Raw genomic sequence first — 193,100 nt, forward strand, 5'->3', positions numbered from 1 at the left:
GGTTGGTGGCCGTGCTGGGTACCCAGGCTGTTGCGGTGGCACGCCGGGCGACACCGCAGCAGACAGTCGGGAAGGTCGTCGAGGCCGTGGTGGCGACGGGCACGGCGCCCGTTGTCATCGATGCCGCCGGCGGGGCCGACGGAGCGGCGCAACTCGCAACGCTGCTCGCCGAGGCGGTGCCCGGCGGCGAGCGGACGGTCCTGGTGATCGACGATGCGCGGCTCGCCAGACTCGCCCGGGCCGCTGCGTCCGTGCCGGCGGAGCCGCCTCCGGCGGCGGTGGTGGCCCGGCGGGGGTCGTCGGCGACTCGGCTCGCGGCGGCGGCGGTCGCTGTGACCGGGCTGGCCGTCCCGGCGCTGGCCGTTCCGAGGCCGGGCGGGGTACCCCTGGCGCGGCCGGCGCCGACGACGGTGCTGCTCGAAGGCCGGGTCGCGCTGACGGTGCCCGCCGACTGGGCTACGCAGCGGGTGGTCTCCGGTCCCGGATCGGCGCGGGTACAGATCACCTCGCCGACGGATCCGGAGGTGGCGTTGCACGTCACCCAGTCACCGACGCCCGGCGAGACACTCAGCGGTGCCGCCGAGACACTGCGCCGCGCGATCGACGCCGAACCGGCCGGCGTGTTCGTCGACTTCAACCCGGCCGGTAGCACCGCCGGTCGCCCGGCGGTGACCTACCGCGAGGTGCGGGCCGCTCATGACGTGCGGTGGACGGTGCTGCTCGACGGATCGGTCCGCATCAGCGTCGGGTGTCAGAGCCGGGCGCGGGACCCCGACGCGGTGCGCGATGCGTGCGAGCAGGCCGTGCGGTCGGCGCACGCGGTCGAATAAATACCGGGAACCGAAAGGGCTCGGCCGCAGTCGAACTAGATAGCGAAAGGAGAGAGACGATGAGCACACCGACGGGTGCCGACACCCTGCACACCGATTTCGACCTGATGCACTCGGTCGCCGCCACCACGGACGCGCGCAACGAAGAGATCCGGTCGATGCTGCACGCCTTCATCGGCCGGGTGAGCAGCGTGCCACCGACGCTGTGGGGCGGGCTCGCCGCCGCGCGGTTCAAAGACGTCGTGGACCGCTGGAACGCCGAGTCGATGCGGCTGTATCACGTGTTGCACGAGATCGCCGAGACCATCCGGAACAGCGAAGCTACCCTGCGCGAAGCCGGCCTCGACCATGCCCGCCATATCGGCGCGGCCGGCGGAGATCTGTGATCGGGGGAGGCAGGCCATGGACTCGGTGCTGTCGTACAATTTCGCCGCCATCGAACATTCGGTCCGGCAGGAGATCCACACCACCTCGGTGCGGCTCAATGCCGCACTCGACGAGTTGAGGTCGCAGATCGCGCCCCTGCAACAGTTGTGGACGCGGGAGGCGGCCGCCGCCTACCAGGCCGAGCAACTCCGGTGGCACCAAGCGGTCACCGCGTTGAACCAGATACTGGTCGAGTTGGGAAATGCGGTCCGGGCGGGGGCCGACGACGTGGCCCACGCGGACCGTCGGGCAGCCGGCCGCTGGGGCCGCTTTTGACCTGCGGGGATGCGCATCGGTAAGCTGCACCGTTGGCGTGCGGGTGCCTCCGGGTACTGGGCTTCCAGGGATTTCTCGGGTCTACGTCGGTCGCCGAGACCATATCCCCGCACACGCCGGACCGGCCCCCGGTCACACCGGGATCCAACCCGAGCTCAGGCTCGCAGAGAAAACAGGAGTAAGCGCTGTGCCTACCTATGCGCCCAAGGCAGGTGACACCACCAGGTCGTGGTACGTCATCGACGCCACGGACGTAGTGCTTGGCCGCCTTGCTGTCGCAGCAGCCAATCTGCTGCGTGGCAAGCACAAGCCGACGTTCGCGCCCAACGTCGATGGTGGTGACTTCGTCATCGTCATAAACGCCGACAAGGTCGCCATCAGTGGCGACAAACTGCAGAGCAAGATGGCCTACAGCCACTCGGGTTACCCCGGTGGTCTGCGCAAGCGCAGCATCGGCGAGCTGTTGCAGAAGCACCCCGACCGCGTGGTGGAGAAAGCGATCGTCGGCATGCTGCCGAAGAACAAGCTCAGTCGCCAGGTGCAGAAGAAGCTGCGCGTCTACGCGGGCCCGGAGCACCCGCACACCGCTCAGCAGCCCGTTCCGTACGAGATCAAGCAGGTGGCGCAGTGACCGAAACCAGTTTCGAGACCACCGAGGTGGTCGACGCCGCGGTCGAGGGTTCGGCCACCGGCGAATCGTTCGTGTTCGAACGCCCGATCCAGACCGTCGGCCGCCGCAAGGAGGCTGTGGTGCGGGTGCGCCTGGTCCCTGGCACCGGCAAGTTCGACCTCAACGGCCGCAGCTTGGAGGACTATTTCCCCAACAAGGTGCACCAGCAGCTGATCAAGGCCCCGCTGGTGACCGTGGACCGGGTGGACAACTACGACATCTACGCACTGCTGCACGGCGGCGGCCCGTCGGGTCAGGCCGGCGCGCTGCGGTTGGGCATTGCCCGCGCGTTGATCATCGCCACGCCGGAGGATCGTCCGTCCCTGAAGAAGGCCGGCTTCCTCACCCGTGACCCCCGTGCCACCGAACGCAAGAAGTACGGACTGAAGAAGGCCCGCAAGGCGCCTCAGTACAGCAAGCGCTGATCGACGATCACTTTTTGGGCTGCGAGCGGGTGTCGCTCGGCGTGTCGCCGACATACGACACCCGTTCGCAGCCAACAGTGATTGAGTGCATGCTCACCACTGGTGAGCCAACTGTGAGAGGTTTGACCGCATGGGTCGATTATTCGGCACTGACGGCGTCCGCGGAGTCGCGAATCGCGAGTTGACCGCCGAACTGGCACTGGCGCTGGGCGCCGCCGCCGCGCGGCATCTGGCGAGCGCATCGGGCCCCGGCAGGCGGGTAGCCGTGATCGGGCGCGACCCGAGGGCCAGTGGTGAAATGCTGGAAGCCGCTGTCATCGCCGGCCTGACCAGCGAGGGCGTCGACGCGTTGCGCGTCGGCGTGCTTCCCACCCCCGCGGTGGCCTATCTGACCGGCGCCTACGACGCCGACTTCGGGGTGATGATCTCGGCGTCGCACAACCCGATGCCCGACAACGGCATCAAGATCTTCGGCCCAGGCGGCCACAAGCTCGACGACGAGACCGAAGACCGGATCGAGAACCTGGTCGCCGCGGGACCCGGGCTGCGACCCGTCGGTGCGGGGATCGGGCGCGTCGTCGACGCCCAGGATGCCGTGGACCGCTACCTCCGCCACGTCGGGAAGGCCAGCACCAGCCGGCTCGACGGGCTGACCGTCGTGGTCGACTGTGCGCACGGCGCGGCCTCCGCCGCGGCGCCCAGCGCCTACCGTGCGGCCGGTGCCCGCGTCATCGCGATCAATGCCGACCCCAACGGACTGAACATCAACGACGGCTGCGGGTCCACCCACCTGGAATCGCTGCGCGCCGCTGTCACCGCACACCGCGCCGACCTCGGCCTGGCCCACGATGGTGACGCCGACCGCTGCCTGGCCGTGGACGCCAACGGTGATCTCGTCGACGGTGACACCATCATGGTGGTGCTGGCACTGGCCATGAAAGAAGCCGGTGAGCTGGTCTCCGACACCTTGGTGGCCACGGTGATGAGCAACCTCGGGCTGCACCTGGCGATGCGCGCGGCCGGGGTGACGGTACGCACCACCGGCGTCGGTGACCGCTACGTCCTGGAAGAGTTGCGGGCCGGCGATTACAGCTTGGGCGGCGAGCAGTCCGGCCACATCGTGATGCCGGCACTGGGCTCCACCGGCGACGGTATCGTCACCGGGCTGCGATTGATGACGCGCATGGTGCAGACCGGCTCGTCGCTGGCCGCCCTGGCGTCGGCAATGCAGACGTTGCCGCAGGTGCTGATCAACGTCGAGGTCGCCGATAAGGCCACCGCCGCGGCTGCACCGACGGTACAGACAGCGGTCCGGCAGGCCGAGGCCGAACTCGGCGACACCGGGCGAATCCTGTTGCGTCCGTCGGGAACCGAGCCGCTGATCCGGGTGATGGTGGAGGCGGCCGATGAGGAGATCGCTCAGCGGTTGGCCGCGACGGTGGCCGACGCGGTCAGCGCTGCCCGCTGAAACTTTGCTGGAACCGCGCCGCTCGCCGCGGCGTCGAAGTAAGTATGAGACTCGATAGCGCTGAGGTGCGCCAGATCGCCGAGCGGATCACTGCCGCGGCTGAACTGATCGATAATGCGGCGGCAAATCATCTGTCCCGGTTGACATTCGGAGGTGCGTGCGCCGGCAGAGCCCACACGGCCCGCGGCGAGGCGTTGCGCGCTGCGCTGGACCGTCTGGTCGTGGAGCTTGCGCAGTGGTCGCGGGCAACGACGGAGATAGCCGTCGCGCTGCGCTCGGGTGCTGAGCGCTACCTCGACGCCGATCGGTACGCCGCGGCCCGGATCGCCTGACTGTGGCCGATCGGCTCGATGTCGCCGGGCGCCTTGCCGAAGGACGGTCGGCCGTCGAACACACCCAGACCTATGTGCGCGCCAGCCAGGTTGTCGGCTACCGGCATCCGGAGCTGACCGCCCACCCCACTCAGATCCACGACTGGTACGACAGCGAAGACGGACTCGACCTGCACGCGCTGGATGCCGACTGCGCGCGGCTGCGGGCGGCGGACGCGATGCTCACCGAGGCCCTGCGCGAGCAGCGCGCCCAAGTGACCGCCCTGGCGACAGCGTGGACGGGGCCGGGAGCCGACGCGGCGGTCGCGTTCATGCAGCGTCATTGCGACACCGCCGGCGCGCTGATAACCGAGATCCGAGCAGCGGCCCAGCGTTGTGAGTCGTTGCGCGACAACCTCTGGCAACTGGTCGATGCGAAGGTCGCCACCGCCGTCGCGATCGACGACCGCACACTGGCGCAGCGGCGCGCCTGGCTGGCGGCGGCCGCTGCGGTCACGGGCGGTGAGTCGGCCGCACAGCAGGTGATCACCCAACAGGTCGTGCCGTACGTGGACACCGTGATCGGCAAGGACTGGGTCGCGGCGATGCGGTCGACGCGGGCGGCGGTAACGGCATGCTTCGATCTGGTCACCGACCGGTTGGCCACCGCGATGCCGGCACATTTCGAGGTTCCGGGCGATTTCGGGCCGTCGTCGAGTCCGCCGTCGCGGCCGCAGCGGCCGGTCGCCCACAGCGCGCAGCCGGCAACCGTCCTGACGGCGCCCGCGAGTGTCGAGCCGGCCCGGGGGCCTGGGTACGCGGCACCGGCAAGCGCGCCAACGCAGTCGGCATCACCGCCGAATCCTATTCCAGCACAACCAGATTCGATCCCGCCGCTGGGCGTGGGCGGTGCGGGTCTGGGAAGCGGCGGCGGACTCGGCGGGGATGCCGGCCTGGGCAGACTCGGCGGGCTCGCCAGCCGGATCATTCAGGAGATGGGCGGCCTGCTGGGGGGTGAGCCGCCAGATCCAGAGCACAGGTTCGACGACGAGGAGGACCATTCCGGCAGCGACGCCGACCACAAGCACACCAAGGACAAGACCGACGCCCCAGAGGCGCCGGAACCCGGCAAGCAGACCCTCGGGGAGGCGACGGCCAACCCGCCGGTCGGCGAACCTGCCCCGATGGCACAACCCAGCCAGCCGCTACCAACAGCCGAACCCGCCCCGGCATATTCACCCCCCAACGCTCCACCGCCGAAGGCGCCGACGTCCGGATCCACGCCCTGCGAGATCGCCGCCAACGAACTGCCGCAGGCCGGGCAGTAGCGAGTCAGGAGGGACGCAGTTGTAGCAGCTCTTCGACATAGCGCAGCGCTTCACCGGGATCCGCGGTCACCGGTCGGACCAGCAGCGTGGTCGCGCCGGCGGCAGCGAAGGCGGCCAACCGCTCGGCGATGAATCCCCGCGGGCCGATCAGCGAGATCCCGCGGACCAACTCGTCGGGCACCGCGTCGATCGCCGCACGCTTGCGGCCGGCCAGGTACAACTCCTGGATGCGGTCGGCGACCTCGCCGAACCCGTACCGGGTGGCCAGGTTGTGGTAGAAGTTGCGGCCCCTGGCACCCATGCCGCCGATGTACAGAGCCAGCTGCGGTTTGGTCCACGCCAGCCGGTCGTCGACGTCGTCGCCGATCGCCAGCGACGTGCTGACCATGACATCCAGCGGGCCCAACGCCGGATCGCGTTTGGCGTTGCCGGCCGCCAGCGAAGCGCCCCACACTTCGGCGGCCCGTTCCGGATAGAAGAATACCGGCTGCCAGCCGTCGGCGATCTCCGCGGTGAGCTCCACGTTCTTCGGTCCCAGAGCCGCAATGGATATCGGAATACGTTCCCGCACTGGATGATTGATCAAGTGCAGGGCTTTTCCCAGCCCCGTTCCGCGATCTGCCGGCAGCGGGATCTGGTAGTGCCTGCCGGCGTGCTGCACCCGCTCCCGGCGCCACACCTGCCGGCAGATCTCAACTACCTCGCGGGTGCGGCCCAGCGGGGAGTCGAACTCGACGCCGTGGAATCCCTCGATCACCTGCGGACCGGAGGTGCCGATGCCGAGGTGGAATCGGCCGTCGGACACATAGTCCAGTCCGGCGGCGGTCATCGCCAACAGGGTGGGCGTGCGGATGAAGATGGGAAGCACGCCCGAGGCGAGTTCGACGGTTTCGGTTTTGGCCGCCAGATATCCCAGCTGACTGATCGCGTCGAACGCGTACGCTTCGGCCACCATCGCGATGTCGATGCCGGCCTTCTCCAGGGCGACCACCCGGTCCACGCCGTCGCGGAAACCGCCGCTGTAGTCCAGGGCGACGCCGATCCGCATCAGCCCGACGTACCCGTCCAGTACTCTTCGAACCGTTGCCCGTCGGGTGCGAGTCTGAGGATGTCGTTGCCGGTGAACGTGACGGGACCGTCGGGCCCGCTGCCCCTGCCTACCCAACGGCCGGCCACGAAATCCCCGTCGCGCAGCGGACCCAATTCGATGGTGAAGGCCAAGTCGGCCAACATGTTTCGGGTCTCGCCGACGATCGCTTCGAGCTCCGCCGGTCCGTGGATCTCCCGGTCCGGCCAGTGGCCCACGAGGTCGTCGGAGACGATGTCGGCAGCTACCGGTTGGCCGGCCCACAACTCGCCGATCCACCGCTGGTAAAGGTCATGTGGAGTTGGCATAGTGCTCATTTCAATAGTGCGGCGATCTTGTCCTCGGACGTGACGTCCAGCGATTCGGGGTCCAATTCCTGAGTCTTGGGCAGCTGCACCTCGGGGTCGGCGAAGTCGCGATAGGTCTTGTCGCCGGTCAGCGTGTGCAACAGGTAGCCGGTCAGCAGCGCCCGCACTGTGCGCTGGGTCTTGCGATCCGAGCCGGGCAGTCCGACGGCCTTTGCCAGCCGCCGACCCTCGACCACGCCGCCGGGGTCGGACTTGCTGACGATGCGTAGCGTGGCAGCGTCCCACACCTGGGACAACGCCAGAGCGTTGGAATTCAGAGTTGTGGGGTCGTCCGGGGCGGCCAGGATCAGACCCGGCACGTCCAGACCGGCCGCCGGCTGCTCGGCGGCAGGCGCGGTCACCGTGGGGAACAGCGCCGCCACCGCGGCGGGTTTGGTGGGCAGGCCGGCCGCGGCGAACACCGCGGCCGATGCCCCGAGACCGTGCCCCACCAGACCGAGCTTGGTCGGGTGGACACTGATCTTGCCCGGCCCCAACCGCACCCCGGAGATGATGTCGAGCGCGACACCGAGGTCGAACGCCAAGTTCATCACCGACGGCACCAGGCCGCGCTGGGTGTCCGGCGCGCCGCACACGATGCCCCACGACGCCAGATGTTCCAGCAGACCCGAATAGTTGGCGCTGCCGGTGAGCCAGTCGTGGCCGAAGGCGATGCCGGCCAGGTTCAACCCGGTCTCCGGGGTGTAGACCACCCCGGGCAGCCCGGCAAAAGCCAGGTCACCGCGCAATACGCGGTGCGGACCACGGCGGCTGAGAGCGGCGAATAGCTTGCGGGTGCGGGCCACCCGTCGACGTTAGCCGTGCGTCGGCGGATTGGTCCACTGGGCTGGGCGGGGAAGTCCGGGCGTTAATTCTGCGGTGAGATCGGCGCAGGTCAGGTCCGCGCCGACGGCCCGGTGGGCGGGTCTGCACTACCCTGTTCAGAATGTGCGGAATCGTCGGTTACGTCGGGCAGGGTCCTGCCTGCGACGTCGTGATGAATGCACTGCGCCGGATGGAGTACCGCGGATACGACTCCTCGGGCATCGCGCTGGTGGACGGCAAGGGCCAGCTCACCGTTCGCCGGCGTGCCGGTCAGCTGGCCAATCTGGAAGCCGCCATCGCCGGGATGGCACCGGACGAGCTGGGCGGCACCGCCGGCCTGGGCCACACCCGGTGGGCCACCCACGGCCGCCCCACCGACCGCAACGCGCACCCGCACCGGGACGCCGCCGGCCGCATCGCCGTCGTGCATAACGGCATCATCGAGAACTTCGCCTCACTGCGCCAGGAACTGGAAACCGCCGGGGTCGAATTCGCCAGCGACACCGACAGCGAGGTCGCGGTGCACCTGGTGGCTCGCGCCTTTCACCACGGCGAGACCGCCGGCGATTTCGTCGCGTCGGTGCTGTCGGTGCTGCGCCGGCTCGAAGGCCACTTCACCCTGGTGTTCGCCAACGCCGACGACCCCGGAACCATCGTGGCGGCCCGCCGCTCCACCCCACTGGTGGTCGGGATCGGCGACGGCGAGATGTTCGTGGGATCGGATGTGGCGGCATTCATCGAACACACCCGCCAGGCCGTCGAGCTGGGTCAGGACCAGGCCGTGGTGATCACCACGAACGGCTACCAGATCCTCGACTTCTACGGTCACGACGACACCGCGAACGCCCGCGAGTTTCACATCGACTGGGACCTGGCCGCCGCCGAAAAGGGTGGCTACGAGTACTTCATGCTCAAGGAGATCGCCGAGCAGCCCACCGCGGTAGCCGACACCCTGCTCGGGCATTTCGTGGACAACCGGATCGTGCTGGACGAGCAGCGCCTGTCCGACCAGGAGCTGCGCGAGGTCGACAAGGTGTTCGTGGTCGCCTGCGGCACCGCCTATCACTCCGGTCTGCTCGCGAAATATGCGATCGAGCACTGGACCAGGTTGCCGGTGGAGGTGGAACTGGCCAGCGAGTTCCGGTACCGGGACCCGGTGCTGGACCGCAGCACGCTGGTGGTGGCGATCTCGCAGTCCGGTGAGACCGCCGACACGCTGGAAGCCGTCCGCCACGCCAAGGAGCAGAAGGCCAAGGTGCTGGCGGTCTGCAACACCAACGGCTCGCAGATCCCGCGGGAATGCGACGCGGTGCTCTACACCCGCGCCGGCCCGGAGATCGGCGTCGCCTCCACCAAGACCTTCCTAGCGCAGGTCACCGCCAACTACCTGGTCGGCCTGGCGCTGGCGCAGGCCCGGGGCACCAAATACCCGGACGAGGTCGAGCGCGAGTACCACGAACTCGAGGCGATGCCGAATCTGGTGGCCCGGGTGATCGCGGCCACCGCGCCGGTCTCCGCGCTGGCCCACCGGTTCGCGCAATCGTCGACGGTGTTGTTCCTCGGCCGGCACGTCGGCTACCCGGTGGCGCTGGAAGGCGCACTCAAGCTCAAGGAACTGGCCTACATGCACGCCGAGGGCTTCGCGGCCGGCGAGCTCAAGCACGGCCCGATCGCGTTGATCGAGGACGACCTACCGGTCATCGTGGTGATGCCGTCACCGAAAGGGTCGGCCACGCTGCACGCCAAGCTGCTGTCCAACATCCGCGAGATCCAGGCCCGCGGAGCGGTGACCATCGTGATCGCCGAGGAAGGTGACGAGACGGTACGGCCCTACGCCGACCACCTGATCGAAATCCCCGCGGTGTCTACGCTTTTGCAACCACTGTTGTCGACGATCCCGCTGCAGGTGTTCGCGGCGTCGGTGGCCCAGGCGCGGGGCTACGACGTGGACAAGCCACGCAATCTCGCGAAATCTGTCACCGTCGAATAACCGGGCCGGCTGCTGATGAGATGGGGCATCGCCGGTGTGGCGGTCTTCGTCGCCGCATACCTCGGCCTGGTGACGTTGTATGCCGTCACCGGCATGGGGCCGCCGCATCCCGTCACCAGCGCAGCGCCGGCCGGCGACGGGACAACGGTGACGATGGATGTCGAAGGCATCGCGCCCTACCGCAACGTGTTGACCGCCAACCTGACCGTTGCGCCCGGAGCCGCGCTGCTGGACCGCGCCGGCAACCTGAAGGAGGATCTCAGCGTCGCGGTCACGTCGGCGGCCACACCCACCACGCGGTCCTGGCCCAAAGGCACGCAACCCGGCGTCGTTCCGGTGTCGCTGAACATCAACGGCGACGTGTCGGACTGGCCTTTCGACAGCTACCACTCGGGTCCGATCTCGGTCGACCTGTTCCGCGGCACCGAGCAGATTCCGGAACGGGTGTCGGTGAGCTTCGTCGATCGTCTACCCGGCTGGCAGGTGCAGGCCCCGGGCGGCAGGACCGGCGATCTGTTCGCGCCGTACCGGGTGCAGGTGCAGCGCTCACCGAGCACCGTGGCACTGGCCGTGGCCCTGCTGGGGGTGCTGGTCGCGCTGGCCGGCATCGCGCTGTTCGTGTCGGTCGCCACCGCGCGTGACCGACGAAAATTCCAACCCCCGATGACGACCTGGTTCGCCGCAATGCTTTTCGCGGTGATACCACTGCGCAACGCGCTGCCCGACTCGCCCCCCTTCGGCGCCTGGGTCGACGTCACCGTGGTGCTCTGGGTGATCGTGATCCTGGTGTTCTCGATGACGCTGTACGTGTCGTGCTGGTGGCGACACACCGCGCCGGACTTCGATCAGTAACTAAGGTTGGGGCATGGCATCAAAGTCGGCCTCGGTGCGGCTGCGCGCACTGGTTCGCGTGGTGTGGCACTACGTGATCAGCGCGCCGCTGACCTACGGCTGGCTGATGGCGCTGTCGGTCACCACGATCGTGCAACACCTGCTGACCGGCCACCAACTGCACTCCATACTCCTGCACCGCTACACCAACCTCCACGCCCTGGCCACCGATCCGCTGGGCGTGCTGTTCTCCAGTCTGTTCTGGATCGACGGCAGGAGCTTGGAACCGTACCTGCTGTTGTTCACCCTGTTCCTGGCACCGGCCGAGCGTTGGCTAGGTCAATTACGTTGGCTCACAGTGGGATTGACCGCGCACATCGTGGCCACGTACATCAGCGAAGGTCTGCTCTATCTGGCGATCCAGCTGAACGAGGCCTCGCAGCGGTCGGTGCGTGCGCACGATATCGGCGTCAGTTACTTCCTGGTCGGTGTGATGGGTGTGCTGACCTACCGGATCGCGCGGCCCTGGCGCTGGGGTTATCTAAGCGTGCTGCTGCTCATCTTCGGGTTCCCGGTGCTGCTGATGGACCGCATCGAGCTCAGTTTCACCGCCATCGGCCACTTCGCGGCGCTGCTGGTCGGACTGGCGTTCTACGCGATGGCCCGCGAACGCAAACGCGCCCCGTGGGATCCGGCCCAGGTCAGGGAATTCTTCCGGCGACGCCAGGCGGCGAATGAGGGCGCACAAGAGGTGCCGGCATCCCCGGATCGCCCGCGAACGTAACCTTGGTGCGTGCGGCACTACTATTCGGCTGACGCGATCCGCGCGGCCGAAGCGCCCTTGCTGGCCAGCCTGCCTGACGGTGCTCTGATGAAGCGCGCCGCGTATGGGCTGGCCACCGAAATCAGCCGGGAACTGACGGCCCGCACCGGCGGGGTGGCCGGTCGCCGCGTCTGCGCGATCGTCGGCTCCGGCGACAACGGGGGCGACGCGCTGTGGGCGGCGACCTTCCTGCGGCGACGCGGCGCAGCCGCCGAAGCGGTGCTGCTCAAGCCCGAACGTACCCACCGCAATGGGCTGGCGGCGTTCCGCAAAGCCGGTGGCAGAATAGTCGAAAATATCTCTGCTGCAACCGATCTCGTCATCGACGGGGTGGTGGGCATCTCCGGTTCGGGCGCGTTGCGGCCGGATGCGGCGCGAGTATTCGCCGAGGCCGCACAGATCCCGGTCGTCGCCGTCGACATTCCCAGCGGCATCGACGGGGCCACCGGGGCGATCACCGGACCCGCCGTGCACGCCGCGCTCACGGTGACCTTCGGCGGGCTCAAACCGGTGCACGCGCTGGCCGACTGCGGCCGCGTCGCCCTGATCGACATCGGACTCGACCTGCCCGACACCGACGTGCGGGGTTTCGAGGCGACCGACGTGCTTGCGCGCTGGCCCATTCCCGGTGCCCGCGACGACAAGTACAGCCAAGGCGTCACCGGCATCATGGCCGGGTCCGCCACCTATCCGGGTGCCGCCGTGCTCTGCACAGGTGCGGCCGTCGCCGCCACCTCGGGCATGGTCCGTTACGCCGGCAGCGCCAATCACGAGGTGCTCGCGCACTGGCCGGAGGTGATCGCCACCTCCACCCCCGCCGCCGCCGGACGGGTGCAGGCGTGGGTGGTCGGGCCGGGTCTGGGCACCTCCGAACCGGAGGCGGCCGGGGCGTTGTGGTTCGCACTCGATACCGACCTGCCGGTGCTGGTGGACGCCGACGGGCTGACCATGCTGGCCGCCCACCCCGACCTGGTGGCCAACCGCACAGCCCCGACGGTGCTGACCCCACACGCCGGCGAGTTCGCCCGGTTGGCCGGGGCGCCCCCGGGCGAGGACCGGGTGGGTGCGGTGCGCAAACTCGCCGACGCGTTCGGCGCCACCGTGCTGCTCAAAGGCAACGTCACCGTCATCGCGGACCCCGGCGGTCAGGTTTACCTGAACCCGGCCGGGGAGTCCTGGGCGGCCACCGCCGGATCCGGTGACGTGCTGTCCGGGATCATCGGGGCGCTGCTGGCGTCGGGATTGGCACCGGCCGAGGCAGCCGCGGCCGGGGCTTTCGTGCACACCCGGGCGGCGGCGCTGTCGGCCGGCGACCCGGGACCGGGTGACGCACCCACGTCGGCGTCGCGAATTCTGCATCACATCCGGGCCGCGCTGGCCTCCCTGTAGTACCCGACGAAAGGTCCCGCCGTGCCCCATCCGCCCGTGCCTGCCCATTCGATCGCTCCGGCCTACACCGGCCGGCTGTTCACCGCGCCGGTGCCGGCGCTGCGGTTGCCCGAGGAGTCGATGGACCCCGAGGCCGCCTACCGCTTCATCCACGACGAGCTGATGCTCGACGGCAGCTCGCGGCTGAACCTGGCCACCTTCGTCACCACCTGGATGGATCCCGAGGCCGGCAAGCTGATGGCCGAGACCTTCGACAAGAACATGATCGACAAGGACGAATATCCGGCGACGGCAGCCATCGAGCAGCGTTGCGTGTGCATGGTCGCCGACCTGTTCCACGCCGACAACCTGCGCGATGACGACCCCAACAGCGCGGTCGGGGTGTCCACCATCGGGTCCAGCGAGGCGGTGATGCTGGGTGGGCTGGCCTTGAAATGGCGGTGGCGGGCCAAGGTCGGCAAGGACTGGCGCAAGCGCACCCCGAACCTGGTGATGGGTTCCAACGTGCAGGTGGTGTGGGAGAAGTTCTGTCGCTACTTCGACGTCGAGCCGCGTTATCTGCCGATGGAGGAGGGGCGCTACGTCATCACCCCGGAGCAGGTGATCGACGCCGTCGACGAGGACACCATCGGGGTGGTCGCGATCCTGGGCACCACCTACACCGGGGAGTTGGAGCCGGTCGCGGAGATCTGTGCGGCGCTGGACAAGCTGGCCGCCGGTGGTGGTGTGGACGTGCCGGTGCACGTGGACGCCGCCAGTGGCGGCTTCGTGGTGCCCTTCCTGCATCCCGAGCTGAAGTGGGATTTCCGGCTGCCCAGAGTGGTCTCGATCAATGTCAGCGGCCACAAATACGGCCTGACCTATCCCGGCATCGGGTTCGTGGTGTGGCGCAGCGCCGAGCACCTGCCGGAGGACCTGGTGTTCCGGGTGAATTATCTCGGCGGCGACATGCCGACGTTCACGCTGAACTTCTCCCGGCCGGGCAATCAGGTGGTCGGCCAGTACTACAACTTCCTGCGGCTGGGTCGCGACGGATACACCAAAGTCATGCAGTCGTTGTCGGCGACGGCCCGCTGGCTGGGTGAGCAGCTGCGGGTCGGGGAACACGCCGAGCTGATCTCCGACGGCACGGCGATCCCGGTCGTTGCGTTCCGGCTGGCCAAGGACCGCGGCTACACCGAGTTCGACGTCTCGCACGAGCTGCGCACGTTCGGCTGGCAGGTGCCGGCCTACACGATGCCGGACAACGCCACCAACGTGTCCGTGCTGCGCATCGTGGTACGGGAGGGGCTGTCCGCCGACCTGGCACGCTCCCTGCACGACGACGCCGTCACCGCGCTGGGCAATCTGGACAAGCTCAAGCCGGGCGGGCACTACGAGGCCGAGCACTTCGCGCACTAGGGATCGCACGTTTGGGACAATGGCGCCCGTGGCCGCATCTCCGACCTCCCTGACGCCGGGTCTCCTCGCCGAGGCCGTCGTCGACCTGGGTGCCATCCAGCACAACGTGGCAGTGTTACGCGAGCATGCGGGTAACGCGCAGGTCATGGCGGTCGTCAAAGCCGACGGTTATGGCCATGGCGCCACCCGGGTCGCGTATGCCGCGCAGGCTGCCGGAGCCACCGAACTCGGCGTCGCCACCGTCGACGAGGCGCTGGCGCTGCGCGCCGACGGCGTCGCCGGACCGATTCTGGCGTGGCTGCATCCGCCCGGCCTCGATTTCGGGCCGGCGCTGGCCGCTGACGTGGAGATCGCGGTGTCCTCGGCGGCCCAATTCGCGAGACTGCTCGACGCGGTGCGCCGCACCGGTACGCCGGCCACCGTCACCGTCAAGGTGGACACCGGACTGAACCGCAACGGCGTGGCCCCGGCCGAATATCCGGCGCTGCTGACCGCGTTGCGCCAGGCCGTGGCCGACGAGCAGATCCGGGCGCGGGGGCTGATGTCGCACCTGGTGTACGCCGACGCCCCCGATGAGGCGATCAACGACGTGCAGGCGCAGCGGTTCCGCGACATGCTGGCCTACGCCCGCGAGCAACGGGTGCACTTCGAGGTGGCGCACCTGTCGAACTCGTCGGCAACGATGGTCCGACCCGACCTGGCGTTCGACCTGGTGCGACCGGGTATCGCGGTGTACGGCCTGAGCCCGGTGCCGGCGCTGGGCGACCTGGGCCTGGTCCCGGCGATGACAGTGAAATGCCCGGTGGCGCTGGTGAAGTCGGTCAAGGCGGGGGAGGGCGTGTCCTACGGGCACACCTGGATAGCGCCGCGTGACACCAACCTCGCGCTGCTGCCGATCGGCTACGCCGACGGGGTGATCCGGTCGCTGGGCAATCGCCTGGAGGTGTCGATCAACGGGCGTCGTCGACCCGGGGTCGGACGGATCTGCATGGACCAGTTCGTCGTCGACCTCGGCCCGGGCCGGCCCGATGTCACCGAAGGCGACGAGGCGATCGTCTTCGGACCCGGCGCCGACGGCGAGCCCACCGCGCAGGACTGGGCCGACCTGGTCGGCACCATCCATTACGAGGTGGTCACCGGCATCCGGGGACGCATCATCCGCAGCTACCGCGAGGCGGCAGCTTGACTTCTTCCGGCACCGCCACCTTGGAGCGGCCCGAAGACACCATGGCGCTGGGGTCCCGGCTCGGTGCAGCGCTGCGGGCCGGTGACGTGGTGGTGCTCTCCGGGCCGTTGGGTGCTGGAAAAACGGTGCTGGCCAAGGGAATTGCCGAGGTGCTGGACGTCGACGGTCCGGTGACCTCGCCGACCTTCGTGCTGGCGCGGGTACACCCGGCGCGGACGGCGGGCAAGCCGGCGATGATCCACGTGGACGTCTACCGGCTGCTGGACACCCCGGGTGCCGACCTGCTCGCGGAGCTCGATTCACTGGACCTCGACACCGATCTCGAGGATGCCGTCGTGGTGGTGGAGTGGGGTGAGGGGCTGGTGGAACGGCTGGCCGAGCGTCACCTCGACATCCGGCTGGAGCGCATCACCCATTCCGACGTGCGGATCGCGACCTGGGAGTGGGTCCGCACATGATCGTCCTGACTCTGGACACCTCCACCCCCGCGGTCACCGCCGGAGTGGTCCGCGTGGACGGCCTCGTCACGCTGGCCGAGCGGGTCACCGTCGACCCCCGCGCGCACGCCGAACGCCTGACACCCAATGTCGTTGCAGCACTTAATGATACGGGCCTGACCATGGGGGACCTGGCTGCGGTGGTGGTGGGCTGCGGGCCCGGGCCGTTCACCGGGTTGCGGGCCGGGATGGCCACCGCCGCCGCCTACGGCCACGCGCTGGACATCCCGGTGCACGGGGTGTGCAGTCTGGACGCGATCGGCACGTTGACGACGGGCGAGACGCTGGTGGTCACCGATGCCCGCCGGCGCGAGGTCTACTGGGCGCGGTACCGCGACGGGGTGCGTACCGACGGACCGGACGTCGCCGCGCCCGCTGACGTGGCGCCCGGCCCGGCGCGTGCGGTTGCCGGCTCACCGGAGCACGCGGCGCTGTTCGGGTTACCGGTGATCGAGCCCGTCTACCCGTCGCCGGCCGGGCTGGCGCGCGCCGTCGACGACTGGTCCGCCGAACCTGCGCCGCTGGTGGCCCTGTACCTGCGCCGCCCCGACGCCAAGCCGTTGGCGGCCCGCGGATGATCGCCGACATCGTGCTGGGACCGTTGGTCCGCGCCGACGCCCGCCGCTGTGCCGAACTGGAGGCGCTGCTGTTCGACGGCGACGACCCATGGCCGGCCGTCGCGTTCGAGCGGGAACTGGCCAGCAAGACCAACCACTATGTCGCCGCGCGCAGCGGCGACACGCTGGTCGGCTATGCCGGGATCACCCGGCTGGGCCGGGTGCGCCCGTTCGAGTACGAAGTGCACACCATCGGCGTGGACCCGGCTTATCAGGGGCGCGGGATCGGGCGCAGGTTGCTCGACGACCTGCTGGACTACGCCGACGGCGGGGTGGTCTATCTGGAGGTCCGCACCGACAACGAGGCGGCGCTCGAGTTGTATCGCAGCGCGGGATTCCACCAGATCGGCGTGCGCAAGCGCTACTACCGGGTCAGCGGTGCCGATGCCTACACGATGCGGAGAGACGCCCGGTGACAGTCATTCTGGCCATCGAAACCTCCTGCGACGAAACGGGTGTGGGGATCGCCCGACTGCACCCCGACGGCACGGTGGACCTGCTGGCCGACGAGGTCGCCTCCAGCGTCGACGAGCACGTGCGGTTCGGCGGGGTGGTTCCCGAGATCGCATCCCGCGCGCATCTGGAAGCTCTCGGGCCGGCGATGCGCCGCGCACTGGCCACCGCGGGGGTGCGCAAACCCGACATCGTCGCGGCCACCATCGGTCCCGGGCTGGCGGGTGCGCTGCTGGTGGGAGTTGCTGCGGCCAAAGCGTATTCGGCCGCGTGGGGGGTGCCTTTCTACGCCGTCAACCACCTGGGCGGGCACCTGGCCGCTGATGTCTACGAGCACGGTCCGCTGCCCGAGTCAGTGGCCCTGCTGGTGTCCGGGGGGCACACCCACCTGCTGCACGTGCGTTCGCTCGGCGAACCCATCGTCGAGTTGGGCAGCACCGTCGACGACGCCGCGGGTGAGGCCTACGACAAAGTGGCGCGGCTGCTGGGGCTGGGTTATCCGGGCGGCCGGGCGCTCGACGAGCTGGCCCGCGCCGGGGACCCGGCCGCGGTGGTGTTTCCGCGCGGCATGACCGGCCCGCGTGACGATCCCTATGCGTTCAGCTTCTCTGGTCTCAAGACGGCCGTCGCCCGCTACGTGGAGAGCACTCCCGACTTCGTCGCCGCGGATGTGGCCGCGGGATTTCAGGAAGCGGTGGCCGACGTGTTGACCCTTAAGGCGGTGCGGGCGGCCGGCGAGCTGGGCGTGTCGACGCTGCTGATCGCCGGGGGCGTGGCGGCCAACTCGCGGCTGCGCGAGCTGGCCACCCGGCGTTGCGCGGCCGCTGGTCTGACGCTGCGGATCCCGCGCCCACGGTTGTGTACCGACAACGGGGCGATGATCGCCTCCTTCGCCGCGCATCTGGTGGCCGCGGGTGCGTTACCTTCGCCGCTGGACGCAGCCAGTGACCCGGGGTTGCCGGTGGTCCAGGGTCAGGTCGGCTGATGTTCGCTCAGCGCGGACACGCCGATCGGCAAGAAGCACCGGGGTGCCCTTGAGTGCTAGCACTCTCGCGTATAGAGTGCTAGGCGGCAGTCGGACAGCCCTTGTGTCGGCACCCGCGACGACGGCGCATGGACAACGGACGAAGGCCGTTTCACCTGGTAATTCGGACGGTTCGGGCACCCCCCGGACCGACCGCCAACTCTGGCCGGGGCGACGAGTCCCGGACCCGATTCGAATAGTGGAGGCTCCAATCGTGGCGAAGGTCAACATCAAGCCACTCGAGGACAAGATTCTCGTACAGGCCAACGAGGCCGAGACCACGACCGCGTCCGGTCTGGTCATTCCTGACACCGCCAAGGAGAAGCCCCAAGAGGGCACCGTCGTCGCAGTCGGCCCCGGCCGGTGGGACGAGGACGGCGAAAAGCGGATCCCGCTCGACGTCTCCGAGGGTGACACCGTGATTTACAGCAAGTACGGCGGCACCGAGATCAAGTACGGCGGCGAGGAGTACCTCATCCTGTCGGCACGCGACGTGCTGGCTGTCGTTTCCAAGTAAGACACCGTGTCCCGCCCCGGCGATCGCTGTGCTGTTTCGCACGGGCGATTTCCGGGGCGGCACGCGTTACGCAGTTTGACTTGCCCGGCTCCCTCAGCAGGCCTCGCGGCCCGCATCGTCGCCGGGCGGAAGGAGCCTGATGAGCAAGATCATTGAGTACGACGCGACCGCGCGTCGCGCCATGGAGGCGGGCGTGAACAAGCTCGCCGACGCGGTCAAGGTCACGTTGGGCCCCGGCGGCCGCCACGTGGTGCTGGCCAAAGCCTTCGGCGGGCCGCAGGTGACCAACGACGGCGTCACCGTCGCCCGCGAGATTGACCTGGAAGACCCGTTCGAAAACCTGGGCGCCCAGTTGGTGAAGTCGGTGGCCACCAAGACCAACGACGTCGCCGGCGACGGCACCACCACCGCGACCGTGCTGGCTCAGGCGCTGGTCAAAGGCGGCCTGCGCCTGGTTGCCGCCGGTGCCAACCCGATAGCGCTGGGGTCGGGCATCTCCAAGGCCGCCGACGCGGTCTCCGAGGCGTTGCTGGCCGCGGCCACCCCGGTGTCCGGCAAGGACGCCATCGCTCAGGTGGCGACCGTCTCGTCGCGCGACGAGCAGCTCGGCGAGTTGGTCGGCGAGGCGATGACCAAGGTCGGCGCCGACGGCGTCGTCAGCGTCGAGGAATCCTCCACGCTGAACACCGAGCTGGAGTTCACCGAGGGCGTGGGCTTCGACAAGGGTTTCCTGTCGGCCTACTTCGTCACCGACTTCGACTCCCAGGAAGCCGTGCTGGACGACCCGCTGATCCTGTTGCACCAGGACAAGATCAGCTCGCTGCCCGACCTGCTGCCGGTGCTGGAGAAGGTCGCCGAAGCGGGCAAGCCGCTGGTGATCATCGCCGAGGACGTCGAGGGTGAGGCGCTGGCCACACTGGTGGTCAACTCCATCCGCAAGACGCTCAAGGCGGTCGCGGTCAAGGCGCCGTACTTCGGCGACCGTCGCAAGGCCTTCCTGCAGGACCTGGCGATCGTGACCGGCGGCGAGGTGGTCAACCCCGACACCGGTCTGCTGCTGCGCGAGGTCGGCCTCGACGTGCTGGGCACCGCGCGGCGCGTGGTGGTCAACAAAGACGACACCGTCATCGTCGACGGCGGCGGAACCAAGGACGCGGTCGCCAACCGCATCAAGCACCTGCGGGCCGAGATCGAGGCCAGCGACTCCGATTGGGACCGGGAGAAGCTGCAGGAGCGGCTGGCCAAGCTGGCCGGCGGCGTGGCGGTGATCAAGGTCGGTGCAGCCACCGAGACGGCTCTGAAGGAGCGCAAGGAAAGCGTCGAGGACGCGGTGGCCGCGGCCAAGGCCGCTGTCGAAGAAGGCATCGTCGCCGGCGGTGGCTCGGCGCTGATCCAGGCCCGCCACGTGCTCTCCTCGCTGCGCGACGAGCTCAGCGATGACGAGAAACTGGGTGTCGACGTGTTCTCCCAGGCGCTGGCCGCCCCGCTGTTCTGGATCGCCACCAATGCCGGGCTCGATGGCGCGGTCGCGGTCAACAAGGTCAGCGAGCTGCCCAACGGGCAGGGCCTGAACGCCGCGAGCCGCACCTACGGCGATCTCGCGGCCGACGGCATCGTCGACCCGGTCAAGGTGACCCGCTCGGCGGTACTCAACGCGTCCTCGGTGGCCCGGATGGTGCTGTCCACCGAGACCGCGGTCGTCGAGAAGCCGGCCGAGGCCGCCGACGACGGCCACGGCCACGGCCACGGACACCACCACTAGCGCGAACAGACGCAAAAGCTCCCGACACGCTGAGCGTGCGGGAGCCTTTGCGTCTTCTCGTGCGCGCCGGGCCGTCTAGTCTCGCGCAATGGACCGCATCCTGCAGGCGGCGTGGGACCGTCACGGCGCACGGTACTCATGGGTGCTGGCCGGATTGGTTGTGGCGCTGGCTCTCCCGATCTACCTGCTGCTGGCCTTTGTCATCGTGGCCTTCGAGAAGTCCACCCGGTACCTGGAAGCGGCCGGACTCACCGTGATCGCCGTGCTCATCCTGGTCTGCCTGCTGGGTCCACCCGGCCGGGGCATCTGGCGGGATGTCGAGCGCCAAGCCGCCGGATCCGAAATCGATCGCGCTGCAACGTTGCAGGCCACCTACGACTGGGGCCGCAAAGCGCCACTGCGGTGGGTGATCGTCAATGCGATTCTGGCCGCAGCGATGTCGGCGACGGTGGGAACCGTCGCCGGAGCCAGTCCGTCCAGACTGGTTCAGTATGCGATCGTGGGCGCCACCATTCAGGGTCCGTGCCAGTTGATCGGCGTGCACAGTCTGGTAGTGGCGGTGATGCGACCGGTACGTGTCGCCCTGATCGGTGGCACCGGCATCGGCGACTCGCTGCCGCGTTCCCGGCCGACCTTCGCCACCTGGTCGCAGATATCCATGCTCGGCGTGGCACTGGCGTTCGCGATCGAAAGCGCAATGCTGACAGCGATATTCGACGGAGCGCACCAACCGCCGCTGCTGTGGGTCGGGGTCGGTTGCGCGTTGATGCTCGGCATCGGAGTGCCGTTGACGGTGGGCGCCGCTTTCGCTCCGTCACTGCGGCCCATCGGAGAACTCGCCGACGGCACCAAACGTGTTGCAGCCGGCGACTTCAGCCGGCGGTTGCCAGTGGTGCAGGACGACGACCTTGGCACGCTGGCAGCGTCGTTCAATCACATGCAAGCGGGATTGGCTGAGCGTCAACGACTTCAGGGTGCGTTCGGCACCTACGTAGACCCCACACTTGCGGCGCGACTGCTCGAGCAGGGCGACGATGTCTTCTCCGGTGAGCGCCGCGAAGTGACGGTGATGTTCATCGACATCCGCGAATTCACCTCGTTCGCCGACGCGAATACCGCCGAGGACACCGTCATTCGACTCAATGCACTGTTCGAACTGGTCGTACCCGCCGTGGTCGACGCCGGCGGGCACGTCAACAAGTTCCTCGGCGACGGTGCGTTGGCAGTCTTCAACGCCCCCAACGATCTTGCCGATCATGCAGATGCGGCGGTTTCCGCCGCGGTGCTGATCCAGGATCTCGTCGGCGACCGGTTCGGCGCCGAGCTACGGATCGGCATCGGGATCAACACCGGCGAGGTCATCGCCGGCACCATCGGAGGTGGCGGAAAACTTGAATTCACCCTGATCGGTGACACCGTCAATGTCGCAGCTCGCGTTGAACAACTCACTAAAATCACCGGCGACGCAATCCTTCTCACCGGTCAGACCGCCGAGGCCCTGACTTCGCGACCGCCCGAACTGACCGACCGCGGATCGCACGCGGTGAAGGGAAAATCAACCACTATCAAGATTTTCGGGCTCTACCGCGGCGTCGGCTGAATGAACAACAGGTGGAACGCGCCGGGCTGGGCGTCATCCGGGGCGAACCGGACCATCAAGGTGTTCGGCGGAAACTGACCGGCCAGATCGTTCAGGGTTCTGGGCAGGAACGCCTTGGCCTTGGCGTTGGCATACCAGTTGGGGTCGGAGGGGTCGACGCTGAGGTTCGCCACCCTGTCGATCGCATCGTCCCACTGCTGCACGGCGGCCGGTCGCGCACCTCCGAAGCCCGCCGACTTGTGGTAGGCATCCGCCTGTCCTGCAAGGGTAATCACCGCTCCGCCCCCGACCGGTGTTCCGGTGATGGTTCCGTTGCCGGCATCGGCCGTGACCGACACGAGTCGGGCGGTGCACACGTTGTCGACGACGCTGGGCGGCACGCAGAATTCCGGCAGCGGGGCAGCGTGTGCACGGGCGACGTCAAGCCCGCCCGGCAGCAGGACGGTCGCGGCGGCGGAGATCGCGGCCAGCATTCGGACGTGGACGTTCGGCATTGAAGGGTCCTTTCTTGACGGGCTCAGGTGCTCATCGTCTTATCCCGCCCGCCGACCAGCAATCCGGTGGAGGCGAACTTCAATCCGGCCCGCAATTCCTCCAATCGGATCGGGTCGTCGGACTCGATGTAGCGCAGCGTGGTCGCAACCGCCATGTTGAAGAAAAGCCAGGCCAACGCACTCGGACTCAACTCGTCCCGGTATTGGCTGCGGTAATGATTCATGTGCAGCGTGGACATCGCGAGCAGCGTGGCGTTGAGCCCGGAAACGTTGTCGAAGGTGCGGACGTGATCGGGACGTTCGGCGAGGTAGCGGATCAACCGGCGGTTGGCGATGGTGAAGTCGATCAGGATGTCGATCGAGGACTCCATTGCCGATTCCGGCTGATCGAGCGTGATCGCCCGGAGCATGGCCTCGATCGCGGGTGACTGCTCGCCAACCAGCTGTTCGATCGCCGCGTTGATTATCTGTTCTTTGTTCTCGAAGTACTGATAGATCGATCCCTTGCTGACCCCGGCCTGGTCGGCGATCAGATTGGTGGTGATCTGTTCGGGTGCGTGGACGCGCAGCAGCGACGCCGTGGCCGACACTATTTTTGCGACCATCTCGCGGGAGCGCAGCTGTTGTGGCGCCTTGCGACGCGCTGAACTCGGCTTTGTAGCGCTCACGAGCAGTCCTTACGCGACTTGAATGCGACCTGACGGTCATATTAGCGTTGTTGTGGGACTTGACAAGGGGGAACTTATGACTGCCGTGACGGAACAGGTCGTCCAACAGCATGCCGGAGATTCAGGGGAAATCGAGCTCGTCCCGCCGGACTCGCTGACTGCCGAGCACACCGGGCGGTGGACGTTCCTCATTCTCGAGGGCGCCGCGTTCATGATGCAGGCCATGCATCCGGTGATCGCCGAAATCACCGGCCGATACTCGGCTGCGTTCCACGGTGACCCGGGCGGACGCGCGATTCGCTCCGTCGACTCGGTGCTGCGCTGGACCTACGGCGGCACCGAGGCCAGGGCCGAGGGTGACCGGGTGCGCGCCATGCACCAGCCGATCACGATGAAGAGCGCGACAACCGGTAAGCAGATCAGCGCGCTGAACCCCGAGGCCTACCAGTGGGTGATTGCCACGGGTTACATCGTCAATGCTCAGGCCGGCCGGCTGCTGATCGGCCGGGAATTCACTGACGCGGAGAAGCAGGAATTGCTGCGCGACAACCGCCGGCTGGCCCGCCTGCTGCACGTGCCGATGCGGGGTTATCCCGAGACGCAACAGGAGATGACCGACTATTTCGAGGCGATGATCGACACGCTGCAGGGCACGCCGCAGGCGCTGCAGTTGATGCACGATCTGCAGGCCGGCAAGGTCGACCTGCCGCCGGCCTTCCCGAAAGCGTTGGCTCCCTTGGCAAGAGCGTCGGTGCTGCCTGCGATCCGGCTCAACTACCTCTCGATCGTGGGGTTGCTGGATCCTCGGCTGCGCGAGAAGCTCGGCGTCACCTGGAGTGCGAAGGAGGAGCGCCAGCTCTCGCGGCGTTACACCGCGATCCGCACCGCCTACCGTGTGCTGCCCGACCGGCTCACCTATTTCCCGCTGGCGTATCACGCCCGCAAGCACCACCAGTGCCTGGAGAAGATGAAGCAACGTCAGCAGAAGTCGTTCGCGTACCAGCTCCCCGACGCCACCGGATAGCCCCGACCGGTCCCGATAGGCTGCCGGCGTGAAGCGAGTCGCAGCGCTTGCCGCGGCGGGGATTGCCGCACTGGCGGCATTCGCGCGAAAGTCTGCCGCGCTCAAGGACTTTGACGCGGGCGCCCGCGAGCCCCTGCGGTAGCGGCCGCAGGCCGGCCGCGAGCAAAACGCAGGCCCGGAGGCGTAATGCACCCCGGGCCTGCGTCGTCTTGCTGCGAATAGGCCGCGATCAGGCCGTGCGGCGGATCCCGCGTCCCCGTCCGATCGAACCCTTGAGCAGCATGTCGCGCTCAGACTCCGAGAGGCCACCCCACACGCCGTAGGGCTCGCCGACGTCCAGGGCGTGGGTGCGGCACTCGTCAATCACCGGGCAACGCCGGCACATCTCCTTGGCGCGCTGCTCACGCTGCATGCGTGCGCGACCCCGCTCGCCGTCCGGGTGGAAGAACATCGACGAGTCGACCCCGCGGCACAATCCCTGCAGTTGCCAGTTCCAGATGTCGGCGTTGGGCCCGGGTAGCTGTTCCGGCTGTGGCATTGCTGATTCCCTCCTGCACGGCCCATGTCTCAGCGGGGCCAGACCCGTGGATAGCGCGAGTTGTGCAACTGAATTGGCAGTGGCGTCACCGATGACTACACCGAACAGGGTAGACGCTAGGTGGGCTATCGAATTTCCGTCAATAGGCGCGGGATGTGGCGAAAAACGCCTCTTTAGAAGCAGATTTAACTCCGCGTTCATCTGTCTACCTATTGACGACGGCTAGATGTGCTAACCGGGTCGGGTCGGTATCGTATTTTCCCAGCTCAGCGTGCCGTCGTGGCCGACCCGTAATTGGCAGAGAACCGGGTTTGAGTAATATTCCGGTAACCCGCAGAGCACAAACTTTTTACCCACGCGGCGCAACTATCACGGTGATTGAAACTCGTTGCAGTTCGGCGGCGCTGCGCCGGTGCCATCGCCCCCCGTCGGGGGTCGTCGTCGGGCACTGGTGACAATTGCGCCATGGAAACAGCCGGGACTGCGGGCAGTGCCACAGGCGGGACCTCTGCCGCGACCGACGTTGCCGCGACGCTGGCCGATGCGGCGTTCGGCAACCGGCCCGGCACCTGGCCGTTGCCGGCGGCGACGAACTCCCACGAGTTGTGGCTGCGTGCCGTTGCCGCCGGCGGCCAGGGCCGGTACGGCAGCGCCTACGCCGACCTGGCGCTACTGCGCCGCCGGGTAACACGCGGACCGCTGGCCTCGCTGGCGCACAGCACCCAGGGGTCGTTCCTGCGGCAATTGGGTTGGCACACGCTGGCGCGCGGCTGGGACGGTCGCGCCGTCGCCCTGGCCGGTGACGACCCCGAGGCGCGCGCCGACGCTTTGATCGGGCTGGCAGCCGACGCATTGGGGGTCGGCCGCTTCGGTGTGGCGGCGACGTTGCTATCCCGTGCGGACGCCGCGCTGCGGGGAGCCGAGATGGCGGCCCACACGTCCGACCGGCTCGCGGTGCGCCGCGGCTGGGTGGGTGCAGAGCTTGCCATGGCCTCCGGCGACGGCAAGACGGCGGTGGCTCGCGCCGAGAGCGCCGTCGTCAAAGCCGGGCAGATGACGGGCGCCTCGGCACGTCACCGCATCAAGAGCGACGTGGTCCTGGCGGCTGCGCTGTGCAGCGCCGGCGACGTCGAGGCGGCCCGCGCCGTCGCCGAGGCCGCGCTGCGGGCCAGCGAACCCCTCGGCCTGGTACCGCTGCGCTGGGCGCTGGCTTGCTTGCTGATCGATACCGGAAGCGTCACGGTTGAAGAACAGGGGCTGTCTGAACTCGTCGAAATCCGGGATATTTGCGCAGGTGAGGTACAACGCGCCGGGGGGGCCTGGCGTCACGCCTGACATTCCTGCCCGCCCGTGATTGTCGATCAGCGAGTTAGCCCGGGATGTAGCCCGTCCGTGACTTTGGAGAAACCACCGTCGATGACAATGCAAGGGGAACGTCTCGACGCCGTGGTCGTAGAGGCCGCAGCCGGGGACCGGAATGCGCTTCGGGAGGTGCTGGAGACCATCCGTCCAATCGTCGTCCGATACTGCCGCGCGCGGGTCGGCACCGTCGAGCGGAGCGGGTTGTCCGCGGACGACGTGGCTCAGGAGGTGTGCTTGGCCACCATAACGGCGCTACCGCGCTACCGAGACCGAGGCCGCCCATTCCTGGCCTTCCTGTACGGCATCGCGGCCCACAAGGTCGCCGACGCCCATCGCGCAGCGGGCCGCGATCTGGCCTATCCGGCCGAAGAGGTACCCGAACGCCGTTCCCATGACGCCGGTCCCGAACAACGGGCCATCGAAGCCGATTCGGTCACCCGGATGAACGAACTGCTGGAAATTCTTCCGGCCAAACAACGCGAAATCCTGATTCTGCGCGTTGTGGTCGGGCTGAGCGCCGAAGAGACGGCCGCTGCTGTCGGCAGCACCACCGGAGCGGTCCGGGTGGCTCAGCACCGCGCCCTTCAACGGTTGAAGGACGAAATCGTCGCGGCAGGTGATTATGCGTAACTACAGATCCGACTTCAGCCGAGGTGACCGGCCCGCCCTGGACGCGGTGGCACAGACCGACCTGCTGCTGGACGCCTTGGCCGCCCGCACCGAGGCGGGAGTCGAGGACTTCGAATGCCTCGAAGACGAGGCCTTGGTCGAATTGCTGGGCGAGTGGCGCGATGACCTGCGGTGGCCGCCGGCCAGCGCGCTGGTCTCCCAGGACGAAGCCGAAGCGGCGCTGCGGCACGGAATCCTGGAGCGCCGCGGGGGCCGGCGCGGACTGGCCGCGGTCGGTTCGGTGGCCGCAACGCTATTGGCGCTCAGCGGGTTCGGGGCGGTAATCGCCGACGCCAAACCCGGCGACCTGCTGTACGGGCTGCACGCCATGATGTTCAACGAGCCCAGGGTCAGCGATGACCAGATCGCGCTGTCCGCCAAGGCTGATCTGGCCAAGGCCGAACAGATGATCGCCGAGGGCCAGTGGGACCAGGCGCAGACCCAGCTGGCCGAAGTCAGCAGCACATTGCGCGGCGTCAACGACGGCAGCCGCAGGCAGGGATTGTTGGCCGAGCTGGACCAGCTCAACACCAAGGTCGAACAACGTGCCCCGAAGGCCTCCCGGCCCGCGTCGCCGCCGGCCAACTCGCCGACGCCGATCCCGACTACGACGCCACAGCCGACCACGACCGCGCCGGTGCCGTCGTCCACACCGACCGCGACCGTGCCGGCGACAACCGCGCCGACGACGACCGTGCCGACGACGACTGTGCCGACAACGACTGTGCCGGCTCCGGTGACCAGCACGCCACCGTCACCGACCGACAACCCGACGCCGTCGTCGAAAACGCGGCATCGGCATCGGCACTCGACGACACCAAGTGAAATTCCGGACCCGCCGACGACACCCTAGAGGTGGCGGCGGAAACCGTCGGCGTCTGACGTCGCCTCGTTGAGCGAGGCATCGGCATAACCGCGGCAGTAATCCCACGTGACGTAGGCGTCCGGTTCGGGGTCGTACGCCGGCTCGTGCGGGCGGACGGTGCCGTCGATGAGCAGTTGCAGCAGGTTGGCACGCAGCATGTCCCAGTCGTGGTAGTGATCCTGCTGACATTCGTCGCAGCACACCACGAGTCCGCGAATCCCCTTGTGCGCCAGCAGTGCTTCATACACCGCCAGGTCGGCCAGGTCCGCCTCGACGGCCATCCGCTCTTGTTGATCGAGAGGTTGACCGGGCTCTACGGCCTCCAGCGCCGCCGACGGGTCCAATGGGTCGTCGGCAAAGGGATCGGGCGGCAAACCCGGCGGAAGGTGGTCGCGCACTCCCACAGCCTACGCAGCAGGGCAGGGATTACGCCAGAAATTGCCGAGGCGTGCCGCGCGGCCACCAGCTGGTGGTGCGCCACGCAGATGCCGTGAGCCGGGCGGGGTCCAAGAGCCGATAGGATGAGCCTTTCCACCCAAGCATGCATTTGGAGGGCCTTGCCGATGTCCCGTGGCATGTCCGGCCTCGAAGACAGTTCCGACCTGGTCGGAAGCCCCTACGTGCGGGTTGGCGGTCTGGCCGGGGACTCGGTGCCGACCGGTGGTGACGACCCGCACAAGATCGCGATGCTCGGGCTGACCTTCGACGACGTCCTGCTGCTGCCGGCGGCCTCCGACGTGGTGCCCGGCACCGCCGACACCGCCAGCCAGCTCACCAAGAAGATCCGGCTCAAGGTGCCGCTGGTCAGTTCCGCGATGGACACCGTCACCGAGTCGCGTATGGCCATTGCGATGGCCCGCGCCGGTGGCATGGGCGTGCTGCACCGCAACCTGCCGGTCGCTGAACAGGCCGGTCAGGTCGAGATGGTCAAGCGGTCCGAGGCCGGCATGGTCACCGACCCCGTCACGTGCCGGCCCGACAACACGTTGGCCCAGGTCGACGCGCTGTGTGCCCGGTTCCGGATATCCGGCCTGCCCGTCGTCAACGACGACGGCGCCCTGGTCGGGATCATCACCAACCGGGACATGCGGTTCGAGGTGGATCAGAACAAACAGGTCGCTGAAGTGATGACCAAGTCCCCGCTGATCACCGCCCAGGAGGGCGTCAGCGCGTCCGCGGCGCTTGGCCTGTTGCGCCGCAACAAGATCGAGAAGCTGCCCATCGTCGACGGCCACGGCCGGCTGACCGGGCTGATCACCGTCAAGGACTTCGTCAAGACCGAACAACACCCGTTGGCCACCAAGGACAGCGACGGCCGACTGCTGGTGGGCGCGGCGGTGGGCGTCGGCGGGGACGCCTGGGTGCGGGCGATGATGCTGGTGGACGCCGGGGTCGACGTGCTGGTGGTCGACACCGCGCACGCGCACAACCGGCTGGTGCTGGACATGGTCAACAAGCTCAAGCTCGAGGTGGGCGACCGGGTGGAAGTGGTAGGCGGCAACGTCGCCACCCGATCGGCGGCCGCAGCGCTGGTCGATGCCGGTGCCGACGCGGTGAAGGTGGGCGTGGGGCCGGGCTCGATCTGCACCACCCGGGTGGTGGCCGGCGTCGGCGCGCCACAAATCACGGCGATTCTGGAGGCGGTCGCGGTGTGCTCACCCGCCGGCGTCCCGGTGATCGCCGACGGCGGGCTGCAGTACTCCGGCGATATCGCCAAGGCGCTGGCCGCCGGCGCGTCGACGGCGATGCTGGGCTCGCTGCTGGCCGGAACCGCCGAGGCTCCCGGTGACCTGATTTTCGTCAACGGCAAGCAGTACAAGAGTTACCGGGGCATGGGGTCGCTGGGCGCCATGCAGGGACGCGGGGGCGGCAAGTCCTACTCCAAGGACCGCTATTTCGCCGACGACGCACTGTCCGAGGACAAGTTGGTACCCGAAGGCATCGAGGGCCGGGTGCCGTTCCGCGGCCCGCTTGGCTCGGTCATCCATCAGCTCACCGGTGGCCTGCGGGCGGCGATGGGCTACACCGGCTCGCCCAGCATCGAGGTGCTGCAGCAGGCGCAGTTCGTCCGGATCACGCCGGCGGGACTGAAGGAAAGCCATCCGCACGACGTCGCCATGACGGTCGAAGCCCCCAACTACTACGCGCGGTGAGCAGCGAACAGGCCATGGTCGAGATCGGCATGGGCCGCAACGCCCGTCGTACCTATGAACTCAGTGAGATCAACATCGTGCCGTCGCGGCGCACGCGTTCGTCGCAGGACGTGTCCACGGCGTGGCAGCTGGACGCGTACCGGTTCGAGATCCCGGTCCTGGCGCACCCGACCGACGCGCTGGTGTCCCCGGAGTTCGCCATCGAGCTGGGCCGGCTCGGCGGTCTGGGAGTGCTCAACGGGGAAGGGCTGATCGGGCGGCACGCCGACGTGCCGGCCAAGATCGCGCAGCTGGTGGAGGCTGCCAGCAAGGAGCCCGAACCGGCCGCGGCGATCCGGCTGCTGCAGGAACTGCACGCCGCGCCGCTGGATCCGGACCTGCTCGGCGCGGCGGTGGCCCGCATCCGCGAAGCCGGAGTGACGACGGCGGTACGGGTCAGCCCGCAGAACGCCCAGGCGCTGACTCCGGTGCTGGTGCAGGCCGGCATCGACCTGCTGGTCATCCAGGGCACCATCGTCTCGGCCGAGCGCGTGGCCCGCGACGGCGAACCGTTGAACCTCAAGAGCTTCATCTCCGAACTCGACATCCCGGTGGTCGCCGGGGGCGTGCAGGACCACCGCACCGCATTGCACCTGATGCGTACCGGTGCGGCCGGCGTGATCGTCGGCTACGGCGCGACCAGGGGAGTGACCACCACCGATGAGGTGCTGGGCATCAGCGTGTCGATGGCAACCGCGATCGCCGATGCGGCTGCCGCGCGGCGCGAATATCTCGACGAGACCGGCGGGCGCTACGTGCACGTGCTGGCCGACGGCGACATCCACAACTCCGGTGAGCTGGCCAAGGCGATCGCGTGCGGCGCTGACGCCGTGGTGCTGGGCACTCCGCTGTCCGAGGCCGCCGAGGCGCTGGGTGAGGGCTGGTTCTGGCCGTCGGCCGCCGCGCATCCGTCGCTGCCGCGTGGGGCGTTGCTGCAGATCGCCCTGGGCGAACGCCCGCCGCTGGAACGGGTCCTCAACGGACCGTCGGACGACCCGTTCGGCACCCTGAATCTGGTTGGTGGGTTGCGCCGCGCGATGGCCAAAGCCGGCTACTGCGACCTCAAGGAGTTCCAGAAGGTCGGTCTGACGGTGGCCGGCTGACCGCCCCCACTTAGGGGTGGCTTACTGGCTACGTCTGTGTAAAGCCGGTCATACTGCAGCAATGAAGCCGGATTACGACGTCCTCATCATCGGTTCGGGTTTCGGCGGCAGCGTCAGCGCGTTACGCCTCACCGAGAAGGGGTACCGGGTGGGCGTGCTGGAGGCCGGCCGCCGCTACGAAGACGACCAGTTCGCCAAAACCTCCTGGGACCTGCGCAAGTTCCTGTGGGCGCCCCGGTTGGGGTGCTACGGCATTCAGCGCATCCACCCTCTGAAAAACGTGCTGATCCTGGCCGGCGCCGGGGTGGGCGGGGGTTCGCTGAACTACGCCAACACCCTGTACATCCCGCCGGACCCGTTCTTCAACGACCAGCAGTGGAAACACATCACCGACTGGCGCGACGAACTGATGCCGCACTACCAGCAGGCCCAACGGATGCTGGGCGTGGTCTACAACCCGACCTTCACCGACGCCGACCGGATCGTCAAAGAAGTCGCCGACGAGATGGGGTGCGGCGACACCTGGGTGCCCACCCCGGTCGGGGTGTTCTTCGGTCCGGACGGGGAGAAGGCGCCGGGCGTGACGGTGCCCGACCCGTTCTTCGGGGGTGCCGGGCCGGCCCGCACCGGATGCCTGGAGTGCGGATGCTGCATGACCGGTTGCCGGCACGGGGCCAAGAACACGTTGCTGAAGAACTATCTCGCGTTGGCCGAATCGGCTGGCACCGAAGTGATTCCGATGACGACGGTGAAAGGTTTCGAGCAACGCCCCGACGGGTTGTGGGAAGTCAAGACCGTCCGCACCGGCAGCTGGCTGCGCCGGGACCGCCGCACCTACACCGCGGAGCACCTGATCTTGGCGGCCGGCACCTGGGGCACCCAGCATCTGCTGTTCAACATGCGCGACAAGGGCAAACTGCCCAAGCTGTCCGACCGGCTGGGGGTGCTCACCCGGACCAACTCCGAGTCGATCGTCGGCGCGGCGACCTTGACGGTGAACCCGGACCTGGATCTGACGCACGGCGTGGCGATCACGTCGTCGATCCACCCGACGGCGGACACCCACGTCGAGCCGGTCCGCTACGGCAAGGGCTCCAACGCGATGGGGTTGCTGCAGACGTTGATGACCGACGGCAGCGGACCCGAGGGCACCGATGTACCGCGCTGGCGCCAGCTGCTGGACCAGGCCCGCGAGGATCCGCGCAGGATGTTGCGGCTGCTCTATCCCAAGGAGTGGAGTGAGCGCACCATGATCGCCTTGGTGATGCAGCACTTGGACAACTCGATCACCACGTTCACCAAGCGCGGCAAGCTCGGTATTCGCTGGTTCTCCAGCAAGCAGGGCCACGGCGAGCCGAACCCCAGCTGGATTCCGGTGGGCAACGAGGTGACCCGGCGCATCGCCGAGAAGATCGACGGGGTGGCGGGCGGTACCTGGGGCGAGTTGTTCAACATCCCGCTCACCGCCCACTTCCTGGGCGGTGCGGCGATCGGCGACAGCCCCGCCAACGGTGTCATCGACCCCTATCACCGCGTCTACGGTTACCCGACGATGTACGTCGTCGACGGGGCGGCGATCTCGGCGAACCTGGGCGTCAACCCGTCGTTGTCGATCACCGCACAGGCTGAGCGGGCGGCGTCGCTGTGGCCGAACAAGGGCCAGCAGGACCTGCGGCCACTGCAGGGCGACGACTACCGGCGCTTGGACCCGATCGAGCCGGAGCACCCGGTGGTGCCCGCCGATGCGCCCGGCGCGCTGCGCTGGTTGCCGATCGAGCCGGTCGGCAAGACGGGCTGACTAACCAGCCAAAGCCAACGGTGCACCGTTGAGCACCCGACTGCGTTGCCCGTGCACGTCGACGGGCACGTCGCCCATCAGGGTGACCCGGTGCATCAGCCGGTACTGGTCGTCGTAGTCGTCGACGGCTCGGTGCTGGGTGGCCCGGTTGTCCCAGATGGCTACGTCGCCGGGGGCCCAGTTCCACCGAATGGTGTTCTCGGGCATGGTGATTCGCCGCTGCAGCAGCTCGAACAGCGCGCTCGACTCCTGGCTGTCCAGGTCGACGAAGCGGCGCACGAAGTCGCCCGCGACCAGGGTGCGTTCACCGGTCTCGGGATGTACCCGCACCACCGGGTGCTCGGTCTGGAAATCGGGTGCTTCGAACACCTGCCGGAACGCTCGTTGGGCGTCGCTCAGTGCAGTCTGCACGTAGTCGTAGCGGTTGGTGTGCAGCGCCCACAGGTTGTCGACCAGACACTTCAGCGGTTGCGGCAACTCGGAGTACGCGGTGGCGGTATTGGCCCACAGTGTCGACCCGCCGTAGTCGGGCAGCGTGACCGCGCGCAGGATCGAGGCCGCCGGGTAGTTGGCCGCGAAGGTGACGTCGGTGTGCCAGCGGTTGGCCTTGCCGAACTCGGAGTTGATCGGCGTGATCACCGGCGCGTCGGCTGCGAAGGCGGCGGCCGCAGGGTGGCCGATCGGGGTGCCCAGCAGTGCCGCGAACTCCAGCTGCCCCTGATCTTCGAGGTGGTGCTGGTCGCGGAAGAAGATCACTTTGTGGGTGAGCAGCGCGGCGCGGATCTGTGCCACGGCGCCGGGGGTGAGGTCGCCGTCGAGGCGCACGTCGCTGATCTCGGCGCCGATGCGGCTGCCCAGCTTCTGCACGGTCATTTGGTTCGTCATGGTCGTCCTTTGGTGGAAATGTTGTAGTCAACTGACTACGTAATGCTGAGTGTAGTCAAGTGACTACGGCCCTGCAAGGTTTAATGTAGACGGGTGACTACGCGGGCGGCCGGGCCGGAGCGCGGCGGCATTCCCACGGGCCGGGAAGAGGTCGCGGCGGCGGTGCTGCAAGCGGCGGCCGATCTGTTCGCCGAGCGCGGTCCGGCCGCGACCTCGATCCGTGACATCGCTGCCCGGTCAAAGGTCAACCACGGGTTGGTTTTTCGCCACTTCGGGGCCAAAGACCAATTGGTCAGTGCCGTGCTGGACTACCTGGGCGCAGACCTGACCAGGCTGCTGCAGGCTCAGGCGCCCCCGGCGGACATCGAACGCGCTCTCGACCGTCAGACCCGGGTGTGGGCGCGCACCCTGCTCGACGGGTATCAGGCCGAGCAGTTGCAGATGCGATTTCCCAACGTCGCACCACTGCTCGACCACGCGCTGAGTCGGCACGACGAGGAATCGGACGCACGGTTGGGTGTCGCCAATGCCCTTGCCCTGCAATTAGGTTGGCGGCTTTTCGAACCGATGCTGCGCTCGGCCACCGGACTCGAGGACCTCCCCGACGCCGATCTGCGGCAATCGGTGACCGCCGAGTCCGCGCGGTTGATCGAACCGCACTGACGTAGGGTAGGCGGGTGGCGATGGCTTCGGGGGGTGCCAGGCTGAGCGGCGACGTCCGGACGCTGATTCTGACCGACAACGTCCACGCCCACGCGGTGGCGGTGGAATTACAACGACGCCACCCCGGTATCGACGTGTACCAGTCGCAGCATGGCCGGTTGCCCGGCGTTGAGCGACTGAATGTGGTGGACCAGGCCAACGACGTCGTCGACCGGTACGACCTGTTGCTTTCCCTGCACTGCAAACAGAAGTTCCCTGCCGACCTGATCGAGCGGATCAGGTGTGTGAACGTGCACCCGGGTCTCAATCCCTACAACCGCGGTTGGTACCCGCAGGTGTTCTCGCTGATCAATGGGTTGCCAGTCGGCGTCACCATGCACGAGATCGACGAGGAATTGGACCACGGCCCGATCATTGCCCAACAGGAATGCAAGATCGAACCGTGGGATACCTCGGGCACGGTCTACGCCCGACTGATGGACATCGAGCGAGAGTTGGTGCTCGAGCACTTCGGCGCTGTCCGCGACGGTAGCTACCAGACCACGCCGCCGCCGGTCGAAGGCAACCTCAATTACAAGAAGGACTTCGAAAGACTCCGGCAGTTGGACCTGGCCGAGGAGGGCACCTTCGGCGATCTTCTGAACCGCCTGCGTGCGTTGACCCACGATGAGTTCCGCAATGCGTGGTTTCTCGACGGGTCGGGTCGCAAGGTGTACGTTCGCGTCGTTCTCGAACCCGAGCATCTCTGACGCAGCGCTGCAGACCCGGCCGGCGCGGCAGCATTATGTTAGCCTTACCTAATTTGCCGTGGCCGGTCGCTGTCAGGGATAGGGGTGGATTGCATGCCGCACACCGTCGACATGGTGTTCGTCGGCAGTGGGATCGCCTGCTCCATGACCCTGCTGGAAATGGCACAGGGCCTGCTGGACGGTCCGCCACCCCCCGCCAGGCTGCGCATAGCAGTGATCGAACGTGACCAACAGCTGTGGTGCGGAATCCCGTACGGGCGGCGCACCAGCGTTCGCTCGCTCGCCATCCAGCAGCTGGATGAGTTCATCGCCGAGCCGGAGCGTTCGGCGTACATCGCGTGGCTGCAATCCAACAAGTCGCGCTGGCTGAGCGCGTTTTGCGCCGACGGAGGCGATGCGGCGAAACGCTGGTTGCGCGACAACGGCGAAGCTGTGGAAGCCAACCGATGGGGCGAGCTCTATCTGCCCCGGCATGTCTTCGGCGTGTTCATCGCCGAGCAGGTCGAACGTGCCATCGCCGCGCTGGATGAGCGCGGACTGGCCGTGGTGGAAACCGTCCGCGCCGAAGCGGTCGGTATCCGGTCGGTGGACGGCCGCTACCGGGTCGAGCTGAACCCCCTCGGGCACGGTCCGGCCCGGCTCGAGGCCGACCGAGTGGTGTTAGCGACCGGCAGCCCGTTGACCAGGACGATCGTTGGTTGCGACGCCAACCAGCCGTTCACTTACATCAACGACCTCTACCTTCCCGATGAGGACGCCACGCTGCTGCGGGTGCGAGAAGCTCTCGATGGCGTCGAAGTGCCCGCGCAGCGCAACGTGTTGATCGTGGGGTCGAATGCCACGTCGCTCGAGGCCCTCTACCTGATGCGCCACGATGCGTCCATCCGCGAACGGGTCAGCTCCATCACCGTGATCTCCCGCTCCGGCGTGCTGCCCTACCAAATCTGCGATGGGTCAACAGACTTCGACTTTGCGCAACTGAACGCACTGTTGTCGGAACAAGTCGTTACCGCGGCGGAGCTGATGGGTGCGATCAGCGCGGATCTGGCGACGGCGGCGGCAAGGTCAATGAACCTGGCCGATCTCTACCACGGCGTGGACGCCTTGCTGGTGCAGGCTTTGACGAAGATGGACGCGATGCAGCAGGAAGAATTCTTCTGTGTGCACGGGATGAACTACACCAAGCTGGTGCGACGGGCGGGGCGCGATTGTCGAATGGCCGCAACGGAATTGGCCGCTGCCGGACAGCTGGCCATGCTCGCCGGGGAAGTGTTGCGGGTCGATGCGCGCGCCGCCGGCCGGGCCGTCGTGCGTTATCGGGACGCCGACGGCGAGCACACCCACCCTGTGGAGTTCGCCGTGGTGGTCAATTGCGGTGGCTTCGAGGAACTCGACAGCTGTTCCTCACCCTTGCTTGTCAGTGCGATGCAGAACGGGATCTGCCGGCCCAACCGCACCAACCGCGGCGTGCTCGTCAACGACGATTTCGAGGCCGCACAGAACTTCTACGTCATCGGCCCGTTGATCGGCGGCAACTTCAACCCCAGGCTCCGCTTCTGGCATGTGGAAAGTGCACCCCGGATCCGTTCGTTGGCGAAATCGTTGGCCGCTGTGCTGCTCGCGTCGCTGCGCGCGGCTGCCGATCTGGCGGACTCACTGGTGTGAGCAGAGCACACGACGTTGGACGGGTCATCCGCGGACTGCTGTACCGGGGACCCGGCGAATGCAACCTGTGTGGGGCGCGGGTCCGGTTCACGAGCATCAGCCGCCAACTCGGCCGAACGCTGGCCGAATACGAATTCAGTTATGCCTTAGACGATTTCGAGACCCTTAATCACCGCGACTACCTCTGCCCGCTGTGTGGTGCGTCTGATCGCGACCGGCTCTACAAACTGTACGTCGACCGCTTCCTGCAGCCTGATGGACTGAGGCGGATCGTCGACTTCGCCCCTGCGCCTTCGTTGTCGGCCTACTTGCGCGGTCGCTCCGACCTGCAGTATCGCACCGCAGACCTGATGATGTCGGACGTGGATGATGTCGTTGACATCATGGACATGACGGCCTATGTGGAGGGCGAATTCGATTTTTTCATCTGTTCGCATGTCCTCGAACATGTTCCGGACGATGGCCGCGCCCTGGCTGAGCTCTACCGGATCCTTGCGCCCGGTGGCCGGGGCATCGTGATGACCCCGGTGCTGCCCGACGGCAGCTTTGACGAGGATCCCACGGTAAGCGACGAACGGGAGCGATGGCGCCGCTTCGCCCAGGGCGACCACCTGCGTCTCTACGACCGATCAACGCTGTGCGCCCGAATTCGCCGCTGCGGCTTCGAGCTATCGGAGCTCGACCGCAACACCTTCGGCGATGAGACCTTCGCTCGACACGGTTTGGCGCTCAGCTCCGTGCTCTACGTGGTGCGGAAGCCGGCGATCGCCACCCGCTGACGGCGGTGCGGGTCAGCGAACAGTACGTCGCCGCGGGTTGATGCGGGCAGAGTAAGTGCGCGCATTCTTCTGCAACAGGGCCAAATTGTTCTGCAGTCTGTGCTCGATTCGCCTCAACGGCGTGTGATTCCAACGGTGTTGAAAAGACAGCATGGCTAACCGCGGGTGGTTGGCGATGGATTCCAGGAGAACGGCGCGCCCCGCGTCGCCCGGCACTCTTGCCATTTCGGCAAAAATGATGTCGGCGACTCGGCCAATGATCTGTTCGTACTCGCGGTTGTCGGGAAACAGATCGAGCATTGCCTCCACCGTCGCCGCCATGCCCCGGCCACGCGTCTCCCAGAATTTCTGACGGTTGCGGTCGGCGTCGTACCAAATACCTTGGGAATGGCGCCGATACACCGCCATAGTCTCGGGCAGCATCGCGATCTCGCCGTCGAGCGCGTGCAGTACGTGCAGATACCAGTCGATCGGCATGATGTCACGCGGCAGGTGGTAGTCATCTCGGCGGCGGTACATCACCGAGTTGGTCTGGATGAAATTTCCCGCCAGCAGCGCGCCCATGCTCAGGTTGCGACGTCGAAGCAGTGGCGGAAAGACTGAATCCGGCGTTTCGTCGTCGTGGATGACCAGCACCGGATGGAAGCAGACAGATACTTCTGGATGCAGGTCGAGGAAGGAGGCCTGTTTGGTGACTTTCTGCGGGTCAGTCCAGAAGTCGTCACCCTCGCACAGTGCGAGGTATTCACCCCGCGCGGCTGACAGAGTTTGCGCGAAGTTCGCGTGGATCCCGATGTTCTCCGGTCGAAGGATCGGCCGAATAAGGTCAGGGTAGCGGTCGGCGTATTCCTGAATGATTGCCGGAGTCGCGTCCGTAGAGGCGTCGTCGGCAACAATGACTTCGATGGGGAAATCGGCCTTTTGAGCGACGAAGCCGTCGAGCGCCTCGCGAATGTACGCTTCGTGATTGTAGGTGACCGACACCACGCTGACTTTGGGGATCACCTCAGCCACCGTGCGTCAGCCCTTCCTGGGCGGCTGCGATCACCCGCGCAACATCGTTGTCGGCCATGTAGTCGTGGACCGGCAACGACACGATTCGCGAACAGACGTCCGCGGTGACCGGTAGCTCTGTCGACGCGACCAGTTCGGCGTTCTGCACGAAATACGGATGCAGGTGTTGCGGCGGGTTGTAGTAGTCGCGCGCCCGAATCGCATACCTGCGCATGCTCGCCATGACGGCATGTTTCTGATCGGCGGACTCGCAGCAGGCGCTGGCGAAACAAAGGGCGGACGCCTCGGCGTTCTGCTGGAACTGCATGCCGAGGTGATCGAGTTCGGAGCGATAACTCCGCAGGACCTCGCGCCGACTCTGCAGCCGGTGGTCGAGCCCGACGAGTTGGCGCAATCCGATCGCAGCGCTGATCTCCTGCAGCTTGGCGTTGATCCCGAGCTGGCCGGACTTTCGCGCCTTGCCGAAACCGAAGTTCTGAAAGTTGTACGCCTGCTCGACGATTCGCGGGTCGCGGGATACCAGTGCCCCGCCTTCACCGACCGCGAACGGTTTGGTGGCGTGCAGCGAAAAGATTTCGCAGGAGCCGCGTCCGCCGACAGAGGTGCCGTCCGGGTAGGCGGATCCGAGTCCGGCGGCCGAGTCGATGACCATCGGGAGGTCCCACTCCCCGGCGAGCGCTTCCCACGCGCCGACGTGTGGGTTTCCGACGCCGAACACGTTGGCCAGCACGATTCCCGCGATTTTGTCGCGGTGGCGTTCGAGCACCGCGTGTGCCGAGCGCGTGCACGGTTGCCAGGTCTGGGGGTCGATGTCGATGAACCAGGGACGGTAGCCGGTCCACAGTGCGGACTGGGCCACCCCCACAAAAGTGAATGACGGCATCAGCACATAACGCTCTTGGGTGCCCGGCCCGAAAGTCAGGTGCATGGCGGCGATCAGTGCCATGGTGCCGTTCGCCAGCGTTGCGACGTGCAGGTCGGGGCCGAGGTAGTCGCCCAGGGCGCGGGCAAACTGCTGCTCCTTGGGGCCGAAATTGGTGTACCAGTTGGCGTGGGCGATCTGTTCGAAATCCTCGGCAAGTTCGGCCGGTCCCGGAAAGCTGGGACGGATGAAGGGGATTTCGGGTAACCCGGAGTCCGCCCGCGGAGTCGATCCGGAGCGGGGGCCCGCGGCGCGGGCTGCAGACAACCGGGTCAGCACCAAGCCGTGAAACGTGCGTATTCGTGAGTATGCAGATGTCAAGTCGTCTACCAGACAGGTTCGGGTCAGGCGCAAGAAATCGGTCGATTTGAGGCTAGCCTAACCTATTGCTGGCTGTCACATCGCAGTATCAAACAGAGGCCAAACGCATACGTTTGGAATGGAATATGGCTGGTTGAGACTACCGGCATGAGGTTACGTCGTTGCGGTCCTGGTCAGCGACCGCCGGTGCAGCGGCTCCCGGCCCGGCGGCTGCGGCGGCGGGGGCAGCAGCGCTTCACGCTCGCGCACCGGGAAGGTTTTGGTCTCTTCGGTACTCAGGGTGACGTCCTCGCCGGCGTGTTGGATCTTCAGCTCGGAGTGCGGCCCGTCGCGCAACGTGTAGGTGACATTCTCGTGGTCGGCATCCACGGTCACCCGAAAACCTTTCCAGCGCAACCGGAATCGCAGTCGGGAGATGCCGTCGGGTAGCTGGGGGTCCAGCGACATCACGCCCTCGTCGTCGCGCAACCCGCCGAAACCGATGACCAGCGCCATCCACGCGCCGGCCAACGACGCCATGTGCAGGCCGTCACGGGTGTTCTGGTGCAGGTCGCGCAGGTCGATCAGAGCGGCCTCGTAGGCATAGTCGTGCGCCAGTTCCAGGTGCCCGACCTCTGCGCACATCACCGCCTGCGTGCAGGCCGACAACGACGAATCGCGCACGGTGCGGCGCTCGTAGTAGTCGACGTTGCGGGCTTTCTGCTCTGCGGTGAAAGCGTGGCTCTGCCACTGCATGGCCAGCACCAGGTCGGCCTGTTTGATCACCTGAGCGGGGTAGATCTTGACGTAGGCCTCGTGCAGCAGCAACGGGTAGGTGGCGTTTTCCTCGAAGTCCCATTCGGCGAAAGTGGTGAAACCTTCGCACTGCTGGTGCACGCCCAGTTCCTCGTCGTACGGGATGTGCACGGAATCTGCGGCATCGCGCCAGGTCGCCATTTCTTCGGTGGTGACCCCCATTCCGGCCGACTTGTCCGGGTGGCGCTTGGCGGCGTCGGCGGCGATGCGCAGGTTGTTGGCCGCCATCAGGTTGGTGAACACGTTGTCGCGCACAATCGCGGTGTACTCATCGGGACCCGTGACCCCGTCCAGGTGCCAGACGCCGTTGCGATCGTGGTGTCCCAACGACATCCACAGCCGGGCGGTCTCGATCAGCACCGCCAGCCCGCATTCCTCTTCGAGCGCGTCATCGCCGGTGACCACGCGGTAGCGCTCGAACGCCATCGCGATGTCGGCGTTGATGTGCCAGGCGGCCGTGCCGGCCGGCCAATACGCCGAACACTCCTGACCGCGGATGGTCCGCCACGGGAAGGCGGCGCCGTTCAGGCCGAGTTCGGCCGCGCGCTCCTTGGCCAGGTCCAATGTGGAGGCCCGCCACCGCAGTGCGTCGGCGACGGCGTGCGGGACGGTATAGGTGAGCACCGGCAACACGAAAGCCTCTGTGTCCCAGAAGGCGTGGCCGTCGTAACCCGTGCCGGTGAGCCCCTTGCTGGGGATGGCGCGTCGCTCGGCGCGAGCAGCGGACTGCAGGATGTGGAACATCCCGAACCGCACCGCCTGCTGACTTTCCGGGTCGCCCTCGACCTCCACGTCGGCGGCGTCCCAGAACAGGTCCAGGTAGGCGCGCTGGCCGTCGGCCAGGCCCTCCCAGCCGCTGTAGCGGGCGCTGGTCAGCGCCGCGGCGGCCTGATCGCGCAGCGCCGGCCGGGAGCGCAGGCTGGACCAGCCGTAGGCGAGGTACTTGATGATGCGCAGCTTCTGCCCGGGCCGCAGACCGCAGATGATGGTGACCCGGGCCAGGTCGGCGCGGGCGTCGGTGGTGATCTCGTACCGTCCCTCGACCTCGACTTCGTGGTCCATCGCCGCGGCCATCATCAGCGCGCTGCTGCGCGTCCGGTGCATGAGAATTGCTCTGCAGTCTTTACTTTCGTGATCGACCGCCTCCAACGGGTTTTCCAGGATGGCCGCCACCCGCGGGTCGTCGGAAGTCTGCGGCTGGTCCTCGTTGGTGACCAGTTCGGACTGCACCGTCACCCGGGAGAAGTCGTCGATCGCCTCGACCACGTATTCGATGGCGGCGACGCTGCGGTGCACCAGCGACACCAGCCGGGTGGAGGTCACCTTGACCTGTTTCCCGGTGGGGGAGCGCCAGTGCGCGTAGCGGACCATCGTGCCGGCGCGTAGGTCGAGAACCCTTTCGTGGTCCAGTAATTCGCCGTAGCGAACGTCGAAGGGCTCGTCGTCGACCATCAGCCGGATGATCTTGCCGTTGGTGACGTCGACGACGGTCTGGCCGCCCTCGGGGTATCCGTATCCCGCCTCGGCGTAGGGCAGCGGACGGATTTCGTAGAACGAGTTCAGGTACGTGCCCGGCAAACCGTAGGGCTCGCCTTCGTCGAGGTTGCCGCGTAATCCGATGTGCCCGTTGGACAATGCGAACACCGACTCCGACTGGGCAAGCAGGTTCAGATTGAGCTGGGTCTCGCGAATCTGCCACGGCTCGACGGGAAATGCTTCCTCGGAGATCATGACTGCGCCCCCTCGTCGTCGAGAAGTTCCGCGAGATCGGACACCACCACGTCCGCGCCGTTCTGGCGCAACTCCTCGGCCTGGCCCACTCGGTCCACGCCCACCACGATGCCGAAGTTACCGGCCCGGCCGGCCTGTACCCCGGAGATCGCATCCTCGAACACCGCCGCAGCCTCCGGCTCGACGTCGAGCAACTCGGCTCCGCGCAGATAGGGATCCGGGGCCGGCTTGCCGGTGATGTTCTCCTCACGCAGGGTCACGCCGTCCACCCGTTGCTGCACGAACTGATCCAGCCCGGTGATCTCCAGCACGTCGCGGGTGTTGGCGCTCGATGACACCACCGCGATGGCCAGCCCCGCCTCGGAGACAGCCTCCAGATAACGACGCGAGCCCTCGAACACCTTCACCCCGTCGTCGTGCAGCACCTTCTGGAACATGTCGTTCTTTCTGGTGCCCAGGCCGTACACCGTGTCGGCCTCGCCGGAATCGTCGGGATCACCGTCGGGCAGTTCGATGTCGCGACTCTCGAGAAATGACCGCACTCCGTCTTCGCGCTTCTTGCCGTCCACGTACTCGCGGTAATCGGACTCCGGATCGAACGGCACGAACTCGCCTCCGTCGCGTTCGGCCCGTTCGGACAGGAAAGCGTCGAACATTTCCTTCCAGGCCTTGGTGTGCACGCCGGCGGTGTCGGTGAGCACCCCGTCGAGGTCGAACAGACACGCGCGCACCTTATCGGGCAGACCCAGCACGGGGGATCCTCACTTTCGCAGGAGTTCGGCGCTACCAGTTCACAGGTTGTCGCGCAATTCCGGTAGGTCTTTGCCGTTTTCGTTGCCTTTCGGTGCCTACCCAAGCGCCACCGAATTCATGCCTGCGGGTGCCGGCTATGGGCAGACACTAAACTCGGTGCCCGTGGAATCAGCCTCGCCGCGGCCCGTACTGGTAGTCGACTTCGGCGCACAATATGCCCAGTTGATCGCGCGCCGGATCCGGGAAGCGCGGGTGTTCTCCGAGGTGGTTCCGCACACCGCCGCGATCGAGGAGATCCGGGCGCGCGATCCGCTGGCGCTGGTGCTCTCCGGCGGGCCGTCCAGTGTCTACGTCGAGGGGGCTCCGCAACTGGATCCCGCGCTGTTCGACCTGGGCCTGCCGGTGTTCGGAATCTGTTACGGGTTCCAGGCGATGGCGGCCGCCCTGGGTGGCACGGTCGCTCAGACCGGCACCAGCGAGTTCGGCCGCACCGAGTTGAAAGTTCTTGGCGGCCAGCTACATTCGGATCTTCCTTCGGTACAGCCGGTCTGGATGAGCCATGGTGACGCGGTGACGGAGGCGCCGGCCGGATTCGACGTGGTGGCCAGCAGCGCGGGAGCGGCGGTGGCCGCGTTCGAGTCACCCGAACGGCGCCTGGCCGGGGTGCAGTACCACCCGGAAGTGATGCACACCCCGCACGGACAACAGGTGCTCAACCGGTTCCTGCACGAATTCGCCGGGATCGGCTCGGAGTGGACCCCGGCCAACATCGCCAACGCGTTGGTCGAACAGGTGCAAGCGCAGATCGGCGACGGCCATGCGATCTGCGGGTTGTCCGGCGGAGTGGATTCCGCGGTGGCCGCCGCACTGGTGCAACGCGCCATCGGCGACCGACTGACATGTGTGTTCGTCGACCACGGATTGCTGCGGTCCGGTGAGCGCGCGCAGGTGGAACGCGATTTCGTCGCCGCCACCGGGGCCAATCTGGTCACCGTCGACGCGGCGCAGACCTTCCTGGAGGCGTTATCGGGCGTGCACAACCCCGAAGGCAAACGCAAGATCATCGGTCGCCAGTTCATCCGGGCCTTCGAAGGCGCGGTACTCGACGTCGTCAAGGAAGAGGACGCCGAGGTCGAGTTCCTGGTGCAGGGGACGCTGTATCCCGACGTGGTGGAATCCGGCGGCGGCAGCGGCACCGCGAACATCAAGAGTCACCACAACGTCGGTGGGCTGCCCGACGATCTGAAGTTCACGCTCGTCGAACCGTTGCGACTGCTGTTCAAGGACGAAGTGCGCGCGGTCGGGCGGGAATTGGGGCTGCCGGAGGAAATCGTTGCACGCCAACCCTTTCCGGGTCCGGGGCTGGGGATCCGGATCGTCGGGGAGGTCACCGCCGGGCGATTGGAGACGCTGCGGCGGGCCGACCTCATCGTGCGCGAGGAGCTGACCGCGGCGGGCCTGGACAACCAGATCTGGCAGTGCCCGGTGGTGTTGCTGGCCGACGTCCGGTCGGTGGGCGTGCAGGGCGACGGACGCACCTATGGTCACCCGATCGTGCTGCGGCCGGTGTCCAGCGAGGACGCCATGACCGCCGACTGGACCCGGGTGCCCTACGAGGTGCTCGAGCGTATCTCGACCCGGATCACCAACGAGGTCCGCGAGGTCAATCGGGTGGTGCTGGACGTCACCAGCAAGCCGCCGGGCACCATCGAGTGGGAATAGTCAGCCTCATAACGCGCCAGCAGCCACACCAGCAACGCGCGCATAAAGCAGCCTCTTGCGTTGCTTGACGCTTGTCGGAGGGCCGGTGTTTACTCAGCATCATCGAACATATTTTCGAATGATCGAGTGTCTGGAGGCTGGTCATGTCCGCGGCTTTGGCCTCTGCCCATCCTCCGGAAAACCGGGCTGAACAGCTACAACAGCTGCGTCAGAAGATAGCCGCGCTGTCCGGTAAGCACACCGCCGCGGCGGACGAAGTGGTGCCCACCGGGCCGGCGCTGGTACCGCGGGGAACGGTGGCGGTGTTGTCCGGAGCGCGATCGTTGTTGCTGCGCATGGTGGCCGCGGTGACGGCGGACGGGGGCAACGCGGTGATCGTCGGCCAGCCCGATATCGGGTTGCTGGCCGCGGTGGAGATGGGGGCGGACCTGAGCCGGCTGGCGGTGATACCGGATCCCGGCAGCGATCCGGTGGAGGTGGCCGCGGTGCTGATCGACGGCATGGATCTGGTGGTGCTGGGGCTGGGCGGGCGCCGGGTGACCCGGACCCGGGCCCGGGCGGTGGTGGCCCGCGCCCGGCACAAAGGATGCACGGTGCTGGTCACCGATGGCGACTGGGAAGGCGCGTCGACGCGGCTGGAGGCCCGGGTCTGCGGGTACGACATCACTACGCCTTCCGGGACGGGCAAGCCCACCCCCGGCTTCGGGCGCATCAGCGGTGTGCGGCTGCAGGTGTGCACCGGGGGGCGCACGATCGGCCGATCGCGAACCGGGTGAGTTCGTGGTTGCCTCTCGGGTGTTGGCGATCTGGTGCATGGACTGGCCCGCCGTCGCAGCGGCGGCCGCCGCGGGTCAGCCGGTGACGGCTCCGGTCGCGGTCACCTTGGCCAACCGGGTGATCGCCTGTTCGGCGACGGCCCGGGCCGTTGGTGTGCGGCGCGGGCTGCGGCGCCGGGAAGCGGCGGCCAGGTGTCCACAACTCCACCTCGCGGCCGCCGACGCCGATCGCGACGCCCGGTTCTTCGAAGGAGTGATCGCCGCGGTGGACGATCTGGTGCCGCGGGCCGAGGTGCTGCGGCCCGGGCTCCTGGTGTTGCCGGTGCGCGGGGCGGCCAGGTTCTTCGGGTCCGAGCAGCTGGCGGCCGAGAAGTTGGTCGACGCGGTGGCCGCGGCCGGGGCGGAGTGTCAGGTCGGGATCGCCGACGGGTTGTCCACCGCGGTCTTCGCCGCGCGGGCGGGCCGGGTGGTGCCACCGGGAGACGATGCACGGTTCTTGTCGGTGTTGTCGATCCGCCAGCTGGCCACTGAGCCCAGCTTGTCCGGTCCGGGCCGGGACGAACTCGCGGATCTGTTATGGCGGATGGGAATTCGCACCATCGGTCAGTTCGCCGCGCTGTCCCGCACCGACGTGGCGTCCCGGTTCGGAGCCGACGCGGTGAGCGCGCACCGGTTCGCCCGTGGTGAACCGGAACGCGGCCCTTCCGGTCGCGAGCCGGCGGCAGAACTCGACGCCGAGCTGGACTGCGACCCGCCGATCGACCGCGTCGACGCCGCGGCCTTCGCCGGACGCTCGCTGGCCGCCACCCTGCATCAGGCACTGCTGGCCGCCGGAGTGGGGTGCACCCGGCTGGCCATTCACGCCGTCACCGCCTCCGGTGAGGAACTGACCCGGGTGTGGCGGTGCGCCGAGCCGTTGACCGAGGAGGCCACCGCCGACCGGGTGCGCTGGCAACTGGACGGGTGGTTGAGCCATCGGCGCGGTCGGCCGTTGGACGCGCCGGTGACAATGCTCCGACTGCAGGCGGTCGAGGTGGTCTCGGCCGAGGCGCTGCAACTGCCGCTGTGGGGTGGCCTGGGGGAGGAAGACCGGCTGCGGGCCCGCCGGGCGCTGGTGCGGGTTCAGGGTCTGCTCGGCCCGGAAGCGGTGCAGGTGCCGGTGTTGTCCGGTGGGCGGGGGCCGGCCGAACGGGTCACGCTGACCCCCTTGGGTGACGAGCCGGTGCCGCAGGCGGACCCCGACCGGCCCTGGCCCGGTCAACTGCCTGATCCGGCCCCGGCGGTACTGCTCGACGACCCGGTGGAACTACTCGACGAACACGGCACTCCGATCCGGGTGACCAGCCGGGGAATGTTCTCCGCCGATCCTTCGCAACTGAGCATCAAAGGCCGCGAGGACCGGCTGCGCTGGTGGGCCGGCCCCTGGTCGGTTGACGAGCGGTGGTGGGACGACCGGCCCGGGCAGGGGGGAGGCCGCATCGCACGCGCCCAGGTGCTGTTGGAGAGCGAACGTGCGCTGTTGCTGTGCTATCGGCAGCGCAAGTGGTACCTGGAGGGAATCTACGAGTGAACAATTTGACGGCGGTCCAATGAGAATCGGTTATCAACCCGGTAGACCAGCGGAAATACCCTCGCTGTAACAAAAAAGTAATGATGGACCCGCGGAGCGTGAGCCCGGGTGCTCAGCCGACCGAGCGCGTCCTGCGCTTGTTCAGGAAAGCCGACCACGACACCACGTCGGGGTTCTCCTTGAGCAGTGCCCGCCGCTGGCGCTCGGTCATGCCACCCCACACGCCGAACTCGACTTTGTTGTCCAGCGCGTCCGCCCCGCACTGCTGCAGCACCGGGCAGTGCCGGCAGATAGCCGCGGCCTGGCGTTGCGCCGCACCGGTCACGAAGAGTTCGTCCGGATCCTTTGTCCTGCACAGACCCTTCGATACCCAGGCCCGGTCCCCGGCGTCCTCGGCACTGCTCACCGCGACAAGGTTCAGCCGCCGAGCGGCCGGACGTGTTCCTGACACGAATGGTCCCCTTAAACTCCCGGCCGCGATTCGCGACCGCCTCCCTTGGGTGCAGATCGGCACTGTGACCTGTGCGTCGATGCAAAATCCTGTCACGCGTGATCTGAATCTCACCGTGCTTATAAGGTAAGGGGCGCGTACCAATTGCGCAACAATTCAACAAGACTTTTTGGGACGCAGGTACCATACTGTTAGTATGAAACGTCCGCTGCCACTTGAACTATTGGTCTGTTTGAGCCGGAAGCTGCGTGAGCTCACGGACACCAGGGCGGGATCGGACAGAAGTTCAGGCCCGGCGGCCACGGCGGCGGCGCCGGCGGGTTCTCGCCGTCCCAAATGTTCTGCGCCACGTTCCCCTGACCGGAGTAGACGTAGTAGTAGGTGTGGCAGATGCTCTCGTCCCATATCACCGGGTTCACCCGGCGATTGCCGGTCTGGACCGGGGGGTCACCGGGGCACCAGCGGCACGGACCCTCAGGATGGTCTTCCGGACAACCCGGCCAGGAATTCAGTGGCACCGGGACGGCGGGGGTGGCCCCGGCGCTGACGGGGTCTGCCACTGCCGAGACGTTGCCGGCCAGCAGCACTGTGGTGGCCAGTCCCACGATCAGTTTCTTCATGGTGCATCGCCGCCCTCTCGGTACGTCCCCGTGGCCGCGACGTTACGGAGCCGTCCTTGGAACATTCTTGGGACGGACCCGCCGCCTCAGGTCCCGGGCCGAAACGGTGCCACCCGCGCGATGAGCCGCTCGAAGAACACCGCCGGATTGACCCGAATGCCGATCCGCGCGTTGGGTTTACGAGCGCCGGTCCAGTCTGCGGTGGGCACGTCCGCGAAGTCCACCGTGGCGGTCCGGGTTTCGATCAATGCCGGGTCCAGCGCCACCGCCGCAGCCAGCGGATCATGCATGTAGGCCAGGTAGCCCACCCCGCGGTCGCGGTGGACCTCGAAGTAGAACCGCATCGCATCCTGGAGGAAGCGATGGACCGCAGCAGGTCCCGATAAAGCGGCCAGGAGCTGCGGGGTCATTGCGACCTGGCGGGTCACGTTCAGGCCGCACACGATGGGCAGCCGCTGGTGGGCCCCGAAGGCCGCGAACACCTCGGCCGCCGCCGTCGGGTCCACCCGGGAGTTCCATTCCGGCTCCGGTTCCCGGCTGTCCGGCGGGTACGAGCCGCCCATGATCACCAGGCGCCGCAGCAGAGTCGGCAGCTCCGGTTCGGCGCGCAGCGCCAGCGCCAGGTTGGTCAACGGTGCGGTGGCCAGGCCGATCAGCTCCCCGCGGTGGGCGCGGGCAGCGCGCACCCACGCGGTGGCCGCGTCGTAATCGGTGACCCGGCCACCGGCGGGCGGCAGCTCGGCATGCCCTAAACCCTTGGGCCCGTGGCCCTCCCGGCGAACAGGCAACGGACCGCTCAGTGGCTGATCGGCACCCCGCGACACCGGTACCTCGGCGGCGCCGCACATTTCGAGCAGGCCGAGGTTGTTCGCGCACACCTGGTCCACCGCGACATTGCCTGCCGTCGAGGCGATGCCGACCAGCGTGGCGTCCGGACTGGCCAACAGATAGATCAGTGCGAGGGCGTCGTCGATACCGGTGTCCACGTCGGCGAACACGGTGTGCACCGGCGTCACGATACGCTGACCTGATGCCTGACGAATTAGCGCCGCACTTCGACGATGTGCAGGCCCACTACGACCTGTCCGACGACTTCTTCCGGTTGTTTTTAGACCCCACCCAGACCTACAGCTGCGCGTACTTCGAGCGCGCGGACATGACGCTGGAAGAGGCGCAGCTGGCCAAGATCGACCTCGCGTTGGGCAAACTGGGGTTGCAGCCCGGCATGACACTGCTCGACGTCGGCTGCGGGTGGGGAGCCACCATGATGCGTGCGGTGCAGCAGTACGACGTCAATGTCGTCGGCCTCACTCTGAGCAGGAACCAGGCCAATCACGTCGAGAACCTGTTCGCGGCATCGGACAGCCCGCGTTCCAAACGTGTTCTGTTGCAAGGCTGGGAGCAGTTCGACGAACCCGTCGACCGCATCGTCAGCATCGGTGCGTTCGAGCACTTCGGCCACGAACGCTACGACGCGTTCTTCACCCTGGCGCACCGCATCCTGCCCGACGACGGAATCATGTTGCTGCACACCATCACCGGGCTGCACCCGTTGGAGATGAAGGAACGCGGCATGCCGTTGACCTTCGAATTCGCCCGCTTCGTCAAATTCATCGTCACCGAGATCTTTCCGGGTGGGCGGCTGCCGTCGATACCGATGGTGCAGGAGCGGGCCACCGCCAACGGCTTCACCGTGACCCGCGTGCAATCGCTGCAACCGCACTACGCGAAAACTCTCGACATCTGGTCGGCCGCACTCGAAGCCCACAAGGATGAAGCCATCGCGCTGCAGTCCGAGGAAGTCTACGAGCGTTACATCAAATATCTGACCGGGTGTGCGGAGATGTTCCGCATCGGCTACATCGACGTCAATCAGTTCACGTGTCAGAAGTGACTACCAGTGCACTCCCGGCACTAGTCGCACCGCCCGCCTGACCGGCTTGGGCACGCCCACGGTCTTGAGGGCCCGCACCGGGCGAGTCGGCCGCCGGCGGGTCGAAGACCGTTGCGGCACCGGCTTTTCCGGAGGGTCGATGCCGCGGGCCGCGGCGGAATCCGGGTAGCCCAGGTACAGCTGGTGCAGGATGCGCCGTGCGGTGCGCGGGGCGAAGTAGTTGCCGGCTTCGGCCAGGGTGCCAATCGGGGTGTCGATCCGGCTCGGCTTCTCGACGAGACCGCGAACCACCATCGCCGCCGCGCGCTCGGGGCTGATCGCGCGCGTCGGGTTCAGCCGCTGCGACGGCGCGATCATCGGGGTCCTGACCAGCGGCATGTGGATGTTGGTGAACGTGATGTGGTCCGAGAGTGTCTCCGTCGCAACGACTTCGGAGAACGCGTCGAGCGCGGCCTTGCTGGGCAGGTAGGAGCTGTACTTGGGGCTGCGGGCCTGCACTCCGGCGCTGGACACGTTGACCACGTGACCGAATCGGCGTTCGCGCCAGTGCGGGAGCAGCGCCAGCACCATCCGGACCGCGCCGAAGTAGTTGACCGCCATCACCCGTTCGTAGTCGTGCAGCCGGTCGGTGGAATTGACCACCGAACGCCGGATCGACCGGCCGGCATTGTTGACCAGGTAGTCGACGTGGTCGAAGCGGCCCAGGATGTCCTTGACAGTGGCGTCGACCGATGCCGAATCGGTGACGTCGCAGGCGAAGGCGTACGCCTGGCCACCCTGGGCGCGGATTTCGGCGATCAGTTCATCGAGGGCTTCGCCGTTGCGGGCCAAGGCGAACACGGTCGCGCCCCGCTCGGCGACGGCGATGGCCGAGGCCCGGCCGATGCCGCTGGACGCTCCGGTGATGATGACGTGCCGGCCGAACAGCGGCGCGTGCGGATCGGTGCGACGCGCCCGGTCCGGATCGAGATTCGCTGCCCAGTACCGCCACAGGGCGGGGGCGTAGGCGGAAAACTCGGGCACTTGAATTCCGCTGCCCTGCAACGCCTTCTGGGTTTCGTCGCTGACGAAGGTGGGGGCCAGGTCGACCACGTCGAGGACTTCGCCGGGAATCCCCAGCTGGGTGGCGGCCATGTTGCGTAGCACCCTGGCACGCCCGGTCGCCCGGAGTACCGAGGTGCCCACCGAGCGGGGCAGTGATCCACGCAGCGGTGGCAGCCCGGCCGCGCGTGCGATCCCGCGATAGATGCCCCGCAGACCGATGGTGGTGGGTGCGGTCAGGTGGAAGGTCTGCTGATCCCGGCCGTCGGCGTGCAGGAGCGCGACGAGTGCGTCGACCACGTAATCGACGGGCACGATGTTGGTGCGGCCGGTGTCGGGCAGCATCAGCGGAGTGAACGACGGCAGCACGGCCAGCTTCGCCAGGACGCCGAAAAAGTAGTACGGCCCGTCGACCTTGTCCATCTCGCCGGTGCGGGAATCGCCGACCACCACCGCCGGTCGGTAGATCCGGTACCGCAGCCCGGGGGTCGCCCGTACCAGCGCCTCAGCCTCGAACTTGGTCTGGTGATATGGGGTCGGCAGCTGCTGGCCGACGTCGAAGTCGTCCTCGGTGTACTCGCCGCGGAAATCACCGGCCACCGCGATCGACGACACGTGGTGCAGGGTGGCGTCGAGTCGCTGAGCCAGCGCGATCACGGCGCGGGTGCCCTCGACGTTGGCGGCGCGCTGCTCGGCCTCGCCCGCGGTGATGTCGTAGACGGCCGCGCAGTGCACCAAGTGCTCGACCCGGCCCAGTTCGGCGACGACCTGATCGGCGAGATTCAGTTCAGGCAGCTCGCCCACCAGCGGTTTCACCCGTTCACCCCACTCCTGGGTGAGCCGCTCGAAGCGGCCGAGCGACTGACGCCGCACCAATACCCACACTTGCGCATCGGGGTGCTGGTCCAACAATCGGGAAACGACGCGGCGCCCGATAAACCCGGTACCGCCGGTAACGACATACCGCATGCAGCCCATCGTGGCGGCACCGGCCGCCCGCGTCAACCGTGCGGGTCAGGTGAAACTGCGCACACCGTCCCAGTCCACCAGCTTCCAGCCGGTGACCGGGTTACCGGTGATGACGACCCGCCCGAGGTTGGGCAGCGGATGGTTGTTGAACAACGTGGTCTTGGGGTTCTTGACGTTCATCAACGTCCAGGCCATGATCGCGGTCCCCTGCGAGAACACGACGGGCTTGCTGTGACCGCTGTCGTAGATCTTGCGCACCGCGCCGGTGAACTCCGAATTGAACTTGGTGCCGCTGATCGAGCCGGGGATGCTGTTCTCCGCGTCGCCTTCGACCCAGCGCACCGGCGCCAAAAGGTAGGTGGACGCGGCCATCGACTCGGGCTTGCCGTTGAACCAACCGGCGCTGATGGACTGCAGGCCGCGCAGGATCTCGGCCTGCTTGTTCAGCTCACTGGCCAGCGGCGCCGCGGTCTGCTGGTCCGCGGCCATCGGGGAGGTGTAGATCCAGTCGAAGTCGGTGCGCCCGACCTGATGGGCGAGCTGCTGGGCCTGCGCCTTGCCCTCGGCGGTGAGACTGGGACCGGGCTCTGTGGTGTCGATGATCCCGTCGGCGTTGGCCTGCGACTGGGCGTTGCGAATGAAAGTCACGGTGATGTTGCGGGCCTGCGGGCCGCCGCCACCGCATGCTCCGAGGAGTACCGCCGCCACGAGCACGGCTACGACTTTGGGGGCCTGCCCGATCAGGGTGCGCTTCGCCATGGCGATAGCCTGCCCTGCCGACACCGTCGGTGGGAAGGGTTTGCAAGGCTTAGGTCACAGAAATGACGTGATTTAGTGATTTCGGGATGGACAGGAGTCTGCATGGCGATCGACCCCAGCGCGGTCGGAGCGACGACCGAGCCCCAATTGTTCGAGTGGACCGACCGGGACACGCTGCTCTACGCACTCGGTGTCGGCGCCGGAATCGACGAACTGCCCTTCACGACCGAGAACAGCCACGACATTCCGCAGCAGGTGCTGCCGACCTATGCGGTGATCTGCTGCCCGGCCTTCGGGGCGGCCGGCAAAGTCGGCAGCTTCAACTGGGCGATGTTGCTGCACGGTTCCCAGTCGGTGCGGTTGCATGCGCCGCTGCCGCCGGCCGGGAAGCTGTCGGTGACCAGCGAGGTCGTCGACATTCAGGACAAAGGTGAAGGCAAGAACGCTGTTCTGATGTTGCGCGGCGTGGGCAAGGATCCCGACAGCGGGACGCTGGTCGCCGAGACGCTGACCAACCTGGTCATCCGCGGCGAAGGCGGCTTCGGCGGCGAGAAAGGGGAACGACCGGCCGCCCCGCAGTTCCCCGACCGCGAGCCCGACGCTCGGGTCGACCTGCCCACCCGCGAGGACCAGGCGCTGATCTACCGGCTCTCCGGGGACCGTAACCCGCTGCACAGCGACCCGTGGTTCGCCACCAACCTGGCCGGCTTCCCCCGGCCGATCCTGCACGGGCTGTGCACCTACGGAGTGTCGGGCCGCGCGCTGGTCGCCGAACTGGGCGGCGGCGTCGCCGCCAACATCACCTCGATCGCCGCGCGGTTCACCAAGCCGGTGTTTCCCGGCGAGACGCTGTCCACCCTGATCTGGAAGACCGAACCGGGCAAGGCGTTGTTCCGCACCGAGGCTCTCGGGGCGGATTGGACCGATGGACCCGCCGCTCGGCTGGTGCTCGATGACGGTGAGGTCGAATACGCGTCTAACGCCTGACGCCGCGGTAGTAGTGGACATAGGCGGCGGCCGGCACCACCACGAACGTGAGCACGATCAACGCGATCGAGAAATAGTTGGCGCCGCCCTGCGCGGTGAGGAACAGGGTGCGGTAGTCGAAGGACACCGCCAACGCGACCGAGATCACCACCGCCGCCACCGGTAACACCCTGTCGGTGAACCGGTTTCGTTTCACCTTCGAGTGTCGTACGGTGTCTCGCGCCAGCGCGATCAGCGCGATCGGAACGACGATGAACTGGACGAAGCGGGCGATCACCGCCAGGCCGGTCAGGTTCTCGATGTCAAAGCGCAGCGCGAGGGGAAACGCCAGCGCCAGGGCCGCGGTGATCCCGAACGCAAGCATCGGGACGCCGAAGCGGTTCTTTCTCGACAGGCGCGCCGGCAGCGTCCGGGTGGCCGACAGCGCGGTCCACAGCCGCGGCGCGCCGAACGAGGCGGCGACATTGATGCCGAACATCGACACCAGGGCGCCGAGGGTGACCACCGTCCGGAAGGCGTCGTTGCCGATGGCCGCGGCCAGTTTCACCGTGTCGGTGGAATGCACGACCCGGTCCGATCCCAACAGCATCGCCACCGTCACCGCCAGCACATAGACGGTGCCGACCGTGAGGATCGAAATCGGGATGGCGCGGGGGAGGTTGCGGTCCGGTTCGTGCATCTCCTCGGCGGCGTTGGCGATCGATTCGAAACCGGTGAATGCATACAGGGCGGCCATCACCGCCAGGATCAATCCTGACACCGTGCTCTGGCCGATCTCGATGAACCCGAACAATGCGTAGGGTGCTGGCGCGAAGACCTCCGGCTGGCCCGCGGTGGCGTAGTTGTTGACGCCACCCGCGACGACGATCCAGAGCCCGCCGAGGATGAAGATCGTCAGCGCAAACACCTTGCCGACCGTGGAGATCCCGTTGGCCCATTCGATGGCCCGGTTGCCGAACAGGTTGATGAGCAGCAACACCAGCATGAAAATGAGGAACGTCAACGTCTTGACGCTGAACAGTTGACTGTCGTTAGCCCAATTTTCATGGGGGAAAACCACTTTCAGCAGTGTCGCGACGAACAACGACGCCAGGACGCCCCAGGCTATGGATGCCACCACGGCATGGGTGACGCCGACGTAGATGCCGATCCGCTGCCCGAAGGCGGCTGTGGTGTAGGCGTAGGACGCGCCGTTGGTTTTGACGTAACGGGCAGCCGTGGCGAAGACGACCGCCATTACCCCGACGAACAGACCGGCCAGCAGGTAGGCCAGCGGCGCCAACGGTCCCGCGAGCCGGATCACCGCGCCCGGAGTCAGGAAGATGCCGGCTCCGATGATCGCGTTGATCCCGAGCATGACAATGCTCCAGAAGCCGAGCTTGCTGATGCCCACCCTCCCTGTTCCTACGACACTGACCCGTCAACAGCCGAGTCGGCGAGCCAGTTCGTCGGTGAACTCGGCAACCTGTGCGGGACTGTCCAGGGCATACCGGGCGGCGGTGGCGCGATCCCCGTCGTCGTTGTGCCGCACCACAATCGGGATGCCGTCATCGCGCACCGCGTCGAAGGCGTCCTCGTCGGTGATGTCGTCGCCGAGGTAGATCGGCACCAACGGTCCGGATCCTGCCTCGTGCAGATGATCGATCACCCACCGCAATGTCCGGCCCTTGTCCCAGTCCAGGTCCGGGCGCAACTCGATGACTTCACGTCCCGTTGTCACGCGCAGCGCGTCGCGTTGACCGGCGGTGCGGACCGCGGCCGCCACGTCGCCGATCCGGTCGCGCGCGGCGTTGCGGTAGTGCACGGCGACCCCGAAGCGCTTGTGCTCCACCGTGACTCCGGGGATGTCGCCGAGTTTGTCCCGCAGCTGGGCGGCGGCTTGCTCGAGCACCGGGATGGCCGCTGCCGCTTCCTCGTTCTGGTGGTGGGTGCCGTCGGGCGCCGTCAGTTCGAATCCGTGGCTGCCCGCGTACCAGATGCCGGGCAGGCCCACGCGCCGGGCGACATCGGCGAGGTCGCGGCCGCTGAGCACCGCGACCGGACAACGGGCGGCCAGATGTTGCAGTGCTTCGGATGCACCGGGGGCCGGCTCGGCCGTATCCGGGTCGTTCACGATCTCTGACAGCGTGCCGTCGAAGTCGAAGAACACCGCGGGTCGGCTGACGGTGATCTCGCCGATGGCCCGCAGTGCGTCCGCCAACTCGGACATGCGCCGGTCCCCCTTGCGCACGGCTATCTCGGCGAGGTCGGCGACAACGGCGTCGGCTCCGGGTATCGCGTCGCGGCCAAATCCGATCACGAGCGCGAACCCCGCGTCCCGCGCGACATTGACCCGGGAGGCGTCGGATGCGACAACAGCACATCTACCCCGCGGCACGGCCAGTCGCTCGGCCGACTCGATCACGGGGTTCGGCGTGTAGGTAGCGGTGCGAACGCCCGCCTCACGCATGTCGTTCAGTACCGATTCAGCGAGCGGCAGGTCCGTGTCGAAGAGGACCGCGTCGATGCGTCGCGGGTCGATGGTGACCGGCATGTACCCACCCTCTCACGAGGGGGTTGCCGGTCGGGTCAGTGGCGGCGCACTCGCGCCGGTGGCGCGGACGGCCGCCACCGGACCGCGGCGCTGGGAACCGAAGGCCTTTTGCGTGGGCGTTCGAACGGCAGCACCGAGCTCCGGCCGAGCGCCAGCAGACGCGTCGTACCCTGTTCGATGCCGGCGGCAAGCTGCTCCAGCTGGGCGGCCGCCTGGTATTCGGCGGTGACACCGAAGATCAGATCGTCGGCGTAGCTCAGCACTGCGACCCCGGTGCTGAGTTGCGGCCCGGTCGGTGGGACCGGCAGCAGGCGCTGCAGTGGTTGACCCAGCAACTGCAACCGGTGCCGTGGTCCGGGCGCCCCAGTGCTCAACGTCACCGCATCGTGTTTGCGGAACCGAGACACCGATTGAATGATGTTGGTGTACAGCGCCCGTGGTGAACGTGCTGGGTGGGGTTGGACCTGCTGCCTCGACCCGGCGTGCACCGCCTGCAGCTGCCGGACGGGATCCTCGAGATCGACGGGGAGGTAGGTCAGCGTCGGGCCGACGGCCCGCAGCGAGTCCGCCCGGGGTTGCTCACCGCGGCTCACCAGCACGGTGCGGAAGCTTTCGGTGATCGCGGCGACGGCGACGTCGTTGGTGCTCACCCCGAACTTGCGGGCCAACCTGTCGACGGCGGCGCGGGGGACGCGCACCGTGCGATAGTGCCGCAGTGTGTTCGCCGGTCCGGCCGGCGCGGGCCAGGTGCTCGCGGCGGCGGCGACGTCGGCGGCAACCCGTGCCGCGATCTTGACCGCGCCGAACGGCAACTGCCACCAGGTGTCGCCGTCGGGTGGTGAAACCGGAGGCCGGGCAACGGCATCGGTGAAGGCAACGGGATCGCCGTCGTCGCAGAGCCGGGTGAGCAGATGCGCCGGCGGGAGGTCGCGCGCAAGGCCGTGGTGGATCTTCAGCAGGATTGCCCACTGGTTGCCCTCGAGGCGCTCGATGATCCAGCACTCCCACGGCGGGCGGCCGGGCTCCAGCGGCCGCTCCAGGGCGTGGGCGATGGCCCGGAACAGCTCGGCGTCGTCACCGGGGGGAGGCAGGGCGACCCGCTGCAGGTGCGGGGTGACGTCCGAACCCGGCTGAATGCGTTCGCTCAGCAAATTCTCGATGACGGTGTGATCGGGCTTGGTCCCGCGGATGACGGCCACCGCTCCCGTCGCCAGATCTGTGTGCCGGTCGTGTTCTGGGATCCGCAGCGGTCCCACGTGCACCATTGTCGTCGTCGTCATGCCAAGCCCCCACCGATGTCTGCAACAGTTGTACCAGTATCCGAGGGGGATGTGCACGCCGGTAGGTCAGCCAGGTTAAGAATGCGTTTATCAGATAAAGAGGTATTTAACTGGGGCGATATCACCGTAGCGCGTCATGTTCGCAAATTGTTTCGGCGGCGTTCCAAAGGTGTTCCGGTGCGGGTTTCGAACTGTTGGCGACGACGTGACACTCGAACAGATGTTCGATATACTGGTTCGGTGGGATGGCACAACGGGCCGCCGAGTTGGTCGGAGATGGAGCGGGTTCTCGACGGCAAACCGCGCCATGCGGGCCGGCCGGCCGCGGCTGTGCCGGCTGGTGATGCTCCGTTGTCGCAGAAGCGCGGATCGTATTCAGCAAAATCGGACGGGCGCCGGCGCCGGTCGTCGGTCGCATATGCCGAATTGCATGCGCATTCGGCGTACAGCTTCCTCGACGGGGCCAGCACGCCGGAGGAGTTGGTGGAGGAGGCAGCCCGGCTGGACCTGTGGGCGCTGGCGCTGACCGACCACAACGGCCTGTACGGCGCGGTGCGATTCGCTGAAGCGGCCGTCGAACTCGACATGCGCACGGTGTTCGGCGCGGAATTGTCGCTGAGCTGCCAGGCGCGCACCGAGCAACCGGATCCGCCCGGGCCGCATCTGCTGGTGCTGGCCCGAGGTCCCGAAGGGTACCGGCGGCTGTCGCGGCAACTGGCCACCGCACACCTGGCCGGCGGGGAGAAGGGCAAGCTGCGTTACGACCTCGACGCATTGACCGAAGCCGCCGGCGGCCACTGGCACATTCTCACCGGATGCCGGAAAGGTTCTGTGCGACAAGCACTCTCCGACTCCGGACCCGATGCGGCGCGGCTGGCGTTGGCCGACCTGGTGGATCGGTTCGGGGCACATCGGGTGAGCATCGAACTGACCCATCATGGTCAACCCCTCGACGACGAACGCAATGCGCTGCTGGCCGGGCTGGCGCCGCACTTCGGGGTCGGTGTCGTCGCCACCACCGGAGCGCACTTCGCCGATCCGTCCCGGCGCCGGCTGGCCATGGCGATGGGTGCGATCCGGGCCCGGCAGTCCCTGGACGACGCCGAGGGATGGCTGGCACCACTGGGCGGCTCACACCTGCGCTCCGGTGAGGAAATGGCCCGGCTGTTCGCGCACTTGCCCTTTAGGGGCACTGACGCGGTGACCGCGGCCGCCGAACTCGGCGAGCAGTGCGCGTTCGGGCTGGCATTGATCGCGCCGCAGCTGCCACCCTTCGACGTACCCGAAGGGCACACCGAGGACAGTTGGCTGCGCGCCCTGACCATGGCGGGTGCGGCCGATCGCTACGGACCGGCCGATCGGGCGAAAAGAGCATACGACCAGATCGAGCACGAACTGAAAATCATTGCCCGACTGAGTTTTCCGGGTTACTTCCTGGTGGTGGACGACATCACCCGGTTCTGTCGAGAAAACGACATCCTGTGTCAGGGCAGGGGATCGGCGGCCAATTCCGCGGTCTGTTACGCCCTCGGGGTGACCGCTGTCGACCCGATAGCCAACGATTTGCTGTTCGAGCGCTTCCTCTCGCCCGCCCGCGACGGCCCGCCCGACATCGACATCGACATCGAGTCCGACCAGCGCGAAAAAGTCATCCAGTACGTCTACGACAAGTACGGCCGGGATTATGCCGCCCAGGTAGCCAACGTCATCACCTACCGGCCGCGCAGTGCGGTGCGCGACATGGCGCGCGCGCTGGGTTTCTCGCAGGGACAGCAGGACGCGTGGAGCAAGCAGATCAGTCACTGGTCGGGGCAGCCCGCCGATATCGAGGGCATTCCCGAGCAGGTGGTGGACCTGGCCAACCAGATCCGGAACCTGCCGCGGCACATGGGTATCCATTCCGGCGGCATGGTGATCTGCGACCGCCCGATCGCCGACGTGTGCCCGGTGGAATGGGCGCGCATGGCGAACCGCAGTGTGTTGCAGTGGGACAAAGACGACTGTGCGGCAATCGGTTTGGTGAAATTCGATCTGCTGGGTCTGGGCATGCTCTCGGCGCTGCACTACGCGCGGGATCTGGTGGCCGAGCACAAAGGCATCAATGTGGACTTCGCCCGGCTCGATCTCTCCGAACCGGCGGTGTACGAGATGCTGTCGCGGGCCGATTCGGTGGGCGTGTTCCAGGTGGAGTCGCGCGCGCAGATGGCTACGCTGCCGCGGCTGCGGCCGCGGGTCTTCTACGACCTGGTGGTAGAAGTCGCGCTGATCCGGCCCGGGCCCATCCAGGGCGGGTCGGTGCATCCCTACATCAAACGTCGCAACGGTGTCGACCCGGTCGTCTACGATCACCCGTCGATGGAACCGGCATTGCGTAAAACGTTGGGAGTACCGCTTTTCCAGGAACAGCTGATGCAGCTGGCGGTCGACTGCGCCGGCTTCTCGGCCGCCGAAGCCGACCAGTTGCGGCGCGCCATGGGCTCCAAGCGCTCCACCGAACGCATGCGACGGCTGCGCGACCGGTTTTACGACGGCATGCGCACCTTGCACGGGGCGCCGGACGAGGTGATCGAGCGGACCTACGAAAAGCTGGAGGCGTTCGCCAACTTCGGTTTCCCGGAAAGTCACGCGCTGTCCTTCGCGTCGCTGGTGTTCTACTCGTCGTGGTTCAAGCTGCACCACCCGGCGGCGTTCTGTGCGGCGTTGCTGCGCGCCCAGCCGATGGGTTTCTATTCGTCGCAGTCGCTGGTGGCTGACGCGCGCCGGCACGGCGTGCTGGTGCACGGTCCAGACGTGAATGCCAGCCTGGCTTTCGCGACGCTGGAGAACGCCGGGCTGGAGGTCCGGTTGGGGCTGGGGGCGGTCCGCCACATCGGCGAAGACCTGGCTGAGAAACTGGTCGACGAGCGAAAAACCAACGGCCCGTTCATCTCCCTGCTGGACCTGACCACTCGACTGCAATTGAGCGTCCCGCAGACCGAAGCGCTGGCGACGGCCGGCGCGCTGGGCTGTTTCGGGATGTCCCGGCGTGAAGGGTTGTGGGCGGCCGGGGCCGCGGCCACCCAACGGCCGGACCGGTTGCCCGGCGTCGGCTCGTCCTCACACATCCCCGCGCTGCCCGGAATGAGCGAACTGGAGCTGGCGGCTGCCGACGTGTGGGCCACCGGCGTCTCCCCGGACAGCTATCCGACGCAGTTCCTGCGGGCCGACCTCGACGCACTGGGGGTGGTGCCCGCCGCCGCATTGGGGGAGGTGCCCGACGGGGACCGGGTGCTGGTCGCCGGCGCGGTGACCCATCGGCAGCGGCCCGGCACCGCCCGGGGGGTGACGTTCGTCAACCTCGAGGACGAGACGGGCATGATCAACGTGCTGTGCACACCGGGGGTGTGGGAACGCCACCGCAAGCTGGCCCACACCGCGCCGGCGCTGCTGATCCGCGGTCAGGTCCAAAACGCCAGCGGCGCAATCACTGTCGTGGCCGATCGGATCGGCCGCATCACTTTGGCGGTGGGCTCGAAGTCCCGGGATTTCCGGTGAGTTTGTGCTGGTGCGCGAGCACCACCGCGTGGATACGGTCGCGCACACCGAGTTTGGCCAGGATGCGCGACACATGCGTCTTGACCGTCTCCTCGCTGACCACCAACTCCGCGGCGATCTCGGCGTTGCTGTGGGCCTCGGCGACCAGCAACAGCACCTCGTACTCCCGGGCGGTGAGGGAGGCCACTGCGGCGGGAGTGGGCACCGGTGCCAGCGAGTCCGCGACCCGGGCGGCCAGTCGGCGGGTCATCGCGGGATCGATGACGGAGTCGCCGCGCGCCACGATCCGGATGGCGCCCACAAGTTCCTCCGGCGGAAGGGATTTCAGCAGGAAGCCACTGGCCCCGGCCTGCAGTGCCTGCGCCAGCACCGTCTCGCTGTCGTAGGTGGTCAACATCAGCACCCGGGTGTCGCCGGCCGAGACGATCGGGGCGATGGCCGCGATCCCGTCGAGTTTGGGCATCCGCACATCGAGCACGCACACGTCGGGACGAAGTCGCAACGTCTGCTCGATCGCGGTGCGCCCGTCGCCGACATCGGCGACGCACGAGGTGTCGGGATGCGCGTCGATGATGGCGCGTAGTCCGGCACGGAACACCGCATGATCGTCGGCGATCAGCACGCGGATGGTCATGGCGTCGCGATCGGCAGCGACACCATGGCGCGCCATTCGTTCTGGCCACCGCATTCCAGCCTGCCGCCGAACAACTCGGCGCGGCGCCGGATCCCGTCCAGGCCATGATGCAGCGAATCACCGGAATAAGGTTGCACAGCAATGGGATTGGTTTGCACAATCTCGAGCCGTGCACCGGCCCGGCGCACCTCCAGACGGGCGGTGCCATCGCCGTGGCGCAGCGCGTTGGTGAGGAGTTCCTGCACGATCCGATACACCGTCACGTCCAGTGACGGCGGCAAGACCAGCGGGTCGGTGGGCAGCACGAGTTCGACCGTAAGGCCCGCCCTGCCCACCGACTCGACGAGTTCGTCGATACCGCCCAGGCCGGGCTGGCGGTCGCCGGCGTCGTGTCGGCCGTGCAGCAGGTCGAGCTGGCGGCGCAGATCCACCATCGCGGCCCGGCTGGAGGATTCCACCGCCGACAGGGATTCGGTGACCGCGGGCTGGCCGCCCGCCAAGGCGATCCGGGCCGCACCGGCGTGCACGCCGATGGCGCTGACGTGATGGGAGATCACGTCATGCAGGTCGCGCGCGATGGCTTCGCGCTCGTCGGTCAGTGCCCGTTCCAGCGCGAGGCGCTGCTCCTGAGCACGCAACCGGTCGCGCTGTTCGAGTTCGGTGACGTAGATGCCCCCGGTCGCGGTGTACCGGCCCACCAGCCAGGGCACGAACCCGTTGGACCCGGCGATGATCACCAGCAGCCGCCAGTCGTCTCGGCCGGCTGCATTGAGGATCGCCGCCCATCCCACCGCCCCCACCAACAGCGGAACGATCACCAGCGAAACCCGAGTGGACAACCAGGCGCCGGCGCGGAACCCGGCCACCAGGATGCCGATATCGCTGACACCGGTGGCCCGGCCGTGGTGGTAGAGCAACAGGCACGCCAGCAACCTGGTCACGACCTGCGTCACGGCGACCAGGGCCACCGAGGCGGGCGGACCGGCCAGGGCCAGGTCTGCCGCCGCCAGCAGCCCCGCCACTGCCGTCGCGGCAACCGGCGCTTCGCCGTAGATCCCCGAGACCAGAAAATAGGTGACGTCGACCGCGGCGGCGATCACCCCCACCAGCAGCGATTGACGCGTCAACGACCGGCGCACCTGTTCCAGCGGCAGGTCGGCGGTGCGGGCCATGGGAGGCCACACTACCGCTGCGCATCCCCCACGAGAGGGATGCGCAATCGCTCCGGTGCGCGATGTCTGGCCGATCGATTGTTCATAGCGTGGCGGCATGCAAGCCACCACCATGCTGATCCTCGCGACGGTTCCCGCCTTCGTGCTGTTGTCGTTCCTGGAATGGGTCGACGTGCGCCGCGACCCCGCCGAGTCGGCGTTCTCGGCGCGCGACACCGCCGGCAACTGGGCGACCTATCTGCTCAACGCCACCTTCAGAATCCTCGGGCACTACGTGCTGCCGTTCTCCACGATCGTCGCGGCCGGCGCGCTGACCCCGCTGCACCTGTCGCCGCGGCACTGGTGGGTGTGGGTGGCGTGCCTGGTGGTCACCGACTGCTGCTACTACTGGGCCCACCGCGGCGATCACCGCATCCGGCTGCTGTGGGCCGCGCACAGCGTGCATCACTCGAGTACGCATTTCAACATCTCGACCAACCTGCGGCTGCCGTGGTTCCACCCGGTGTCCTACGCCGTGCGCAGCATGGCCTGGCTGCCGGCCGCGCTGCTGGGATTTCCGGCATGGATGATCTTCCTGGTCAACACCGCCGGTTTGGTCTTCCAGATCCCGTGCCACACCGAACGGATCGGAAAGCTCTGGCGGCCATACGAATTCCTGTTCAACACCCCGTCACACCACCGGGTGCACCACGGCTCCAACCCGGCCTACCTCGACAAGAACTACGGCGGTGTGTTCATCATCTGGGACCGGTGCTTCGGTAGCTATGCCGAGGAGGTCGAGCCGGTGCGTTACGGGCTGACGCACCGCATCGACACCGACAATCCGGTGAAATACAACTACCTGGAGACGGTGTCGCTGATGCGCGACGTATCGCACGCCGAGTCGTGGCGGGGCCGGTTCGGCTACATGTTCGGGCCGCCGGGTTGGACCGAATCGCGGGTGCCCGCGCGACTTCTGGAGAATTACGCTCGGAGTCCCGGAACCCGTTGTGGCAGTTCGACGGTCGTGGCCGACGATCAGCGCGGGTAGGGTGCCCCACATGACCCTCGACCTGACCGTGGACGAAGTCCTGCGCACCACCCGCTCGGTCCGTAAGCGCCTCGATTTCGACAAGCCGGTGTCGCGCGACGTGCTGATGGAGTGCCTGGAGCTGGCGCTGCAGGCACCGACCGGTTCCAATTCGCAGGGCTGGCAATGGGTTTTCGTCGAGGACGCGGACAAGAAGAAGGCGATCGGCGACGTCTATCTGGCCAATGCCCGCGGCTACCTCAGCTCGCCGGCCCGCGAATACGCCGAGGGCGACACCCGCGGCGAGCGGATGGGTCGGGTGCGTGAGTCAGCGATGTACCTCGCCGAACACATGCACGAGGCGCCGGTGCTGCTGATCCCGTGCATCGAGGGTCGCGAGAACAAGTCGCCGCTGGGCGGTGTGTCCTTCTGGGCGTCGCTGTTCCCGGCGGTGTGGAGCTTCTGCCTGGCGCTGCGGTCGCGCGGGCTGGGCTCGTGCTGGACCACGCTGCACCTGCTCGGTGACGGCGAGCGCCAGGTCGCCGACGTGGTCGGCATCCCTTACGAGGACTACAGCCAGGGCGGCCTGTTCCCGATCGCCTACACCAAGGGCACCGACTTCCGGCCCGCCAAGCGGCTGCCGGCCGAAAGCTTGACGCACTGGAACAGCTGGTAACCGTCGGGGGACGCGTCTGTCCCCTATTTGGTGGACACCGGATTCGTCTCCCGGTATCTCCCATCGGAGGACACCGCCGGGGACCCGAGTCGGGCAGTCTCAATGACAACGAGTTACACCGAAGTCGGCATCACCGCCGACACCCCTCAAAGCTGTGGCATGTTTCTCTGCCCCCAGAAACATGGCCACTTGGAAGCAGGCCCGTGTTCGCACGGGCCTGCTTCTGCTTGTGGCCGGCAAATTCGAGAGTTACACGGCACCGGAGTAGCCGTGCTGGCGCCACGCCTCGTAGACGGCGACGGCCGCGGCGTTGGACAGGTTCAGGGACCGCCGCCCGGCCAGCATCGGAATCCGCACCTGCTGGGTGATGTGCGGATCGGCCAGGGTTGCCGCGTCCAGCCCGGTGGGTTCGGGCCCGAACATCAGCACATCACCCGGCAGGTAATCGACCGCGGCGAACGGCGTGCCGGCCGCAGCGGTGAAGGCGAACACCCGCGCCGGCGACAACGCCGCCCACGCCGATTCGAGCGATGTGTGCACAGTGACGGACGCCAGGTCGTGATAGTCCAGCCCCGCCCGCCGCAGTTTCGGCTCGGACAGGTCGAAGCCCAGCGGCTCGACCAGATGCAGTTCGCATCCGGTCGCCGCCACCGTCCGAATGGCATTGCCCGTGTTCGGCGCAATCCGGGGAGAAAAGAACAGCAGCCGGAACATGCGTCGATCATGGCAAATTTCGTCGGCTGTCTTTTCGCAGAAGTGGGTAAACAACGCGTTAGCTCGTTGTCAGATCTGCATCGGTATCTAGTCGAAAGGGCGTCAAATGGCTCGTCACGAGGGCGGCAGGTGGGACGTAGGTGTCAAGAAGGGCGACGTTTATGTTGCGCGTATCTCCGAGGACGACGAAGGCCTATTCGAGGATCTGATCTCACCCGACGAAGCGCGGCATTTGATCGATCTGCTGACGAAGTACGCCGACAAGGCCGACGAATACGACCCTGACAAAGACGACGACAAAGACGACGACGACGACGACAAAGACGACGACGACGACAAAGACGACGACGATGACGATGACGACGATGACGATGACGATGACGATGACGATGATGACGACGACGACGATGAAGACGAAGACGATGATGACGACAAGAAATCGAAGAAGAAGAAGTCGGATTAGGGTCAGCTGCTGCGCCGGGTGACACCGGCGCAGCTTCTGCTCACCAAGAACTCTTTTAGAACTCTCCAAGGCCCCTGCAGAAATCTCGGTGTCAAGCAAGCCGACACCGAACCAGGGGGCACCGAGAATGACCGTCGAATCAGTGCAGGTGAACAGCGTCTACCCGCACACCGACAGCCGTTACGAGAACGTAGAGGCCACGGTTACCTTCGCCGTGGACCCCGCCCACCTGGCCAACGCGCGCATCGCCGACCTCGAGCTGGCCGCCCGCGACGCCGACGGCCTGGTCCGCTACGACGCGGACCTGCGCCTGATCCGCCCGGTCGACGGCGGCAACGGCAAGCTGCTGTTCGTCGTCCCCAACCGCGGCGTGCCGACCAACGCCCCCTGGCTCAAGGGCGGCTTCCTGCTCGACCGGGGCTGGACGATCGCCTCGTGCGGCTGGCAGTGGGACGTCCAGCGCGGGCCGGCCACCCTGGGCCTGACCGCGCCGCAAGCCGATGTCGAGCCCGGCTTCCTGCGCCTGGAGTGGCGCTCGGACAGCGTCAAGGACGACCACGTGCTCAGCTTCACCGCGCCCGAGATCGAGTCCATCCCCGGCGCCGACGTGCTGTTCAGGTTCACCGATTACCCGACCGTCGACGTCGACGACCCCCACGCCGTGCTGACCGTGCGCACCGCACCTGACGCCGAGCCGACCGTCATCGACCGGGACACCTGGCGCTTCACCGACGAGACCCATGTCGCGCTGGACGGCGGATTCCAGCCTTTCCGCTGGTACGAGCTGACCTACCGCACCGCGCTGGCCCCGGTCGCCGGCACCGGCCTGCTGGCCATCCGCGACATCGTCAGCCACCTGCGGGCCGACGGCATCGAGCACACCTTCGCCTACGGCGTCTCCCAGGCCGGACGGCTGCTGCGCCAGTTCGTCTCCGACGGTCTGAACGTCGACGAGGCCGGACTGCAGGTCTTCGACGGCGTCTTCAGCGACTTCGCCAGCGCCGCCCGCGGCCAATTCAACCAGCGCTACGCCCAACCCTCCGCCCCGGGCGGCAGCGGTCGCGGCAGCAACGACCCGCTGAGCAACGCCGATCTGCTGGCCGTGCAGCGCGCCCTCGGCGGGGTGCCGAAGACCATCTTCACCAACAGCGCCACCGAGTACTGGCAGGGCGACGGCGCGCTGGTCCACGTCGACCCGCACACCGGCCAGGACCTGCCCGAGGACGCCGACGTGCGCACCTACCTGCTGGCCGGCACCGACCACTTCGGCAGCAGCAAGATCAAGGACGCGCTGCCCGCGGCCAACCCGGTGCACCACCTCGACGTCACCCCGGTCACCCGCGCCCTGCTGATCGCCCTGGAGAACTGGGTCGTCGACGGCGTCGAGCCCCCCGCCAGCGCGGTGCCCCGCACCGCCGACGGCACCGCCGTCGCTCGCAAGGACGTGCTGTCACACTTCGGCTACACCAACACCCCGTCGCCGGCCTGGCTCCCGGCGGCGCGCCGCGGCCAGTCGCACGTGGACCTGGTGTCGGCGGTCGACCAGGACGGCAACGAAGTCGCCGGCATCCGGCTGCCCGCCGTCGCTGCCCCGCTCGCGGTGTACACCGGCTGGAACGCCCGCCAGTACACCCAGGACCTGCCCGACGTGCTCTACGAGCGCATCGGCAGCAAGCTGGCCTTCGCGCCGGGCCGGCCGTCGGTCACCGACCGCTACGCGACCGGCGACGACTACGCTGCGGCGGTCCGTGCCGCCGCCGAAGATCTGGTGGCACAACGGTTCCTGCTGGCCGACGAGGTCGAGTCGGTGATCCGCAAGACCGTCGCGCAGTACCCCGCTTAGCGATGTCCTGCCCAGCCCTGACTTTCAGCCTTCATTCTGATTGGCGGGTGCTGCGACGATGTCGCCGCTACGCTCACTGCTCGTGGCGGAAACGTTGTATGCGCCCTGCGGTGACCTCAGTCTCGCCTATCAGGTGGTCGGCGACGGGCCCGTTGACCTGGTCTGGGCCGGGTCGTTCGCCAGTCACGTCGAGTTGTATTGGACAATGCCCGAATTCGGTTCGCTGATGGAGAAGCTGGGCACGTTCGCTCGAGTCTTGTTGTTTGACAAGGCCGGCGTGGGGTTGTCAGATCCAGTGCCCAAAGTACGTACGCTCGACGAGCGTGCGACCGAGATCCAGGCCGTGATGGACGCCGCCGGATTCGAAACGGCCGCCCTCCTCGGGGTGAGCGAAGGCGGTCCGGCGGCCATCCTCTTTGCCGCAACGCGTCCGGAACGAACCCGGGCGTTGATCCTGACCGGTACGACGTCGTACTCCGTTACAGACGGGTGGGGCGACCTGGACTGTGATCCGGCAGAACTGCGGGCACGTATCTTGAGTGAGTTGGGCGAAAACTACACGCCATCGGTGGCATGGATTGCCCACAGCCAGGAATTCGGCCGCGCCGTCCGATATGCATGGGGGAGCGGGGCGGCACTCAAATGCATCATTTCGTCGGTCCGATCGACACGCCAGCTCGGAATGTTGGAGCGCATGTGCGCCAGCCCGGGGATGGCGCGGGCAACAGCGGAAGCGGGATTCCGGATCGACGTGCGGCCGATCCTGCCGACGATCACGGCACCGACACTCGTTTTCCACGCCCGCGACGATCCCGCGCTGCCCGTGCAATCGGGCAGATACCTAGCCGATCACATTCCCGGCGCACGCATGCTCGAGCTCGATGGAGCAGACCACGCGCCATGGTTCACTGAGCCGGACAGGATCGCGACCGAAATCGAAGAGTTGCTCACCGGCAGCCACGGCCAGACGGCACCGTCACGTCGTGCCCTGCGCACCGTGCTGTTCACCGACATCGTCGCCTCGACCGAACGTGTCGCGGCCACCGGCGACGAACGGTGGCGCGCGGTGCTGCAGCGCTTTGGAGCAGTCACTGCCGAACTCACCAGCCGATTCGCCGGCACAGTTGTCAAGAGCACCGGTGACGGCCACCTCATCACATTCGACGGTCCGACGCAGGCCATCCGCTGCGCGGAGATGTTGCGCCGCGATGCCGAGACGCTGGGAATCGAGGTCCGGATAGGTATTCACACCGGTGAGTGTGAACTGCTGGACCGCGATATCGGGGGGATCGCGGTTCACATCGCTGCACGCATTCTCAGCCAGGCTGGTCCCGGCGAAATCCTTGTCTCGCGCACCGTGCGTGACCTGGTCGTGGGTTCGGGAATTGGCTTTGAAGACCGTGGCAACGTCGAGTTGCGCGGAGTGCCCGGCAGCTGGCAGCTGCTGGAGGTCGCTCGCGGCGGCGCGCGCCCGGGATCGGTCGAGGCGGCACTGGTGTCAACACCCACCCCGGGACCCGGGGCGGCGATGCGCCGCTCGGACCGCGTCGCGGCCCTGATGGCCAAGCGCACGCCATGGATATTGCGTGGGATAGCCCGTTTCGGCGCTACCCGATAGAACGGTTTTTCCTGCTGACCGGCCCGTCGTCGAATCCGCTGCGCCGAACTTTATCTACTCAGTAACAATTATGGAGACCTCAGCTGCGGGCTGTCATACTCGTCGGATCGTCAGGCATTCCATTCGCGGCCAGCTGCCGGCGAATACAGCAGCAGGAAGTTCGATGAGCCTCTCGTTTCACTCGATGCCCCGGGAAAGCGCGCCCACGTGACCATGTTCGCCCGCCCGACCAACCAGGTCGCGGCGGTCCCGCCCGAGTTCGCACCCGCCCCGGCCGCCGCGAACGTGTCGGCCAAACGACCGCGGTCCTGGTCGCTGCGCAACTGGCCGGTGCGCTGGAAGGTCTTCGCGATCGCGGTGGTTCCGCTGGTGCTGGCGACCGTCTTCGGGGCGATGCGGGTCGAGGGCGCGCTGGCCAATTCGAACGGCTTGCGGCTGGCCGCGGCCCGGGCCGAGGTGATACCGGCGATCACCAAGTACATGTCGGCGCTCGACGTGGCGCTGCTGGCCAGCTCCACCGGGCGCGACGTGGAGGGTGCGAAGAAGAACTTCGCCGCCCGCAAGAACGAACTGCAGACCCGGTTGGCGGACACCGACGTCATACCCGATGTCCGGACCGGCGGGGACACCTTGCTCAACGGCGGGCAGGCCCTGCTGGACAAGGCGCTGAGCAACAGCCTCGGTCTGCGCGACCGCATCACCACCTACGCCCCCCTGCTGCTGACCGCCGAGGACGCGATCACCGCTTCGGTGCAGGTGGACAGCGAGCGGATCCGGTCCCAGGTGCAGGGCCTGAGCCGAGCCGTCGGCGCGCGCGGACAGATGACGTTGCAGCAGATTCTGGTCATTCGCGGCGCCGACCTGCCCGAGCCGCAACTGCGCAACTCGATGATCACCCTGGCCGGCACCGAACCGTCCACGCTGTTCGGGATGAGCGAAGTGCTCGGGGCCGGTTCACCGGATGCCAAGAACCTGCAGCAGCAGCTGGTCACCCGGATGTCGATCATGTCCGACCCGGCCAGCGACCTGGTCGAGAACCCCGACCTGCTGCGATCGATACAGACCACCCAGGGAATCGCCGAACAGGTCATCGGCAGCGCCACCGCGGAGGTGACCAGATCGGTGCAGGGGCAGGCCACCGAACGCCGCGACGCAGCCGTCCGCGACGCGGTGCTGATGCTGCTCGCCATCGGGATCGCGCTGCTGATCGTGCTGTTGGTGGCGCGTGCGCTGGTCAAGCCGTTGCGGATGCTGCGCGACGGCGCGTTGAAGGTGGCCCACACCGATCTCGAGGGTGAGATCGAACGGGTCCGCGCCGGCGCCGAACCCGTTCCCGAACCGTTGGCGGTGTACACCACCGAGGAGATCGGGCAGGTCGCCCACGCCGTCGACGAACTGCACACCCAGGCCCTGCTGCTGGCCGGTGACGAGGCGCGACTGCGGCTGCTGGTCAACGACATGTTCGAGACGATGTCGCGGCGCAGCCGTTCCCTGGTGGATCAGCAGCTGGCGCTGATCGACCGACTGGAACGCAACGAGGAGGATCCCGAGCGGCTCGACCACCTCTTCCGGTTGGATCACCTGGCCGCCCGGTTGCGCCGCAACAGCGCCAATCTCTTGGTGCTGGCCGACGCGCAGATCACCCGTGACCAGCGCGATCCGGTGCCCCTGTCGACCGTGATCAACGCCGCGGTCTCCGAGGTTGAGGACTACCGCCGGGTCGAAACCGGCGCGGTGCCCGACTGCACGGTGCTGGGCGCCACCGCCGGCGGAATCATCCATCTGCTCGCCGAGTTGATCGACAACGCGCTGCGCTATTCGCCGCCCACCTCCCCGGTGAAGGTGTCCGTCGTCCGCGGCAGTGAGGGCGGCGTCCTGCTGCGCATTGCAGATTCCGGGCTGGGCATGACCGACTCCGACCGGCGGATGGCGAACATGCGGCTGCAACCCGGCGGCACGCCGGAGCCGACCCCGGAAAACGCCCGGCACATGGGCCTTTTCGTGGTCGGCCGGCTGGCCGCCCGGCATGGGGTCCGGGTGGGGTTGCGGGGACCGGCCGGCAGCGAAGCGGGCGGTGGCACCACCGCCGAGGTGTATCTGCCGGTGACGGTGCTGGTCGGCGCCACACCGCCGGAGCCCGCCCCGCCGCCGCAGCGGCAGTTCTTCAAGGTGACGCCGCCGGCCGAGCAGGGCGCGGCCCCCGTGTCGCCGGCCGCCACCGGGGGGCAGCCGGTCACGGCGTTACCCCGCCGCAGTCCGGGGTCCAGCGGCATCACCTCCGACGCCGTGGCGGGGGCCGAGCAGCCGCCACCCAAGCAGAAGCGTCCGTTGCCGACACCGTGGTGGGAGAAGGGGCCGCAGCAACCGGTGACGCCGGCCCAACCGGCCGCGCCGCAACCCGCCACGGCCGCGTCGGACACCTCGGCGTTCTTCGCCCGGCGCCCGTCCCCGCCGGCCCCGCCTACCCCGAAACCGCCGCCGCCGGACCTCACGCCCTCGGGCCCGGATGACGACGACGTGATCTATCAACGGATGCTCTCGGAGATCATGGGCGACCCGCACGACCTGGTTCAGAGCCCCGACCTGGATTGGCAGACGGTGTGGGACCGCGGCTGGACCGCGGCCGCCGAGGCTGAGGACAAGCCGGTCGAGACCCGCACCGATGCCGGTCTGCCGATGCGCACCCCGGGCGCCCAGCTGGTACCCGGCGCGGCCGAGGCCGACGACCGCGAAGTGTCCAACGGCGGCTTGCACCGCAATCCCGAAGCGGTCCGTGCGTCGATCGGCAGCCACTTCAGCGGCGTGCGTTCCGGCCGGTCGCACACCTCCGGCGCCGAGGGGGGCGAGCAGCAGTGACGGTCCAATCGTCCTACAGTCCGCTGGACTGGCTGGTGTCGAAGTTCGTGCGTGAGGTTCCCGGGGTGGCGCACGCGCTGCTGGTGTCGGTGGACGGGTTGCCGGTCGCGGCCAGCGAGCACCTGCCCCGGGAACGGGCCGACCAGCTGGCCGCGGTGGCATCCGGGCTGGCCAGCCTGGCCACCGGCGCCGCGCAGCTGTTCGAAGGCGGGCAGGTGCTGCAGTCGGTGGTCGAGATGCAGAACGGGTTTCTGCTGTTGATGCGCGTCGGCGACGGGTCGCATCTGGCCACCCTGGCCATGCCGTCGTGCGATATCGGGCAGATCGGCTACGAGATGGCCATCCTCGTCGAACAGGTGGGCAATGTGGTGCAGTCCGCCCGCCGCGCCGAACCCGAGCCGCGATGGACGAACGCGACCCACCGCTAGCGCCGCCCAGCCTGGTCCGCCCTTACACTTTGACGGCCGGGCGCACCGGCACCGACGTCGACCTTCCGCTGGAGGCGCCGGTGCAGACGCTGCCGTCCGGGCACGCCCATGGGTGGCCCGCCGACGACGTGCGCGGCCGGATTGTCGGGCTGTGCGTGAGCAGCCCGTCCGTCGCCGAAGTGTCGGCCCGGCTGGATTTGCCGGTCGGTGTTGCGCGCGTCCTGATCGGGGATCTGGTCACCGACGGTTACCTTCGGGTGCACAGGACCTTGACCGACCGCTCGACCCGCGACGAGCGGCAGGAACTCATAGGGAGGACGTTGCGTGGTCTCAGAGCACTCTGAACACGGAACCGCGTCGACGAAGATCGTCATCGCGGGCGGGTTCGGGGCCGGCAAGACCACCTTCGTCGGCTCGGTCTCGGAGATCATGCCGCTGCGGACCGAGGCGATGGTGACCGACGCCTCGGCCGGCGTGGACATGGTCGAAGCCACCCCCGACAAACGCACCACCACCGTCGCCATGGATTTCGGTCGGCTGACCCTGGCCGAAGATCTGGTGCTCTACCTGTTCGGCACCCCGGGACAGCGGCGGTTCTGGTTCATGTGGGACGACCTGGTGCGCGGCGCGATCGGCGCGATCGTGCTGGTCGACCTGCGACGACTGCAGGACAGCTTCGCCGCCGTCGACTTCTTCGAGCACCGCCGGCTGCCGTTCCTGGTCGCGGTCAACGAGTTCGACGGTGCCCCGCGATATCCCGTCGGGGAGGTGCGCAAAGCGCTGACGCTGGCCGAGCACATTCCGGTGATCAGCGTCGACGCCCGCGACCGCCGGTCGGCCACCGACGCGCTGATCGCGGTGAGCGAGTACGCGCTGGCCCGACTGGCCAGCTGAGCGCGTTGCCTCCGCAGTGGACTGACCGCGAATTCACCGGCGCGGACTTCCGCGACGTTGACGACGGAGACCTCAGCCGGCTGCTCACCGAACGCGTGGTGTTCACCGAATGCGACTTCAGCGGCGTCAACCTGGCCGAGTCGCAGCACCGCGGATCAGCGTTTCGTAACTGCACATTCACGCGAACTACGTTGTGGCACAGTACTTTTGCGCAGTGCAGCATGCTCGGATCGGTGTTCGTGCAGTGCCGGCTGCGGCCGGTGACCTTCGACGAGGTGGACTTCACGCTCGCGGTGCTCGGCGGCAACGACCTGCGCGCCGTCGACCTCAGCGGGTGCCGGCTACGCGAGACCAGCCTGGTGGAAACCGACCTGCGCAAGGCCGTGCTGCGCGGCGCGGACCTGCGCGGTGCGCGGACGGTGGGCACCCGGCTCGACGAGGCCGACCTGCGCGGCGCTGCCGTCGACCTGTCGTTATGGACGACAGCGTCGCTGGCCGGCGCACGGGTCGACGTGCCGCAGGCGATGGCCTTCGCGCTGGCGCATGGGCTGCGGCTGGACGGCTGAGTCAGCGCTTGAGCCGGATCCGCCACCACACGATGCCCGAATAGACCACCGACAGCACGGCCAGCATCGCCATGTCGAACAGCCAGGCATCTTTGGTGTGCGCCCAGTGGCTGTCTTCGGGGCTGAGTGAACCGGGCACCAGCTCGCGCAGGTTCACCGTGGCGGCGGAGGCCGCATAACCCCAGCGCGCCGGGATCGCCCAGGACAGCTGGTCGAGGAAGATCCGGTTCGTCACCGGGATCATCCCGCCGGCCAGCACCAGCTGGAGCATCAGCGACACCACCAGCAGCGGCATGATCTGCTCGTTGGAGCGGGCCACCGACGAGAGCACCAGGCCGAGGATCGCCGAGGCCACGCAGGTCGCGGCGATAGTGGTGAACAGCTCGAAGCTGGGGTTACCCAGCACGAGGGCCTTCTGGGTGGGAGCCCCTTTGCCGACGATCACGATGAGCGTGGCGATGGCCGCCTGCAGCACCGCGAACACGGTGAAGACGGTCAGCTTGGCGCCCAGGTACGCCCAGGTGGACAAGCCGACCGCCTGTTCGCGTTTGAAGATCGCCCGTTCACCGATCAGGTCGCGGATGGTCAGCGCGGTGCCCATGAAGACGGCGGCGATGGAAAGCAACGTCAGGATCTGGGCAGCTTCGTCCGGGGTGTCACTGGTCGGTGCGGCCCGGCCGAACCCGGTGTTGCCCGGCACAGTCAGCGACAACCCGCCCAGGATGAACGGCAGCACCGCAAGGAAGATGAAGTACGCCCGGTCGGCGACCACCAGCCGAACCTGCCGGCGGGTGATCGTGGAGAACTGACGACGCGCGCTGGTGTGCGCCGGGGCACCGAGTTCGGCCGGTGCGGTCGCCTCCGCAGCCGGCAGCGGCTGATTCTGGGCCAGGAAGCGCCGATTGGCTTCGTCCGGGTCGGCGCCCACCTTGGCGAAAATGTGGGCCCAGTTCGTCGTCCCCATCACGTCGCCGATCTGGGCGGGCGGGCCCAGGTACGCCGTTTTGCCGCCCGGGGCCATCAGCAGCACCTGATCGCAGACGTCGAGGTAGGTCAACGAGTGCGTCACCACCAGCACCACCCGACCGGCGTCGGCGAGTTGCCGCAGCATCGTCATCACCTGCAGGTCCAGGGCGGGGTCCAGACCCGAGGTCGGCTCGTCCAGGATCAGCAGCGACGGTCCGGTGAGCAGCTCGAGCGCCACCGAGGCGCGCTTGCGCTGTCCACCGGACAGGTTGTCCACGCGGGTGTCGGCGTGCTTGGTGAGCCCGAGCTCGTCGAGCACCTGCGCCACCACCTGGGCGCGGTCCTCTTTGCTGGTATCGGGCGGCAGGCGCAACTCCGCGGCGTAGCTGAGGGCCTGGTTGACCGTCAGCTGCCGGTGCACCACATCGTCCTGCGGGACCATGCCGATCCTGCTGCGCAACGACGCGTACTGAGTGTGAATGTTGTGACCTTCGAAGGTCACGGTGCCCGAGCTGGGCGTGGTGTAACCGGCGATCAACCGCGACAGGGTGCTCTTGCCGGCCCCCGAGCCGCCGATGATCGCGGTCAGCGTCCCCGGCCGCGCGGTCATCGCGACGTTCTCCAGCAGCCGCTTGCCGTCGATCGCGAACACGATGTCCCGGACTTCCAGACCACCGGTGCGGGTCGCGGCTTCGGTGCGGCGCACCAGGACACCGCCGGTCAGCACCAGGTCGACGTTGCCGATGGTGACGACGTCACCTTCGCTGAGGATCGCCGACCCGATCCTGATTCCGTTGACGAATGTCCCGTTGACGCTGCTGTCGCGGATTTCAGTGCCCAGCGGCGTCTGGGACATGACTGCGTGATAGCGCGATGCCAGCACATCGGCGATGACGATGTCGTTGTCGGCCGCGCGGCCGATCCGGGCGGTTCCGCCGCCGGCTGCGGGGCGGCTGACCGGGGGACCCTGCGACACCGTGAGGGCCTCGGTCGGGTGGGCGGCCGGCGACTGCAGGACGGGTTGAGCCTGCTGGGTGGGTGGCTGCAGGGTGGGCTGGGCTTGTTGGGTGGGAGGCTGGGTGGCCGGCCCGCGCCGTTCGGGGGAGATGAGCGGAATGGCCGAGGTGCGTTGTGCGGCATCCCGCGGCGGCGCCTGACCGCCGGGTTGACGCATCGGCGGGGCTCCCGCGCCCACCGCGGCGGGATTGATCACGGCAAACCGCTCCGTCGGCGGCAGAACGCCGACGTTGCCGTGGTGGTGGCCGACCGCGAAGGTGACGCGGGGTCCATCCGGCCTGCCGAGGTTGAGCGCCTGGCCGTCCTGGATGTCGAGCGTCTGCATCCGGCGGCCGTTAGCGAAGAGCCCGTTCTGGGAGTTGTTGTCGATCGCGATCCAGCGGCCCTGGTCGAAACGCAGCACCAGGTGGGCGCGCGAGACGAGAGGGTGCGCCACCCGCAGATCGGCGCGCAGGTCACTGCCGACGATGACGTCCGATCCGGGCGCGAAGTCCCGGTGTGAACGCTCCGTGCGCACGGTCAGGACCGGTGATGAGGATGGCTGCATCAGCCTAGATTAGGGGTGCAATCCGCGTCAGCGGCGCTTTAGGCGAATTCTCCACCAGATGATGCTGCTGTAGATAATGCACAACACCGCGAGCATGCCCATGTCGAACAGCCACGCGCTGGGCGTGTGGTTCCAGTGCTGGTCCTTGGGGTCGGTCGGACCCGGGGTGAGCCGGTGGGTGTCGATGGTCGACGACGCCGCAGCGTACCCCCACCGCGCCGGGGTGGCCCAGGACAACTGGTCCAGGCCGGTGCGGTTGGTCACCCAGATCATCCCGCCGGAGAACACCAGCTGCGACATGATCGCGGTGACCAGCAGCGGCATGATCTGGTCCTGGGACTTCGCGATCGCCGACAGCGCCATACCGAGAATCGCCGAGGCCACACACGTGGCTGCGACGGTGACGAACAGTTCCAGCCGGACGTCGCCCAGCAACACCGCGTCCGATATCGGCTTCCCCCAGCCGATCACCGCGATCGTGGTGGCTATCGCCGCCTGCATGGTGGCGAAGGCGCAGAACACCACGATCTTGGCGGCCATGTAGGCGCCGGTGGACAGCCCGACGGCCTGTTCGCGTTTGAAGATGGGACGTTCCCCGACCAGGTCGCGGATGGTGAGCGCGGTCCCCATGAACACCGCCCCCACGTTGAGCATCACCAGGATCTGCCCGGGCTGATTCGGTGCGCTGCTGTAGGGGTCGGCCATGTCGAATCCGGTCTTGCCGCGGACCGTCAGGGTCAGCACGCCGATCAGGAACGGCAGCAATGCCAGGAACACGGTGTAACCACGGTCGGAGATGACCAGCCGAACCTGGCGACGCGCGATCGTGGAGAACTGACGGAAGCCGCTGTTATGCACCGGCTCGCCCAGGTCGGCGGCCGGGCTGGCCGGCGCCGGACCCGGTGGCTGTTGTCTGGCCTCCAGGAAACGGCGGTTGGCCTCGTCCGGGTCGGCGCCCACCTTGGTGAAGATGTCGGCCCAGTTGGTGGTGCCCATGGCCGCGCCGATCTGATCGGGCGTGCCCAGGAACGCGGTCTTGCCGCCCGGCGCCAGCAACAGGATCTGGTCGCAGACGTCAAGGTAGGACACCGAGTGGGTGACCACCAGCACCACGCGGCCCGCGTCGGCGAGCTGGCGCAGCATCATCATCACCTGCCGGTCGAGCGCCGGGTCCAGGCCCGAGGTCGGTTCGTCGAGAATCAGCAGGGACGGCCCGGTGAGCAACTCCAACGCCACCGAAGCACGCTTGCGCTGGCCGCCCGAGAGCTTGTCCACCCGGGTGTCGCCGTGCTTGGTCAACTCGAGTTCCTCGAGAACCTGGGCGACCACCTGGGCGCGGTCGGCTTTGCTGGTGTCGGGCGGCAACCGCAGCTCGGCGGCGTAGCCGAGCGCCTGGTTCACCGTCAGCTGGCGGTGCACCACGTCGTCCTGGGGGACCATGCCGACGCGGCTGCGCAGCGAGGCGTATTCGGCGTGGATGTCGTGGCCCTCGAAGGTGACATTGCCGGTGGTCGGGCTGGTGTAGCCGGCGATCAGCCGCGACAGCGTGGACTTGCCGGCACCGGAACCACCGATGATGGCGGTCAGCGTGCCCGGCCGCGCGGTCAGCGAGATGTGGTCGAGCAGCTGCTTGCCACCCTCGACGGTGAACGTGACGGAGTTGACCTCCAGGCCGCCGGTACGCGTGGCCGCGGCGGTGCGGCGCACCAGGGTGCCGCCGGCGAACACCAGGTCGACGTTGCCGATGGTGACCACGTCACCGTCGGTCAGGATGGCCGAACCGACCCGCACGCCGTTGACGAAGGTGCCGTTGACGCTGCTGTTGTCGCGGATCTCCGCGCCCAGCGGCGTCAGGGTCAGGAACGCGTGCTGACGGGAGGCCAGGACGTCCTGGATGACGATGTCGTTGTCGGTGGAACGTCCGATCGTGACGGACCCGGCCGGTTTCTCGTGCGAGCCGGTCCGGGTCATCAGGGCCTGGAACATCTTGGTCGCGATGTTGCCGCCCTCCGGCGGCTTGGCGCCGGCCGACGGGCCCGGGCGCAATGGCGGCCGCGACGGTCCCGGCGGTCCCGGCGGTCCCGGCGGGGCGAAGTTGGGCGACGACGACGGCGGGGCACTCACCGGATAGCCGGGCGGGGCCCACGGCTGGCCGCTGCTGGGGTACATCGGTTGCCCCGGCGGCGGCCCACCCGGATGCGGCCGCAGCGGCGGTGGTCCGCCCCGGCTCGGTTGGCGCCCGCTGGGCGGCGCCGCGGGCGGGGGACCCGGTGGGGGCGCGGCCGGCCACGCCCCGGACGGGCCGGCGACGGCCGGGATACGCATCGATTCGGTCTGCGGGGGACGCCCGGCCGGCCCGTGGTGCCGCCCGACCTCGAAGACCAGCAGCGGTCCGTCCGGGTTGCCGATGTTGACGGCCTGACCGTCGTGGATGTCGACCATCGGCACCCGCCGGCCGTTGGCGTAGGTGCCGTTGAGCGAGTTGTTGTCGATCGCCAGCCAGCGGCCCTGGTCGAAGCGCAGCAACAGGTGCGCGCGCGAGATCAGCGGGTGGGTGATTCGCATGTCGGCGCGCAGATCGCGGCCGACCACCACGTCATGGCCTGCGGCGAACGTACGCTCCGAGCCGTCGTGGCGGACGGTCAGCGCTGGCGGGACGGGCGGAGACATTCAGACAACTTTAGCCGGTAGCCCCTCACTCAACGCCTGTCAGGCGCGCCGGTCACCACGCAGTGCGTCCGGGTGTAGATGGTCGGCATGCACTTGTTGCAGTGCGTGCACGCCGAATGCACCGCGGCGCCGTCAGCCGCGATGCGGTTGATCAGGTCCGGCTCGGCCAACAGCGCGCGTCCCATCGCGACGAAATCGAAACCCTCGGCCATCGCCAGATCCATGGTCTCGCGGTTGGTGATACCGCCCAGCAGGATCAGCGGCAACGTCAACTCGGCGCGGAACAGCTGGGCCTCGCGCAGCAGGTACGCCTCCCGGTACGGATATTCGCGCAGGAACTTCTTGCCCGTCAGCCGCATACCCCAGCGCAGCGGCGGCTTGAAGGCGCCGGCGAATTCCCGCAACGGCGCGTCGCCGCGGAACAGGTACATCGGGTTGACCAGCGAACTGCCGGCGGTGAGTTCGATCGCGTCCAGGCCGCCGTCTTCCTCCAGCCACTTGGCGGTGGTCAGCGCCTCTTCGTTGGAAATGCCGCCGCGCACCCCGTCGGACATGTTCAGCTTCGCGGTGACCGCTATCGGCCGCGGCCCCTGGTCGACGGCGCGACGCACGGCCAGCACCAGGCCGCGGGCCACCTTGGCCCGGTTGGCCAGCGAGCCGCCGAATTCGTCGGTGCGACGGTTGATCAGCGGCGACAGGAACGAACTGGCCAAGTAGTTGTGGCCGAGGTGTATCTCGACGGCGTCGAAGCCGGCTTCCACCGCGAACCGGGCGGCCCTGGCGTGGTCGGCCAGCACGTCGTCGATGTCGTCGGCGCTGGCCTTCTTCGCGAAGCGCATGCCGATCGGGTTGAAGAACCGCACCGGGGCCAGCGCGGGGGCCTTGTTCGAGCGGGCGTTGGCGACCGGGCCGGCGTGGCCGATCTGCGCGCTGACCGCCGCGCCTTCGGCGTGGATCGCGTCGGTGAGCCGCCGGAAGCCGGGCACCGCCTCCGGGCGCAGCCAGATCCCGTTGCCTTCGGTGCGTCCGCCCTGGGAGACCGCGCAGTAGGCGACGGTGGTCATGCCGACACCGCCGGCGGCCGGCAGGCGGTGGTACTCGATCAGGTCGTCGGTCACCAACGCGTCCGGGGTGCGCGCTTCGAAAGTCGCGGACTTGATGATGCGGTTGCGCAATGTGATCGGACCGAGCGTGGCCGGGCTGAGCACGTCTGGGGCAGCAGACGACATGAGAGGGACCATGCCAGACTGTCTGGCGTGGGCGCAATCACGCTGGACGGCAAGGCCACCCGGGACGAGATCTTCGTCGATCTGACCAAACGGGTGGCGGCTTTGAACGCTGCGGACCGCACCCCCGGATTGGGCACCATCCTGGTCGGCGACGACCCCGGCTCCCAGGCCTACGTGCGCGGCAAGCACGCCGACTGCGCCAAGGTGGGCATCACCTCGTTGCGCCGCGACCTGCCCGCCGACATCTCTGCCGAGACGCTCAACGACACCATCGACGAACTCAACGCCAACCCCGAGTGCACCGGCTACATCGTGCAGTTGCCGCTGCCCAAACACCTGAACGAAAACGCCGCACTCCAGCGCGTCGACCCGGACAAGGACGCCGACGGGCTGCACCCGACCAACCTGGGCCGGCTGGTGCTGAACGACCCCGCGCCGCTGCCGTGCACGCCGCGCGGCATCGTGCACCTGCTGCGCCGCTTCGACGTCGAGATCGCCGGCGCACACGTGGTGGTGATCGGCCGCGGCGTGACGGTGGGCCGGCCGCTCGGACTGCTACTCACCCGTCGCTCGGAGAACGCCACAGTAACGTTGTGCCACACCGGAACTCGTGACCTGCCCGCGATCACGCGGCAGGCTGACATCATCGTCGCCGGCGTCGGGGTGTCGCACCTGCTGACCGCCGACATGGTGCGCCCCGGGGCCGCAGTCGTCGACGTGGGCGTCAGCCGGGTGGACGGCAAACTCACCGGTGACGTGCATCCCGACGTGTGGGAGGTGGCCGGTCACGTGTCGCCCAACCCGGGCGGGGTCGGTCCGCTGACCCGCGCCTTCCTGCTGACCAACGTCGTCGAGCTGGCCGAAGGGCTGGCCGGATAACGATGACGATCCGGACCATTCTGGGACGCGCGGTCCGCGCCCAGTGGCCGATTCTGCTCGTCGGACTGATCTTCCTGGTGGCGTTCGTACTGGCCGGGGCGAACTTCTGGCGCCGCGGCGCGTTGCTGATCGGCATCGGTGTCGGGGTGGCCGCGGCGCTGCGGCTGGCCCTGCCCGAGGAGCGGGCCGGCCTGCTGGTGGTGCGCAGCCGGGGGACCGATCTGCTGACCACGGCGTCGGTGGCTGCCGCGATGGTCTACGTCGCGTGGACCATCGACCCGCTGGGCACCGGCTAGCTACATCCCGGGCAGGCCCGCGGGCAGCCCCGGGATGCCCGCCATGCCCGGGATCTGCTGCAGTGCGCCCGGCATCCGGCCGCTGGCGATGTCGGCCATCGCCGAGGGGCAGTACATCTGGATCGCGATCGTGGTGAACATGCTGGCCATCTCGGGCGACATACCGTTGCTGCCCCGGACCCGCGTCGCGGCCGCGGCGAAGTTCCCGCCCGGCTGGGCCAGCATCGGGCAGACGGACTGCCCCAGCGCTTCGGTGTCCATCGGATCGCCGATGTTGACGCCGGCGTTGGACAGGGCGGAGATGAACGCGTCGTCGACGGGACTCGCCTCGGCGGGGGCGGCGAATGCCGCGGCCGCGGTGAGCAGCCCGGCGGTTCCGGCCAGTAGCCGGACGGTCAGTGGTTGGTGGCGCCATGGCATCATGTCGGCTCCCGATAGTTGGAGAGCACCCAGGCGGCACTCAGTGACTCTACGAACCTTCGTCTACGGCGGTCTCATTCAGGACACGAAGGTGTAAAGGTTTGGCCCGCCCGGCGTTTCGGGTGCGCTACGACACGATCGCGTCACGCTGTGCCGCGACACGTTGGCAGGCAATGGGTTTGGCCGGGTCGGCGATCGACAATGCGACTCATGATCTCGCGGCAGGCCTTTCTACGCGGCGCAGTCGGAGCATTGGCCAGCTCGGCGTTGTTCCCGGCGGTGCGGGCCTGGGCTGAGCCGACCGGTGCGTGGAGCAGCCTGGCGTCCGCCATCAGCGGCAAAGTGTTGCTGCCCTCCGACGCCGGTTTCGCCGGTGGCAAGCAAATATTCAACTCGCTGTACAACGGTTCCAGTCCGGCGGCGGTGGTGCTGGTCACCTCGCCGGCGGACGTCCAGAAAGCGGTCGCGTTCGCGGCGGCCAACAGACTCAAGATCGCTCCCCGCGGCGGTGGCCATTCCTATACCGGCGCATCCAGCGCGACCGGGGCCATGGTCCTCGACCTGCGCGGCCTGACCGGCGGGGTCAACGTCGACAACGGTGCTGGCACCGTGACCGTGCCGGCCGCAACCCAGCTCTACGCGATCAACCAGGCCCTGGCCGGTGGTGGCCGTGCGATACCGACCGGCAGTTGCCCCACCGTCGGGGTGGCTGGTCTGACGCTCGGCGGCGGCATGGGGGCGGACTCCCGGCATGCGGGCCTGGCCTGCGATGCCTTGCGGTCGGCGACGGTGGTGTTGCCCAGCGGTCAAACGGTCACCGCGTCCGAGCAGGAGAACCCGGAGCTGTTCTGGGCGCTGCGCGGCGGTGGCGGCGGCAACTTCGGGGTGACCACCTCGCTGACCTTCACCACATTCCCCACCGCCGACTCCGACGTGGTGCGGGTCGATTTCGCGCCGTCGGCCGGCGCGCAGGTGCTCACCGGATGGCAGACCTGGCTCGGGTCGGCGGACCGGAACACCTGGGGTCTGGTCGACCTCTCGGTCAACGGCACCCAGGGCGCCTGCCACGTGCTGGCCACCTGCCCGGCCGGTACCGGACCGGCAGTGGCCGAGGCGATCAAAGCCGCGGTCGGAGTGGCGCCCACCGCCACCGAACACAAGACGCTCGGGCGCATGGAACTGGTGACCTACCTGGCCGGTGGCAGCGCGACGAGTTCGCCACGCGGATTCGTGGCCGGCTCCGACGTGATCGGCACCCTCGATTCGGCGGCGGCGCAGGCGATTGTGGGTGCACTCGGGAAGTGGCCGCCCGAGGGTGGCCGGGCCTCGGTGATCGTCGACACGCTGTCTGGCGCGGTCGGTGACGTGGACACGGCGGCAACGGCGTTCCCGTGGCGACGCGCCGCTGCCGTCGCGCAGTGGTATGTCGAAACCGGCAGTGGGTCGACGTCGACAGCCAGTACCTGGGTGGCGACCGCGCATCAGACGGTGAAGCAGTATTCGGTCGGCGGCTACGTCAACTATCTGGAAGCCAACACCCAGGCGGCGCGATATTTCGGCTCAAACCTGGCGCGGCTGAGTGCCGTTCGGCAACAGTACGACCCCGGCCAGCTGATGTACTCCGGGCTCAGCTTCTGAATTCGCCTGCTACGCTTCTGAACTCACCAGCTGCCGAGTGTGCCGTCTGCGACGCGACACGCCGCGGGTGAGTCGTGGAATGCACAGTCGACGGGGGCGGGGCTAGGGCGGTCAGCCCAGCGTCGCCCGTACGCAGACGGTGACGTAGGGCAGCGCTAAGCCCGCCGACCCGGCCAGTGCCGGGTGGGTGGCCAGCAGCTGGCGGACCCGGTCCAGCGTCTTGGACCGCACCTCGGTCGGCGAGGTGATGCAGTAGGTGCGGGATGCCACCAGATCGATAAGTGCCTGGGGCGTAAGGTAACTGGTCCACTCCACCTGGTGACGTTGCACGTCGGTGAACGGCTCGGGCAGGGTCACCAGGTCGTTCACCGGGTCGGCGTCGCGCCCGATGATATCGCCCAGTTCACGCACCCAGCCCATCCGGTCGTCGCGGGTGTTCCACACCAAGCCCAGCCGGCCGCCCGGCTTCAACACCCGCGCCACCTCCGGGACGGCCCGGGCCGGGTCGACCCAGTGCCACGCCTGCGCTACCAGCACGGCGTCAACGCTGTTGTCCTCCAACGGGATCTCTTCGGCGGTACCCAACAGCGCCACCGTCTCCGGCAGCGATGCGGTGAGCACTTCCAGCATCTCGGGAACCGGGTCGACCGCCACCACATCCAAGCCGCGTTCGACCAGCCGGGTGGTCAGCTTCCCCGTCCCCGCTCCGAGGTCGAGAACCTTGCGTGCCCCGGCCGGCAGCAGCCAGTCGATCGCCTCCGGCGGATAGGTGGGGCGGCCCCGCTCGTAGGCGGCCGCTGCTGAGCCGAACGACAGGGAGCGGTTGCGTCTGGATCGGGTCACCGCGAACACGCGCCTTGCGCCAAAGCCAATGTCTCCCGGATCAATTCGCCGACAGCTTCGGTCTCGACCAGGAACCCGTCGTGTCCGCAGACGGAGCTGACCACCCGGACGTCGGTGCAACCCGGCAACAGCTCGGCGAGCTCGTCCTGTAACCGCAACGGGTAGAGCCGGTCGGTGGTGATGCCGCCCACCACCACCGGGACCGGGCAACTGGTCAACGCCGCATGCACCCCGCCGCGACCGCGTCCGACGTCGTGGCTGTTCAGCGACTCGGTCAGGATCACATAGCTGCCGGCGTCGAACCGGGCCAGCAGCTTTTCGCCCTGGTACTCCAGGTAACTCTGGACGGCGAACCGGCCGCCGGCCGCCGGATCCTCCCCGGGCTGGGGGTCGTTGCGGAACCTGGTGTCGAGTTCGATCTCGCCCCGGTAGGTCAGGTGGGCGATCCGGCGCGCGATGTTCAGACCGTCCTCGGGTGCGCGCCCGGTCTCGTAGTAGTCGCCACCCTGCCAGTTGGGGTCGGCCTTGATGGCTGCGATCTGGGTGGACTGGGTGCCGATCTGGTCGCCCGTCGCCCGGGCCCCCACCGCGAGCAGCAGTCCCGCCCGCACCCGGTCGGGGTGGCCGACGATCCATTCCAGCGCACGGGCACCGCCCATGGACCCGCCAACGACGGCGGCCACCTGAGTTATTCCCAGCGCGGCCAGCGCGGCGATGTCTGCTTCCACCTGGTCGCGCACCGTGATGAGCGGAAACCTGGAGCCGTAGGGCTTGCCGTCGCGGGCCAGCGAACTCGGGCCGGTCGAGCCCCGGCAGCCGCCCAGCACGTTGGTCGAGACCGCGCACCAGCGATCGGTGTCGATCGGTGCACCCGGCCCGGCGACGCCGTCCCACCAGCCGGGGGTCGGGTGGCCGGGGCCGGCGGGGCCGGTGATGTGCGAATCGCCGGTGAGCGCGTGCAGCACCATCACCACGTTGTCCCGCTCCGGCGACAGCTCGCCCCAGCGCTGTATCGCGATGTGCACGTCGTCCAGCACGCCGCCACGTTCCAGCGGCAGCGAACCGATGCCGACGACGCCGATTTCACCTTCGGTGGGCAGCGTCTGGGTGGGCACGTCGGAGATCGTCATGTACAAGTCCCTCAGAATGCCGCCACGGTCTGCGGGTCGCTACCGTTGGCCGCGGGTACCCCGGCCGCCGCGAAACCAAGCTCCAGATCGGCCAGGATGTCGTCGATGCCCTCGATGCCGACAGCCAGTCGCACCAGGCCCGGGGTGACGCCGGTGGCCAGCTGCTCGGTGGGACTGAGCTGGGCGTGCGTGGTGGAGGCGGGATGGATCACCAGCGAGCGCACGTCGCCGATATTGGCGACGTGGCTGTGCAGCTGCAGCGCATCGACGAACGCCTTGCCGGCCGCCACGCCGCCGGCCAGCTCGAAGGCCAGTACCGCCCCGGTTCCTCTGGGCGCCAACTTCTTTCCCAGCTCGAACCACGGCGAACTGGGCAGCCCCGCGTAGTTGACCGAGATCACGTCGTCGCGGGCTTCGAGGAACTCCGCGACCCGCTGGGCGTTGGCGACGTGTCGCTCCATCCGCAGGCTCAGCGTCTCGATGCCCTGCGCCACCAGGAACGCGTTGAACGGCGACGCCGCCGAGCCGAGGTCGCGCAGCAGTTGCACGCGGGCCTTGAGCGCGTAGGCCGGCGGACCCAGTTCGGCGAACACCACACCGTGGTAGCTGGGGTCCGGGGTGGTGAAGCCGGGGAAGCGGCCCTGCGTCCAGTCGAAGGTGCCGCCGTCCACAATCACCCCGGCGATCGCGGAGCCGTGGCCACCCAGGTACTTGGTGGCCGAATGCAGCACGATGTCGGCGCCGTGGGCGAGCGGCTGAACCAGATACGGCGTGGCCACGGTGTTGTCCACGATCAGCGGCACCCCGTTGCGGTGCGCCACCTCGGCGACCCCGGGGATGTTCAGCACGTCGATCTGTGGGTTGGAGATGGTCTCGCCGAAGAACGCCTTGGTGTTGTCCCGGACGGCGGCCTGCCAGGAGTCCAGGTCGTCGGGATCCTGGACAAAACTGACCTCGATGCCCAGCTTGGCCAGCGAGTAGTGGAAAAGGTTGTAGGTTCCGCCGTACAGCCTGGGGCTGGAAACGATGTGGTCGCCGGCGCCGGCCAGGTTCAGGATCGCGAACGTTTCGGCGGCCTGCCCGGAGGACAGGAACAGCGCGGCCACCCCGCCCTCGAGTGCGGCGATGCGCTGCTCGACGACGTCGGTGGTGGGGTTGCCGATGCGGGTGTAGATGTTGCCGGGCTCGGCCAGGCCGAACAAGGCGGCCGCATGCGCGACGTTGTTGAAGGTGTACGAGGTGGTCTGGTAAATCGGCAGCGCCCGGGCGTTGGTGGCGGGATCGGGGTGCTGGCCGGCGTGCACCTGTTTGGTTTCGAACGACCAGTGCGCGGTCGGGTCTGCGGTGCTGTCGGTGGTCACGAGAATGCTTCCCCTGTCTGGCTCAGGGGCCCGTTCGTGGCGGACCCGCGCTTGCCGGATAGCCAGTTGTGGCTACTCAACCTGGTCATCACCCGGGGCACCCCACCGCGGTTGGAGGGTTGCCGGCCAGCAAGCCGGGGCTTGACGCTGGCGCTCATGACCGACTCGCAGCTTAACGCATGGCGGCGATGCGCTGCCAATTCCGCAGCACGGCGGGGCGGGACCGGCTAGCTGGCCGGCGGCTCGGCGACGCGGGAGGACTGCACGCACTCGTCGAGGAAGTCCAGGATGACCTCGGTGACCCGACCGGGCGCCTCGAACATGGGCACGTGACCGACGCCTTCCAGCTTGGTGAAGCGGTGGTCGTCGGGCAGGTTGTTGCGGAAATGCCGGCTGAACCGGGGCGACGGGACGATCCGGTCCTTCGTGCAGATCACCAGGTGCGCCGGCACGGCGTTCTCAGCGAGTTCCTGCAGGCCGGGCATCAGGAGCGCCTTCACCAGCAGCTGGAAGTAGGCCGGGCAGTGCGCGACGTCGTCGATGACGACGCTCAACTCGCGCTCGCTGACGCCGTCCGGGGACGCGCTGAGCGCGTACGTGGACAGGTGGCGGCTGAACGGGATGTGCAAGGCCTTCGGCCCGAGCAGCCACGCGACCACCAACAGCGGGATGCCGAGGATGAATTTGCCGATCACCTCGAACTTGGCCGGACTCCACCGCGTCCAGCCCCCGGCCGGTGCGATGCCCATGACGCTGCGCGCCCGCCCGCGGCGTTCCAGCTCGAAGGCCACCCAGCCGCCCAGCGAATTGCCGACGATGTGGGCGGTGTCCCAGCCGAGTTCGTCCATCTGCTTCTCGACGTGATCGGCCAGGACCTCAGAGGACAAGAAGTAGGTGCCGGCCCGCGGGCCGCCGTTGTGGCCGGCCATGGTCGGCGCGAACACCTCGTAGCGGCCGGTCTCGGCGATCTGCTGCGCGACGACCTCCCACACCGTCTGGGACATCAAAAACGGGTGCAACAGCAGCACCGGCTCGCCCGAACCCAGGTGGATCGGGTCGCGGGTGGCATCCGCCTCGGACGCGCCTTTGAGGAAGCGTGGCATGAATCCGACAGTAAATGCGATACCGCTGGTATCGCAAGCGGATCCGGTCGGCTCGAGGTTCACCGGGGGTGGTGTCGTCGCCGGTGGTGACTGACGCCGCTCAGACTGCGCAATGTCCGTGAAAAGATCGAAGGCATCATGAGCACCCCCAGCGGATCCCGCCGCATTTTCTCCGGCGTCCAGCCCACGTCCGACTCGCTGCACCTCGGCAACGCACTGGGCGCGGTCGCCCAGTGGGTCGGTCTGCAGGACGACCACGACGCGTTCTTCTGCGTGGTGGACCTGCACGCCATCACCATCCCGCAGGACCCCGCGGCCTTGCGGCGCCGCACCCTGATCACCGCCGCGCAGTATCTGGCGCTGGGCATCGACCCCCAACGCGCCACCATCTTCGTGCAGAGTCACGTCCCCGCACACAGCCAATTGGCGTGGGTGCTGGGCTGCTTCACCGGCTTCGGCCAGGCCTCACGGATGACCCAGTTCAAGGACAAGTCGACCAAGCAGGGCGCCGAGTCCACCACCGTCGGCCTGTTCACCTACCCGGTGCTGCAGGCCGCCGACGTGCTGGCCTACGACACCGATCTGGTGCCCGTCGGGGAGGACCAGCGCCAGCACCTGGAACTCGCCCGCGATATCGCGCAGCGGTTCAACAGCCGCTTCCCGGACACCTTCGTGGTTCCCGACGTCTTCGTCCCCAAAATCACCGCCAAGATCTACGACCTGCAAGACCCCACCTCCAAGATGAGCAAGTCGGCGTCCACCGATGCCGGCCTGATCAGCCTGCTCGACGACCCGGGCAGATCCGCCAAGAAGATTCGTTCCGCGGTGACCGACAGCGAGCGGGAAATCCGCTACGACCCGGTAACCAAACCGGGGGTGTCGAACCTGCTCAGCATCCAATCGGCAGTCACCGGACGCGGTATCGAGGCGCTCGTCGAGGGATACGCCGGCCGCGGGTACGGCGACCTGAAGAAGGACACCGCCGAAGCCGTCGTCGAATACGTCCGTCCGATCAAGGCGCGGGTCGAGGAACTGACCGCCGATCTCGCCGAGTTGGAAGCGACGCTGGCGACCGGTGCGCAGCGCGCCAACGAAGTCGCCAGCAAAACCGTGCAGCGGGTCTACGATCGGTTAGGTTTCCTACCGCTAAAGGAATAGGTAGTCGATGGACGAGCAGCCTGAGCCAGGATTTCTGGATCGGCTGCGGGCCAGGCTGCCCTGGCTGCCCCACATGATCAAGGCGTACCAGCGCTTCGCCAAGCAGAAGGGCACCTTCTTCGCCGCGGGCCTCACCTACTACACGATCTTTGCGCTATTCCCGCTGTTGATGGTCGCTTTCGCGGTGGCCGGCTATACGTTGAAGCGCCAGCCGCAGCTGCTGAACAGCCTGGACGACAAGATCAGGCAGGCAGTGTCGGGGGAACTGGGACAGCAGATGGTCGAACTGATGAACTCGGCCATCGACGCGCGCGCATCGGTCGGAGTGATCGGGTTGCTGACCGCGCTGTGGGCGGGTCTGGGCTGGATGTGGCACCTGCGGGAAGCGTTGAGCGAGATGTGGGAGCAGCAGGTCGATCCGGACGGTTTTGTGCGCACCAAACTCTCGGATCTGCTCGCGATGCTGGGCACCTTCCTGGTGCTCACGGTCACCGTGGCGCTGAGCGCGCTGGGCCAGACGGGACCGATGAACGCGGTGCTCAAATGGCTTCACATCCCGGACTTTTCGATCTTCGACGAGATCTTCCGCGGCGTCTCGCTGTTGGTGGCGTTGCTGGTGTCGTGGCTGCTGTTCACCTGGATGATCGCCCGGCTGCCGCGGTTGCCGGGCAGCTTCGTCACCTCGATGCGGGCCGGGTTGATGGCTGCCGTCGGATTCGAACTGTTCAAGCAACTCGGATCGATCTACCTGCAGACCGTGGTGCGCAGCCCGGCCGGGGCGACGTTCGGGCCGGTACTGGGACTGATGGTGTTCGCGTTCGTCACCTGGTCGTTGCTGTTGTTCGCCACCGCCTGGGCCGCGACCGCCTCCGACGACGAGCGCGAAACACATGTGGATCCGCCCGCGCCCGCGATCATCCGGCCGCGGATACAGGTTGAAGAAGGTCTGAGCGCGCGCCAGACGCTGGCCGCACTGGGAGCGGGAGCCATTGGGGCACTGACCTTTTCGCGGCTGTTCCGCCGACGTCGCTAGCCGACCAGCTTGAGTCCGACGATGCAGGCGACGACGCCGGCAATCAGGCCCAACTTGATCAGCGAGGCGGACTCGTCACCGCTGAGCATCGCGTACCCCACGGTGAGCACCGCACCGATGCCGACCCAAACGGCGTAGCTGGTGCCGGTGGGCAGGCTGCGCATGGCAACGGCCAGCCCGGTCATCGAGAACAGCAGGGCCGCAGCGAAAATAAGCGACGGACCCAGGCGGGTGAATCCCTCAGACTTGTTCAACGCGGTCGCCCACACCGCTTCGAGCACTCCCGACACCACCAAGACGAGCCAAGCCATCGCGCACCTCCGCAGCGCCGTCTTTGCTGGCCGGGTACGGTGCCCCTCGTCCGGATGATTGACCTGTTCGATGTTAGCAAACGGGGGCGGGGCGCTGCCGCCATACGCCGGCAAGCATGATCCCGGTGACTTGCGAATCATGATCCAGCACAACAAGATCAGCGTTGAGTTGCGGCCGGATCGACCCCACCTGACTCAGTCCCAGGGCCCGGGCCGGGGTCGTCGAGGTGGTGTGCACCGCGGCGGCCAGCCCTGAGGTGGTTGCCACCGCCCGGAAGAGCCGGTCCATGGTGGCGGTACTGCCGGCGATGGTGGCGGTGCCGCGCACCCGCGCCACTCCGGCGGCGACCACGACCGGCACCGATCCCAGCGCGAACTCGCCGTCAGCGCAGCCGGCCGCGGCTGTCGCATCGGTCACCAGAGCCACCCGGTTGGCGCCCGCGGCTGCGATCACCGCCGCCACCAGATCGGGATGCACGTGCACGCCGTCGGCGATCAGCTCCACCGTCACCCGGGGATCCTGCAGCAACGCCAGGACGGGTCCGGGATCTCGGTGACCCAGCGGTGGCATCGCGTTGAACAGGTGGGTGCCCACGGTGGCACCGAGCCCGATTGCCCGTCGGGTCTGCTCGTAGCTGGCATCCGTATGGCCAACGGCAACAACGATATTAGCGTCGAGGAAGCGCCGGATCGCGGCGTCGCCGCCCGGGAGTTCGGGGGCCAGCGTGACCATTCGGATGGTGCCGTCGGCGGCCTCGAGCACGGCGTCGACCTCGGCGGGATCTGGCGGGCGGATCTGGGTGGGGTCATGCGCGCCGCACCGCGCCACGCTCAGCCACGGCCCCTCCAGATGGATACCGGCGATGGCGCCCGAGCGCGTCAGCCCGGCCAGGGTGCGGACCGACGTCAGCAGCTCCGCGGGTGCGGCGGTGACCAGACTGGCCAGCGTGGTCGTGGTGCCGTGGCTGCGGTGAAAATCCACCGCCGCGCTGTCGGCCGCGGTGAACGCGGCGCCGCCACCGCCGTGCACATGCATGTCGATAAAACCCGGCACCACAACCGAATCCGGCAGGTCGATGTCGGCAGCCGCCGGCGGTGTACCGGTCCCGCACGCCGCGATGCGCGCTCCGCCGATCTGCACCCAACCGGGCCGGCACACTCCTTCGTCGGCGACCACGGTCCCGGCGCTGATCAGTGTCACGGCCAGTCCTCAGCCGGCCAGCGACCACCGTTCTCCCAGAAGTACCGGATCTCCTCGAGATCACGGCCTTTGGTTTCCGGTGCGTATCGGTGCACGACGACCAGAGCGAGCACCGCGAAGGTACCGAACGTCGCGAAAACCGTTGCGCCGCCGAGCAGATTCAGCATCGTCAGGAAGAAGGCGGCGATCAGGGCGTTGGCCATCAGGTTGGCGGTCAGCATCACGCTCGACCCCATCGACCGCAGCGGCGCCGGAAAGCTCTCGCCGGCGAATACCCAGACCAGCGAACCGAATCCGAAGTTGAACCCGACGGTGAACAACAGCACCCCGCCGAAACCGAGCAGCAGCGCAAGACTGTTCTCGTGGCCGATGTCCTTGGGATAGAACGCGACCAGCACCGTGTCGGCGACGATCATCAGCGCGATGCCGGACAGCAGGATCGGCCGCCGGCCCACCCGGTCGACGAGGGCGAGCGATACGCACACCGCTGCCAGCGCTGCGACCTGCACCATCGCCGGCAGCGCCAGCTTGCCGAAATTGCCCTGAAAGCCCATGTCTTCGAACAACTTCGGGCTGTAATAGACGATCGCGTTGATGCCGGTGATCTGTACCAGGAAGCCGAGGGCGACCACGAACAGGGTGGCCCGCAGGTACGGTCGCCGCAGCATCTCGCCGATGGTGCCGCGCCCGGCCTGCACGGCTGTTTCGATCTCGGTCAACTCCGTCTCGACGGTCTCGGCGGGCTCGATGCGCAGCAACGCGCGGCGCGCCTCGTCGGCGCGGCCCTGCAGCAGGTACCACCGCGCGGTGTCGGGCATCCGCAGCAGTAACGGCAGCAGCAGCACGGCGGGCACGCTGGCCAGGCCCAGCATCCAGCGCCACGCCTGGGTGCCGGCCAGCAGGTAGCCGGTCAGGTAACCGAGGATGATGCCGCTGAGCGTGGCGAATTGGTAGGCGGTCAGCAGCCGTCCGCGCACTTCGGCCGGCGCCGACTCGGCCACGTAGACCGGCACCACCACCACCGACACCCCGATGGTGACCCCCAGCAGGAACCGCGCCACCAGCAACGTCGGCAGCGACACCGCCGCCGCACCCAGCAGTGCGAACGCCGCGTACCCGATCAGGATCGCCACCATGGACTTCTGGCGGCCGATCCGGTCGGCCAGCACGCCGCCACCCAGGGCCCCGGCGATCTGGCCGATCACGACCATGGTCGTCACCAGTCCCTGTTGCGGGATGGTGAGGCCGAACTCGTCGGGCAGGAACAGCAACGCGCCCGCGATGCTGGACAGGTCGTAGCCGTAGATCACCCCGACGCTGGCGGCGGTCAGGCCGACCAGCAATCCCCGCCGTCGAGCGCTCAGACCTTTACCTTTGCTCGCAGGATCTTGATCACTTCGGCGGGGTTCTCGGGGGTGATGCAGGCGCGAACCCAGCGGCCCGTTCGCAGCATCAACACGGTGGACTTGCGGCCCCGGTGGATGTCGAGGGGAAACCAGTAACGGGGGTCGACGGTGCCCCAGATGCGCCCCTTGCTCGACGCCCAGCCCATCTTCTTGGACTTGATGCTGGTGATGTCGGCGTACTCGATCCGCTTGTCATTGGCGAACGGGAAGTAGTAGCGGCGGACGGTGATCCCGTCCTCGTCCAGCGCGAGGCCGGAGTCCTCGTAGAGGGCGGTCATTGCGGTGAGTCTAGTGCTGCGTTCGGCGGTTCATCGAGCGCGCGACCAGGATCAATCCGAACACGACGACGGCACCGATCACCGCCACCCCGACCCGGATCGGCAAAGCGTCGGCGGGGGACATCAGGCCGGCGGCCTGGGTGTTGTCCGGGGCCCGGCTGGCGGGGTTGTTGTTCGGGGTCGCCAGCGACGGGTCGGGTTCCACCAGCGAACCCACCTGCGTGCCCTGCGCGGTGCTGAAGCCGTAGTCCAGCAGGTGGGCGGCCTGCTCCCACGGCGCAATGGGCTGCCGGGTGCCGTGCAGCAGGATCGCCATCAGCCGTCGGCCGTTGTGGTTGGCCGCGCCGACGAAGGTCTGGCCGGCGTCGTCGGTGTAGCCGGTCTTGCCGCCCATCGCGCCGGGGTAGTGGTAGAGCAGTTGATTGTCGTTTTCCAGCTCGTAGCCGGGGTGGTCGCCGTGTCCAGGGAAGTTGAAGGTCCGGGTGGCGACGATGTCGGCGAAGATCGGGTTGCGGTAGGCGTACCGGTAGAACAGGCCGATGTCGTAGGCCGAGGTGCTCATGCCCGGGCCGTCCAGTCCGGACGGGGTGGCGACGCGGGTGTCGTGACCGCCCAGCTTCGCCGCCAGCACATTGAGCTTGTCGAGGGCGGCCTGCATGCCGCCGAGTTGCATGGCCAGCGCGTGCGCGGCGTCGTTACCCGAATGCATCAACAGCCCGTGCAGCAGTTGGTTGATGGTGTAGGTGCCGCCGGCGTCGACGCCTACCTTGGTGCCCTCAGCGGCCGCGTCGTCGTCGGTGCCGGGGACGGCCTTGTTCTGGTTGAACGCGTTGATGGACGCCATCGCGACCAGCACCTTGATGATGCTGGCCGGGCGGTGTCGCCCATGCGGATCCCGGGCGGCGATCACCGCACCGCTGTCGATGTCGGCGACCAGCCAGGCCTCGGCGGAAATGTCGCCGGGTACCGGCGGGGTGTCGGGGGCCGCGACGATGCCGCAGCCGGCCAGCGCGTTGCCGCCGATGGGAGTGGGGGGCAGCGACAGCGGCAGCGGCGGGTCACCGGCGCGCGGCACCTCGGAGGAGTCGACCGCGGGTGGGGTGTTGATCTTGTACGGGCAGGTAGCCGCGCCCGGGTTCACCTCGGCGCTGGGTTCGGCCTGCGCGACCGGCAACGCCAGCGCGCCTGAGGCCGCGAAAAGCGCTGCGGCCAGACACGACGCTGCACGTACAGAGGTCCGGTAGAAGGGCATCGGTGAGCAGACTAAGTGATCGGCAGCGGGAAGGCAGGTTGCCGCGCTGTGACGGCTGGGGCGGAAGTTATCAGGCGGGCTGTTGAGGGCGCGGTTGCTGCCGGTAGTCGTCGCGCTGGTGGGAGTTTGGGTGTCGAGTGCCACTCCTGCGTGACGCTCGGCGGGGTGGGGAGCTGCGCGGCGGGGTGGGGAGCTGCGCGGCGGGGTGGGAGCTGCGCGGCGGGGTGGGGAGCTGCTCGGCGGGGTGGGGTGGTCTTGGGCGCGGGGAGGAGAGCCGCTCGGCGAGGGCGAGGGAGTCGAGGAGCGAGCACGTTTGACACTGTCGAAAATCTATATGACACTGTCATTACCATGACCTTGCTCACCTTGCCCGAATTCGCCGCCGCGGCCGCCGCGGCCGTGCAGGCCTCCGGCGCTGTGCCGGAGAACCGGCAGGCCAAGGCGGTTCCGGCGCAGCGGATGGTGCGCTACTACACCGCCCGGGGTCTGCTACCGCGCCCCGGCAACCGGGGCCGCGCCCTGACCTACGGCCGGACCCACCTGATTCGCCTGGTGGCCATCAAGCGGCTGCAGGGCCAGGGCCTGTCGCTGGACGAGATCGCCGCCCGACTGGAGACCATGCCGGCCGCGGACGTGGAGGCCCTGGCCGCGATACCACCCGCCGCGATACCGGCCGGTCTCGGCGACCCCGAGCCCACCCCGGAACCCGCCCGGGCGGCCGGGCCGTTCTGGCGGACCGTGCCTGAGCCGGTGGCCGATGCACCGGCCGTCACCAGGCTGCAGGCCGTCCGCCTGTCCGACACTGTCACCTTGCTGGTCGACGGCCCGGTGCCCCCACTCGATGCGCTGCGCCGCGCCGCGGCGCCGTTGCTGGATCTGCTCGCCACCCCAGGAAAGGACTCTCAATGAGTGCTCAGTTGTTGCCCCTGCTGCCCGTCCAGCCCGCCCGGCCGGCCGAGACCGGGCGGCCGACCTGCGGTCAATTGAGCGCCGCGGACGGACGAGTCCTGCCGCTGAAGGCGATCAGCGTGAACACCGCCATCGTGGGCATGACCGCGACGTCGACCGTGCGGCAGCGGTTCGTCAACGCCGGCGACACCACCATCGAGGCGACCTATGTGTTCCCGCTGCCGGCCCGCGCGGGCGTGACGGACTTCGCCGCCGACCTCGCCGGGCGGCGGGTGATCGGGGTGCTCAAGGAGCGGGGTGCGGCGCGGGTCGACTACGAGCAGGCCCTGGCTGCGGGGCAGCGTGCCGCGATCGTCGAGGAGGACCGCTCCGACGTGTTCTCGGTGCGGGTCGGCAATATCGGGCCCGGCGAGGAAGCGGCCATCGAGATGCGGCTGACCGGCCCGCTGTCGTTCGAGGACGGCGAGGCCACCTTCCGCTTCCCCCTGGTGGTCACGCCGCGATACACCAAAGGCGACGCGCTCCCCGGCGATCAGACCGGCCCGGGGGAGGCCGCCGACACCGACCTGGTTCCCGACGCGTCCCGGGTCACCCCGCCCCGCCTGCTCGACTCCGACGAGCGCCCGGAGCTGAAGATCTCGCTGAGCGTGGACGGTGCCGGGCTGGCGGTGTCCGATCTGCGGTGCAGCCTGCCGATGGCACGCGGCGACGACGGGCGGTGGCGCGTCGAAGCGGGTGCGCGCGCCGACCGCGACTTCGTGCTGCGGTTCCGGGTCGACCGCAGCGAGCTGTCGTCGTCGGCGCTGCTGGTGCCCGATCCGGCGGGCGACGAAGGCACCTGGTCGGTGACACTCGTGCCTCCTGTTGAGACATCCAGTGCGCCAAGGGATGTGGTGGTGTTGCTGGACCGCTCGGGCTCGATGCACGGCTGGAAGATGATCGCCGCCCGCCGCGCCGCGGGCCGGATCGTGGACATGCTCGACGCCGGAGACCGGTTCTGTGTGCTGGCGTTCGACGACCGGATCGACGCTCCTCCGCAGCTGCCGGGCGACCTGGTCGAAGCCGACGACCGCAACCGGTTCGCCGCGGCGTCGTGGCTGGGTTCGCTGGACAGCGGCGGCGGGACGGTGATGGACGAACCGCTGGTCAAAGCGGCCGACATGCTGGCCGCGTCCGGCGCGGGCCGGCAGGCCAGCGTCGTACTCGTCACCGACGGCCAGATCAGCGGCGAAGATCACCTGTTGCGCCGGTTGGCACCGGCGGTGGGGGAGACGCGTATCTACTGCGTGGGCATCGACCGCGCCGTCAACGCCGGCTTCCTGGACCGGTTGGCAAAGTTGGGCAACGGACGATCGGAGTTGGTCGAATCCGAGGAACGCCTCGACGAAGCGATGGCCCGATTGGCCCGCACCATCGGCCGCCCCGCGCTGACCGGGCTGCGGGTGAGCGCCGCGGGCGTGCAGCTCCTCGACGGGACGGTCACGCCCGGTCGTGCTCCCGACGCGTTCGCCGGGGTGCCCTGCGTGATCTCCGGGCGGTACCGGGGTCTGACCGAGGCCGAGTTCCGGGTGGACGCCGACGGCTTCACGACCGCCCTGCCCGGCCGTGTCGCGCCGGAAGCTGTTGCAGTACAGACGATTTGGGCACGTTCGTTGGTACGTGACCTGGAGGACGAGTACGCCGCATACCGCGCTGACGACGACCTGGCCGCGCAAATCGTCGCGCATTCCATCCGGTTCGGGGTGCTGTCGCGGTTCACCGCCTTCGTGGCGATCGACCCCCAGCAGACCGATGCCGGGCCGCTGACCGAGGTGATCCAGCCCGTCGAGGAGCCCTCGGGGTGGGCGACGAACGTCGGGTTCGCCCCGGTCGCTCGCGTCTATGCCGGCGTGCCAGCGGGTGCCCCGATGCCCGTGCTGGCCGCCGCGCCGATGGCTGCTCCCGCACCGAAACGCCGCGCACCGCGGCGGTCGCTGGACAACTTGCTCAAACAGGTGGAGAAGGGCACCCAGGTTCGGCGTTCGGGACTCGAGGCGGTGCTGGCCGAACTCGAGCAGCACCGCGACGCCACGACGGAACCCGACCTGCGCGCGGCGCTGGTGCAGTTGTGCAATGCCCTGGCGCGCTTTCTGAAGAGCCGGAAACAAGCGCAGTCGGGGGAGGTGGTGGTGGCACTGGAGGCGGTCAAACGGCTGCTCGGCGACACAGACCGCGGGCGGCGCCGCACCATGCGCAGATTCTGGGAATGAACCGCGCCGGCTACAGCTGAGTGGCCGCCAGGTCCACGTACGCGAGGGCGGGGAAGCTGATCGTGCCCATCCATAGCCGCCCGGCCGCTTCGACCAGACCGGTCACGCTGCCGAAGTCGGGATGTGTGGTGCGCAGACCGGCGACGGCCGCACCGCTGTCCGGGTCGAACGCGACCGCCCAGATTTCCGGTTTGATTCGTGGTTGGAACCGCTCGGGCAGGCGCCACAACACTTTGCGGATGATCGGCGCGCGCGGGAACAACCGTTCCAGCGCGGGGTTGGCCTCGGTGACCAGCGCCGCCCAGATGCGGCCGTCGGCACCGGTGGACAGGTTGTCGGGCATCCCGGGCAGGTGCTCGGCCAGCGGCGTCACCGATCCGGCCTGCGGACCGGTCAACCAGTATTTGGACAGCCGGCGGGCCTGGGTCTCGGCGAACACCAACGCGGTGCCGTCGGCCGTCGGCGTCACCCCGTTGGCGAAGAACAGTCCGTCGAGCAGCGTGGTGACGGTGCCGTCCGGGTCGAGCCGCAACAGCCCGCCGGTACCCCGTGCCTCCACGATCGGGGCGGTGTAGTCATCGAAATGGTAGTCGCTCGTCGATTCGGTGAAATAGATTGTGCCGTCGGATGTCTCGGTGACATTCGAGCAGAACTTGAACCGTCTGCCACCCACCGAATCGACGATCACGTCCAGCGTGCCGCCGGATGGGTCCAGAGCCAGCAATCCGTGATGGCTGTCGCAGACCAAAATTCGGCCATCGTGCGCGACGTGCATACCGAGCGGCCTTCCCTCGGTGTCGGCGACGACGTCGGGGCGGCCCTCGGATAGCCGCACAATGCGCCCGTCCTCCAGCCCCGTCCACAATCGGCCGGCGGCGTCGACGACGACATCTTCGGGTCCGTTGCCGGGCAGGGGGACCACCGTGACACTCGGTGCCGGCATGGCCGGTAACGGGTCGATCGGCGGTGGTTGCCACCGGACCGGGTGAATGCGTGCCTTTGCCACGGCTAGAACCGTTCCGAGATCGGAGTCAGCACGCTGCGCAGGATCGTTTCGATCGCGTCGAACTCGGCCGGGCCGCTGATCAGCGCCGGGGCCAGCTGGATCACGGCGTCGCCGCGTTCATCGGTGCGGCAGTACAGTCCCGCTTCGAACAGCGCCGACCCGACCTCGGCCAGCAGCTTGGCGCGCTCCTCGTTGCTGAACCGCTGTTTCGTCGCCTGGTCCCGGACCAGTTCGATGCCGAAGAAGAAGCCCTCGCCGCGGACATCGCCGACGATGGGCAGGTCGTAGAGCTTCTCCAGGGTCGCCCGCAGTGCGGGGGACTGCTGCTTGACGTGGTCGGTGAGACCCTCGCGCTCGAAGATCTCCAGATTCGCCAGCCCGACGGCCGCGGAAACCGGGTGACCGCCGAATGTGTAGCCGTGCCGGAACGTCGTCTTGCCGTCATTGAACGGCTCGAAAACGCGGTCACTGGCGATGGTCGCACCCAGCGGCGAGTAGCCCGACGTCATGCCTTTGGCGCAGGTGATCATGTCCGGTACGTAGCCGAAGTCATCGCAGGCGAAGATCGACCCGATCCGCCCGAACGCGCAGATCACCTCGTCGGAGACCAACAGCACGTCGTATTCGTCGCAGATCTCGCGGACCCGCTCGAAGTAGCCGGGCGGCGGCGGGTACGAACCGCCGGCGTTCTGCACCGGTTCCAGGAAGACCGCCGCGACGGTGTCGGGCCCCTCGAATTCGATGGCCTCGGCGATCCGGTCCGCAGCCCACCGGCCGAAGGCCTTGATGTCGGTGTCCAACGGTTCGGGCGCGCGATAGAAGTTGGTGTTCGGCACCCGGAACCCGCCCGGCGCCAACGGCTCGAAGGCTTCCTTGTACTTCGGCAGGCCGGTGATCGCCAGCGCGCCCTGGGTGGTGCCGTGGTAGGCGATGGCCCGCGAAATCACCTTGTACTTATTGGGTTTACCGGTCAGCTTGAAGTACTGCTTGGCCATCTTCCACGCGGTCTCGACCGCTTCGGTGCCACCGTTGGTGAAGAACACCCGGTTCAAGTCGCCCGGCGCGTAGTGGGCCAGGCGTTCGGACAGTTCGATCGCCGGCGGGGTGGTGTTGCCCCACAGCGGGAAGAACGCCAGCTGCTCGGCCTGCCGGGCCGCGGCCTCGGCGAGTTCGGTGCGGCCGTAGCCGACCTGCACCACGAACAGACCCGACAGCGCGTCGAGGTAGCTCTTGCCGCGGTCGTCGTAGATGGTGACGCCGTCACCGCGGGTGATGACGGGCGGCGTTATGCCATTGCCGTGCTGGGCGAAGTGCAGCCAAAGATTTCTGGACATCGTGTTCGCGAGCCTAGCGGTCCGGGGGAATACTGCACTGAGAGTGGGCAAGCGCAGGACCGGGGGCGATCCGATGAACGATCACACACGCCGCTATCGGCGGCTGCTCGGTCCGGGCGGCATGGGCCGGGTGTGGCGTGCCTTCGGCACCGCCACCGAGCGCGCCGTCGCGGTCACGATGCTGGCCGGGCACATGTCCGACGGCGAGAGCTCTCTCCACCGGATACGTCGTCAGCGACGCCACCGCAGCGGCTCATGACATCCACCCAGGTCGACGAATTCGAATCGCTACGGCCCCACCTGATGTCGGTGGCCTACCGGTTGACCGGCACCGTTGCCGACGCCGAGGACATCGTTCAGGAAGCCTGGCTGCGGTGGCACACCCAGGACAGCGTGATTGGGGACCTGCGGGCCTGGTTGACGACGGTGGTGAGCCGGCTGGGGCTGGACAAGTTGCGCTCGGCCTCGCACCGGCGCGAAACCTATACGGGCAACTGGCTGCCCGAGCCGGTGGTCACCGGTTTCGACCCGGCAGATCCGCTGTCGGCGGTGGTCTCGGCCGAGGATGCCCGCTTCGCCGCGATGGTGGTGCTGGAAAAGCTCAACCCCGATCAGCGAGTGGCCTTCGTGCTGCACGACGGTTTCGCGGTGCCGTTCGCCGATGTGGCCGACGTGCTGGGCACCACCGAAGCCGCGGCCCGCCAACTGGCGTCGCGGGCCCGCAGAGCGGTCGCGGCCGCGCCGCCGCCGAAGCCGGATCCCGGGCACGCCGAGGTGGTCGGCAAGCTGATGGCGGCGATGGCGGCCGGCGATCTGGAGGCCGTGGTCGCGCTGCTGCACCCCGACGTCACCTTCACCGGCGACTCGAATGGCAAGGCGCCCACCGCAGTTCAGATCATCCGGGGTGCGGACAAGGTGGTCCGGTTCATGCTCGGGCTGGCCGGCCGGTACGGTGACGCGTTCTACACCGCCAATCACCTGGCTCTGGTCAACGGCGAATTAGGTTCGTACACAACGGGTTTCCCTGCTGCTGAGGGACGCCGCGAGATGGCGCCGCGGATCACCGCGATGACGGTGCGCGACGGCAAGGTGGTCGCCCTGTGGGACATCGCCAACCCCGACAAGTTCACCGGATCCCCGTTGCGCCGGTGATGACTAAAGGACGATCCCGGTGGCCGGGCCGAGGATGATCTGCTGGCCGCCGGGCGCCACGTAGGGGCCGGTGGGCCCGTAGATGCCGTACTCTGCGGGATCGGTGCTCGGGCCGAAACCGTTGTAGATGTCGTTGATCCAGCCGCCGGCCAGGGTGTGGACCGCCGCGGTCGCACCGGGTGGGGAGAACCCGGTGAGCAGTTGGGCGGCGAAGTCGACCAGCGGGTTGCCGCCCAGCATGGAGTCGACGTGTGAGCCGCCGACGATCTCGACGCCGCTGAACTGCCCCGGATACAGGCTCACCAGGGTATCGGTGGTGGCGCCGTAGGCATTCCACGGCTGCGGCGGCGCAACCACCGCATACAGCGGAATGCCGGCGGTCTGCAACGTGGTCGCCGCGTCGGCGAACGCCGCGTTGTTACTCGCGACGCCGTCGAACATCACCACGCCCTGCAGGTTGTTGGTGCCGCTGCCGAGGGCCGAGAGGTAGTTGCTGGCCGCCATGGTGGCCAGGCCACCGCCGGCGGAGTGTCCGGTGAGGATGAACTGCTGCGGCAGCGTGCCCAGGTAACCGGCCTGGTGCGCGGCGGTGTTCAGCGCCGGCTGGCCGCCCAGGAACAGCGAGCCCACCCCCTGCTGCATCTGCGGGCTGTTCAGGTACACACCCAGGGGCAGTGGGATCGACGGGATGGTGGGTGTGACCACGACGCTGTTGGTCTGCTGTGCGAGGTTCATGGCCAACGGCTGGTAGAACCAGCCGATCGCGGCGAAACCGTGCTGCAGGTAGACGGTGCCGGTGGGGGTCACCGCGCCGCTCGCCTGGGTCGGGAAGTACCAGAACGCCGGCGCCGGGTAGTTGAACTGGGGAACCGTGAGCCCCAGGAAGGAACTCGGGCCGACCGGGATCTGCAGGAACGAGAACCCGATCCTGACCCCGCTCACCCCGTTGGTCCCGGAAACGGCGACCGTGGCGGGGAAGTTCAGCACCCCGCCCAGGCCGACCGCGTTGGTTCCCCAGTTGAGCAACGCGCCCAGCGTCGCGGTGTTCACGCCGATGCTGGCGCCGAACAACGGGCGCCCGATCAGCAACTCGATGGGTGCGAAGAACCCGGCCTGCTGCAGCGCGGCCAGCAGCGGCAACACATTGGCGGCCTCGGCGGCAGCGTAGGCGGCCGACGCTTCGCTCAACGCCCGTGCGAATTGCGTCTGCCACAGGGTGGTCTGGGCGCTGAGCACCTGGAACTCCTGGGCGTGGCTGCCGAAGAGACTCGCGATGGCCGCTGACACCTCGTCACCGGCCGCCGCGAGCACGTCCGTCGTCAATGGCGCCGCGGCAGCGGCTGCCTCCCGGAGGGCGTTTCCGATCCCGGTCAGCTCACCGGCAGCTGCGGCCAGCGCCTCCGGCGCTGCGATCAACGACATTGTCGAATCGTAGGCAGGTCAGGCCCGATTCGACCGAATTTCCGCCGAGTCGGCCCACGGCACCCGGCAGGAGTCCCCCGAACTGAAACCCTGCTCGGTGATGCCCAGCGCCGAGTACATCCGGGCGCGCATGTTCTCGATGCCGATCTGGTAGGTCAGCTCGATCACGCCGGCGTCGCCGAAGCGGGCCCGCAGATCCTCGACCTGCTCGTCGGTCACCGCATGCGGGTCGGTGGTCATCGCGTCGGCGTAGGCGATGGCCGCGCGTTCGTCGTCGCTGAAGGCCGGCGAGGTGGCGTAACGGTCGATGTCTTTGAGCCGCTCGATGTCCAGGCCGTCCAGCCGCTGCAGCATCGACCCGAAGTCGACGCACCACGAGCAGCCGACGGTGCGGGCGGTCCAGAAGACCGCCAGTTCGCGCACGCTGGCCGGCAGCGTCCGCGACGCGCTCTGCAGCAGGGTCTCGTGCACGGCATTGGCGACCAGCAGGCGCGGATGGTGCGCGGCGACCGTGAACGGCTCGGGAACCTCGCCGAACCGCCGTTTGGCGACCCGGTACATGGCGCGGACGAGCAGGCCGGCGCGCTTGGGGGGCAGGGGCTGGATGCGGGTTTTCTGTGTCATACCGATCAGACGAGGCAGGTCGGAAGGATGTGACACCTTCGGCGCAAGAAAATTCCAAGGATCCGACAAGAATGCTCCAAGGGCTCCGGCCGAGTCTTGCCCGATGGAACTCACAACCTCGTCGTACTGGGACATCGTCGAAGCGTCCCTGCTGACCGACCTGGAGGAGCTGGCGCACACCGAGGTGCTGGTCGCCGACTCGCGGCTGGACCAGTCGGGCGTGCGTGCCGCCGTGGACGCGGTCTTCGACGCCAACCCCACCCTGGGCGCGGTGTTCGAGCCGAGCATGGAGCGCTGGCTGGCCCGGCCGGGCGGTGGCTGGAGTTGGGCGGTCGAGCCGCCGGGGGTCTTGGTGGACGAGGTGATTGCGCGGCAACGTGCCGGTTACGACAAGCGCACCGGCCGACTGTTCGCGGTGTCGCTGCTGCCCGGTTCGCCGGAGCGGTTGGTGCTCACCGCCAGCAGGCTGTGCGTGGACGAGGCGTTGTGGCAGAGCGTGGTCGATGCGCTGGTGACCGGGTACGTGGGCGCTACCCTCACGCCCGACATCACCTTTCGGGCTAAAAGTCGCGCCGCACGCTCATGGGCGTGGTGGCGGGCAGATCGCCGCCCGCGATCACCGCTCGCGCTAGCGGGGTGAGTGCTTCGAACAAGGCCCGCAGTTCGTCGTCGTCGAGACCGTCGAACACATGCAAAGCCATTGTGTCCGTGACGGTTTCGATCTGATTTCGGAACTGGCGACCGGCCTGGGTCAACGCTCCGTCGGCGTCGATGAGACCGCGGGCGGCGAGGCTGCGCCGGCAGGCGTCCCACTCCTGATCGTCGTAGTGACGAGCGCGCTTCATGTAGTCGGCGGGCACCTGCCCGGCGGCGGTGTGCAGCACGTTGGACTCCCGTCCGGAGATGCCCGCCGCGGCCAGCACCGCCACGTGCCCGTCGCCGCGGTGTTCACGCAGCAGCGTCACCGCATGCCAGAGTGCGGCCACCGGATCGGACGGCACCGGCAGCGCGACGTTGGCCGCGAACAGCGGGCGGGCGTCCACCGGGGCGCGCTGCGCCGCGCGGATCGCCAATTCCGCTGCAGTGCGGACATTTTCGTCGTCGAGAAGGCCCACCCGGTGCAGGGCGGCGACCGTCGACTGCTGACGTGCGCGCAACGCGGCGTCCGGCCCGGCGATATCCCACGCCGCCGGAAGGGCTTTGGCCACCCGCGCAGGCGCGAAGTTGTAGAACACCGCCGTCACGACCTGTGGCGCCACCACACCCAGCGGTGCCGACCGGGCGGCGAAGTACCCCATCCAGAACCCGCGGTAACCGAGGTCGTCCAACCCTGCGCGCACCTCGGGCGCGAAGTACGTCACGGCGTGGATGGGTTCGAAGCGGTCGTAGAACTGTCGGGCCAACTCGGTGGTGCGTTGCATGCTTGCAGCTTCCTTGATGCCGTTAGGCTGCGCTAGTGGCGGATGGGGAGGCCTTCGGGCGGTATCGGCTGCTCGAGGAGCTCCGTTGGGCCGGGGCCGGGACCGTATACCGGGCTCGGGACACCATGATGACGCGCGACGTGGCCCTCAAAGTGCTTCCCGCGGAGTCCGCCGGCGATCCCGAATATCGGGAGCGGTTCCGCTCCGAGGTTTCCATCGCGGCCCAGCTGAACAATCCGAACGTCATCCCGGTCTATGAAGCCGGCGAGATCGACGGTCGCCTCTACCTGGTGATGCCCATCCTGGACGGCATCGATGCGCGCAGTCTGCTGGACCGCGACGGCGCGATGAGCCCGGCACTGGCGGTGCGGGTGATCGAGCAGGCTGCGGTGGCGCTGGAATCCGCGCACCGATCCGGGCTGGTGCACGGTGACGTGAAGCCGTCGAATCTGTTCGTCGTGGGCGGCGAATTCGTGTATCTGATCGACTTCGGGGCCCACGCGGCCGGCGCCGCCGTGGATAGCGGAAGCTGGCCGTATCTGGCCCCGGAGCGACTGCGGTCCCAGACCAGTGCCCCCGGCGCCGCCGGCGACATCTACGCCCTCGCCTGTGTGTTGCACGAATGCCTGACCGGACAGCAGGCCGTGCGCGGCGACAGCTTGGAGGAGATCGCCGCCGCGCATCTGCACGGCGCGCCGCCGAAGCCGTGTGACATCGACCCGTCGATCCCGGTCGGTTTCGATGACGTGGTCGCTCGCGGCATGGCGAAGAACCCCGATGACCGTTACCAGTCCGCACGCGAATTCGCCCGTGCCGCAAGAGCTGCGCTCACGCCTGCCGGGGGTGCGTCGGCGGTCTCGGCCGACCAACGCGAGTTCGGCCGCTATCACCTGCTGCAAGTCCTCGGCGCGGGCGGGATGGGTGCGGTGTACCGGGCTCGCGACACCGAACTGCACCGGGACGTCGCCGTCAAACTGCTGCAGCCGGGTCTGGCCGTCGAGCCGGGCTATGAGGAGCGATTTCGCCGGGAGGCGTACGCCGCCGGCCGGCTGGCCAGTCCGAACATCATCCCGATCTACGAGGCCGGCGAAGTCGACGGCCGGTTGTATCTGGTGATGCCGATCATCAACGGCGTCGACGTGCACACCGTGTTGCAGCGGGACGGGGCCATGGACCCGGACCGGGCGGTGCGGGTGATCGAGCAGGTCGCGGGCGCGTTGGAAGTGGCGCACAAGTCCGGGTTGGTGCACCGCGACGTCAAGCCGTCGAACCTGTTGATGGTCGACGAAGACTTTGTGTACCTGATCGACTTCGGGCTCGTCCACGACTCCTCGGCCGCCCGTCTGACGGTGACCAACATCGCGCCGGGGACCCCGGCCTACATGGCGCCGGAGCGCTTCACCAGCGGGTCGATCACCGACGCCCGGGCCGACGTGTATTCGCTGGCCTGTGTGCTCTACGAGTGTCTGACCGGTCAACTGCCGTTCGCCGGCGACAGTATCGGGCAGCTGGTGGGCGCGCATCTGTCCACCGATCCGCCCCGGCCGAGCAGCTGCAACCCTGCCCTCGCCGGGTTCGACAACGTGATCGCGCGCGGCATGGCCAAGGATCCCGATGCCCGCTACCAGTCGGCCAGCGAGCTCGCTGTCGCCGCCCGCAAAGCCCTCACCGACCCCGGCGAACCAACGCCGGCACCGATCGACGACCCGGTACTGGACGCCACGATGCTGGCGGCACCGCAACCGCGACGCAACCGTCGCCGTGTTGTCGCCGCCGCGGCCGCCCTGCTGGTCGTCGCGTGCGGCGCGGCATTCTTGGTGACCCACAACAGATCTCGTCCCACCCAGTCGGCGGCGCAGACGGTACTGCCGTTCAGTGACCTGGACGGGCCGCTGGGGATCACCGTCGACGCGAAGGGCACCGTCTACGTCACCGACACCGGCCACAACCGCGTCGTGCAGCTGGCGACCGGCTAGACCGAACAGACCGTCGCGCCGTTCTCCGGGTTGGACCACCCCACCGACATCGCGGTCGACAACCAAGGCACCGTCGTGGTGGGCGAGAACCGCCGAGTGCTGCAGCTGACCGCGGGATCGACCGATCAGACCGTCCTGCCGTTCGCCGGCCTGGCCGAACCCAGTGGCGTCGCGATCTCCACCCGCGGCCCAGACCTTGCCGTCTACGTCGTCGACTCCCGGCTCAACAAGGTGCTGACGCTGCGCGGGCCGGCCGTGGACCAGACCGAGTTGCCCTTCACCGGCTTGAACCATCCCTCGGCGGTGGCGCTGGACGGCAACGGGACACTCTTCATCGTCGACCGGAACAACGAGCGGGTGATCAAATTACCCGCCACCGCGACGGTCGCCACCGTGCTGTCCTACGCGGTCGGTCGGCCGGAATACATCGCCGTCGATGCCGATGACGACCTGTACGTCACCGACACCCGCCACAACAGTGTGTTGAAGCTGGTCAAGGCCTCCAACACGATGATCACGCTGCCGTTCCAGGGACTGAGCAATCCGCAGGGCGTCGCAGTCGATGCCGCCGGGAATGTCTACGTCGTCGATTCCGGCAACAACCGGGTGCTGAAACTGCCGCCGAGCTGACTCAGCGCGTGAACATCACGGCGCGTTTGACTTCCTGGATCGCCTTGGTCACCTCGATGCCCCGCGGGCAGCACTCGGTGCAGTTGAACGTGGTGCGACAACGCCACACCCCGTCGACCTCGTTGAGGATGTCCAGGCGTTCGGCGGCCGCCTCGTCGCGACTGTCGAAGATGAACCGGTGCGCGTTGACGATGGCCGCCGGCCCGAAGTAGCTGCCTTCGTTCCAGAACACCGGGCAGCTGGTGGTGCAGCAGGCGCACAGGATGCACTTGGTGGTGTCGTCGTAGCGGGCGCGGTCGGTCGGGCTCTGAATACGTTCGCGCGTAGGGGGATTGCCGCTGGTGATCAGGTACGGCTTGATTGCGCGGTAGGCCTCGAAGAACGGTTCCATGTCGACCACGAGGTCTTTTTCCACCGGCAGCCCGCGGATCGGTTCGACGGTGATGGTGAGTTTCTTGCCGGGCTTCTTGGGCAGCAGATCGCGCATCAGCACCTTGCAGGCCAACCGGTTGACGCCGTTGATCCGCATCGCGTCCGAGCCGCACACCCCGTGCGCGCACGACCTGCGGAACGTCAACGTCCCGTCCAGGTAGCCCTTGATGTACAGCAGCAGGTTCAGCAGCCGGTCGCTGGGCAGACACGGCACCCGGAAGCTCTGCCAGCCACCGGTGGCCGCGAACTTCTCCGGGTCGTCCGGGTTGAACCGGGCGATCTTCAGCGTCACCATCACCGCGCCGTCCGGGACCGGCGGCAGCGGGGGTTCGAGCGTTTGGACCTCTGGCTCGGCAGTCATCAGTACTTCCGCTCCTTCGGCTCATACCGGGTCTGCACCACCGGCTTGAAGTCCAGCCGGATGTCGCTGATCAGGTCGGCACCTTCTTTGTAGGCCATGGTGTGGCGCATGTAGTTGATGTCGTCGCGGTTGGGGTAGTCCTCGCGGGCGTGTCCGCCGCGCGACTCCTTGCGGTTCAGCGCACCCACCACGGTGACCTCGGCGAGCTCCAGCAGAAAGCCGAGCTCGATAGCCTCCAGCAGGTCGCTGTTGAACCGTTTCCCCTTGTCTTGCACGGTGATTCGGGAGTACCGCCCTTTGAGCGCATGGATGTCGGTGAGTGCCTGCTTGAGCGTTTCCTCGGTGCGGAACACCGCGGCGTTGTTGTCCATGGTCTGTTGCAGGGCACCGCGGATGTCGGCGACCCGCTCGTTGCCGTGCTCGGAGAGGATGTCGGCGACCCAGCCCTGCACCATCGCCGCGGGTTCGGGCGGCATGTCGGAGAAGTCATGCCCCCGCGCGTACGCGGCGGCGGCCAGGCCCGCGCGGCGCCCGAAGACGTTGATGTCCAGCAGCGAATTGGTGCCCAGCCGGTTGGCGCCGTGCACCGAGACGCACGCGCACTCGCCGGCCGCGAACAGTCCGGGCACGGTGTTGGTGTTGTCGCGCAGCACCTGGCCGGTGACCGTGGTCGGAATGCCGCCCATCACGTAGTGGCAGGTCGGGTAGACCGGGACCAGTTCGTGCACCGGGTCCACACCCAGGTAGGTGCGGGCGAACTCGGTGATGTCGGGCAGCTTGGCTTCCAGCACCTCCTCGCCGAGGTGACGGACGTCGATGTAGACGTAGTCCTTGTGCGGGCCGGCGCCCCGGCCTTCCAGCACCTCGAGCACCATCGACCGGGCGACGATGTCGCGCGGCGCCAGGTCGACGATGGTCGGGGCGTAGCGCTCCATGAAGCGTTCGCCCTCCCCGTTGAGCAACCGGCCGCCCTCGCCGCGCACCGCCTCGGAGATCAGGATGCCCAGACCGGCCAGGCCGGTCGGATGGAACTGGTGAAATTCCATGTCCTCCAACGGGAGTCCCTTGCGGAACACGATCCCGATGCCGTCCCCGGTCAGCGTGTGCGCATTGGAGGTGGTCTTGTACATCCGGCCGGATCCGCCGGTCGCCAGCACGACCGCCTTGGCGTGGAAGACGTGGATCTCACCGGTGGCCAGTTCGTAGGCCACCACCCCGGTGGCGACCGGCCCGGTGGGGGTCTGGGTGAGCACCAGGTCCAATGCGTAGAACTCGTTGAAGAACTGCACATCGTGCTTGACGCAGTTCTGGTACAGCGTCTGCAGGATCATGTGGCCGGTGCGGTCGGCGGCGTAACAGGCCCGCCGGACCGGGGCCTTGCCGTGGTCGCGGGTGTGCCCACCGAACCGGCGCTGGTCGATGCGGCCCTCCGGGGTGCGGTTGAACGGCATCCCCATCTTCTCCAGGTCCAGCACCGCGTCGATGGCCTCTTTGCACATGATCTCCACGGCGTCCTGGTCGGCGAGGTAGTCGCCGCCCTTGACGGTGTCGAAGGTGTGCCACTCCCAGTTGTCCTCTTCGACGTTGGCCAGCGCGGCGCACATGCCGCCCTGGGCGGCGCCGGTGTGGCTGCGGGTGGGGTAGAGCTTGGTCAGCACTGCGGTGCGGACGCGGGGGCCGGCCTCCACCGCGGCCCGCATCCCGGCTCCGCCCGCCCCGACGATCACCACGTCGTATCGGTGTTGCTGGATCAAGGCGCCCCTCTCAGGAGATGTTCGGGTTGAAGGTCACGATCACGTAGGTGCCCAGCACCAACGTGAACCCCATCGACAGCAGCAGGATGCTGTTCAGCCAGAAGCGGGTGACGTCCTTGCGGGTGTAGTCGTCGATGATGTTGCGCAGACCGTTGCCGCCGTGCAGTTGCGCCAGCCACAACAGGGCCAGATCCCAGAACTGCCAGAACGGCGACGCCCAGCGCTGGGCGACGAAGTTGAAGTCGATGCGGTAAACACCGTCGTCCCACATCAGCATGATGAACAGATGCCCGATCGCCAGGAGCACCAGCGCGATCCCGGAGAACCGCATGAACAGCCAGGCGAATTTCTCGAAGTTGGGGATGCCGGCGCGACGCCGCGGCGAGCGCGGGTTGTCCAGGCTGGCCGGCCGGTCGTAGCTGCGTTGCCGCACCGGGGCGACCTGGCCCGGGCCGAGCTGCAGATCGGGTGTGCTCATCGCAGGTGATCCCAGGCGTGAATGCCGATGACCACCCCGGCCATCACGAACGGCACCAGGAACCCGACGGCGACGATCCACAGCATGGTGCGCTGGTGGCGCGGACCTTCGGCCCAGAAGTCGATCAGGATGATCCGGATCCCGTTGAGCGCGTGGAAGAGCACCGCCGCCACCAGACCGAATTCCATCAGCCCGACGATCGGGGTCTTGTAGGTCGACAAGACCTCGTTGTAGGTCTGCGGGCTCACCCGGAGCACGGCGGCGTCCAGCACGTGCACGAACAGGAAGAAGAAGATCGTGGCGCCGCTGATGCGGTGCAACACCCACGCCCACATGCCGGGGTCGCCCCGGTACAGGGTCCGCGGCGGCCTTCGTTTGCGAGAGGATCCCAGCGGTGCCGGGTCCGCGGTCGTCGTCGTCTGAATCACCCGCCTTCGAAAGAGGCCTGGAAGCGGCCCGGGAAAAGCCTTGCAGAACCGCTACCAAACATAACGCCGCGAGGTGGCCCGTAGTCCCGAACCATCCGATCAGAATCGCATGTTGTTTTCAGGTTAGGGTGGCTTTACCTGAAGGCAGTCATTGGTTGAGCGGGGTTGCGCAGTGCCTGGCATTGATTGGAACATGTTGCGGGACAAAGCAATCGGTGCGGCCGCGCTGGCGTACGCCCCGTACTCGGGGTTCCCGGTGGGGGCGGCGGCGCTGGTGGACGACGGCCGGGTGGTCACCGGTTGCAATGTGGAGAATGTCTCATATGGCCTTGGTCTCTGCGCGGAATGCGGGCTGGTGTGCGCGCTGCACGCCACCGGTGGGGGCCGACTGATCGCGCTGGCCTGCGTCGACGGGCGCGGTGCGCCGCTGATGCCGTGCGGGCGTTGTCGCCAGGTGTTGCTCGAACACGGCGGTCCGCAACTGCTGATCGACCACCCGCGTGGGCCGCGACGCCTGGCGGAGCTGCTCCCGGACGCGTTCGGTCCCGACGATCTGGGTCGGGAATCGTCTTGACAGACTTCGCATTTGACGCACCGACGGTGATCCGCACCAAGCGGGACGGCGGCCGGCTCTCCGGGGCCGCGATCGACTGGGTGATCGACGGCTACACCGGCGGCCGGGTGGCCCCCGAACAGATGTCGGCGTTGTTGATGGCGATCTTCCTGCGCGGCATGGACCGCGGCGAGATCACCGATTGGACGGCGGCGATGCTGGCGTCGGGCCCACGACTGGATTTCACCGAGCTGGGCCGGGTGACTGTGGACAAGCATTCCAGCGGCGGTGTCGGCGACAAGATCACGCTGCCGCTGGTGCCCGTCGTCGTCGCCTGTGGCGGCACGGTGCCGCAGGCGGCCGGACGTGGGTTGGGCCACACCGGCGGCACCCTGGACAAACTGGAATCCATCCCCGGGTTCACCGCGGACCTGTCCGGTCAGCGGGTGCGCGAACAGCTGCGCGACGTCGGCGCCGCCATCTTCGCCGCCGGTGAACTGGCGCCGGCGGATGCCAAGCTGTACGCGCTGCGCGACGTCACCGGGACCGTCGAATCCCTGCCGTTGATCGCCAGTTCGGTGATGAGCAAGAAACTGGCCGAGGGTGCCGGCGCGCTGGTGCTGGACGTCAAGGTCGGTTCCGGGGCTTTCCTGAAGACCGAGGCGGAGTCCCGCGAGCTGGCGCACACCATGGTCGAGCTGGGGCTCGCGCACGGCGTCCCCACCCGCGCGCTGCTCACCGACATGCAGTGCCCACTGGGGCTGACCGTCGGCAACGCGCTGGAGGTGCAGGAGTCGCTGGAGGTGCTGGCCGGTGGCGGGCCGCCCGACGTGGTGGAACTGACCGTGCGGCTGGCCGCCGAGATGCTGGAGCTGGCCGGCCTGGACGGCCGCGATCCAGCACAGACCTTGCGCGACGGGACCGCGATGGACAGCTTCCGTCGGCTGGTCGCCGCGCAGGGCGGAGATTTGGCGAAACCGTTGCCGGTTGGTGGGCATTCGGAAACCGTCGCAGCCACCCGGGGCGGCACAATGGGCGACATTGACGCGATGGCGGTGGGGTTGGCGGCGTGGCGGCTCGGCGCGGGCAGGTCCCGGCCGGGTGCGCAGGTACAGCATGGCGCCGGGATCCGGATCCATCGCCGCCCGGGCGATCCGGTGGCTGCCGGCGAGACGTTGTTCACCCTGCACACCGAGACGCCCGGGCGGCTCGGTCCGGCGCTGGCCGAACTCGACGGCGCCTGGCACGTGGCCGACCACCCGCCCGAGCGCAGGCCATTGATTATCGATCGGATCACACCATGAACCTGGACCTGGAACAGATCCGCACGGCGCCCAAGGCGCTGCTGCACGATCACCTCGACGGCGGGCTGCGGCCGGCCACGGTGCTGGAGATCGCCGCTGAGATCGGCTACGACGGGCTGCCGGTCACCGACGCCGACGCGCTGGCGACGTGGTTTCGCACCCAGTCGCACAGCGGCTCGTTGGAGCGTTATCTGGAACCGTTCTCGCACACCGTGGCGGTGATGCAGACGCCCGACGCGCTGTATCGCGTGGCCCACGAATGCGTGGAAGATCTGGCCGCGGACTCGGTGGTGTACGCCGAGGTCCGGTTCGCCCCCGAGCTGCACATCAACCGCGGCCTGTCCTTCGACCAGGTGGTGGACGCGGTGCTGGAGGGCTTCGCGGCCGGCGAAAAAGCATGTGCCGCAACTGGTCACGGTATCAAGGTGCGCTGCCTGGTGACCGCGATGCGGCACGCCGCCATGTCCCGCGAGATCGCCGAGCTGGCGATCCGGTTCCGGGACAAGGGCGTAGTCGGATTCGACATCGCCGGAGCCGAGGCCGGCCACCCGCCGACCAGGCACCTGGATGCGTTCGAATACATGCGGGATAACAACGCGCGCTTCACAATCCACGCGGGGGAGGCATTCGGCCTGCCGTCCATCCATGAGGCGATCGCGTTCTGCGGCGCCGACCGGCTCGGTCACGGCGTGCGCATCGTCGACGACATCGAAATCGTCGATGGTGCGGTCAGGCTGGGTCGGCTGGCATCACTGTTGCGGGACAAGCGGATTCCGTTCGAGATGTGCCCCAGTTCCAACGTGCAGACCGGTGCGGTCGCCAGCATCGCCGAGCACCCGTTCGACCTGCTGGCCCGCAGCCGTTTCCGGGTGACCGTCAATACCGACAACCGGTTGATGAGCGACACCACGATGAGCGAGGAGATGTTCCGTCTGGTCGAGGCGTTCGGCTACGGCTGGAGCGATCTGCAGCGCTTCACCATCAATGCGATGAAATCCGCCTTCATCCCGTTCGACGAGCGGCTGGCCATCATCGATGACGTGATCAAGCCGCAGTACGCGGTGCTGATCGGCTGAATACGATCAATGGTGTGCAGCTGCCCGAGCGTGTTCGCGTCGACGAGGCGTCGACGTTCACCCTGCCCGACGGACGCAGCTTGGCCTATCTCGAGTACGGCGACACCGCGGGTTATCCCGCGTTCTACTTTCACGGCACCCCGAGTTGCCGGTTGGAGGGCGCCTTTGCCGACGGTGCTGCGCGCCGGCACGGCATCCGGCTGATCGCAGTGGACCGGCCCGGGTTCGGGCAGTCGACCTTGCAGCGTGGGCGCCGGTTCCGGGACTGGCCGGCCGACGTGTGTGCCCTGGCCGACGGGCTCGGACTGGGCGAGTTCGGCGTCGTCGGGCATTCCGGTGCCGGGCCGCACCTGTTCGCGTGCGGGGCGCTGATCCCGCCGGCGCGGCTGAAGTTCGTGGGAGCGCTGGCACCGTGGGGTCCGCTGGTGACACCGCGCATCCGGGCCAGTCTCAGTCGGACCGACGCGCTCTACTTCCGTGCCGCACAACGCGGTATCTGGATCTTCAACGCCGCGTACGTGCCGCTGGGCTGGTGTGCGCAATTCGCGTCGGGCCTGTTCGGCCGGCTGGTGACACTGTCACTGCCCGACATCGACCGGGACCACATGCGCGACGAGCTCTTCCTGCGGCACTTCGGCGCCGTCCAGCGTGAAGCGTTCCGGCAGGGCGGCCGGGGCGCCGCGTACGAGTCGTTTCTGATCTACCGGCCGTGGGGGTTCGAGGTCGGTCAGGTCGCGGTGCCGACGCATATCTGGCAGGGCGACGAGGACTCCTTCATCCCGCGGGCGATCGGCGAATATCTCGAGGACGCGATCCCCGAGGTGGATCTGCACTGGGCCCCCGGCAACGGTCATTTCGCACTCAAATACTGGGACGACATCCTGGCGGCGTGCGTCGCCGGTCTAGATCCCCAGTAGCGACCCCAGGTAGGCGAAGGGCAGATAGATCGCGAGCGCGGCGTAGATCGGGATCAGCATCAGGAACAACACGTAGTAGAGAGCGGCCGCGAGCTGGAAAAACAGCGACGTCACGTCGCCGATGATCGAGGTCACGACGTCGGTCAACGTGGCGGCGGGCAGCGGCTGCAGCGATGCCGCGCTGGCGGACTCGGCGCCCGCGTAGGCGCCGGCTGCCGCCCCGAGCTGCTGCACGAACTTCTCGTGATAGGCGGCAACCTGCCCGGCCACGCTCTGGTAATCCCGGCCGAATTCGGCGAACAGTTGCGCGACGGCGCCGGACACTTCGTCGGCGGCCGAGGGAACAATGCCCTGGGTGGGCGCCGTGGCGGTGAGGTGCGCTGCGCGCAGCGCCGAGTCGATGGCCGCCAGATCGGTCGCAGCCTGCGCGATGAGCTCCGGCGCCGCAACCACCACGTCAGCCATACCGGTCTCGTCCTATTCGCGCCGCAGCCGCGAATCCACGAAGGACTCCAGCTTTTCCCAGCCCCGCACCGCCGCGGCGTACGGTCCGGCGGGTTTGCTCACCGAGTCCGGCTCCAGCACGTAGGCGATCAGCTTGCCCAGCGGCTTGTTCGTCTCCAGCGCTTTGTCGACGGTGCTCTCCTCGGAATAGTCCCCGATGTCGCGCAGCAGCTCGACGGCGAGGTCGAGCTGTTCGCGGTCCACCGCTTCCGGTCCGTCGGTGAAGTCGTCGGCCAGTCCGCTGAGCACGTAGACGTTCTCGTCGGTGATGTCGACTTTCAGCGAGCCGTCGGTGGCGGCGGTCCGGATGTCGTCGTAGGTGCTCAGGTCCGACAGGTCGTGATCGTGCTCGTCGGCGAGGTAGCGCGCCAGCGCCCGCTCGGAGCCGAACACGCTGATCCGGCCGTTGCGGCCCAGGAAGATCGGCCGGTCGTCCAGATAACAGCGCAGGGTATAGAAGGTGCCCGAGCTGGTCATGATCTGGATCGGGTCGATGCCGACCTGCGTCCAGAAGTCGTCGGTGCCACCGAGCACCACGGTGTCGCCTTCGGCGCGGCCTTCTTCTTCTTCGTCGTCGTCGTCTTCTTCGGCTTCGTCTTCGTCTTCGTCTTCGTCGGCCGCAGCCTCGTCGGCCTCGTCTTCCGGCTCGGCGGCCTCGTCGGCGTCCTCCGTGACGGCCGGCTCTTCGTCTTCTTCGATCTCCTCGTCGAGTTCTGCAGCCGCCTTGGCCGAGAGGTCCTCGTCGACCTCGGGGACGGTGGCGATGTCGTCGACGGCCTCGAGCACGTCGTCCCAGCTACGTGCGATCACCTCTGCGATCGTGTTCCACCGCTTCTGACCGGCTTTCCCGGCGAAGTGGTCGATGCCGCCCGAGACCGTGCCCAGCATCGGGTTGCCGTTGAAGAACTTCGAGATCGCCGGCAACTCGCAGACCGACCCGATGGACGAGACGATGGCCAACGCTCCGGCCAGCGCCGTCACCGATTTCTCGGTCGGTTTCTCGGCGACCAGCTCCTCGACCGCCACCAGGTCGAACTGGTTGTCCTCGGCGGGTTCCAGCTTCTGGGCGTGCGCCTCGGTGACGCTCTGCCAGCCCGGGTGGTCGGTCAGGTCGTTGTCGGCGTCGCTGCGCACGAAAGCGACCAGGTCGGCGACGCTCTCGAAAACGTACAGGTCGTCGTCCTTGCCCAGAAACGCTTCCCACTCGTCCCCGGAGTCGCGCCAGCGGGGCGCCCACAGCGTGTAACGGTCCCCCTCGGACAGGCTCAGGCGGATGGGCACGAGGTCAGCAGCCATGCGGCACACAATAGCGACCCGGCCCGACCCGGCTTATCCGCCCCAAATAGTTGCGATGGGTGCGGCGGTGGCCGCCAGGCCCGTTTTGGGCAGCCCGTACATCTCCTCGAGCGTGGCCAGCAGGTTGTAGTGATTGATGGTCTCGTTGTAGCTGCCCGGCTGCACGTGCGCGCCGTAGAACACCGTCGGGATCTGGTTGCGGGGACCGCCGTCGTCCTCGTCCCACGTCACGATCAGCAGGCTGTTGTTGGTCCTGGCCCAGGTGGCGTACGCGGCGAGGTGGGTGTTCAGCCAGGCGTCGCCCTGGGCGATCGACCCGTCGTGCATGTTGTTGTCGTTGTTGGGGATGACGATCGAGAGGGTGGGTAGGTTCGCGTAGCCGCCCGGCTGCGGGAACGCCGAGAACGGCACCGAGACATTGGCCGGCACATTGCTGAAGTTCACCCACGGCACGTGCTTGCGGGCGTACTTGCCCGCGCTGCACACCGGCGAACCGACCGCGGGCAGGTCCTCGGAATAGCCGCCGAAGGTGCGGCCGGAGGCCAGCAACTCCGACGCCAGGTTCGGGGCGGCACCCGCGTTGAGCGGGCAGCTGTCCTTGGTGACGCCGAAGGTGCTGCCCGCGAACAGGGCCAGATAATTGGGTTCGCTGGGGTGGGTCTCGGCGAACGACTGCGCCATCATGGCGCCGCCGGCCGCAAGCGCGTTGAGGAACGGTGCCGCCTTGTTGCCGACGATGTCGGCCTGCGAGCGGTTCTCCTCGATCACCATCACCACGTGCGCATACCTGGGCAGGGTCGCGGCGGCCAGGCTCACCCGCGCCGCGGGCAGCGGCAGCGCGCAGAGCACCGCCATAGCACAGAAAAGGCTGGTCAGATGGCGTCGCACGCCCGGAGTATAGGGCTGGGAATGGCCGGCCGGCCGCACGACGACGCGCGTGTCAGCCGGCCTGCACCCGATCGTTATATAGGGTCGGGCCGATGGACGTGCACGTCATCGATCACCCGCTGGCCGCCGCCCGGCTGACCGTGCTGCGTGATGAGCGAACCGACAATGCCACGTTCCGCGCCGCGTTGCGCGAACTCACGGTGATGCTGGTCTACGAGGCGCTGCGTGAGGCGCCCAGTGTCCCGGTGCCGATCCGCACGCCACTCGCCGAGACGACGGGGTCCAAGCTGGCGCGTCCGCCGCTGCTGGTGCCGGTGCTGCGGGCCGGCCTGGGCATGGTCAACGAGGCACATGCCCTGCTGCCCGAAGCGCACGTCGGGTTCGTCGGTGTGGCCCGCGACGAGCAGACCGCCCAGCCGGTGCCCTACCTGGCGTCGCTGCCCGACGACCTGTCCGGGCTGCCGGTGCTGATCCTGGACCCGATGCTGGCCACCGGCGGCTCGATGGCGCACACCATCGAGCAGCTGCAGGAGCGTGGCGCCACCGACCTCACCGCGCTGTGCGTGGTGGCGGCGCCGGACGGGGTGGTGGCGATGGAAAAGGTGGCGCCGGACGCGCGCCTGTTCACCGCGGCCATCGACGACGGGCTCAACGAGATCGCCTACATCGTGCCCGGACTCGGAGACGCCGGCGATCGTCAGTTCGGTCCGCGCTGAGTCACCAGCGGGCTATCGCAGCCACCAGTTCGTCGCGCACCGAACGCGCGCGGATGCGGGCAGCCTCCAGGTCTGCGCTGGGTGTGCAGCGAATCTCGAGGTAGCACTTGAGTTTCGGCTCGGTACCCGACGGCCGGACCACCACCCGTACGGACGTCTGGTCGGCACCGCCGGTGAAGATCAGCGCGTCGGCGCTGGCGGTTCTGTCGAAGCCGGCCAGCTCGGGCGGCGGTGCCTCGCGCAGCCGACGCAGCAGCGCGGCGGCCTCGTCGGTGTCGGCGACCCGGCGCGGCACCGCGGCGACCTCGTGCACGCCGTGGCGACGGGCCAGGTCGTCGAGCGCGTCGGAGACCGTGCGGCCGCGCAGCGAGGCCACCAGATCGCAGCACAACACCGCGGCGCTGATGCCGTCCTTGTCGCGGACCGCGGCCGGGTCGACGCAGTGCCCGATCGCCTCCTCGTAGGCGTACACCAGGCTGCCCGGCTCATCGGCGTCGGCGCGGGCCAGCCACTTGAACCCGGTCAGGGTCTCGACGTGCCGCGCGCCACGGTGCGCGGCGATCGCGGCCAGCATCCGGGACGACACCACGGTGCTGGCCACCGTGGGAGGGTCGCCGCGGTGCCGGGACAGAATGTAATCGCCCAGCAGCCACCCGGTTTCGTCACCGGAAAGCATCCGCCAGCCACTCGGCCCGGGTATCCCGACAGCGCACCGGTCGGCGTCGGGGTCCAGCGCGATCGCAACGTCGGCGCCGACGTCGGCGGCCAGCGCGAGCAGCGCATCGGTGGCACCCGGCTCCTCCGGGTTGGGAAAGGCGACGGTGGGGAAGTCGGGGTCGGGGTCGAACTGCGCGGCGACGGTGTGCACATCTGCGAAGCCGGCCCGGCGCAGCGTCTCGACGGCCACCGCGCCGCCCACCCCGTGCATCGGCGTCAACGCCACCCGCACCGTGCCGTCGCCGCGCCGCACTGCGGCCGCCCGCCGGATGTAGCGCTCGACCAGATCGGTGTCGGCGGGCGGCACCGGGGTGCGGGCGATCTGGTCGGCCGGGGGAGCGTCGGCCATCGCGGCTTCGATCCGGCGGTCGGCGGGGGAGATGATCTGCACACCGCCGTCGAGGTACACCTTGTAGCCGTTGTCGCCCGCCGGGTTGTGCGAGGCGGTGATCTGCACGCCGGCGACCGCTCCAGTGGCGCGCACCGCGTAGGCGACCACCGGCGTAGGCACCGGAGCGCTGCATAGCAGCACTGAAAAACCCTGAGCGGCAAGCACTTCGGCGGCAGCAGTGGCGAACGTCGCCGAGCCGTGCCGGGCGTCGCGTCCCACGATCACGGTGCCGGGCCGGTCGAGCACCCGGGCCAGCGCCCAGGTCGCGCGCAGCACCACGGCCAGGTTCATCGCGTCGGGGCCGCCGCGCACCGGCCCGCGCAACCCGGCGGTGCCGAACCGCAGCGGTCGGGCGAAGCGCGCGGCCAGCTCGTCGGGATCCAGCGCGGCGAGTTCGGCGGCCGTCTGGGGGTCAGGGTCGTGCGCGATCCAGGTTTCCGGGGTCACGGCACCCGGCGGATCACGTCGGCCAGCAGCGACCCCATCCGGGCGGCGGCCGCGGCGCCGGTGGCCAGCACCTCGGCGTGACTCAACGGCGCACCGGAGATCCCGGCCGCCAGATTCGTCACCAGCGACACGCCCAGCACCTCCGCACCCGCCGCCCGCGCGGCGATCGTCTCGTGCACGGTGGACATCCCGACCAGGTCGGCGCCGAGCACCTGCAGCATCCGGATCTCGGCGGGGGTCTCGTAGTGCGGCCCCGGCAGGGCGGCGTAGACGCCTTGCGTGAGCTGCGGATCGCAGTCGCGGGCCAGCGCCCGCAGCCGCGGCGCGTAGGCGTCGGTGAGGTCGACGAAGTGCGCACCGACCAGGGGTGAGCGCGCGGTCAGATTCAGGTGGTCACTGATCAGCACCGGCTGGCCGACCGCCATGTCGGCCCGCAACCCGCCCGCCGCGTTGGTCAGCACCACGATCCGGGCCCCTGCGGCGCACGCTGCCCGCACCGGGTGCACGACGTGCTGCAGGTCGTGTCCTTCGTAAGGGTGGATGCGGCCGGCCAGCACCAGCACCCGGTGCGCGCCGACCGGCACCGACAGCAACTCACCCGCGTGACCGGCGGCCTGCGGCGGGGCGAAGCCGGGGATCTCGGCCTGGGGCAACACGGCGGTCGGGGCGCCCAGCGCGGTGACCGCCGGTGACCATCCCGACCCCAGCACCACCGCGACGTCGTGCCGGTCGATACCGGTGCGTTCGGCGATGACGCGAGCAGCCTGCGCCGCGATCTCGTCAGGACGGGGCGCCATGCTGGTCACATTGCGCGAGCCTAGCTCGTCGCGCCCCGCACTCCGGAGGTGTGTGATGATCGGCTCTGTGAGATTGCGCGAACCGTCCTGTGTTGTGCTGGCCGCCGTAATTTTCGCTGCCGTCCTCGCGCTGCTGATCGCCCCCCCGCCCCGCGCGATCGCCGACGAGTGCCCCGACGTCGAACTCGTCTTCGCCCGCGGCACCGCTGAACCGCCCGGCCTGGGCCGGGTCGGGGACGCGCTGCTGGCCGCGCTGGGCCCCGCCCTGGGCGGCCGCAGCCTGGGCGTGTACCCGATCAACTACGCGGCCAGCTACAACTTCCTCACCACTGGCGACGCGGCCAACGACGCCCGCGACCACATCGCCTTCATGGCCGAACAGTGCCCCAACACCAAGATCGCGCTCGGCGGCTTCTCCCAGGGTGCGGCCGCGATCTCGATGCTGGCGGGGGTGCCGCCGCTGGGTGAGCGGATCGGCACGTTCGGCTCGGCTGCGCCGCTGGATCCGTTCCTGACCGGGCGCGTCACCGCCGTCGCGGTGTTCGGCAACCCCGGCAACCGGTTCAACACCCCGCTGTCCACCTCCGGCGGGTTCGCGGGCCGGGCGATCGACCTGTGCAGCGAGAACGATCCGGTCTGCGTGGTCGGGGGTCGCGACCGCGAGGCGCATCACGCCTACGAGAACCCGCCCTGGCCGGGCCAGGCCGCGCAGTTCCTTGCCGCACGGGTCTGACCGATGGCATGGGCACCGATGAGATACTGCCGAGATGCCCGTAGCACTGGACCGCGTCGAAGAAGTGGTGCGCCGGCGCGGCGGTGACCTGGTAGCGCTTTCCCACGCCATCCACGCCGAGCCCGAGCTGGCGTTCGCCGAGCACCGCAGCTGTGCCAAGGCCAAAGAGCTGATCGCCCAGCGCGGGTTTCAGATCGGCCCGGTCGCCGGACTGGACACCGCGTTCCGGGCGGAGTTCGGCAGCGGCCCGCTGGTCGTCGGGGTGTGCGCGGAGTACGACGCGCTGCCCGAGATCGGGCACGCCTGCGGACACAACATCATTGCGGCCGCGGGGGTGGGCGCAGCGCTGGCGTTGGCCGACGTCGCCGATGAACTCGGCCTGACGGTGGCCCTGCTGGGCACGCCGGCCGAGGAATCGGGCGGCGGCAAGGCCTTGATGCTGCAAGCCGGGGCGTTCGACGACGTCGCGGTGGCGGTGATGGTGCATCCCGGGCCCACCGACATCGCCGGGGCGCGGTCGCTGGCCCTGTCCGAGGTGACCGTGCACTACCGGGGCAAGGAATCGCACGCCGCGGTCGCCCCGCAGCTGGGGGTCAATGCCGCCGATGCGGTCACCGTCGCGCAGGTCGCGGTCGGCCTGCTGCGCCAGCAGTTGGCGCCCGGACAGCTGTTGCACGGCATCGTCACCGACGGCGGACAGGCCGTGAACGTGATCCCCGGCCGCGCCGCGTTGCAGTACGCGATGCGCGCGATCGACTCCGATTCGCTGCGCGAGCTGGAAGGCCGCGCCTACGCGTGTTTTTCCGCGGGGGCGCTGGCCACGGGCTGTGAATACGAGATCGACGCGGCCGGCCCGGCGTACCTGGAGTTGCAGCCCGACGAGTGGCTGGCCAACGTGTTCCGTGCGGAGATGCGGCGGCTGGGTCGCGAGCCGGTGCCCGCCGCGGTCGAGGTGGGACTGCCGATGGGCAGCACCGACATGGGCAACGTGACGCAGGTGATGCCGGGCATTCATCCGGTGATCGGCGTCGACGCCGGCGGCGCCACCGTGCATCAGCGGGCCTTCGCCGCCGCGGCCGCGGGACCCAGCGCCGACCGGGCCGTCGTGGAGGGCGCGATCATGCTGGCGCGCACGGTGGTCGCGCTCGCATCCGACTCCGGTCAACGCGAGCGGGTGCTGGAGCTGCGGGAACGCCGGGTGGCGTCATGAGTCTGGTCGACAGCGCCGAATCCTGGCTGGCCGCGCACTACGACGACCTGGTGGACTGGCGCCGACACATCCACCGGTACCCCGAGCTGGGCCGACAAGAGTTCGCCACCACGCAGTTCGTCGCCGAGCGGCTGGCCAACGCCGGGCTGAACCCTAAGGTGCTGCCCGGCGGCACCGGCTTGACCTGCGATTTCGGCCCCGAGCACCAACCCAGGATCGCGTTGCGCGCCGATATGGACGCGTTGCCGATGGCCGAGCGGACCGGCGCGCCGTACGCCTCGACCGTCGCCGACGTCGCACATGCCTGCGGTCACGACGCGCACACCGCGATCCTGCTGGGCACCGCGCTGGCGCTGGCGTCGGTGCCTGAGCTGCCGGTGGGGGTGCGGCTGATCTTCCAGGCCGCCGAGGAGCTGATGCCCGGGGGTGCGATCGATGCGATCGCCGCCGGTGCGCTGACCGGGGTGTCGCGGATCTTCGCGCTGCACTGCGATCCCCGGCTCGAGGTGGGCAAGGTCGCAGTGCGGCTGGGGCCGATCACCTCGGCGGCCGACCAGCTCGAGATCACGCTGCATTCGCCCGGCGGGCACACCTCGCGCCCGCACCTGACCGCCGACCTGGTCTACGGGCTCGGCACGGTGATCACCGGCCTGCCGGGTGTGTTGTCGCGCCGCATCGACCCGCGCAACAGCACCGTGCTGGTGTGGGGGGCGGTGAACGCCGGCAACGCGCCCAACGCCATTCCGCAGTCCGGGGTGCTGGCGGGCACGGTGCGCACCGCCAGCCGGCAGACGTGGGTCGATCTCGAAGCGATCATCCGGGACGCCGTCGCGGGCCTGTTGTCGCCGCTGGCCATCGAGCACACGCTGCAGTACCGGCGCGGCGTGCCGCCGGTGGTCAACGAAGACGTCTCGACCCGCATCCTCACCCACGCGATCGAGGCCGTCGGCCCGGACGTGCTGGCCGACACCCGGCAGTCCGGCGGCGGCGAGGACTTTTCCTGGTACCTCGAGGAGATACCCGGGGCGATGGCCCGGTTGGGGGTCTGGTCGGGCGAGGGGCCGCAGCTCGACCTGCACCAGCCCACCTTCGACCTCGACGAGCGCGCCCTGGCCATCGGCGTGCGGGTGATGGCCAACATCATCGAGCAATCCGCTCCCTTCTGAGGTACTTCGGTCTGCTTGTTACTGCCGAGCGGCCCCATATGTGCGCGAAAACGGCTCTGCGACCGGCATTTTGAGGACGCTCGCGCGGTGAATTGTGGGTGCGTTACGTGGTGCCGAAGATGGGCCGCGTGCATGCCGGACTCGGTCAGCTGCTTAACGAACAACAGGGCGTCGTCACCGCGGCCCAGGCCTTGGGCATGGTCAGCCGCCGCAACCTGGAGACCTGCGTCCGGCGCGGCGAGCTGCGCCGGATCTGGCACGGCGTCTACGGCAGCGGCCGCGACACCGCTGCTCTGCGACTGCGCGGGCTCGACCTGTTGGCGGGCACGACGGTCGCCATCTGCCTGCACACGGCCGCGGCCGGTTACGGGTTTGCCACCGAACGCGACACCGACCTGCACGTGCTCAACCCCGACCAGGGCCACCTGCACTCCACGCGGGGTCTCGTGGTGCACCGCCGCGAGGACGCGCCACTGGTATCAGTGCGCGGCCGGCCGACGACGACGCCCGCGTGGACAGCGATCGAGGTGGCGCGCAGCCTGCGCCGGCCGCGTGCGCTGGCTACTCTGGACGCGGCCCTGCGCAGCGGTCGCTGCCGGCCCGACGAGCTGGCCGAAGCCGTCGAGTCGCAGGCCGGGCGTCGCGGCATCTGCACCGCCCGGGCGCTGCTTCCGCTGGCGTCACCGCTGGCCGAGTCGCCGATGGAGAGCGAAGCCCGCCTGGTCATGATCGACGGCGGACTGCCGGAACCGGTGCTGCAGTACAACATCGTCGACCTGACCGGGCGGCTGTGGCGGGTCGACTTCGCCTGGCCGGAATGTCGTGTCGTCGCCGAGTACGACGGCGTGGACTCGCACAGCAGTCCCGAAGCGTTCAGATACGACCGACTCCGGACCGCGGCGCTGCAGGATCTGGGCTTCATGGTCGTGGCGATGGTGGCCCAGGACGTCAGGTGTGAACCCTGGCATCTCGTGCACCGGCTCAGAACGCGACTGGACCGAGGTCGCGCGGCGGGACCGTCACCAGCGGCCTGAAAATGCCGTCACAACGGGCATTTCGCCGCACCTATGAGGACGCTCGGCGCACCAGGGCGCACCAGGGCGCACCAGGGCGCACCGGAAAGCCTCAGGCGCTGGTCCCCGGACCGATGTTGCGGGCCGGGCGGGTCCGCAGATCGTGCACGTAATCGGCTGGGGCGCCGGCCTTTTCGGCTGCATCGGCCATCACACCGAGGTAGCGCGCCGACGGCAGCCCGCCCTCCCAGGCATCCAGCACATAGAGCCACGCCAACACCGGGTCGATGTCGGTGTCGGAGGATTCCCGCTGCACGCGGCAGCGGATCTTCTTGTGCACGCCGAACTCCGAGCCCTCCCACCGGTCCAGGTTCATTTCGTCGGCCGGCGTCATGTCGTAGAGCACCACGAACACCTGCGAGGTGGGCTCCTCGACGACGGTGGCCAGCGCACCCTCCCAGCCGATGTCCTCCCCGCCGAACGTCAGCCGCCAGCCCGGCAACCAGCCGGTTCCGGCCATTGGCGAGTGCGGTGCGCGCTTGAGCATCTGCTCGGGATCCATGTTCGAGCCGTACGCGGCGTAGAGCGGCACGGGGAAAGCTTAGACGCTAGGTTTGGTGGCTGTGACGACGCGCATCGTGATCCTCGGCGGCGGCCCGGCCGGATACGAGGCGGCCCTGGTGGCCGCCAACTCGCGCCCCGATGCCGAAGTCACGGTCGTCGACTCCGAAGGCATCGGCGGCGCGGCCGTCCTCGACGACTGCGTGCCGTCCAAGACCTTCATCGCCTCGACCTGGCTGCGTACCGAGCTGCGCCGGGCGCCGCGACTCGGCTTCGAGATCGACATCGACGACGCCAAGATCGACCTGCCGCAGATCCACGCGCGGGTCAGGAACCTCGCCGTCGAGCAGTCCGAGGACATCGCGGCGCAACTGCGCGATGTGGGCGTGCACCTGGTGGCCGGGCGCGGTGAGCTGATCGACCCGGCCCCCAACCTGGCCCGGCACCGGATCAAAGCTACGGCCGCGGACGGGACCGTCACCGAGCACGACGCCGACGTCGTGCTGATCGCCACCGGCGCCAGCCCGCGTGTCCTGCCGTCGGCGCAGCCGGACGGCGAGCGCATCCTGACCTGGCGGCAGCTCTACGACCTCAAGGAGCTGCCCGAACACCTCGTCGTGGTGGGCTCGGGGGTGACCGGCGCGGAGTTCGTGCACGCCTACACCGAGCTCGGGGTGCCGGTGACGGTGGCGGCCAGCCGCGACCGGGTGCTGCCCTACGAAGACGCCGACGCCGCGGCGGTGCTCGAAGAGTCGTTCGCCGAGCGCGGCGTGAAGTTGTTCAAGAACGCGCGCGCCGAGTCGGTCAAGCGCACCGGCAACGGCGTCCTGGTCACCATGACCGACGGACGCACCGTCGAGGGCAGCCACGCGTTGATGACCATCGGGTCGGTCCCCAACACCAGTGGTCTCGGGCTGGAGCGGGTCGGCATCGAGCTGGGCCCCGGCGACTATCTGAAGGTGGACCGGGTGTCGCGGACGTCGGTGCCGGGCATCTACGCCGCGGGCGACTGCACCGGCCTGCTGTTGCTGGCGTCGGTGGCGGCGATGCAGGGCCGCATCGCGATGTATCACGCGCTGGGCGAAGGTGTCAGCCCGATCCGGCTGCGCACGGTCGCGGCGACGGTGTTCACCCGGCCGGAGATCGCCGCCGTCGGGGTCCCCCAGTCGGCGATCGACGACGGCGAGTTCAGCGCCCGGACCATCATGCTGCCGCTGCACACCAACGCCCGCGCCAAGATGTCGGGGCTGCGGCAGGGCTTCGTCAAGATCTTCTGCCGCAAATCCACCGGCGTGGTGATCGGTGGGGTGGTGGTGGCGCCGATCGCCTCGGAGCTGATCCTGCCGATCGCGGTCGCGGTGCAGAACCGGATCACGGTCAACGAGTTGGCCCAGACCCTGGCCGTCTATCCGTCGCTGTCCGGTTCGATCACCGAGGCCGCCCGGCGGCTGATGGCCCACGACGATCTGGACTGATCGTCGAATTCACAGAGTGAAGACCGACTCGAGGACCGGCAACCCACTAGCCTTGGCTGAGTACCGCTACTGACGAGTAACCGACAGGAGTCTGTGGTCGTGAGCAACCCGATCGAGAGCGAACCCGCCGCGTCGGCCCTGGGCCCCGAACAGCGGGCACTCGCCTGGGAGCGTCTCGGTACCGAGCAATTCGACGTCGTGGTGATCGGCGGCGGGGTGGTGGGCTCGGGCTGCGCCCTGGACGCGGCCACCCGCGGGCTGAAGGTGGCGCTGGTGGAGGCGCGTGACTTCGCCTCGGGCACCTCGAGTCGCTCCTCGAAGATGTTCCACGGCGGCCTGCGCTATCTGGAACAACTCGAGTTCGGCCTGGTGCGCGAGGCGCTGTTCGAACGCGAGCTGTCGCTGACCACGCTGGCGCCGCACCTGGTCAAGCCGCTGCCGTTCCTGTTCCCGCTGACCAAGCGACTGTGGGAACGGCCCTACATGGCTGCGGGCATCTTCCTCTACGACAGTCTGGGCGGCGCGAAATCGGTGCCGGCGCAGAAGCATATGACCCGCGCCGGGGCGTTGCGGCTGAGCCCGGGCCTCAAGCGCAACTCGCTGATCGGCGGCATCCGCTACTACGACACCGTGGTCGACGACGCCCGGCACACCATGATGGTGGCGCGCACCGCGGCGCACTACGGCGCGGTGGTGCGGTCGTCCACCCAGGTGGTGGCGCTGCTGCGGGAGGGCGACCGGGTCACCGGGGTGCGGGTGCGCGACTCCGAGGACGGCGAGATCACCGAGGTCCGCGCGCACGTGGTGATCAACGCGACCGGAGTCTGGACCGACGAGATCCAGGCGTTGTCCAAGCAACGCGGCCGGTTCAAGGTGCGCGCCTCCAAGGGCGTGCACGTGGTGGTGCCGCGGGACCGCATCGTCAGCGACGTCGCGATCATCCTGCGCACCGAGAAGTCGGTGATGTTCGTTATCCCGTGGGGCAGCCACTGGATCATCGGGACCACCGACACCGACTGGAACCTCGATCTGGCCCATCCAGCGGCCACCAAGGCCGACATCGACTACATCCTGGGCACGGTCAACACCGTGCTGGCCACCCCGTTGACGCACGCCGACATCGACGGTGTCTACGCCGGGCTGCGGCCGCTGCTGGCCGGGGAGAGTGAGGAGACCTCCAAGCTGTCCCGGGAGCACGCCGTGGCGGTGCCCGCGGCCGGCCTGGTCGCGATCGCCGGCGGCAAGTACACCACCTACCGGGTGATGGCGGCCGACGCGGTGGATGCCGCCGCCGAGTTCATTCCGGCCCGGGTCGCGCCGACGATCACCCAGAAGGTGCCGTTGATGGGCGCCGACGGCTACTTCGCCCTGATCAACCAGACCCAGAACGTCGGCGCGATGCGTGGCCTGCACCCCTACCGGGTGCGCCACCTGCTGGATCGCTACGGGTCGCTGATCGACGAGGTACTGGCGATGGCGGCCAAAGACCCCAGCTTGCTGGGGCCGATCACCGACGCGCCCGGGTACCTGAAAGTGGAAGCCCTCTACGCCGTCGCGGCTGAGGGGGCGCTGCACCTCGAGGACATCCTGGCGCGCCGGATGCGGATCTCGATCGAGTACTCCCACCGCGGCGTCGACTGCGCGCGCGAGGTGGCCGAGCTGGTGGCGCCGGTGCTGGGCTGGAGTGCGGCCGACGTGGATCGCGAGGTCGACAACTACAAGGCGCGGGTGACCGCCGAGATCCTGTCGCAGGCCCAGCCCGACGACGTGTCCGCCGACGAGTTGCGCGCCAGCGCACCCGAGGCGCGCGCGGAGATCCTCGAACCGGTGCCCCTGAATTGAGGGCCGCCCCGCTGCCGGTTCGCGACGGGCTGGGTCCGGCACGGGTCCGGATGTACGGCGGGCCGGTCCTGGCGGAGTTGACCGCGCGGTTCGGCGCGCCCGCGCGCGCCAAAGTCCTGGCCGGCGAAGTCGTCGACGCCGACGGCACGGTGATCGACGACGCGACCGTGCTGCCCGGCGGCGCGCACGTCTACCTGTACCGCGACCTGCCCGACGAGGTGCCGGTGCCGTTTGACATCCCGGTGCTCTACCGCGACGACAACATCGTCGTCGCCGACAAACCGCACTTCCTGTCGACCATGCCGCGCGGACGCCACGTCGCGCAGACCGCGCTGGTGCGGTTGCGGCGCTCGTTGGACCTACCCGAACTCAGCCCCGCGCACCGGCTGGACCGGCTGACGGCCGGCGTCCTGCTGTTCACCACCCGACGTGAGATCCGGGGCGCCTATCAGACGCTGTTCGCCCGGGGCGAGGTCAGCAAGGTCTATCTGGCCCGAGCGGCGGTCGACCCGGCGGTGACGCTGCCGCAGCTGGTGCGCACCCGCATCGTCAAGTATCGAGGCCAACTGCAGGCAGTCTGCGAACCGGGACCTGCCAACGCCGAGACACTGGTGGAGCTGCTGTCGCCCGACGGTCTCTACCGGCTCACGCCACGCACCGGACGCACCCACCAGTTGCGGGTGCACATGGCGTCGCTGGGGCTGCCGATCTTCGCAGATCCGTTGTACCCCAACGTCATAGCCGTCCCCGACGGCGACTTCACCACGCCGCTGCAGTTGCTGGCGCAGCGCATCGAATTCGACGATCCGGTGACGGGCGCGCACCGGGAGTTCGTCAGTCGCCGAGAGCTCCCGGCAACCCGGCAAGACCGTCCTTGATCCCTGCGCTGACCGGGTCCCCGGAGGCGATGGCCTCGCTCGGCACCACGTCGCACGTGCAACTGAGCTCGGTGAACATGTTGGGCTCGGCCTCATCTTCGGCGCCGACCGCGGTGGCGGTGACCAGGGCGGCGCACAGCGCGGCGACGACGACGGAGAACACTCTGCTGATCAGTTCGACTCCCGGTGAGGCGTATCGCCAGAGTGTATGTGTGCCGAGCCCGCGAATCCGAGACGGACACACAAACTTAATTTGACGCGTGATGCCTGGGGCAGAACGCGGCGATGCTCAAGCCGACGAAGAACCCCGCGTGATAGCCGTCGAGGTTGCTGCTGGTGGACACGTCGTTGGCGACGTCGCTCTTCTGCTTGCCCTGGTCGAGTTCGTTGCACACCTGATGGCCGGCGAGCAGAGCTGCTTGCGACGAGCCGAAATGGATGTCCTTGGACCGCATCGCGTTGAGGAACTGGTCGTCGACAGCGTCGGCGTGCGCGCGTGGGGCGGCTACGCCGGCACAGCTCAGCAGTCCCAGCAGCACGAGAAAGCTCGTACGCAGCCGGCGGATCGCCATCGCTGAACCCCCTCGCCTGTGCTGGTCGCGTCATGTCCTGCTGACATGCTGATCATTGCATGTGAAGTTGGTATGAGCTAACAGCTTAGGTGTCCGGACCGTGTACCCAAACGGAACTGTGGCTGAATTGGCGACCCCGGACCGCCGCAACGATGGCCGATCACATTTCCCTGCTGGATGATCTGTACCGGACCCGATGATCGTTGGGACGCCCACCACCTGCCGTCCGAGGAATCACCGTGAAAATTAGTCGGTTCGGTGCCCTCCTGAGCGCGCCCGCCCTCGCCGCCGCGGCGGTTTCGGCCTGCGGGACGCAGCAGCACCCGAGCCCGGCGTCGAGTGCGACCACGCGGTCGGCGAACGTCGCCTGCGGCGGCGAGCCGACCGTGCGCGCCAGCGGGTCCACCGCGCAGGAAAATGCCATGACCCTGTTCGTCAAGGCGTTCGAACAGGCATGTCCGGGCCAGACGCTGAAGTACACGACCAACGGATCCGGCGGCGGGATCAGCGATTTCCTGGACAACCGGACCGAGTTCGCCGGCTCCGACTCACCGCTGAGCAGGAGCGAGTACGACCGGGCCACGCAGCGCTGCGGGTCACCGGCGTGGAACCTGCCGGTGGTGTTCGGTCCGATCGCGATCGCGTTCAACATCAAGGGCCTGTCGTCGTTGAGTCTCGACGGCCCAACCGCGGCCAGAATCTTCAACGGCGCCATCACCACCTGGAACGATCCGGCGATCGCCGCGCTCAACGCCGGCGTCGCGCTGCCGGCGGCGCCCATCCGGGTGGTGTTCCGCAAGGACGAGTCCGGGACTTCGGACAACTTCCAGCGATACCTCGACACCGCCGCCAACGGCGCCTGGGGCAGGGGCGCCGGAAAACAGTTCAAGGGCGGTGTGGGCGACGGATTCGCCGGAAGCGACGGCGTTGCCGCCGCCGTCGGTGCCACCGAGGGGTCGATCACCTACCTGGAGTGGTCCTTCGCGCAGCGGCAACGGCTCAACACCGCCGGGATCATCACGTCGGCCGGTCCTGAACCGGTATCGATCAGCGGTGACTCGGTAGGCAAGACCATCGCCGGTGCCTGGTTCACCAGGGAGGGCAACGATCTGGCGCTGGACACGATTTCGTTCTACCGGCCGAACCAACCGGGCTCCTACCCGATCGTGCTGGCGACGTACGAGATCGTGTGCTCGAAGTACCCGGATGCCCAAGCGGGCCGCGCGGTCAAGGCATTTCTGCAAGCCACGATCGGTCCTGGTCAGGCCGGGCTGTCGGACAACGGCTACGTTCCCGTGCCGGCCGATTTCGGTTCTCGGTTGGCCGCCGCGGTGAGCGCCATCGCGTGATCGGGGCTTGGCCGACGCGCAATGTTTCGGGGTTCTTCCCGCTGCGGTCGACATAAAGTTTCCAAAAATTCCTTCACTACGTCATATAAAGGTGCTATGGAATACATAGGTCTGCCTCCCGAGGTCATCTCGGCGCTGATCCACGCCGGTCCCGGCGCCGGATCGCTGCTCGAGGCTTCCAGCGCGTGGCAGGCGCTCAGCACCGACCTGGATGAGACGGCCGGCAATTACTCCGCCGTGCTGTCGATGCTGGCCGCGGAATGGCGCGGCACCTCCACCCTGGCGATGATCCAGTCCGTCGCGCCTTATCTCACCTGGCTGCGCACCACTGCAGCGCAGTGTCACCAGCTGGCCGCCTCGGCGCAGGTCGCTGCCGCCGCGTTCGGATCCACTCTCGCCTCGGTGGTCCCTCCCGCAACGGTGGCGGCCAACCGCGCCCAACTCGCGCAACTGCTGGCCACCAACACCTTCGGCCACAATCTCGCGGCCATCGCCGCCACCGAGACCCAGTACGAGCGCATGTGGGTCAACAACGCGACAGCGATGTACAGCTACGAGTCGACCACCGCACAGGCCGCCGTGCGGCAGCTGTTCTCGACGCCGCCGTCCATCGCAGACCCGGGCAGCTCAGCGGCGCAGGCGCAGGCCGTATCGGTGGCGCAGGCGGAGGCCGTACCCGCCGCGGCGGCCGCCGCGACGCTGGTCCTGCCCGCCGATGCGGTCGCGCCGCCGGTGTCTCCGCTGGATGCGCTGCTGCAGGCGGTGGGCGTCACGTTCGACCCCAATCAGGGCTGGTTCGGCCTGACCAACACCTATCTGAACCAGTTCGTCTCGTCCGGGTTCCCGATCAACCTGCTCAGCTACTTTGCGCAGACCACCTCGGCCCAGGCGCTGCAGGGAATCGCTCCGGATGTTTTCTCCGGCCTGTCGGAAGGGGAGACGGCGCTGGGCGGTGCGGAGGCCAGTCTGGCCGAGGCAGTCGGAGCCTTCAGCGCGGCGGGGACCCCGACGGGAGCGATGGGCGTCGCAGTGTCGATGGGCAACCTGTCCGCGCCGCCCGCCGCGACGGGCGTGCTGACCGCCGCCCACCTGCCGGTGCAGCTCGCTTCGGCGGCATCGCCGCTGCCCGCAGGCGACGTCGACGCCGGATTCCCGATGCTGCCGCCGCTGATGGCGCCACCGATTGCCGCGGGCAGCGGCTGGCGTAAACGCAAGGACCAGAAGTACGAAGACCTGGCCATGGGTCTGGAGGTCGAGGGGAAGTTCATTCCACGCTCGCCGTCGGCGGGATGAGTGTTCACCCCGCCGCCGTACCGCTCCACTCGCTGCGATCGGTACTTTTGACTGATGCCTTGGGCGCGATTGCTCTCCCTGGCCGTTCTGCTGGTCTGTCTGGCCGGGTGCAGCGAACGGCAGGTGCAGGCCGCCGGTGCCCGGAATCAGGCCGGGATGCTCCAGTACGGCGGCCTGAACCGGACCTATGTGGTGCATGTGCCGCCCGGGCCGACCGTGGGCCTGGTGCTGAACCTGCACGGTGGCGGCGGCACGGGTGCCGGCCAGCGCGGGCTTACCGACTTCGACTCCGTCGCCGACGCCAACGGCCTGCTGGTCGTCTATCCCGACGGCTACGACAAGAGCTGGGCCGACGGCCGGGGGGCGGCTCCGGCGGACCGCCGCCGGCTCGACGACGTCGGTTTTCTGGTGACGCTGGTGACTAAATTGCGCGATGAATTCAATGTGCCCCCCGGGCACGTCTTCGCGACCGGCATGTCCAACGGCGGGTTCATGTCCAACCGGTTGGCCTGCGACCGCGCCGATGTGTTCGCCGCGATCGCGCCGATTTCGGGCACGTTGGGGGTAGGTGTGGCGTGCAATCCGTCGCGGCCGGTGTCGGTGCTGGAGGCGCACGGCACCAGCGATGCGGTGGTGCCGTACAACGGCGGCGATGTCCGTGGTCGCGGCGGACTGAGCCACGCGATCTCGGCCAACAGCATCGTCGACCGGTGGCGGGTCGTCGACCGCTGCCCGGGCAACCCCACCGTCGAGCAACTGCCCGACGTGGGCGACGGAACTGCCGTGCGCCGGTTCGATTCCCGCAACTGCGCCGACAACACCGAAGTGATCCACTACCAGATCGAGAAGGGTGGCCACACCTGGCCGGGCAGCAAGCAGTACCTGCCCAAGACGGTCATCGGGTCCACCACGCGGGCGTTCGACGGCTCGCAGGTGATCGCCCAGTTCTTCCTGTCCCACGGCCGGGACGGCTAGCGCTAGCGCTGGCAGGACGGGCACCAGTACTGCACCCGATCGGCGCTGCCCGGCGCCGGGTCCTGGGATGCGATGGGCGTGCCGCAGCGCCGGCAACCCTGCCCGGCGCGCCCGTAGACCCACATCAACCGGCCACCCCGGGTGTCGCCGGTGGTGCAGCGGTTCCAGCGAAACCTGTTGGCCCACAACATGTCCCGGGCCCGGGAGACGAGCCGCAGCGGGTCGGCGACAGCGCTGACCGGCGCGGTCGGCAGGTGTCCGCTGACGAAACACAGTTCGTTGGCGAAGACGTTTCCGACCCCGGCCATGACTCGCTGGTCCAGCAGCGCCTCGGCGACGGGACGGTCCGGGTCGGCGGTCAGGTTGGCGGCGGCGCGGTGCGGGTCCCAGTCGTCGCCCAGCAGGTCGGGTCCCAGATGCTCGACGGCAGCCGCATCGGTGGCTCGGTCGAGGATTTCCAGCACCCCCAGGTCGACTCCGACGGCGCGAGTGTCACCGGCTTCCAGGACGATCCGTGCCCGGTAGTCAATGCGCGGCTTCGGCCGGCTGCCGACTCGCCAGCTGCCGTCCATCTTCATGTGTGAGTGGATGCTGGCCCAGCCGACCCGGATGAACAGGTGCTTGCCGCGGCTGAGCACTTCATCCACCACCTGCCCGGTCAGGTCGATGGTGGCGTACCGCGGCACCCGGATATCGCAGCGCGTCAGCGTCTGCCCGGCCAACTGGCGGCGCAGCGCGTCCGCGGTGTGAAAGACCGTGTCCCCTTCAGGCATGGCTCAACGCAGTCGCAGTCCGCGTGGGGTCCGGGCGAATCCGGCTTCCACCAGCGCTGCCAGCACGTCCTGGGGTCCGTCGGGCTGCAGCACCGAGACGCCGTCGACCCGCTCGACCAGGATCGACGACACCCGCCGGCCGGCCACCAGATCGGCGAGCGCGGCGGCCGCCGCGCGCGCGGCCCCGGGGTCCTCGGTGAAGGTCAGCAGGGACCGGCCGCCCCGCTCGAGGAACCAGGCCAGCGCGCCGTCCACCAACACCACCAGTGCGCCGGCCTTGCGGCCGGGCCGTGCCCCGTCAGTACGCGCGGCGGGCCACGGCAGCGCCGCACCGTAGGGGTTGGCCGGGTCGGCGGCGGCCAGCACGACCGCGTGGTATTCGGGCCGTTGCGGATCGACACCGTCGAGGTAACTGCGCAGCCGGTCGACGGTTGAGGCGACCGCGAACTGGGCGCCACCCAGCGATTCGACGAAGTAACCGCGCTGGCAGCGACCGGCATCCTCGAACGCGCGCAACACTTTGTAGAGGGTGGCGAAACCGCCGGGCACGCTTTCGGCGGCCACCCCGCCTTTGGTCAGCACGCCGTGTCGATTCAACAGCAGCTCGGCCTGGAAGTGCGCCCGCAGGGTGGAGTCCGGCTCGGCCACCGGCAGCGCCGACCACCGTCCGGCCACGGAGGGGTCGTTGGGCCGGGTTTGCGCGTGCGCGACGCTGTAGCGGCTCAGCCGCGGCGCGCGTGGGGTGCGGTGCGCCGGAGCCGAGCGTTTGCGGGCACCCGCGCCGCCGCCCAGCAATGCCCGCACCGGCGCGAACGTGTCGCCGGTGACGCGGCCGGCCCAGATCAGTTCCCACAGCGCCGCTTTGAGCGCTGCCTCGGCGTGGCCACCCTGGGCGAGCTGGCGGAAGAAGTACGCGCCGCCACCGGCCAGAGTGTCCAGAATCGCCTGGTGGACGTCGGTGACTTCGATGGCGACCGGGGTGGCCAGCGTCAGGGCCGCGGAGTCCGCGACATGCAGTGCGATCCAGCCGTCGCTGCCCGAGATCGACCCCGCACCCGACCAGGTGACTTCGCCGGTGGCGAGCAGCTCGTCGAGCAGGGCGGGGGAGTAGTCGCGCACCCGGGGCGCCAGGACCAGCGGTTCCAGTGCGGAAGCGGGGATCCGCACCCCGGCGAGCTGATCGACGACGGACGCCAGGCCGTCCAGGCCGGCATGCCCCGACGACCTGTCCCCGACGTGGTGCCAGGCCGGCAGGAATCGACCGTAGGCGGCGGTGCTGACCGGTTCCACCTGCGCGCGCAGCGCTGCCAGCGACCGTCGCCGCAGGATGCGCAGCACGTCGGCATCGCACCACTGTTCGGCGCCGGCGCCCCCGGCGCTCTCGACGAACTCCCCGCGCACCAGCCGGCCGTCACCGGCCAACCGTCCGAGCACGTCGGCGCTGACCCGCAGGCCCAGACCGAACCGGGCGGCGGCCTCGGCGGTGGTGAACGGCGTGCGGGTGCGTGCGTAGCGGCCCAGCAGTTCGCCCAGCGGGTCGGCCACCTCCTCGGTGAAGCTCGCGGGCAGGCCCACCGGAACCGCCGCGCCGACACCGTCGCGCAACCGGCCGATGTCCTCCACGGCCACCCACCAGCTGCGTCCGGCGAACGACACGGTCAACGCGCGCCGGGCGGCGTGCAACCCCTCCAGCCAACCATTGAGGGCGGGGCCGTCGGGGGCCGTCGAGCGGGCGGCGATTTCCGCCGCGGTCAGCGGCCCCAGCAGTCGCAGCAAGTCGGCGACACCTTCGGCGTCGCGGGCGGCCCGGTCTTCCGACAGGTGCTGCAACTGGCGCCCGGTACCGGCGATCACTTCGGGGTCCAGCAGCTCGCGCAGCTCCACCCGGCCGAGCAGCTCAGCCAGCAGCGTGCTGTCCAGCGACAGTGCCGCGGCGCGGCGCTCGGCCAGCGGGACATCGCCCTCGTACATGAACGCGCCGACGTAACCGAACAACAGCGACGCCGCGAACGGCGAGGGTTTGGCGGTCTCCACCTCGATCACCCGCACCCGGCGCTGCGCGATCTGCGCCATCAGCCCGGTGAGGGTGGGGACGTCGTACACGTCCTGCAGGCATTCGCGGATCGTTTCCAACACGATGGGGAAGTCCGGGTATTTGCGTGCTACCTGCAGCAACTGCGCGGCGCGCTGGCGCTGCTGCCACAACGGCGAGCGACGTCCGGGATTGCGGCGGGGCAGCAGCAGGGCGCGGGCCGCCGACTCCCGGAACCGCGAAGCGAACAGGGCGGACTCGCCGACTTCAGCGGTGACGATCGGGTCGATCTCGTCGGGGTCGAACACGAACAGCTCGGCGCCCGGCGGGGCGTCGTCACCGGAGAAACCGGTGTCGGGCAACCGCACCACGATGCCGTCGTCGGAGGCGGTCGGTTTTTCGTCGAGGCCGTAGCGCTCGCGCAGCCGACGCCCCACGGCCAGCGCGAGCGGGCCGTGCACCTGCAACCCGTAGGGCGAATGCAGGATGATCCGCCAGTCGCCCAACTCGTCGCGAAAGCGCTCGATCAGCAGCGTGGTGTCGGTGGGCACCACCCGGGTTGCGGTGCGCTGTTCGTCGAGCAGCCGCCACAGGTTCTCGGCGGCGTAGTCGTCGAAACCCCAGTTCGCGCAACGGTTGCCGAACGCGTCGCGGTCCAGGCTGGCCAACTCGCCGGTCAGCGCGCCCAGCGCGGCCCCGAGTTCGGCGGGCCGGCCCACGTCGTCGCCACGCCAGAACGGCAACCGGGCGGGCTGGCCCGGAGCGGGAACCACCAGCACCCGGTCATGGGTGATCTCGACGATGCGCCAGCTGGTGGCGCCCAGCGAGATGACGTCGCCGGGCCGGGATTCGTAGACCATTTCCTCGTCCAGCTCGCCCACCCGCGACGGTTTCTCGGAATCGGTGGCCAGGTAGACGGTGAACAATCCGCGGTCGGGGATGGCCCCACCGGAGGTGACGGCCAGCCGTTGCGCGCCCGGCCGCCCGGTCAGGGTGCCGCGATCGCGGTCGTAGACCAGCCGCGGTCGCAGCTCGGCGAATTCGGTGGACGGATACTTGCCGGACAGCAGGTCCAGGGTTGCTTCGAACACGCTGCGCGGCAGGGTGGCGAATGGCGCGCTGCGGCGTACGGTGTCGAACCAGCGGTCGGCGTCGATCGGCTCGAGGGCCGCGGCCGCCACCGTGTGCTGGGCCAGGATGTCCAGCGGGTTGGCGGGCACCCGCATGGTCTCGATCTGGCCGGTGAGCATGCGCTGCACGCTGACCGCGCAGCCCAGCAGGTCGGTGCGGTGTTTGGGGAACAACACCCCGCGCGACACCTCGCCCACCTGGTGGCCCGCCCGCCCGATCCGCTGCAGGCCGCTGGCCACCGACGGGGGCGCCTCGACCTGGATCACCAGATCGACTGCGCCCATGTCGATGCCCAGTTCCAGGCTGGAGGTGGCGACCACGGCTTTGAGCCGCCCGCCTTTGAGATCCTCTTCGACCAGGGCGCGCTGCTCCTTGCTGACCGAGCCGTGGTGGGCCCGCGCCAGCAGCGTGGGCGCCCCGAAGGTCTGCCCGCTGGCCATCACGTAGGCCGGTGCGCCGCCGGGCACCGTCGGGTTGCCGTCCGGTGCCACCGCGACACCGGAGCGTTCGGCGTGGATCTCGTTGAGCCGTGCGGTCAAACGCTCGGCCAACCGCCGCGAATTGGCGAACACGATGGTGGAGTTGTGCGACTCGATCAAATCCACCAGCCGCGCCTCGACATCGGGCCAGATGGAGTTGTCGGCCAGATTGGTCATGTCCGGCACCGGCACCTGAACGGAGAGCTCGACGGTCTTGGTCGACGCCGGCGCCACGATGGTGGTCGGGGACCCGCCGGAAAGGAAGCGCGCCACCTCCTCGGGCGGACGCACGGTGGCCGACAACCCGATGCGCTGGGCCGGGCCCCGCTCGGACAGATCGCGCAGCCGTTCCAGCGACAGCGCCAGGTGTGCGCCGCGCTTGGTGGCCGCAATGGCGTGGATTTCGTCGACGATGACCGTCTGCACCCCGGCCAGTGTCTCCCGGGCTGCTGAGGTCAGCATCAGAAACAGTGACTCGGGAGTGGTGATCAGCACATCGGGCGGGTGGGTGATGAGTTGGCGGCGCAGTGCCGGCGGGGTGTCACCGGACCGGACGCCCACGCTGATCTGCGGTGCGGGCAGGCCGCGGACGTGCGCGAGGCGGGTCAGTCCGGCCAGCGGGGTGCGCAGGTTGCGTTCGACGTCGACGGCCAGCGCTTTGAGCGGCGAGACGTACAGCACCCGGGTGCCTGCCGGCCGGTCCGACGAGGCCAGTCTGGCCAGGTTGTCTAACGCCCACAGGAAGGCCGCCAGTGTCTTGCCGGACCCGGTGGGCGCCACCACGAGCGTGTGGTCACCGTCGGCGATGGCATTCCAGGCGGCGTCCTGCGCGTCGGTGGGCGCGGCGAAGGTGCTGGTGAACCAGTCACGCGTGACCGCACTGAACCGGGCCAGCGCCCCAGGTGGATTACTCACCACACCATCGTGCCAACAGGCACCGACAACACCGGTGGAGCCGTGTCAGGCCTGCGGCTTGAAGCGCGCGGTCGACATCGCCTCGGCCAACTCACCCGGGATGTCCGGGACCCGCGCGATCGCCTCGAGCAGCGTATGCGCGCAGGCGTCGGCCAGCCGGTCGGCCTCCAGGGTCATATCCATGATGCGCTGCCGGCAGATCTCGAAGGTGAACGCGAGCCAGCCGTGGATGATCACCCGCAGGTCGCGCTCGACGTCGGGTTCCAGCACCTGTGTGCCCGGCATGCCGCTGACGACCTCGCCGATCCGGGTCATGATGTGTTCCATCTGCCGGTTCTTGGCTTCGTCGTCGATACCCAGCAGAACCGGGTCGGACCGGCCCAGACCGACGTATGCCGCCCAGGCCGCCTCCGGGTTCTGCTCGTGGTAGGCCATGTAGGCCAGCACGCCGGTGCGGATCTCCTCGAACATCGTCATACCGGACGTCGGCTGGATGTTGGTTGCCGAGTAGAGCCGGTCCGCCTCGTCCTTGACGACCGCGGCGAAGAACGCCCGCTTGTCCGGGAAATAGTGGTACATCAGCGCGCGCGAGACACCGGCACGCTCGGCGATCTCGTCGATCCGCACCTCGTCATAGGGCCGCTTACCGAAGACTTCCGCCCCCAGGGCAAGCAGTTCCGCACGTCGATCCTCAGGCGATAACCGCCTCCTGGCTGTCGCCATAAGCAGTGATACTACTCACGGTCGGGGTGGGCTCCGCCATACCGGCGGGATAGCGGACTTGCCCGGGCCCGGTGGTCGGCCGGCGCGGGCGGGCGTTCTAGGTGCTCCAACCGGCCCCGCGACGGGTGTGAGCTGCGCTTCGAACCGGGCGCAGCGGTTTGCTGAGTGGTACCGCGGGGTACTGAACGACAACGGGTTCCAAGTTGGTTCAGCCAGCAGATACGAGGTGCTCCGATGCATACGGCAGACGAGAGGGTGCGTGGTGACCGCATAGGTCACGACGACAGGGAAGTCCACGTTGCCATCAAATTCGCCGTCCTGGCGACGCTGGCCGGCATCGGATTCGTGGTGATGGCCGCGATGTGGGTCAGCACATGCGGCGGGGGCAGCATCGACACGGTGGCGTGTGGTCCACCCGAACGCACCATGCTCGCGCTCGGCGGCCCCCTGATTCTGCTGCTGGCCGGCCTCTGGGCGTTCTTCCGCACCTACCGGGTCTGGCACGAGCAAGGGATCTGGTGGGGCTGGCACGGCGCTGGCTGGTTCCTGCTCACGTTGATGGTGATCACGGTGTCGATGGGAGTTCCGCCGATCGCCGGCCCGGTGCTGGGCCTGTAACGGCAACGCTTTTCCGCGGCGGTAAAGTTCGAGGCCGACGCGGGGGGTGCTGGCCATTGGTAACTCCGGATGTCGTAGTTTTACCCGCGCTGACGACTGGGTATCAGGAGTAGACCATGATGAGCACCGGCACGAGTCCAATAGCGTGTGCGCCGCATCATGCGGGACAGAATCACCAGCGCTACCACCCCCACTCCAACTGGAACCACGATCACCCCGACCTACCCCCCGGCAATCACCGCGATGCTCTGTTGTCAGCGCGCGCAAGTCGTGTCGGAACGGTCTGTCTCGCCGGCAACTGGCGGCGACCATGACCAACCGTCTCGATCCATTGGTCCACGGCGGGTCTCAACCCGGCGCCACAGGCCGTGACCATGCCAGGAGTAGTGTCGGTCGAATATTGCCGGGAGGCCACATGACCGATGCGGATCTACGCGCTGACGGGCGTCAACGCGGTTATCGCGCCGTCGAACTCAAGGTAGCTGCACGGCTGGAAAACTTGGCCATGCTACGCACCCTGGTCGGCACCATCGGCACCTTCGAAGACCTGGATTTCGACGCCGTGGCGGACCTGCGGCTGGCCGTCGACGAGGTGTGCACCCGACTGATCCGTTCGGCAACCCCCGGCGCCTCGCTCACCCTGGTGGTGGATCCGCGAGACGACGAGCTAGTGGTCGAGGCTTCCACGGCCTGCGACACCCACGACGTCGTGTCTCCTGGAAGCTTCAGTTGGCACGTGCTCACCTCGCTGGCCGATGACGTCCAGACGTTCCATGACGGTCGCGAGCCCGATGCCACGGGCAGTGTCTTCGGCATATCGTTGACCGCACGACGGGCGGCCCCCGGTAAGTGACGGCCAGTTGACACAGCAAACTGCCGGCGGTTCAAATTCTCGACCGAATGAATACGCCGATGTCCCGGACATGTTCCGCGAGCTGCGGGTCTTTGCTGCCGGCTCAGCGGAGTTCCAGCGTCACCAGGACAAGATCGTGGAACGCTGCCTGCCGTTGGCGGATCACATCGCGCGGCGCTTCGAGGGTCGCGGCGAACCACGCGACGACCTGATCCAGGTGGCGCGGGTCGGGCTGGTCAACGCGGTCGTCCGGTTCGACGTGGAAACCGGTTCGGACTTCGTCTCCTTCGCGGTGCCGACCATCATGGGTGAGGTCCGGCGGCACTTCCGCGACAACAGTTGGTCGGTCAAAGTGCCGCGCCGGCTCAAGGAACTGCACCTGCGGCTGGGTACCGCCACCGCCGAGTTGTCCCAGCGACTCGGCCGCGCTCCCACCGCCACCGAGCTGGCCGTCGAACTCGGCATGGACCGCGCCGAGGTGGTCGAGGGGCTGGTCGCCGGCAGCTCCTACAACACGTTGTCCATCGACAGCGGTGGCGGCAACGAGGACGACGACGCCCGCGCAATCGCCGACACCCTGGGCGACGTCGACTCCGGTCTGGACCGGATCGAAAATCGCGAGGCGCTGCGCCCGCTGCTGGAGGCGCTGCCGGAACGCGAACGCATGGTGCTCGTGCTGCGGTTCTTCGAGTCGATGACGCAGACCCAGATCGCCGAACGAGTCGGCATCTCGCAGATGCACGTGTCGCGCCTGCTGGCCAAATCGCTGGCCAGGCTGCGCGATCAGCTGGAGTGAACCCGCCTACTTGATTTCGGCGAGCACCGTGCCCTGAGTGATGGCGGCGCCCTGCTCGACCGCCAGGCCGGTGATCACACCGTCCTTGTGCGCGGTGACCGGGTTCTCCATCTTCATCGCCTCCAGGACCACCACGAGATCGCCGGCGGAAACCTCCTGGCCTTCTTCGACGGCGACCTTCACCACGGTCCCCTGCATGGGGGCGGTCACCGCGTCACCGGAGGCCGCAGCGCCGCCGTGGCCGCCGCGCTTGCGTGGCTTGGGCTTGCGGCGCACCACCCCGACCGCGTCGGGAGCGCCGCTGGCCAGCGCCAGATCGCCGGGCAGGGAGACCTCGACGCGACGGCCGTCCACCTCGACGACCACCTTCTGCCGGGGCCGGGTCTCCTCCTCGTCGATGGGCTCACCGCCGGTGAACGGCTCGACGGTGTTCTCCCACTCGGTCTCGATCCAGCGGGTGTGCACCGTAAAGCCGTTCTCGTCGCCGATGAAGGCCGGATCGGACACCACGGCGCGGTGGAACGGGATCACGGTGGCCAGACCTTCGACGTGGAACTCGTCCAACGCGCGCCGCGAGCGGGCCAGCGCCTCGTTGCGGTCGGCGCCGTAGACGATCAGCTTGGCCAGCATCGAGTCGAACTGGCCGCCGATCACCGAACCGGCGTGCACCCCGGAGTCCAGCCGCACCCCGGGCCCGCTGGGGGTGTCATACCGGGTGACCGGGCCCGGCGCGGGCAGGAAGCCGCGCCCGGCATCCTCGCCGTTGATCCGGAATTCGATGGCGTGTCCGCGCGGCGTGGGGTCTTCGGTGATGTCCAGTTTCTCGCCGTTGGCGATCTTGAACTGCTGCAGCACCAGGTCCAGGCCAGCGGTCTCCTCGGTGACCGGATGCTCGACCTGCAGGCGGGTGTTCACCTCCAGGAACGAGATCAGCCCATCCTGGCCGACCAGGTATTCGACGGTTCCGGCGCCGTAGTACTGGGCCTCTTTGCAGATCCGCTTGGCCGACTCGTGGATTTCCTTGCGCTGGGCGTCGGTGAGGAACGGCGCCGGGGCTTCTTCGACCAGTTTCTGGAACCGGCGCTGCAGCGAGCAGTCCCGGGTACCGGCCACGACGACGTTGCCGTGCTGGTCGGCGATCACCTGGGCCTCGACGTGGCGGGGCTTGTCCAGGTAACGCTCCACGAAGCACTCGCCGCGACCGAACGCGGCGACGGCCTCACGGGTAGCGGACTCGAACAACTCGGGTATCTCTTCGAGCGTGCGGGCCACCTTCATGCCGCGGCCGCCGCCGCCGAAAGCGGCCTTGATCGCGATCGGTACGCCGTGCTCCTTGGCGAAGGCCACCACCTCGTCGGCGTCCTTGACCGGGTCGGGGGTGCCGGGCACCAGCGGCGCCTGCGCGCGGGCCGCGATGTGGCGCGCAGTGACCTTGTCGCCGAGGTCGCGGATCGACTGCGGGCTGGGCCCGATCCAGATCAGCCCGGCGTCGATCACCGCTTGGGCGAAGTCGGCATTCTCCGACAGGAAGCCGTAGCCGGGGTGAATGGCGTTGGCGCCGGACTTGGCGGCCGCGTCGAGCAGCTTGCCGAAATCCAGGTACGACTCGGCCGAAGTCTGACCGCCCAGCGCGAACGCCTCGTCGGCCAGAGCGACGTGCGGAGCGTCGGCGTCAGGCTCGGCGTAGACGGCCACGCTGGCCAGGCCGGCGTCCTTGGCCGCCCGGATCACCCGGACTGCGATCTCGCCGCGGTTTGCGACCAGAACCTTGGCGATTCGCGAGCTGGCGTGACTGGGCACTGCGCCTCCTGTTTTAGGCTTGGTCGTCTCTAAGAGAATTTCTTACAAGTCTTGTGCGGGAAGTTTATGCGGCGCGCCGAAGCCGGTGGAAACCGGTCTACCGTCACGCGGATTCGCGCAGCCGGCGCTTGATCCTGGCGAGCATCGCCGACATGCCGCGCAGCCGCAACGGGCTGATCAATTCGCCCAGCCCGAGGTCGGTGTAGAAGTCCTCCGGCACCGCCAGGATGTCGGCGGCGGGCTGTTCGTCGAGTCCGGTCGCCAGGATCGAGGCGAAGCCACGGGTGGTCGGAGCCTCGGCCGGCGCGCTGAAGTGCAATCGCACCCGATCCGGATCGCTGGCGTCGACATGCAGAAACAACGGCGACTGGCACTCGGGCACCGGCTCCATCGCAGACTCGGCCAGGTGCGCCGGAAGCGCCGGGAGTTCATTGGCGAACTCCAACAACAGCTGCAGCTTGTCCTGACCGTGCACGTCGGCGAAGTCGGACACCACCTCCGCCAGGGGCGCAGGCATGCTCATCCGGCGGGCGTCGTTGCCGGAGCCCGCCCAGGCTCGGGACCGCCGACGATCGGCACCCGCACGGTGTTGCCCCACTCGGTCCACGAGCCGTCGTAGTTGCGGACACCCGACTTGCCCAGCAGGTAGGTGAGCACGAACCAGGTGTGGCTGGACCGTTCACCGATGCGGCAATAGACGATGGTCTGGTCGTCCGGGTTCAGGAAACCGTAGAGCTCCTGGAGTTCCTCCGGACTGCGGAAGCGGCCGTTGTCGTCGGCTGCCTTGCCCCACGGAATCGAGCGCGCCGTGGGGATGTGGCCGCCTCGCAACGCCCCCTCCTCCGGGTAGTCGGGCATGTGGGTGCGCTTGCCGGTGTACTCGTCGGGAGAGCGCACGTCAATCAGCGGCTGGCTGCCCAGCGCCGCGAGGACGTCCTCCTTGAAGGCCCGGATGGGTGCGTCGTTGCGTTGCACGACGGGGTAGCCGGTCGAGGTCTTGGTCGGCACGTCCAGGGTGGTGTCGCGGCGTTCGGCGAGCCAGAGGTCGCGGCCGCCGTTGAGCAGGCGGACGTCGGGATGACCGAACAGGGTGAACACCCACAGCGCGTAGGCGGCCCACCAGTTGCTCTTGTCGCCGTAGATCACCACGGTGTCGTCGCGGGCGATGCCTTTGCTGTCCATCAGCGCGGCGAACTGCTCGCCGTCGATGTAGTCCCGGACCCGGGGATCGTTGAGGTCGGTGTGCCAGTCGATCTTGACGGCTCCGGGAATATGCCCGACGTCGTAGAGCAGCACGTCCTCGTCGGATTCGACGATCGCCAGGCCGGGTGCGCCGATGTTGGCCGACAACCAGTCGGCGGTGACAAGCCGTTCGGGATGGGCGTAGCCCGACAGGGTGGGGCTGGGATCTGGGGGAAGTGGCACGTCATCGAGCCTACCCAGTGCCTGGCTACGACGGGTTGGCCGACCACAACGCAGCCACCGACACCCCGCACCGGGTCAGCAGGGTGCGCAGCAGCGGCAGGCTGACCCCGATCACCGTCGACGGGTCGCCGTCGACGCCGTCCACGAACCAGCCGCCGAGTCCGTCCACCGTGAAGGCGCCCGCGACCCGCAGCGGCTCCCCGCTGGCCAGGTACGCCTCCAGATCCGCACTCGTCGGGGTGCCGAAATGCACTGTGGTGACCGATGTTTGGGCCTCGATCTGCATGACGGCATGGTTGCGCAGCCGGACCAGGCAATGCCCGGTGTGCAGGTGCCCGGCACGCCCGGCCATCGACTGCCACTGTCGGCGGGCGTCCTGGACCGACGCGGGCTTGCCACACAGCCGACCGTCGAGGTAGAGCATCGAATCGCAGCCGATCACCACGCAATCCGCGGTCACCTCAGGGTCGGTGAGCCGCGTCGTGACGTGTTCGGCCTTGGCGGTCGCCAAGGCTCGCACCACCTCGTCGGGTGCGGCGGCCGGACCCAGCGCCGCGATCAGCGCGTCCTCGTCGATGCCGGAGACCACCACCAGCGGGTCAACGCCCGCCTGGCGAAGCACCTGCAGCCGGCCGGAGGAGGCCGACCCGAGCACCAGCCGGGTCATCGACGCATGTGCGTCAATTCCTGCAGGGTGATGCGTTGCCAGCTGAAGACGGGGTAGCGCAGCTTGTCCACCGGCAGGCCCCAGCGGGCCGGCTCGGGTTTCGGCGGCGCCGTCTGACCGCCGATGCTGCCCAGCAGGGCGATCAGCGCCGCCAACTCCTGGTCGGTGGGGTGGCCTTTGACGATCCGGATGTGCGGCTCGTGCAGCAGCTGCGGCGCCTCGGGTGCCTCGGTCACGTCGCTCACCTCGCTCACAGGGGGATGTTTCCGTGCTTCTTCGGCGGCAACTGCGCGATCTTGCGCTCCAGCAGCCGCAGCGCCGTGCCGATGTACCCGCGGGTGTACGACGGCGGGATCACCGCGTCGACGTAGCCGCGCTCGGCGGCGATGTACGGGTTCACCAGGGTGTCCTCGTACTCCTGCTGCAACTGCAGCCGCAACGCGTCCACGTCCTCACCGTTCTGGGCCGCTTCCTTCAGCTTCTGCCGGTAGACGAAGCCCACCGCGCCGGAGGCGCCCATCACCGCGATCTGCGCCGTCGGCCACGCCAGGTTGACGTCGCAACCCATGTCCTTGGAGCCCATCACGCAGTACGCGCCGCCGTAGGCCTTCCGGGTGATGACGGTGATCTTGGGTACGGTCGCCTCGCCGTAGGCGTACAGCAGCTTGGCGCCGCGGCGGATGATGCCGTTGTATTCCTGACCGGTGCCGGGCAGGAAGCCGGGAACGTCGACCAGCATCACGATGGGGATGTTGAAGCAATCGCAGGTCCGCACGAAGCGGGCCGCCTTCTCCGAAGCGTTGATGTCCAGGCAGCCGGCGAACTGGGTGGGCTGGTTGGCCACGATCCCGACCGGCCGGCCGTCGATGCGGCCGAACCCGACGATGATGTTCTGCGCGTAACCCGCCTGGACCTCGAGGAACTCGTCGTCGTCGAGGATCCGGACGATCACCTCGTGCATGTCGTAGGGCTGGTTCGGTGAGTCCGGGATCAGGGTGTCCAGCTCGAGGTCCTCGTCGGTGAGGTTGTCCTCGATGGCCCCGACCGGCAGCGGGGCCGGCTCCCGGGGGGCGTCGGTGGCATTGTTGGGCGGCAGGTAGCTCAGCAGGTCGCGGACATAGTCGAAGGCGTCGTGCTCACCGGACGCCACGTAGTGCAGCGTGCCCGATTTCGCCATGTGGGTGTGGGCGCCGCCGAGTTCCTCCATGGTGACGTCCTCGCCGGTGACGGTCTTGATGACGTCGGGCCCGGTGATGAACATCTGGCTGGTCTGGTCGACCATGATCACGAAGTCGGTCAGGGCGGGGGAGTAGACGTGGCCACCGGCCGCGGCGCCCATGATCAGTGAGATCTGCGGGATCACGCCGGACGCCAGGATGTTGTTGCGGAAGATCCGGCTGTACAGACCCAGCGAGACGACGCCTTCCTGGATGCGGGCGCCGGCGCCGTCGTTGATGCCGATCAGCGGCCGGCCCGTTTTGATCGCCAACTCCTGGACCTTGACGATCTTCTCGCCGTAGACCTCGCCGAGGCTGCCGCCGAACACCGTGGCGTCCTGGCTGAAGATGCACACGTCGCGGCCCTCGATGGTGCCGTAGCCGGTGACCACACCGTCGCCGACCGGACGGTTGGCTTCCAGGCCGAAGTTCTTGCTGCGGTGTTTGGCCAGGGCGTCGAGTTCGACGAAGGATTCATCGTCGAGCAGCGCCGTGATGCGTTCGCGCGCAGTGAGTTTGCCCTTGGCGTGCACCTTCTCCACGGCGGTCTCGCCGACCGGGTGCAGCGACTCTTCGCGGCGCTTGTGCAACTCCGCGAGCTTGCCGGCGGTGGTGTGGATGTCGATGACGTGCTCGGCGGCGGGCTCGGCAGTGTGGTCGGCAACGCTTGTCATGGGAGTCGATGCTATCGGCAGACTCAGCCCGCCCGGTGGGAGGCCCTTAATATGCCCTTAAGTAGTCTCCGCTGATGGGCGACCATGCGGCGATCGAGTGGGCAGCCGAGACCGACGTAGTGGTCGCGGGCTCCGGCGGCGGGGGAGTGACCGGCGCGTACACCGCCGCCCGCGAGGGCCTCGACGTGCTGCTGGTCGAGTCCACCGAGCGGTTCGGCGGCACCACCGCCTACTCCGGCGGCGGCGGGGTGTGGTTTCCGTGCAATCCGGTGCTGCAGCGCGCCGGAACGGACGACACCATCGAGGACGCGCTCGCCTACTACCGCGCCGTCGTCGGCGACCGGACCCCGGTCGAGCTGCAGGAGACCTATGTGCGCGGCGGTGCGCCGCTGATCGAGTATCTGGAGCAGGACCCCGCCATCACGTTCGTGCCGCTGCCGTGGCCCGACTACTACGGCAGGGCGCCCAAGGCCCGGTTGGACGGCCAGCGGCACATCGCGGCCAAGCCGCTGAAGGTGGCCGCCGCCCCGGAACTGCGCGACGCCATCCGCGGGCCGCTGGACACCGACCGGCTCGGGGCGGCTACCCCGGCGGACTACTACGTCGGGGGCCGGGCGTTGATCGCGCGGTTCCTGACGGCGATCAAGCAGTACCCGAACGCGTCGCTGCGACGCGACACGGCGCTGGTCGAACTCGTGGTGTCCGACGGTGAGGTGGTGGGGGCCATCGTGGACAGCTGGGGCGAACGCACGGCCATTCGCGCCCGGCGGGGAGTGTTGCTGGCCGCCGGTGGTTTCGAAGGTAACGACGAGCTGCGCCGCCGGTACGGCGTGCCCGGCCACGCCCGGGACACGATGGGCGGGCCCGGCAGCCTCGGGCAGGCGCTGCAGGCCGGCATCGCCGTCGGCGCCGACACCGACCTGCTGGACCAGGCCTGGTGGTCGCCGGGCATGACGCACCCCGACGGCCGTTCGGCGTTCGCGCTGTGGTTCACCGGCGGCATCTTCGTCAACCAGGACGGCAACCGCTTCGTCAACGAGTCCCGGGCCTACGACCGGGCCGGCCGGGAGATCATCGCCCAGTTGCAGGACGGCTCGATGACGCTGCCGTACTGGATGATCTACGACGATCGGGAAGGCGAGGTGCCGCCGGTCAAGGCGGCCAACGTGTCGATCGTCGAGACGCAGAAGTACGTCGCGGCCGGGTTGTGGCACAGCGCCGACACCCTGGCGGAGCTGGCCGCCAAGATCGGGGTGCCACCGGCCGCGCTGGTGGCGACGGTGGCCCGGTTCAACGAATTCGCCGCGGCGGGTGTCGACCAGGACTTCGGACGCGGTGACGAAGCGTTCGACCGCGCCTTCTCCGGCGGGGCCTCGCCCTTGGTGCCGATCGACACGCCGCCGTATCACGCTGCGGCCTTTGGCATCTCGGATCTGGGCACCAAGGGCGGGTTGCGCACCGATGCCGCCGCGCGGGTGCTCGACACGGCGGGCAACCCGATCCCGGGCCTGTACGCCGCCGGCAACACGATGGCCGCGCCGAGCGGCCTGGCCTACCCCGGCGGGGGTAACCCGATCGGGACCAGCATGCTGTTCAGTCACCTCGCGGTGCGGGACATGCTGCAGCGCAGCGGGAGCCTGCGGCGTTGAGCGTGAGCTCTGGGCGGCAATTTCACGTTTTTCCCGCCCAGGCTGCACCCGCGACGCCCACGATTCACACCAGATGGCGCGGTGCGGGACATGCTGCAGCGCGCCCGGAGCGGACCGGCCGCGTCTTAAGCTGAGCCGATGACCGACTCCGATCAGCCGGCCCTCGACGAAGCCGCCTTGCGCGCCGACGTGCTCGGCGACTCCTACTGGCGGCACCTCGACGTCGTCGCCCAGACCGGGTCCACCAACGCCGACCTGCTGGCCCGCGCGTCGTCAGGCACCGACATCGACGGCGCGGTGCTGATCGCCGAGCAGCAGACCTCCGGACGTGGCCGCCACGGCCGGCAATGGTCGGCCGCGCCGCGCGGACAGATCGCGCTGTCGGTGGGAGTGCGGGTGGACGACGTGCCCACCGCCGGGTGGGGTTGGTTGTCGCTGGCCACCGGGCTGGCGGTGGTTGATGCGGTGGCCTCCGTCAGCCCCGTGGAAGCGGGCCTGAAATGGCCGAATGACGTGCTGGCCGGCGGCGGCAAACTGGCCGGCATCCTGGTCGAGGTGACCCAGCCGTTCGCGGTGATCGGCATCGGCGTCAACGTGACCGAGGCGCCCCCGGACGTCGGGGCGACCTCACTGCGGGCTGAGGGCGTCGCGCAGCCCGACCGCGACCTCCTGGTCCGCCGGCTGCTGCGGGACCTCGGGGAGCGCATCGCCGCCTGGCGCGAAGCACGGGGAGCCGACCCCCGGCTGGCCATTGACTACCGGGCCCGCAGTCTCACGCTGGGATCCCGGGTGCGGGCCGAACTCCCCGGTGGCAGCGACGTCGTCGGGATCGCGCGGGATATCGACGACCACGGCCGGTTGATGCTGGAAACCTGGGACAGCAATTCCGGCAAATCGGGTCAGCTGGTCGTGGTGTCGGCCGGCGACGTCATCCATTTGCGCTGACGCAGCGATAGGTTTGTGCCATGGGCTATCCGGACAATGCACTGGCCAAGGGCGAGAAGGTGGTCCTGCACCGCCATCCGCATTGGAAGCGACTGATCCTCCCGGTGCTGGTGCTGATCCTGGTGACCGGCCTGGCCGCGCTGGGGTCCGGCGCCCTGGAGTCGACGCCGTGGCAGCCGCTGACCAAGAAAATCATCTACGGCGTCATCTGGGGCGGCTGGCTGATCATCGTCGGCTGGCTCACGGTGTGGCCGATCCTGACCTGGCTGACCACTCATTTCGTGGTGACCAACCGGCGGGTGATGTACCGGCACGGCGTGCTGACCCGAAGCGGTATCGACATTCCGCTGGCCCGGATCAACAGCGTGGAGTTCCGGGACAGGGTATTCGAGCGGATGTTCCGCACCGGGACGCTGATCATCGAGTCGGCGTCCCAGGACCCGTTGGAGTTCTACAACATTCCGCGGCTACGCGAGGTGCACGCGCTGCTGTATCACGAAGTCTTCGACACCCTGGGGTCCGAGGAATCGCCCAGCTGAGCTGTCCTCGACCGGCGGTTGCGCCACGACTTCAACAACGTGACGTTGCCGTCTTCCAGCTCGTCCTCGAACACTTCGGCGATCCCGCCCGCGGTCAGCGCCGACTCCAGCGCCTTCTCCGGGTCGCGGGCGAACGCGTCCGGGAACACCCAGCGCCGGAAAGCCCAGAACCGGAACGCCATCTGCAGCAGATTGCCGATGATGTACGCCGAGAGAAAGTCGGCGAGGTTCTCCATCGTCAGGGACACGTTCGGCACCCGCAGTTCCAGCACGTAGCTGGAGAACCACAGTGGCGCCATGCTGAGCAACACACCTACGCCGCTGAACGCGAAGAACAGCAGCGCCTCGTGGTGCCGTTCGCGCCCACCGCGGTTACGGAAGCTCCATTCGCGGTTCAAGATGTAGGACGCGATGACCGCTACGATGCCTGCGATCACTTTCGCCGTCACCGGCTTGGACTCGAGGATGGTCAGCTTCAGCGTGTAGAAGATCGCCGAGTCGATGATGAACGTGGTGCCGCCGACAATGGCAAATTTGATCAGCTCATGGTGGCGCATCGCAAAGGGCTGGACCACCCCGGGGAGGCGCGCAATTGTGGCATCGGCGAAGGACACAGCACGCCAGTCTACGGATGATCTCGAAATAGGCGCAAAATGATACATAACAATTTGGCACAACTCCCGGTAAACACGCCGGTCAGGTGCCATGACAACATGATGGCCGTGTCCAGACCCCGCACCCCGCTGGTAGCCATGGTCGGCGGTGGTCAACTTGCCCGGATGACGCACCAGGCCGCCATCGCGCTCGGACAGAGTTTGCGCGTGCTGGCTAATTCGGCGGACGACCCGGCCGCCCAGGTCAGCCCCGACGTGGTGATCGGTTCGCACACCGACCTGGCAGACCTGCGCCGGGTGGCCGCCGGCGCGGCCGCGCTGACGTTCGACCACGAACACGTGCCGAATGAGCTGCTGGAGAAGCTGGTCGCCGAGGGCGTGAACGTGGCGCCACCGCCGCAGGCCCTGATGCACGCCCAGGACAAGCTGGTGATGCGGCGACGGTTGGAGCTGCTGGGCGCGCCGGTGCCGCGGTACATCGGCATCGAGACCGCCGAGGGTCTGGCCGAGCTGGACCGGTTCGCCGCGCGGATCGGAGGTCCGCTGGTGGTGAAGGCGGCCCGCGGCGGTTATGACGGCCGCGGTGTGGCGATGGCGGCTGATCTTGCGCATGCCCGCGAGTTCGCCGCTGAGTACCTGGCCGGCGGGGTGCCGGTGCTGGTCGAGGAGCGGGTGGCGCTGCGCCGGGAACTGTCCGCGCTGGTGGCCCGCTCACCGTTCGGGCAGGGCGCGGCATGGCCGGTGGTGGAGACGGTGCAGCGCGACGGCATCTGCGTCCAGGTGATCGCGCCCGCGCCGGACCTGGCCACCGGCGTGGCGTCCGCCGCCCAGCAGTTGGCGCTGCGGTTGGCCGGGGAACTGGGTGTGGTCGGGGTGCTCGCGGTGGAGCTGTTCGAGACCACCGACGGTTCTCTGGTGGTCAACGAGCTGGCGATGCGGCCGCACAATTCCGGGCACTGGACCATGGACGGCTCCCTGACCAGCCAGTTCGAGCAGCATTTGCGGGCGGTGCTGGACTACCCGCTCGGTGACACCGACGCCGTGGCGCCGGTGACGGTGATGGCCAACGTGCTGGGGGCCGCCCAGACACCGGCCATGTCCATCGATGAGCGTCTGCATCACCTGTTCGCCCGGATGCCGGACGCGCAGGTGCATCTGTACGGCAAGGCCGAGCGCGCCGGCCGCAAGGTCGGGCACATCAACTTCGTCGGCCGGCGCGCGACCGGTCCCGATGGCGTGGCCGGCCTGCGGGAACGCGCCGAGCTGGCAGCACACTGGTTGGCGCACGCGCAGTGGACGGACGGATGGGATGGGCACGCCGATGACTGAGCAACCCCGGGCACCCAGGGTCGGGGTGATCATGGGCAGCGACAGCGACTGGACGGTCATGCAGGAGGCCGCCCAGGCGCTGGCCGAGTTCGACATCCCGCACGAGGTACGGGTGGTCTCGGCGCACCGCACGCCCGCGGTGATGTTCGATTACGCCCGGCAGGCCGCGGACCGCGGCATCGAGGTGATCGTCGCGGGTGCGGGCGGTGCCGCGCATCTGCCGGGCATGGTGGCCGCGGCCACGCCGCTGCCGGTGATCGGCGTCCCGGTGCCGCTGGCTCGGCTGGACGGGCTCGACTCGTTGCTGTCGATCGTGCAGATGCCGGCCGGGGTCCCGGTGGCGACGGTGTCGATCGGCGGCGCGCGTAACGCCGGGTTGTTGGCGGTGCGGATGCTGGGTGCAGCGGACCCGCAGCTGCGGGCGCGGGTGGTGGCGTTTCAGGATCAGCTGGCCGAGACGGTCGCGGCCAAGGATGCGGCGCTGCAGAGTAAAGTTACCGATCAGTAGCAAGAGGTCTTAGGAGGCTGGCGATGGCTGGATGGGCCGGAAATCCGTCGTTCGATCTGTTCCAACTACCCGAGGAGCACCAGGAGCTGCGCGCCGCGATCCGCGCGCTTGCGGAGAAGGAAATCGCTCCGCACGCCGCCGATGTGGACGAGAACTCCCGGTTCCCGCAGGAGGCGCTGGACGCGCTGAACGCCTCGGGCTTCAACGCCGTGCACGTCCCGGAGGAATACGGCGGTCAGGGCGCGGACTCGGTGGCGGCCTGCATCGTCATCGAGGAAGTCGCCCGCGTCGACGCGTCGGCGTCGCTGATCCCGGCGGTCAACAAGCTGGGCACCATGGGCTTGATCCTGCGTGGATCGGACGAGCTGAAGAAGCAGGTCCTGCCGTCCATCGCCGCCGGGGAGGCCATGGCGTCCTACGCGCTGAGCGAACGCGAGGCCGGCTCGGATGCCGCCTCGATGCGGACCCGGGCCAAGGCCGACGGCGACGACTGGATCCTCAACGGCGCCAAAGCGTGGATCACCAACGGCGGCAAGTCATCCTGGTACACCGTGATGGCCGTGACCGACCCGGACAAGGGGGCCAACGGCATCTCGGCGTTCATGGTGCACATCGACGACGAGGGCTTCGTCGTCGGCCCCAAGGAACGCAAGCTGGGCATCAAGGGCTCGCCGACCACCGAGTTGTACTTCGAGAACTGCCGCGTCCCCGGCGACCGGATGATCGGCGACCCGGGTACGGGATTCAAGACCGCGCTGGCCACCTTGGACCACACCCGTCCGACCATCGGCGCCCAGGCCGTGGGCATCGCGCAGGGCGCGCTGGACGCGGCCATCGCCTACACCAAGGACCGCAAGCAGTTCGGTCAGTCGATCAGCAGCTTCCAGGCCGTGCAGTTCATGATCGCCGACATGGCGATGAAGGTGGAGTCCGCGCGGCTGATGGTGTACAGCGCCGCCGCCCGCGCCGAGCGCGGCGAGGGAAATCTGGGTTTCATCTCCGCGGCGTCGAAGTGCCTGGCATCCGACGTGGCGATGGAGGTGACCACCGACGCCGTACAGCTTTTCGGCGGCGCCGGGTACACCGTCGACTTCCCGGTGGAACGGATGATGCGCGACGCCAAAATCACCCAGATCTATGAGGGCACCAACCAGATTCAGCGGGTTGTGATGTCCCGGGCGTTGCTGCGCTGAGCGTTATCCACCGGTGCGCATATAGTTTGTCCGAACTGGGCAGAAAGCCCGTCGCCATTGCATAGGATCCACTGACGATCGAGTCCACGCGATTGAGAAGCCAGTCGTGGTGGACGCGCCAACGTGTAGGCCTGTGTCGGCGCGCCGGCCGGGTGCCGATGCGTCGTACGACGACCACATGACGTGGTGCCACTGTTGCCCTGGGGAGCCGAATTTGGTGAGAAACGTAGGTCCGCGCCCGCCGGGGGCGGGGACTTGACGGTGCCGGGTTCCCTGCCGGGCTCTATGGTGCCGGCGGACAGCTGGCAGGCCCTGTCCCTGCTGCTGGTCGAAGACGACCGGGCCGACGCGGTACTGGTCGAAGAGCTGATCACCGATGCGGTCGCCGACATCGAAGTGGTGTGGGCCCAGTCGATGGCGCACGCCGAACGCGAGTTGGCCGCCGCCCGGCCCGACTGCGTGCTGCTGGATCTGAACCTGCCCGACGCCAACGGGATCGACGCGCTGGACCGCATCCTGCGCAGTGATGCCACCGTCCCGATCGTGGTGCTCACCGGACTGAACGACGAGTACTTCGGCGCCTCCGCGGTCGCCGCCGGCGCCCAGGACTACCTGGTCAAGGGGCGCGTTGAGCCGGAGATGCTGCGACGCGCGCTGCTCTATGCGATCGAGCGCAAACGCGCCGAGCTGATCGCCGCGGACCTGCACGCCAGCGAACTACGGGCGCGGGAGAACGCGCTGCTCGAACGCGGCTTGCTGCCGTCCCCGCTGCTGCTGGAGCGGCCCTGCGTGGAAATCGTGACCCGGTACCGGCCCAGCCGGGAGAACGCGTTGCTCTGCGGCGACTTCTACGACGTGGTCCAGACGCCCGACGGCGTCACCCACGTGCTGATCGGCGACGTCGCCGGGCATGGCCCGGATGAGGCGGCTCTGGGTGCGGCGCTGCGGATCGCTTGGCGCACATTGACTTTCACCGGCATTCACGGTGTGGACCAGATGCGCCAGCTGGAGCGGGTGCTGCACGCCGAGCGCGCCGAGAACGGTGTCTTCGCCACGGTGCTGAGCCTGGCGATACCGCCCGAGCCTGCACCGATCACCGCGGTCCGGGCCGGCCATCCGGGGATGCTGCTGCACGGCCCGGGATCGGTGGAGTGGATCGAGCCGCCCTACGGTCCCGCGCTGGGACTGCACAGCACCGACTGGCCCTTGCACGAATTGACCCTGCCCGCCGGGCACGGCCTGCTGCTGCTGACCGACGGCCTCTTCGAGGGCTATGCGGGGCCGGGCGGGCGGCGACTCGGCGAGGACGGCCTGCTGACGCTGGCGCGAGGACATGCGGGACTGTCGGGCCCGGAGTTCGTCGACGCCCTCATCGACGGTGCGGAAGAACTCGCCCGCAGCATGGGCGGCTTGAGCGACGACATCGCGGTGGTGCGCGTCGAACGGACGACCCGGTGACGGCCTCGTGAGGAACGACGCGCGGGGCACGCTGCCCAAGGCGCAGCTCACCGTCCGGGGCTGGCTGGTGTACGTGCTGGCCACGATGGGCGTGCTGGTGCTGGTGGGTGCCGTGATCGGCAGCTTGCTGCTGGACCGCACCGACGAGGTGTCGCGTTCGCTGCGCGACGACATCCAGCCGTCGCGGGTGGCGGCCGCCCAGTTGCAGTCGGCGTTGCGCGATCAGGAGACGGGCCTGCGGGGCTATCTGATCTCCGCCGATCCGCAGTTCCTCACCCCGTACTACGACGGGATACGCGCCGAACAGGCGGCCTCGCAGGACATTCGGCAGCGCCTGGTGCGACGGCCCGATCTGATCGCCGACCTGGAAGCCGTCGAGACGACCGCGGCCAGGTGGCGTCACGACTACGCGGAGCCACTGATTTCCCGGGTCACTCCGCACGTGGCGGCGGTGGTGCCCAATGCCACGGCGGCCCTGGGCAAGTCCGACTTCGACCACCTGCGCGCTCTCTTCGATGCGCAGAATGCCCATCTGACCGCGGCCCGCGACGGCGGCGCCGCCCGACTCGAGCGCATGAACGACTGGCGGGACCGGGTGCTGGGCGGGATGGTGCTGGTGTTCATCGCCACCGCCGCGTTGTTGGGCCTGCTGGTGCAGCGTGCGGTCACCCGTCCGCTGGCCGCGCTGGCCGCCTCGTGCCGGTCTATCACCGACGGCCATTTCACCGAGACCATCGAGCCGCCGCGTCGGCCCGCCGACATCCGCGGCATGGCCGTCGATGTGGAGAACATGCGGCAGGGAATCGTGCTCGCGTTGGAAGATTCCCAGATCGCCCAGGCCCAGCTGGACGAGCAGGCCAGCGATCTGCGCCGGTCGAACGCCGAACTGGAGCAGTTCGCCTATGTCGCGTCCCACGATCTGCAGGAACCGCTGCGAAAGGTCGCCTCGTTCTGTCAGTTGCTCGAGCGGCGGTATGCGGACAAGCTCGACGCCCGCGGTGTGGAATACATCAACTTCGCTGTGGACGGCGCCAAGCGCATGCAGGTGCTGATCAACGACCTGCTCAGCTTCTCCCGGGTGGGCCGGCTCAACACCAAGTACACCGCCGTCGAGCTCGACACCGCACTTGATTCGGCGGTGGCCAACCTCGCGGTCGCGATCGAGGAATCGCAGGCCGAGATCGTCCGGCTGAACCCGCGTCTGCCCCAGGTGTACGGCGACCCGACGCTGCTGACCATGCTGTGGCAGAACCTGATCGGCAATGCGGTGAAGTTCCGCCGGGAAGACCTCGCGCCCCGGATCGTCATCGACTGCCAACGCGGCACCGGCAACCGGCAGGGTTTCTGGCTGCTCAGCGTCGCCGACAACGGCATCGGTATTCCGCCGGAGTTCGTCGACAAGGTCTTCATCATCTTCCAGCGCCTGCACGGTCGCGACGCCTATGGTGGAACGGGACTCGGGCTCGCGTTATGCAAGAAGATCGTCGAACATCACGGCGGCACCGTGTGGATCGACACCTCGTATACCGAAGGGACACGGTTCGAGTTCACCCTGCCGATCGTCGAGTCCAACGGGGGGGCCGGCGCGGCGGTCCAACAGAGCTTGGTCACTGCAGAAGGAGCACGCGAATGATGATGATGGCACCCGGTCGGGCGATCGACATCCTGCTGGTCGAGGACGACCCGGGAGACGAACTCATCACCCGAGAAGCCTTCGAGCACAACAAGCTCAACAACCGGTTGCATGTGGCGCGCGATGGTGAGGAAGGGCTGAACTACCTCTACAAGCGCGGCGCCTACGAGCACGCGCCGCGGCCCGACCTCATCCTGCTCGACCTGAACCTGCCGAAATACGACGGCCGGCAACTGCTGCAGAAGATCAAGTCCGATCCCGAGCTGTGCCGGATTCCGGTCGTGGTGCTGACCACGTCTTCGGCGGAGGAAGACATCCTGCGCAGCTACAAGCTGCACGCCAACGCCTACGTCACCAAGCCGGTGGACCTCGACCAGTTCATGAACGCGGTCCGGCAGATCGACGAGTTCTTCCTTCAGGTCGTGCGGCTGCCCAACGGCTGAGCCATCGCGTCGGCGGACTCGGCGGCGTGCACGATGCCGTCCCGGTCGATCACGTGCACGTGCACCGTGGCGAAGTCGAAGAAGATGCCGACCACTTGTATCGCGCCCGACTCCAGCGCGGGCACCAGGATCGGGTTCCGGCTCAGCCGGTCCACCTGCATTGCGATGTTCACGATCGCCAGCTGGTCGACGTCGCTGAACCGGAAGCCGTTGGACGTGCTGCTCACCCGGGCCGTGTGATGGTTGCGGTAGGCGTCCAGACTCTCCTGGGCGTACTCCAGCCAGCGGCCGATCGCAGTGCCGGGGTCGACAGACGTGCCGTCCAGCAGCACCTGCATCGCGCGGCACGACGAATGACCGCAGACCACCACCGATGTCACGCCCAGCCGGTTGACCGCGAAGTCCAGCGCGGCGTCCACCGAGCGATCGGCGGGATCGTCGGGCACCAGGTTGCCGACATTGCGGACGATGTAAAGGTCCCCGGGCCGGCTGGCGGTGATGGTGTCCGGCAGAATCCGGGAATCCGCGCAGGTCAGGAACAGGGTGTCCGGGTTGGTCGAATCGGTCAACTCCGAGACGTGGTGGTGCAGGTGCGGCACGCCGCTGCGGTGATATTCCTCGACGCCGTCGAGGATCGACACGTCGGACCGATCTCCGTTGCGGTCCCGGCGTGACGTCCACGGGACTTCCCGCAACGAGCCCGACTTGAAGTGGCGTTTCGGTGGCCTGGTGTGCGCGGTGGACAGGTTCGCCGGTGAGATCTCATTGATTCGGACCCGCCCGCCGGTGGCTTCGTGGCTGGTCTTCCAGTCTGAGATGGCCTCCGAGATGGAATGGTCGATGTAGTCGGCGTTGAGGTTCAGCGTGACGTCAGAACCCTTCGGCAACGTGGACAGCACGCCCGTCAGGCGCGGCATCAGCAGGAAGCTGAGCGTGCCGTCGATGTCGACGCGCCACTCTTTGGTCTCGTCGCCCACCGGGCGGGCTTCGATGGGGGCCCGTACCACGCGCACCAGCAGGAAGCCGATCGCCACGGCCAAGCCGATCGCCACACCCTCGAGCAGGTTGAGGAACACCACGCACACGATGGTGATGCTGTAGATGACGGCGTTCCCGGTGCGCCAGGCCAACTGGACGTGGGCCAGTTTGACCAGCTGCAAACCGATCACGATGAGCAGGCCGGCCAGGGCAGCGGTGGGGATCAGCTTGACCAGGTCGGTGAACAGCGAGGCGAACAGCAACACCCACACGCCGTGCAGGATCGCCGACATCCGGGTCCGGGCACCGGCGGCCACGTTGGCCGAACTGCGCACGATGACGCCGGTGATGGGCAATCCGCCGAGCAGACCGGACAGCATGTTTGCGCTGCCCTGCCCGATCATCTCCCGGTTGAAGTTGGTGCGCGGACCGCTGTGCAGCTTGTCGACCCCGACCGCGCAGAGCAGCGACTCCACGCTGGCGATCAGCGCAATGGTCAGGACGCCGAAGACGATGGTGCTGATCTCGGTGGTCCAGGTCGGCCTGCCCGGTTCCGGAAGCTGGGGCAGGCCGATGGCGTCGAAGAAGCTGCCCTGCAGATTGATGCGCTCCACATCGAGGCCGACCACCCTGGCCAGGATCGTCGCAGCCACGATGGCCACCAGGGCGCCGGGAACCATCCGCACTTTCGGCGGCAGCTTGCCCCACGCCAACAGGATGACGATGACCGTGCCGCCGACGATCACCTCGTGCAGTTCGTGGTGCAGGATCCCGTTGGGGATCGCGATCAGGTTCTGCCACGCCGAGCTGAACGATTTGCCGCCGATCAGCACATGGAACTGCTGCAGCACGATGGTGATGCCGATACCCGCGAGCATGGCGTGCACGACGACGGGAGCGATCGCCAGCGCGGCGCGCGCCATCCGGCTCACGCCGAACAGGATCTGCAGCACACCGGCCGCCAGGGTCATCATGCACAACATCTCGAACCCGAGATGTTCGATCAGCTCGGCGACCACCACGGTCAGGCCCGCAGCCGGGCCGCTGACCTGAACCGAAGAACCACCCAGCGCGCCGGCGACGATACCGCCGACCACCGCGGCGATCAGCCCCGCGGCGAGCGGGGCGCCGGAGGCGATCGCGATTCCCAGCGACAGCGGCAGCGCGACCAGGAACACGACCATGGATGCCGGGAGGTCATGGCGCAAATTAGTCAGGAGGCCGCCGGACTCCGGCGCCGCAGCGGAACCGGTGGTGGTGCTGCTCATAGGACTCCTCAGAACCCGGCCGTCTGGACAGTCAGCGGACCGATGCGACCGCCGCTCGCCGGCGACCTTTCACGACCGGGGTGAACACGGCCTGTCCGTACCGTGTCCACCGGGCGGCGGACCGGCGGGAAACGTCATATCTGCCGGCAGCAAACATGTGAATCCCGCTATGATTTCCGCCGGAGGCGGACGCCCAAATCGTCCCTCGCGGCACGCGGAATCGGTCGGCCGAGCACCGATTCATGGCGTATTCAAAGAAAGACACCGATTGGCGAACCGCGCTTAAGAACCGCCGGTGAGGTACAGCTCGTTGTGTTGACCGACCGCCGGCGGCGGGTCGGTGACCGTGGCGTCGAAGCTGGCGAAGCGCGCCGGGGTGCGGATCACGGTGACCGCGGCCTCGCCGTCGCCGACGACCAGGGCGAGGTCGTTCTCCGCGAACAGCGGGGTGTCCACCACCTGTTTCCAGCTGTAAGCCAGGCAGGCCATCAGGCCGCCCTGCTGCAGCAGCTCGACCCATTCGGCCGCAGTCTTGGTGGCCAGCGCCTGCTCGAGTTCGTCGGTCAGTTCCGGATAGTTGATCGCCCGGGACCGCTGGTCGGCGAACCGCTCGTCGTCGATCAGGTCGGGTCTGCCGATGATCTCGCACAGTTTGGTCCAGTGCTTGGGCACGTAGGCGCTGATCACCAGGTAGCCGTCGGAGGCGCGGAAGGCGTCCGACGGCTGGGTGGCAAAGCCGACGCCCTTACGTTTCTTGACCGGCGCGTCGGATTTCGGGGCCGGCGCCGGCGCGCCGGTCTTGTTCAGGTGAATGGTCAGCTGATTGGCCTGCAGGCCGACCGCGACGTCGTACATCGCGACCTCGACGAGGTCGCCGACGCCGTGCCGTTCCCGATTGAGCAGGGCGGCCAGCACCGCCTGGGCCAGCACGTGACCACTGGCATTGTCGACCAGCTGGAACGGGATGATCTGCGGCTTGCCGCTGGGTGTCGGCATGCCGGTGCTCATGCCCGCTTCGGCGGCGACCATCAGATCGACGCCGGGGCGTGAGCCGTGGGGTCCGTTGCCGCCGTAAGCGCTCAGCCGGGCATAGATCAATGTCGGGTTGCGGGACCGCAGTTCGTCCGGACCGAGGCCGAGCCGTTCCATGACGCCGGGCCGGAACCCTTCCAGCACCACGTCGGCGGTGTCGGCCAGCTGCAGGATCTGCTGCTTGGCCCGGTCGTCGGTGAGGTCGACGGCCACCGACTTCTTGCCGCGGTTGTTGGGCAGGAAGTAGGTCGCCAGTGGGGGCCGGCCGGGCAACACCGAGGTGAGGCGCCGGGACTGTTCGCCGCCAGGCGCCTCGATCTTGATGACTTCGGCGCCCAGGTCGGCCAGCACCTGTCCGGCCAGCGGTCCGGCCACGTTCTGGGTGAAGTCCAGTACCCGGAAGCCGTCCAGAGGTTTGGCGGCGGCGTTGTTCGGCATGGTTAGACAGATTAACGAGGCGCCGACAAGCGGGCGCGCATGGCACGGTCGCAGCCGGCGCACCGCTAGCATCGACGGGATGGAGACTGCGGCCACCTCCCACGTGCACGCGGCGCCTGCGCTGCACGACTCCGAATGGCAGCGCAACGCGCGGTGGGCACACCGGCTGGCCTGGGTCAGCCTCGCGGTGTTGCTGATCGAGGGTGGCATCGGTGTGTGGCAGGGCTTGGCGGTCGGGTCGGTCGCATTGACCGGCTGGGCCCTGGGCGGGGCATCCGAGGGCCTGGCCAGCGCCATGGTGGTGTGGCGGTTCAGCGGTGACCGGGTGCTGTCGGACACCGCCGAACGACGTGCCCAACGCGGTGTCGCGGTGTCTTTCTGGCTGGTGGCTCCGTATGTCGCCGCCGAATCCATCCGTCACCTGTTCGTCGGCGAGCACGCGGAGACGTCGGTGATCGGGATCGGCTTGACCGCACTGGCCCTGATCCTGATGCCGGTGCTCGGCTGGGCGAATCGCCGGCTGGGCACGCGTCTGCGGTCCGGGGCCACCGCGGGAGAGGGCACGCAGAACTATCTGTGCGCGGTGCAGGCCGCCGGGGTGCTGGTCGGGCTGGCCGTCACCGCGGCCTGGCCCGCCGGATGGTGGATCGACCCGGTGATCGGACTGGCCGTCGCTGGGATCGCGGTGTGGCAGGGAGTCCGCGCTTGGCGCGGCGAGGACTGCTGCTGATCCCTCCGGCAGCCGTCGGCTATTGGCCGGGGGAGCCGTCCGTTCCCTGCTGGGGGTTGATTCCGAAGGCTTTGCCGCCCTTGCCGCCGGCGCCGCCCGTGGCGAGGCCGTCGCCGCCGTTGCCTCCGTTGCCGCCGACGGACTTGCTGGTCGACGGGAGGGTGGCAGAAATCGTCGAATCGCCGCCGGTGCCGCCGGCGCCGCCGGTACTGCCGACATCGGTGCCGGCGCCGCCCTGACCGCCCGCCCCGCCGAAGCCGCTGCCCAGACCCGCGTTCTGCGCGCTGCCGCCGGCGCCTCCGTTGCCACCGGCGGCACTGCCGGCGCCACCCTGACCGCCGTTCCCGGCGGTGGCGGAAGCAGTCGAGGTGGTGGAGCCGATCGACGCGAAACCACCGACACCCCCGTCGCCGCCCTTGCTAAACGTGCTGGTCCCGCCGGGTGCGCCGGCAGTGCCTGTCGCCGCACCCAAGCCGTTGTTCTCAGCCGATCCGCCTTCGCCGCCGACACCTCCGGTGCCGCCGGAACTGTTGCCGGCCGCGCCGGCTTTACCGCCGACGGCATTTGCCGTCGAGTTGGGGTTGTCGATCTGCGAATGGCCGCCGGCGCCCCCGGTGCCGCCATTTCCGATGCTGCCTTTGCCACCGGCACCGCCCGCCCCGGCGACGTTGTTGCCCAGTCCGCCGTTCTCCGCCTCGCCGGCGTTACCGCCGTTGCCGCCGGCGAATCCTGAGCCGCCGTTGCCGCCGGAACCGCTGGTTGCGGTCGCGGTGGAGGTCGTGGAGTCGATCATGCCGCCGCCGCCGTCGCCGCCGTCGCCACCTTGTCCGGCAAAGCTGGTCCCACCGGCTGCGCCGTCGGAGCCGGTGACGGTGCCCAGGCCGGAGGTGTAAGCCAGGCCGCCGTCGCCGCCACGGCCGCCATCACCGGTGCCGCCACCGTTGCCGCCCGCGCCGGCTACGCCACCGACGAGATCGGCCGTCGAGTTGGGGTTGTTGACCAGTGAGCTGCCGGCGGTGCCACCGTCACCGCCGTCGCCGGTGGCGCCCTGACCGCCGCTGCCACCGCCACCGGCGAAGTTGGCGCCGAGACCTTCGTTTTCAGCGTTGCCGCCCCGGCCGCCGTTGCCGCCGGAGGCGCCGTTGGTGCCGTCGCCACCCGTGCCGCCGGTGGCGGTCGCCGTCGAGTTCGCGTTGGCGATCAGTCCGGTGCCGCCGTCACCACCATCGCCTCCGCCGTCGCCACCGCGGCCCCCGTTGCCGCCGGTCGCGTTGCCGGTGCCGTGGGCCGTGGCCAATCCGCCGTCGCCGCCGCTGCCGCCACGGACGGTGCCGGCGCCGCCGTCGCCGCCGCGACCGGCGGTGGCATTCGCGGTGCCGGCACCGACTGCGTCGCCACCCTTGCCGCCGTCGCCGCCGTGGACGCCGTCGCCGCCGTTGCCACCCGTCCCGCCGATGCCGGCGTCACCCGCGCTCCCGCCTGTCCCACCGCTCCCGGCGCTGCCGCCCTGACCAGCGGTGCCGCCGTTGCCGCCGTTGCCACCGGTACCGGCCGCCAGGTGACCGCCCCGGCCACCCAACCCGCCGTCGCCGCCGCGGCCGCCGTCGCCGTTGGTGCCGCCGAACAATCCTGGCGCATTGCCTCCGGCTCCACCGGACGCCCCGGTGCCGCCGCGTCCGCCCAGGCCGCCGTCCGTCCCGGCCCCGCCGGTGCCGCCGGTTCCACCGATCCCGCCGGCTCCGCCGTCGCCCCACAACAGGCCGCCGTTCCCGCCTGCCCCGCCGACGCCGCCGATCCCGCCGGGCCCGCCGAACTTGGTGGTGCCACTGGCCCCCGGCACACCTTGGCCGCCGGCGCCGCCGGCACCGCCGCGGCCGAACAATCCGGCATCGCCACCACGGCCGCCGGCCTGCCCCACTCCGCCGGACCCGCCGTTGCCGCCGTTGCCCCACAACAGGCCGCCGGCGCCGCCGTTGGCGCCGGTGCCGGCCGCACCGTTGGTGCCGTCGCCGATGAGCGGGCGGCCCAGGAGCAGGTTGGTCGGGGCGTTGATCGCCGCCAGCACTGCCTCTTCAAAGCTCTGCACCGACGCGACATTGGCCGCCTCGGCCCAGCCGTAGGCGCCCCCGGCCCCGGACAGGGCGCGTACGAACTGTTCGTGCAACGCCGCCGCCTCCGCTTGCATCGCCTGGTATTGGCGGCCGTGGGCGGAAAACAACGCGGCGATGGTCGCGGAGATCTCATCCGCGGCAGCGGCCGTCATCGCCGTCGTGGCGCCCGCGGCAGCCTGGCTGGCGCCGCTCACCGCCGAGCCCACTCCCGACGCCTGCGCGGCCGCAGCGGCAATTGCATCGGGCACTACGGACACATAGGACATGGTCTTCTCCTCGCCGCCAGATGGCTTACGGCCAGTTGGGCTGCCACCGGTGAGCGCATCGTATCGGTCACCCACCGCACGTTGGCCGATTTTGGCCAATTGGGTGGACCAAATTTCGTTGTCCGATGAAAGATATTGCCGCACACCAATATTGGCGATCTATGTGCGGCTCAGTCCAGTCGGTAGCGGATCAGTCGCGAGCTGTTGGCCACCACCGCGACCGACGACGCGTTGTGCAGGATCGCGGCCAGCACCGGTGACAGCGCGCCGCCCGCCCCGATCAGCAGCCCGGCGGCATTGACGGCGATCGACATGCCGTAGTTCTGTTGGATGACGTCCACCGCACGGGCGCCCAGGTCCCGCACGTCCAGCAGTCGGTGCAGGTTGTCGTTGGCCAGCGCCACATCAGCGGTCTCCACCGCGACGTCGGTGCCGGCCAGTCCCATCGCGATGCCGATGTCGGCGGCAGCCAGGGCGGGGGCGTCGTTGATGCCGTCGCCGACCATGCCGACCACGTATCCTTCGCCCTGTAGTTGCCGCACGGTCTCGAGCTTGTCCTCAGGCATCACCTCGGCGCGCCACTCGTCGATATTCAATTCGGCGGCCACCACCGCGGCGATGTCCGGGTGGTCTCCGGTCAGCATCACGATCCGGCGAATGCCGTTGGCTCGCAAGAGCTTCAGCACGTCGGCGGCCTCGGGTCGCACTTCGTCGCGCAGGCTGATCAGGCCCACCAGTTTGCCGTCCACCGCGAGCAGCAGCGGGGTCTCCGCCTCGGCGCGCAGCTTGTCGACCCACTCCTGTGCCTTCTTGGACACCCGGACGTGCTCGGCGCGCAGCAGTCCCGGACTGCCGAGCAACAGGGTGCGCCCGTCGGCCCAGGTCCGCATGCCCAGCCCCACCAGCACCTCGCACTCCTCGTGCGGCGGAATGCTGATGTGGCGTTCCTCGGTGGAGCGGATCACCGCCTCGGCCAGCGGGTGCCGTGAGTGGATCTCCGAGCTGGCGGCGTAGGCCAGCACCTGCTCGGGTTCCCAATCCTTGTGCAGCGAAACGATATTGGTCACCACCGGACGTCCGACGGTCAGCGTGCCGGTCTTGTCGAAGACGATCGCGTCGACCCGGCCGGCCTGCTCGAGATGCGAACCGCCCTTGATCAGGATGCCGCGCCGCGCGCCGTTGCCGATGGCCGCGCTGATGGATGTCGGGGTGGACAGCCCCACCGCGCACGGGCAGGCGATCAGCAGCATCGTCATGGCGCGCCGCACGTCGCCGGTGACCAGCAGGGTCAAGGCGGAGACGACGAACGACGTGGGCACGAAACGGCGGGAGAAATTCTCCCCGACCGTTTGGATCGGGGCGCGGTCGTGCTGCGCCTCTTCGACCCGGGTGATGATGCGGCCGATGGTGGTCTGGTTGCCGACGGCCTGCGCGCGCACCACCAGCCGGCCGCGCACCACCACCGACCCGGCGTGCACATGTGCTCCGGCTGTGATCGAGACCGGCAGGTTCTCCCCGGTGATCGCGGACTGGTTGACCACGGCCTCGCCGGCCACCACCTCGCCGTCGACCGGGATCGCGACGTGGTCGTGGACCACTACCTCGTCGCCGATCTGGACGGTGTCGATGGCGACCTGCACCTCGGTGCCGTCGGGCAGCCGCAACCAGGCGGTGTCCTGGTTGCCGCGCAACAACTCCGAGATGGCGCGCCGGGTTCGGCGCAACGTCAGGTCCTGCAGATATTCGCCGATGTTGAGTAGCCACAACACCGTCAGCGCCACCACATTCTCGCGCAGCACCAAGCTGGCCACGGTGGCCGCACTGACCAGCGCATCGGTGCCGAGCCGGCCCGAGCCCACCGAGCGCAGCGCGCCGCGCAGGAACGGGTAACCGGTGAAGATGGTGACGCCGGTGGCGACCACTCGCCCGCTCGGGCTGAGCAATGGGGGGCGGGTGAACACATAGCGGCGTATCCCGAGCAGTGCCAGCGCGGCGCCGCCGATGACCATGCGCAGCACGTCGGTGTTGCGGATCTCCGACGAGTGCGGGGCCCGAGCCGCAATCAGTTCCGCCGCAGTGCTTTTGGCGCCCGCTACGGCGTCGAGCACCGCGGCGCGGTCACAGCGGCTGGGGGAGTACCAGACGACGACCGACCCGGTCCGTGGGTAGGCGTGCACCACCCGCACGCCGTCGCACCCGGCGACGGCGTCCTCCACGGCGACGGCGCGCCGGGCATCGGAGCGAACCCAGTCGACCTTGATTCGCATCCGACCGGCGGCGTCGGAAACGACTTCCGGCGTCATGTGCTGGTCAGTGATCGTGGTCGTGGACTTCGCCGACGGCCGGGGTGGGTGCCTCTTCGCCGATGCGTTCGCGCGCTTCGGCCATCACATCGGCGATCTTGAGGCGGGCCGATTCGGCGGCTACTTCTGCCTTGCGGGTGCCGCGCAGACCCAGTTCGGCGCTCTTCACCGCGGTCTCGTGCAGGGGTGCTTTCCTGGCGGCTTTCTTGAGCACTTCGTAGGCGGTCACCCCGGCAAGCCCGGTGATCACCGTCGAAGCCGCCTTGGCCAAAAGCACCTGCACCGCCATCATCCGCACCTTTCTACAGGGTTTTCCCGACGCTAACATCCAAATATTGCGATATCAACATGAATCGTCGTGCCGGCGCTCGTCTAATTCGGTTCAGGCTGCGGCAAAATATGCGCGGCCTATGTATATGCCGCATCGCGGGGCGCGATGTGCGGCGGCCGAAGTACCCTGGCTTGTCCACTGATTCCGTCCTCGGGTCCCTGCGCCACGAGCGGTGCGATGAGTTCAACCCGGACACGGTGCTTCGAGGAGCAACGAGTCATGAATTTCGGGAGCTACCCGCCAGAGGTCAACTCGGCCCTCATGTTTGCCGGTGCTGGGTCGGGACCGTTCCTGGCCGCGGCCGAGGCGTGGGGTGCGCTCGGCACGGGACTGAATTCGGCGGCGAGTTCGCTCCAGGCCGTGGTGTCGGCGTTGACCGCTGGTCCCTGGTTGGGGCCGTCGTCGGCGTCGATGAGCGCAGCGGCGGCGTCATATGCGGCGTGGTTGCGAGCCACCGCTGCACAGGCCGAAGAAACCTCCGCCCGGGCCAAGGTCGCCGTCGCTGCCTACCAAACCGCGTTCTCGGCGACGGTTCCGCCGCCGATCGTGGCGGCCAACCGCAGTCAGTTGTCGACCCTGGTCGCGACCAATGTGTTCGGCATGAACACCCAGGCGATTGCGGCCACCGAAGCCGAGTACGGGGAGATGTGGGCCCAGGACGCGGCGGCGATGTACAGCTACGCAGCCTCCTCGGCCGCAGCGACCGAGCTGACGCCGTTCGAACCACCCCCGCAGATCACTGACCCGGACGGCGTGGCCAACCAGGCTGCAGCCGGACGGGCCGCGACGGAGAGCGCCGTCCAGCGAGCCTTTGCCGCGGTGCCTAGCGCGCTGCAGAGCGCGGCGACCCCGGCGGCGGCCGCGGAGGACCCATTGCTCCTGCTCGCCGTGCTGGGCGATCTGTCCACCATCACCTTCGGCCTGTCAGCGGCCATCGCCACCCTTGGGCTCGGCGTGCCTGCCAGTGTGCTCGGGGTGGTCAACCTTCCGGTCGCCATCTACAGCACCATGGTGGGTCTGCACAGCGACGAGATCCTCAGCGGCTGGGATGGCGTTATGCCCTTTCCGAGCACGGAGCCGGCGCCGGTGGAGCCGTTTCCGGCGCCGCTGCTCAACTTGCCGGCGGGCACGGTACCGCCGCCGAAGTTGTCGGCCGGTCTGGGTGAGGCCAACACGGTCGGGGCGTTGTCCGTGCCGCCGACGTGGACCGTCGCCACCCCTTCGGTGCGCCCGGTCGCGTACACGCTGCCGGCGCTGGCTGGATCCGCAGCGGAAGTCGCCGCCGTACCGGTGGCGGGAGCCGGCTCGGCCGGCACGCTCGGTCAGCTGGCACTGGCGGGCATGGCCGGACGAGCCATGGCCGGAACCGTGGGCGCCGGACGGCGCGTCGGCAAGGATGCCGGGAAGGCGGTGGGGGCCGCTCGCGCCAGAACTGCTGGGACCCCCGGCGACAACGCGGCACCCGGCGAAACCGGTGAGCCGACCAACGACAAGCCCCGGGCTGTGGTCACCGGAGTCGCGGCCGAGCTACGTGAATTCACCAAGCTGCGCGACGAGGGGATTTTGACCGACGAGGAATACACCGAGCAGAAGAACCGCTTGCTGGGTCGCTGAGGCCCCGGTAGGGCGACTGCATCAGTCATCGAGAACGAACGAGACGAGGTATGCGCTGCAGTGGATTTCGGCATCTATCCGCCGGAGATCAACTCCGGTCGGATGTATACCGGTCCAGGACCGGGGCCGATGCTGGCCGCTGTGCAGGCTTGGGCCAGCCTGGCGGACGAGCTGCACAGGGCGGTCAACGGATATCAGTCGGAGGTGTCGGAGCTCACCGCAGGGACTTGGACGGGTCCGTCGTCCGCGGCGATGAGCGCAGCGGCCGCGTCATATGTGGAATGGCTCCGCGCTACCGCCGCCCAAGCCGAGCAAACCGCCGCCCAGGCCCGGGTGGCGGCCGCCGCTTACGAGGCCGCGTTCGCGTCGACGGTGCCGCCTGCGGAGGTCGCCGCCAACCGCAGCCTGCTGGCAGCGCTGGTGGCGACGAATTTCCTGGGACAGAACACTCCGGCGATCGCGGCAACCGAGGCGCTGTACGCCGAGATGTGGGCGCAGGACAGCCTGGCAATGTACAACTATGCAGCTTCGTCGGCAGCCGCAACGGTGCTGACACCGTTCACCCCACCGCACCAGAACACCGATCCGGGCGGGACGGCCGGCCAAGCCGCCGCGATCCGTTCGGTTGTGCCGCAAGCGTTGTCCGCAATGGCGGTCCCGGCCCAGTTCGAACAGTTCGAACTCCTGGTCGGCCTGGTCGGACTCTTTCTCGTTGCGCCAACCGAAATAGTGGCCCTTTTCGGGGTCTTACCGGCAGACGTGATCGGCAACTTCGGGGATTTTCCGCTGGCCGGGTTCACCGCTGCCTCGGGAGTCGATGACGACGAGACATTCAGCGCCTGGGACGGGGTGGAGCCGTGGCCCGGTACCGGACCGGCACCCGTGGAGCCGTTTGTGGCGCCGCTGGCGAAGCCGCCCGCGGGCGGGCTGCCAGTGCCGACGATGTCTGCGGCGGTGGCCCGCGCGAACGTGATCGGGGGCTTGACGGTGCCGCCGAGTTGGACCCGGACCGTCGCAGCCGAAATACGCCCGACCGCACTGACCACTCCGTTGGCTGGTGCGAACACGGCAGCGGCGGCAGAACTCGGCGCAGCGAACTCGGTCAATCAGATGGGAGCTGGCGTCATGGCCGCGCAGGCGATGGCCGGCCCGCCGGCCGGCGCGGACGGCCCGAAGAATGGCACGCCGGCGCGGCCCGCCGGCCCCCCCGAGCAAGCACCCACCGAGGATGTCGAGGTAGTGCCCGCTCCGCGGACCGTGATGACCGGCGTGGCTGCCGCGATCCGCGAGATCGCCGTACTGCGCGCCGCCGGACTGCTGAGCGAACAGGAATACACCGAGCAGAAGAAGAGCCTGCTGGAGATCTCGTTCGGCCAGTAGCTCAGCTGGCGGATGCCGGCCCGACTGATCACGCCGGTCCAGATCTGGAGGACGCGGGTTCCCAGGCCAGCTCCAGGCGACGCCGGTACCCAGTACGACCAGGACGGCGCCTACGGCGTCCCCGGCGCACCCGGGGAACCCGGCGGCGTGCCGGCGCCGCCGCCACCCCCGGGCCCACCGTGGGCCACTCCGAAGATCGAGCTGGCGTTGCCGCCCTTGCCGCCGTTGCCGCCCGGGCTGCCCGGCTGCGTCGCAGCACCGCCGGTGCCCCCGGTACCGCCGTCAGCGATCCCGGCAGCCTTGCTGATCGCCTCACCGCCGACGCCACCGGTCCCACCGCCGGCACCACCATTGCCGCCCGTGCCGCCGACGCCACCGGTGAGGTGGTTCGAGCCTTCGCTGTAGGCGATCCCGCCCGTGCCGCCGATACCACCGGTGCCGCTGAGGCTGGAGCCACCCACTCCGCCGGTGCCGCCGACCGCGTCTACCGACGAAGTGGGGTCGTAGATCATCACCTGGCCGCCGGTGCCTCCCTTTCCGCCGTTGCCGGTGGTGGCGTTGCCGCCCGCCCCGCCAGTGCCTGGGTCGACACTGCCGGTGCCGAACGAGTGCGTCCAACCGCCCTCGCCGCCCGCGCCGCCGGTGGTTCCTGCGCCGCCCGCGCCGCCGTCCCCGCCGACTGCCGTCGCCGTTCCGCCGACCAACTGCACTGCGCCGCTGCCACCATTACCGCCGGTGCCGCCGGTTCCCGTACCGGCGTCGCCACCCTGCCCGCCGGTGCCGCCGATCGCGTTCGCGGTGCCGTTGGTGATGGCCACGCCCGCGTTGCCGCCGGCGCCACCGTCGGCGCCACCGGAGCCGCCGGCGCCGCCGTCCCCGCCGTAGGCGTTGCCGGTCCCGCGGGTTGCGCCGTACGCGCCTTCCCCACCGCTGCCGCCGGTGCCCGTTTCGCTGGTGCCGCCGTCCCCGCCGCTGCCGCCGAACGCCTCGGCGTCGGCTGTCGCGCTGTCGCTGCTAGCAGTGGCACCGTCCCCGCCGGCGCCACCGGTCCCGGAGGTGGCGGTGCCGCCCGCACCGCCACTGCCGGCCCAGACGCTGCCCTTTCCTTCATGGGTGGCCACCCCGCCGGCTCCGCCGGCACCACCTGAGACACCGGCACCGCCCGTGCCGCCGTCGCCACCGACGGCAGCCCCTGCTGAATCGACCTTGGCGTAGTACACGTCACCACCGATGCCGCCCTTGCCACCGGTGCCGCCGGAGGCATTACCGCCGGCGCCGCCGCGGCCGGCGAGCGCGTCGCCCGTCCCTTGGCCGACCACACCGCCACCCCTGCCGCCTTCCCCGCCGGCGACGGCGCCGCTGCCGCCGTCCCCGCCGGTTCCGCCGATACCGTCGCCGGCTCCGTACTGGAATACGACGTTGACCGAGCCGCCCTTGCCGCCGGCGGCTGCCTCGCTGCTGCCACCCGCGCCGCCGTTGCCGCTGCTGGCGTTGGCGGTGCCGGTGGGGTTGTAGCTTTGGGCCCCGCCGCCGTCACCGCCGTCGCCACCGTTGCCGCTGGAGCCGGCGCCCCCGGCGCCACCGTCGCCGCCTGCGGTGAATCCGATGCCTTCGCTGTAGGCATCGCCGCCACGGCCGCCGGTGCCGCCGGTGGTGCCCGCACCGCCGGCGCCGCCCTGACCACCGGTGTGGGGGCCGGCAACGGAGGAGAAGCTGGAGGCGTCGCCGCCGAGGCCGCCGTTGCCGCCGGGCCCGGTGCTACCGCCGTCTGCGCCCGCTCCGCCGGCACCACCGAACGCCGAGCCGGCGCCTTCACTGCTCGCGTTGCCCCCGGCCCCGCCGTGGCCGCCGCCGGCCGCACCGCTGCCTCCGGTGGCGCCCGCGCCTCCGGTGGCGCTGCCCGGCGCAGATGTCGCCGCCTGACCGCCGTCCCCGCCGGTCCCGCCGCGACCGGTGATGCTGTCGCCGCCGAGGCCGCCCATTCCGCCAACGGTGTTGTGGGTGGATCCACTGTTTTCGATAATCGCCATGCCCCCGGTTCCACCGGTGCCGCCGTCACCGGTGGTGCCGTCACCCCCGGCACCGCCGGTGCCTGCCGAGACCTGCCCGATGCCCGCGGTGTAGGCCGAACCGCCGTGCCCGCCGTCGCCACCGGTAACACCATTGCCGCCCACACCGCCGGTGACACCGGTGGCGGTTGCCATCGACCCCTCCAGGAAGATCACCGCGTGGCCACCATCGCCGCCTCGGCCGCCGGTGGTGGCGCCGTCGCCGCCGGCTCCCGCTGCGCCGCCGGTGGCCGATCCGGTGCCGTGGTTGTACGCGATGCCGCCGGCCCCGCCGCCGCCGCCGGTCGCGGTGTCGCTGCTACCGCCGGCGCCGCCGGCGCCGCCGACGGCATTGCCGGTGCCATAGCTGTACGCGTCCCCGCCGTAGCCGCCATAGCCGCCGATCCCGGTAGCCCCCGCCACGCCCTGGCCGCCGGTGGCCGTCCCGGCGCCGTAGACGTAGGCCTTGCCACCGATTCCGGCCGCGCCGATCCCTGCGGGACCCATTCCGCTGGTTCCACTGATTCCTCCGGTCGCGTCGGCAGTGCCGTAGCCGGTGGCGGTCCCTCCGAAGCCGCCGTCGCCGCCCACCTCGGTGCCTTCGCCGCCTGCACCGCCGGCACCGCCGACGGCGTGGCCGGTGTGCGTGGTCGACTCACCACCGGTGCCACCGGTGCCGCCGAAAACGCCGGTGCCGCCGGTGCCACCCTGCCCGCCGACACCGGAGCTGCCTGCCGTGCCGCCGGTGCCGCCGCTCCCGGCGGCACCCCCCTGGCCCGCGATGCCGCCGGTCCCGCCCATGCCACCTTTTTCGATGAGGTTGGTTCCGCCCTGGCCGCCTTTACCGCCGGTACCGCCCCGGCCGCCGTCGCCGTTGGTGCCGCCGTTGCCGGCGCCGCCGGTGCCGCCCTGGCCACCCTTTCCGCCGTCGGTGCCGACCAGGCCGGGGGACATGGCCGAATCGCCCTGCATGCCTGCGCCGCCCTCACCGCCCGCACCGCCTTCGCCGCCCGTGCCCGCCGCACCGGACGCGGCGCCGGCGTAGCCCGCCCCACCGATGCCGGCCGCCCCGCCGGTGCCTCCGTTGCCGCCGGTGCCCGCGCCCGAGCCGGTGTCGACCGCCCCGGTGCCGCCGGTCCCGCCGGCGCCGCCGGTGCCGCCGGTCCCGCCCGCGCCGCCGACGCCGTGCGCGCCTGCCGTCCCGCCGAACAGCGCCCTGGACTGTCCGCCGGCCCCACCTGCGCCGCCGGTGCCGCCGAAGCCGCCCTGTCCACCGTCGCTACCGGTTTCGCCGACACCGCCGCTGGCGGCGGTGCCGGTCGCACCGGCCAGGCCCGCGCCGCCGGCACCACCGGTCCCGCCAACGCCACCAGCCCCGCCCGCCCCACCGTTGCCCCACAGGATGCCGCCATTGCCGCCGGCCCCGCCGGCCGCGCCGGCGCCACCGGTGCCGCCGATCACCCCGCTCGGCCCGGTCGCGCCGTTGGCCCCGATGCCGCCGGCCCCGCCGGCACCGCCGTGACCGAACAACCCGGCGTCGCCGCCGCGCCCACCGGCCATCCCGGCCGCCCCCGAACCGCCGTTACCGCCGTTACCCCATAACAGCCCGCCGGCCCCGCCGTTGGCACCGGTCCCGGCAGCGCCGTCGGCACCGTTGCCGATCAGCGGGCGGCCCAGCAACGCATTGGTAGGCGCGTTGATGACACCCAGCACGGCTTCTTCGAGACTCTGCAACGGTGCTGCGCTGGCCGCCTCGGCCAGGGCATAGGCCGAACCCGCCCCGAGCAACGTCTTGACGAACTGCGCGTGCGATGCGGCCGCCTGAGTGTGCAGCGCCTGGTACTGCTGGCCGTGGGTGGAAAACAGGGCGGCGATCGCCGCCGAGACCTCGTCCCCGGCGGCGACTGCCACCGCGGTCGTGGCGCCTGCCGCCGCGTGGCTGGCAGTCTGCACCGCCGATCCCACCCCGGACACCTCGCGGGCGGCGACGGCCATGATCTCGGGCACGGCGAACACATACGACATTCGTGGACTCCTTCGACGCGCGGCAACGGGAGACGGCTGGCACGTCGACTCCCGACCGGTCAGTCGCCATCGATCCAGCCGCATCGTATAGCTGGGCCATCGATAATTTGCTGTTTTCGCGCATTCGCAGTTGCGTTTCAATTCGGCACATAGGAGTCTCAAATGATCTTCGAACAATTCAAGTGATAGATGCATTTCTCGCAGGCCAGCGCGGCCCTCAGCGTGCGCAGTCTCGTCGGCCTGGGTGAATTCGTTGTGCCGCATCGTTTGCCGACCCGGCGGCAGCGCCGGGCCGTGCCGACAGGTGGTGACCGGTGCTCTATACGACTCGTGGCGAACGAATATTGCCGACCGGGCGGTTTGGTTGAATCGGGGCACGCGGAAAAGACTTCGAGCAATTTGCTGAATAGTATTCCACTACCTGGCTGTCACATTCACCGACACCGGCCGTCGGCGCCGAACGACGTGGTGGGCGCCCCCGACGCGGCGCCCGACGGCCGTCCCTGCGAATTGACGAGTCAGTTAATTCGATTTTGCCGTCCGAAAGCTCTCGTCATTTGTCCAGCACCCGGGTGACCTTCTCCGTTTCGACCCGACGCGGCAACGCGCCTGGGTCGGGGTTGGCCACCTGGACCAGCGACCCGCCCACCGACAGCACCGTCAGCAATCGGTCCACCAGGTGCTCGGGCCGGTCCCAGGCCAAGCTGGACAACACCCGATCCTCGCCGGTCAGACTCTGCAACGCCGCGGATTGTGCACAGGCGGCCAGCACCTGGGCCGCAGACTGACCGGCCAGCGCCGGGCCGGGGGTGCGCGCGGGGACGACCTGATCGCCATGCACCCGCACCGCCGTGGCGTAGTCGGTGACGCCGATCGGCAGATCAGGCACCGGCTTGCCGAAGGGATCCAACGACAGCACGGCGACCTCGCCACCATTGGCCGCGTCGTCGGCCTCGTCGAGCCGGTCGATCGTGCACAGCGCGACCTCGGCCGGTCCGTCCCGCACCGCTTCGGCGCCGATCCACCACACCCCGAACAGCACCGCCGCCGTCTGCCAGTGCGCCGGCAGCAGAACGGCGACCCGACTGCCCGGCCCGGCGCCCAGTTCGTCGCGCAACAGATTGGCCGTCTTGGCCGCCCAGTTGGCCAGCGTCACCGCGGACAGCTCGATCCGCTCGCCGGTGGCGTCGTCGTAGTAGGTGATGCGCGGGCCGACCGGGTCGGCGCGCAGCATCGGGTCCAGGATCGCTGCGGACAGCGTGGTCAGGGCAGACACGGCACGGTCAGTTTATGCACTCGGGGTTCTCGGAGCCCGCGGTCAAGATCGGTGACGGCGCCGGGACCGTGCCACCCGTGCTGTTGCCGGCCGCCGCACTCGAGACCCGCGCGGACGTCGCTGTCCCACCGTCGAGTCCGGATCCCGGGCCGGTGTAGTCGTTGGCCAGCACCACCCGCACCGATCCGGCCGGTATCGAGGTGTCGGCGACGACGGGCAGCCCGCCCAACAGTTTGGCGACCTCCTGGGCGCCCAGGTCGTCGGTCTTGGCGACCCGCACCTGACTGCCCTTGACGTGGCCACCCTCGTTGTTGCCCACCGAGCCGGCGGTAAAGCCCTTGGCGCTCAACGCATCCGACACCGCCGACGCGAGGCCGTTGATGTCGGTGTCGTTGACCACATTGGCGGTGGTCTTGGCCGGCGTGTAGGCCAGTTCCTCGGTTTTGCCCTGATCCTGTTCGTGCAGCAGGCCGCCGACCCACTCCTGAACCTGGTGGGCGTCCACCCGCACCACGCTCTGCATGCCGTCGTCGCTCCAGCCGGCACCGTCGAGCACCGGGATGGTCGCGAACGCCACGTTGCCACCGGCCAGCTGCTGCAGCTGCCGCACGAAATCCATGATGTCCCAACCGGAGGACAACACCACCGAGCGCTGCACGGCCTGCTCGAGTCGTCGCAGGGTGGCGGGACTGGACAGCGTCTTCCCGGAGATCACCCGGTGGGCCAGCGAGGCCATCACCGCCTGCTGGCGCACCACCCGGTCCAGGTCGCCGCGCGGCAGTTCGTGACGCTGGCGCACGAAGCTCAGCGCCTGGGGGCCGTTCAGCTTCTGCCGGCCGGCGGGGAAGTCGGCGCCGGAAAGAGGTTCGTAGACAGCGTCTTTGAGGCACACCTCGACGCCGCCGAGCGCATCGGCGATCAGGGAGAAGCCCAGCAGTCCGATTTCGGCGTAGTGGTCGACGGTGACGCCGGTCAGGTCGGCCACCGTCTTGATCAGCGCTTCGCGGCCCGCCTCGGTGCCGACCGCGGCGGCCTCGCCGGCCGAGGCGCCGGCTTTGACCAGGCTGACGCGCTTGGTCTCGCGGGTCTGTCCGTACACGCCGTTGATCTTGGTCTTGCCCAGGTTGGGGGCCTGGACGTAGGAGTCGCGGGGGATCGATATCGCGGTGGCCGACTTCCCGTTGTCGGGGATGCGGATCAGGATGATGGTGTCGGTGTTGGTGGCTTCCTCGTCGCCGGCGCGCAGCGATGCCAGCTCCTCAGCGGAGAGCGGGTTGCCGTGCGCGTCGGTGCGGCTGTCCAGGCCCACCAGCAGGATGTCGATCGCGCCGTCGTCGGCTCCGTGGCCCAGCGAGGGTGCCGACATGTGGAAGATGCCGTCCTCGAACGACTTCACGTTGCTCCAGGCGACGCCGGTACCGAGTACGACCAGGACGGCCATTGCCGTGCAAACCACACGCATCACACGAGTCACACTCTGCTCAAACACCACTGTAGGTTACTTGCGCAACACCGGCTTTCCGGGTAGCCAGGCTCGGCGTGCCAGACTCAAGACATGTCAGCCAGGCTCGTGATCACCGGTGCGGGCGGTCAGCTCGGCAGCCTGATACGCGCACAGGCCACCCGCGCCGGGCGGAACGTGCTGGCCAGGACGTCATCGGAATGGGACATCACCGACCCCGCCGCGGCCGCGGTGATCGAGCCCGACGACGTGGTGATCAACTGCGCCGCCTACACCGACGTCGACGGCGCCGAAACCGACCAGGCCGGCGCGTACGCCGTCAACGCCGCCGGTCCCGAGCATCTGGCGCGTGCCTGTGCGCGCACCGGTGCCCGACTGATCCATATCTCGACCGATTACGTGTTCGACGGCGCGCAGTCGCGGCCCTACGAGCCGGGCGACCCGACCGCGCCCCAAGGTGTTTACGCGGCCAGCAAGCTCGCCGGGGAACAGGCGGTGCACGCCGCGCTGCCGGACGCCGTCGTGGTGCGCACCGCCTGGGTCTACACCGCTGGGGTGCACCGCAACGACTTTGTCGCGGTCATGCAGCGGCTGGCCGCCGGAGACGGACCGGTCAAGGTGGTCGACGACCAGACCGGATCACCGACCTACGCCGCCGATCTGGCTGCCGCGCTGCTGGAGTTGGCCGACAGTGACGTTCGTGGGTGCCTACTGCACGCCGCCAACGAGGGTGTGGTCTCCCGATACGAGCAGGCCCGGGCGGTGTTCGAGGAAAGCGGCGCCGACCCGCAGCGGGTCAATCCGTGCGGCACCGACGAGTTTCCGCGGCCCGCCACGCGCCCGTCGTATTCGGCGCTGTCCAATCGGGCCTGGGTGGCGGCGGGCCTGGCCCCGCTGCGTCCGTGGCGCAGTGCGCTGGTCGCGGCGTTGACCGCGGCGACCGATCGACCGTTACCCTCAACGCGTGACTGACGTTCTGCCGGTCGTTGCGGTGACCTATTCGCCGGGCCCGCACCTGGAGCGGTTCCTGGCGTCGTTGTCGCTGGCCACCGAACGTCCGGTCAGCGTGCTGCTGGCCGACAACGGCTCCACCGACGGAACACCGCAGGCCGCCGTCCTGCGCTATCCCAATGTGCGGTTGCTGCCCACCGGGTCCAACCTCGGCTACGGGACGGCAGTCAACCGCACCGTCGCCAAGCTCGACCAGCGCGACGAAAACTGGATGGACGACTGGGTGATCGTGGCCAACCCGGACGTGCAGTGGGGCCCGGGCAGCATCGACGCGCTGCTGAACGCCGCTGCCCGGTGGCCGCGGGCGGGTGCGCTGGGCCCGCTGATCCGGGACCCCGACGGGTCGGTGTACCCGTCCGCGCGTCACCTGCCCAGCCTGGTCCGCGGCGGCATGCACGCGGTGCTCGGCCCGGTCTACCCGCGCAACCGGTGGACCCGTGCGTACCGGCAGGAACACCTGGAGCCCAGCGAACGCCCGGTGGGCTGGCTGTCGGGGTCGTGCCTGCTGGTGCGGCGCGCGGCGTTCGACCAGATCGGTGGTTTCGACGAGCGCTACTTCATGTATATGGAGGACGTCGACCTCGGCGACCGGCTCGGCAGAGCCGGCTGGCAGTCCGTGTACGTCCCCACCGCTGAGGTGCTGCACCACAAAGGCCACTCCACCGGCCGGGACCCGGCCAGCCACCTGGCTGCGCATCACCGCAGTACCTATATCTTCTTGGCGGACCGGCACTCCGGATGGTGGCGCGCCCCGCTGCGCTGGACGCTGCGCGGTTCGCTGGCGGTGCGTTCGCGCCTGATGGTGCGCAGCGCGCTGCGCCGGTCGCGCAGATCGTTGCAGCGGGAACTGGCAGAAGGGCGGCACTGAGTTGGCAACCCACCACGTCGATGCGGTGGTCCTGGTCGGCGGCAAAGGCACGCGACTGCGGCCCCTGACGCTGTCCGCGCCCAAACCGATGCTGCCGACGGCCGGGCTGCCATTTCTCACCCATCTGTTGTCGCGGATCGCCGCCGCCGGCATCGAGCACGTGGTGCTGGGCACGTCGTACCGGGCCGAGGTGTTCGAGGCCGAGTTCGGCGACGGATCCAAGCTCGGCCTGCAGATCGAGTACGTGACCGAGGAGAACGCGCTGGGCACCGGCGGCGGCATCGCGAATGTCGCCCCCAAGCTCCGCCACGACACCGTCATGGTGTTCAACGGCGACGTGCTCTCCGGCGCCGATCTGGGCCAGTTGCTCGAGTTTCATCGCGGGCATCAGGCCGACGTGACGCTGCACCTGGTCCGGGTCGGTGATCCGCGCGCGTTCGGTTGCGTCCCCACCGACGACACGGACCGGGTCGTCGCCTTTCTGGAGAAGACACAGGACCCGCCGACCGACCAGATCAACGCCGGCTGTTACGTGTTCGGCCGCGACATCATCGACCGCATTCCGCGCGGGCGCGAGGTGTCGGTGGAACGCGAGGTATTTCCGTCGCTGCTGTCGGCGGACGACGTCAAGGTGTGCGGCTACGTCGACGCCACCTACTGGCGCGACATGGGCACCCCGGAGGACTTCGTGCGCGGCTCGGCCGATCTGGTGCGCGGCATCGCGCCGTCGCCGGCCCTGCACGGGCAGCGCGGCGAGTCGTTGGTGCACGACGGCGCGGCGGTGGCGCCGGGCGCGCTGCTGATCGGCGGCACCGTCGTGGGCCGGGGCGCCGAGATCGGCGCGGGGGTGCGGCTGGACGGCGCGGTGATCTTCGACGGGGTCAAGGTCGAGGCGGGCAGTGTGATCGAGCGCTCGATCATCGGGTTCGGTGCCCGCATCGGGCCGCGGGCGCTGATCCGCGACGGCGTGATCGGCGACGGCTGCGACATCGGTGCGCGCTGCGAACTGCTGCGCGGGGCGCGGGTGTGGCCAGGGGTCTCGATTCCCGACGGTGGGATCCGCTACTCGTCGGACGTCTGAGCTTCCTCCGGGCGGCGGGCCCGATCCACCAGGTACGCCAACGCGTGATCGGTGCCTTCGGGCAGCGCGTCCGCCGGCCACCAGCGCAGGTCGTCGGACTCGTCGCTGATGGCGATCCGGGCACCGCTCGGCGCACGCGCCACGAACTGCAGGTCCAGATGCCGGGTCGGCTTGCCCAGCGAGCAGGTCAGCGCGTGGACGTGCACGGCAACGAGTTCCGGGTCCAGCGCCAGGTCGGGGATGCCGGACTCCTCGACGGCCTCGCGCAGCGCGGCGGCCTGGATGTCGGCATCGACATCCTGCTCGCAGTGTCCGCCGAGTTGCACCCAGCGGCGCAGCCGGGGATGCAGGGTGAGCAGCACCCGCTCGCCGCTGTCGTCGAGCACCAGGGTCGAGGCGGTGATGTGCCCGGGCTCGCACTCCCGCAGGCACGCGTCCGGGCGGGCCAGCACGAACCCGAGCACGGCCTGGCGCAGCGCGTCCTGGGCGGGTTCGGGCGCCTGCCACCCGGCGAGCAGGTCGATCACCGAATCCCGCAAGCTCATCGGTGGATCAACAGATCCGCGACCGGCGCCGGCTCGCGCGGTTCGATCGCCTCGGCGGGGTAGCCGATTGCGATGGCCCCCAGCGGCTCCCAATCACGGTGCAGGCCAAGCTCTTCGCACACCAGGTCGGCGGCGAAGATCGTCGACCCGATCCAGCAGCTGCCCAGGCCGCGGACCGCCAGCGCAACCAGCAGACCCTGGACGGCGGCGCCGACGGCGACGGTGAACATGGTGTGCTCGGCCTCGGTGCGGGCGGCGTCCGGGTAGCTGTGCGCGCCGTCGGGCACCAGAAAGGGTATGACGACTTCGGGCGCGTCATAGAGAATCTGGCCGCGCGAGACGCGGCGCTCCACCGCATCGGCGGGCTTGCCGTCACCGCTCAGATCGGTCCGCCACTTGTCTTTCATCCGGTCCAGCAGCCGATTTCGGGTGGCCTGGGTCTGCAGCCACACGAACCGCACCGGCCGGGTGTGGTGCGGCGCCGGGGCGGTCAGCGCCTCGGCGACCGCGGCTTCGACCAGCTCCGCCGGCACCGGTTCGCTGCTGAACTGCCGCACCGAGCGGCGCATCAGCTGGGCCTGGCGGTGACCCAGGTCGAGGGCCTCGGCGGTGCCGAGCCAGAACAGGTCTTCGGTGCCTGCGCGCACCAGGTGCCGCGCGGTCGTGCCGTTGTCGGCGGGTTCGAGCCCCCGGATCACCGCCACCGGCATCGCGGTCAGCTTGCCCTTCACCAGGTCGGCTGCCGCCGCGATCTCGTCGGCGACGGCGATCTCGGTGACCACCAGATCATTGCCGTGCTGATCGACGGCGCCCGAATAGTTGTGCAGCACAGCTATTCCCGCACTTCCCACCGCAGCGTCGATCTGGCCGTTACGCCAGGCCCGGCCCATGGTGTCGGTGATCACAACGGCGACGGTGACCCCGAGCAGTTCACCCAGCCGCGCCCGCAGCGCGGCGGCACTGCCGTCCGGGTCCACCGGCAGCAGCGCCAATTCCGATGTCCCGACGTTGGATCCGTCCACCCCGGCCGCGGCCTGGATCAGGCCCAGCCGGTTCTCGGTGATCAGGGTGCGTCCCTTGCGGGCCAGCACCCGGACCGCCTCGCCGTCAATCAGCTTACGGCGCAGGGTATCTCGCTGCTCAGGATCCGGGGGAGCCGGCACCAGGCGGCCTTCACATTTGGACACCACCTTGCTGGTGACCACCACCACGTCACCGTCGCGCAGCCATGGCATGGCGGCGGCCAGCGCGGCGCCCAGGTCGTCACCGGGACGGAACTCGGGAAGCCCGGGAGCGGGCAGGATCTCGATCCTCCCGGCGGTGCCGTGTTCGCCCGTCGGCGGCAGCGTGGGCTGCCCGGTCATACTGTCACGCCAGCCAGTTCCAGCCCGGCGCGCACCATCTCAGCCGTGGTCGCCGGGTCGCTCATCAGAAGCGGGATGGATCGCACCGCCACAGCGTCGATTTCGGCGCGATCACCCTCGTGGATCAGCCAGCAGTCCAGTATCCCGGTGGTGCCGCGCGCACCGTAATGCCGCCCGACGGCCTCAGCGGTGGAGTCCACGCCGATCACCGATAGACAGGCATCGGCCATGCCGCGCAACGGTTTTCCACCGATGATCGGTGAGTACCCGACCACCGGGGCGGTCGCGGTGCGCAGGGCGGCGCGGATGCCGGGTACCGCCAGGATGGCCCCGACGCTCACCACCGGATTGGACGGTGCCAGCATGATTACGTCGGCTTCGGCGATGGCCGCCACCGCTTCTGTTGTGGCGCTAGCCTTTTCGGCTCCGACGAAGGCGAAACTGTGGGTGGGGACTTGGGCGCGGTAGCGAACCCACCACTCCTGGAAGTGGATCGCTTTGCGCGAACCGTCGGACGGATCGGTGATCACCACATGCGTTTCACAGCGGTCGTCGCTGGCCGGCAGCAACCGCGCGCCCGGCTGCCAACGATCGCACAGTGCGGCGGTGATCTGCGACAGCGGGTAACCGGCGTTGAGCATCTGAGTTCGAATCAGGTGGGTGGCCAGATCGCGATCGCCGAGCCCGAACCAATCGGGTTGCACCCCGTAGCGCGCCAGTTCCTCTTTGGCATGCCAGGTTTCGTCCCGATGGCCCCAGCCGCGCTCCGGGTCCACCCCGCCGCCCAGGGTGTACATGCAGGTGTCCAAGTCCGGGCAGATGCGTACGCCGTGGATCCACGCGTCGTCGCCGATGTTGACGACGGCGGTCAGTTCATGACCGGTTTGGTCCGACCGAGCAAACTGTCCCAGGCCGAGGAAGTGTTGTGCGCCGAGCAGGAAGCGGGCGCCGCCGACGCCGCCGACCAACACGGTGACCTTCACACCGCAGGACAGTACCCGTCGCGCGCGGACGGGTTGTTATCGGTAACCACTGTGGCACAAGGGACTTGTGATAATACTGTGTTCGACACGCCCGAGTGCCGAAACAACAGAAACGCCGAAATTCGGTTACGAGATGGTATGGAAATGCGCCGAAGTGCTTGACCAGGGTCACCGGCACGTGTCTAATCACATCAGTGTCATTTCCCGGTTGGCCGGCCGGTTCCGGTGTCGCAGACCGAGATTCGATCACTTGTTCGAATTGGGTATCTGTACATCAGAACAGTGGTAAACCATTCACTCTCTATCAGTGAGGAGGCGGAGTCATGTCCTATGAATACCTTCGGGGCGTAATGGGGGGCACACCGCACACCACGTCCGGCTCGGTCGTGACGTCTCTGCCGACACCGAAAGCACCCGTCCGTCCTCATCTCAGCGTGGTTCCGGATGCGCCCGCCGCATTCGAGCCCGAGCCACTGCCGGAAGTCCCCGCCGACCAATGGCAGGACAAAGCGCTGTGCGCCCAGACCGACCCCGAGGCCTTCTTCCCGGAGAAGGGTGGCTCCACCCGCGAGGCGAAGAAGATCTGCCTGGGGTGCGAGGTCCGTCATGAGTGCCTCGACTACGCGCTGGCCCACGACGAGCGGTTCGGCATCTGGGGTGGACTGTCCGAGCGCGAACGTCGCCGCCTCAAGCGCGGCGTCATCTAGTCCGCCGCACAAAGTTCAGTCGTCGATCGTCGGGTCGATGACCGACGGCTCCACGTCCAGGTAGATCGCCACCTGGGCCACCAGGATCTCGTGCAGCAGGTCACCGAGTTCGACGGTGTCTTTCGCCCGTCGCTCAATCGGCTTGCGGAACAATACAATTCGCGCCCGCGTCGCGTTGCCGCGCACGTCGACCCCGGCGGGTATCAGACGGGCCAGGGCGATCGGTCCGTCCGCGATCACCTCAGGTGGCCACTGCACGCTGTCGGGATCCTTGGCCGCGATGCGGGGGATCTCGTCGACGGCGACGTCGAGTTCGGCTACCCGCTCACCGACCCGTCGCTCAATGGGTTCGTAGGCCTCCAGCACCGCCATGTCGAACCGCTCGGCGCGGCTGCGCCAGCCCGGCACGGTGGGCGGCAGCAACGGGCCGCGCAGATCGCGGCCCCTGCGCCGGGATCGGTGCCCGAACGTCCCGGCCCACCTGCCCGCAGGCCGACCGCTGCGGCCGGAGCCGCGGGAATCGCTCACGCGCCGATGGTAACGGTTGTACATCGTGGCTAGAACCGATGCGCGTGTCCGGCGCTTGAGCGGCGTTTGCGCACGATAGCCTTTCGCTCGTGAACGTACCCCGTCGCTGCTGCCGGCCCGGGTGTCCGCACTATGCAGTGGCAACGCTGACGTTCGTTTACTCGGACTCCACGGCGGTGGTCGGACCACTCGCTACCGCGCGGGAACCCCACTCCTGGGATCTGTGTGTCGGTCATGCCGGCCGCATCACCGCCCCGCGTGGCTGGGAGCTGGTGCGCCACGCCGGACCGCTCAACGCCGAGCCGACCAATCCCGACGAGGACGACCTGGTGGCGCTGGCCGATGCGGTGCGCGAGGGCGGGGTGCGTGCGAGTGCGGTCGTGAACGGCTTCACCGCGCGGGTCGACGGATACGACGGGTACGACGACATCCCACGCGCCGCTGGGGTAGGGGATCCGGTGCATTCGGCGGGAGCTCACGCCACCGGTGTGCTGGCGCCACCCGAACATCGGTCCGGACGCCGGCGCGGACACCTGCGGGTCCTGCCCGATCCTGCCGACTGAGCGCGCCGAACCGTCGATCGCCAACCGGACCGTTCCGGTCCGCAGTGTCGGCGGGCCGATAGGCTGACGGCGAAGAGTTCACGTCGTCAGGAGCACCCCACATGTCTTGGCCCGCCGCGGCTGTCCACCGTGTGATCAAGGCCTACGACGTCCGTGGGCTGGTCGGTGCGGAAATCAGCGAGCCCTTCGTCGCCGACGTCGGTGCCGCCTTCGCCCGGTTGATGCGCAGCGAGGGCGCCGGCCGGGTGGTGATCGGTCACGACATGCGCGACAGCTCCCCGTCGCTGGCGGCGGCGTTCGCCGACGGCGTCACCGGTCAGGGCCTGGACGTGGTGCGCATCGGTCTGGCCTCCACCGATCAGTTGTACTTCGGCTCGGGTCTGCTGGACTGCCCCGGTGCCATGTTCACCGCCAGCCACAACCCGGCGGCCTACAACGGCATCAAGCTGTGCCGCGCGGGTGCCAAACCGGTCGGTAAGGACACCGGTCTGACCGTCATCAGCGAGGACCTGATCGCCGGCGCGGCGGCCGGCTACGACGGCCCGGCCGGATCGGTGACCGACCAGGATGTGCTGGCCGACTACGGCGTGTTCCTGCGCTCGTTGGTGAACACCGCCGACCTGCGCCCGCTGCGGGTGGCCGTGGACGCCGGCAACGGCATGGCCGGCCATACCGCCCCGGCGGTGCTCGGTGCCATCGACTCGATCACGTTGTTGCCCTTGTACTTTGAGCTCGACGGCACCTTCCCCAACCACGAGGCCAACCCGCTGGACCCGGCGAACCTGGTGGACCTGCAGCACTTCGTGCGCGAAACCAACGCCGACATCGGCCTGGCGTTCGACGGCGACGCCGACCGTTGCTTCGTGGTCGACGAGCGTGGCCGGCCGGTCTCGCCCTCGACGGTCACCAGCCTGGTCGCCGCGCGCGAGCTGACCCGCGAGATCGGCGCCACCGTCATCCACAACGTGATCACCTCGCGCGCGGTGCCCGAGCTGGTGGCCGAGCGCGGCGGCACGCCGCTGCGCTCGCGCGTCGGGCACTCCTACATCAAGGCGCTGATGGCCGAGACCGGCGCGATCTTCGGTGGGGAACACTCGGCGCACTACTACTTCCGGGACTTCTGGGGCGCCGACTCCGGAATGCTGGCCGCGTTGTACGTGCTCGCGGCGCTCGGTGAGCAGCAGGACCGGCCGCTTTCCGAGCTGACCGCCGACTACCAGCGCTACGAGTCCTCCGGCGAGATCAACTTCACCGTCGCCGACGCGGCGGCGTGCGTGGATGCCGTGTTGAAGGCGTTCGGTGGCCGGATCCACTCCATCGACCACCTGGACGGGGTGACCGCGGACCTGGGCGACGGCCGCTGGTTCAACTTGCGCAGCTCCAACACCGAGCCGCTCTTGCGGCTCAATGTCGAGGGGCGCAGCATCGAGGATGTGGACGCGGTGGTCGCACAGATCAGCGAGCAAATCGCGGCCCGGGCCGACCCACCCCAGGCGGGACCGTGAGCACCGTCGGAGCTGTCGATCTCGAGGACGCCGAGGGTCTGCTGGCCGCCGACCGGGACGGCCTGCTGCGGGCGGCGTCGATGGCCGGCGCCCAGGTGCGCACCGTGGCTGCCGCGCTGGAGGAGGGCGAGCTCGAGTCCCTCGGCGGCAACGACCGGCCGCGCAGCGTGATCTGGGTGGCCGGGCGCGGCCCCGCGGAAACGGCCGGGGCTCTGCTGATCTCGACGCTGGCCACCGACGCTGCGGCGCCGATCGTGCTGGCCACCGAGGCTCCGTCCTGGATCGGTCCGCTGGATGTGCTGGTGGTGGCCGGCGACGATCCCGGGGACCCCGTGCTGGTCGGCGCGGCCGCCACCGGGGTGCGCCGCGGAGCGCGGGTGGTGGTGGCGGCGCCGTTCGAAGGTCCGCTGCGTGACTCCACCGCGGGCCGGGTCGCGGTGCTGGCGCCCCGGTTGTGGGCGCCCGACGAATTCGGGCTGTGCCGGTATCTGGCGGTCGGTCTGGCGGTGCTGCAGACCGTGGACTCCCGGCTGCCTCTTGATCTGGGGGCGCTGGCCGACGAACTGGACGCCGAGGTGCTGCGCAACAGTGCCGCACGCGAGTTGTTCACCAATCCGGCCAAGATGCTGGCGGCGCGGCTGACCGGGTGCCAGGTGGCGCTGGCCGGGGACAGCGCCGCAACGCTGACGCTGGCCCGGCACGGCAGTTCGATGGTGCTGCGCAATGCGCAGCAGGCGGTCGCAGCCACCGGCCTGGCGGACGCGGTGGCTGCGCTGCGCGGTGGGCCCGGCGGCCACCCCGCGACGGAACACGACCTGTTCCACGACGAGCAGATCGACGGGCCGCTGCCCCAGCGGTTGCGGGTGCTGGCGCTGACGCTGGCCGCTGAGCGCACGGTGGTCGCCGCCCGGGTGGCCGGGCTGGACGACGTCTACCTGATCGGTGCCCAGGACGTGCCGGAAGCGCCGGCGCCCACCGCTGCTCAGCGCGTCGAGCAGCAACTGGCGGTGCTGGCCGTTCGGCTCGAGATGGCGGCGGTTTACCTGCGATTGGCACGGGGATAGATACAGGGTGGAACTGCTACGCGGAGCCATGCGCACCTACGCCTGGGGGTCGCGCACCGCACTCGCCGAATTTACCGGGCGGCCGGTGCCGGCCGCCCATCCCGAGGCCGAACTCTGGTTCGGCGCTCACCCGGGCGACCCGGCCTTTCTGCACACGCCGCACGGCGAGACCTCGTTGTTGACGGCACTGAGCGCCGACCCCGAGGGCCAGCTGGGCGCGGCGTCGCGGGCACGGTTCGGCGACGTGCTCCCGTTTCTGGTCAAAGTGCTGGCCGCCGACGAGCCGCTGTCGCTACAGGCCCATCCCAGTACCGCGCAGGCGGTCGAGGGGTATCGGCGCGAGGAGCGGCTCGGCATTCCGGTGAATTCGCCGGTGCGCAACTACCGCGACATCAGTCACAAACCCGAACTGCTGGTGGCGTTGCAGCCGTTCGAGGCGCTGGCCGGGTTCCGGCAAGTGGCCCGCACCAGCGACCTGCTGCGGGCGCTGGCCGTCTCCGACCTGGACCCGTTCATCGACCTGCTCGGCGAGGGGTCCGACGACGAATCCGATGCAGCCGGCCTGCGGGCGTTGTTCACCACCTGGATCACCGCCCCCCAGCCCGACCTCGACGTGCTGGTGCCCGCCGTACTCGACGGGGCCATCCAGTATCTGAGCTGCGGGGCCACCGAGTTCGCCGGCGAAGCGCGCACGGTGCTGGAACTGGGGGAGCGCTATCCCGGTGACGCCGGCGTGCTGGCGGCGTTGCTGCTCAACCGCATCAGCCTGGCCCCCGGCGAGGCGATCTTCGTGCCCGCCGGCAACCTGCACACCTATCTGCGCGGATTCGCGCTGGAGGTGATGGCCAACTCCGACAACGTGTTACGCGGCGGCCTGACCCCCAAGCACGTCGATGTGGCGGAACTGCTGCGGGTGCTGGATTTCACCCCGTCCGCCGAGTCGCAACTGCGTCCGCCGATCCGCCGCGACGGCCTGGCCCTGGTGTACGAGACCCCGGCCGACGAGTTCGCGGTCGCGCTGCTCGTCCTCGACGGTGAGCAGCTGGGCCACGAGGTCGACGCGCCGTCCCGCCATGACGGACCGCAGATCCTGTTGTGCGCCGAGGGGGAGCTGACGGTGCACGGCAAGACCGGGTCGCTGACGCTGGAGCGCGGGGCGGCGGCCTGGGTGGGCGCCGACGACGGTCCGATCCGGCTGTGCGCGCGCCAGCCGGCCAAGGTGTTCCGGGCTACGGTCGGCTTGTAACCGCCCGCCGGGCCAACCGGCGCTCGCGTTTCTCGCCTACCCACAAGCGCATGTTGTGCGCGATGGTGCGGCCCAGGATGGACGGTGTCGGCACCATATACAAGCTGTCGAGCAGCGAGAAGCGGCGCAGAAACCATTCGCCGAGCACGGGATTGGTCTCGGCGGCGCCCAGGAACTGATCGAACAGCCCGCCCGCCGCGCGGTACCAGCGCGGTTCCGGGTCGGCGACGGCGTGGTGAAAAGTCACGTCGCCGATCGCGTTCATCATCCACACCGGGAAGGTGGTTTTGGCGGTCAGCCGACTCAGCTCGGTGGCCAGGTCCACGTCGGGGGTCTGCAGGGCTTGGCGCAGATTGCGGGCCTGCAACGAGGTCATGGTCATGCCCTGGCCGAAGGTGGGGTTGAAGCTGGCCACCGCGTCGCCGAACGGGATGATTCCGCCCGGGAAGCGCTCCACCTTGTGGTAGCGGCGCCAGCGGCTCACCGGGAAGGCGTGATAGGAGGGGTCGCCGACGGGTTCGGACTGCGCCAGCGCGGCGTTGAAATGGTCCGGCAGCATTTCTTTGGCCAGGCCCAGCATGTCCGGGAAGGTCCGCGGCGGTTTGGTGTGGCCCACCCCGAACGTCGTCAGCACCCAGGTGCGGTCCTCGTAATACAGCATCCCCAGCCCGAGCGGCTGGTCGTGGGAGGCCCCGGCGACCACCACCTTTTCCTGGATCAACCCCTCAGGCATCCGGAACCGGTGGGTCGCGTAGTTGATGCCGATGTCCACCGTCGTCTCCGGTGCGCGCTGGTAACCCCACTGCGTCAGCCAGACCGGCAGCCGGGTGCCGCGCCCGGCAGCATCCACCACCAGGTCGGCCGGCACGAACTCGGGATCCTGACCCGGGGTTTCGGGGTCCAGCAGCACGCCGGTCACCCGCTGTGTGGCAGGTTCGAATCGCGGTTCGGCGACGGGACGCTGCACGATCTCGACGTTGGCCAGCTCGAGCACCCGGCGTCGGAGCTGCCATTCCAGGTGCGGGCGGCTCGGCACGTAGGCGGTGAACTCGTCGCGCAGCGTGTGCCCGGTGCCCAGGACGTGTCCGGCCGCCCCCAGGTGGATACAGTCGGGCCGGTTCTCCAGCATCGGCACGCCCGCGGCGACCATGTCGTTGAGCAGGCCCGGAAACAGGCTCTCGAACTCGTTGGCCCCGCGGGCCATCAGCATGTGCAGGTGCCGGTCCTGCGGGACGGCGGCCCGGCTGGCCGGCTCGCCGGGCAGCTCGTCCCGCTCGAACACCGTCACCTGCGTATAGAAGTCCGACAGCACCTTCGCCGCGGACAATCCGGCGATGCTGGCACCGATGACTATTGCGTGATTCTTGTTCTCCGCGCTCCCCACCATCTGGGCAGAGTACCCAGTACTGTCCGGTCCATAAGTGATTGAAGGGGCGTGCTCGGATGGCAGATCGCTGGCGCAGGAAAACGGTCGAGCAGTCGATCGCCGACACCGACGAGCCGAGCACCCGGCTGCGTAAGGACCTCACCTGGTGGGATCTCGTCGTCTTCGGTGTCTCGGTGGTGATCGGGGCCGGCATCTTCACCGTCACCGCGTCGACCACCGGTGACATCACCGGCCCCGCCATCTGGATCTCGTTTCTGATCGCGGCGGGTACCTGTGCCCTGGCGGCGCTGTGCTATGCCGAATTCGCCTCCACGCTGCCGGTGGCCGGCAGCGCCTACACCTTCTCCTACGCCACCTTCGGCGAGGTGCTGGCCTGGGTGATCGGCTGGAATCTGGTGCTGGAACTGGCCATCGGCGCGGCGGTGGTGGCCAAGGGGTGGTCGAGCTACCTGGGCACGGTCTTCGGGTTCGCCGGCGCGGTCCAGCACTTTGCGTGGTTCACCTTCGACTGGGGCGCGCTGCTGATCGTCACGCTGGTGGCGGTCCTGCTGGCGCTGGGCACCAAGTTGTCGTCCCGTTTCTCCGCCGTGGTGACCACCATCAAGGTGGCGGTGGTGCTCCTGGTGGTCGTCGTCGGGGCGTTCTACATCAAGGGCGCCAACTACCGGCCGTTCGTGCCCGAACCCGAGGTCCAACACGGCGGCAACGGACTGGACCAGTCGGTGCTGTCGCTGATCACCGGGGCGGGCGGCAGCCACTACGGCTGGTATGGCGTGCTGGCGGGTGCTTCGATCGTGTTCTTCGCGTTCGTCGGCTTCGACATCGTCGCCACCATGGCCGAGGAGACCAAAGACCCGCAGCGCAACGTGCCGCGCGGCATTCTGGCGTCGCTGGGCATCGTCACCGTCCTCTACGTAGCGGTCTCGGTGGTGTTGTCCGGGATGATCTCCTACACCCAGCTCAAGACCGTCGATCACCACTCGGCCAATCTGGCCACGGCGTTCCAGGCCAACGGCGTGCACTGGGCCAGCGGCATCATTTCGGTCGGTGCGCTGGCCGGCCTGACCACGGTGGTGATGGTGCTGATGCTGGGTCAGTGCCGGGTGCTGTTCGCGATGGCCCGCGACGGTCTGTTGCCGCGCGGACTGGCCAAGACCAGCGCCCGGGGCACCCCGGTCCGCATCACCGTGCTGGTGGCGGTCGTGATCGCGGCCACGGCTGCGGTGTTTCCGATCGACAAGCTCGAGGAGATGGTCAACGTCGGCACGCTGTTCGCGTTCGTGCTGGTCTCGGCCGGTGTCATCGTCCTGCGCCGCTCCCGCCCGGACCTGCAGCGCGGGTTCAAGGCGCCGTGGGTGCCGTTGCTGCCGATCGCCTCGGTGTGCGCGTGTCTGTGGCTGATGCTCAACCTCACCGCCCTGACCTGGGTGCGCTTCGGGGTGTGGCTGGTGATCGGGGTGGTCATCTACGTCGGATACGGACGGCGGCATTCGCTGCAGCGGGGTCGTGCGGCGCAGGTGGAGGTCAGCACGCCGTAGACAAATGGGATGTCTTTGAGCATTTGATTTACAATCATGGCCTCTTTGTCTAGACAAGAGACGCAAACTGCCGTAATGTCCAATCTCATCGTGGTGTGACACACAAGGAGGTTTGGCATATGACCACCCAGATCGACGCCCAGGCGACGGGAGCTCCGGCAACGGAGTGGCGCGACAAGAAGCGCTACCTGTGGCTGATGGGACTCATCCCCCCGACGGCGCTGTTCGTGATGCTGCCGATCAGCTGGGGGCTCAACCGGCTGGACTGGCACTTCGCGGCGCAGGTGCCGCTGTGGATTGGCCCGATCCTGCTCTACATCCTGCTGCCGCTGCTGGACCTGCGGTTCGGCCCCGACGGCCAGAACCCGCCCGACGAGGTGATGGAGCGGTTGGAGAACGACAAGTACTACCGGTACTGCACCTACATCTACATCCCGTTCCAGTACCTGAGCGTGGTGCTGGGCGCCTACCTGTTCACCGCGTCGAACCTGCACTGGCTCGGCTTCGAAGGCGGCCTGGGCTGGTTCGGCAAGATCGGCGTGGCGCTGTCGGTGGGTGTCCTCGGCGGCGTCGGGATCAACACCGCCCACGAAATGGGCCACAAGAAGGACTCCCTGGAGCGCTGGCTGTCCAAGATCACCCTGGCCCAGACCTGGTACGGCCACTTCTACATCGAGCACAACCGCGGGCACCACGTGCGGGTCTCCACTCCGGAGGACCCGGCGTCATCCCGCTTCGGCGAGACGTTCTGGGAGTTTCTGCCGCGCAGCGTCATCGGCAGCGCCCGCTCCTCGGTGCACCTCGAAGCGCAGCGGATTCGCCGGCTCGGCAAGAGCCCGTGGGACCCCCGCACCTACCTGTCCAACGACGTCCTGAACGCCTGGGCCATGTCGGTGCTGCTGTGGGGCGTGCTGATCGCGGTCTTCGGGGTGAGCCTGATCCCGTTCATGATCATCCAGGCGGTGTTCGGCTTCGGCCTGCTCGAAGCCGTCAACTACCTCGAGCACTACGGGCTGCTGCGGGAGAAGAAGGAGAACGGCCGCTACGAGCGGTGCGCCCCGGTGCACAGCTGGAACTCCGACCACATCGTCACCAACCTGTTCCTCTACCACCTGCAGCGGCACAGCGACCACCACGCCAACCCGACCCGGCGCTACCAGACGCTGCGCAGCATGGCCGGCTCGCCCAACCTGCCCAGCGGGTACGCCTCGATGATCACGCTGACCTACTTCCCGCCGCTGTGGCGCAAGGTGATGGACCACCGGGTGCTCGAGCACTACGACGGCGACATCACCAAGGTCAACCTGCACCCGCGGCTGCGGGCGAAGCTGCTGGCCAGGTACGGGGCCGCCCACGAGGTGGCCG

173 protein-coding genes, 4 pseudogenes and 2 riboswitches (1 of these 179 only partly in view) are annotated in these 193,100 nt (G+C 68.5%); of the genes and pseudogenes, 101 read left to right on the forward strand and 76 right to left on the reverse strand.

Going from position 1 to position 193,100, the window contains the following annotated elements; translation table 11 throughout:
- The 8 genes from AC5Y6Y_RS06565 to AC5Y6Y_RS06600 all read left to right on the forward strand — a co-directional run.
- Window positions 1–830 carry the 3' portion of a type VII secretion-associated protein gene (locus AC5Y6Y_RS06565; protein WP_473139789.1) on the forward strand. It extends 370 nt beyond the left edge of the window, so the window shows 830 of its 1,200 coding nt (coding positions 371–1,200); its start codon lies beyond the left edge, outside the window; its stop codon occupies window positions 828–830.
- A 59-nt stretch (window positions 831–889) separates the two neighbouring features.
- Window positions 890–1,216: a WXG100 family type VII secretion target gene (locus tag AC5Y6Y_RS06570; protein ID WP_473139788.1), complete on the forward strand. Its 327-nt coding sequence runs from the start codon at window positions 890–892 to the stop codon at window positions 1,214–1,216.
- Window positions 1,217–1,232: 16 nt separating this feature from the next.
- Window positions 1,233–1,532 (forward strand): WXG100 family type VII secretion target, encoded by a 300-nt coding sequence (locus AC5Y6Y_RS06575; protein ID WP_473139787.1) that lies wholly within the window; start codon window positions 1,233–1,235, stop codon window positions 1,530–1,532.
- A 187-nt stretch (window positions 1,533–1,719) separates the two neighbouring features.
- The gene (gene rplM, locus AC5Y6Y_RS06580) at window positions 1,720–2,163 is read left to right on the forward strand and encodes a 50S ribosomal protein L13 (RefSeq protein WP_463825887.1); all 444 of its coding nucleotides are present in this window, start codon (window positions 1,720–1,722) and stop codon (window positions 2,161–2,163) included.
- A gap of 26 nt (window positions 2,164–2,189) precedes the next feature.
- Window positions 2,190–2,627 carry a 30S ribosomal protein S9 gene (gene rpsI / locus AC5Y6Y_RS06585; RefSeq protein WP_463825990.1) on the forward strand — a complete coding sequence of 146 codons (438 nt, stop codon included), beginning with the start codon at window positions 2,190–2,192 and terminating at the stop codon, window positions 2,625–2,627.
- A gap of 130 nt (window positions 2,628–2,757) precedes the next feature.
- Window positions 2,758–4,095: a phosphoglucosamine mutase gene (gene glmM / locus AC5Y6Y_RS06590; RefSeq protein WP_463825888.1), complete on the forward strand. Its 1,338-nt coding sequence runs from the start codon at window positions 2,758–2,760 to the stop codon at window positions 4,093–4,095.
- Between the two features lie 44 nt (window positions 4,096–4,139).
- Complete coding sequence (locus tag AC5Y6Y_RS06595) at window positions 4,140–4,427, forward strand: type VII secretion target (RefSeq protein ID WP_473139786.1); 288 nt, start codon at window positions 4,140–4,142, stop codon at window positions 4,425–4,427.
- Window positions 4,428–4,429: 2 nt separating this feature from the next.
- The gene (locus AC5Y6Y_RS06600) at window positions 4,430–5,734 is read left to right on the forward strand and encodes a hypothetical protein (RefSeq protein WP_473139785.1); all 1,305 of its coding nucleotides are present in this window, start codon (window positions 4,430–4,432) and stop codon (window positions 5,732–5,734) included.
- Between the two features lie 4 nt (window positions 5,735–5,738).
- On the opposite strand, the gene AC5Y6Y_RS06605 is transcribed toward AC5Y6Y_RS06600, so the two are convergent.
- The 3 genes from AC5Y6Y_RS06605 to AC5Y6Y_RS06615 are packed head-to-tail and all read right to left on the reverse strand — an operon-like array spanning window position 5,739 to window position 7,974.
- Window positions 5,739–6,782 (reverse strand): LLM class F420-dependent oxidoreductase, encoded by a 1,044-nt coding sequence (locus tag AC5Y6Y_RS06605; RefSeq protein WP_463825891.1) that lies wholly within the window; start codon window positions 6,780–6,782, stop codon window positions 5,739–5,741.
- A complete protein-coding gene (locus AC5Y6Y_RS06610; RefSeq protein ID WP_473139784.1) occupies window positions 6,782–7,129 on the reverse strand; it encodes a nuclear transport factor 2 family protein in 348 nt (115 codons plus the stop codon). The genes AC5Y6Y_RS06605 and AC5Y6Y_RS06610 overlap by 1 nt, the downstream gene beginning before the upstream one ends.
- 5 nt (window positions 7,130–7,134) lie before the next feature.
- On the reverse strand, window positions 7,135–7,974 hold the full coding sequence (locus AC5Y6Y_RS06615) for a dienelactone hydrolase family protein (protein ID WP_473139783.1): 840 nt from the start codon (window positions 7,972–7,974) through the stop codon (window positions 7,135–7,137).
- Window positions 7,975–8,114: 140 nt separating this feature from the next.
- On the opposite strand from AC5Y6Y_RS06615, the gene glmS reads away from it, so the two are divergent.
- From glmS to AC5Y6Y_RS06680, 13 genes are all read left to right on the forward strand, one after another.
- Entirely contained in the window at window positions 8,115–9,983 is a 1,869-nt protein-coding gene (gene glmS, locus AC5Y6Y_RS06620) for a glutamine--fructose-6-phosphate transaminase (isomerizing) (protein ID WP_463825894.1), read from the forward strand.
- A 15-nt stretch (window positions 9,984–9,998) separates the two neighbouring features.
- Entirely contained in the window at window positions 9,999–10,835 is an 837-nt protein-coding gene (locus AC5Y6Y_RS06625; RefSeq protein ID WP_473139782.1) for a DUF4436 domain-containing protein, read from the forward strand.
- A 13-nt stretch (window positions 10,836–10,848) separates the two neighbouring features.
- The gene (locus AC5Y6Y_RS06630) at window positions 10,849–11,598 is read left to right on the forward strand and encodes a rhomboid-like protein (protein WP_473139781.1); all 750 of its coding nucleotides are present in this window, start codon (window positions 10,849–10,851) and stop codon (window positions 11,596–11,598) included.
- Window positions 11,599–11,607: 9 nt separating this feature from the next.
- Window positions 11,608–13,026: an NAD(P)H-hydrate dehydratase gene (locus AC5Y6Y_RS06635; protein ID WP_473139780.1), complete on the forward strand. Its 1,419-nt coding sequence runs from the start codon at window positions 11,608–11,610 to the stop codon at window positions 13,024–13,026.
- Window positions 13,027–13,047: 21 nt separating this feature from the next.
- Window positions 13,048–14,427 (forward strand): glutamate decarboxylase, encoded by a 1,380-nt coding sequence (gene gad / locus AC5Y6Y_RS06640; protein ID WP_463825898.1) that lies wholly within the window; start codon window positions 13,048–13,050, stop codon window positions 14,425–14,427.
- 28 nt (window positions 14,428–14,455) lie between these two features.
- Complete coding sequence (gene alr, locus AC5Y6Y_RS06645) at window positions 14,456–15,613, forward strand: alanine racemase (RefSeq protein WP_473139779.1); 1,158 nt, start codon at window positions 14,456–14,458, stop codon at window positions 15,611–15,613.
- Between the two features lie 41 nt (window positions 15,614–15,654).
- A complete protein-coding gene (tsaE, locus tag AC5Y6Y_RS06650) occupies window positions 15,655–16,071 on the forward strand; it encodes a tRNA (adenosine(37)-N6)-threonylcarbamoyltransferase complex ATPase subunit type 1 TsaE (protein WP_473139804.1) in 417 nt (138 codons plus the stop codon).
- Window positions 16,068–16,688, forward strand: coding sequence for a tRNA (adenosine(37)-N6)-threonylcarbamoyltransferase complex dimerization subunit type 1 TsaB (gene tsaB, locus AC5Y6Y_RS06655; RefSeq protein WP_463825900.1), 621 nt, complete (start codon window positions 16,068–16,070; stop codon window positions 16,686–16,688). Before tsaE ends, tsaB begins: the two co-directional genes overlap by 4 nt.
- A complete protein-coding gene (gene rimI, locus AC5Y6Y_RS06660) occupies window positions 16,685–17,143 on the forward strand; it encodes a ribosomal protein S18-alanine N-acetyltransferase (RefSeq protein WP_473139778.1) in 459 nt (152 codons plus the stop codon). Before tsaB ends, rimI begins: the two co-directional genes overlap by 4 nt.
- Complete coding sequence (tsaD, locus tag AC5Y6Y_RS06665; RefSeq protein WP_473139777.1) at window positions 17,140–18,165, forward strand: tRNA (adenosine(37)-N6)-threonylcarbamoyltransferase complex transferase subunit TsaD; 1,026 nt, start codon at window positions 17,140–17,142, stop codon at window positions 18,163–18,165. The genes rimI and tsaD overlap by 4 nt, the downstream gene beginning before the upstream one ends.
- Before the next feature lie 253 nt (window positions 18,166–18,418).
- A complete protein-coding gene (groES, locus tag AC5Y6Y_RS06670) occupies window positions 18,419–18,721 on the forward strand; it encodes a co-chaperone GroES (protein WP_085250279.1) in 303 nt (100 codons plus the stop codon).
- Window positions 18,722–18,860: 139 nt separating this feature from the next.
- Entirely contained in the window at window positions 18,861–20,483 is a 1,623-nt protein-coding gene (groL, locus tag AC5Y6Y_RS06675) for a chaperonin GroEL (protein WP_463825903.1), read from the forward strand.
- A gap of 88 nt (window positions 20,484–20,571) precedes the next feature.
- On the forward strand, window positions 20,572–22,083 hold the full coding sequence (locus tag AC5Y6Y_RS06680; protein WP_473139776.1) for an adenylate/guanylate cyclase domain-containing protein: 1,512 nt from the start codon (window positions 20,572–20,574) through the stop codon (window positions 22,081–22,083).
- Here the strand turns inward: AC5Y6Y_RS06680 and AC5Y6Y_RS06685 are convergent.
- Both AC5Y6Y_RS06685 and AC5Y6Y_RS06690 read right to left on the reverse strand, forming a co-directional pair.
- Window positions 22,065–22,577 (reverse strand): hypothetical protein, encoded by a 513-nt coding sequence (locus AC5Y6Y_RS06685; protein ID WP_473139775.1) that lies wholly within the window; start codon window positions 22,575–22,577, stop codon window positions 22,065–22,067. The genes AC5Y6Y_RS06680 and AC5Y6Y_RS06685 overlap by 19 nt on opposite strands.
- Before the next feature lie 23 nt (window positions 22,578–22,600).
- Window positions 22,601–23,182, reverse strand: coding sequence for a TetR/AcrR family transcriptional regulator (locus AC5Y6Y_RS06690; protein WP_463825992.1), 582 nt, complete (start codon window positions 23,180–23,182; stop codon window positions 22,601–22,603).
- A 139-nt stretch (window positions 23,183–23,321) separates the two neighbouring features.
- Here AC5Y6Y_RS06690 and AC5Y6Y_RS06695 point away from each other — a divergent pair, with 139 nt between their 5' ends.
- Window positions 23,322–24,269, forward strand: coding sequence for an oxygenase MpaB family protein (locus AC5Y6Y_RS06695; protein WP_473139774.1), 948 nt, complete (start codon window positions 23,322–23,324; stop codon window positions 24,267–24,269).
- A gap of 229 nt (window positions 24,270–24,498) precedes the next feature.
- On the opposite strand, the gene AC5Y6Y_RS06700 is transcribed toward AC5Y6Y_RS06695, so the two are convergent.
- Window positions 24,499–24,807, reverse strand: coding sequence for a WhiB family transcriptional regulator (locus AC5Y6Y_RS06700; RefSeq protein WP_463825907.1), 309 nt, complete (start codon window positions 24,805–24,807; stop codon window positions 24,499–24,501).
- Window positions 24,808–25,272: 465 nt separating this feature from the next.
- Here AC5Y6Y_RS06700 and AC5Y6Y_RS06705 point away from each other — a divergent pair, with 465 nt between their 5' ends.
- From AC5Y6Y_RS06705 to AC5Y6Y_RS06715, 3 genes are all read left to right on the forward strand, one after another.
- Window positions 25,273–26,142: a hypothetical protein gene (locus tag AC5Y6Y_RS06705; RefSeq protein ID WP_473139773.1), complete on the forward strand. Its 870-nt coding sequence runs from the start codon at window positions 25,273–25,275 to the stop codon at window positions 26,140–26,142.
- An 81-nt stretch (window positions 26,143–26,223) separates the two neighbouring features.
- Window positions 26,224–26,799 carry an ECF RNA polymerase sigma factor SigD gene (gene sigD / locus AC5Y6Y_RS06710; protein WP_463825909.1) on the forward strand — a complete coding sequence of 192 codons (576 nt, stop codon included), beginning with the start codon at window positions 26,224–26,226 and terminating at the stop codon, window positions 26,797–26,799.
- A complete protein-coding gene (locus tag AC5Y6Y_RS06715; protein WP_473139772.1) occupies window positions 26,792–27,691 on the forward strand; it encodes an anti-sigma-D factor RsdA in 900 nt (299 codons plus the stop codon). The genes sigD and AC5Y6Y_RS06715 overlap by 8 nt, the downstream gene beginning before the upstream one ends.
- On the opposite strand, the gene AC5Y6Y_RS06720 is transcribed toward AC5Y6Y_RS06715, so the two are convergent.
- The gene (locus AC5Y6Y_RS06720) at window positions 27,688–28,101 is read right to left on the reverse strand and encodes a DUF5319 domain-containing protein (RefSeq protein WP_236981250.1); all 414 of its coding nucleotides are present in this window, start codon (window positions 28,099–28,101) and stop codon (window positions 27,688–27,690) included. The two genes, AC5Y6Y_RS06715 and AC5Y6Y_RS06720, sit on opposite strands and share 4 nt — an antisense overlap.
- A 165-nt stretch (window positions 28,102–28,266) precedes the next feature.
- Between AC5Y6Y_RS06720 and guaB the strand changes: the two genes are divergently transcribed.
- The 3 genes from guaB to AC5Y6Y_RS06735 all read left to right on the forward strand — a co-directional run bounded on the left by guaB (window position 28,267) and on the right by AC5Y6Y_RS06735 (window position 32,796).
- Entirely contained in the window at window positions 28,267–29,856 is a 1,590-nt protein-coding gene (gene guaB / locus AC5Y6Y_RS06725) for an IMP dehydrogenase (protein WP_463825911.1), read from the forward strand.
- A 14-nt stretch (window positions 29,857–29,870) separates the two neighbouring features.
- A complete protein-coding gene (locus AC5Y6Y_RS06730) occupies window positions 29,871–30,998 on the forward strand; it encodes a GuaB3 family IMP dehydrogenase-related protein (RefSeq protein ID WP_463825993.1) in 1,128 nt (375 codons plus the stop codon).
- Between the two features lie 61 nt (window positions 30,999–31,059).
- A complete protein-coding gene (locus AC5Y6Y_RS06735) occupies window positions 31,060–32,796 on the forward strand; it encodes a GMC oxidoreductase (RefSeq protein WP_463825912.1) in 1,737 nt (578 codons plus the stop codon).
- On the opposite strand, the gene AC5Y6Y_RS06740 is transcribed toward AC5Y6Y_RS06735, so the two are convergent.
- A complete protein-coding gene (locus AC5Y6Y_RS06740) occupies window positions 32,797–33,681 on the reverse strand; it encodes a TauD/TfdA dioxygenase family protein (protein ID WP_473139771.1) in 885 nt (294 codons plus the stop codon).
- 93 nt (window positions 33,682–33,774) lie between these two features.
- Between AC5Y6Y_RS06740 and AC5Y6Y_RS06745 the strand changes: the two genes are divergently transcribed.
- From AC5Y6Y_RS06745 to AC5Y6Y_RS06760, 4 genes are all read left to right on the forward strand, one after another.
- The gene (locus AC5Y6Y_RS06745; protein WP_463825914.1) at window positions 33,775–34,344 is read left to right on the forward strand and encodes a TetR/AcrR family transcriptional regulator; all 570 of its coding nucleotides are present in this window, start codon (window positions 33,775–33,777) and stop codon (window positions 34,342–34,344) included.
- A gap of 20 nt (window positions 34,345–34,364) precedes the next feature.
- Window positions 34,365–35,093 carry a dTDP-4-amino-4,6-dideoxyglucose formyltransferase gene (locus tag AC5Y6Y_RS06750; RefSeq protein ID WP_473139803.1) on the forward strand — a complete coding sequence of 243 codons (729 nt, stop codon included), beginning with the start codon at window positions 34,365–34,367 and terminating at the stop codon, window positions 35,091–35,093.
- 93 nt (window positions 35,094–35,186) lie between these two features.
- Window positions 35,187–36,758 carry an FAD/NAD(P)-binding protein gene (locus AC5Y6Y_RS06755; protein WP_473139770.1) on the forward strand — a complete coding sequence of 524 codons (1,572 nt, stop codon included), beginning with the start codon at window positions 35,187–35,189 and terminating at the stop codon, window positions 36,756–36,758.
- Complete coding sequence (locus AC5Y6Y_RS06760) at window positions 36,755–37,537, forward strand: class I SAM-dependent methyltransferase (protein ID WP_473139769.1); 783 nt, start codon at window positions 36,755–36,757, stop codon at window positions 37,535–37,537. The genes AC5Y6Y_RS06755 and AC5Y6Y_RS06760 overlap by 4 nt, the downstream gene beginning before the upstream one ends.
- A 12-nt stretch (window positions 37,538–37,549) precedes the next feature.
- Here AC5Y6Y_RS06760 and AC5Y6Y_RS06765 read toward each other — a convergent pair whose 3' ends face one another.
- The 4 genes from AC5Y6Y_RS06765 to AC5Y6Y_RS06780 form a co-directional block, all read right to left on the reverse strand.
- Window positions 37,550–38,551: a glycosyltransferase gene (locus tag AC5Y6Y_RS06765; protein WP_473139768.1), complete on the reverse strand. Its 1,002-nt coding sequence runs from the start codon at window positions 38,549–38,551 to the stop codon at window positions 37,550–37,552.
- Window positions 38,544–39,740, reverse strand: a complete 1,197-nt coding sequence (locus AC5Y6Y_RS06770) for a DegT/DnrJ/EryC1/StrS family aminotransferase (RefSeq protein ID WP_473139802.1) — start codon at window positions 39,738–39,740, stop codon at window positions 38,544–38,546. The genes AC5Y6Y_RS06765 and AC5Y6Y_RS06770 overlap by 8 nt, the downstream gene beginning before the upstream one ends.
- Before the next feature lie 207 nt (window positions 39,741–39,947).
- Window positions 39,948–42,320: a glycoside hydrolase family 65 protein gene (locus tag AC5Y6Y_RS06775; RefSeq protein WP_463825918.1), complete on the reverse strand. Its 2,373-nt coding sequence runs from the start codon at window positions 42,318–42,320 to the stop codon at window positions 39,948–39,950.
- Window positions 42,317–43,072, reverse strand: a complete 756-nt coding sequence (locus tag AC5Y6Y_RS06780; protein ID WP_473139767.1) for a beta-phosphoglucomutase family hydrolase — start codon at window positions 43,070–43,072, stop codon at window positions 42,317–42,319. Before AC5Y6Y_RS06780 ends, AC5Y6Y_RS06775 begins: the two co-directional genes overlap by 4 nt.
- A 118-nt stretch (window positions 43,073–43,190) precedes the next feature.
- Here AC5Y6Y_RS06780 and guaA point away from each other — a divergent pair, with 118 nt between their 5' ends.
- The 3 genes from guaA to AC5Y6Y_RS06795 all read left to right on the forward strand — a co-directional run bounded on the left by guaA (window position 43,191) and on the right by AC5Y6Y_RS06795 (window position 47,141).
- Window positions 43,191–44,795, forward strand: a complete 1,605-nt coding sequence (gene guaA / locus AC5Y6Y_RS06785; RefSeq protein WP_499917926.1) for a glutamine-hydrolyzing GMP synthase — start codon at window positions 43,191–43,193, stop codon at window positions 44,793–44,795.
- Window positions 44,796–44,938: 143 nt separating this feature from the next.
- Window positions 44,939–45,571 carry a DnaE2-dependent mutagenesis accessory factor ImuA' gene (gene imuA' / locus AC5Y6Y_RS06790; protein WP_473139766.1) on the forward strand — a complete coding sequence of 211 codons (633 nt, stop codon included), beginning with the start codon at window positions 44,939–44,941 and terminating at the stop codon, window positions 45,569–45,571.
- Window positions 45,572–45,608: 37 nt separating this feature from the next.
- Window positions 45,609–47,141, forward strand: coding sequence for a DNA polymerase Y family protein (locus AC5Y6Y_RS06795; protein WP_473139800.1), 1,533 nt, complete (start codon window positions 45,609–45,611; stop codon window positions 47,139–47,141).
- A 112-nt stretch (window positions 47,142–47,253) separates the two neighbouring features.
- Here the strand turns inward: AC5Y6Y_RS06795 and AC5Y6Y_RS06800 are convergent, their stop codons facing one another.
- From AC5Y6Y_RS06800 to AC5Y6Y_RS06810, 3 genes are all read right to left on the reverse strand, one after another.
- Window positions 47,254–47,592, reverse strand: coding sequence for a WhiB family transcriptional regulator (locus AC5Y6Y_RS06800; RefSeq protein ID WP_463825921.1), 339 nt, complete (start codon window positions 47,590–47,592; stop codon window positions 47,254–47,256).
- Window positions 47,593–47,846: 254 nt separating this feature from the next.
- Window positions 47,847–48,212: a hypothetical protein gene (locus tag AC5Y6Y_RS06805; protein ID WP_463825922.1), complete on the reverse strand. Its 366-nt coding sequence runs from the start codon at window positions 48,210–48,212 to the stop codon at window positions 47,847–47,849.
- A gap of 86 nt (window positions 48,213–48,298) precedes the next feature.
- Entirely contained in the window at window positions 48,299–49,228 is a 930-nt protein-coding gene (locus tag AC5Y6Y_RS06810; protein ID WP_473139765.1) for a nucleoside hydrolase, read from the reverse strand.
- Window positions 49,229–49,242: 14 nt separating this feature from the next.
- Between AC5Y6Y_RS06810 and cmaA1 the strand changes: the two genes are divergently transcribed.
- Window positions 49,243–50,106: a cyclopropane mycolic acid synthase CmaA1 gene (gene cmaA1 / locus AC5Y6Y_RS06815; protein WP_463825924.1), complete on the forward strand. Its 864-nt coding sequence runs from the start codon at window positions 49,243–49,245 to the stop codon at window positions 50,104–50,106.
- Here the strand turns inward: cmaA1 and AC5Y6Y_RS06820 are convergent, their stop codons facing one another.
- A complete protein-coding gene (locus AC5Y6Y_RS06820; protein ID WP_473139764.1) occupies window positions 50,107–52,116 on the reverse strand; it encodes an SDR family oxidoreductase in 2,010 nt (669 codons plus the stop codon).
- A gap of 45 nt (window positions 52,117–52,161) precedes the next feature.
- A complete protein-coding gene (locus tag AC5Y6Y_RS06825; protein WP_463825926.1) occupies window positions 52,162–52,875 on the reverse strand; it encodes a histidine phosphatase family protein in 714 nt (237 codons plus the stop codon).
- 102 nt (window positions 52,876–52,977) lie between these two features.
- Between AC5Y6Y_RS06825 and AC5Y6Y_RS06830 the strand changes: the two genes are divergently transcribed.
- On the forward strand, window positions 52,978–53,862 hold the full coding sequence (locus AC5Y6Y_RS06830; protein WP_473139763.1) for a MaoC family dehydratase: 885 nt from the start codon (window positions 52,978–52,980) through the stop codon (window positions 53,860–53,862).
- On the opposite strand, the gene AC5Y6Y_RS06835 is transcribed toward AC5Y6Y_RS06830, so the two are convergent.
- Genes AC5Y6Y_RS06835 through AC5Y6Y_RS06845 form a run of 3 tightly spaced genes read right to left on the reverse strand, consistent with a single transcriptional unit; the run spans window position 53,852 to window position 57,675 of the window.
- On the reverse strand, window positions 53,852–55,255 hold the full coding sequence (locus AC5Y6Y_RS06835) for an APC family permease (RefSeq protein WP_463825928.1): 1,404 nt from the start codon (window positions 55,253–55,255) through the stop codon (window positions 53,852–53,854). The two genes, AC5Y6Y_RS06830 and AC5Y6Y_RS06835, sit on opposite strands and share 11 nt — an antisense overlap.
- 27 nt (window positions 55,256–55,282) lie before the next feature.
- Entirely contained in the window at window positions 55,283–56,395 is a 1,113-nt protein-coding gene (gene otsB, locus AC5Y6Y_RS06840; RefSeq protein WP_473139762.1) for a trehalose-phosphatase, read from the reverse strand.
- Between the two features lie 35 nt (window positions 56,396–56,430).
- Entirely contained in the window at window positions 56,431–57,675 is a 1,245-nt protein-coding gene (locus AC5Y6Y_RS06845; RefSeq protein WP_473139761.1) for a wax ester/triacylglycerol synthase domain-containing protein, read from the reverse strand.
- Window positions 57,676–57,915: 240 nt separating this feature from the next.
- On the opposite strand from AC5Y6Y_RS06845, the gene AC5Y6Y_RS06850 reads away from it, so the two are divergent.
- On the forward strand, window positions 57,916–61,209 hold the full coding sequence (locus AC5Y6Y_RS06850; protein ID WP_473139760.1) for an error-prone DNA polymerase: 3,294 nt from the start codon (window positions 57,916–57,918) through the stop codon (window positions 61,207–61,209).
- Here AC5Y6Y_RS06850 and AC5Y6Y_RS06855 read toward each other — a convergent pair.
- Together AC5Y6Y_RS06855 and AC5Y6Y_RS06860 are read right to left on the reverse strand one after the other, a co-directional pair.
- Window positions 61,169–61,843 (reverse strand): response regulator, encoded by a 675-nt coding sequence (locus AC5Y6Y_RS06855; RefSeq protein ID WP_463825932.1) that lies wholly within the window; start codon window positions 61,841–61,843, stop codon window positions 61,169–61,171. The genes AC5Y6Y_RS06850 and AC5Y6Y_RS06855 overlap by 41 nt on opposite strands.
- Window positions 61,840–63,015, reverse strand: coding sequence for a sensor histidine kinase (locus tag AC5Y6Y_RS06860; RefSeq protein ID WP_473139759.1), 1,176 nt, complete (start codon window positions 63,013–63,015; stop codon window positions 61,840–61,842). Before AC5Y6Y_RS06860 ends, AC5Y6Y_RS06855 begins: the two co-directional genes overlap by 4 nt.
- Window positions 63,016–63,112: 97 nt before the next feature.
- Here AC5Y6Y_RS06860 and AC5Y6Y_RS06865 point away from each other — a divergent pair, with 97 nt between their 5' ends.
- Complete coding sequence (locus tag AC5Y6Y_RS06865; RefSeq protein ID WP_473139758.1) at window positions 63,113–64,045, forward strand: sterol desaturase family protein; 933 nt, start codon at window positions 63,113–63,115, stop codon at window positions 64,043–64,045.
- 10 nt (window positions 64,046–64,055) lie between these two features.
- Window positions 64,056–64,700, forward strand: coding sequence for a nitroreductase family protein (locus tag AC5Y6Y_RS06870; RefSeq protein WP_473139757.1), 645 nt, complete (start codon window positions 64,056–64,058; stop codon window positions 64,698–64,700).
- 249 nt (window positions 64,701–64,949) lie between these two features.
- Here AC5Y6Y_RS06870 and AC5Y6Y_RS06875 read toward each other — a convergent pair whose 3' ends face one another.
- On the reverse strand, window positions 64,950–65,414 hold the full coding sequence (locus tag AC5Y6Y_RS06875; RefSeq protein WP_473139756.1) for a tRNA (cytidine(34)-2'-O)-methyltransferase: 465 nt from the start codon (window positions 65,412–65,414) through the stop codon (window positions 64,950–64,952).
- 106 nt (window positions 65,415–65,520) lie between these two features.
- On the opposite strand from AC5Y6Y_RS06875, the gene AC5Y6Y_RS06880 reads away from it, so the two are divergent.
- The 8 genes from AC5Y6Y_RS06880 (at window position 65,521) to AC5Y6Y_RS06915 (ending at window position 74,082) form a co-directional block, all read left to right on the forward strand.
- Window positions 65,521–65,877: a hypothetical protein gene (locus AC5Y6Y_RS06880; RefSeq protein ID WP_473139755.1), complete on the forward strand. Its 357-nt coding sequence runs from the start codon at window positions 65,521–65,523 to the stop codon at window positions 65,875–65,877.
- A gap of 127 nt (window positions 65,878–66,004) precedes the next feature.
- On the forward strand, window positions 66,005–67,720 hold the full coding sequence (locus AC5Y6Y_RS06885) for an alpha/beta hydrolase domain-containing protein (protein WP_473139754.1): 1,716 nt from the start codon (window positions 66,005–66,007) through the stop codon (window positions 67,718–67,720).
- An 82-nt stretch (window positions 67,721–67,802) separates the two neighbouring features.
- Window positions 67,803–69,338 (forward strand): adenylate/guanylate cyclase domain-containing protein, encoded by a 1,536-nt coding sequence (locus AC5Y6Y_RS06890; protein ID WP_473139753.1) that lies wholly within the window; start codon window positions 67,803–67,805, stop codon window positions 69,336–69,338.
- Between the two features lie 207 nt (window positions 69,339–69,545).
- Window positions 69,546–72,194 carry a sensor histidine kinase gene (locus AC5Y6Y_RS06895; protein WP_473139752.1) on the forward strand — a complete coding sequence of 883 codons (2,649 nt, stop codon included), beginning with the start codon at window positions 69,546–69,548 and terminating at the stop codon, window positions 72,192–72,194.
- The gene (locus AC5Y6Y_RS06900; protein ID WP_463825941.1) at window positions 72,191–72,622 is read left to right on the forward strand and encodes a roadblock/LC7 domain-containing protein; all 432 of its coding nucleotides are present in this window, start codon (window positions 72,191–72,193) and stop codon (window positions 72,620–72,622) included. The genes AC5Y6Y_RS06895 and AC5Y6Y_RS06900 overlap by 4 nt, the downstream gene beginning before the upstream one ends.
- Window positions 72,598–72,966 carry a DUF742 domain-containing protein gene (locus AC5Y6Y_RS06905; RefSeq protein WP_463825942.1) on the forward strand — a complete coding sequence of 123 codons (369 nt, stop codon included), beginning with the start codon at window positions 72,598–72,600 and terminating at the stop codon, window positions 72,964–72,966. The genes AC5Y6Y_RS06900 and AC5Y6Y_RS06905 overlap by 25 nt, the downstream gene beginning before the upstream one ends.
- Window positions 72,947–73,516: a GTP-binding protein gene (locus AC5Y6Y_RS06910; RefSeq protein ID WP_463825943.1), complete on the forward strand. Its 570-nt coding sequence runs from the start codon at window positions 72,947–72,949 to the stop codon at window positions 73,514–73,516. Before AC5Y6Y_RS06905 ends, AC5Y6Y_RS06910 begins: the two co-directional genes overlap by 20 nt.
- A 5-nt stretch (window positions 73,517–73,521) precedes the next feature.
- Window positions 73,522–74,082, forward strand: coding sequence for a pentapeptide repeat-containing protein (locus AC5Y6Y_RS06915; RefSeq protein ID WP_473139751.1), 561 nt, complete (start codon window positions 73,522–73,524; stop codon window positions 74,080–74,082).
- Between the two features lies 1 nt (window position 74,083).
- Here AC5Y6Y_RS06915 and AC5Y6Y_RS06920 read toward each other — a convergent pair whose 3' ends face one another.
- From AC5Y6Y_RS06920 to AC5Y6Y_RS06930, 3 genes are read right to left on the reverse strand one after another with little or no spacing between them, the layout of a single operon-like run.
- Window positions 74,084–76,612, reverse strand: coding sequence for an ATP-binding cassette domain-containing protein (locus AC5Y6Y_RS06920; protein ID WP_463825945.1), 2,529 nt, complete (start codon window positions 76,610–76,612; stop codon window positions 74,084–74,086).
- A gap of 27 nt (window positions 76,613–76,639) precedes the next feature.
- Complete coding sequence (locus AC5Y6Y_RS06925; RefSeq protein ID WP_473139750.1) at window positions 76,640–79,282, reverse strand: FHA domain-containing protein; 2,643 nt, start codon at window positions 79,280–79,282, stop codon at window positions 76,640–76,642.
- A 29-nt stretch (window positions 79,283–79,311) separates the two neighbouring features.
- The gene (locus tag AC5Y6Y_RS06930; protein WP_463825947.1) at window positions 79,312–80,511 is read right to left on the reverse strand and encodes an NADH:flavin oxidoreductase; all 1,200 of its coding nucleotides are present in this window, start codon (window positions 80,509–80,511) and stop codon (window positions 79,312–79,314) included.
- A gap of 27 nt (window positions 80,512–80,538) precedes the next feature.
- Between AC5Y6Y_RS06930 and AC5Y6Y_RS06935 the strand changes: the two genes are divergently transcribed.
- Both AC5Y6Y_RS06935 and AC5Y6Y_RS06940 read left to right on the forward strand, forming a co-directional pair.
- Window positions 80,539–81,390, forward strand: coding sequence for a bifunctional methylenetetrahydrofolate dehydrogenase/methenyltetrahydrofolate cyclohydrolase (locus AC5Y6Y_RS06935; protein WP_473139749.1), 852 nt, complete (start codon window positions 80,539–80,541; stop codon window positions 81,388–81,390).
- Between the two features lie 2 nt (window positions 81,391–81,392).
- The gene (locus tag AC5Y6Y_RS06940) at window positions 81,393–81,686 is read left to right on the forward strand and encodes a DUF3017 domain-containing protein (RefSeq protein WP_463825949.1); all 294 of its coding nucleotides are present in this window, start codon (window positions 81,393–81,395) and stop codon (window positions 81,684–81,686) included.
- Here the strand turns inward: AC5Y6Y_RS06940 and AC5Y6Y_RS06945 are convergent, their stop codons facing one another.
- A complete protein-coding gene (locus AC5Y6Y_RS06945) occupies window positions 81,687–82,109 on the reverse strand; it encodes a DUF732 domain-containing protein (RefSeq protein WP_463825950.1) in 423 nt (140 codons plus the stop codon).
- Between the two features lie 198 nt (window positions 82,110–82,307).
- Here AC5Y6Y_RS06945 and AC5Y6Y_RS06950 point away from each other — a divergent pair, with 198 nt between their 5' ends.
- Entirely contained in the window at window positions 82,308–83,744 is a 1,437-nt protein-coding gene (locus AC5Y6Y_RS06950; protein ID WP_473139748.1) for an FAD-dependent oxidoreductase, read from the forward strand.
- 111 nt (window positions 83,745–83,855) lie between these two features.
- Here AC5Y6Y_RS06950 and AC5Y6Y_RS06955 read toward each other — a convergent pair whose 3' ends face one another.
- From AC5Y6Y_RS06955 to ephH, 4 genes are all read right to left on the reverse strand, one after another.
- A complete protein-coding gene (locus AC5Y6Y_RS06955) occupies window positions 83,856–84,587 on the reverse strand; it encodes a class I SAM-dependent methyltransferase (RefSeq protein ID WP_463825952.1) in 732 nt (243 codons plus the stop codon).
- Complete coding sequence (gene metX, locus AC5Y6Y_RS06960; protein WP_473139747.1) at window positions 84,584–85,717, reverse strand: homoserine O-acetyltransferase MetX; 1,134 nt, start codon at window positions 85,715–85,717, stop codon at window positions 84,584–84,586. The genes AC5Y6Y_RS06955 and metX overlap by 4 nt, the downstream gene beginning before the upstream one ends.
- An 11-nt stretch (window positions 85,718–85,728) precedes the next feature.
- A complete protein-coding gene (locus AC5Y6Y_RS06965) occupies window positions 85,729–87,078 on the reverse strand; it encodes a bifunctional o-acetylhomoserine/o-acetylserine sulfhydrylase (protein WP_473139746.1) in 1,350 nt (449 codons plus the stop codon).
- A gap of 42 nt (window positions 87,079–87,120) precedes the next feature.
- Window positions 87,121–87,240, reverse strand: a riboswitch (SAM riboswitch).
- Window positions 87,241–87,305: 65 nt separating this feature from the next.
- Complete coding sequence (ephH, locus tag AC5Y6Y_RS06970) at window positions 87,306–88,103, reverse strand: epoxide hydrolase EphH (protein ID WP_463825998.1); 798 nt, start codon at window positions 88,101–88,103, stop codon at window positions 87,306–87,308.
- 216 nt (window positions 88,104–88,319) lie between these two features.
- Between ephH and trpS the strand changes: the two genes are divergently transcribed.
- Window positions 88,320–89,339, forward strand: a complete 1,020-nt coding sequence (trpS, locus tag AC5Y6Y_RS06975) for a tryptophan--tRNA ligase (protein WP_463825955.1) — start codon at window positions 88,320–88,322, stop codon at window positions 89,337–89,339.
- Between the two features lie 7 nt (window positions 89,340–89,346).
- Window positions 89,347–90,372: an inner membrane protein YhjD gene (gene yhjD, locus AC5Y6Y_RS06980; protein WP_463825956.1), complete on the forward strand. Its 1,026-nt coding sequence runs from the start codon at window positions 89,347–89,349 to the stop codon at window positions 90,370–90,372.
- Here yhjD and AC5Y6Y_RS06985 read toward each other — a convergent pair.
- From AC5Y6Y_RS06985 to dacB1, 5 genes are all read right to left on the reverse strand, one after another.
- Window positions 90,369–90,683: a DMT family transporter gene (locus tag AC5Y6Y_RS06985; RefSeq protein WP_463825957.1), complete on the reverse strand. Its 315-nt coding sequence runs from the start codon at window positions 90,681–90,683 to the stop codon at window positions 90,369–90,371. The two genes, yhjD and AC5Y6Y_RS06985, sit on opposite strands and share 4 nt — an antisense overlap.
- A gap of 11 nt (window positions 90,684–90,694) precedes the next feature.
- A riboswitch (guanidine-III (ykkC-III) riboswitch) is annotated at window positions 90,695–90,760 on the reverse strand.
- On the reverse strand, window positions 90,757–91,884 hold the full coding sequence (gene nagA / locus AC5Y6Y_RS06990; RefSeq protein ID WP_473139745.1) for an N-acetylglucosamine-6-phosphate deacetylase: 1,128 nt from the start codon (window positions 91,882–91,884) through the stop codon (window positions 90,757–90,759). Its footprint overlaps the riboswitch before it by 4 nt.
- Window positions 91,881–93,248, reverse strand: a complete 1,368-nt coding sequence (locus AC5Y6Y_RS06995) for a sugar porter family MFS transporter (protein WP_473139799.1) — start codon at window positions 93,246–93,248, stop codon at window positions 91,881–91,883. Before AC5Y6Y_RS06995 ends, nagA begins: the two co-directional genes overlap by 4 nt.
- Entirely contained in the window at window positions 93,245–93,568 is a 324-nt protein-coding gene (locus AC5Y6Y_RS07000) for a hypothetical protein (RefSeq protein WP_473139744.1), read from the reverse strand. Before AC5Y6Y_RS07000 ends, AC5Y6Y_RS06995 begins: the two co-directional genes overlap by 4 nt.
- Window positions 93,569–93,578: 10 nt before the next feature.
- Entirely contained in the window at window positions 93,579–94,820 is a 1,242-nt protein-coding gene (gene dacB1, locus AC5Y6Y_RS07005; protein WP_473139743.1) for a D-alanyl-D-alanine carboxypeptidase DacB1, read from the reverse strand.
- 351 nt (window positions 94,821–95,171) lie between these two features.
- Between dacB1 and AC5Y6Y_RS07010 the strand changes: the two genes are divergently transcribed.
- Both AC5Y6Y_RS07010 and AC5Y6Y_RS07015 read left to right on the forward strand, forming a co-directional pair.
- A complete protein-coding gene (locus AC5Y6Y_RS07010; RefSeq protein WP_473139742.1) occupies window positions 95,172–95,729 on the forward strand; it encodes a MerR family transcriptional regulator in 558 nt (185 codons plus the stop codon).
- Window positions 95,726–97,978 (forward strand): VIT domain-containing protein, encoded by a 2,253-nt coding sequence (locus AC5Y6Y_RS07015; RefSeq protein ID WP_473139741.1) that lies wholly within the window; start codon window positions 95,726–95,728, stop codon window positions 97,976–97,978. Before AC5Y6Y_RS07010 ends, AC5Y6Y_RS07015 begins: the two co-directional genes overlap by 4 nt.
- A gap of 10 nt (window positions 97,979–97,988) precedes the next feature.
- Here AC5Y6Y_RS07015 and AC5Y6Y_RS07020 read toward each other — a convergent pair whose 3' ends face one another.
- On the reverse strand, window positions 97,989–98,921 hold the full coding sequence (locus AC5Y6Y_RS07020) for an SMP-30/gluconolactonase/LRE family protein (RefSeq protein WP_473139798.1): 933 nt from the start codon (window positions 98,919–98,921) through the stop codon (window positions 97,989–97,991).
- 65 nt (window positions 98,922–98,986) lie between these two features.
- Complete coding sequence (locus tag AC5Y6Y_RS07025) at window positions 98,987–100,369, reverse strand: aspartate aminotransferase family protein (RefSeq protein WP_463828342.1); 1,383 nt, start codon at window positions 100,367–100,369, stop codon at window positions 98,987–98,989.
- Window positions 100,370–100,391: 22 nt separating this feature from the next.
- Here AC5Y6Y_RS07025 and AC5Y6Y_RS07030 point away from each other — a divergent pair, with 22 nt between their 5' ends.
- Together AC5Y6Y_RS07030 and AC5Y6Y_RS07035 are read left to right on the forward strand one after the other, a co-directional pair.
- Window positions 100,392–100,577 carry a hypothetical protein gene (locus AC5Y6Y_RS07030; protein WP_473139740.1) on the forward strand — a complete coding sequence of 62 codons (186 nt, stop codon included), beginning with the start codon at window positions 100,392–100,394 and terminating at the stop codon, window positions 100,575–100,577.
- The gene (locus AC5Y6Y_RS07035) at window positions 100,574–101,470 is read left to right on the forward strand and encodes a sigma-70 family RNA polymerase sigma factor (protein WP_463828340.1); all 897 of its coding nucleotides are present in this window, start codon (window positions 100,574–100,576) and stop codon (window positions 101,468–101,470) included. Before AC5Y6Y_RS07030 ends, AC5Y6Y_RS07035 begins: the two co-directional genes overlap by 4 nt.
- Window positions 101,471–101,473: 3 nt before the next feature.
- Here AC5Y6Y_RS07035 and AC5Y6Y_RS07040 read toward each other — a convergent pair whose 3' ends face one another.
- On the reverse strand, window positions 101,474–102,892 hold the full coding sequence (locus AC5Y6Y_RS07040; protein WP_463828339.1) for a PE domain-containing protein: 1,419 nt from the start codon (window positions 102,890–102,892) through the stop codon (window positions 101,474–101,476).
- Window positions 102,893–102,910: 18 nt separating this feature from the next.
- Window positions 102,911–103,549: pseudogene (locus AC5Y6Y_RS07045) on the reverse strand (carboxymuconolactone decarboxylase family protein); the annotation flags it as partial.
- Window positions 103,550–103,619: 70 nt separating this feature from the next.
- Between AC5Y6Y_RS07045 and AC5Y6Y_RS07050 the strand changes: the two are divergent.
- Entirely contained in the window at window positions 103,620–104,156 is a 537-nt protein-coding gene (locus AC5Y6Y_RS07050) for a condensation domain-containing protein (protein ID WP_463828338.1), read from the forward strand.
- Here the strand turns inward: AC5Y6Y_RS07050 and AC5Y6Y_RS07055 are convergent.
- Window positions 104,077–104,937: an SCO6745 family protein gene (locus tag AC5Y6Y_RS07055; protein WP_463828337.1), complete on the reverse strand. Its 861-nt coding sequence runs from the start codon at window positions 104,935–104,937 to the stop codon at window positions 104,077–104,079. The two genes, AC5Y6Y_RS07050 and AC5Y6Y_RS07055, sit on opposite strands and share 80 nt — an antisense overlap.
- Before the next feature lie 35 nt (window positions 104,938–104,972).
- On the opposite strand from AC5Y6Y_RS07055, the gene AC5Y6Y_RS07060 reads away from it, so the two are divergent.
- The 3 genes and pseudogenes from AC5Y6Y_RS07060 to AC5Y6Y_RS07070 all read left to right on the forward strand — a co-directional run.
- On the forward strand, window positions 104,973–106,913 hold the full coding sequence (locus AC5Y6Y_RS07060; RefSeq protein ID WP_499929555.1) for a serine/threonine-protein kinase: 1,941 nt from the start codon (window positions 104,973–104,975) through the stop codon (window positions 106,911–106,913).
- 393 nt (window positions 106,914–107,306) lie between these two features.
- A pseudogene (locus tag AC5Y6Y_RS07065) lies at window positions 107,307–107,393 on the forward strand (hypothetical protein); the annotation flags it as partial.
- Between the two features lie 27 nt (window positions 107,394–107,420).
- A pseudogene (locus AC5Y6Y_RS07070) lies at window positions 107,421–107,531 on the forward strand (hypothetical protein); the annotation flags it as partial.
- Window positions 107,532–107,544: 13 nt separating this feature from the next.
- Here the strand turns inward: AC5Y6Y_RS07070 and AC5Y6Y_RS07075 are convergent.
- Genes AC5Y6Y_RS07075 through sdhC form a run of 4 tightly spaced genes read right to left on the reverse strand, consistent with a single transcriptional unit; the run spans window position 107,545 to window position 110,903 of the window.
- On the reverse strand, window positions 107,545–108,336 hold the full coding sequence (locus AC5Y6Y_RS07075) for a succinate dehydrogenase iron-sulfur subunit (RefSeq protein WP_473139738.1): 792 nt from the start codon (window positions 108,334–108,336) through the stop codon (window positions 107,545–107,547).
- Window positions 108,336–110,090: a succinate dehydrogenase flavoprotein subunit gene (gene sdhA / locus AC5Y6Y_RS07080; protein WP_473139737.1), complete on the reverse strand. Its 1,755-nt coding sequence runs from the start codon at window positions 110,088–110,090 to the stop codon at window positions 108,336–108,338. Before sdhA ends, AC5Y6Y_RS07075 begins: the two co-directional genes overlap by 1 nt.
- A 10-nt stretch (window positions 110,091–110,100) precedes the next feature.
- Complete coding sequence (locus AC5Y6Y_RS07085) at window positions 110,101–110,568, reverse strand: succinate dehydrogenase hydrophobic membrane anchor subunit (protein ID WP_463828333.1); 468 nt, start codon at window positions 110,566–110,568, stop codon at window positions 110,101–110,103.
- Window positions 110,565–110,903 (reverse strand): succinate dehydrogenase, cytochrome b556 subunit, encoded by a 339-nt coding sequence (sdhC, locus tag AC5Y6Y_RS07090; RefSeq protein WP_463828332.1) that lies wholly within the window; start codon window positions 110,901–110,903, stop codon window positions 110,565–110,567. The genes AC5Y6Y_RS07085 and sdhC overlap by 4 nt, the downstream gene beginning before the upstream one ends.
- A gap of 265 nt (window positions 110,904–111,168) precedes the next feature.
- Here sdhC and AC5Y6Y_RS07095 point away from each other — a divergent pair, with 265 nt between their 5' ends.
- From AC5Y6Y_RS07095 to AC5Y6Y_RS07110, 4 genes are read left to right on the forward strand one after another with little or no spacing between them, the layout of a single operon-like run.
- The gene (locus tag AC5Y6Y_RS07095) at window positions 111,169–111,570 is read left to right on the forward strand and encodes a cytidine deaminase (RefSeq protein WP_473139736.1); all 402 of its coding nucleotides are present in this window, start codon (window positions 111,169–111,171) and stop codon (window positions 111,568–111,570) included.
- Window positions 111,567–112,853, forward strand: coding sequence for a thymidine phosphorylase (locus AC5Y6Y_RS07100; RefSeq protein WP_473139735.1), 1,287 nt, complete (start codon window positions 111,567–111,569; stop codon window positions 112,851–112,853). The genes AC5Y6Y_RS07095 and AC5Y6Y_RS07100 overlap by 4 nt, the downstream gene beginning before the upstream one ends.
- A complete protein-coding gene (locus AC5Y6Y_RS07105; RefSeq protein WP_473139734.1) occupies window positions 112,850–113,929 on the forward strand; it encodes an adenosine deaminase in 1,080 nt (359 codons plus the stop codon). The genes AC5Y6Y_RS07100 and AC5Y6Y_RS07105 overlap by 4 nt, the downstream gene beginning before the upstream one ends.
- A gap of 20 nt (window positions 113,930–113,949) precedes the next feature.
- A complete protein-coding gene (locus AC5Y6Y_RS07110; RefSeq protein WP_473139797.1) occupies window positions 113,950–114,846 on the forward strand; it encodes an alpha/beta fold hydrolase in 897 nt (298 codons plus the stop codon).
- Here AC5Y6Y_RS07110 and AC5Y6Y_RS07115 read toward each other — a convergent pair.
- From AC5Y6Y_RS07115 to AC5Y6Y_RS07125, 3 genes are read right to left on the reverse strand one after another with little or no spacing between them, the layout of a single operon-like run.
- Window positions 114,832–115,311 carry a PE family protein gene (locus AC5Y6Y_RS07115; RefSeq protein WP_473139733.1) on the reverse strand — a complete coding sequence of 160 codons (480 nt, stop codon included), beginning with the start codon at window positions 115,309–115,311 and terminating at the stop codon, window positions 114,832–114,834. The two genes, AC5Y6Y_RS07110 and AC5Y6Y_RS07115, sit on opposite strands and share 15 nt — an antisense overlap.
- 12 nt (window positions 115,312–115,323) lie before the next feature.
- Window positions 115,324–116,646: a protein export chaperone SatS gene (gene satS, locus AC5Y6Y_RS07120; protein ID WP_473139732.1), complete on the reverse strand. Its 1,323-nt coding sequence runs from the start codon at window positions 116,644–116,646 to the stop codon at window positions 115,324–115,326.
- 33 nt (window positions 116,647–116,679) lie between these two features.
- Entirely contained in the window at window positions 116,680–117,501 is an 822-nt protein-coding gene (locus AC5Y6Y_RS07125; protein ID WP_473139796.1) for an alkaline phosphatase family protein, read from the reverse strand.
- A 125-nt stretch (window positions 117,502–117,626) separates the two neighbouring features.
- Here AC5Y6Y_RS07125 and upp point away from each other — a divergent pair, with 125 nt between their 5' ends.
- Entirely contained in the window at window positions 117,627–118,250 is a 624-nt protein-coding gene (gene upp, locus AC5Y6Y_RS07130) for a uracil phosphoribosyltransferase (protein ID WP_473139731.1), read from the forward strand.
- Between the two features lies 1 nt (window position 118,251).
- Here upp and AC5Y6Y_RS07135 read toward each other — a convergent pair whose 3' ends face one another.
- Together AC5Y6Y_RS07135 and AC5Y6Y_RS07140 are read right to left on the reverse strand one after the other, a co-directional pair.
- Complete coding sequence (locus AC5Y6Y_RS07135; RefSeq protein WP_473139730.1) at window positions 118,252–119,805, reverse strand: phospho-sugar mutase; 1,554 nt, start codon at window positions 119,803–119,805, stop codon at window positions 118,252–118,254.
- Complete coding sequence (locus AC5Y6Y_RS07140) at window positions 119,802–120,602, reverse strand: purine-nucleoside phosphorylase (RefSeq protein WP_473139729.1); 801 nt, start codon at window positions 120,600–120,602, stop codon at window positions 119,802–119,804. Before AC5Y6Y_RS07140 ends, AC5Y6Y_RS07135 begins: the two co-directional genes overlap by 4 nt.
- Before the next feature lie 67 nt (window positions 120,603–120,669).
- Between AC5Y6Y_RS07140 and AC5Y6Y_RS07145 the strand changes: the two genes are divergently transcribed.
- The 4 genes from AC5Y6Y_RS07145 (at window position 120,670) to AC5Y6Y_RS07160 (ending at window position 124,745) form a co-directional block, all read left to right on the forward strand.
- Complete coding sequence (locus AC5Y6Y_RS07145; protein WP_473139728.1) at window positions 120,670–121,335, forward strand: cutinase family protein; 666 nt, start codon at window positions 120,670–120,672, stop codon at window positions 121,333–121,335.
- A gap of 34 nt (window positions 121,336–121,369) precedes the next feature.
- Window positions 121,370–122,545 (forward strand): M20 family metallopeptidase, encoded by a 1,176-nt coding sequence (locus AC5Y6Y_RS07150; protein WP_473139727.1) that lies wholly within the window; start codon window positions 121,370–121,372, stop codon window positions 122,543–122,545.
- Window positions 122,542–123,711, forward strand: coding sequence for a M20 family metallopeptidase (locus tag AC5Y6Y_RS07155; RefSeq protein WP_473139726.1), 1,170 nt, complete (start codon window positions 122,542–122,544; stop codon window positions 123,709–123,711). Before AC5Y6Y_RS07150 ends, AC5Y6Y_RS07155 begins: the two co-directional genes overlap by 4 nt.
- 128 nt (window positions 123,712–123,839) lie before the next feature.
- The gene (locus AC5Y6Y_RS07160) at window positions 123,840–124,745 is read left to right on the forward strand and encodes a type IV toxin-antitoxin system AbiEi family antitoxin (protein WP_473139795.1); all 906 of its coding nucleotides are present in this window, start codon (window positions 123,840–123,842) and stop codon (window positions 124,743–124,745) included.
- 91 nt (window positions 124,746–124,836) lie between these two features.
- Here the strand turns inward: AC5Y6Y_RS07160 and AC5Y6Y_RS07165 are convergent, their stop codons facing one another.
- Entirely contained in the window at window positions 124,837–125,316 is a 480-nt protein-coding gene (locus tag AC5Y6Y_RS07165) for a gamma-glutamylcyclotransferase family protein (protein WP_463828320.1), read from the reverse strand.
- Between the two features lie 31 nt (window positions 125,317–125,347).
- Between AC5Y6Y_RS07165 and AC5Y6Y_RS07170 the strand changes: the two genes are divergently transcribed.
- The 3 genes from AC5Y6Y_RS07170 (at window position 125,348) to AC5Y6Y_RS07180 (ending at window position 129,480) form a co-directional block, all read left to right on the forward strand.
- Window positions 125,348–126,760 carry an NAD(P)H-quinone dehydrogenase gene (locus tag AC5Y6Y_RS07170; protein ID WP_463828363.1) on the forward strand — a complete coding sequence of 471 codons (1,413 nt, stop codon included), beginning with the start codon at window positions 125,348–125,350 and terminating at the stop codon, window positions 126,758–126,760.
- A 99-nt stretch (window positions 126,761–126,859) separates the two neighbouring features.
- On the forward strand, window positions 126,860–128,602 hold the full coding sequence (locus tag AC5Y6Y_RS07175) for a glycerol-3-phosphate dehydrogenase/oxidase (RefSeq protein ID WP_463828319.1): 1,743 nt from the start codon (window positions 126,860–126,862) through the stop codon (window positions 128,600–128,602).
- Window positions 128,603–128,652: 50 nt separating this feature from the next.
- Window positions 128,653–129,480: a pseudouridine synthase gene (locus AC5Y6Y_RS07180; protein WP_473139794.1), complete on the forward strand. Its 828-nt coding sequence runs from the start codon at window positions 128,653–128,655 to the stop codon at window positions 129,478–129,480.
- Here AC5Y6Y_RS07180 and AC5Y6Y_RS07185 read toward each other — a convergent pair.
- Both AC5Y6Y_RS07185 and AC5Y6Y_RS07190 read right to left on the reverse strand, forming a co-directional pair.
- A complete protein-coding gene (locus tag AC5Y6Y_RS07185) occupies window positions 129,437–129,643 on the reverse strand; it encodes a hypothetical protein (protein WP_463828318.1) in 207 nt (68 codons plus the stop codon). The two genes, AC5Y6Y_RS07180 and AC5Y6Y_RS07185, sit on opposite strands and share 44 nt — an antisense overlap.
- Before the next feature lie 85 nt (window positions 129,644–129,728).
- Window positions 129,729–130,052, reverse strand: a complete 324-nt coding sequence (locus AC5Y6Y_RS07190) for a DUF732 domain-containing protein (protein ID WP_463828317.1) — start codon at window positions 130,050–130,052, stop codon at window positions 129,729–129,731.
- Between the two features lie 239 nt (window positions 130,053–130,291).
- Between AC5Y6Y_RS07190 and pstS the strand changes: the two genes are divergently transcribed.
- From pstS to AC5Y6Y_RS07205, 3 genes are all read left to right on the forward strand, one after another.
- The gene (pstS, locus tag AC5Y6Y_RS07195; RefSeq protein ID WP_463828316.1) at window positions 130,292–131,401 is read left to right on the forward strand and encodes a phosphate ABC transporter substrate-binding protein PstS; all 1,110 of its coding nucleotides are present in this window, start codon (window positions 130,292–130,294) and stop codon (window positions 131,399–131,401) included.
- 96 nt (window positions 131,402–131,497) lie between these two features.
- Window positions 131,498–132,694, forward strand: coding sequence for a PPE family protein (locus AC5Y6Y_RS07200; RefSeq protein WP_463828315.1), 1,197 nt, complete (start codon window positions 131,498–131,500; stop codon window positions 132,692–132,694).
- 54 nt (window positions 132,695–132,748) lie between these two features.
- Window positions 132,749–133,669 (forward strand): extracellular catalytic domain type 1 short-chain-length polyhydroxyalkanoate depolymerase, encoded by a 921-nt coding sequence (locus AC5Y6Y_RS07205; RefSeq protein ID WP_463828314.1) that lies wholly within the window; start codon window positions 132,749–132,751, stop codon window positions 133,667–133,669.
- 2 nt (window positions 133,670–133,671) lie between these two features.
- On the opposite strand, the gene nei2 is transcribed toward AC5Y6Y_RS07205, so the two are convergent.
- Genes nei2 through AC5Y6Y_RS07220 form a run of 3 tightly spaced genes read right to left on the reverse strand, consistent with a single transcriptional unit; the run spans window position 133,672 to window position 139,722 of the window.
- On the reverse strand, window positions 133,672–134,442 hold the full coding sequence (gene nei2 / locus AC5Y6Y_RS07210; RefSeq protein WP_473139725.1) for an endonuclease VIII Nei2: 771 nt from the start codon (window positions 134,440–134,442) through the stop codon (window positions 133,672–133,674).
- 3 nt (window positions 134,443–134,445) lie between these two features.
- On the reverse strand, window positions 134,446–138,999 hold the full coding sequence (locus tag AC5Y6Y_RS07215) for an ATP-dependent helicase (protein WP_473139724.1): 4,554 nt from the start codon (window positions 138,997–138,999) through the stop codon (window positions 134,446–134,448).
- Window positions 139,000–139,044: 45 nt separating this feature from the next.
- A complete protein-coding gene (locus AC5Y6Y_RS07220) occupies window positions 139,045–139,722 on the reverse strand; it encodes a TetR/AcrR family transcriptional regulator (protein ID WP_463828311.1) in 678 nt (225 codons plus the stop codon).
- A 234-nt stretch (window positions 139,723–139,956) separates the two neighbouring features.
- Here AC5Y6Y_RS07220 and AC5Y6Y_RS07225 point away from each other — a divergent pair, with 234 nt between their 5' ends.
- From AC5Y6Y_RS07225 to AC5Y6Y_RS07235, 3 genes are all read left to right on the forward strand, one after another.
- Complete coding sequence (locus AC5Y6Y_RS07225; RefSeq protein WP_473139723.1) at window positions 139,957–140,340, forward strand: hypothetical protein; 384 nt, start codon at window positions 139,957–139,959, stop codon at window positions 140,338–140,340.
- Between the two features lie 415 nt (window positions 140,341–140,755).
- Window positions 140,756–141,193 (forward strand): anti-sigma factor, encoded by a 438-nt coding sequence (locus AC5Y6Y_RS07230; RefSeq protein ID WP_463828309.1) that lies wholly within the window; start codon window positions 140,756–140,758, stop codon window positions 141,191–141,193.
- A gap of 7 nt (window positions 141,194–141,200) precedes the next feature.
- On the forward strand, window positions 141,201–141,989 hold the full coding sequence (locus AC5Y6Y_RS07235; protein WP_463828308.1) for an RNA polymerase sigma factor SigF: 789 nt from the start codon (window positions 141,201–141,203) through the stop codon (window positions 141,987–141,989).
- A 6-nt stretch (window positions 141,990–141,995) separates the two neighbouring features.
- Here AC5Y6Y_RS07235 and AC5Y6Y_RS07240 read toward each other — a convergent pair whose 3' ends face one another.
- From AC5Y6Y_RS07240 to AC5Y6Y_RS07265, 6 genes and pseudogenes are all read right to left on the reverse strand, one after another.
- Window positions 141,996–143,789 carry an acetyl/propionyl/methylcrotonyl-CoA carboxylase subunit alpha gene (locus AC5Y6Y_RS07240; protein WP_463828307.1) on the reverse strand — a complete coding sequence of 598 codons (1,794 nt, stop codon included), beginning with the start codon at window positions 143,787–143,789 and terminating at the stop codon, window positions 141,996–141,998.
- 103 nt (window positions 143,790–143,892) lie between these two features.
- Entirely contained in the window at window positions 143,893–144,312 is a 420-nt protein-coding gene (locus AC5Y6Y_RS07245) for a SufE family protein (protein WP_463828306.1), read from the reverse strand.
- The gene (locus tag AC5Y6Y_RS07250) at window positions 144,309–145,214 is read right to left on the reverse strand and encodes a sulfurtransferase (protein ID WP_473139722.1); all 906 of its coding nucleotides are present in this window, start codon (window positions 145,212–145,214) and stop codon (window positions 144,309–144,311) included. The genes AC5Y6Y_RS07245 and AC5Y6Y_RS07250 overlap by 4 nt, the downstream gene beginning before the upstream one ends.
- A 25-nt stretch (window positions 145,215–145,239) precedes the next feature.
- Entirely contained in the window at window positions 145,240–145,881 is a 642-nt protein-coding gene (locus AC5Y6Y_RS07255) for a Maf family protein (protein ID WP_473139721.1), read from the reverse strand.
- Window positions 145,878–146,156 (reverse strand): annotated as a pseudogene (locus tag AC5Y6Y_RS07260) (acyl-CoA carboxylase subunit epsilon); the annotation flags it as partial. The pseudogene AC5Y6Y_RS07260 and the gene AC5Y6Y_RS07255, both read right to left, overlap by 4 nt.
- Complete coding sequence (locus AC5Y6Y_RS07265) at window positions 146,132–147,772, reverse strand: acyl-CoA carboxylase subunit beta (protein WP_463828303.1); 1,641 nt, start codon at window positions 147,770–147,772, stop codon at window positions 146,132–146,134. The gene AC5Y6Y_RS07265 and the pseudogene AC5Y6Y_RS07260, both read right to left, overlap by 25 nt.
- A 74-nt stretch (window positions 147,773–147,846) precedes the next feature.
- On the opposite strand from AC5Y6Y_RS07265, the gene AC5Y6Y_RS07270 reads away from it, so the two are divergent.
- The 3 genes from AC5Y6Y_RS07270 (at window position 147,847) to AC5Y6Y_RS07280 (ending at window position 150,905) form a co-directional block, all read left to right on the forward strand.
- The gene (locus tag AC5Y6Y_RS07270; RefSeq protein WP_463828302.1) at window positions 147,847–149,421 is read left to right on the forward strand and encodes an FAD-binding protein; all 1,575 of its coding nucleotides are present in this window, start codon (window positions 147,847–147,849) and stop codon (window positions 149,419–149,421) included.
- Between the two features lie 138 nt (window positions 149,422–149,559).
- Window positions 149,560–150,366: a biotin--[acetyl-CoA-carboxylase] ligase gene (locus AC5Y6Y_RS07275; protein WP_463828301.1), complete on the forward strand. Its 807-nt coding sequence runs from the start codon at window positions 149,560–149,562 to the stop codon at window positions 150,364–150,366.
- A 20-nt stretch (window positions 150,367–150,386) separates the two neighbouring features.
- On the forward strand, window positions 150,387–150,905 hold the full coding sequence (locus tag AC5Y6Y_RS07280; RefSeq protein WP_463828300.1) for a PH domain-containing protein: 519 nt from the start codon (window positions 150,387–150,389) through the stop codon (window positions 150,903–150,905).
- On the opposite strand, the gene AC5Y6Y_RS07285 is transcribed toward AC5Y6Y_RS07280, so the two are convergent.
- Window positions 150,860–151,519, reverse strand: a complete 660-nt coding sequence (locus tag AC5Y6Y_RS07285) for a GtrA family protein (RefSeq protein WP_463828299.1) — start codon at window positions 151,517–151,519, stop codon at window positions 150,860–150,862. The genes AC5Y6Y_RS07280 and AC5Y6Y_RS07285 overlap by 46 nt on opposite strands.
- 99 nt (window positions 151,520–151,618) lie before the next feature.
- Here AC5Y6Y_RS07285 and AC5Y6Y_RS07290 point away from each other — a divergent pair, with 99 nt between their 5' ends.
- The 6 genes from AC5Y6Y_RS07290 (at window position 151,619) to AC5Y6Y_RS07315 (ending at window position 158,083) form a co-directional block, all read left to right on the forward strand.
- Window positions 151,619–152,848, forward strand: coding sequence for a 5-(carboxyamino)imidazole ribonucleotide synthase (locus AC5Y6Y_RS07290; protein WP_473139720.1), 1,230 nt, complete (start codon window positions 151,619–151,621; stop codon window positions 152,846–152,848).
- Window positions 152,841–153,356: a 5-(carboxyamino)imidazole ribonucleotide mutase gene (purE, locus tag AC5Y6Y_RS07295; RefSeq protein ID WP_463828297.1), complete on the forward strand. Its 516-nt coding sequence runs from the start codon at window positions 152,841–152,843 to the stop codon at window positions 153,354–153,356. Before AC5Y6Y_RS07290 ends, purE begins: the two co-directional genes overlap by 8 nt.
- Window positions 153,357–153,379: 23 nt before the next feature.
- Window positions 153,380–154,549 carry an acyl-CoA dehydrogenase gene (locus tag AC5Y6Y_RS07300; RefSeq protein ID WP_473139719.1) on the forward strand — a complete coding sequence of 390 codons (1,170 nt, stop codon included), beginning with the start codon at window positions 153,380–153,382 and terminating at the stop codon, window positions 154,547–154,549.
- Window positions 154,550–154,834: 285 nt separating this feature from the next.
- Complete coding sequence (locus AC5Y6Y_RS07305; RefSeq protein WP_473139718.1) at window positions 154,835–156,007, forward strand: PP2C family protein-serine/threonine phosphatase; 1,173 nt, start codon at window positions 154,835–154,837, stop codon at window positions 156,005–156,007.
- A gap of 85 nt (window positions 156,008–156,092) precedes the next feature.
- Window positions 156,093–157,640 (forward strand): sensor histidine kinase, encoded by a 1,548-nt coding sequence (locus AC5Y6Y_RS07310; protein ID WP_463828360.1) that lies wholly within the window; start codon window positions 156,093–156,095, stop codon window positions 157,638–157,640.
- A 2-nt stretch (window positions 157,641–157,642) separates the two neighbouring features.
- On the forward strand, window positions 157,643–158,083 hold the full coding sequence (locus AC5Y6Y_RS07315) for a response regulator (protein WP_463828359.1): 441 nt from the start codon (window positions 157,643–157,645) through the stop codon (window positions 158,081–158,083).
- Here the strand turns inward: AC5Y6Y_RS07315 and AC5Y6Y_RS07320 are convergent.
- Together AC5Y6Y_RS07320 and AC5Y6Y_RS07325 are read right to left on the reverse strand one after the other, a co-directional pair.
- Window positions 158,056–160,329: a SulP family inorganic anion transporter gene (locus AC5Y6Y_RS07320; protein ID WP_473139717.1), complete on the reverse strand. Its 2,274-nt coding sequence runs from the start codon at window positions 160,327–160,329 to the stop codon at window positions 158,056–158,058. The genes AC5Y6Y_RS07315 and AC5Y6Y_RS07320 overlap by 28 nt on opposite strands.
- Before the next feature lie 282 nt (window positions 160,330–160,611).
- A complete protein-coding gene (locus AC5Y6Y_RS07325) occupies window positions 160,612–161,799 on the reverse strand; it encodes a CoA transferase (protein ID WP_473139716.1) in 1,188 nt (395 codons plus the stop codon).
- Window positions 161,800–161,878: 79 nt separating this feature from the next.
- On the opposite strand from AC5Y6Y_RS07325, the gene AC5Y6Y_RS07330 reads away from it, so the two are divergent.
- Window positions 161,879–162,529 (forward strand): cation efflux transmembrane domain-containing protein, encoded by a 651-nt coding sequence (locus AC5Y6Y_RS07330; protein WP_463828293.1) that lies wholly within the window; start codon window positions 161,879–161,881, stop codon window positions 162,527–162,529.
- Window positions 162,530–162,548: 19 nt separating this feature from the next.
- On the opposite strand, the gene AC5Y6Y_RS07335 is transcribed toward AC5Y6Y_RS07330, so the two are convergent.
- The 3 genes from AC5Y6Y_RS07335 to AC5Y6Y_RS07345 all read right to left on the reverse strand — a co-directional run bounded on the left by AC5Y6Y_RS07335 (window position 162,549) and on the right by AC5Y6Y_RS07345 (window position 167,498).
- Entirely contained in the window at window positions 162,549–164,906 is a 2,358-nt protein-coding gene (locus AC5Y6Y_RS07335; protein ID WP_473139715.1) for a PE family protein, read from the reverse strand.
- 170 nt (window positions 164,907–165,076) lie between these two features.
- Window positions 165,077–167,209: a manganese-exporting P-type ATPase CtpC gene (ctpC, locus tag AC5Y6Y_RS07340; protein ID WP_473139714.1), complete on the reverse strand. Its 2,133-nt coding sequence runs from the start codon at window positions 167,207–167,209 to the stop codon at window positions 165,077–165,079.
- A 7-nt stretch (window positions 167,210–167,216) separates the two neighbouring features.
- Window positions 167,217–167,498, reverse strand: coding sequence for a DUF1490 family protein (locus AC5Y6Y_RS07345; protein ID WP_463828290.1), 282 nt, complete (start codon window positions 167,496–167,498; stop codon window positions 167,217–167,219).
- A 261-nt stretch (window positions 167,499–167,759) separates the two neighbouring features.
- Here AC5Y6Y_RS07345 and AC5Y6Y_RS07350 point away from each other — a divergent pair, with 261 nt between their 5' ends.
- Together AC5Y6Y_RS07350 and AC5Y6Y_RS07355 are read left to right on the forward strand one after the other, a co-directional pair.
- Entirely contained in the window at window positions 167,760–169,154 is a 1,395-nt protein-coding gene (locus AC5Y6Y_RS07350; RefSeq protein ID WP_473139713.1) for a PPE family protein, SVP subgroup, read from the forward strand.
- A 60-nt stretch (window positions 169,155–169,214) separates the two neighbouring features.
- Window positions 169,215–170,534, forward strand: coding sequence for a PPE family protein (locus tag AC5Y6Y_RS07355; protein WP_473139712.1), 1,320 nt, complete (start codon window positions 169,215–169,217; stop codon window positions 170,532–170,534).
- Window positions 170,535–170,644: 110 nt separating this feature from the next.
- Here AC5Y6Y_RS07355 and AC5Y6Y_RS07360 read toward each other — a convergent pair whose 3' ends face one another.
- From AC5Y6Y_RS07360 to AC5Y6Y_RS07370, 3 genes are all read right to left on the reverse strand, one after another.
- Window positions 170,645–174,607, reverse strand: a complete 3,963-nt coding sequence (locus AC5Y6Y_RS07360; RefSeq protein ID WP_473139711.1) for a PE family protein — start codon at window positions 174,605–174,607, stop codon at window positions 170,645–170,647.
- Between the two features lie 553 nt (window positions 174,608–175,160).
- Window positions 175,161–175,841 (reverse strand): TIGR03089 family protein, encoded by a 681-nt coding sequence (locus AC5Y6Y_RS07365; protein WP_463828358.1) that lies wholly within the window; start codon window positions 175,839–175,841, stop codon window positions 175,161–175,163.
- 49 nt (window positions 175,842–175,890) lie between these two features.
- Window positions 175,891–177,345, reverse strand: coding sequence for an LCP family protein (locus tag AC5Y6Y_RS07370; RefSeq protein WP_473139793.1), 1,455 nt, complete (start codon window positions 177,343–177,345; stop codon window positions 175,891–175,893).
- A gap of 93 nt (window positions 177,346–177,438) precedes the next feature.
- On the opposite strand from AC5Y6Y_RS07370, the gene rfbD reads away from it, so the two are divergent.
- From rfbD to manB, 3 genes are read left to right on the forward strand one after another with little or no spacing between them, the layout of a single operon-like run.
- Complete coding sequence (gene rfbD, locus AC5Y6Y_RS07375; protein WP_473139710.1) at window positions 177,439–178,317, forward strand: dTDP-4-dehydrorhamnose reductase; 879 nt, start codon at window positions 177,439–177,441, stop codon at window positions 178,315–178,317.
- The gene (locus AC5Y6Y_RS07380; protein WP_473139709.1) at window positions 178,310–179,224 is read left to right on the forward strand and encodes a glycosyltransferase family 2 protein; all 915 of its coding nucleotides are present in this window, start codon (window positions 178,310–178,312) and stop codon (window positions 179,222–179,224) included. The genes rfbD and AC5Y6Y_RS07380 overlap by 8 nt, the downstream gene beginning before the upstream one ends.
- A gap of 1 nt (window position 179,225) precedes the next feature.
- The gene (gene manB, locus AC5Y6Y_RS07385; protein ID WP_463828284.1) at window positions 179,226–180,305 is read left to right on the forward strand and encodes a mannose-1-phosphate guanylyltransferase; all 1,080 of its coding nucleotides are present in this window, start codon (window positions 179,226–179,228) and stop codon (window positions 180,303–180,305) included.
- Here the strand turns inward: manB and AC5Y6Y_RS07390 are convergent.
- The 3 genes from AC5Y6Y_RS07390 to cofD are packed head-to-tail and all read right to left on the reverse strand — an operon-like array spanning window position 180,287 to window position 183,197.
- On the reverse strand, window positions 180,287–180,850 hold the full coding sequence (locus tag AC5Y6Y_RS07390) for an NUDIX hydrolase (RefSeq protein WP_473139708.1): 564 nt from the start codon (window positions 180,848–180,850) through the stop codon (window positions 180,287–180,289). The genes manB and AC5Y6Y_RS07390 overlap by 19 nt on opposite strands.
- Window positions 180,847–182,214 carry a coenzyme F420-0:L-glutamate ligase gene (locus AC5Y6Y_RS07395; protein ID WP_473139707.1) on the reverse strand — a complete coding sequence of 456 codons (1,368 nt, stop codon included), beginning with the start codon at window positions 182,212–182,214 and terminating at the stop codon, window positions 180,847–180,849. The genes AC5Y6Y_RS07390 and AC5Y6Y_RS07395 overlap by 4 nt, the downstream gene beginning before the upstream one ends.
- Window positions 182,211–183,197 carry a 2-phospho-L-lactate transferase gene (cofD, locus tag AC5Y6Y_RS07400; RefSeq protein ID WP_473139706.1) on the reverse strand — a complete coding sequence of 329 codons (987 nt, stop codon included), beginning with the start codon at window positions 183,195–183,197 and terminating at the stop codon, window positions 182,211–182,213. Before cofD ends, AC5Y6Y_RS07395 begins: the two co-directional genes overlap by 4 nt.
- A gap of 350 nt (window positions 183,198–183,547) precedes the next feature.
- On the opposite strand from cofD, the gene AC5Y6Y_RS07405 reads away from it, so the two are divergent.
- Window positions 183,548–183,904, forward strand: a complete 357-nt coding sequence (locus AC5Y6Y_RS07405) for a WhiB family transcriptional regulator (RefSeq protein ID WP_463828356.1) — start codon at window positions 183,548–183,550, stop codon at window positions 183,902–183,904.
- Window positions 183,905–183,919: 15 nt separating this feature from the next.
- Here AC5Y6Y_RS07405 and AC5Y6Y_RS07410 read toward each other — a convergent pair whose 3' ends face one another.
- The gene (locus AC5Y6Y_RS07410; RefSeq protein WP_473139792.1) at window positions 183,920–184,339 is read right to left on the reverse strand and encodes a metallopeptidase family protein; all 420 of its coding nucleotides are present in this window, start codon (window positions 184,337–184,339) and stop codon (window positions 183,920–183,922) included.
- 182 nt (window positions 184,340–184,521) lie between these two features.
- Between AC5Y6Y_RS07410 and AC5Y6Y_RS07415 the strand changes: the two genes are divergently transcribed.
- From AC5Y6Y_RS07415 to manA, 4 genes are all read left to right on the forward strand, one after another.
- The gene (locus AC5Y6Y_RS07415) at window positions 184,522–184,995 is read left to right on the forward strand and encodes a DUF3499 domain-containing protein (RefSeq protein ID WP_463828280.1); all 474 of its coding nucleotides are present in this window, start codon (window positions 184,522–184,524) and stop codon (window positions 184,993–184,995) included.
- A gap of 101 nt (window positions 184,996–185,096) precedes the next feature.
- Window positions 185,097–186,500 (forward strand): phosphomannomutase/phosphoglucomutase, encoded by a 1,404-nt coding sequence (locus AC5Y6Y_RS07420; protein ID WP_463828279.1) that lies wholly within the window; start codon window positions 185,097–185,099, stop codon window positions 186,498–186,500.
- Window positions 186,497–187,564: a TobH protein gene (locus AC5Y6Y_RS07425; protein ID WP_473139705.1), complete on the forward strand. Its 1,068-nt coding sequence runs from the start codon at window positions 186,497–186,499 to the stop codon at window positions 187,562–187,564. The genes AC5Y6Y_RS07420 and AC5Y6Y_RS07425 overlap by 4 nt, the downstream gene beginning before the upstream one ends.
- A 7-nt stretch (window positions 187,565–187,571) precedes the next feature.
- A complete protein-coding gene (manA, locus tag AC5Y6Y_RS07430) occupies window positions 187,572–188,810 on the forward strand; it encodes a mannose-6-phosphate isomerase, class I (RefSeq protein ID WP_463828277.1) in 1,239 nt (412 codons plus the stop codon).
- Here manA and AC5Y6Y_RS07435 read toward each other — a convergent pair.
- Window positions 188,794–190,164 carry an FAD-dependent oxidoreductase gene (locus AC5Y6Y_RS07435; RefSeq protein ID WP_473139791.1) on the reverse strand — a complete coding sequence of 457 codons (1,371 nt, stop codon included), beginning with the start codon at window positions 190,162–190,164 and terminating at the stop codon, window positions 188,794–188,796. The two genes, manA and AC5Y6Y_RS07435, sit on opposite strands and share 17 nt — an antisense overlap.
- Window positions 190,165–190,253: 89 nt before the next feature.
- Here AC5Y6Y_RS07435 and AC5Y6Y_RS07440 point away from each other — a divergent pair, with 89 nt between their 5' ends.
- Together AC5Y6Y_RS07440 and AC5Y6Y_RS07445 are read left to right on the forward strand one after the other, a co-directional pair.
- A complete protein-coding gene (locus AC5Y6Y_RS07440; protein WP_473139704.1) occupies window positions 190,254–191,735 on the forward strand; it encodes an amino acid permease in 1,482 nt (493 codons plus the stop codon).
- Window positions 191,736–191,854: 119 nt separating this feature from the next.
- Window positions 191,855–193,100, forward strand: a 1,246-nt coding sequence (locus AC5Y6Y_RS07445; RefSeq protein ID WP_499927265.1) for an alkane 1-monooxygenase, incomplete at its 3' end; no start/stop codon positions are given.

Source organism: Mycobacterium sp. NGS24 (assembly GCF_059813065.1).

Bases quoted from the DNA above. Each gene is read 5' to 3' on its own strand.
- AC5Y6Y_RS06940 (WP_463825949.1), top strand. From the start codon at position 81,393: ATGACGATCCGGACCATTCTGGGACGCGCGGTCCGCGCCCAGTGGCCG.
- dacB1 (WP_473139743.1), bottom strand. From the start codon at position 94,820: ATGCCCTTCTACCGGACCTCTGTACGTGCAGCGTCGTGTCTGGCCGCA.
- AC5Y6Y_RS06605 (WP_463825891.1), bottom strand. From the start codon at position 6,782: ATGCGGATCGGCGTCGCCCTGGACTACAGCGGCGGTTTCCGCGACGGC.
- AC5Y6Y_RS07030 (WP_473139740.1), top strand. From the start codon at position 100,392: ATGAACGATCACACACGCCGCTATCGGCGGCTGCTCGGTCCGGGCGGC.
- AC5Y6Y_RS07300 (WP_473139719.1), top strand. From the start codon at position 153,380: ATGGCTGGATGGGCCGGAAATCCGTCGTTCGATCTGTTCCAACTACCC.
- AC5Y6Y_RS07310 (WP_463828360.1), top strand. From the start codon at position 156,093: ATGGGCGTGCTGGTGCTGGTGGGTGCCGTGATCGGCAGCTTGCTGCTG.
- trpS (WP_463825955.1), top strand. From the start codon at position 88,320: ATGAGCACCCCCAGCGGATCCCGCCGCATTTTCTCCGGCGTCCAGCCC.
- AC5Y6Y_RS07125 (WP_473139796.1), bottom strand. From the start codon at position 117,501: ATGGCGGTGCTCTGCGCGCTGCCGCTGCCCGCGGCGCGGGTGAGCCTG.
- AC5Y6Y_RS07335 (WP_473139715.1), bottom strand. From the start codon at position 164,906: ATGTCCTATGTGTCCGTAGTGCCCGATGCAATTGCCGCTGCGGCCGCG.
- AC5Y6Y_RS06740 (WP_473139771.1), bottom strand. From the start codon at position 33,681: ATGACGAACCAAATGACCGTGCAGAAGCTGGGCAGCCGCATCGGCGCC.
- AC5Y6Y_RS07085 (WP_463828333.1), bottom strand. From the start codon at position 110,568: ATGAGCACACCCGATCTGCAGCTCGGCCCGGGCCAGGTCGCCCCGGTG.
- AC5Y6Y_RS07220 (WP_463828311.1), bottom strand. From the start codon at position 139,722: ATGGCGACAGCCAGGAGGCGGTTATCGCCTGAGGATCGACGTGCGGAA.
- AC5Y6Y_RS07440 (WP_473139704.1), top strand. From the start codon at position 190,254: ATGGCAGATCGCTGGCGCAGGAAAACGGTCGAGCAGTCGATCGCCGAC.
- AC5Y6Y_RS07330 (WP_463828293.1), top strand. From the start codon at position 161,879: ATGGAGACTGCGGCCACCTCCCACGTGCACGCGGCGCCTGCGCTGCAC.
- guaB (WP_463825911.1), top strand. From the start codon at position 28,267: ATGTCCCGTGGCATGTCCGGCCTCGAAGACAGTTCCGACCTGGTCGGA.
- AC5Y6Y_RS06700 (WP_463825907.1), bottom strand. From the start codon at position 24,807: ATGCCACAGCCGGAACAGCTACCCGGGCCCAACGCCGACATCTGGAAC.
- AC5Y6Y_RS07320 (WP_473139717.1), bottom strand. From the start codon at position 160,329: ATGAGCAGCACCACCACCGGTTCCGCTGCGGCGCCGGAGTCCGGCGGC.
- AC5Y6Y_RS07365 (WP_463828358.1), bottom strand. From the start codon at position 175,841: ATGCTGCGCGCCGACCCGGTCGGCCCGCGCATCACCTACTACGACGAC.
- AC5Y6Y_RS07245 (WP_463828306.1), bottom strand. From the start codon at position 144,312: ATGAGCATGCCTGCGCCCCTGGCGGAGGTGGTGTCCGACTTCGCCGAC.
- AC5Y6Y_RS06685 (WP_473139775.1), bottom strand. From the start codon at position 22,577: ATGCCGAACGTCCACGTCCGAATGCTGGCCGCGATCTCCGCCGCCGCG.
- AC5Y6Y_RS07290 (WP_473139720.1), top strand. From the start codon at position 151,619: ATGATGGCCGTGTCCAGACCCCGCACCCCGCTGGTAGCCATGGTCGGC.
- tsaB (WP_463825900.1), top strand. From the start codon at position 16,068: ATGATCGTCCTGACTCTGGACACCTCCACCCCCGCGGTCACCGCCGGA.
- AC5Y6Y_RS07280 (WP_463828300.1), top strand. From the start codon at position 150,387: ATGGGCTATCCGGACAATGCACTGGCCAAGGGCGAGAAGGTGGTCCTG.
- AC5Y6Y_RS06610 (WP_473139784.1), bottom strand. From the start codon at position 7,129: ATGCCAACTCCACATGACCTTTACCAGCGGTGGATCGGCGAGTTGTGG.
- AC5Y6Y_RS07105 (WP_473139734.1), top strand. From the start codon at position 112,850: ATGAACCTGGACCTGGAACAGATCCGCACGGCGCCCAAGGCGCTGCTG.
- AC5Y6Y_RS07190 (WP_463828317.1), bottom strand. From the start codon at position 130,052: ATGGCGATCCGCCGGCTGCGTACGAGCTTTCTCGTGCTGCTGGGACTG.
- AC5Y6Y_RS06830 (WP_473139763.1), top strand. From the start codon at position 52,978: ATGGCGATCGACCCCAGCGCGGTCGGAGCGACGACCGAGCCCCAATTG.
- AC5Y6Y_RS06855 (WP_463825932.1), bottom strand. From the start codon at position 61,843: ATGACCATCCGCGTGCTGATCGCCGACGATCATGCGGTGTTCCGTGCC.
- AC5Y6Y_RS07360 (WP_473139711.1), bottom strand. From the start codon at position 174,607: ATGTCGTATGTGTTCGCCGTGCCCGAGATCATGGCCGTCGCCGCCCGC.
- AC5Y6Y_RS06805 (WP_463825922.1), bottom strand. From the start codon at position 48,212: ATGAAGAAACTGATCGTGGGACTGGCCACCACAGTGCTGCTGGCCGGC.
- yhjD (WP_463825956.1), top strand. From the start codon at position 89,347: ATGGACGAGCAGCCTGAGCCAGGATTTCTGGATCGGCTGCGGGCCAGG.
- AC5Y6Y_RS06820 (WP_473139764.1), bottom strand. From the start codon at position 52,116: ATGCGGTATGTCGTTACCGGCGGTACCGGGTTTATCGGGCGCCGCGTC.
- metX (WP_473139747.1), bottom strand. From the start codon at position 85,717: ATGACGATCTCCGACGTGCCCACCCAGACGCTGCCCACCGAAGGTGAA.
- AC5Y6Y_RS07040 (WP_463828339.1), bottom strand. From the start codon at position 102,892: ATGTCGTTGATCGCAGCGCCGGAGGCGCTGGCCGCAGCTGCCGGTGAG.
- AC5Y6Y_RS06730 (WP_463825993.1), top strand. From the start codon at position 29,871: ATGGTCGAGATCGGCATGGGCCGCAACGCCCGTCGTACCTATGAACTC.
- purE (WP_463828297.1), top strand. From the start codon at position 152,841: ATGACTGAGCAACCCCGGGCACCCAGGGTCGGGGTGATCATGGGCAGC.
- guaA (WP_499917926.1), top strand. From the start codon at position 43,191: ATGCCTGCGGGTGCCGGCTATGGGCAGACACTAAACTCGGTGCCCGTG.
- AC5Y6Y_RS06715 (WP_473139772.1), top strand. From the start codon at position 26,792: ATGCGTAACTACAGATCCGACTTCAGCCGAGGTGACCGGCCCGCCCTG.
- AC5Y6Y_RS06625 (WP_473139782.1), top strand. From the start codon at position 9,999: ATGAGATGGGGCATCGCCGGTGTGGCGGTCTTCGTCGCCGCATACCTC.
- AC5Y6Y_RS07075 (WP_473139738.1), bottom strand. From the start codon at position 108,336: ATGACTGCCGAGCCAGAGGTCCAAACGCTCGAACCCCCGCTGCCGCCG.
- AC5Y6Y_RS07200 (WP_463828315.1), top strand. From the start codon at position 131,498: ATGGAATACATAGGTCTGCCTCCCGAGGTCATCTCGGCGCTGATCCAC.
- AC5Y6Y_RS06870 (WP_473139757.1), top strand. From the start codon at position 64,056: ATGACCCTCGACCTGACCGTGGACGAAGTCCTGCGCACCACCCGCTCG.
- AC5Y6Y_RS07115 (WP_473139733.1), bottom strand. From the start codon at position 115,311: ATGGCTGACGTGGTGGTTGCGGCGCCGGAGCTCATCGCGCAGGCTGCG.
- AC5Y6Y_RS07305 (WP_473139718.1), top strand. From the start codon at position 154,835: ATGGTGCCGGCGGACAGCTGGCAGGCCCTGTCCCTGCTGCTGGTCGAA.
- AC5Y6Y_RS06630 (WP_473139781.1), top strand. From the start codon at position 10,849: ATGGCATCAAAGTCGGCCTCGGTGCGGCTGCGCGCACTGGTTCGCGTG.
- AC5Y6Y_RS06950 (WP_473139748.1), top strand. From the start codon at position 82,308: ATGCGACTCATGATCTCGCGGCAGGCCTTTCTACGCGGCGCAGTCGGA.
- nei2 (WP_473139725.1), bottom strand. From the start codon at position 134,442: ATGCCTGAAGGGGACACGGTCTTTCACACCGCGGACGCGCTGCGCCGC.
- AC5Y6Y_RS06920 (WP_463825945.1), bottom strand. From the start codon at position 76,612: ATGCAGCCATCCTCATCACCGGTCCTGACCGTGCGCACGGAGCGTTCA.
- AC5Y6Y_RS06775 (WP_463825918.1), bottom strand. From the start codon at position 42,320: ATGATCTCCGAGGAAGCATTTCCCGTCGAGCCGTGGCAGATTCGCGAG.
- imuA' (WP_473139766.1), top strand. From the start codon at position 44,939: ATGTCCGCGGCTTTGGCCTCTGCCCATCCTCCGGAAAACCGGGCTGAA.
- AC5Y6Y_RS07275 (WP_463828301.1), top strand. From the start codon at position 149,560: ATGACCGACTCCGATCAGCCGGCCCTCGACGAAGCCGCCTTGCGCGCC.
- AC5Y6Y_RS06735 (WP_463825912.1), top strand. From the start codon at position 31,060: ATGAAGCCGGATTACGACGTCCTCATCATCGGTTCGGGTTTCGGCGGC.
- AC5Y6Y_RS07265 (WP_463828303.1), bottom strand. From the start codon at position 147,772: ATGACAAGCGTTGCCGACCACACTGCCGAGCCCGCCGCCGAGCACGTC.
- AC5Y6Y_RS07270 (WP_463828302.1), top strand. From the start codon at position 147,847: ATGGGCGACCATGCGGCGATCGAGTGGGCAGCCGAGACCGACGTAGTG.
- AC5Y6Y_RS07395 (WP_473139707.1), bottom strand. From the start codon at position 182,214: ATGACCGGGCAGCCCACGCTGCCGCCGACGGGCGAACACGGCACCGCC.
- AC5Y6Y_RS06570 (WP_473139788.1), top strand. From the start codon at position 890: ATGAGCACACCGACGGGTGCCGACACCCTGCACACCGATTTCGACCTG.
- ctpC (WP_473139714.1), bottom strand. From the start codon at position 167,209: ATGACGCCGGAAGTCGTTTCCGACGCCGCCGGTCGGATGCGAATCAAG.
- AC5Y6Y_RS06595 (WP_473139786.1), top strand. From the start codon at position 4,140: ATGAGACTCGATAGCGCTGAGGTGCGCCAGATCGCCGAGCGGATCACT.
- AC5Y6Y_RS06695 (WP_473139774.1), top strand. From the start codon at position 23,322: ATGACTGCCGTGACGGAACAGGTCGTCCAACAGCATGCCGGAGATTCA.
- sdhC (WP_463828332.1), bottom strand. From the start codon at position 110,903: ATGTGGGCGTGGGTGTTGCACCGCATCAGCGGCGCCACGATCTTCTTC.
- AC5Y6Y_RS07225 (WP_473139723.1), top strand. From the start codon at position 139,957: ATGCATACGGCAGACGAGAGGGTGCGTGGTGACCGCATAGGTCACGAC.
- upp (WP_473139731.1), top strand. From the start codon at position 117,627: ATGGACGTGCACGTCATCGATCACCCGCTGGCCGCCGCCCGGCTGACC.
- AC5Y6Y_RS07205 (WP_463828314.1), top strand. From the start codon at position 132,749: ATGCCTTGGGCGCGATTGCTCTCCCTGGCCGTTCTGCTGGTCTGTCTG.
- AC5Y6Y_RS07140 (WP_473139729.1), bottom strand. From the start codon at position 120,602: ATGGCGCCCCGTCCTGACGAGATCGCGGCGCAGGCTGCTCGCGTCATC.
- AC5Y6Y_RS07010 (WP_473139742.1), top strand. From the start codon at position 95,172: ATGACCTTGCTCACCTTGCCCGAATTCGCCGCCGCGGCCGCCGCGGCC.
- AC5Y6Y_RS06690 (WP_463825992.1), bottom strand. From the start codon at position 23,182: ATGGTCGCAAAAATAGTGTCGGCCACGGCGTCGCTGCTGCGCGTCCAC.
- AC5Y6Y_RS07420 (WP_463828279.1), top strand. From the start codon at position 185,097: ATGTCTTGGCCCGCCGCGGCTGTCCACCGTGTGATCAAGGCCTACGAC.
- AC5Y6Y_RS07370 (WP_473139793.1), bottom strand. From the start codon at position 177,345: ATGCGTGTGGTTTGCACGGCAATGGCCGTCCTGGTCGTACTCGGTACC.
- AC5Y6Y_RS07050 (WP_463828338.1), top strand. From the start codon at position 103,620: ATGGAACTCACAACCTCGTCGTACTGGGACATCGTCGAAGCGTCCCTG.
- AC5Y6Y_RS07325 (WP_473139716.1), bottom strand. From the start codon at position 161,799: ATGCCGAACAACGCCGCCGCCAAACCTCTGGACGGCTTCCGGGTACTG.
- AC5Y6Y_RS06905 (WP_463825942.1), top strand. From the start codon at position 72,598: ATGGACGAACGCGACCCACCGCTAGCGCCGCCCAGCCTGGTCCGCCCT.
- AC5Y6Y_RS07315 (WP_463828359.1), top strand. From the start codon at position 157,643: ATGATGGCACCCGGTCGGGCGATCGACATCCTGCTGGTCGAGGACGAC.
- AC5Y6Y_RS06750 (WP_473139803.1), top strand. From the start codon at position 34,365: ATGGCTTCGGGGGGTGCCAGGCTGAGCGGCGACGTCCGGACGCTGATT.
- AC5Y6Y_RS07390 (WP_473139708.1), bottom strand. From the start codon at position 180,850: ATGAGCTTGCGGGATTCGGTGATCGACCTGCTCGCCGGGTGGCAGGCG.
- AC5Y6Y_RS07230 (WP_463828309.1), top strand. From the start codon at position 140,756: ATGACCGATGCGGATCTACGCGCTGACGGGCGTCAACGCGGTTATCGC.
- AC5Y6Y_RS06845 (WP_473139761.1), bottom strand. From the start codon at position 57,675: ATGACGACGACGACAATGGTGCACGTGGGACCGCTGCGGATCCCAGAA.
- AC5Y6Y_RS06680 (WP_473139776.1), top strand. From the start codon at position 20,572: ATGGACCGCATCCTGCAGGCGGCGTGGGACCGTCACGGCGCACGGTAC.
- AC5Y6Y_RS07150 (WP_473139727.1), top strand. From the start codon at position 121,370: ATGCCCGTAGCACTGGACCGCGTCGAAGAAGTGGTGCGCCGGCGCGGC.
- AC5Y6Y_RS06930 (WP_463825947.1), bottom strand. From the start codon at position 80,511: ATGTCGTCTGCTGCCCCAGACGTGCTCAGCCCGGCCACGCTCGGTCCG.
- AC5Y6Y_RS07345 (WP_463828290.1), bottom strand. From the start codon at position 167,498: ATGGCGGTGCAGGTGCTTTTGGCCAAGGCGGCTTCGACGGTGATCACC.
- AC5Y6Y_RS06985 (WP_463825957.1), bottom strand. From the start codon at position 90,683: ATGGCTTGGCTCGTCTTGGTGGTGTCGGGAGTGCTCGAAGCGGTGTGG.
- AC5Y6Y_RS07405 (WP_463828356.1), top strand. From the start codon at position 183,548: ATGGGGGGCACACCGCACACCACGTCCGGCTCGGTCGTGACGTCTCTG.
- groL (WP_463825903.1), top strand. From the start codon at position 18,861: ATGAGCAAGATCATTGAGTACGACGCGACCGCGCGTCGCGCCATGGAG.
- otsB (WP_473139762.1), bottom strand. From the start codon at position 56,395: ATGCCGGTCACCATCGACCCGCGACGCATCGACGCGGTCCTCTTCGAC.
- rfbD (WP_473139710.1), top strand. From the start codon at position 177,439: ATGTCAGCCAGGCTCGTGATCACCGGTGCGGGCGGTCAGCTCGGCAGC.
- AC5Y6Y_RS07035 (WP_463828340.1), top strand. From the start codon at position 100,574: ATGACATCCACCCAGGTCGACGAATTCGAATCGCTACGGCCCCACCTG.
- AC5Y6Y_RS07055 (WP_463828337.1), bottom strand. From the start codon at position 104,937: ATGCAACGCACCACCGAGTTGGCCCGACAGTTCTACGACCGCTTCGAA.
- glmS (WP_463825894.1), top strand. From the start codon at position 8,115: ATGTGCGGAATCGTCGGTTACGTCGGGCAGGGTCCTGCCTGCGACGTC.
- AC5Y6Y_RS07020 (WP_473139798.1), bottom strand. From the start codon at position 98,921: ATGCCGGCACCGAGTGTCACGGTGGTCCCCCTGCCCGGCAACGGACCC.
- rimI (WP_473139778.1), top strand. From the start codon at position 16,685: ATGATCGCCGACATCGTGCTGGGACCGTTGGTCCGCGCCGACGCCCGC.
- AC5Y6Y_RS07155 (WP_473139726.1), top strand. From the start codon at position 122,542: ATGAGTCTGGTCGACAGCGCCGAATCCTGGCTGGCCGCGCACTACGAC.
- glmM (WP_463825888.1), top strand. From the start codon at position 2,758: ATGGGTCGATTATTCGGCACTGACGGCGTCCGCGGAGTCGCGAATCGC.
- AC5Y6Y_RS06825 (WP_463825926.1), bottom strand. From the start codon at position 52,875: ATGGCGAAGCGCACCCTGATCGGGCAGGCCCCCAAAGTCGTAGCCGTG.
- AC5Y6Y_RS07255 (WP_473139721.1), bottom strand. From the start codon at position 145,881: ATGACCCGGCTGGTGCTCGGGTCGGCCTCCTCCGGCCGGCTGCAGGTG.
- tsaE (WP_473139804.1), top strand. From the start codon at position 15,655: ATGGCGCTGGGGTCCCGGCTCGGTGCAGCGCTGCGGGCCGGTGACGTG.
- AC5Y6Y_RS06795 (WP_473139800.1), top strand. From the start codon at position 45,609: ATGGACTGGCCCGCCGTCGCAGCGGCGGCCGCCGCGGGTCAGCCGGTG.
- AC5Y6Y_RS06575 (WP_473139787.1), top strand. From the start codon at position 1,233: ATGGACTCGGTGCTGTCGTACAATTTCGCCGCCATCGAACATTCGGTC.
- AC5Y6Y_RS07000 (WP_473139744.1), bottom strand. From the start codon at position 93,568: ATGACCGCCCTCTACGAGGACTCCGGCCTCGCGCTGGACGAGGACGGG.
- sigD (WP_463825909.1), top strand. From the start codon at position 26,224: ATGACAATGCAAGGGGAACGTCTCGACGCCGTGGTCGTAGAGGCCGCA.
- AC5Y6Y_RS06945 (WP_463825950.1), bottom strand. From the start codon at position 82,109: ATGATGCCATGGCGCCACCAACCACTGACCGTCCGGCTACTGGCCGGA.
- AC5Y6Y_RS06860 (WP_473139759.1), bottom strand. From the start codon at position 63,015: ATGGCCCGCACCGCCGACCTGCCGCTGGAACAGGTGCGCCGGTCGTTG.
- AC5Y6Y_RS07015 (WP_473139741.1), top strand. From the start codon at position 95,726: ATGAGTGCTCAGTTGTTGCCCCTGCTGCCCGTCCAGCCCGCCCGGCCG.
- AC5Y6Y_RS06885 (WP_473139754.1), top strand. From the start codon at position 66,005: ATGACCGTCGAATCAGTGCAGGTGAACAGCGTCTACCCGCACACCGAC.
- AC5Y6Y_RS06875 (WP_473139756.1), bottom strand. From the start codon at position 65,414: ATGTTCCGGCTGCTGTTCTTTTCTCCCCGGATTGCGCCGAACACGGGC.
- AC5Y6Y_RS07350 (WP_473139713.1), top strand. From the start codon at position 167,760: ATGAATTTCGGGAGCTACCCGCCAGAGGTCAACTCGGCCCTCATGTTT.
- AC5Y6Y_RS06880 (WP_473139755.1), top strand. From the start codon at position 65,521: ATGGCTCGTCACGAGGGCGGCAGGTGGGACGTAGGTGTCAAGAAGGGC.
- AC5Y6Y_RS06865 (WP_473139758.1), top strand. From the start codon at position 63,113: ATGCAAGCCACCACCATGCTGATCCTCGCGACGGTTCCCGCCTTCGTG.
- AC5Y6Y_RS06705 (WP_473139773.1), top strand. From the start codon at position 25,273: ATGGAAACAGCCGGGACTGCGGGCAGTGCCACAGGCGGGACCTCTGCC.
- cmaA1 (WP_463825924.1), top strand. From the start codon at position 49,243: ATGCCTGACGAATTAGCGCCGCACTTCGACGATGTGCAGGCCCACTAC.
- satS (WP_473139732.1), bottom strand. From the start codon at position 116,646: ATGGCTGCTGACCTCGTGCCCATCCGCCTGAGCCTGTCCGAGGGGGAC.
- AC5Y6Y_RS06755 (WP_473139770.1), top strand. From the start codon at position 35,187: ATGCCGCACACCGTCGACATGGTGTTCGTCGGCAGTGGGATCGCCTGC.
- AC5Y6Y_RS07180 (WP_473139794.1), top strand. From the start codon at position 128,653: ATGTACGGCGGGCCGGTCCTGGCGGAGTTGACCGCGCGGTTCGGCGCG.
- AC5Y6Y_RS06925 (WP_473139750.1), bottom strand. From the start codon at position 79,282: ATGTCTCCGCCCGTCCCGCCAGCGCTGACCGTCCGCCACGACGGCTCG.